The sequence below is a fragment of the Nonomuraea sp. NPDC049486 genome (assembly GCF_040676925.1).
Classification (GTDB): Bacteria; Actinomycetota; Actinomycetes; order Streptosporangiales; family Streptosporangiaceae; genus Nonomuraea; species Nonomuraea ferruginea.
Genome location: NZ_JBFAPV010000011.1, coordinates 5342 through 227526 on the forward strand (window position 1 = coordinate 5342; position 222185 = coordinate 227526).

227 protein-coding genes, 2 tRNA genes and 1 riboswitch (1 of these 230 cut by a window edge) are annotated in these 222185 nt (G+C 69.8%); of the genes, 108 read left to right on the plus strand and 121 right to left on the minus strand.

Annotated features, from left to right (window positions below; genetic code table 11):
* Positions 1-814: 814 nt before the first annotated feature.
* On the minus strand, positions 815-1486 hold the full coding sequence (locus AB0K05_RS29020; RefSeq protein ID WP_364233212.1) for an HAD family hydrolase: 672 nt from the start codon (positions 1484-1486) through the stop codon (positions 815-817).
* The gene (locus AB0K05_RS29025; RefSeq protein WP_364233719.1) at positions 1483-2325 is read right to left on the minus strand and encodes a GntR family transcriptional regulator; all 843 of its coding nucleotides are present in this window, start codon (positions 2323-2325) and stop codon (positions 1483-1485) included. Before AB0K05_RS29025 ends, AB0K05_RS29020 begins: the two co-directional genes overlap by 4 nt.
* Before the next feature lie 137 nt (positions 2326-2462).
* Between AB0K05_RS29025 and AB0K05_RS29030 the strand changes: the two genes are divergently transcribed.
* The 10 genes from AB0K05_RS29030 (at position 2463) to AB0K05_RS29075 (ending at position 9094) form a co-directional block, all read left to right on the plus strand.
* A complete protein-coding gene (locus AB0K05_RS29030; RefSeq protein ID WP_364233215.1) occupies positions 2463-2792 on the plus strand; it encodes a hypothetical protein in 330 nt (109 codons plus the stop codon).
* Positions 2793-2889: 97 nt separating this feature from the next.
* Complete coding sequence (locus tag AB0K05_RS29035) at positions 2890-4260, plus strand: FtsK/SpoIIIE domain-containing protein (protein ID WP_364233217.1); 1371 nt, start codon at positions 2890-2892, stop codon at positions 4258-4260.
* Between the two features lie 86 nt (positions 4261-4346).
* On the plus strand, positions 4347-5069 hold the full coding sequence (locus AB0K05_RS29040; RefSeq protein WP_364233220.1) for a DUF2637 domain-containing protein: 723 nt from the start codon (positions 4347-4349) through the stop codon (positions 5067-5069).
* Positions 5066-5485, plus strand: coding sequence for a hypothetical protein (locus tag AB0K05_RS29045; RefSeq protein ID WP_364233223.1), 420 nt, complete (start codon positions 5066-5068; stop codon positions 5483-5485). The genes AB0K05_RS29040 and AB0K05_RS29045 overlap by 4 nt, the downstream gene beginning before the upstream one ends.
* Positions 5482-5622, plus strand: a complete 141-nt coding sequence (locus AB0K05_RS29050; protein ID WP_364233225.1) for a hypothetical protein — start codon at positions 5482-5484, stop codon at positions 5620-5622. The genes AB0K05_RS29045 and AB0K05_RS29050 overlap by 4 nt, the downstream gene beginning before the upstream one ends.
* Positions 5619-5768 (plus strand): hypothetical protein, encoded by a 150-nt coding sequence (locus AB0K05_RS29055; protein ID WP_364233227.1) that lies wholly within the window; start codon positions 5619-5621, stop codon positions 5766-5768. The genes AB0K05_RS29050 and AB0K05_RS29055 overlap by 4 nt, the downstream gene beginning before the upstream one ends.
* Before the next feature lie 2 nt (positions 5769-5770).
* A complete protein-coding gene (locus tag AB0K05_RS29060) occupies positions 5771-5908 on the plus strand; it encodes a hypothetical protein (RefSeq protein WP_364233230.1) in 138 nt (45 codons plus the stop codon).
* 317 nt (positions 5909-6225) lie between these two features.
* The gene (locus tag AB0K05_RS29065) at positions 6226-7593 is read left to right on the plus strand and encodes a replication initiator (protein WP_364233233.1); all 1368 of its coding nucleotides are present in this window, start codon (positions 6226-6228) and stop codon (positions 7591-7593) included.
* 3 nt (positions 7594-7596) lie between these two features.
* Positions 7597-7833 carry a helix-turn-helix domain-containing protein gene (locus AB0K05_RS29070; protein WP_364233236.1) on the plus strand — a complete coding sequence of 79 codons (237 nt, stop codon included), beginning with the start codon at positions 7597-7599 and terminating at the stop codon, positions 7831-7833.
* A 1-nt stretch (position 7834) separates the two neighbouring features.
* Positions 7835-9094, plus strand: coding sequence for a site-specific integrase (locus AB0K05_RS29075; protein ID WP_364233238.1), 1260 nt, complete (start codon positions 7835-7837; stop codon positions 9092-9094).
* A gap of 63 nt (positions 9095-9157) precedes the next feature.
* Here AB0K05_RS29075 and AB0K05_RS29080 read toward each other — a convergent pair.
* The 7 genes from AB0K05_RS29080 to galU all read right to left on the minus strand — a co-directional run bounded on the left by AB0K05_RS29080 (position 9158) and on the right by galU (position 13673).
* Positions 9158-9234, minus strand: a tRNA-Ala gene (locus tag AB0K05_RS29080).
* 50 nt (positions 9235-9284) lie between these two features.
* Positions 9285-9848 (minus strand): hypothetical protein, encoded by a 564-nt coding sequence (locus AB0K05_RS29085; RefSeq protein WP_219551124.1) that lies wholly within the window; start codon positions 9846-9848, stop codon positions 9285-9287.
* A 124-nt stretch (positions 9849-9972) separates the two neighbouring features.
* Entirely contained in the window at positions 9973-10605 is a 633-nt protein-coding gene (locus AB0K05_RS29090; RefSeq protein WP_364233721.1) for a GNAT family protein, read from the minus strand.
* A 51-nt stretch (positions 10606-10656) separates the two neighbouring features.
* On the minus strand, positions 10657-11133 hold the full coding sequence (locus tag AB0K05_RS29095; protein ID WP_364233241.1) for a MogA/MoaB family molybdenum cofactor biosynthesis protein: 477 nt from the start codon (positions 11131-11133) through the stop codon (positions 10657-10659).
* Complete coding sequence (gene moaC / locus AB0K05_RS29100) at positions 11130-11600, minus strand: cyclic pyranopterin monophosphate synthase MoaC (RefSeq protein ID WP_148029030.1); 471 nt, start codon at positions 11598-11600, stop codon at positions 11130-11132. Before moaC ends, AB0K05_RS29095 begins: the two co-directional genes overlap by 4 nt.
* Positions 11597-12784 carry a gephyrin-like molybdotransferase Glp gene (gene glp / locus AB0K05_RS29105; protein WP_271275766.1) on the minus strand — a complete coding sequence of 396 codons (1188 nt, stop codon included), beginning with the start codon at positions 12782-12784 and terminating at the stop codon, positions 11597-11599. The genes moaC and glp overlap by 4 nt, the downstream gene beginning before the upstream one ends.
* Entirely contained in the window at positions 12771-13673 is a 903-nt protein-coding gene (galU, locus tag AB0K05_RS29110) for a UTP--glucose-1-phosphate uridylyltransferase GalU (RefSeq protein ID WP_148029028.1), read from the minus strand. Before galU ends, glp begins: the two co-directional genes overlap by 14 nt.
* A 24-nt stretch (positions 13674-13697) precedes the next feature.
* Here galU and AB0K05_RS29115 point away from each other — a divergent pair, with 24 nt between their 5' ends.
* From AB0K05_RS29115 to AB0K05_RS29125, 3 genes are all read left to right on the plus strand, one after another.
* Positions 13698-14267, plus strand: coding sequence for a 5-formyltetrahydrofolate cyclo-ligase (locus tag AB0K05_RS29115; RefSeq protein ID WP_148029027.1), 570 nt, complete (start codon positions 13698-13700; stop codon positions 14265-14267).
* A gap of 24 nt (positions 14268-14291) precedes the next feature.
* Entirely contained in the window at positions 14292-15797 is a 1506-nt protein-coding gene (locus AB0K05_RS29120; RefSeq protein ID WP_271275767.1) for a potassium/proton antiporter, read from the plus strand.
* A 69-nt stretch (positions 15798-15866) separates the two neighbouring features.
* Positions 15867-16166, plus strand: coding sequence for an FmdB family zinc ribbon protein (locus AB0K05_RS29125; RefSeq protein WP_219551114.1), 300 nt, complete (start codon positions 15867-15869; stop codon positions 16164-16166).
* Here the strand turns inward: AB0K05_RS29125 and AB0K05_RS29130 are convergent.
* Positions 16163-18130, minus strand: a complete 1968-nt coding sequence (locus AB0K05_RS29130) for an MDR family MFS transporter (RefSeq protein WP_364233246.1) — start codon at positions 18128-18130, stop codon at positions 16163-16165. The genes AB0K05_RS29125 and AB0K05_RS29130 overlap by 4 nt on opposite strands.
* A 143-nt stretch (positions 18131-18273) precedes the next feature.
* Here AB0K05_RS29130 and AB0K05_RS29135 point away from each other — a divergent pair, with 143 nt between their 5' ends.
* Together AB0K05_RS29135 and AB0K05_RS29140 are read left to right on the plus strand one after the other, a co-directional pair.
* Positions 18274-19080: an S-methyl-5'-thioadenosine phosphorylase gene (locus tag AB0K05_RS29135; protein ID WP_148029023.1), complete on the plus strand. Its 807-nt coding sequence runs from the start codon at positions 18274-18276 to the stop codon at positions 19078-19080.
* Positions 19077-19643, plus strand: a complete 567-nt coding sequence (locus AB0K05_RS29140; protein ID WP_271275769.1) for an RcpC/CpaB family pilus assembly protein — start codon at positions 19077-19079, stop codon at positions 19641-19643. Before AB0K05_RS29135 ends, AB0K05_RS29140 begins: the two co-directional genes overlap by 4 nt.
* Here AB0K05_RS29140 and AB0K05_RS29145 read toward each other — a convergent pair.
* A complete protein-coding gene (locus AB0K05_RS29145; protein WP_364233249.1) occupies positions 19630-20508 on the minus strand; it encodes an alpha/beta hydrolase in 879 nt (292 codons plus the stop codon). The genes AB0K05_RS29140 and AB0K05_RS29145 overlap by 14 nt on opposite strands.
* 85 nt (positions 20509-20593) lie before the next feature.
* On the opposite strand from AB0K05_RS29145, the gene AB0K05_RS29150 reads away from it, so the two are divergent.
* Positions 20594-21070: a MarR family transcriptional regulator gene (locus tag AB0K05_RS29150; protein ID WP_271275771.1), complete on the plus strand. Its 477-nt coding sequence runs from the start codon at positions 20594-20596 to the stop codon at positions 21068-21070.
* Here the strand turns inward: AB0K05_RS29150 and AB0K05_RS29155 are convergent.
* On the minus strand, positions 21067-22164 hold the full coding sequence (locus AB0K05_RS29155) for a D-alanyl-D-alanine carboxypeptidase family protein (protein ID WP_271275772.1): 1098 nt from the start codon (positions 22162-22164) through the stop codon (positions 21067-21069). The two genes, AB0K05_RS29150 and AB0K05_RS29155, sit on opposite strands and share 4 nt — an antisense overlap.
* Before the next feature lie 1164 nt (positions 22165-23328).
* Here AB0K05_RS29155 and AB0K05_RS29160 point away from each other — a divergent pair.
* From AB0K05_RS29160 to AB0K05_RS29170, 3 genes are all read left to right on the plus strand, one after another.
* Positions 23329-23401 (plus strand) — tRNA-Arg (locus AB0K05_RS29160).
* 220 nt (positions 23402-23621) lie between these two features.
* Positions 23622-24275 (plus strand): HAD family hydrolase, encoded by a 654-nt coding sequence (locus AB0K05_RS29165; RefSeq protein WP_364233252.1) that lies wholly within the window; start codon positions 23622-23624, stop codon positions 24273-24275.
* A gap of 99 nt (positions 24276-24374) precedes the next feature.
* On the plus strand, positions 24375-24872 hold the full coding sequence (locus AB0K05_RS29170) for a hypothetical protein (protein ID WP_364233254.1): 498 nt from the start codon (positions 24375-24377) through the stop codon (positions 24870-24872).
* Positions 24873-24882: 10 nt separating this feature from the next.
* On the opposite strand, the gene AB0K05_RS29175 is transcribed toward AB0K05_RS29170, so the two are convergent.
* From AB0K05_RS29175 to AB0K05_RS29220, 10 genes are all read right to left on the minus strand, one after another.
* Positions 24883-25176 (minus strand): hypothetical protein, encoded by a 294-nt coding sequence (locus AB0K05_RS29175; protein ID WP_364233257.1) that lies wholly within the window; start codon positions 25174-25176, stop codon positions 24883-24885.
* A 2-nt stretch (positions 25177-25178) separates the two neighbouring features.
* Positions 25179-26942 (minus strand): hypothetical protein, encoded by a 1764-nt coding sequence (locus AB0K05_RS29180; RefSeq protein WP_364233260.1) that lies wholly within the window; start codon positions 26940-26942, stop codon positions 25179-25181.
* Between the two features lie 971 nt (positions 26943-27913).
* Positions 27914-29278, minus strand: a complete 1365-nt coding sequence (locus AB0K05_RS29185; RefSeq protein ID WP_364233262.1) for a tyrosine-type recombinase/integrase — start codon at positions 29276-29278, stop codon at positions 27914-27916.
* On the minus strand, positions 29275-29466 hold the full coding sequence (locus AB0K05_RS29190; protein ID WP_189144991.1) for a helix-turn-helix domain-containing protein: 192 nt from the start codon (positions 29464-29466) through the stop codon (positions 29275-29277). The genes AB0K05_RS29185 and AB0K05_RS29190 overlap by 4 nt, the downstream gene beginning before the upstream one ends.
* Entirely contained in the window at positions 29463-30830 is a 1368-nt protein-coding gene (locus AB0K05_RS29195; RefSeq protein WP_364233266.1) for a replication initiator, read from the minus strand. Before AB0K05_RS29195 ends, AB0K05_RS29190 begins: the two co-directional genes overlap by 4 nt.
* A 216-nt stretch (positions 30831-31046) precedes the next feature.
* Positions 31047-31208, minus strand: coding sequence for a hypothetical protein (locus tag AB0K05_RS29200; protein WP_364233268.1), 162 nt, complete (start codon positions 31206-31208; stop codon positions 31047-31049).
* Between the two features lie 12 nt (positions 31209-31220).
* The gene (locus AB0K05_RS29205; protein ID WP_364233271.1) at positions 31221-31541 is read right to left on the minus strand and encodes a hypothetical protein; all 321 of its coding nucleotides are present in this window, start codon (positions 31539-31541) and stop codon (positions 31221-31223) included.
* Between the two features lie 13 nt (positions 31542-31554).
* Positions 31555-32265: a DUF2637 domain-containing protein gene (locus AB0K05_RS29210; RefSeq protein WP_364233273.1), complete on the minus strand. Its 711-nt coding sequence runs from the start codon at positions 32263-32265 to the stop codon at positions 31555-31557.
* A 24-nt stretch (positions 32266-32289) separates the two neighbouring features.
* The gene (locus AB0K05_RS29215) at positions 32290-33624 is read right to left on the minus strand and encodes an FtsK/SpoIIIE domain-containing protein (RefSeq protein WP_364233276.1); all 1335 of its coding nucleotides are present in this window, start codon (positions 33622-33624) and stop codon (positions 32290-32292) included.
* The gene (locus AB0K05_RS29220; protein WP_364233279.1) at positions 33617-33946 is read right to left on the minus strand and encodes a hypothetical protein; all 330 of its coding nucleotides are present in this window, start codon (positions 33944-33946) and stop codon (positions 33617-33619) included. Before AB0K05_RS29220 ends, AB0K05_RS29215 begins: the two co-directional genes overlap by 8 nt.
* A 151-nt stretch (positions 33947-34097) precedes the next feature.
* Here AB0K05_RS29220 and AB0K05_RS29225 point away from each other — a divergent pair, with 151 nt between their 5' ends.
* The 3 genes from AB0K05_RS29225 (at position 34098) to AB0K05_RS29235 (ending at position 36306) form a co-directional block, all read left to right on the plus strand.
* Positions 34098-34469, plus strand: a complete 372-nt coding sequence (locus tag AB0K05_RS29225; RefSeq protein WP_364233282.1) for a winged helix-turn-helix domain-containing protein — start codon at positions 34098-34100, stop codon at positions 34467-34469.
* A gap of 245 nt (positions 34470-34714) precedes the next feature.
* Entirely contained in the window at positions 34715-35743 is a 1029-nt protein-coding gene (locus AB0K05_RS29230; RefSeq protein WP_364233284.1) for an AAA family ATPase, read from the plus strand.
* Positions 35740-36306 (plus strand): guanylate kinase, encoded by a 567-nt coding sequence (locus AB0K05_RS29235; RefSeq protein ID WP_364233287.1) that lies wholly within the window; start codon positions 35740-35742, stop codon positions 36304-36306. Before AB0K05_RS29230 ends, AB0K05_RS29235 begins: the two co-directional genes overlap by 4 nt.
* Positions 36307-36555: 249 nt before the next feature.
* On the opposite strand, the gene AB0K05_RS29240 is transcribed toward AB0K05_RS29235, so the two are convergent.
* Positions 36556-36795, minus strand: a complete 240-nt coding sequence (locus tag AB0K05_RS29240; RefSeq protein WP_364233289.1) for a hypothetical protein — start codon at positions 36793-36795, stop codon at positions 36556-36558.
* Between the two features lie 96 nt (positions 36796-36891).
* On the opposite strand from AB0K05_RS29240, the gene AB0K05_RS29245 reads away from it, so the two are divergent.
* A complete protein-coding gene (locus tag AB0K05_RS29245; protein ID WP_364233292.1) occupies positions 36892-37161 on the plus strand; it encodes a winged helix-turn-helix domain-containing protein in 270 nt (89 codons plus the stop codon).
* Positions 37162-37687: 526 nt separating this feature from the next.
* The gene (locus tag AB0K05_RS29250) at positions 37688-38650 is read left to right on the plus strand and encodes a hypothetical protein (protein WP_364233295.1); all 963 of its coding nucleotides are present in this window, start codon (positions 37688-37690) and stop codon (positions 38648-38650) included.
* Positions 38651-38667: 17 nt separating this feature from the next.
* Here the strand turns inward: AB0K05_RS29250 and AB0K05_RS29255 are convergent, their stop codons facing one another.
* Genes AB0K05_RS29255 through AB0K05_RS29270 form a run of 4 tightly spaced genes read right to left on the minus strand, consistent with a single transcriptional unit; the run spans position 38668 to position 43551 of the window.
* A complete protein-coding gene (locus tag AB0K05_RS29255; protein WP_364233297.1) occupies positions 38668-40509 on the minus strand; it encodes a DUF2357 domain-containing protein in 1842 nt (613 codons plus the stop codon).
* A gap of 2 nt (positions 40510-40511) precedes the next feature.
* A complete protein-coding gene (locus tag AB0K05_RS29260; RefSeq protein ID WP_364233299.1) occupies positions 40512-41756 on the minus strand; it encodes an AAA family ATPase in 1245 nt (414 codons plus the stop codon).
* Positions 41753-42472 (minus strand): hypothetical protein, encoded by a 720-nt coding sequence (locus tag AB0K05_RS29265; RefSeq protein WP_364233301.1) that lies wholly within the window; start codon positions 42470-42472, stop codon positions 41753-41755. Before AB0K05_RS29265 ends, AB0K05_RS29260 begins: the two co-directional genes overlap by 4 nt.
* Positions 42469-43551, minus strand: coding sequence for a site-specific DNA-methyltransferase (locus AB0K05_RS29270; protein ID WP_364233304.1), 1083 nt, complete (start codon positions 43549-43551; stop codon positions 42469-42471). The genes AB0K05_RS29265 and AB0K05_RS29270 overlap by 4 nt, the downstream gene beginning before the upstream one ends.
* Positions 43552-45072: 1521 nt before the next feature.
* Here AB0K05_RS29270 and AB0K05_RS29275 point away from each other — a divergent pair.
* The 10 genes from AB0K05_RS29275 (at position 45073) to AB0K05_RS29320 (ending at position 57559) form a co-directional block, all read left to right on the plus strand.
* Entirely contained in the window at positions 45073-45453 is a 381-nt protein-coding gene (locus AB0K05_RS29275) for a hypothetical protein (RefSeq protein ID WP_364233307.1), read from the plus strand.
* Positions 45454-45874: 421 nt separating this feature from the next.
* Positions 45875-46429 carry a transposase family protein gene (locus tag AB0K05_RS29280; RefSeq protein WP_364233310.1) on the plus strand — a complete coding sequence of 185 codons (555 nt, stop codon included), beginning with the start codon at positions 45875-45877 and terminating at the stop codon, positions 46427-46429.
* A gap of 403 nt (positions 46430-46832) precedes the next feature.
* Positions 46833-49637 carry a class IV lanthionine synthetase LanL gene (gene lanL / locus AB0K05_RS29285; RefSeq protein ID WP_364233312.1) on the plus strand — a complete coding sequence of 935 codons (2805 nt, stop codon included), beginning with the start codon at positions 46833-46835 and terminating at the stop codon, positions 49635-49637.
* Positions 49634-51439, plus strand: coding sequence for an alpha/beta fold hydrolase (locus AB0K05_RS29290; RefSeq protein WP_364233314.1), 1806 nt, complete (start codon positions 49634-49636; stop codon positions 51437-51439). The genes lanL and AB0K05_RS29290 overlap by 4 nt, the downstream gene beginning before the upstream one ends.
* A gap of 93 nt (positions 51440-51532) precedes the next feature.
* A complete protein-coding gene (locus AB0K05_RS29295) occupies positions 51533-51649 on the plus strand; it encodes an ALQxL family class IV lanthipeptide (protein WP_219545916.1) in 117 nt (38 codons plus the stop codon).
* Positions 51650-51809: 160 nt separating this feature from the next.
* Positions 51810-52898 carry a radical SAM protein gene (locus AB0K05_RS29300; RefSeq protein ID WP_364233317.1) on the plus strand — a complete coding sequence of 363 codons (1089 nt, stop codon included), beginning with the start codon at positions 51810-51812 and terminating at the stop codon, positions 52896-52898.
* 314 nt (positions 52899-53212) lie between these two features.
* Positions 53213-53884 (plus strand): Crp/Fnr family transcriptional regulator, encoded by a 672-nt coding sequence (locus tag AB0K05_RS29305; protein ID WP_148034242.1) that lies wholly within the window; start codon positions 53213-53215, stop codon positions 53882-53884.
* Positions 53885-53941: 57 nt separating this feature from the next.
* A complete protein-coding gene (locus AB0K05_RS29310; RefSeq protein WP_364233321.1) occupies positions 53942-54700 on the plus strand; it encodes a hypothetical protein in 759 nt (252 codons plus the stop codon).
* Positions 54697-56784: a hypothetical protein gene (locus AB0K05_RS29315; RefSeq protein WP_364233323.1), complete on the plus strand. Its 2088-nt coding sequence runs from the start codon at positions 54697-54699 to the stop codon at positions 56782-56784. Before AB0K05_RS29310 ends, AB0K05_RS29315 begins: the two co-directional genes overlap by 4 nt.
* A 4-nt stretch (positions 56785-56788) precedes the next feature.
* Entirely contained in the window at positions 56789-57559 is a 771-nt protein-coding gene (locus AB0K05_RS29320) for a hypothetical protein (RefSeq protein WP_364233326.1), read from the plus strand.
* A gap of 38 nt (positions 57560-57597) precedes the next feature.
* On the opposite strand, the gene AB0K05_RS29325 is transcribed toward AB0K05_RS29320, so the two are convergent.
* Positions 57598-58170 (minus strand): Pycsar system effector family protein, encoded by a 573-nt coding sequence (locus AB0K05_RS29325; protein ID WP_364233327.1) that lies wholly within the window; start codon positions 58168-58170, stop codon positions 57598-57600.
* Between the two features lie 549 nt (positions 58171-58719).
* On the opposite strand from AB0K05_RS29325, the gene AB0K05_RS29330 reads away from it, so the two are divergent.
* The 3 genes from AB0K05_RS29330 (at position 58720) to AB0K05_RS29340 (ending at position 61569) form a co-directional block, all read left to right on the plus strand.
* Positions 58720-58929 (plus strand): hypothetical protein, encoded by a 210-nt coding sequence (locus tag AB0K05_RS29330; RefSeq protein ID WP_364233329.1) that lies wholly within the window; start codon positions 58720-58722, stop codon positions 58927-58929.
* Positions 58926-60986, plus strand: a complete 2061-nt coding sequence (locus tag AB0K05_RS29335) for a hypothetical protein (protein WP_364233331.1) — start codon at positions 58926-58928, stop codon at positions 60984-60986. The genes AB0K05_RS29330 and AB0K05_RS29335 overlap by 4 nt, the downstream gene beginning before the upstream one ends.
* A gap of 187 nt (positions 60987-61173) precedes the next feature.
* Positions 61174-61569: a hypothetical protein gene (locus tag AB0K05_RS29340; RefSeq protein WP_219545921.1), complete on the plus strand. Its 396-nt coding sequence runs from the start codon at positions 61174-61176 to the stop codon at positions 61567-61569.
* 64 nt (positions 61570-61633) lie between these two features.
* Here the strand turns inward: AB0K05_RS29340 and AB0K05_RS29345 are convergent, their stop codons facing one another.
* Together AB0K05_RS29345 and AB0K05_RS29350 are read right to left on the minus strand one after the other, a co-directional pair.
* On the minus strand, positions 61634-62587 hold the full coding sequence (locus AB0K05_RS29345; protein ID WP_364233333.1) for an HD domain-containing protein: 954 nt from the start codon (positions 62585-62587) through the stop codon (positions 61634-61636).
* Positions 62584-62910: a helix-turn-helix transcriptional regulator gene (locus AB0K05_RS29350; protein WP_364233336.1), complete on the minus strand. Its 327-nt coding sequence runs from the start codon at positions 62908-62910 to the stop codon at positions 62584-62586. The genes AB0K05_RS29345 and AB0K05_RS29350 overlap by 4 nt, the downstream gene beginning before the upstream one ends.
* 217 nt (positions 62911-63127) lie before the next feature.
* Between AB0K05_RS29350 and AB0K05_RS29355 the strand changes: the two genes are divergently transcribed.
* Complete coding sequence (locus AB0K05_RS29355) at positions 63128-63724, plus strand: hypothetical protein (RefSeq protein ID WP_364233338.1); 597 nt, start codon at positions 63128-63130, stop codon at positions 63722-63724.
* A 52-nt stretch (positions 63725-63776) separates the two neighbouring features.
* On the opposite strand, the gene AB0K05_RS29360 is transcribed toward AB0K05_RS29355, so the two are convergent.
* Entirely contained in the window at positions 63777-64757 is a 981-nt protein-coding gene (locus AB0K05_RS29360) for a hypothetical protein (protein ID WP_364233341.1), read from the minus strand.
* A gap of 179 nt (positions 64758-64936) precedes the next feature.
* Between AB0K05_RS29360 and AB0K05_RS29365 the strand changes: the two genes are divergently transcribed.
* The 3 genes from AB0K05_RS29365 (at position 64937) to AB0K05_RS29375 (ending at position 68127) form a co-directional block, all read left to right on the plus strand.
* Positions 64937-65530, plus strand: a complete 594-nt coding sequence (locus AB0K05_RS29365) for a hypothetical protein (RefSeq protein ID WP_364233343.1) — start codon at positions 64937-64939, stop codon at positions 65528-65530.
* Between the two features lie 321 nt (positions 65531-65851).
* Positions 65852-67462 (plus strand): alkaline phosphatase D family protein, encoded by a 1611-nt coding sequence (locus AB0K05_RS29370; protein WP_364233346.1) that lies wholly within the window; start codon positions 65852-65854, stop codon positions 67460-67462.
* Positions 67463-67617: 155 nt separating this feature from the next.
* The gene (locus AB0K05_RS29375) at positions 67618-68127 is read left to right on the plus strand and encodes a hypothetical protein (RefSeq protein WP_364233349.1); all 510 of its coding nucleotides are present in this window, start codon (positions 67618-67620) and stop codon (positions 68125-68127) included.
* Here AB0K05_RS29375 and AB0K05_RS29380 read toward each other — a convergent pair.
* Positions 68087-68851 carry a CPBP family intramembrane glutamic endopeptidase gene (locus tag AB0K05_RS29380; RefSeq protein WP_364233351.1) on the minus strand — a complete coding sequence of 255 codons (765 nt, stop codon included), beginning with the start codon at positions 68849-68851 and terminating at the stop codon, positions 68087-68089. The genes AB0K05_RS29375 and AB0K05_RS29380 overlap by 41 nt on opposite strands.
* A gap of 31 nt (positions 68852-68882) precedes the next feature.
* Between AB0K05_RS29380 and AB0K05_RS29385 the strand changes: the two genes are divergently transcribed.
* Positions 68883-69716, plus strand: coding sequence for a TetR/AcrR family transcriptional regulator (locus AB0K05_RS29385; RefSeq protein WP_364233354.1), 834 nt, complete (start codon positions 68883-68885; stop codon positions 69714-69716).
* Here the strand turns inward: AB0K05_RS29385 and AB0K05_RS29390 are convergent.
* A complete protein-coding gene (locus AB0K05_RS29390) occupies positions 69633-70352 on the minus strand; it encodes a hypothetical protein (protein ID WP_364233356.1) in 720 nt (239 codons plus the stop codon). The genes AB0K05_RS29385 and AB0K05_RS29390 overlap by 84 nt on opposite strands.
* Before the next feature lie 163 nt (positions 70353-70515).
* On the opposite strand from AB0K05_RS29390, the gene AB0K05_RS29395 reads away from it, so the two are divergent.
* Positions 70516-72045, plus strand: coding sequence for an FAD-dependent oxidoreductase (locus AB0K05_RS29395; RefSeq protein WP_364233358.1), 1530 nt, complete (start codon positions 70516-70518; stop codon positions 72043-72045).
* Between the two features lie 25 nt (positions 72046-72070).
* On the opposite strand, the gene AB0K05_RS29400 is transcribed toward AB0K05_RS29395, so the two are convergent.
* Positions 72071-74065 (minus strand): hypothetical protein, encoded by a 1995-nt coding sequence (locus AB0K05_RS29400; RefSeq protein WP_364233361.1) that lies wholly within the window; start codon positions 74063-74065, stop codon positions 72071-72073.
* A 105-nt stretch (positions 74066-74170) separates the two neighbouring features.
* On the opposite strand from AB0K05_RS29400, the gene AB0K05_RS29405 reads away from it, so the two are divergent.
* From AB0K05_RS29405 to AB0K05_RS29415, 3 genes are read left to right on the plus strand one after another with little or no spacing between them, the layout of a single operon-like run.
* The gene (locus AB0K05_RS29405) at positions 74171-74695 is read left to right on the plus strand and encodes a helix-turn-helix domain-containing protein (RefSeq protein WP_364233364.1); all 525 of its coding nucleotides are present in this window, start codon (positions 74171-74173) and stop codon (positions 74693-74695) included.
* Positions 74692-75840 carry an MFS transporter gene (locus AB0K05_RS29410; RefSeq protein WP_364233367.1) on the plus strand — a complete coding sequence of 383 codons (1149 nt, stop codon included), beginning with the start codon at positions 74692-74694 and terminating at the stop codon, positions 75838-75840. The genes AB0K05_RS29405 and AB0K05_RS29410 overlap by 4 nt, the downstream gene beginning before the upstream one ends.
* On the plus strand, positions 75821-77038 hold the full coding sequence (locus AB0K05_RS29415; protein ID WP_271277269.1) for an aminopeptidase: 1218 nt from the start codon (positions 75821-75823) through the stop codon (positions 77036-77038). Before AB0K05_RS29410 ends, AB0K05_RS29415 begins: the two co-directional genes overlap by 20 nt.
* A gap of 100 nt (positions 77039-77138) precedes the next feature.
* Here the strand turns inward: AB0K05_RS29415 and AB0K05_RS29420 are convergent, their stop codons facing one another.
* On the minus strand, positions 77139-78011 hold the full coding sequence (locus AB0K05_RS29420) for a hypothetical protein (protein WP_364233371.1): 873 nt from the start codon (positions 78009-78011) through the stop codon (positions 77139-77141).
* Between the two features lie 23 nt (positions 78012-78034).
* Between AB0K05_RS29420 and AB0K05_RS29425 the strand changes: the two genes are divergently transcribed.
* On the plus strand, positions 78035-78361 hold the full coding sequence (locus AB0K05_RS29425) for a hypothetical protein (protein WP_271277267.1): 327 nt from the start codon (positions 78035-78037) through the stop codon (positions 78359-78361).
* Between the two features lie 594 nt (positions 78362-78955).
* Positions 78956-79414, plus strand: coding sequence for a hypothetical protein (locus AB0K05_RS29430; RefSeq protein ID WP_271277266.1), 459 nt, complete (start codon positions 78956-78958; stop codon positions 79412-79414).
* 130 nt (positions 79415-79544) lie between these two features.
* On the opposite strand, the gene AB0K05_RS29435 is transcribed toward AB0K05_RS29430, so the two are convergent.
* The 19 genes from AB0K05_RS29435 to AB0K05_RS29525 form a co-directional block, all read right to left on the minus strand.
* A complete protein-coding gene (locus tag AB0K05_RS29435) occupies positions 79545-79937 on the minus strand; it encodes a DUF3147 family protein (RefSeq protein ID WP_271277265.1) in 393 nt (130 codons plus the stop codon).
* Positions 79934-80275: a DUF3147 family protein gene (locus AB0K05_RS29440; RefSeq protein ID WP_271277264.1), complete on the minus strand. Its 342-nt coding sequence runs from the start codon at positions 80273-80275 to the stop codon at positions 79934-79936. The genes AB0K05_RS29435 and AB0K05_RS29440 overlap by 4 nt, the downstream gene beginning before the upstream one ends.
* Before the next feature lie 132 nt (positions 80276-80407).
* Positions 80408-83044: a hypothetical protein gene (locus AB0K05_RS29445; protein ID WP_364233375.1), complete on the minus strand. Its 2637-nt coding sequence runs from the start codon at positions 83042-83044 to the stop codon at positions 80408-80410.
* 55 nt (positions 83045-83099) lie between these two features.
* Positions 83100-84143, minus strand: coding sequence for a hypothetical protein (locus AB0K05_RS29450; RefSeq protein ID WP_364233378.1), 1044 nt, complete (start codon positions 84141-84143; stop codon positions 83100-83102).
* Between the two features lie 30 nt (positions 84144-84173).
* Positions 84174-84779, minus strand: coding sequence for a hypothetical protein (locus tag AB0K05_RS29455; RefSeq protein ID WP_364233381.1), 606 nt, complete (start codon positions 84777-84779; stop codon positions 84174-84176).
* 31 nt (positions 84780-84810) lie between these two features.
* Positions 84811-88797 carry a LamG-like jellyroll fold domain-containing protein gene (locus tag AB0K05_RS29460; RefSeq protein WP_364233384.1) on the minus strand — a complete coding sequence of 1329 codons (3987 nt, stop codon included), beginning with the start codon at positions 88795-88797 and terminating at the stop codon, positions 84811-84813.
* Positions 88794-90107, minus strand: a complete 1314-nt coding sequence (locus AB0K05_RS29465; protein WP_364233388.1) for a baseplate J/gp47 family protein — start codon at positions 90105-90107, stop codon at positions 88794-88796. The genes AB0K05_RS29460 and AB0K05_RS29465 overlap by 4 nt, the downstream gene beginning before the upstream one ends.
* Before the next feature lies 1 nt (position 90108).
* A complete protein-coding gene (locus AB0K05_RS29470; protein ID WP_364233390.1) occupies positions 90109-90507 on the minus strand; it encodes a hypothetical protein in 399 nt (132 codons plus the stop codon).
* A gap of 29 nt (positions 90508-90536) precedes the next feature.
* Positions 90537-90875, minus strand: a complete 339-nt coding sequence (locus tag AB0K05_RS29475; RefSeq protein WP_271277257.1) for a hypothetical protein — start codon at positions 90873-90875, stop codon at positions 90537-90539.
* Positions 90875-92623 (minus strand): hypothetical protein, encoded by a 1749-nt coding sequence (locus AB0K05_RS29480; RefSeq protein ID WP_364233393.1) that lies wholly within the window; start codon positions 92621-92623, stop codon positions 90875-90877. Before AB0K05_RS29480 ends, AB0K05_RS29475 begins: the two co-directional genes overlap by 1 nt.
* Positions 92611-92991 carry a hypothetical protein gene (locus AB0K05_RS29485; RefSeq protein WP_271277255.1) on the minus strand — a complete coding sequence of 127 codons (381 nt, stop codon included), beginning with the start codon at positions 92989-92991 and terminating at the stop codon, positions 92611-92613. Before AB0K05_RS29485 ends, AB0K05_RS29480 begins: the two co-directional genes overlap by 13 nt.
* 5 nt (positions 92992-92996) lie before the next feature.
* On the minus strand, positions 92997-93509 hold the full coding sequence (locus tag AB0K05_RS29490) for a hypothetical protein (RefSeq protein WP_271277254.1): 513 nt from the start codon (positions 93507-93509) through the stop codon (positions 92997-92999).
* Positions 93510-93551: 42 nt separating this feature from the next.
* Positions 93552-96761, minus strand: coding sequence for a hypothetical protein (locus tag AB0K05_RS29495; protein ID WP_364233396.1), 3210 nt, complete (start codon positions 96759-96761; stop codon positions 93552-93554).
* Positions 96758-99643 carry a pre-toxin TG domain-containing protein gene (locus AB0K05_RS29500; protein WP_364233399.1) on the minus strand — a complete coding sequence of 962 codons (2886 nt, stop codon included), beginning with the start codon at positions 99641-99643 and terminating at the stop codon, positions 96758-96760. Before AB0K05_RS29500 ends, AB0K05_RS29495 begins: the two co-directional genes overlap by 4 nt.
* Complete coding sequence (locus AB0K05_RS29505; protein WP_364233401.1) at positions 99640-99948, minus strand: hypothetical protein; 309 nt, start codon at positions 99946-99948, stop codon at positions 99640-99642. The genes AB0K05_RS29500 and AB0K05_RS29505 overlap by 4 nt, the downstream gene beginning before the upstream one ends.
* Positions 99945-100337 (minus strand): hypothetical protein, encoded by a 393-nt coding sequence (locus tag AB0K05_RS29510; RefSeq protein ID WP_271278247.1) that lies wholly within the window; start codon positions 100335-100337, stop codon positions 99945-99947. The genes AB0K05_RS29505 and AB0K05_RS29510 overlap by 4 nt, the downstream gene beginning before the upstream one ends.
* Positions 100338-100345: 8 nt before the next feature.
* The gene (locus tag AB0K05_RS29515; RefSeq protein ID WP_364233404.1) at positions 100346-101518 is read right to left on the minus strand and encodes a hypothetical protein; all 1173 of its coding nucleotides are present in this window, start codon (positions 101516-101518) and stop codon (positions 100346-100348) included.
* Between the two features lie 34 nt (positions 101519-101552).
* Positions 101553-101723, minus strand: a complete 171-nt coding sequence (locus AB0K05_RS29520) for a hypothetical protein (protein WP_271278249.1) — start codon at positions 101721-101723, stop codon at positions 101553-101555.
* A gap of 54 nt (positions 101724-101777) precedes the next feature.
* A complete protein-coding gene (locus tag AB0K05_RS29525; RefSeq protein WP_364233407.1) occupies positions 101778-102605 on the minus strand; it encodes a hypothetical protein in 828 nt (275 codons plus the stop codon).
* Between the two features lie 340 nt (positions 102606-102945).
* Between AB0K05_RS29525 and AB0K05_RS29530 the strand changes: the two genes are divergently transcribed.
* A complete protein-coding gene (locus tag AB0K05_RS29530; RefSeq protein WP_364233409.1) occupies positions 102946-103683 on the plus strand; it encodes an SDR family NAD(P)-dependent oxidoreductase in 738 nt (245 codons plus the stop codon).
* A 3-nt stretch (positions 103684-103686) separates the two neighbouring features.
* On the opposite strand, the gene hpnH is transcribed toward AB0K05_RS29530, so the two are convergent.
* From hpnH to AB0K05_RS29565, 7 genes are all read right to left on the minus strand, one after another.
* The gene (hpnH, locus tag AB0K05_RS29535; protein WP_271278252.1) at positions 103687-104691 is read right to left on the minus strand and encodes an adenosyl-hopene transferase HpnH; all 1005 of its coding nucleotides are present in this window, start codon (positions 104689-104691) and stop codon (positions 103687-103689) included.
* Positions 104688-105587: a hypothetical protein gene (locus AB0K05_RS29540; RefSeq protein ID WP_364233411.1), complete on the minus strand. Its 900-nt coding sequence runs from the start codon at positions 105585-105587 to the stop codon at positions 104688-104690. Before AB0K05_RS29540 ends, hpnH begins: the two co-directional genes overlap by 4 nt.
* Positions 105584-107452, minus strand: a complete 1869-nt coding sequence (gene shc / locus AB0K05_RS29545) for a squalene--hopene cyclase (protein WP_364233413.1) — start codon at positions 107450-107452, stop codon at positions 105584-105586. The genes AB0K05_RS29540 and shc overlap by 4 nt, the downstream gene beginning before the upstream one ends.
* Positions 107449-108789 carry a hydroxysqualene dehydroxylase HpnE gene (hpnE, locus tag AB0K05_RS29550; RefSeq protein ID WP_364233416.1) on the minus strand — a complete coding sequence of 447 codons (1341 nt, stop codon included), beginning with the start codon at positions 108787-108789 and terminating at the stop codon, positions 107449-107451. The genes shc and hpnE overlap by 4 nt, the downstream gene beginning before the upstream one ends.
* On the minus strand, positions 108786-109643 hold the full coding sequence (gene hpnD / locus AB0K05_RS29555; protein WP_364233418.1) for a presqualene diphosphate synthase HpnD: 858 nt from the start codon (positions 109641-109643) through the stop codon (positions 108786-108788). The genes hpnE and hpnD overlap by 4 nt, the downstream gene beginning before the upstream one ends.
* An 8-nt stretch (positions 109644-109651) precedes the next feature.
* Positions 109652-110494, minus strand: a complete 843-nt coding sequence (gene hpnC, locus AB0K05_RS29560) for a squalene synthase HpnC (protein WP_364233420.1) — start codon at positions 110492-110494, stop codon at positions 109652-109654.
* Positions 110495-110709: 215 nt separating this feature from the next.
* Positions 110710-111450, minus strand: a complete 741-nt coding sequence (locus AB0K05_RS29565) for a polysaccharide deacetylase family protein (protein WP_364233422.1) — start codon at positions 111448-111450, stop codon at positions 110710-110712.
* 23 nt (positions 111451-111473) lie between these two features.
* Here AB0K05_RS29565 and AB0K05_RS29570 point away from each other — a divergent pair, with 23 nt between their 5' ends.
* Entirely contained in the window at positions 111474-112553 is a 1080-nt protein-coding gene (locus tag AB0K05_RS29570; protein ID WP_246640191.1) for a hypothetical protein, read from the plus strand.
* Here AB0K05_RS29570 and AB0K05_RS29575 read toward each other — a convergent pair.
* The 6 genes from AB0K05_RS29575 to AB0K05_RS29600 all read right to left on the minus strand — a co-directional run bounded on the left by AB0K05_RS29575 (position 112545) and on the right by AB0K05_RS29600 (position 118143).
* A complete protein-coding gene (locus AB0K05_RS29575) occupies positions 112545-113387 on the minus strand; it encodes a DMT family transporter (protein WP_364233723.1) in 843 nt (280 codons plus the stop codon). The two genes, AB0K05_RS29570 and AB0K05_RS29575, sit on opposite strands and share 9 nt — an antisense overlap.
* A gap of 134 nt (positions 113388-113521) precedes the next feature.
* Positions 113522-114574: a VWA domain-containing protein gene (locus AB0K05_RS29580; RefSeq protein ID WP_364233424.1), complete on the minus strand. Its 1053-nt coding sequence runs from the start codon at positions 114572-114574 to the stop codon at positions 113522-113524.
* Positions 114575-115525, minus strand: coding sequence for a VWA domain-containing protein (locus AB0K05_RS29585; RefSeq protein WP_364233426.1), 951 nt, complete (start codon positions 115523-115525; stop codon positions 114575-114577).
* Positions 115522-116406 carry a DUF58 domain-containing protein gene (locus AB0K05_RS29590; protein WP_364233429.1) on the minus strand — a complete coding sequence of 295 codons (885 nt, stop codon included), beginning with the start codon at positions 116404-116406 and terminating at the stop codon, positions 115522-115524. The genes AB0K05_RS29585 and AB0K05_RS29590 overlap by 4 nt, the downstream gene beginning before the upstream one ends.
* Positions 116406-117389 carry a MoxR family ATPase gene (locus AB0K05_RS29595; RefSeq protein ID WP_246640192.1) on the minus strand — a complete coding sequence of 328 codons (984 nt, stop codon included), beginning with the start codon at positions 117387-117389 and terminating at the stop codon, positions 116406-116408. The genes AB0K05_RS29590 and AB0K05_RS29595 overlap by 1 nt, the downstream gene beginning before the upstream one ends.
* A 13-nt stretch (positions 117390-117402) precedes the next feature.
* Positions 117403-118143, minus strand: a complete 741-nt coding sequence (locus AB0K05_RS29600; protein WP_271278263.1) for a trypsin-like peptidase domain-containing protein — start codon at positions 118141-118143, stop codon at positions 117403-117405.
* 207 nt (positions 118144-118350) lie between these two features.
* Here AB0K05_RS29600 and AB0K05_RS29605 point away from each other — a divergent pair, with 207 nt between their 5' ends.
* From AB0K05_RS29605 to AB0K05_RS29630, 6 genes are all read left to right on the plus strand, one after another.
* Complete coding sequence (locus AB0K05_RS29605; protein ID WP_271278264.1) at positions 118351-119091, plus strand: hypothetical protein; 741 nt, start codon at positions 118351-118353, stop codon at positions 119089-119091.
* 115 nt (positions 119092-119206) lie between these two features.
* A complete protein-coding gene (locus AB0K05_RS29610) occupies positions 119207-120331 on the plus strand; it encodes an RNA ligase RtcB family protein (RefSeq protein ID WP_364233433.1) in 1125 nt (374 codons plus the stop codon).
* A complete protein-coding gene (gene prfH / locus AB0K05_RS29615; protein ID WP_364233436.1) occupies positions 120328-120936 on the plus strand; it encodes a peptide chain release factor H in 609 nt (202 codons plus the stop codon). The genes AB0K05_RS29610 and prfH overlap by 4 nt, the downstream gene beginning before the upstream one ends.
* Positions 120937-121005: 69 nt before the next feature.
* Entirely contained in the window at positions 121006-121950 is a 945-nt protein-coding gene (locus AB0K05_RS29620; RefSeq protein WP_364233439.1) for an RNA polymerase sigma-70 factor, read from the plus strand.
* 82 nt (positions 121951-122032) lie between these two features.
* Entirely contained in the window at positions 122033-123229 is a 1197-nt protein-coding gene (locus AB0K05_RS29625) for an FAD-dependent oxidoreductase (RefSeq protein WP_364233441.1), read from the plus strand.
* A 127-nt stretch (positions 123230-123356) separates the two neighbouring features.
* Positions 123357-123986 carry a TetR/AcrR family transcriptional regulator gene (locus AB0K05_RS29630; protein ID WP_148034986.1) on the plus strand — a complete coding sequence of 210 codons (630 nt, stop codon included), beginning with the start codon at positions 123357-123359 and terminating at the stop codon, positions 123984-123986.
* Between the two features lie 6 nt (positions 123987-123992).
* On the opposite strand, the gene paaE is transcribed toward AB0K05_RS29630, so the two are convergent.
* The 5 genes from paaE to paaA are packed head-to-tail and all read right to left on the minus strand — an operon-like array spanning position 123993 to position 127788.
* The gene (gene paaE / locus AB0K05_RS29635) at positions 123993-125078 is read right to left on the minus strand and encodes a 1,2-phenylacetyl-CoA epoxidase subunit PaaE (RefSeq protein ID WP_271278269.1); all 1086 of its coding nucleotides are present in this window, start codon (positions 125076-125078) and stop codon (positions 123993-123995) included.
* A gap of 2 nt (positions 125079-125080) precedes the next feature.
* Positions 125081-125623 carry a 1,2-phenylacetyl-CoA epoxidase subunit PaaD gene (gene paaD, locus AB0K05_RS29640; protein WP_271278270.1) on the minus strand — a complete coding sequence of 181 codons (543 nt, stop codon included), beginning with the start codon at positions 125621-125623 and terminating at the stop codon, positions 125081-125083.
* Complete coding sequence (gene paaC / locus AB0K05_RS29645) at positions 125620-126537, minus strand: 1,2-phenylacetyl-CoA epoxidase subunit PaaC (RefSeq protein WP_271278271.1); 918 nt, start codon at positions 126535-126537, stop codon at positions 125620-125622. The genes paaD and paaC overlap by 4 nt, the downstream gene beginning before the upstream one ends.
* Positions 126538-126544: 7 nt before the next feature.
* Positions 126545-126838 (minus strand): 1,2-phenylacetyl-CoA epoxidase subunit PaaB, encoded by a 294-nt coding sequence (paaB, locus tag AB0K05_RS29650; RefSeq protein ID WP_219545954.1) that lies wholly within the window; start codon positions 126836-126838, stop codon positions 126545-126547.
* Positions 126835-127788 (minus strand): 1,2-phenylacetyl-CoA epoxidase subunit PaaA, encoded by a 954-nt coding sequence (gene paaA, locus AB0K05_RS29655; RefSeq protein WP_148034991.1) that lies wholly within the window; start codon positions 127786-127788, stop codon positions 126835-126837. The genes paaB and paaA overlap by 4 nt, the downstream gene beginning before the upstream one ends.
* A gap of 96 nt (positions 127789-127884) precedes the next feature.
* Here paaA and paaZ point away from each other — a divergent pair, with 96 nt between their 5' ends.
* From paaZ to AB0K05_RS29680, 5 genes are all read left to right on the plus strand, one after another.
* On the plus strand, positions 127885-129930 hold the full coding sequence (gene paaZ / locus AB0K05_RS29660; protein ID WP_345482976.1) for a phenylacetic acid degradation bifunctional protein PaaZ: 2046 nt from the start codon (positions 127885-127887) through the stop codon (positions 129928-129930).
* A gap of 41 nt (positions 129931-129971) precedes the next feature.
* Positions 129972-130412 carry an Lrp/AsnC family transcriptional regulator gene (locus AB0K05_RS29665; RefSeq protein ID WP_219546059.1) on the plus strand — a complete coding sequence of 147 codons (441 nt, stop codon included), beginning with the start codon at positions 129972-129974 and terminating at the stop codon, positions 130410-130412.
* Positions 130413-130579: 167 nt separating this feature from the next.
* Entirely contained in the window at positions 130580-131674 is a 1095-nt protein-coding gene (gene pdhA / locus AB0K05_RS29670) for a pyruvate dehydrogenase (acetyl-transferring) E1 component subunit alpha (RefSeq protein WP_271279502.1), read from the plus strand.
* A gap of 1 nt (position 131675) precedes the next feature.
* Complete coding sequence (locus AB0K05_RS29675) at positions 131676-132695, plus strand: alpha-ketoacid dehydrogenase subunit beta (RefSeq protein ID WP_219545957.1); 1020 nt, start codon at positions 131676-131678, stop codon at positions 132693-132695.
* Positions 132692-134323 carry a 2-oxo acid dehydrogenase subunit E2 gene (locus AB0K05_RS29680; RefSeq protein ID WP_364233448.1) on the plus strand — a complete coding sequence of 544 codons (1632 nt, stop codon included), beginning with the start codon at positions 132692-132694 and terminating at the stop codon, positions 134321-134323. Before AB0K05_RS29675 ends, AB0K05_RS29680 begins: the two co-directional genes overlap by 4 nt.
* Before the next feature lie 3 nt (positions 134324-134326).
* Here AB0K05_RS29680 and AB0K05_RS29685 read toward each other — a convergent pair whose 3' ends face one another.
* Both AB0K05_RS29685 and AB0K05_RS29690 read right to left on the minus strand, forming a co-directional pair.
* Positions 134327-134989 carry a response regulator transcription factor gene (locus AB0K05_RS29685; RefSeq protein ID WP_364233451.1) on the minus strand — a complete coding sequence of 221 codons (663 nt, stop codon included), beginning with the start codon at positions 134987-134989 and terminating at the stop codon, positions 134327-134329.
* Complete coding sequence (locus AB0K05_RS29690) at positions 134986-136092, minus strand: histidine kinase (RefSeq protein WP_271279500.1); 1107 nt, start codon at positions 136090-136092, stop codon at positions 134986-134988. Before AB0K05_RS29690 ends, AB0K05_RS29685 begins: the two co-directional genes overlap by 4 nt.
* A gap of 190 nt (positions 136093-136282) precedes the next feature.
* Between AB0K05_RS29690 and AB0K05_RS29695 the strand changes: the two genes are divergently transcribed.
* The 6 genes from AB0K05_RS29695 (at position 136283) to AB0K05_RS29720 (ending at position 141355) form a co-directional block, all read left to right on the plus strand.
* On the plus strand, positions 136283-136639 hold the full coding sequence (locus AB0K05_RS29695; protein ID WP_148034998.1) for a DUF6223 family protein: 357 nt from the start codon (positions 136283-136285) through the stop codon (positions 136637-136639).
* A 24-nt stretch (positions 136640-136663) separates the two neighbouring features.
* Positions 136664-137608: a TAXI family TRAP transporter solute-binding subunit gene (locus AB0K05_RS29700; protein ID WP_148034999.1), complete on the plus strand. Its 945-nt coding sequence runs from the start codon at positions 136664-136666 to the stop codon at positions 137606-137608.
* A gap of 81 nt (positions 137609-137689) precedes the next feature.
* On the plus strand, positions 137690-138292 hold the full coding sequence (locus AB0K05_RS29705; RefSeq protein ID WP_364233455.1) for a superoxide dismutase: 603 nt from the start codon (positions 137690-137692) through the stop codon (positions 138290-138292).
* Between the two features lie 221 nt (positions 138293-138513).
* Positions 138514-139521: an ABC transporter substrate-binding protein gene (locus AB0K05_RS29710; protein ID WP_271279498.1), complete on the plus strand. Its 1008-nt coding sequence runs from the start codon at positions 138514-138516 to the stop codon at positions 139519-139521.
* Entirely contained in the window at positions 139518-140615 is a 1098-nt protein-coding gene (locus AB0K05_RS29715) for an iron ABC transporter permease (RefSeq protein WP_219545964.1), read from the plus strand. The genes AB0K05_RS29710 and AB0K05_RS29715 overlap by 4 nt, the downstream gene beginning before the upstream one ends.
* Positions 140612-141355, plus strand: a complete 744-nt coding sequence (locus tag AB0K05_RS29720) for an ABC transporter ATP-binding protein (protein ID WP_364233459.1) — start codon at positions 140612-140614, stop codon at positions 141353-141355. Before AB0K05_RS29715 ends, AB0K05_RS29720 begins: the two co-directional genes overlap by 4 nt.
* 3 nt (positions 141356-141358) lie before the next feature.
* On the opposite strand, the gene AB0K05_RS29725 is transcribed toward AB0K05_RS29720, so the two are convergent.
* Together AB0K05_RS29725 and AB0K05_RS29730 are read right to left on the minus strand one after the other, a co-directional pair.
* Positions 141359-142783, minus strand: a complete 1425-nt coding sequence (locus AB0K05_RS29725) for a HAMP domain-containing sensor histidine kinase (protein ID WP_364233461.1) — start codon at positions 142781-142783, stop codon at positions 141359-141361.
* Positions 142784-142789: 6 nt separating this feature from the next.
* Positions 142790-143473, minus strand: a complete 684-nt coding sequence (locus AB0K05_RS29730; protein ID WP_148035004.1) for a response regulator transcription factor — start codon at positions 143471-143473, stop codon at positions 142790-142792.
* 169 nt (positions 143474-143642) lie between these two features.
* On the opposite strand from AB0K05_RS29730, the gene AB0K05_RS29735 reads away from it, so the two are divergent.
* The 3 genes from AB0K05_RS29735 to AB0K05_RS29745 are packed head-to-tail and all read left to right on the plus strand — an operon-like array spanning position 143643 to position 146663.
* On the plus strand, positions 143643-144674 hold the full coding sequence (locus tag AB0K05_RS29735; RefSeq protein ID WP_219545967.1) for a tripartite tricarboxylate transporter substrate-binding protein: 1032 nt from the start codon (positions 143643-143645) through the stop codon (positions 144672-144674).
* Between the two features lies 1 nt (position 144675).
* Positions 144676-145137 carry a tripartite tricarboxylate transporter TctB family protein gene (locus tag AB0K05_RS29740; protein ID WP_364233465.1) on the plus strand — a complete coding sequence of 154 codons (462 nt, stop codon included), beginning with the start codon at positions 144676-144678 and terminating at the stop codon, positions 145135-145137.
* A 20-nt stretch (positions 145138-145157) separates the two neighbouring features.
* Positions 145158-146663, plus strand: coding sequence for a tripartite tricarboxylate transporter permease (locus AB0K05_RS29745; protein WP_148035006.1), 1506 nt, complete (start codon positions 145158-145160; stop codon positions 146661-146663).
* Here the strand turns inward: AB0K05_RS29745 and AB0K05_RS29750 are convergent.
* Entirely contained in the window at positions 146647-147300 is a 654-nt protein-coding gene (locus AB0K05_RS29750; RefSeq protein WP_364233468.1) for a DUF1275 family protein, read from the minus strand. The genes AB0K05_RS29745 and AB0K05_RS29750 overlap by 17 nt on opposite strands.
* A gap of 151 nt (positions 147301-147451) precedes the next feature.
* Positions 147452-147517: riboswitch (guanidine-III (ykkC-III) riboswitch) on the plus strand.
* Between the two features lie 19 nt (positions 147518-147536).
* On the opposite strand from AB0K05_RS29750, the gene AB0K05_RS29755 reads away from it, so the two are divergent.
* Both AB0K05_RS29755 and AB0K05_RS29760 read left to right on the plus strand, forming a co-directional pair.
* Positions 147537-147860 carry a multidrug efflux SMR transporter gene (locus AB0K05_RS29755; RefSeq protein ID WP_364233470.1) on the plus strand — a complete coding sequence of 108 codons (324 nt, stop codon included), beginning with the start codon at positions 147537-147539 and terminating at the stop codon, positions 147858-147860.
* Positions 147861-147983: 123 nt separating this feature from the next.
* Positions 147984-148313, plus strand: coding sequence for a hypothetical protein (locus AB0K05_RS29760; RefSeq protein WP_271276127.1), 330 nt, complete (start codon positions 147984-147986; stop codon positions 148311-148313).
* A gap of 104 nt (positions 148314-148417) precedes the next feature.
* Here the strand turns inward: AB0K05_RS29760 and AB0K05_RS29765 are convergent, their stop codons facing one another.
* A complete protein-coding gene (locus AB0K05_RS29765) occupies positions 148418-149095 on the minus strand; it encodes a response regulator transcription factor (RefSeq protein WP_271276128.1) in 678 nt (225 codons plus the stop codon).
* Positions 149092-150342 carry a sensor histidine kinase gene (locus tag AB0K05_RS29770; protein WP_271276129.1) on the minus strand — a complete coding sequence of 417 codons (1251 nt, stop codon included), beginning with the start codon at positions 150340-150342 and terminating at the stop codon, positions 149092-149094. Before AB0K05_RS29770 ends, AB0K05_RS29765 begins: the two co-directional genes overlap by 4 nt.
* A gap of 163 nt (positions 150343-150505) precedes the next feature.
* Between AB0K05_RS29770 and AB0K05_RS29775 the strand changes: the two genes are divergently transcribed.
* Both AB0K05_RS29775 and AB0K05_RS29780 read left to right on the plus strand, forming a co-directional pair.
* Positions 150506-150919, plus strand: coding sequence for a DUF6220 domain-containing protein (locus AB0K05_RS29775; RefSeq protein WP_364233473.1), 414 nt, complete (start codon positions 150506-150508; stop codon positions 150917-150919).
* A gap of 11 nt (positions 150920-150930) precedes the next feature.
* The gene (locus tag AB0K05_RS29780; RefSeq protein ID WP_364233476.1) at positions 150931-152982 is read left to right on the plus strand and encodes a multicopper oxidase family protein; all 2052 of its coding nucleotides are present in this window, start codon (positions 150931-150933) and stop codon (positions 152980-152982) included.
* A 63-nt stretch (positions 152983-153045) separates the two neighbouring features.
* Here AB0K05_RS29780 and AB0K05_RS29785 read toward each other — a convergent pair whose 3' ends face one another.
* The 3 genes from AB0K05_RS29785 to AB0K05_RS29795 all read right to left on the minus strand — a co-directional run bounded on the left by AB0K05_RS29785 (position 153046) and on the right by AB0K05_RS29795 (position 155360).
* On the minus strand, positions 153046-153624 hold the full coding sequence (locus AB0K05_RS29785; protein WP_271276132.1) for a dihydrofolate reductase family protein: 579 nt from the start codon (positions 153622-153624) through the stop codon (positions 153046-153048).
* A gap of 111 nt (positions 153625-153735) precedes the next feature.
* Entirely contained in the window at positions 153736-154788 is a 1053-nt protein-coding gene (locus AB0K05_RS29790) for a hypothetical protein (RefSeq protein WP_364233479.1), read from the minus strand.
* A gap of 152 nt (positions 154789-154940) precedes the next feature.
* The gene (locus tag AB0K05_RS29795; RefSeq protein ID WP_148035013.1) at positions 154941-155360 is read right to left on the minus strand and encodes a DoxX family protein; all 420 of its coding nucleotides are present in this window, start codon (positions 155358-155360) and stop codon (positions 154941-154943) included.
* 441 nt (positions 155361-155801) lie between these two features.
* Between AB0K05_RS29795 and AB0K05_RS29800 the strand changes: the two genes are divergently transcribed.
* From AB0K05_RS29800 to AB0K05_RS29810, 3 genes are read left to right on the plus strand one after another with little or no spacing between them, the layout of a single operon-like run.
* Entirely contained in the window at positions 155802-156089 is a 288-nt protein-coding gene (locus tag AB0K05_RS29800) for a multicopper oxidase domain-containing protein (RefSeq protein ID WP_148035014.1), read from the plus strand.
* Entirely contained in the window at positions 156008-156193 is a 186-nt protein-coding gene (locus tag AB0K05_RS29805; RefSeq protein WP_364233482.1) for a multicopper oxidase domain-containing protein, read from the plus strand. The genes AB0K05_RS29800 and AB0K05_RS29805 overlap by 82 nt, the downstream gene beginning before the upstream one ends.
* 37 nt (positions 156194-156230) lie before the next feature.
* On the plus strand, positions 156231-156797 hold the full coding sequence (locus AB0K05_RS29810) for a hypothetical protein (protein WP_271276134.1): 567 nt from the start codon (positions 156231-156233) through the stop codon (positions 156795-156797).
* A 270-nt stretch (positions 156798-157067) separates the two neighbouring features.
* On the opposite strand, the gene AB0K05_RS29815 is transcribed toward AB0K05_RS29810, so the two are convergent.
* Both AB0K05_RS29815 and AB0K05_RS29820 read right to left on the minus strand, forming a co-directional pair.
* On the minus strand, positions 157068-157697 hold the full coding sequence (locus tag AB0K05_RS29815; RefSeq protein ID WP_271276135.1) for a restriction endonuclease: 630 nt from the start codon (positions 157695-157697) through the stop codon (positions 157068-157070).
* Positions 157698-157755: 58 nt separating this feature from the next.
* On the minus strand, positions 157756-160257 hold the full coding sequence (locus tag AB0K05_RS29820; RefSeq protein WP_364233486.1) for a polysaccharide lyase family 8 super-sandwich domain-containing protein: 2502 nt from the start codon (positions 160255-160257) through the stop codon (positions 157756-157758).
* A 196-nt stretch (positions 160258-160453) separates the two neighbouring features.
* On the opposite strand from AB0K05_RS29820, the gene AB0K05_RS29825 reads away from it, so the two are divergent.
* The gene (locus AB0K05_RS29825; RefSeq protein WP_364233488.1) at positions 160454-160585 is read left to right on the plus strand and encodes a hypothetical protein; all 132 of its coding nucleotides are present in this window, start codon (positions 160454-160456) and stop codon (positions 160583-160585) included.
* Between the two features lie 253 nt (positions 160586-160838).
* Here the strand turns inward: AB0K05_RS29825 and AB0K05_RS29830 are convergent, their stop codons facing one another.
* On the minus strand, positions 160839-161246 hold the full coding sequence (locus tag AB0K05_RS29830) for a hypothetical protein (RefSeq protein ID WP_364233490.1): 408 nt from the start codon (positions 161244-161246) through the stop codon (positions 160839-160841).
* 51 nt (positions 161247-161297) lie between these two features.
* Between AB0K05_RS29830 and AB0K05_RS29835 the strand changes: the two genes are divergently transcribed.
* Genes AB0K05_RS29835 through AB0K05_RS29845 form a run of 3 tightly spaced genes read left to right on the plus strand, consistent with a single transcriptional unit; the run spans position 161298 to position 164058 of the window.
* Positions 161298-162071, plus strand: coding sequence for an LLM class flavin-dependent oxidoreductase (locus tag AB0K05_RS29835; RefSeq protein ID WP_364233492.1), 774 nt, complete (start codon positions 161298-161300; stop codon positions 162069-162071).
* A gap of 47 nt (positions 162072-162118) precedes the next feature.
* A complete protein-coding gene (locus tag AB0K05_RS29840) occupies positions 162119-163405 on the plus strand; it encodes a cytochrome P450 (RefSeq protein WP_364233494.1) in 1287 nt (428 codons plus the stop codon).
* Positions 163402-164058, plus strand: coding sequence for a TetR family transcriptional regulator (locus AB0K05_RS29845; RefSeq protein ID WP_364233496.1), 657 nt, complete (start codon positions 163402-163404; stop codon positions 164056-164058). Before AB0K05_RS29840 ends, AB0K05_RS29845 begins: the two co-directional genes overlap by 4 nt.
* Here the strand turns inward: AB0K05_RS29845 and AB0K05_RS29850 are convergent.
* The 3 genes from AB0K05_RS29850 to AB0K05_RS29860 all read right to left on the minus strand — a co-directional run bounded on the left by AB0K05_RS29850 (position 164008) and on the right by AB0K05_RS29860 (position 165979).
* Positions 164008-164427: a hypothetical protein gene (locus tag AB0K05_RS29850; RefSeq protein WP_148035021.1), complete on the minus strand. Its 420-nt coding sequence runs from the start codon at positions 164425-164427 to the stop codon at positions 164008-164010. The two genes, AB0K05_RS29845 and AB0K05_RS29850, sit on opposite strands and share 51 nt — an antisense overlap.
* A 48-nt stretch (positions 164428-164475) precedes the next feature.
* Positions 164476-165378, minus strand: coding sequence for a LysR family transcriptional regulator (locus AB0K05_RS29855; protein WP_364233498.1), 903 nt, complete (start codon positions 165376-165378; stop codon positions 164476-164478).
* An 88-nt stretch (positions 165379-165466) separates the two neighbouring features.
* Positions 165467-165979, minus strand: coding sequence for a hypothetical protein (locus AB0K05_RS29860; RefSeq protein ID WP_364233501.1), 513 nt, complete (start codon positions 165977-165979; stop codon positions 165467-165469).
* 215 nt (positions 165980-166194) lie between these two features.
* Between AB0K05_RS29860 and AB0K05_RS29865 the strand changes: the two genes are divergently transcribed.
* Together AB0K05_RS29865 and AB0K05_RS29870 are read left to right on the plus strand one after the other, a co-directional pair.
* Positions 166195-166806: a dihydrofolate reductase family protein gene (locus AB0K05_RS29865; protein WP_364233504.1), complete on the plus strand. Its 612-nt coding sequence runs from the start codon at positions 166195-166197 to the stop codon at positions 166804-166806.
* Positions 166807-166875: 69 nt separating this feature from the next.
* The gene (locus AB0K05_RS29870; RefSeq protein ID WP_364233506.1) at positions 166876-167244 is read left to right on the plus strand and encodes an SgcJ/EcaC family oxidoreductase; all 369 of its coding nucleotides are present in this window, start codon (positions 166876-166878) and stop codon (positions 167242-167244) included.
* On the opposite strand, the gene AB0K05_RS29875 is transcribed toward AB0K05_RS29870, so the two are convergent.
* The 6 genes from AB0K05_RS29875 to AB0K05_RS29900 form a co-directional block, all read right to left on the minus strand.
* Positions 167241-167648, minus strand: a complete 408-nt coding sequence (locus AB0K05_RS29875) for a cupin domain-containing protein (protein ID WP_364233508.1) — start codon at positions 167646-167648, stop codon at positions 167241-167243. The two genes, AB0K05_RS29870 and AB0K05_RS29875, sit on opposite strands and share 4 nt — an antisense overlap.
* 5 nt (positions 167649-167653) lie before the next feature.
* Positions 167654-168388 carry an SDR family oxidoreductase gene (locus tag AB0K05_RS29880; RefSeq protein ID WP_364233511.1) on the minus strand — a complete coding sequence of 245 codons (735 nt, stop codon included), beginning with the start codon at positions 168386-168388 and terminating at the stop codon, positions 167654-167656.
* Between the two features lie 467 nt (positions 168389-168855).
* Positions 168856-169410, minus strand: a complete 555-nt coding sequence (locus AB0K05_RS29885) for a hypothetical protein (protein WP_364233514.1) — start codon at positions 169408-169410, stop codon at positions 168856-168858.
* Entirely contained in the window at positions 169407-169784 is a 378-nt protein-coding gene (locus tag AB0K05_RS29890) for a hypothetical protein (protein WP_364233517.1), read from the minus strand. Before AB0K05_RS29890 ends, AB0K05_RS29885 begins: the two co-directional genes overlap by 4 nt.
* A gap of 190 nt (positions 169785-169974) precedes the next feature.
* Positions 169975-170421 carry a hypothetical protein gene (locus AB0K05_RS29895; protein WP_364233520.1) on the minus strand — a complete coding sequence of 149 codons (447 nt, stop codon included), beginning with the start codon at positions 170419-170421 and terminating at the stop codon, positions 169975-169977.
* A gap of 42 nt (positions 170422-170463) precedes the next feature.
* On the minus strand, positions 170464-171351 hold the full coding sequence (locus tag AB0K05_RS29900; protein WP_364233522.1) for a phosphorothioated DNA-binding restriction endonuclease: 888 nt from the start codon (positions 171349-171351) through the stop codon (positions 170464-170466).
* A gap of 153 nt (positions 171352-171504) precedes the next feature.
* Here AB0K05_RS29900 and AB0K05_RS29905 point away from each other — a divergent pair, with 153 nt between their 5' ends.
* On the plus strand, positions 171505-171906 hold the full coding sequence (locus tag AB0K05_RS29905; protein WP_364233737.1) for a hypothetical protein: 402 nt from the start codon (positions 171505-171507) through the stop codon (positions 171904-171906).
* A 200-nt stretch (positions 171907-172106) separates the two neighbouring features.
* On the opposite strand, the gene AB0K05_RS29910 is transcribed toward AB0K05_RS29905, so the two are convergent.
* The 4 genes from AB0K05_RS29910 to AB0K05_RS29925 all read right to left on the minus strand — a co-directional run bounded on the left by AB0K05_RS29910 (position 172107) and on the right by AB0K05_RS29925 (position 180781).
* Complete coding sequence (locus AB0K05_RS29910) at positions 172107-172691, minus strand: hypothetical protein (protein ID WP_364233524.1); 585 nt, start codon at positions 172689-172691, stop codon at positions 172107-172109.
* A complete protein-coding gene (locus AB0K05_RS29915) occupies positions 172669-178323 on the minus strand; it encodes a fibronectin type III domain-containing protein (protein ID WP_364233526.1) in 5655 nt (1884 codons plus the stop codon). Before AB0K05_RS29915 ends, AB0K05_RS29910 begins: the two co-directional genes overlap by 23 nt.
* Positions 178324-178702: 379 nt before the next feature.
* On the minus strand, positions 178703-179380 hold the full coding sequence (locus AB0K05_RS29920; protein ID WP_364233529.1) for a response regulator transcription factor: 678 nt from the start codon (positions 179378-179380) through the stop codon (positions 178703-178705).
* A 603-nt stretch (positions 179381-179983) separates the two neighbouring features.
* Positions 179984-180781, minus strand: a complete 798-nt coding sequence (locus AB0K05_RS29925) for an aminotransferase class IV family protein (RefSeq protein ID WP_364233531.1) — start codon at positions 180779-180781, stop codon at positions 179984-179986.
* A gap of 86 nt (positions 180782-180867) precedes the next feature.
* Here AB0K05_RS29925 and AB0K05_RS29930 point away from each other — a divergent pair, with 86 nt between their 5' ends.
* Positions 180868-181209 (plus strand): MerR family transcriptional regulator, encoded by a 342-nt coding sequence (locus AB0K05_RS29930; RefSeq protein WP_148035035.1) that lies wholly within the window; start codon positions 180868-180870, stop codon positions 181207-181209.
* A gap of 66 nt (positions 181210-181275) precedes the next feature.
* Positions 181276-181980, plus strand: coding sequence for an NAD(P)-binding domain-containing protein (locus AB0K05_RS29935; protein ID WP_148035036.1), 705 nt, complete (start codon positions 181276-181278; stop codon positions 181978-181980).
* A 1-nt stretch (position 181981) separates the two neighbouring features.
* On the opposite strand, the gene AB0K05_RS29940 is transcribed toward AB0K05_RS29935, so the two are convergent.
* Positions 181982-182620 (minus strand): helix-turn-helix domain-containing protein, encoded by a 639-nt coding sequence (locus AB0K05_RS29940; RefSeq protein WP_364233534.1) that lies wholly within the window; start codon positions 182618-182620, stop codon positions 181982-181984.
* A gap of 91 nt (positions 182621-182711) precedes the next feature.
* Between AB0K05_RS29940 and AB0K05_RS29945 the strand changes: the two genes are divergently transcribed.
* On the plus strand, positions 182712-183404 hold the full coding sequence (locus AB0K05_RS29945; RefSeq protein ID WP_271276159.1) for an NAD(P)H-binding protein: 693 nt from the start codon (positions 182712-182714) through the stop codon (positions 183402-183404).
* Positions 183405-183548: 144 nt separating this feature from the next.
* Here the strand turns inward: AB0K05_RS29945 and AB0K05_RS29950 are convergent, their stop codons facing one another.
* On the minus strand, positions 183549-183728 hold the full coding sequence (locus AB0K05_RS29950) for a hypothetical protein (RefSeq protein WP_148035039.1): 180 nt from the start codon (positions 183726-183728) through the stop codon (positions 183549-183551).
* 63 nt (positions 183729-183791) lie between these two features.
* Positions 183792-184301: a hypothetical protein gene (locus AB0K05_RS29955; RefSeq protein ID WP_345482971.1), complete on the minus strand. Its 510-nt coding sequence runs from the start codon at positions 184299-184301 to the stop codon at positions 183792-183794.
* 124 nt (positions 184302-184425) lie between these two features.
* Between AB0K05_RS29955 and AB0K05_RS29960 the strand changes: the two genes are divergently transcribed.
* Entirely contained in the window at positions 184426-184863 is a 438-nt protein-coding gene (locus AB0K05_RS29960; RefSeq protein ID WP_271276161.1) for an anthrone oxygenase family protein, read from the plus strand.
* On the opposite strand, the gene AB0K05_RS29965 is transcribed toward AB0K05_RS29960, so the two are convergent.
* From AB0K05_RS29965 to AB0K05_RS30000, 8 genes are all read right to left on the minus strand, one after another.
* Positions 184860-185876 (minus strand): nitrilase-related carbon-nitrogen hydrolase, encoded by a 1017-nt coding sequence (locus AB0K05_RS29965; protein ID WP_364233537.1) that lies wholly within the window; start codon positions 185874-185876, stop codon positions 184860-184862. The two genes, AB0K05_RS29960 and AB0K05_RS29965, sit on opposite strands and share 4 nt — an antisense overlap.
* Positions 185873-186790 (minus strand): oligopeptide/dipeptide ABC transporter ATP-binding protein, encoded by a 918-nt coding sequence (locus AB0K05_RS29970; protein ID WP_271276163.1) that lies wholly within the window; start codon positions 186788-186790, stop codon positions 185873-185875. The genes AB0K05_RS29965 and AB0K05_RS29970 overlap by 4 nt, the downstream gene beginning before the upstream one ends.
* Entirely contained in the window at positions 186787-187734 is a 948-nt protein-coding gene (locus tag AB0K05_RS29975; RefSeq protein ID WP_364233541.1) for an ABC transporter ATP-binding protein, read from the minus strand. Before AB0K05_RS29975 ends, AB0K05_RS29970 begins: the two co-directional genes overlap by 4 nt.
* On the minus strand, positions 187734-189290 hold the full coding sequence (locus AB0K05_RS29980; RefSeq protein ID WP_364233543.1) for an ABC transporter substrate-binding protein: 1557 nt from the start codon (positions 189288-189290) through the stop codon (positions 187734-187736). The genes AB0K05_RS29975 and AB0K05_RS29980 overlap by 1 nt, the downstream gene beginning before the upstream one ends.
* A 35-nt stretch (positions 189291-189325) precedes the next feature.
* Entirely contained in the window at positions 189326-190183 is an 858-nt protein-coding gene (locus AB0K05_RS29985; protein ID WP_148035046.1) for an ABC transporter permease, read from the minus strand.
* Positions 190184-190185: 2 nt separating this feature from the next.
* The gene (locus AB0K05_RS29990) at positions 190186-191154 is read right to left on the minus strand and encodes an ABC transporter permease (protein ID WP_271276167.1); all 969 of its coding nucleotides are present in this window, start codon (positions 191152-191154) and stop codon (positions 190186-190188) included.
* Positions 191155-191373: 219 nt separating this feature from the next.
* Entirely contained in the window at positions 191374-192072 is a 699-nt protein-coding gene (locus AB0K05_RS29995; protein ID WP_364233546.1) for a ThuA domain-containing protein, read from the minus strand.
* A 99-nt stretch (positions 192073-192171) separates the two neighbouring features.
* Entirely contained in the window at positions 192172-192714 is a 543-nt protein-coding gene (locus tag AB0K05_RS30000) for a hypothetical protein (RefSeq protein ID WP_364233549.1), read from the minus strand.
* 165 nt (positions 192715-192879) lie between these two features.
* On the opposite strand from AB0K05_RS30000, the gene AB0K05_RS30005 reads away from it, so the two are divergent.
* Positions 192880-193962 carry a DUF6745 domain-containing protein gene (locus AB0K05_RS30005; protein WP_364233551.1) on the plus strand — a complete coding sequence of 361 codons (1083 nt, stop codon included), beginning with the start codon at positions 192880-192882 and terminating at the stop codon, positions 193960-193962.
* A gap of 10 nt (positions 193963-193972) precedes the next feature.
* A complete protein-coding gene (locus AB0K05_RS30010; RefSeq protein WP_271276171.1) occupies positions 193973-194419 on the plus strand; it encodes a hypothetical protein in 447 nt (148 codons plus the stop codon).
* A 4-nt stretch (positions 194420-194423) separates the two neighbouring features.
* Here the strand turns inward: AB0K05_RS30010 and AB0K05_RS30015 are convergent, their stop codons facing one another.
* Positions 194424-195740, minus strand: coding sequence for a hypothetical protein (locus AB0K05_RS30015; protein ID WP_364233553.1), 1317 nt, complete (start codon positions 195738-195740; stop codon positions 194424-194426).
* 129 nt (positions 195741-195869) lie between these two features.
* Here AB0K05_RS30015 and AB0K05_RS30020 point away from each other — a divergent pair, with 129 nt between their 5' ends.
* The gene (locus AB0K05_RS30020; protein ID WP_364233556.1) at positions 195870-196382 is read left to right on the plus strand and encodes a hemerythrin domain-containing protein; all 513 of its coding nucleotides are present in this window, start codon (positions 195870-195872) and stop codon (positions 196380-196382) included.
* A gap of 22 nt (positions 196383-196404) precedes the next feature.
* Here the strand turns inward: AB0K05_RS30020 and AB0K05_RS30025 are convergent, their stop codons facing one another.
* Both AB0K05_RS30025 and AB0K05_RS30030 read right to left on the minus strand, forming a co-directional pair.
* The gene (locus AB0K05_RS30025; protein WP_364233558.1) at positions 196405-198237 is read right to left on the minus strand and encodes an ABC transporter ATP-binding protein; all 1833 of its coding nucleotides are present in this window, start codon (positions 198235-198237) and stop codon (positions 196405-196407) included.
* Positions 198237-200048 carry an ABC transporter ATP-binding protein gene (locus tag AB0K05_RS30030; protein WP_261808908.1) on the minus strand — a complete coding sequence of 604 codons (1812 nt, stop codon included), beginning with the start codon at positions 200046-200048 and terminating at the stop codon, positions 198237-198239. Before AB0K05_RS30030 ends, AB0K05_RS30025 begins: the two co-directional genes overlap by 1 nt.
* A 137-nt stretch (positions 200049-200185) precedes the next feature.
* Here AB0K05_RS30030 and AB0K05_RS30035 point away from each other — a divergent pair, with 137 nt between their 5' ends.
* Positions 200186-200716: a hypothetical protein gene (locus AB0K05_RS30035; RefSeq protein ID WP_271276175.1), complete on the plus strand. Its 531-nt coding sequence runs from the start codon at positions 200186-200188 to the stop codon at positions 200714-200716.
* 574 nt (positions 200717-201290) lie between these two features.
* Here the strand turns inward: AB0K05_RS30035 and AB0K05_RS30040 are convergent.
* Entirely contained in the window at positions 201291-201815 is a 525-nt protein-coding gene (locus AB0K05_RS30040; protein ID WP_148035056.1) for a hypothetical protein, read from the minus strand.
* A gap of 94 nt (positions 201816-201909) precedes the next feature.
* Here AB0K05_RS30040 and AB0K05_RS30045 point away from each other — a divergent pair, with 94 nt between their 5' ends.
* Entirely contained in the window at positions 201910-202065 is a 156-nt protein-coding gene (locus AB0K05_RS30045) for a DUF6203 family protein (RefSeq protein ID WP_364233562.1), read from the plus strand.
* Positions 202066-202076: 11 nt separating this feature from the next.
* On the opposite strand, the gene AB0K05_RS30050 is transcribed toward AB0K05_RS30045, so the two are convergent.
* The gene (locus AB0K05_RS30050) at positions 202077-204137 is read right to left on the minus strand and encodes a sensor histidine kinase (RefSeq protein ID WP_364233565.1); all 2061 of its coding nucleotides are present in this window, start codon (positions 204135-204137) and stop codon (positions 202077-202079) included.
* A gap of 146 nt (positions 204138-204283) precedes the next feature.
* On the opposite strand from AB0K05_RS30050, the gene AB0K05_RS30055 reads away from it, so the two are divergent.
* Together AB0K05_RS30055 and AB0K05_RS30060 are read left to right on the plus strand one after the other, a co-directional pair.
* Positions 204284-204616 carry a cupin domain-containing protein gene (locus AB0K05_RS30055; protein ID WP_364233568.1) on the plus strand — a complete coding sequence of 111 codons (333 nt, stop codon included), beginning with the start codon at positions 204284-204286 and terminating at the stop codon, positions 204614-204616.
* Positions 204613-205149 (plus strand): DUF488 domain-containing protein, encoded by a 537-nt coding sequence (locus AB0K05_RS30060; RefSeq protein ID WP_148035059.1) that lies wholly within the window; start codon positions 204613-204615, stop codon positions 205147-205149. The genes AB0K05_RS30055 and AB0K05_RS30060 overlap by 4 nt, the downstream gene beginning before the upstream one ends.
* A gap of 1 nt (position 205150) precedes the next feature.
* On the opposite strand, the gene ctaD is transcribed toward AB0K05_RS30060, so the two are convergent.
* Genes ctaD through ppk2 form a run of 4 tightly spaced genes read right to left on the minus strand, consistent with a single transcriptional unit; the run spans position 205151 to position 208755 of the window.
* Positions 205151-206773, minus strand: a complete 1623-nt coding sequence (gene ctaD / locus AB0K05_RS30065) for a cytochrome c oxidase subunit I (protein WP_364233726.1) — start codon at positions 206771-206773, stop codon at positions 205151-205153.
* A gap of 31 nt (positions 206774-206804) precedes the next feature.
* Complete coding sequence (locus AB0K05_RS30070; protein WP_364233571.1) at positions 206805-207596, minus strand: ArsR family transcriptional regulator; 792 nt, start codon at positions 207594-207596, stop codon at positions 206805-206807.
* Positions 207593-207934 carry a ferredoxin gene (gene fdxA, locus AB0K05_RS30075; protein WP_148035061.1) on the minus strand — a complete coding sequence of 114 codons (342 nt, stop codon included), beginning with the start codon at positions 207932-207934 and terminating at the stop codon, positions 207593-207595. Before fdxA ends, AB0K05_RS30070 begins: the two co-directional genes overlap by 4 nt.
* Before the next feature lie 32 nt (positions 207935-207966).
* Positions 207967-208755 carry a polyphosphate kinase 2 gene (gene ppk2 / locus AB0K05_RS30080; RefSeq protein ID WP_364233573.1) on the minus strand — a complete coding sequence of 263 codons (789 nt, stop codon included), beginning with the start codon at positions 208753-208755 and terminating at the stop codon, positions 207967-207969.
* 117 nt (positions 208756-208872) lie between these two features.
* On the opposite strand from ppk2, the gene AB0K05_RS30085 reads away from it, so the two are divergent.
* The 8 genes from AB0K05_RS30085 (at position 208873) to AB0K05_RS30120 (ending at position 215424) form a co-directional block, all read left to right on the plus strand.
* Complete coding sequence (locus tag AB0K05_RS30085) at positions 208873-209667, plus strand: alpha/beta fold hydrolase (RefSeq protein WP_219546040.1); 795 nt, start codon at positions 208873-208875, stop codon at positions 209665-209667.
* Entirely contained in the window at positions 209664-210110 is a 447-nt protein-coding gene (locus tag AB0K05_RS30090) for a YdeI/OmpD-associated family protein (protein WP_364233577.1), read from the plus strand. Before AB0K05_RS30085 ends, AB0K05_RS30090 begins: the two co-directional genes overlap by 4 nt.
* A 106-nt stretch (positions 210111-210216) precedes the next feature.
* Positions 210217-210834: a hypothetical protein gene (locus AB0K05_RS30095; RefSeq protein WP_364233579.1), complete on the plus strand. Its 618-nt coding sequence runs from the start codon at positions 210217-210219 to the stop codon at positions 210832-210834.
* Between the two features lie 67 nt (positions 210835-210901).
* Positions 210902-212059, plus strand: coding sequence for a sensor histidine kinase (locus tag AB0K05_RS30100; RefSeq protein ID WP_364233582.1), 1158 nt, complete (start codon positions 210902-210904; stop codon positions 212057-212059).
* Positions 212060-212580: 521 nt separating this feature from the next.
* On the plus strand, positions 212581-213174 hold the full coding sequence (locus AB0K05_RS30105; RefSeq protein WP_364233728.1) for a response regulator transcription factor: 594 nt from the start codon (positions 212581-212583) through the stop codon (positions 213172-213174).
* A gap of 96 nt (positions 213175-213270) precedes the next feature.
* Entirely contained in the window at positions 213271-213483 is a 213-nt protein-coding gene (locus AB0K05_RS30110) for a hypothetical protein (RefSeq protein ID WP_148035068.1), read from the plus strand.
* Positions 213484-213563: 80 nt separating this feature from the next.
* Positions 213564-214292: a hypothetical protein gene (locus AB0K05_RS30115; protein ID WP_364233584.1), complete on the plus strand. Its 729-nt coding sequence runs from the start codon at positions 213564-213566 to the stop codon at positions 214290-214292.
* Between the two features lie 118 nt (positions 214293-214410).
* The gene (locus AB0K05_RS30120; protein WP_364233586.1) at positions 214411-215424 is read left to right on the plus strand and encodes an acyl-CoA desaturase; all 1014 of its coding nucleotides are present in this window, start codon (positions 214411-214413) and stop codon (positions 215422-215424) included.
* 25 nt (positions 215425-215449) lie between these two features.
* Here the strand turns inward: AB0K05_RS30120 and AB0K05_RS30125 are convergent, their stop codons facing one another.
* Entirely contained in the window at positions 215450-215656 is a 207-nt protein-coding gene (locus tag AB0K05_RS30125; RefSeq protein ID WP_364233588.1) for a hypothetical protein, read from the minus strand.
* A gap of 82 nt (positions 215657-215738) precedes the next feature.
* Between AB0K05_RS30125 and AB0K05_RS30130 the strand changes: the two genes are divergently transcribed.
* From AB0K05_RS30130 to AB0K05_RS30140, 3 genes are all read left to right on the plus strand, one after another.
* Entirely contained in the window at positions 215739-216863 is a 1125-nt protein-coding gene (locus tag AB0K05_RS30130) for a sensor histidine kinase (protein ID WP_364233590.1), read from the plus strand.
* Positions 216860-217528 carry a response regulator transcription factor gene (locus AB0K05_RS30135; RefSeq protein WP_364233592.1) on the plus strand — a complete coding sequence of 223 codons (669 nt, stop codon included), beginning with the start codon at positions 216860-216862 and terminating at the stop codon, positions 217526-217528. The genes AB0K05_RS30130 and AB0K05_RS30135 overlap by 4 nt, the downstream gene beginning before the upstream one ends.
* Positions 217529-217625: 97 nt before the next feature.
* Positions 217626-218876 carry a cytochrome ubiquinol oxidase subunit I gene (locus AB0K05_RS30140; protein ID WP_219550153.1) on the plus strand — a complete coding sequence of 417 codons (1251 nt, stop codon included), beginning with the start codon at positions 217626-217628 and terminating at the stop codon, positions 218874-218876.
* A gap of 45 nt (positions 218877-218921) precedes the next feature.
* On the opposite strand, the gene AB0K05_RS30145 is transcribed toward AB0K05_RS30140, so the two are convergent.
* Complete coding sequence (locus tag AB0K05_RS30145) at positions 218922-220106, minus strand: transposase (protein ID WP_364233594.1); 1185 nt, start codon at positions 220104-220106, stop codon at positions 218922-218924.
* 180 nt (positions 220107-220286) lie between these two features.
* Here AB0K05_RS30145 and AB0K05_RS30150 point away from each other — a divergent pair, with 180 nt between their 5' ends.
* Positions 220287-221027 carry a cytochrome d ubiquinol oxidase subunit II gene (locus AB0K05_RS30150; protein WP_271276185.1) on the plus strand — a complete coding sequence of 247 codons (741 nt, stop codon included), beginning with the start codon at positions 220287-220289 and terminating at the stop codon, positions 221025-221027.
* Position 221028: 1 nt separating this feature from the next.
* Here AB0K05_RS30150 and AB0K05_RS30155 read toward each other — a convergent pair whose 3' ends face one another.
* Positions 221029-221760, minus strand: coding sequence for an SDR family oxidoreductase (locus tag AB0K05_RS30155; protein ID WP_271276186.1), 732 nt, complete (start codon positions 221758-221760; stop codon positions 221029-221031).
* Positions 221761-221828: 68 nt separating this feature from the next.
* Here AB0K05_RS30155 and AB0K05_RS30160 point away from each other — a divergent pair, with 68 nt between their 5' ends.
* Positions 221829-222185, plus strand: the 5' portion of a protein-coding gene (locus AB0K05_RS30160) for a TetR/AcrR family transcriptional regulator (RefSeq protein ID WP_271276187.1). 246 nt of this gene lie beyond the right edge of the window; 357 of the gene's 603 nt are visible here — the first part of the coding sequence; the start codon lies at positions 221829-221831; its stop codon lies off the right edge, out of view.

Here is a 222185-nt window from a genome sequence, read left to right on the forward strand (position 1 = left end):
CAGCCAACTCCCAACATCTCCCAGCGCTGGGAGTTGGCACAGAGAGGCCACCTACCCGCCATCCCAACTCCCAGCCAACTCCCAACATCTCCCAGCGCTGGGAGTTGGCACAGAGAGGCCACCTACCCGCCATCCCAACTCCCAGCCAACTCCCAACATCTCCCAGCATTGGGAGTTGGAATCTAAGAAGCTTACCCAAGGCGGCAAGTCCTGCTATGGGTGCCGCTCTCCAGCTGTCGAATCTTCAATGAACGAGTGCTGTATACATGATCTTGCACGCGTCACCTAGCAGATCTGCAACAGCGCTGTCTGATCACCTCGTACGCCGTCGACTCACCGCGTAGCGGCAGCGGGCCGGGGACGGAGTGTCAAGCTCGGCTTCGCGTGTGCGTTCGCCGGTCGCCGTTCCTCGATCATTCGTTGCCCTGCGGCCACAGCCGAGCTTGATACGGAGGAGCCGGTCTGCTGGGCTTGCCTGAGTCGATGGTGTGCGAGGTGATCAGCCCCCAGCCACCCCATCAACGTGCAGGGCCGTGTGGCGATCACCTCGGTGCCGGAGCGCTCCCGCCGGAGGCATGCTTTGACCTCGTCGGCTCTGTCCGGCATTCCGCGTCCTACACGGTGCTGGTGCATGCCCGCTTCGTCGTTCTGGCTGCGTTCGTTGGTGCGGCGGGGTGGCCGGGCGGGACCGGCCCGGAGAGGCCGCACGCCCGCCCGGACCGCCCGGCCGCCCGCCGCCCATCGGGCGGCGGCTTGATGACGTAGGGAAGGTATGAATCACGTACCACTCTGCCCGGCTGTCGATCTTGCCTCGCTACTGCTGTTCGACCAGTTCAGCCATGCTGCCGGTCACCGCATCGGCCCCGGCCTGGGTGAGCCTGTCAACCTTTCCCGGCTCGTTGGCATAGGCGATGCTGCGGGTTCCAGCGTTGTGCGCGGCCTGCATGTCGAAGTCGGAGTCTCCGATCAGCACGGCCTTTGCTGGCTCGACGCCCAGCGCCTTGCACGCCCACAGAACTGACTGCGGGTGTGGCTTCATCTGCTCCGGTACGCCGATCGGGCGTCCGGAAACCGCGGTGACCCACTCCCCCAGCTCGGCCACGGCAAGGAAGGTCTCGATGGCGGGTGCGGAGTTGTTGCTGACGATGCCGACCGGCTTGCCGGCCTCTGCGCACGCTTCGAAGAACTCCCGAACCCCCGGCGTGATCTCAGCGCAGGTCGCGGCCTCGATCTCGTTGCCCATGAGCGCGGTCTCCACCTTGTCGACCAGTTCCGGCACGATCTCAGCGATATGGCGCAACACCTTGAGCGGGTCCTCTAGCGCCTCGACGTCCTCCGGCAGTTGCACGCCTTCCTTGACGAGCACCTGCTTGAGCCGGGCCGCGACCACGGGCGCGGGTAGTCCGGCAAAGATGCTGCACACCGGACCGTCGAAGTCGAGCAGGACGGCGTCGGCCTGGCGGATGAGGTCGGCTGCGGTGGTCATAGCTCGATCTCGCGGCTGATGGTGGTCCACATGCTGTCGAACCAGCGGCGGGTCTCGGTGACGTACTGCGAAGCCATCGAGGTGGGGTCTTCGGTGATCTCGTAGTGGAAGAGCAGGGCGTCTTTGCCCATGACGTCGTACAGCTCGTGGGGCTCGCCCTTGATGCGGACCGTGTGCTTGACGACGGGGTAGAAGCCGAAGAACACCCGCTCGCGGTTGATCACGTAGAACTTGAACGCGGGTGCGGTCTGGTGGACGCGTACCTGGACAGTGGCGGTCTTGACCAGGCCAAGGTCTGCCAGCTCGTGGACGGCGTCGGCGATTGCCTGAGTGCTGCGCTGCTGGATGCGCAGGGCGCGGGTCCGGATCACGGGATCGTCGGTGAGGTCTTCGGCGCGGCAGGGCAGGGACATGGGGCGTTCCATGTCGGGGACCAGGATGCGGATGGCGATGGACTCGGGCGTGAGCCGTCCGAGCCGGATCTTGTCCAGGGGCTCCTGAAGCATCCCGTTGAGGGTTTCGCCGGAGAAGCCGGCGAAGTCGATGGAGACGTTGGGCTCCTCGAAGGCCCTCTCGATGTGAGGGCGCAGCTCGACCGGCCGTTCGGTGCGTTCGCGGACGAACACGCCGCTGCCTTGGCGGGAGACGACCAGGCCCTCGTCGCGTAGCAGGCGGATGGCCTGTTGGACGGTCATGCGCGCCACGCCGTACTTCTTCGCCAGGTCGTGGCCTGAGGGCAGCTTCTCGCCCGGCTCGAACTTCTTGGTCAGGATCGCAGCGCGCAAGGCGTTGGCGACCTGCTGGTACGGCGGGCGGGGGTCGTCGGGATCGAGACTCATCACGCAAAACAGCGTAGTTCTCCTAGGTTGCCTAGTCCAGTTACTCAGAGATGCTTGACATGGCTAGCCATGCTGGTCAACATGGACTCGTCAGCAAGATGCCTAGCCAAGTTAGGCAACCTTCAGAGGAGTTCAGCATGCGTAACATCCCCGTCGACATCACCGGCCTGGCCTTCATCGTCGCCGGTGAGCCCGAGCCGAAGATCGTCGATCGCGCCACCGGCGAAGTCAAGCGCGACGCCGAGGGGCGCGAGCTCTACACCATCCCGCTGCTGCCCAAGCCGAACGACGACCGGCGCAACCCGGTGATCGTGGTGACGTTCCCGAGCGAGACGTTCCCGCAGATCCCTGAGGGTGTGCAGGTTCGCCCGGTCGGCCTGGCTGCCTTCTTCTGGTCCATGAACGGCCGCTCCGGGCTCGGCTTTCGCGCCGAGACCATCACCCTGGCCGCGGCGAAGGCAGCCTGACCCGTAGGTACACCCGGGAGCGGGCGCATCGCCTGGCAGCTACCCGCCCGCTCCCGGGATCACCCCTTTTCGAAGGTTCGAAAGGAACGCTCCAAGTATGTCCGACTGGCTGATCCCGCTGGCCATCACCGTGGCCTCGGTCTGCACGGTCCTGCTGGTGTGGCGCATGCTGCACCCCGTCTCGTTCTGGCTCGTCGTCGGCTACCCGCTCAAGACCGCTCACGTCTACTTCACCTGGGGCAACGTCGCCCTCGGCTGCTCACTCACCCGCAAGCGGCGCCGCTGGCGCTACACCCTCGACGGCCTCCCGGTCGTCGGCAACGCCACCATCGCCCTGTCTCAGAAGCGGAAGGTCCGCAGGGTGCAGATCGACAAGCCGCCCCGGCTCGGCCTCGTCCGGCCCTGCCGTCTCGGCTTCCGCGTCAACATCAAGCTCATGGACGGTCAAACGCCGGACGACTACACGGCCCGGCTGTCCAACCTCGCCCACGCCTGGCGCGTCCACTCCGTCCGGCTCATCGCCTCCCGGCCCGGCCGGGTTACGCTGCTGGCCACCCGAGGTGATCCGCTGTCCGAGGTCCGCACGCCTGTGCTGTCGGAAGGGCTGTTGCGCGTGCGTGTCGGGCTGCTGGAGACCGGCGCACCGTGGGTGGTCGACTTCCGTACGGTGCCGCACTGGCTCAACACCGGAGCCACCCAATCCGGCAAGTCCACCCTGCTCAACGCCCTCATCACCGGCCTGTCACCGCAACCGGTCGCCCTGGTCGGCTTCGACCTCAAGGGCGGCGTCGAACTCACCGCCTACGGCCGACGCCTGTCGGCCATCGCCACCGAGCGGGCCGAATGCGTCGGCCTGCTCAACGATCTGATCTGCCTGGTCAAAACCCGAATGGCGCTGTGCCGGGCGAACAAGGCGCGCAACGTCTGGAAGCTGCCCGAGGACCTGCGGCCGACGCCGGTCGTGGTCCTGGTGGACGAGGTGGCCGAGCTGTTCCTGATGGCCCACAAGGGCGAGAAGGACGAGATCGCTACCACCGCCACCGCGCTCCTCAGGTTGGCCCAGCTCGGCCGGGCGTTCGGGGTGTACCTGGTGGTGTGCGGGCAACGGGTCGGCTCCGACCTCGGCCCCGGCGTCACCGCCCTGCGCTCCCAGCTCTCCGGCCGGATCTGCCACCGGGTCAACGACCCGGAGACCGCCACCATGACCCTCGGCGACACCGACCCGGCCGCCCTGGACGCGGCCCGCCAGATCCCAGCCAGCATGCCCGGCACCGCCATCGTCGTGGCTGATGACGGCCGCTGGTACCGCGCCCGCTCCGTCTACGTCAGCGAAGAAGCGGCCGAAGCCGCCGCCACCGCCCATGCCCAGCTCGCGCCCGCCTGGACCGACCTGCTCACCGGCGCCGACACCATGACCGTCACCGACGCCGAGCTGGAAGCACTCGCCCGCGAAGGCGAACCCACCTAACCACCTTTCCACCTCGGCCCGGCGCGGGCCTCATCGCGCCAGATCCCTACCCGCCCCATGCCCGAAACCGAAAGGAGGTGCCACCCATGGGACGCATCCGCGCCCGGCTGCTCGACACCGGCCCCGTCGTCGTCCTGGCGGTCATCGCCGCCGTCGGCTCGTTCACCCACATCAGCGATCTGGCCGCTGCGCATGGGCAGCACGGCTGGCAGGCGTGGGCGGTCGCCGTGTGCATCGACCTGATGTGCGTGATGGCCGCCCGCGAACTCCAGCGCGACAAGCGCACCGGCCGCCACCGCCACGGGCTCATCTCGTGGCCGGCACTTGTGCTGACTGGCGGCATCGTCCTCACCTTGGCCGCCAACCTGGCCACCGCGCATCCGAGCGTGTGGGGCTGGATCACCGCTGCCACACCCGCTGTCGCCTTCCTGGTCGCGGTCTCCATGCTGGAGCGCCGCGCCTCCCACCGCGCCCCCATCGACACGGCCGAGCTGGTGGACGACGACGCCGACGGACAGCTCGATCCTGCCGAGACGGGAACCGCCGAGCTGCCACAGCTCGACTCCGCCCCGTCGCCCGTCCCCGGACCGGCAGAGCCCGGCCAGATCGGGACCGGCCCGGCTGAGCCAGGTCACGCCGAGTCGGGTCCGTCGCCCGCGCTGCTGGCCTACGCCCGCCGCCTGGCCGACGACCACCACACCAGCCATCAGCGGCCCATCACCGGCGACCAGCTCGCCACCCGCATGCACGTCTCGCCCGACCTGGCCGCCGACCTGCTCACCCACCTCCGGAAGGAACCCATCGCATGACCAAGAACCTCACCCCCGCCCACCTGATCGACGCCGCCCGCGCCTGGGCGCGCGGCTCCTACGCCCTGGAAGCCGCCGTCGAACTGCTCGTCCAGCATGACGTCTGGCTGCACCGGCCGGAGTTCCGCCGCTACGCCGTCGACTACATCACGGCCACCTACACCCGCATCCCGTACGCGGTCATCGACTGGCAGGCCGCCCACGCCGCCCTCAGCCGGGGCCGCATGCCCTGCTCCGGCAGCGAAGCCGCCGTCCTGCGCATCGCCCTGTCGATCGCCGACGGGGTGCCGGTCGAACTCGGCCCCGCCATCACCTGCCTGGACGCCACCAACCTCGCCCGCGTCCTGGCCGCCATCAACCACGCCCAGGGCAACCGCGCCGCCTGGCTCGCCACGAGAGGAGACGCCACGTCATGAACTGGCCCTACTGTCGCCGCTGCCTCGGCTTCGGCACCATCACCGCCTACCGCAGCCAGCCGCAGCCCACCGGCCCGACGCTGGTGATCGAGGTCTCGGAGACCTGCCCCGTCTGCCGGGGGACGGGCACCCGATGACCAGCAAGCGGCCCCGTACCCGAAAGCCCGTCTGCCGGACCTGCAACGGCGAAGGCCAGGTCGAGACCTTCCAGATCATCGGCCGGGGCAAGAACGCCACCCGCGTCGACACCTGGGCCTTGTGCCTGGACTGCTGCGGCGCCTGATCGTGACCCGCTTACCGTGCCCGTTCTGCGTCTGCTGCGCCCGCTACGGCTGCGACTTCGACGGCGACCCGCCCGACTGCGACACCACCACACCCGACCAGCCCTGCCCCTGCACCCGCCAAGGAGGTGAACCCGAATGATCCACTTCTACGCCTGCGCCACCTGCAACGGCACCGGCCTGCACGACGACGCCACCTGCCGCGACTGCTCCGGCACCGGCATCGACCTCGACAGCCGCGACTAGCTCCGGCGACGCCACCACGGGACGGCTCAAGCCTGGCAGCCACGCCGTCCCCGTGGGGCGTCACCCTCCGCTCTCACGAAGGAAGTCCAGTATGCGCCACCGGCCCTGTCCGGAATGCGGCGGATACGGCTCCGTCCGCATCCGCCCGACCCACACCCACCACCTGATCGACGTCAACTGCCCGTGCTGCGAAGGCAGCGGAGAGGAGGCTCAGTGACCGAAGCACCCGCCCAGCTCGGCGACCTCATCGGCCCCGTCATCCGGGACCTGGCCCGCCGCTCCCACCACGACATCACCCGCTGGCTTCACCAGGTCGACCGGCTCCGCGGCTGCACCGACCCGATCCGCCTCACCGGCGAATCCACCACCCTGAACGCCACGACCGGCGAACTCCTGCACACCTACACCACCCGCGACGAACCACACGGCCAACTCCTGATCCGCTGCGGCAACCGCCGCGCCTCCCGCTGCCCGGCCTGCGCCGAGACCTACCGCCAAGACACCTTCCACCTCATCCGCGCGGGCCTGCTCGGCGGAGACAAGGGAGTCCCGGAGATCGTCCGCACCCACCCGAGAGTCCTGGCCACCCTGACCGCCCCGTCCTTCGGCCCCGTCCACCGAGGCCCCGGCAAGGACGGCACGCTCAATGTCTGCCACCCGCGCCGCACCGGCCCGTCCTGCTTCACCCGCCACCAGAAGGGAGACCCGACCATCGGCCAACCGCTCGACCCCGACACCTACGACCACACCGGCCACGTCCTGTGGAACGCCCACGCCGCCGCCCTGTGGCACCGCTTCACCATCTACCTCCGCCAGCACCTGGCCGCCGCCACCGGCCTGACCCGCAAGGAGTTCGCCCGCACCACCCACCTGTCCTTCGCCAAGGTCGCCGAGTACCAAGCAAGGGGCGTCGTCCACTTCCACGCCATCATCCGCCTCGACGGCCGCGACGGCGATACGCTCACCAGCCCGCCCGCCTGGGCCACCCTCGACCTGCTCACCACCGCCATCACCTCGGCTGCAAAGGCCGTACGCCTGCCCGCCCCGGAGACCGGGCAACCGCTCACCTGGGGCACCATCGACGTCCGCCCGATCCAGTCCGCCGGCCTCGACGCCGATGCCCTGTCCGAGGCCGCCGTCGCGGGCTACATCGCCAAGTACGCCACCAAGGCGGCAGAGACCTCCGGCACTCTGGATCGCCGCGTCACCCGACAAGATCTGGCCCGCCTACACACCCACGGCGTCACCGAGCACGCCGCTCGCCTGATCCGCACCGCCTGGGACCTCGGCAACACCGACGCCCACCCGGACCTGGCTCAGCTCCGGCTGCGCCAGTGGGCTCACATGCTCGGCTTCCGAGGCCACTTCTCCACCAAGAGCCGCGCCTACTCCACCACCCTGACCGCCCTGCGCCGCGTCCGCCTGGAGTACCGCGAGGCCCAAGAGCTGCAACGCCTACGCCACGACCCGACCAGCACTCTCGTCCTCGCCCACTGGAAGTACGCCGGACAAGGCTTCACCCCCGGCGAATCCGCCCTGGCCGCCACGATCAACGACCACAACCCGGCAGGAGGTAACTAATCCATGCATCACCTGATCAGCACCTCACGGCACGCTCCTGCCGAGTCCACCTCGGACGAGCGGCGGGCCGTCTACACCGTCATCGAGGCAGCACACCTGCTGTCGCTGTCTCGGGGCAGCGCCTACGCCCTCGTCCGCAACGGCACCATCCCAGCCATCCGCATGGGCAACCGCTGGGTGATCCCCAAGCGCCGGTTCCACTCCTGGTTGGACGGCACGCCGGAAAGCGAGGCGAACTGACATGGGTCACATCGTCAAGACCAAGGCCGGGACGTACCGAGCCAACTGGCGTGACCAGACCGACCGCCAGCGCTCGAAGACCTTCACCACGAAGCGGGAGGCGACGGCATTCCTGGCCGAGATCAAGAGCGCGCTCAACCGCGGTTCGTACGTCGACCCGCACGCGGGTAAGACCAAGTTCGGCGCGTACGCGAGTAGCTGGCTCGCGTCCCGCAATCACGAGTTGGCTACCGCCGCGCGCGACCAATCCATCATGCGCAACCACGTCCAGCCCCGCTGGCAGGACCTCCCGCTCGGCAAGATCGAACACTCTGCCGTACAAGCATGGGTCACCGACCTCGGCAAGCGCCTCTCCCCCGCCACGGTGATCGAGTGCCATCGCCTGCTGTCCGGCGTGATGCGCTCGGCGGTACGGGATCGACTCATCGGCGCGAACCCGTGCGAAGGGGTGCGCCTGCCCAAGCGGCGCCGCCAAGACGACGATGACCGCACCATCACGCGGGAGGAGTTCGCCACGCTCCTCCCGCACGTCCCCGACCGGTACCGCGCCGTGGTCGCCCTGGCCGCCGGAGCGGGACTGCGCTGGGGTGAGTGCGCCGGGCTGCGATGGGACGCCATCGATCTCGAAGCCGGTACCGTCCGGGTGCTCCGCGTCGCGGTCGAGGTCAACGGCCACGTCACGATCAAGCCCTATCCCAAGTCCAGGGCGGGACGACGGGAGATCCCGCTCCCCGGCTTCGCGCTCGACCTCCTCACCGCACACCGGAATGCATTCCCGCCCGGTCCGCTCGGCGAGGTCTTCACCGTCAGGAGCGGCAACCTGATGAGCCGCCACACCTTCCGCGCCCGAGTCTGGCGGCCGTCGCTCGTACGGGCCGGTCTTCTCGGATCGGTCACACCGGCTGTGGAAGGGTTCGTCGGCACCTGGACGACCAAGGCCGGTATCGAGCAGAGCAAGCGCTTCACGATCAGAGAGGAAGCCGTTACCTATGTCGCCCAGCACGCCGGGGAAGGGCTCCGCTTCCACGACCTGCGACATTGCTACGCCACCTGGCTCGTCTCCAGCGGCGTGCCGGTCAACGACGTGGCCGGGCTCATCGGCCACGAGCAGATCTCGACCACGCTCAACCGCTACACGCACGCCTCACGCGACCGCAACAGCAGGGCTCGGGCGGCGTTCGCTGACTTTTCGCTGACTCCCGCCCTGAATCAGCTCCCCGGGCCGGACACCGAGCAAGAGCGATCAGAAGACACCGGGTAGCCGAACAACCCCTCTGAACAGCACGAAGGCCCGTCCGATCACCCGGACGGGCCTTGCTGTGTCTGGTGGAGATGAGGGGATTCGAACCCCTGACCCCTTCGATGCGAACGAAGTGCGCTACCGGACTGCGCTACATCCCCAAGACCTCGACCAGGTTAGCAAACAACCGAGGGTCCTCGCGCCACAGTATTCAGTCACCCACCGCTCGCCGAGGCGGTTCGGCGTACTGGTCGAAGAGAACATCCCCCTGCGCCCCCGTGAACTCGATGACCTCTGCCTCCCTGGCCGCGAGTTCCTCGGCCCGGCGGCGGGCGCGGATGCGGCGGGTGCGCTCGCGGGCCTGGAGGGCGCGCTGGCGGCGTTCGCGGTCGACCTTGACGGCGATGCGCAGGAACACGAGGTAGAGCAACATGACGGCGCCGGACGGGGCGACGCCCCACCAGGGGATCATCTGGACCGAGGCCGTGACCACCGAGGCCACCACCAGCAGGATGGTGAAGAACAGCAACCGCCGCCGGCGCGCTACGATGATCGCCCGCCGCCGGTAACGGAACTGGCGCGGGTCGACGCGTTCGGTCTCCACCGGCTCCTCGTCGGGCGCGGTGGTGAGGTCGGGGATCTGGTGTTCGCCGGTGTAGTGCTCTTCGAGCTCGGCCAGTTCGGCGAGGTTGGATTTGTCCCGGCGCAGCCACATGGGCACCAGCACGCAGAGCCACATGATGACGATGGCGAGGTAGAGGAGAGCACCGCTCACAGGCACCTCCGGGCAGCACGAGAACGCCTCGGTGCGTCGGGCGTTCTCATTGTGCTCACGTCACGCACCGTAAGACCGCGTGTCACTGATTGACGAGCATTCGATGCGGTGTGTCGCGAGATCGTCAAACCTCTTCCACGGACGACCGGGCGCGACGCCACTGTACGAGCAGGCCGCCGGGGACGTCCTCCGCGGTCAGCGCGTAGCAGATGTGGTCGCGCCAGGCTCCGTCGATGTGGAGTTGGCGACGCCGAATGCCTTCTTCCCGGAAGCCCAGTTTCTCAACCACTCTACGGCTGGCTTGGTTCTCGGGGCGGATGTTCGCCTCGATCCGGTGCAGGCCGGTGGTGAAGAAGCAGTGGTCGACGGCCATGGCGAGGGCGGTCGGGGTGATGCCGCGGCCGGCGAGCGCGCCGTCGATCCAGTAGCCGACCTGGGCGGATCGGGCCGAGCCCCAGACGATGGCGCCGATGGTGAGCTGTCCGGCGAAGCGGCCGCGGTAGGTGACTACCCAGGGCAGGGCGAGGCCCTGCCGGGCCTCGCGGCGCAGGGTGGCGACCATGGTGAGGTACGGGCCGAGCCCGGTGCGGAAGAGCGGTGTCTCGGGGTTGCTCGGCTCCCAGGGGCGCAGCCAGTCGGCGTTGCGTACCCGGGTGTCGCGCCAGACGCGTGCGTCGCTCAGCCGGAGCGGCCTGAGGGACACCGGGCCCTCGGTCAGCGTCGCAGGCCAGCCGCGTAGTCGATCCACATCTGACATCATCCCCCGATTCGGCGCGATGCCGCCACGGGTCTGGTGGCGCATCTGAGGTCAGCGTGGGTGGTCGCCGCCGCGGATCTGGTCGACGGCGTGCTTGAGCACGGGGGCGAGCACGGCGACGCCGTCGCGGACACCTCCGCTGGAGCCGGGCAGGTTGACGATGAGGGTGTGGCCTGCCTGGCCGGCGAGGCCGCGGGAGAGGATCGCGGTGGGCACCTGGTCACGGTTGGCGGCGCGGATGGTCTCGGCGATGCCGGGGATCTCGCGGGTGATCACGCGGGCGGTCATCTCGGGGGTCCGGTCGGTGGGGGTGAGGCCGGTGCCGCCGGTCGTCACGATCAGGTCGTACGCCTTGGTGACGCCGTGGCGCAGGGCGGCCTCGACGGGTTCGCCGTCGGGGACGACGAGTGGGCCCTCGACGGTGCAGCCGGCCTCGGTGAGCAAGGAAACCAGGAGCGGTCCTGACTTATCGGCATAAATCCCGGCGGACGCCCGGTTCGACACCGTCACCACCAGCGCCCTGATCACGCCCGCCTCCACTCGCCGGTCTTGCCGCCCGTCTTCTCCTCGACCCGGATGTCGGTGATCACCGCTGCGGGGTCGGCCGCCTTCACCATGTCGAACAGCGCCAGCGCCGCCGTCGACACCGCCGTGAGCGCCTCCATCTCCACGCCGGTGCGGTCGGCAGTCTTGACCCGGGCGGTGATCGTCACCCCCCAGTCGGCCACGTCGAGCGTCACCTTGACGCCGTGGATGGCGATGGGGTGGCACAGCGGGATGAGGTCGGGTGTCCGCTTGGCGCCCATGATGCCGGCGATGCGGGCCACGCCGAGCGCGTCGCCCTTGGGCACGTCGCCGGAGCGCAGCAGCGCCACCACCTCGGGCGACAGCAGCACCCGGCCGGTGGCCGTCGCGGTGCGGGCGCTGACGTCCTTGGCGGACACGTCCACCATGCGCGCGGCGCCGGTCTCGTCGACGTGCGTCAGCTCGCTCACAGCCTGATCACCTCCACCTGCTCGCCGGCGGGCACCTCGGTGACGTCCTCCGGCACCACGATGAGCGCGTTGGCGGAGGCCAGGGCGGCGAGCTGGTGTGATCCCTGGCCGTGCACGGGGGCGACGGAGCCGTCGGAACCGAGCATGCCACGCAGGAACGACCTCTTGCCGGCCGGGGAGCGCAGCGGCGCCGTGGTGCGGACGGTGACGGTGGCGGGCGGCCCCGCCGGGAGGCCGCGCATCTTGTCGAGCGCGGGCCGGACGAAGAGCGTGAACGACACGAACGACGAGACGGGGTTGCCGGGCAGCGCGAAGATCGGCACCTGGTCGTCGCCGACGGTGCCGAACCCCTGGGGCATGCCGGGCTGCATGGCGACCTTGTCGAACCGTACGGTGCCGAGCGGGCCGAGGGCTTCCTTGACCGGCTCGTACGCGCCCATGGACACCCCGCCGCTGGTCACGACGGCGTCGGCGCGGACGAGCTGGGCGTCGAGACGCTCCAGGAACGCGGCCGGGTCGTCGCCCACGGTGGGGGCGCGGAAGCCGTCGGCGCCGGCGGAGCGGGCGGCGGCAGTGAGCGTGAAGCTGTTGGAGTCCCAGATCTGGCCGGGGCCGAGCGGCAGCCCCGGCTCGATCAGCTCGGCGCCGGTCGCGAGCACGACGACGCGCGGCCTGGGCCGGGCCAGGACGCGGCGGCGGCCGACGCCGGCGATGATGCCGAGCTGGGCGGGGCCGATGACGGTGCCGGGCTTGAGCACGACCGCGCCGGCCTGCACGTCCTCGCCGGCCAGGCGGATGGCGTTGCCCTCCCGCACGGTCTCCTCGATGCGGACCTGGACGGTACCGCCGTCGGTCAGCTCGACGGGCACCACGGTGTCGGCCCCCGAGGGCATCGGGCCGCCGGTCATGATGCGGACGGCGTGGCCGGGGCCGACGGCGAGCAGTTCGCCGGCCCCGGCCGCCACGTCGTCGATCACCGGCAGCGTGACCGGCGCGTCCGCGATGTCGCTCGCTCGTACGGCATATCCGTCCATGGCGGAGTTGGCGAACGGCGGGAGCGGCACCGGGGAGGTGATCTCTTCCGCGAGCGTGGCGCCGAGGGCCTGCTCCAGCTCCAGCTCCAGCGGCGCGAGCGGGCGCACCGTGGCGAGGATGTCGGCCAGGTGCGCGTCAACCGATTTCATCGAGGAACTCCCGCAGCCAGGGCAGGAAGTCGGGGGCGAGGTCGGGCCGGTCGGCCGCGAACTTCACGACCGTGCGCAGGTAGTCGAGCTTGTCGCCGGTGTCGTAGCGGCGGCCGCGGAACAGCACGCCGTGCACCGGCCCGCCCTTGTCGGCGTCGCGGCCGGCGAGGGTGCGCAGCGCGTCGGTGAGCTGGATCTCGCCGCCGCGGCCCGGCGGGGTCTCCTCCAGCACGGCGAAGACCTCCGGGTCGAGCACGTAGCGCCCGATGATCGCCCAGTTGGAGGGCGCCTCCTCGACCGGAGGCTTCTCCACCAGGTCGACGACCTTGACGACGTCGTCCTCGCCGGTCGCCTCGATGGTCGCGACCCCGTACAGCGAGACCTGCTCCCTGGGGACCTCCATCAGCGCGATCACACTGCCGCCGTACGCGCCGCGCACCTCGATCATGCGCTGCAGCAGCGGGTCGCGCCGGTCGATCAGGTCGTCGCCGAGCAGGCAGGCGAACGGGTGGTCGCCGACGTGCTGCTTGGCGCAGAGGACCGCGTGCCCGAGCCCCTTGGGCTCGCCCTGCCGCACGTAGTGCAGGGTCGCCAGTGAGGCCGGCTCGCGGACCTGGGACAACCGGTGCTCGTCGCCCTTCGCCTCGAGCACGTCCTCCAGCTCGTACGCGCGGTCGAAATGATCCTCTATGGACCGCTTGTTCTTGCCAGTGACCATCAGCACGTCGAGCAGGCCAGCGGAGGCGGCCTCCTCGACGACATACTGGATGGCGGGCTTGTCGACGATGGGCAACATCTCCTTGGGTGTCGCCTTGGTCGCCGGAAGGAACCGGGTGCCCAGACCCGCGGCGGGCACGACGGCTTTCGTCACAGGGTCGAAGTCAGCCATGCCTAGACCCTAGTGGAGGTACCTGTGGACAAGCCGCACCTGCGTCGCGAACTGCTCGCGGCGCGCGCCTCGCTCACCCCCGATCAGCTCCGCGCGAACGCCACCAAAGTCCGCGAAACCCTGCTCGACCAGCCCTGGGTCCAGATGGCCGGGCTGGTCGCCTGCTACTGGTCGATCGGCGCCGAGCCCGGGACGCACGGGCTGGTGTTCGCGCTGTGGAAGCACGGCGCGACCGTGATGCTGCCGGTCCTGCGCGAGGACGACGACCTCGACTGGGCGGTGTACGACGGGCCTGACACCCTGGCGCCGGGCCGGTTCGGCCTGATGGAGCCGGTCGACACGCGGCGCGGAGTCGACGCGATCCGCACGGCGGCGCTGGTGATCGCGCCCGCGCTGGCCGTGGACCGGCGCACCGGGGTGCGGCTGGGCCGCGGCGGCGGCTCGTTCGACCGGGCGCTGGCCCGGGTCGGGCCGAACGTGCCGACCGTCGCGCCGCTGCACGAGGGCGAGCTCAGGGACGACATCCCGGCGGAACCGCACGATCGGGCCGTCCGCTTTGCGATCACACCTTCGGGACTAATTAAACTTACCTAGACACAGGTGATCAAAGGGGGCCAGATGACGCTGGATGTCTGGCTCCTCGTCAGTGCCGTCATCGTCATCGCCGCCGTCATCTCGGTACGGGTCGCGCACCGCAGCGGGCTGCCCAGTCTGCTGCTGTTCCTCGGGTTCGGGCTGGCCCTGGGAGACGCCGGGTTCGGCATCCCGTTCGCCGATCCCGGCCTGGCCAAGGACATCGGCTTCCTGGCGCTCGCGGTGATCCTGGCCGAGGGCGGCCTGACCACGAACTGGAGTCAGGTCCGCCGATCGGTGCCGCTGGCGCTGATCCTGGCCACGGTCGGCGTCGCGGTCAGCATCCTGGCCGTGGCCATCCCCGTCCGTTACCTGCTGGGCGTCGACACCATCACCGCGCTGATCATCGGCGCGGTGCTGGCGCCGACGGACGCCGCCGCGGTGTTCTCCGTCCTGCGCCGGCTGCCCCTGCCGCCCCGGCTGGCGGGCATCCTGGAGGCGGAGTCCGGCTTCAACGACGCCCCGACGGTGCTCGCCGTGGTGCTGCTGAGCGGCACCGTCCACGCGTCGCCCGACCTCGGCTCGTTCCTCGTCGAGACCGGCAGCGAGCTGGCCATCGGCGCCGCCGTCGGGCTGGCGATCGGCCCGGCGGGCGCGTTCGCGCTGCGCCGCATCGCGCTGCCCGTCTCGGGCCTCTACCCGATCGCGGTGCTGGGCCTCACCCTCTTCTCGTACGCGGGAGGGGCGCTGCTGCACGGCTCCGGCTTCCTCGCGATCTACTTGACCGCGCTCGTCCTGGGCAACTCGAAGCTGCCGCACCGAGCCGCCACCCGGGGGTTCGCGGAGGGCATGGCGTGGCTGGCGCAGATCGGGCTGTTCGTGATGCTGGGCCTGCTGGCCAGCCCGATGGAGATGTCGTCGGCGATCGTGCCGGGGCTCATCGCCGGCACGGTCATGCTGGTGCTGGCACGGCCGCTCGCGGTGCTGGTCAGCGCGTCTCTCGGGCGGCTGATCGGGCAGGGCTGGGTGTCGTGGCGGGAGCAGGCCTTCCTGTCGTGGGCGGGGCTGCGCGGCGCGATCCCGATCGTGCTGGCCACGATCCCGTGGGCTGCCGGGGTCGAGGGCTCCAAGGACATCTTCAACGAGGTGTTCGTGATCGTCATCGTGTTCACCCTGCTCCAGGGGCCCACGCTGCCGTGGGCCGCCCGCCTGCTCAAGGTGACCACACCCGTCGAGGCGCACGAGCTGGAGGTGGAGGCGGCTCCGCTGGAGGAGCTGAACGCCGACCTGCTGCAGGTGTCGGTGCCGCCCGGGTCACGGCTGCACGGGGTGGAGATCTTCGAGCTGCGGCTGCCGCGCGACGCCCAGGTGACGCTGGTCGTGCGCGACGGCAGGTCGTTCGTGCCCGGCGAGACCACTCGGATCAGGGCCGACGACCAGCTCCTGCTCGTCACCACCGCCGCCACCCGTGACCAGGTCGAACACCGGTTACGCGCCGTCAGCCGCCGCGGCAAGCTCGCCGGATGGTACGGGGAGCGGGGATTGGAATAGGCGTTTGACCGCATCGGTTACCATTAGCAGTCGCAAGGCATGAGTGCCAAAGCCTGCTAGGAGGAACGCGTGCCGACCTACCAGTACGCCTGCAACGACTGCGCCGAGCAGCTCGAGGTCGTTCAGAAATTCAGTGACGACGCGTTGACCGTGTGCCCCGCGTGCGAGGGGCAGCTGCGCAAGGTGTTCTCGGCGGTCGGGATCGTCTTCAAGGGCTCGGGCTTCTACAAGACCGACAACCGCTCGTCGTCGGGCTCCTCCTCGTCCTCTTCCTCGAAGTCCGACAGCTCGTCCTCTTCGAAGTCCGAGTCGAAGTCGGACAGCAAGCCCGCCGAGTCGGCCCCCGCCCCCGCCGCCGCCTCCAACTAGCGAGGGCGGTCCACCAGGGCTCCGAGCAGATCCGGAGCGACCCGGTCGAGCAGCTCCTCCAGCTGCGGATGCGGCCCCCAGTCGGCGACCGACCTGCTCAGCGCCTCGCGTGAGCAACGCAGCAGCCGCAGCGCGGCTTCCTGGCCGCGCTCGGTGAGCCGCAGCATCTCGCCGTCCGCCGAACGCTCCAGAAACCCGTCGTCGACGAGCTGGTCGGCGTACGGTCTGCCCTGCTCCCTGCTGACCCGCGCCCGTTCCGCCAGGGCGGCGGCCGACACCCAGCCCTTGCCGCCCAGCCGGGCGATGATCCACACCCCTTCCGGCCTCATGCCCGCCAGCCCGGCCAGATCGCCCATCCGGGTGTAGTAGCCCGTGCGCAGCTCGGCGTCGGCGAGCCGGACCAGGCCCCGCTCCACCTCCTCCAGCGACGAACGCTCGGCGGACGTCGCGCCCAGGCATTCGCCCAGGTCGGCCGCCTTCGTCGTCTCCCTGAGCCGCTGCTGCGGGATGAACCACGACAGCAGGAACGCCACCAGCATGACCGGCGCCGCCACCCGGAACACCATGGCGATCGAGTCGGCGTACGCGTGGAGGAACTCGGCCGCGAGGCCGGGCGGCAGCCGCCGGACCACCGTGGGATCCTTCTGCACCTCGGCCGGGTCGAACCCCGGCGGCAGCGACGACCCGGCCAGCACCTCGCGCACGTCCTGCGCGAGCCGCCCGGTGAAGACCGCCCCGAGCGCCGCGACCCCGAACGACCCGCCGATCGACCGGAAGAACGTCGCCCCCGACGTGGCCACCCCGAGGTCCTTGAACGAGACCGCGTTCTGCACCACGATCACCAGCACCTGCATGGTCATGCCGATGCCCACGCCGAGGATCAGCAGGTAGACCGACAGGGCCGGCATGCCGCTCGACTCGGTCAGCGTCGACAGCAGGAACATCCCCACGGTCGCGATGCCCGTGCCCGCGATCGGCAGGAAGCGGTATTTACCGGTCTTCGAGATGACGAACCCGCTCACGACCGACAGCGTGAGCATGCCCGCCATCATCGGCAGCAGGTAGACCCCCGACAACGTGGCGCTCACCCCGTGGACCACCTGCAGGTAGAGAGGCAGGTACGTGAGCGCGCCGAACATCCCGAACCCGACCACGAATCCCACGACCGACGACGCCGCGAATGCCTGGTTCCTGAACAGGGCGAGCGGCAGCACCGGCTCACGCGCCCGGCGCTCGGCCGCCACCCAGCCGGCCAGCATCACGACCGCCGCCACCGCCAGCCCGACGATCACCGGGTCGGCCCACGGGTAGACGGTGCCGCCCCAGGTGGCGATCAGCACCAGGCAGGACGTCGCGCCGCCCAGCAGGACCACGCCCGCGTAGTCGATGGTGTGGCGGGCGCGCTGGCGGTCGCCGGGCAGCGCGGCGGTGATCACGAGCAGCGCGACGGCGCCGAGCGGCAGGTTGACGTAGAACACCCAGTGCCACGACAGATGGTCGACGAACAGGCCGCCGACCAGCGGCCCGACGACGCTCGACACGGCGAACACGGCGCCGAAGAACCCCTGGTACTTCCCCCGGTCGCGGGCCGAGACCACGTCGCCCACGATGGCCTGGGCCAGCACCATCAGCCCGCCGCCGCCGAGTCCCTGGAGGCCGCGGAAGCCGATCAGCTCGCCCATGTTACGGCTGAGCCCGCACAGCGCCGAGCCGGTCAGGAAGATCACGATGGCGGCGATGAACAGCCGCTTGCGCCCGTACTGGTCGCCGAGCTTGCCCCACAGCGGCGTGGACACCGTCGAGGCGAGGATGTAGGCCGTCACCACCCACGACAGGTGATCGAGCCCGCCCAGGTCGCCGACGATCGTGGGCAGCGCCGTGGACACGATGGTCTGGTCGAGCGCGGCCAGCAGCATGCCGAGCATCAGCGCGATGATGATCAGCCCGAGGCCCCGTTGCCGCATGCGCCGATAATACGCCGCGTATCGTATCGGCCACGTTGGGTGGTCGCGCCTTGTCCACAGCCCTCACCCCGCCCGCCCGCGATATCCACAGAACGAGATTCGGCCTCTTCGACCCCATTCCCCCGCCCGCTACTCTCAGCGCCATGGTCATTCGCGCAGACATCGGCGTCATCGGCGGCTCCGGCTTCTACTCCCTGCTCGACGAGGCGGAGGAGGTGGAGGTCGCCACCCCCTACGGCCCGCCCAGCGACGTCGTCACGGTGGGCCGCATCGGCTCGCGTCCGGTGGCCTTCATCCCCCGCCACGGCCGGGACCACCGGTTCCCGCCCCACCGCATCCCCTACCGCGCCAACCTGTGGGCCCTGCGCTCCCTCGGCGTCCGCCAGGTCCTCGCCCCCAGCGCGGTCGGCTCGCTGAAGCCCGAGCTCGGCCCCGGCGCGATCGTGGTCCCCGACCAGCTCGTCGACCGCACCTCCGGCCGCGTCCAGACCTACTACGACGCCGGCGGCGCGGTCCACGTCTCCTTCGCCGACCCCTACTGCCCGTCGGGCCGCGAGGTCGCCGTCGCCGCCGCCCGCGCCGGCGAGTGGCAGACCGCCGACGGCGGCACGCTCGTGGTCATCGAGGGCCCGCGCTTCTCGACCAGGGCCGAGTCGCAGTGGTTCCAGCGCAACGGCTGGACCATCGTCGGCATGACCGGCTTCCCCGAGGCCGCGCTCGCCCGCGAGCTGGCCCTCTGCTACACCTCGCTGTCGCTGGTGACCGACCACGACGCCGGCGTGGAGGCCGGCGAGGGCGTCACCCACGAAGAGGTGCTGGCGTTCTTCGCCCGCAACGTCGCCCGCATGCGCACCCTCGTCTCCGACACGGTCCAGGCCCTGCCGGAGGAACGCACGTGCTCCTGCGGCTCCGCCCTCGACGGCATCAAGCTTCCCTTCGAGCTGCCGTGATCCGCGCCTGGCTGCGGCGGTGCGAGCGGCGCCGCCGCCTCGTCGCCGCGGTCCTGGCCGCCCTCGGCGTCCTGTGCGGCCACCTCGCGCTGCGCCCGCCCGCGGGCCCGGCCGTGCTGGTCGCCGCCCGCGACCTGTCACCCGGCGTGCTCCGTCCCGGCGACCTGCGCGCCGTGCCCATGCCCGCCCCGCCCGACGGCGCCCTCCGCACGGGCGCCACCGGCCGCGTCCTGGCCGCCCCCATGCGCCGCGGCGAGCCGCTCACCGACGCCCGCCTCCTCGACCGCTTACGCCTGCCGCCCGGCATGGTCGCCACCCCCGTACGCATCTCCGACCCCGACGCCGTGCGCCTGATCTCCCCCGGCTCCCGCATCGGCGTCCTCGCCGCCGGCGACACCCAGACCGCCTCCCTGGTCGCCGACGACGTGACCGTGCTGACCATCCCGTCGGCCGACGACGACCACGGCGCCCTCGTCGTCCTGGCCACCACTCTCACCCAGGCGGAGTCCCTGGCAGGCGCCCAGGCGTCGGGCCACCTGTCCATCGCCATCAAACCGGCCTGAAGGCCCTCGTGTGATCGAGAATGGCGTCGACGACCGTGTCCCACTGGGCGCGAGGGAAGACCTCGTGACCGGTTTGCTCCATCGCCATGAAACGTGCGCCGGGGATCTCCTCGGCCAGGGCGCGTCCGTGCTCGATGGGGAACATCGGGTCCTCGGTGCCGTGCAGCACCAACGTCGGCGCGGTGATCTGCCCGAGCCGGCCCCGCCACGGCTCCCCGGCATCGATCATGAAAGGGTTGGTCAGCTGGGCGGCGATGTTCGTGGTGCGTCCGGCCACCCGGGCGGCCATGGCCCGCATGCCCGCCTCGTCGAACGGCCTTGAGGCGGCGGCGAACGGTCGCTCGGCCTCCACCAGGTAGTCGATGACGCCTGCCCGGTCGGACCAGTCGGGCCCGGGGTCTTCCTCCGCGAACAGGGCCTGGAGGTCCGCCGACATCCGCGGCAGGTCCGGGTGCTCGTGCCCGGGCCCGCCGGGCGTGGCGGAGGCGAGGGTGAGCGAGGCGACCCGGCCGGGGTGATCGAGCGCCAGAAGCTGACCGATCGCCGCGCCCTGCGACATGCCGACGACGTGGGCGCTGGTCAAGCCGAGGGCGTCGATCAGGCAGGCGGCATCGGCGACCAGGTCACGCAGCCCGTACGCCGGCGCTCCCGCCGGATAGTTCGTCGACAGGCCGGCGTCCCGGCTGTCGTAGCGGATGACGTATCGGCCCCCGGCCACCAGTCGCCGGACGAAGTCCTCTTCCCATGCCAGCAGTGAGTGACCCGCGCCATGGACCAGCAGGATCGCGGGATGCTCCGGCCGGCCGAAGGACTCCGTGCTCAGCTCGACCCCGTTGACCTCGATCATGCGCTGCTCGAACGACATCACGCCTCCGCTCTTTGGTTACATGTAACGAAGACGATAGAGGAAGTCTCGTTACATGTCACGAAAATTCCTTACACTGATCCCCATGACGAGACCGCGACCGCAAGAAGAGACCGCGCGCCAGGCCTGGGCGGCCTACCGCAGGCTGCACCTGCTCGTGGACGCGGAGATCGCGCGCGACCTGGAGCGGGACACCGGCCTGTCGATGGCCGACTACGAGGTGCTGGACGCGGTGGCGGCGATGTCCGACGGCGAGCACTGCATCCGGGTGAACGGCCTCACCGCCCGGATGAACTGGGCCCACAGCCGGCTGTCCCGCCAACTCGGCCGGATGGAACGGCGAGGGCTGATCGCCCGCCAAGCCTGCGAGCTCGACGGCCGCGGCGACGACGTCGTGCTCACCGAGTCAGGCCGGCAGGTCTACGCCGAGGCCGCCCCGGCCCATCTCGCCTCGATCCACCGCCACTTCACCGCGTCGCTGTCCGCACAACAACTGGAAGCCCTGATCGGCATCGAGCAGACCATCGGCGCGTCGGCGACGAGCATGCGTGAAGAGCTCTAAAGCACCGAGTCGGCCTCGGGATCGTACTCCCAGTGCCACGGCTCGAACGGGCTGCGGTAGGCCCAGTCAGGGTGGATCCACCCGTACTTCTTGCCGTACTTCTCCAGCCAGTTGAACTCCGCCGACCGGAACCTCTCCACCCCGCCACACAGGTCCACGGCCAGCCCCAGCCCGTGGTTGCTCTTCCCCGGCACGGCCGCGAACCCCGGCCGCCGGTAGTAGACCGACTGCTGCTCCGCCAGGCTCCGGTAGGCGTCCGTCACGCACATCGGCCTGCCGAACTGCTTGCGGTAGGCCTCGTTCAGACTGACGAACGCGATCGCCGCGTCCGCCCGCAGGCTGTGCCCCTTCTGCTGCAACGGGCAGAGCATGCTCGTCGGGATCAGCCCGTTGGGGTAGTCGTTGGCCGTGGCCGCCCGCAGCGGGTTGCACCCGAGCGCCGCCTTCTCCACCTTGTCGATCTTGATGCCGAGCTTCACCAGCTGCTGGGTCAGCGACTTGACGACCTTGTCGGACTTCTTCCTGAGCAGGTCGATCTCCGCCGCCATCTGCGCCTCGGCGAGCAGGTTGCCCGCCCGCAACTCCTGCGCGTCGCCGGCCAGCCGCTGCGTGTGCAGGGTGAGCGTGCTCGTCTCCTCCACCGCGTGCTGCCGCACCGTGACCATGTGGTTGACGTTCGCCAGCGCCCGCAAGGTATCGCTGTTGGAGTCACCGGCCAGGAACGACGCCACCCCGTCGGCGCCGACGGGCTGCTGGTAGAGCAGCTCGGCCAGTTGCGACACCGGCCGCCGCACCTGCGCGAGCTGCCGCTCCGCCACCTCAAGGGCCTTCAGCTTCTCCTTGAGCTCCTTCTCGGCGGCGGCGAAGTCCGTGCGGCGCTTCTCCAGAGCCTTGGTGGCGTCCTCCAGCTCCTGGGCGGAACGCTGCGCTTCCTTGCGCAGCGCGGTGAGGTCCTTCGGGTTCTCGTTCGCCCTCTTGTTCGCCTTCTTGTTCGCCGCGGCCTCGCGTACGGACTGCTGACCGGCATGCGCGGCCTGCCCGGCGGCCTGGGCCGCCCCGGCCGCGGGCACGCCCGCCAGGGAGGTCATCGTCATGACAACCGCGATCAGACCTGCTGACCGAGGGGCTGGCACGTTCGACTCCTCCGCTTTGCAAACTCGTGACGCGGGTCCGGCACGCACGTTACTACAGCCCTCTGAGTGTCCGGACCGAACTCCGGAGAGCCGTTATGACATGAACGACGCTTTTGCCCCTTCAAGACGACCGCTGCCCTTGTCTGTCAGTACGCGGCGGACAGGCTTGCGGTTCTATGGCGAGCGGGATTCAGGGCGGCTGGGCTTCTCGACTTCTGGGCTTCTGGACTGCTGGGCTTCCGGCAGGTTGGGCATTCGGCACCCTCGGCTTTCGGCACGCTTGGCTTGCGGCGCCCTGGACCTCCTGCGCCCTGGGCCTCCTGCACCCCCGGCCTCCTGCACCCCGACTTCCGGGAGGCTCGGCTCCGGGCACCTGGGCTTCCGGAAGGCTTGGCCTCGGGCACCTGGGCTTTCGACGTGCCTCGGCTTCTGGCACGGCGAGACTTCTGGGGCAGGGAGTTTGCTGGGGCTCAGGACGCGGCTCCGAGCCCCAGCCACCCCCACACCGGGAGTCAGTCACGGCGCCGCGACCCGGCCGCCACCCTCCGCTCATGCTCCCGGCAGAACTCCCACAGCCACGTGTCCTCCCACTCCTCCGGACACGCCTCCGCAGTCGGCGACGGCTTGCCCCGTGACGTCTCCCTCACCACGTCCTCCGGCTCCCGAGTCCGCGACCGAACCTTGGGCGCCACCACAGCTCTCACCACCGGCGCCTCCTCAACGACCGGAGCAGGTGCCACCTGAGCAGGCACCGGCGCCGCGAACGCCCGTACCGGATGAGCCGGCGCAGGCGCGACCACCGGCCCGAACAGGACCGGCCTCTCCCCCGCCACCACACCCCGCCGACCACCCACCCGCTCGTCCCGCCCCGCTTCCCCGGCCGCCAACCCAGCAGCGAAGATCGCCGGCGCCAGCAGCGCCGCAAACAGCACCACCGGCCGCCGGCGCGCCTGCCTCCGTCGCCTCGCATCCACAGGTGGGACGGTATCCGCGTCACCTGTCCCGAAAGGTGATCACTTGCCAGGGCTTTACCGCAGCTCACACCACCCATGACGTGGGCTCCGGCAAGTCACCGGGGCCGGGTGGCACACGGAGGGCCGGACTTTCGCTAGGCTTGGTCTGTCCGCCTCCGTAGCTCAGGGGATAGAGCACCGCTCTCCTAAAGCGGGTGCCGCAGGTTCGAATCCTGCCGGGGGCACTCATCTCCACCAGGCTTTTCGTACGCTGACCTGCGGTTTTCCGACCGCAGGTCTTTTGCTTTCCAGACCCTTGGTAGGCCGCCGAAGGCACCCGTATGCAGCCGTAGGACCTTGATCACGGGAGATATACGGGATGATCTTGGAGGTGTTTCCCAAGGTCACCACCGGATTCTCGGGGCACTCTGTCGCTACCGAGATGCTCACGCCTAGGGTGACCACGTGCAGCGCCTCGCCCTCTTTGACCTTGACAGGACCCTCATCGATCTCGACACGGCGTTCCTGCTCTGGACGGAGGAGTTCGCCGAGCAGCGACGATTGGGTCCCGAAGGCGTTGCCTGGCTCGTCTCTCTGGATCGAGACGGCTTCCCCCATCGAGAGGTCTTCTTCGGCAAGGTGCGGGAGCACTTCGCGCTGCCAGAACCAGTCGACGAACTGTGGGCCGCCTACCGCCGGCGCATGCCCCACCTCGTCCGGTGCTACCCCGGCGTCCCGGCCGGATTAGCCGAGTTGCGCGCCGCCGGGTGGTGGGTGGGGATCGTCACCAACGGCATGGCCGACAACCAACTCGGCAAGCTCCGGCAAACCGGCCTGACCAACGCGGTCGACGGCTACGCGGTGTCGGGAGTCGAGGGCATCAGGAAACCCGAGACCGGCCTGTTCGAGATCGCCGCCCAGAGGTGCGGAACCAGCCTCGCCGCAGGTGGGTGGATGGTCGGCGACAACCTCATCGCCGACATCGAAGGAGCGCAGACAGCCGGCCTTCGTACAATCTGGATCGATCGAGGAACGTGGCCAGGGAGCGAGCACCGAGCCGACCGCGTCGTGGCCGATATCACAGAGGCCATCGCCATCATGCGCGACGGGTACAGCTGAATGCGTACCGGTCGAAGGAGCGCAACCAAAACGAGCATTTCAGTGCATAGCAGGCATACGAGGTGTACGTGGGACTAGGGGTTAGGTAATGTCCGGAGCGTGCGCCCCGAAATTCGCTGGCTGTCTGTCGCCGCGGTGCTCGTCTTTCTCGCGGTCGTAGCGGGTTGCACAGGAGACCCCGAAAAGCCCACATTGGACGCTGCCACGAAACAACTCGTCGCAGACAGCGAGAAACTACTGACCTCTCGCGAAGTAGCCACCTCTGGAAAGGTGGCAGTGACAGAACGAGCGGACAAAGATACGGAATCAGGATGCCCACCTGGTGAGGTGCGGCGAGTCCTCCGCGCTCAGGGGGATCTCTCCGGTTCCCCTGCCGCGCAGATGCCGGGCAACTCCGCCGGTCTGATGCAAGGATTGCTGGAGTTCATGGGGTACGACGAGGTCGTGAGTGATCGCGATCTTCGCGATGAGAACCTGGGCGTGTCCGTTGTGCACAACCCGAAGGCGGGATTGACGTTTGTGCTGACCGTGCGCAACGGTCAGAAGCCCAACATCATGATCGTCGGCAAGACCGGTTGCTACGCTCGCGACAGTTGATCCGCCGCGTTCAGCCAGGTAGCTGGGCCGCCTCCGTGCGCAGGAGTTCAGCCTGTTTGCGTAGGCGCTCGGCTGTGGCCACGCAATCTTCCCGGAGCATCTTGAGCTCACGGCCCATCTGTGCGGCCTGGGTGTTGAACCGACCTGCGGCAGGCCCCTTCCAGAACGCGTCAACGGTCTGCGGGTTCGCCAGTCCGCCGACGAAAACCCCTTCCAGGGCTTTGGCGTATCGAATGAGGTTAGTGGCGAGCAGTTCCTTGTCGGCGGCCTGCCGGAGCAGTTGCGTCGGGCTAGGGAAGGTCATGGTCAGCCTCCCCGTCTCTCCAGCGCGTCCACCAGAGCTTTGTAGAGCCGGCCACTGAACGTTTTTTCGACCACGTCTTCATCCCAGACCGTCAGCGGCTTCTGCTTGTGCTGAGCCAACGAATCAATCACCCAGCGTGTCTGCTGATCTACGATCTTCTTTGCGACGGTGTCCGCCGTACCGGGTGTCTGCTTGTCCAGGTAGTCCTTGATGAAATCCTTCAGTACGTCCTTGCCGTCGTCCTGTAATCGGTCTCGCGCGGTCGCCGTCGTGGGGTCGTCGATAGGCCAGTATTTGTTGGAGAGCCAGTCGACGGGCAGCGTCATGACACCGGCGATCCAGTCGGCATACTCATCGTCGCTCCACTCCGCATACGTCGAGCCCGCCAGCAGAAGATTCGCAACCCCGCCCGCCAGGGCGCTGTGTGCCACATATCCGGCACGAACATCGTCGTCGCTGTCGAACGGCTGAAACCGGCCGATGTCCAAGCCCACCGTGTACTCATGCGACGCCTTGAACAACGCGTCCGCCGCTACCTTGTCCTGCATCAGAGCGCCCACGAACCGCGACGCCACATCAGGGTCGAGCTTGTCCCACGGTGGTGCGGGATACAGCGGGGTGAGCTTGGGCGAGGACTCTTTTGCCTGACCACGCGCGAGCGCATCAAGATAGGGCGTCACGTTCCTGGCCAGCGCTTGACTGATCGGCGAATCCTGGAACGCGCGACCCCATTGGCCGCCGAGCCACGGGCTGTCCTCCGCCCCCACGCCGCCGATGACGTTGAGCCAGGCTCGATCACGTGTGCCCTGATCACCCGCGCCCGGTTGCAGCGCCTTGTCCAGCACACCCGCAAGCTTCGTCTCGAAGTCGGGGATACCGGTTCGCAGGAACCGTTCCGGATGCAGTAACCAGCCCGCGGCCTCTTTATGGTCAGCCAGCAGCGTTCGCAGCGCCTGCGGGTCGGCGTCGTACGCCTCCACCAGTACGTTCAGGTTCCAGTTCTGGCTGGTCGGGAGATCGGCGGCCAGCGGACGGCCCAGCACGCGTAGTGCGACCTGGTTGAGGAGCCCGCTCGACGGTTTGGACATCGCGACCAGCGCCGTCAGCACGCCTGGCTGGGTCGTCTCCATGAACTTCCCGCCCCACTCCTCACCCAGCCGTCCGGCGCGTTCGGCATTGGCGTAAGCCTCGGCCAGCGGCCCCAACGTCTCGCTCCCCTGCCGGAGCACACCGGGCGGAAGTCCCTTGTCCATCGCCGGACCTTTGTCCCGTAACCAGTGCATGAACAGCGCACGGAACTTGTCCGGCCCGAGAGTGGTCAGCAAGGCGGCGGCATAAGCGGGATCGTTCAGCTTTCCTTTTGCCGCCGCGGTGGCTGCGGTCACCTTACGCCAGCTCTCCACCGAGTTCTCGACCTCATGCTGCCGGAGCGCCTCGGCGACAGGCGCCGCGTCCGCTTTCCCCTGCCGAGCGGCCTCCTTTTCGCTGTCGAACGCGAAGGACGCGCTCAACATGCCGGTTCCCGCGGTCGGGACCATCTGCTTGAGGGTGTCCATCCGCCATTTGAGATCTCGCTGCGTCTCATCGAAGAGCGCCCAGGATCTGTGCATGGCCGCCACTCCCTGAGAACCGGTCCACGAAGGACCGGCCTCGGCGATGGCCGCCTCGATCCCATGCCGAGTACGGGCCAGGACGTCCTTGCCGGCAGCCATCTGGCGCACCAGTTGCTCTGCCCCGAGGGGGTCGATCCCGACGAACTCCCCCATGGCCCCCTCCCCGAGGGTGTGGCTACAAGGGACGAGTCAAACACACCAGCCCATCCCGGTAAACGTCTCATACATCCCTATAAACAACCGGAATTACGCTGACGGTGGCAGTGATCGTGTTCGAGGCGGGCACAGCAACCCATCTACACCACGCGCGCCCAAGGATCGCTGGCTTCTGCAACTAACCGTAAATCTGATGGCACGCCTGGTTGCGTACGCGAAAAGCAGGTCGAGAAGGTGGGAAGAGCTCGTCACACTTCGCGGCGATCACCGAGACGGACCCCTTCTTGATGCCGGCTTTGGGAGCTTTGGTCTTTCTTCCTTTGTCTACGGGCGTCACGATCGCCCGACGCGACTCCATAGGGACGCGCTGAATCCGGTGACGTAGAAGGGCCGAGCCCCTTGCTCGGTCACGCTTCCTGCTCTTCAACGCTTCGGAGCGTGGGACAGACGTGATCGAGGGCGATGCGCTCAGTGTGGCCGTGGGCAGCGGAAGCGAAGGGAGCACGACGGCACGCCCCGGCGTGCTCAGATCAGGCGCCGGCCCTGCGACAGTTCCCGGCCCTCGGGAGACGCTCTCGGCGCCCCAGGCACTCGACCATATGCCCAGGGCTGCGCAGGTCAGGAAGCCGGCAACGATCGCCGCTCGGGTGCGGAGATCTCCGTTTCGTAGCGGTGGCTTCTTCGGTGGCGTCGGGGCCGCGTACCGTCGCCCGAAGCCCTTGGACTCGTTGAGGAGCTTGGCGCGTCTCCGGCGCGGCAGGCCGTACGGCGGTCGGTACAGCGGGCGGAGGTCTTGGGCCGAAGGGATGGGGCGGTCGTGTTCATCGTGCATAGGATCCCCCTGATCACTACCCGTACTTTCAGAGTGGCGCAGCGTGGCGCCATCCAGTGGGAGCCACTCGGCATGGCGAGCAGCGCGGAACGAAACGGCCCCGGTATGGCCGGGGCCGTGAGTGGAGGGACGTGGGCTACGTGTCCAAGGCGTCGTTGATCTTGCCGTTGATCTGCTCTTGCTGGCCGTCCATGCACTTCGCGTAGACCCGCAGCAGAACGTCCACGCTGTGACCGGCCCGCTTGGCGACTTCGGGGGCCGGGACTCCCGCGTTCAGCCAGAGCGAGACGGCGGCGTGGCGGAGGTCGTACGGGCGAGCAGCCAGCGACGAGGCGACTTGAGCGGGCGTGAGGGCGAGCTTTCGAGCCTCCTGCCAGACGTAGGAGTACGCCGAGCTGGAGTAGGTCCCGCCGGTGCCGGTGCGGAAGATCCTGCCGTCCTTGGCGGTCCCGTACTCGGCGATGTGCTCGCGGAGCATGGCGACCAGGGCGGGTGGGATCGGGATCTCTCGCGTTTCCTTGTCCGCCCGGTGCTTCAGGCTGCGTGACTCGTGGGTCTCCCCGGAGTTGGTCCAGCGCTTCGTGCCCTGGGGGCGTGCCCTCTCCAGGACGATCAGGCCCCAGCCCGCCTCGGGCAGGGTGCAGTTCTTCACCCGCAGGTCGGCTGCTTCCTCCGGCCGAAGCGCGGCGTAGTAGATGCAGGCGAACAGCGCCCTCAGCCGAGGACCACGCTTGCGGCCCACCTTGGGTACGGCGTCGAGGAGTTGCCGTGCTTGAGCCGGGTTGACCACCGTGCGGGGGTCGACGACCGTCACGGCCTTTGGCGCTGTCCATTTGATCTCGTTCAGCGGGTTGCTGCTGAACACCTTCTGCTCGACCGCATGCTCCAGCAGGTGATGGAGGATGGCGCGCTTGCGGCGAACCGTGTTCGCTCCCGCCGGGGCACCGGTGAAGGTGACCGAGATGGCGTCGAGGGCCGTACGTACAACGTGGGCCTCTCCCAGAGCTGACAGCGGGAGGGACGCTCTCTCCAGCCAGCTCAAAGCCGCGGCTTGTGCTGTGGTCAGGTCGGCCCGCCGCTTGTCCGGAAGCAGCGCGTGAGTCCGGAGAACCTCCCGCAGGTCCTCGGCGGAGGGACGGCGCGGCGCGTCGGTCACCAGGGCGGGGATGAGGGTCAGAAGTGCGTACGCGTCAGTCTCACGGGTCCGGGCGGCTGAGGTGTTCCAGCGCCGAAGGACGTACGCCTGGGCGAACTCCAGGAACGACGGCCCGGAAGACCGCGATTCGAGCATCGACACCGGCAGGCCGGTGGCAACGTCGAACTCCTCCCCCGCCTTGGTCGCCTGCCTCAGGTCGGATACGAAGGCGTTGGCCAGGCCCTTGGTCCGGAAGCTCTTGGACCTCTCCTTGCCGGCCACCCGCCAGCGGGCGACGTAGGTGACCGCACCGCCGCTGGAACGCTGCTGGATCTGGGCGAGCTTCACGTCGTAAGTGGTGTTCACGCCGCCTCCCGTCGCGAGTCGAGCCAGGCCATGAGGTCGCTCCGCCAGACACGGAGTTCGAGGTTGGGCAGTTGGATGCAGACCGGCGCACGGCCGAGCTCGCGCCAGCGATAGAAGGTGCGGCGAGAGACGCCACCCAGCTCATCGAGGACCTGAGGAACGGTCAGCAGTTCGTCACGCCTGCTCATCGAGCACCACCTCCCGCAGATGGGAGTCGGGTGCCGGTGATGGCGGCGGCGAGGAGTTGGTCTCCGGCGGAGAGTCCTTGTCCGGCGTACGCCCAGTGGGCGATGACGAGGACGGTGTCTTCGTCGAAGAGCGGGAGGCGGCCCGTGGTGATCTCGCTTTCCTTCATGTGTTCTTCGCGGGCGGCGCGGAGGGCGCCCAGGGTGGTGGAGTAGCGGCGGCTCTTGGTGGAGAAGTGGCCGCGGAAGCCGAGCATGTGCGCCCACTGGATGAGCCGCAGTTCGGCCAGGTCGTCGAGGGCGCCGAGGCGCATGCACGCGGCGATCAGGTGTCGGGCGTGCTCACGGATCGGGAGTGCGGCCAGGTCGTCGAGGGGCTGGATGCGCCGGTCCAGGGTGCCGACGCATTCGGCGGCTTTGGTGGCGTACTTGGCGATGTAGGCGGCTACCGCCTGCTCGGTGAGGTCGCCGGTCATGGTGATGCGGCGGACGTCGAGCTGTGTGCCCCAGCGGAAGGTACGGCTGAGCGGCTTGATCTCCGCCGTCACGACCGAAGCCGCGTGTTGGACAGCATCGGCCAGGGCATCGGCCGTTGCCCAGGCCGGTGGCGGTGCATCGGGGCCGTCCGGTCCGTCGAGGCGGATCACGGCGTGGAAGTGGACGACTCCGCGCCGCTGGTACTCGGCGACCTTGGCGAACGAGATCGTTGCCTGCTCACGCAAGGCTTTGAGCGTCAGCCCGGACAGCTTGGCGAAGCGTCGGCGGAGGGCTTCGGTGAAGCGTCGCCACAGTTCGGGGCTGATGGCGTTGAACAGGACCGAGCCTTCGTAGTCGTAGCAGTCTGGGCACAGCGGTTCGCCCAGCCGGGGGTCGTCGGAGCTGTGTCGGTCGGTGCAGGACATGATCTGTCCGTGCGGGCAGGTGGCGGCGTCGCGGCGGGGATGGCAGGGCAGGATCTTGCCGTTCTTCTCCCTGCGTACGTGGACGGTGCCGAAGGAGGGGGCGGTGAGGGTGACGAACAGGCACGGGTGCGTGCTGACCGTCTCTGGGACGCTCTTGCCGCCGATCAGTCCGGCGCGGATGAGGTGGTAGGTGTCGGCGCGGTAGGTCTCGGCGCAGGCGGGGCAGCGGGTGGCGCGGCGGGTCTTGCAGGGGACGCGCAGGATGCCGTCGGGTTCGGTGTTGGTGGTGTAGTGGTGCAGGAGTTGGCCGGTGGCCTGGTCGTAGTGGTCGACTTTGCCGCGTAGGTGGATGGGCTGTCGGCAGCCGCCGGCGCGTTTGATCTGGGTGGCCCAGCGGTCGTAGTCGGGGTGGTTGAGCCGGTCGATCATTCCGGCGACGGCGTGGGAGCGGGCAGAGCAGGGCAAGATGGGACCGTCCTCTCCAGTGTTGCTGGTGTGGGATGGCCCCCGGCCTGGCGCGGATCTTGGCGGATGTGTGGCCAGGCGGGGGGCGCTACAGCGCGGGTTAGGCGCCGCGGTTTTCGATGCCGGTGCCGGAGCAGTCGGCGCAGGTCTGGTTGTCGGTGAGGCCGGTGCCGCCGCAGGTGCAGCAGCGGTAGTAGGTGAAGGTGTCGTCCATGATCAGCGCTCCTTTCGAGGGGTGATGCGGACGTAGACGCGGTAGCTGCGCGGACGGGAGCGGTCGGGGTAGGCCCGCGACATCGCGGTGACGTCGAAGACCTCGCGCAGGTGGATCAGGCCGAGGGCGAGCTCGGCGCGGTTTCCTTCGAGGCGGATGCGCATGATCGGGTCTCCTCAGTGGGTGTCGGGTGTGATGCAGCCGTAGTAGCTGTCGTTGGCGGTGTGCTGGGTGCGGGCGTCGGCGAGGATGGCTACGGCCCGGTATTCGACGGGTCCGAAGAACCGCGAGGTGCCGTAGTGCCCGCCTCCGGCGTCGATGTCGCTGCCGAGCAGGGCGGCCAGGTGGTCGAGCTGGGCGCGCATCTGATCGTCATCGGCGTTCGGGGTGAAGTGGTGGACGGTGACCCCGCGAGGGGTCGGCACGTCGGGGTTGGCCTGGAGGAAGGCGGCCAGTTGGATCAGGCCGTGGATGAGGGCGGTTCGGTCGTCGGTCATCGGTGATCTCCTTTCAGTGGGTGGTCAGGGTGTGGAGCAGGGTGGCGGCAAGTTGGTGGGAGACGCCCAGGCGAGTGCGGAGCTGGTCGCGGGTGATGGGTTTGCCGTGGGCGGCGTGGTGTTCATCGGCGACACGGCGGGCGTAGTCGAGCAGCGCGGGATCCGGCGCGGGACCGTCGCCCTGGCGGTCGTCGTCCTGGTGGGCGGGGACGAGCGCGGGACGGTCCGCCGCCGGGACCGCTGGCGGGACGGCTTGGGGACGGTCGGGGACGGACGGGGACGCCGCCGCCCAGGACGGGGACGTCTGCGAGACGTCCGGGGACGATTCACTGGTGCTGGTACCGGCGGCGGCGCGGCGTTCGAGCATGGAGACCGCGACGAGGAAGGCGGCAGCCGGGGTGGCGGCGGTGATCCAGCCCCAGACGGTCGGGTCGGCCTGTTGCAGGTTGGCGGCCAGGGACAGGACGATGCCGCCGGTCAGCACGAGGACGGGCCAGGACAGCGGGCCGCGCCGGATGCGGCCGGTGTGCTTGTCGCGTTGGCGTTCGCGGGCGGCCATGACGCAGGTCAGGTCGATGCACACGGCCACGGCCCAGGCCATCCAGCCGTGCTGGCCGTGCTCGGTGGCGGTATCGCGGATGTGGGTGAACGAGCCCGCGCCGGCGATGAGGGCCAGGACGAGAACGGGGCCGGTGTCGAGCAGCCAGGCGACCAAGCGGCGCATCAGCGTTTCCTCCCTTCCGGTGGGTCAGGCGGTTCGGGAGTCGGGGGTCTCGTATGGTTGTGCGGTCATCACGTCGGCCCAGGCCGGGGCTTGGTCGGCGTAGGTGCGGGCGGCGTGTTCGGCCACGGCTTCGGTGACGTAGAAGGAGCGGGCGCGGTACCACTGGCCGTCCTGGCCGGCCACGATGGCCACCCCCGGTGTCTCAGACGGGATGGCGCGGGCGGAGTCGAGCGCGGCCGGGTCGAGGTCACCGAGCGTCATGGTCGCCGTCTCCGGATCGTTGACCCGGTGGCAGATCCGCCCGGAGCACTGGGCGCGCAGCGCGGTGACGCCGGGGCCGAGGTCGGAGCCGATCCGCTGGCCGCAGCAGAACAGGTAGATGCCGAACGCCCGGCCAAGCTGGGCCACCCGCAGCAGTGCCGTGGAGGTTCTGGCGATCTCGTCCTTCTCGCTCTTGTCGGCCATCAGGTAGAGCTCGGCCAGTTCGTCGACCAGGACCACCACGGGGACCGGTCGCATGGTGGGCGGGAGTTGCCAGATGTTGCGCGCAGCGGCCATCCGGCATACGCCCATCCGGTCCGTCATGAGCGCCACCAGGTCATCGAGCAGGGCGCCGCATTCGGCCCGGCTGGTGGCCAGCGCCGACAGGCGCGGGCTGTACGGGGTGAACTCCACCCCGCCCTTGAGGTCGAAGCCGACCAGCGCCACCGGCTGCGGCGCCAGGCCAACGATCAGGGCGTTGGCGAGGTTGGACTTGCCGGATTGGGTGGCTCCGGCGTTCAGCCAGTGCGGCACGGTGCGGAAGTCGACCATCCACGGCCTGCCGGTCTCCAACCGGCCGACAGTGACCTTGAGCAGTTCCGTAGACGGCGGCAGGTCGTCGACTTTGACGAGGGGGTCGCGGATGGTGGCGGCCAGCCGGACCCGGCCGGGCTTGTCGGAGGTGACCCGGACGGCGTGCACCCCCCACGAATGCGCGAGCCGTTCGGCGACGTCGGCGTAGTCGGCGGGGATCTGTCCTTCCAGGGTGTGCAGGGTGACCCGCCAGCCGTGCCGGGTCGGCATCGGCAGCCACATCCACGGTTTGGTGTCCACGGCGATGCGCTGGAACTTGCGCTTGACCCGGACGACGCCGGTGGAGGCGACCAGGCCGGGGACGGTGGTGAACCAGAAGCGCTGCCGCTTCTTGGTCAGCCCGCAGCCGAGCGCGACCTTGCGCCAGGTCGCCATGACGGTGACGGCGGTGATCGGGTAGCCGAGCACCAGCCAGAAAGAGCGATAGTGGAAGCGGCGCCAGGCCCACAACCCGGCCGCCACGGCGGCCAGGACTGTGAGCGTCCAGTAGTGCTGGTCAGACATCGGCGGCCTCCCGCAAGGGCAGGAGGGCGGTGGCGCGGTAGGAGATGCCCCACTTGCCGGCGATCTCCCAGACGTAGCCGAGTAGGCCGACCGCGTTGACCGGGTCACCGGCCTTGATCGGCGGCTCACCGGTGATACCGATCTTGACGAGTTCGATCCGGCCGAACTCGTCTTCGACGGAGACGGTGACCTCGTAGACGGTGTTGCCGTTCTTGTCGGTCTTGATCTCACCGGTGTCGCGGTTGAGGACGCGCGGACGCGGGGCCTTCACGCAGGTGATGGTGAGCTTGTTCGTGTCGACGGGGATGGGGACGGTGCGCATGGTTGGTTCCTTTGAGTAGTTGAGGTGTAACGCTATGCATACATAGAACGCTTGGAATTCTAAGTTGTCAAGGGCTTCCACGCAGACTTGGTTGGCATGTCGGGGTGGCTGTGCTCAACTGGAGGTGCACGCACCTCACGGAAGGCATTGGATGGTCGAGAAGTCCGGTCGGCCCGGCTACCTCCAGATAGCCGACGACCTACGCGCGCAGATCAGAACGGGCTCACTCGCGACCGGCGCCGCGCTGCCTTCGACCGCCCAGCTCTGCCAGCGCTACGACGTCTCAGCCAGCGTGGTCAAGGCGGCCATCAGCGTTCTCCGTACCGAGAACCTGATCATCGGCCAGCAGGGCAAGGGCGTGTTCGTTCGCGAAGACGCGGCGGCGGCCCTCTCGGCCGAAGGGCCGGCCTCGTCCGAGGTCATGGAGCAGCTCGCTCAGATGCGCAGCACTCTGGCGGTTCTCGGCGACCGGATCGCCGATCTGGAGAAGGCCGTGTTCCCAGAGCCGAAGCGATCTCGCTGACCCGGCAGGCCAACTCCTCCATGTCAGACCGAATGGCCTGAAGCTCACTTATTATCCGCTCATTTGTGGTCACTTCGGCACCCCTTTTCTGGCTGGTCGTTATCCCGGCGGGGATGCCGTTAGTTCACCGCGGATTCGCGCTGGCGAGTATCACAGAGCGTTAGCTAAGCTTCATCACTGCTGCCTGCACGGCGGTTACACATGCGCTTACACACGCCCGCCCCTCAAAGTGCACAAAGGATGCGATGAAGACAATTCACCGTCCCGGATGGCAGCCCTTGGTCCTGCGCCAGCACCGCGAAGCGCACGGCCTCACCCTCGAAGCCGCAGGTGACCAGCTCCGCCAAGTCGCCCACCGGCACGGCCTGACCGCACCAGCCGCCAATTTCCAGACACTCTGGTCACATGAGCAGGGATCGGTATATCCCGGACCCCACTACCGGCGCGCGTATTGCCTCCTATACCAGGCAAATGAACCGGCACTTGGTTTCCGCCTGCCGCTACCCGGCGAAATAACCGAAGTGGAAAACTCCATCTCGGATTTGCCCCCATCCACCGACCCCGCCACCGACAACGCCGCCGCCCAGGTCATCGAACAGACCCTCGTCAAAGTCTCCGGCGCCCCCTCCAACGCCGAACAGAACGCCCTTCATAACCGCGTCGTGGACGCCTGGCGACGCCGCCACGGCCAAGGCAGCCCCAAACCGATCCTGACGATCGTGGGCGGTTACGCCGGGTCGGGCAAGACGGAGTTCTCCCGGTTCCTGTCCGACATCACCGGCTGGGCGTTCCTGGACAAGGACTCCCTGACCCGCGCCATGGTCGAACGCCTGCTCGTCTCCCTCGGCGGTGACCCGCACGACCGGCACACCGAGCTGTACCTGAGCGAGGTCCGGCCGCTGGAGTACCGGTGCCTGATGGAGACCGCGTTCGACAATCTCAAGGTCGGCACCTCGGCCATCTTGTCCGCGCCATTCGTCGCCGAACTCGTCGACCCCGACTGGGTGTCACGGCTGACCAACCGATGCGCGGCCCGGGGCATCGACGTGGCAGTGGTCTGGGTGCGCTGCGATCCGGAGTCCATGCGCGAGTACATCGAGTTCCGCGGGGCCCCTCGGGACGTGTGGAAGCTGCAGAACTGGGAGACCTACGTCAGCGGCCTCAACACCGACACCAGCCCCGAGACCGCGCACATCACCGTCGACAACCGCCTCGGCTCCGCGATCAGCCTCGCCGACCAGACCCGCCAGACGCTGAAACGAATCCTGACGTGACGGGCATCGTGCTGTATGGGCCACCGGCCAGCGGCAAGAGCACTGTGACCGCTGCACTGACCGCGCTGGATCCGCGCCTCGTGTTGCTGCGCAAGCTCAAGGCCGGCACCTGGCGCGGCGGCGAGTACGAGTTCGTCAGCTTCGAGCGCCTGGCCGAGCTGCGCGCGGCCGGGCGGCTGCTGGTCGAGACTCGCCGGTACGGCAACGTCTACGCCGTCGACCGCCATCAGGTCGAGCAGACCGCCATGGCCGGGCAGGTGCCGGTCGTGCACATGGGCAACATCCCCGATGTCGGGCGTCTGATCGAGGCCGGGCGGTGGCTGCCCGTCATGCTGTGGGTGTCGCGCGCGGTGTGCGAACAGCGCTCCCGAGAGCGCGGGGACAATGACACGGCTCAGCGGTTGCGCGCTTGGGACGAGACCATGGCCGACCTGCACGCTCACGATGAAGGGCTGTTCGTCTGCCGCTTTCACACGGATGAGGTCACGCCTGTCGAGGTTGCTCGCCGGATCGCATGCGCTTTCGTCGACCGAAGGGCGGCAGTGTACGGTCACCGAGCCTGACCAGTCAAAATCTGCGCCCACAGGATCTGGGCAGCGTGGACGGATGTCCAGGGACTCTCGACGGCGACGGCCGGGCTCTTAGCCGTGTAGCGCCGGATGAACCACAGTCCAGCCTCCGTGCACAGCTCGAAGTACGGGAACGTACAGGAGCAGGTGTGTGCGCGGACCCGTACCCGGAGCGCGCGGGAAGAGCTCGGCTCCCAGTCGATCGGCTTAGCCCCTGGCAGGGGCGCGGCGGCATGCTGGTTGTCACACGGTTCTGGATCGGTCACAACGCCACCCCCTCAGGCTCTGCTCGTGCAAGAGCGCTTCGAATGTCGCCACGTCGTCAGCACTCACTGTCTGCTGAAGGCCCGCCTTGATTTCGGCATCGTTGAGCCGGACGCCGCGCCGCGTCGCATAGAAAGCGCCCGTGTCGCTTCGAAAGAAGGACCAGCCGGGGAACGAAGCGCGCAGAGCGCCAAGGTCGTAGCCGGATGTTTGCTGCATGTCCGCAGGCTACGGCAACCTTCCTAGTCCTGCCTAGGGGTACCCGAAGGAACCCCTGGGAATGAATGGGAACCTTTGGGTTCCTACCGTTACACTATGGACTTCAAGCCCGATGAACTGCGCTGGCAGGCGATCGTCAACGAGATCAAGCGCAGGATCGAAGCCGGCGAGTACCGACCCGGCATGCCAGTCCCCGGAGAGCCCCGCCTGGCAGTCGAACTCGGCGTGTCCAAAGGAACAGCCCGCCGAGCGCTGAACGCCCTCATCGCCGACGGCACTCTCTACACCGTCCTTGGCAAGGGCACCTTCGTCAGCCACCCTGGCGACGACTCCGACGAGGCATCCACCAGGCACGACCAGGACTAAAGATCATGCACGTCCTGGGACAGCACACAGAGCAGGACAGAGCAGTTAGCCCGTTGCCAGGGCTCAGGACCCGTGTGGATGAGAACTTTCTCCACGGTTTCAAGGGCGGCCCGCTAGGCGGTCCGCCAGGCGCGCCGAGCGGTCTGCGTGCCCGGCTGCGGCTCTCCGGCCGGTCCGGGCACGCACCGCTCTGCACGCCTGGAGAATGCAGTAGAAGTCGTAATTGCAGACCGTGACGATCGCTCACTTCGCTACTCGCCATGCATGGCCAGGGCGATCGGCTGCCGCGGGCCTCCTTCGTCGGCCCTTGCCATCGCATCACCATCTGAAGGTTTGCGCATAGCCCGCAAGCAGCTCGATGCCTGTACGGCCACGGCCATATCCGATACCGGACGCGGCGATACTGTAATCCAACAACGTGAGCATCGCTCGGCCGTCAGGCTTGAGACGCTCTAGGGCAGCAGGCATCACTATTTAGTCACCTGCTGGCGCATATAGAAGCACAATAGACTCGTGGAGAAATTCATTGCAGCCATCACAACTCACACGCACCGAACTCCAACACATCGGGCCACAGCGACCAGGCGAATCTGGGTTTGCCGCAAGAGCTCGCTTTCACCAGTCATGGTACCGATATTACGTCTTGGGGCTACGTGACTACGGAGTAACGTCACACCATACCGCAAACCGTCCCCTCGGCTGCATCCTCACCTCCGACGATGCGGCCGAGGGGTACAATTTTCTGTCCGATGCGGCCAAAAAGCTCTATTCAGACAGGCGGAAGCAAGGATGGGGAATCGACCCCGTCCGAACCACTAGCAATATGACCTCAAGCCAAGCGTTGACTCTAAATATTCTTGGCCCGCTACAGGCTGACACCCAATGGGCAACCAGAGTATTCGCCGCCCTTCTCGGCGAAAATCTGGACACGGTCGATCAACTACTCGTTGAGTATGATCCACCCGACAAGCTCAACCTCACAGGAGATAGAACCATAATAGATGGCTGGATCACCGGAAAAGTTGGGGGTAGCTATGTTTCGGCAGTGATTGAGGTAAAATACATTGATAGATTCAGTAGTAGATACATCGACATTACTACGAGACCGCAATATCGACAGCTTGCGGATTCCACGGGGTCATGGGACCTTGATGTGGATTTGGCCAAAAACCGTGCCATAAATCAACTCGTTCGTTGTCATGGCATTGGGATAGCAATGACGCTGCGGGATCAGCATGAAAGCATGCCGAAGCTACTCATCTTTCATCATCCAGAAGACCCGCGTACAGGAACAATAGTCCACCTTTACAAGAAGCTTCTGCGGGACCCGGAGGCGTGTATTCCGATATCACTCGACACACTATTCAACTTGATGAGACGCCTGGCACTGTACGAGGAACAGCGCCAACTAGCGGCGACCCTGACATCGAGATATATCAGCCATGGTCTAAGCGAGGAAGCATGGCGGCTTCATCGAGCTCATAAATAACGTCGTTTGACGTCGTGTCATGGCACCCCGTAACCGCGCTTCCCTTTCTCCACCAGGCCTACGAAGGGCGGCCCAGGCTCCGCTAGTTCCTCTGGAGGCAACGCCAACACACTGGCTATCCAAGCTTCCAAATGGTGCGTATTTCCAGGTAGGAAGGGGATCGCTCCGATTCCAAGCACATCCAGAGCCTCCTTGAGCCGTGAAGCGTTGAAATTGACTGACTCGGAAACCGAAAGAGGATACAGAGCCGCCCCCTTAACAACGGGACGATAAAGAGTCCCACCGGCTTGACTTCCTACCACAATGGCGTCTCTATACCGGTGAAGGACGTTTATCGCGTCAAGAGGAGGCCCCGCGCATCCGAATCTCTTCTGAAAAGAAGCTGACGCGTCTAGGCGATATTTGGCATCGAAGATAACATAAAGATCCGGCCATCCAGCGTGACGAAGTCGCAGCACGATATCTGGCTTCTGCTCGCCAGTTAGACCTCTATAGGGTTCATTGTATGAAAGAGTGATATCCAGAGTTCCGGAACGGCATTTAACCGAGCCTCGTCTACCTGGGCGCATGCGTACCCGGATACCGGTGTTATCAACCGAGATGATCGATGACAGATCCGCCTGCGCGCCCGCGTAAGTTACAACGATACGTAGCACTTCAATGAAGCACCATGTTTCATACAGGGCATGAACATCCATCGTAGAGAACTCGACAGTGCCTTGTTCAATTGTAAGCCCAAGCCTCAGAGTGCTTATGGCTTGATAAGCGTCGCCATATCCGACGCCAGACATGAGCGTCAAAGACGTAAAGCCAGGTGGCGGTGCCTGAGTCACGCCATTAAATAGAGGTAGGTTTAGCAGATCGGATATGGACTCGACGAACCTATCAACCTCTGCTATTTCGGCCATCAGTCGGCGCTTGCTCTGCGTCATCGACCGCTGTCTGCCCGCTTCAAGCTTCAGGCCGGCCTGCACATCAGATAACTTGGTTCTTATTAGCAGCAACCCCATTCGCAGCCATCTATGTTCAGGGGTGTCTAGTGTCTCCACACTGCGACTGGTAGGCAGTAGACTCCTTGCTGCGCCAATACCCTGAATATTACTCCACCCGCCGCTACCCTTACCTCGACTAACAGCCTTACGCGTATAACCGTCAGCCTTCTTCACGCGCTCGACTCGGACATTCGTAATTTCACTGGCAAGAGAGCGATATGGACGTTGGTTGATTTGAGCTATTGCACGCGAAAGCCGATCAATTTCGTGACGCAAAAGAACGATCCAGTCAAAGTTCGCCTGGTCAGTTACGCTATTGGGCTTCCCTTTCTGATAGGTTGCGCGCAAATATTCGAAGGCCAAGGTACGGGAGGCTCTCGATATATCACCCAAAATGTTCTGATAGTCAGTCTTATAGTCAATCTTGGCTGGAAAGATCTCCAGCGTTAGCCGGAGAGCCTCATGACCTACGGCGATATCTAGTGTCGTCAGACCTACCTGGCGCCCGAAATTCAGCGTACCTGCACACATATCATCGTCGGGGTAGGAAACAATTGACCCCAGTAGAAGTGGATCTCGATGATTCAGGACGGGCGTTCGACCTGGCACCAAGGACTTCACGCGTATTCGATAAGTTGTATCTTCATAGAAGGGAGGCCCATCCCACTCATCGAAAGTTTTCCGAGTAAGCGTTCCTTGATGGGTGGAGACTACAGTGCTGCTCCGGACATTCGGGGAAACCACCATTCTGAGATGCCCTTTATTGGGACCACTCCCCGGAAGTACCCAGCGCGCTTGCTTGGGGCCGTGAATGTCTAGGGTTACAAAGGGCAAAGAGACCCTTAGAAGCAGATCGTTAGCACTCATGCCTACAACCAGAAGTTCGTGAAGCCGACTTCGTCTAGTCGCCGGCGCATCAACTCGAGACGGTCCGAACTGAATGGATATTGACTTGTAGCACCAGAAATCTCCTCCGGCTGCGACTCCGTTTGTTCTGCCGTCGGTGAGGCCCAATGGCTAAGCTCTTCCAGAACCATCCGGGTTGTAGCACCACTCCCCTGAATCCGTGGCAGAACTTTCATAGCTACAGCCAGATCGAGTGGGCTAACGGTGCCGGCATCGTTCGTCACAAACGAATCGAAGTAATCCTTAGCCGCCAAGCAGAACATCGCTATCTCATCTCGGACTCGATAGCCAAATTGTAGTTGTGCCTGCTTGAGGATTTCGTTGACCTCCGTAAGCACCTCGATCGTGAAGGAGACCTCCTCCGAGCCGCAGAGCGGATGACCGCTCAAGGATAGAGCTGCAGGCCGCCATTGGGAGCTTAGCCACTTCGTTGGATCAATTGCCTCCTCGTTCACAGGGCGAATAGCAGACAGATCAATATCAGAGAATTCTATTACAAAGGCGCGATCGAGGACCTTCTTGGAGAAGCCAAAGGTCGTTTCATCCATGTTCACGGAGCCGACGATGCATAGATTGTCCGGGAGGCACACATTCGCCCAGTCGCTGTGCTGAGTGTCCTGCAGTGCCGGAACTAACGGACCTGATTGGATACGGCCGTTCAGGCTAGGTCCCCGAGTCTCGAGGTGACTAAGAACCTCTGCGAGATAGTACTCCACTCGCGCGATATTCATTTCATCAAGAACGAAGAAGAATTGAGTGTCAGGTTCGTTCATTGCCTCTTTGGCGGCACGGAGGAGTGCCCCTGGCTGGAAAGTACCATCCAAACGTTCGTACCCGAGCAATTCACTGCTGTCGTTCCAGTCAGGTCGAACGGGGACAATGTTGCATCTCGCCTGAGTCGCTTCTGCAACAAGAACTGGCAACTTCGTCTTCCCGGTGCCAGATATGCCGGCAAGAATAACAAAAGGCTTCGTCCTTACAGCCGTGATGAAGGCAGCCACTTGCCACGGCTGGAAGACAAAGCCTTTTGCTGTAATGAACCGTATAACTTGATCAACTTCCTCTGCAGACAAGTCCGTTGGAGCTGCAACTTGAGCCGCTTTACTCGTCCTCCTTATCTCCGGTTCAACATGACGCGACCGAGCGTGCGGGGCAGGCGGAAGATAATCGTCCGGGTCTGCAGGAAGCTCGTCGAAGGCGACTGTCACGTAAGGTCCTCTTCTTCTTCCAAATCCATACCAGGTAATTCAATGTTCGAATTATGGTCCGCAAGAGCGAGATCGTCAAGGTCTGTTTCAAACAGAGCCTCGACTTCTATCGCGCTTAGGCGCAGGTCATCTGTTACTGCTTCCATCAGCTTGGCAGGACTAGGCGCCCCTCCCATCCTCGGCTCTAGATCTGTGGACCTGAACCACCAAATGGCTAGGTCGAGGAGGTGTGGTCTATGCCCCGAGAAGTTATTCTGAGCATGTTTAACGATGAAGAAAGTACGTAGCTCCTGGGCACTTCGCTCTACAATTGCATAGGTTTTAGGCTTGCGGCCAGGTACTAGCACCAATGGGGGAGCGCTACTACGTGACTGCCATCTGCCTACCGTATCCGACGGCCCGTTCGAGGGAAACTTTTTCGTCCTGTAGCCACGTGTCGTGTCCCTCGTCGCACCGAACGGTACGAAATAGGGGTTGTCGTCTTCTTTAGTGCCCGGTCGCCTTAGAGCAAGTTCATCGATCGCCTGAATATAGCTTTCCGAGCGCAAGCCTGTAGTAACAGCGTTGCGATATGAATCATCCACTTCTGGCGAATTCATTTTAATGACTATCGCGCGCTTGAAGATGAGATAATCCCCTAGGCTCGATTGAGACGATGAAATTCCCAAGCGCCTCACCGCCTGCGTCAGCGTGGAACGAGAAATATAGGTGGTCATTCAAGATCCTCCCCTAGTGCCAGTTGACCATCAAGCTCCTTGAGCCTGCTTGCCGCCTCCTCAGAGTATTCCTCATTTAGGTCTATGCCTATAGATCGAAAACCGAACTTCTTAGCCACGTAGGTAGAAGTACCGGATCCATTGAATGGATCAAGGACAATTCCGTCAGGTGGCGTTGACCCTAGGATTGGTATCCGGACGAGTTCTTCTGAGAAAGTGGCGCGATGCCGACTTCCATTGCGCTTCGAAGTTGGTAGCGACCAAGTATCAAGGGGGGGTAGTATTTTCGTTTCACCTTTTTTCGTAACGGTTATACGCCCGACGGGAGTTCGATCGAAGTAGTACCATCGACTCTTCGTTAGGTGGAAGACGTACTCGTGAGAGATCGAGCAGCGATCGCGAACCTGATCCGGGACTGGATTAGGCTTGATCCAGACATTGTCGTTCCGAACCAGCCATCCTCTTTCTTGGAGTGCGATGGTGAGGCGATGTGGAATCAATAGCAGCTGCTTGGGGCGCGCCCATAGTCCATCTCCAGGGCGATCTTGGGGCCGAATTCCGAAGCGGCGTGCCTTCTGTTTCGCCTCGCCACTTTTATGCGCCCCTTTGCCGCTCCAATAGGTGTCACCAATATTGATCCAAAGCGAACCTTCATCGCTGAGAACCTGCCAGCAGAGCTGGAAGATTTCCACCAGATTGTCGATAAAATGCTGAGGATGCTCCTCTTGTCCAAATTGCCCTGGCACCTCATAGTCCCGTTGGCCATAATATGGCGGCGAGGTGACGATACAGTTTACTTTAATTCCTGCATCGATAAGTTTCTGGAGACCCGTTCGGACTTCGTCGTGGATGATTATAGATCTGTCATCAGCGTAGTAGGCGCCTTTTGTGAGAAGATCCGAGGTGAACACTTCGGCCGAAGCTACATCGGGATTCAGGGCACGGTTCGCAGGCGTGTCTTTGAGCCTGCCATTCATTATGGAAGCGCGCCCTGGAGGTATGGGACCTGTGGGCACGAGTTGCTCGTATTCGGGCACGTCGTTGGCATATGCGCCATCCGTTCCCTCTATCTGGCCCACGTATAACTCCCCGACTTCCTAATGCAGCCCTTTCTTGCCCTGGGCTGCGGTGGTGCAGTGGCGTGCCTCTTGAGGCCACGGCTCTACAGAGTACCGACTTGCGTCCCCACATCAGGACCGCCTGTGGTCACCTGTGGATAACTGAGAGCTGCCCCGATCTACGCAGCCTGAGTCGTCAAGACCGTACGGCATGGCGCCGACAATCCTCGGGGGATCTAGATGACTAGATCCAACTCCATGGTGTGCCATGGTGCATAGGACTTGTGCCCAGCGCAAGGTGCTCGACCAGGGCCGCGGCGAGGTATCGGTAACAGCCTGAGTGTCCGTTTGGTGGCGTGACCGTTCCGGGCTGCAGGAGCGGTCTGAGGACAAGCACAGGCACGACCTTCGAGATCATGAGGTTTTCGACGCAGACGGCCGGTTCGAGCACACTCCGTACGAGGAGTCCAACGACAGGTACGACTTCCAGGACGAGTTGGAGGTGAAGGCTGTGGAGGCCCTCACCCAGGAGGGGGCGGGTTGACGCGCTTCTGCGCGAGCCAGCGTGTCGTTCCCGCCATCGCGGTCGCAGGATCGTGTCGGTTTCCTCGAGGCAGAAGGCGGACACCCCCGCACGAGCGGGTTGTCGCCTCAGTGATCTCACAGCCGGAGTTCCCGGCGGCATACTGCTCGGCAACCGCTGCGGCGAGCTGTGCGCGCTTGGCGCCGACGATGCGGACGCGCTGAGCAGCCCTACGGTCCAATTCGGGGACATGCGCGGGATGATCTTACATGACTCAGGTGGCGCATCGGCTGTTTGCCCAGTTCAGGGTGCCTGAAAAGACGGAGAAGCCTCCACTCTCCTAAAGCGGGTGCCGCAGGTTCGAATCCTGCCGGGGGCACTCTCTTCGACCAGGGTTTTCGCCCGTTGACCTGCGGTTTCTCAGCCGCAGGTCTTTTGCGTTCCTGATCCTTCATGGCCGCCGAAAGCACCCGTATGCAGCCGTAGGACCTTATTGATTCCGTCGCCCCTCTCGGGCGCCGCCCCAGGCGTTCGACCAGATGCCGAGCACGACGCAGGCCAGGAACCCTGCGGCCAGCACAAGTCTGGCCCGACGGTCCGAGCCGTTCAATGTCGATCTCGTCGGAGACGCCGGAGTCACGGACCGCCTCCACCGGAGATCGGCACTCACATCGACGGGGTGGACTCGCTTCCGAAGCGACATGCCGTACGGAGGTCGTCGGCGCGCACGCACAGGTGACCGAACAGCCCGCCCGGCACCGATACCGGTCTCCGTGTTCACATCGACGGAATCCCTGCGCGATCCACGCACATGGGGCCAGAATGACGGGCATGGAAACAAGATCTCATTAGAGGGGGTCTCATCTGGCGGCCGGAAGATCAGCAGCTACCGGCACTCATGGACCAGGTCGTCGCCGCCCTGGCTGTGGGCCTAGTGCTCGACGTACGCCGCTTGCTGTGCGACGTACCCGCGACGGAAGGCTTCGCAGCTTGATCAATTCGAAACGGGGAGTGGGCGCATGGCGGATGGCGCCGGCGAAAATATAGATGAAAGCAAAAACGATGTCCTGGACGTGATCTGGATGATCCTAGGGGCTATCGTCGGGGTGGTCCTGGTGACAAAATATGTGCAATTTGCCCGACTTACCCATGGGGAGAAAGTGTCGGTCGAGCAGGGCATATTTGCTTTGGGGCTATTTGTGGCTCCTTGTATTCTTTCCACTCGGATCGCAGAGATCTTTCGCATCGAAGCACTGCGAGGGAGAATGTCTTGGGGGACATATTGGACCGTGTTGTCTGGCATGGCGGCGTCCATATTCACATTCTTGGGCGTCACAGGCATCGATGACATTGTTCAAGTACTGGAGTACTGGTCCTCGCTGCCGAAGGGATCACCGTGAACCCGGCCGGGATGGGCTGCGACCGACCTAGAAGGGGACGCATCTAATCCGTCGCGAGCACGGAACCACTTCCGCCTGTGGCGGAGCCCTGTGGCCGGAGGCTCCGGCCGCCAGAAAGTCGATGGGGATGGACGGATCCGAACCGTCACCGCCGCCCCATTTCGCCCCGGAGGCCAAGCCGAGGGTGCTCGGGGGAAGAGTGCTGCTGCCTCACCTCACCCCCAGGGCTCTGCTGACTGCACGCCTGAGTGCTCACAGGCTTCCCAGGAAGCAATGAGTGCCGTAGCAGCGGCAGCTCGCGCTCCACTCCACTGCACAGCCGTGCGGCCTTCGCTCCCGGCCCACGTGATCGGCCGCACTTCCGAGATCACGATCATGTTGAACCGGATGCGGGCCGGTGCAGGTGTCGGGACGCTGCCCTGTGTCGATCACGGAGCTGTTGGCGGTCGTATTTCCGCATCTTGCCGCCGTTCGTGTCGAGCGGGTGCATCGGATAGGCGTGACCGTGCAGGTGAAGGCCGCGACGACGGAGCCGAAGGGTGAATGTCCTGCCTGCGGATGGGAGTCGGTGCGGGTTCACAGCCGTTATGAGCGGTGCCTGCCGGATCTGCCGGTGGCCGGGCAGGAGGTGCTGGGTCAGGTACAGGTCCGTCGCTTCTTCTGCGACAACACCGCCTGGGCCAAGCGCACCTTCGCCGAGCAGGTTCCCGGCCTGACCAGCAGGCACGGTGGGCGCGTAGTGCCACTGCCGTCCATGCTGCGGGTGGTGGCGCCGGCTCTGGGAGGTCGCCCCGGTGCCCGTTGGCGGGGTCAGGCCGCCACCATCCGGATACCGCATCCCATCGGCATGGTCACCGACCGGCCGAAAGGCACGCAATCACGCCGAGGAACCTCAACCTCTGTACCGCGATCCATGTACGTGAAGGCGCCTACAGACATTTGTGTCCCAGAGCGAATCCCGAGGCTCTTCGCCTGAAATGCGAGCACAGCATCCGCCTTTCGATGAACGCCTCCGGCCGCAATCACTCCATGTAATACCTCAATGACACTAGGAACCGACTGGAACGTCACTTAGAGCGACTTGTGAACAAGTTTGATAACTCACCGCCGACATCCCGTCGCAGGCTGTTGATGTCGAGTGGCTCTGACCTGGGCATTCACGAATCCTTCGGTGTTTACCGGTTGGACGACACTTGCAACTGACTGCCAAAAAACTCGCCGCCGACGCCATTCATCTCCAAGACAGTTCCAAGTCGCCGTACCTATACCTGAAGCCGGTCAGACATCGGGGCGTACCTGTCGATATCTGCGGTGGGCCGGCGGATTAACGCCGACGCCCGCCCCGCTTATCGTCCGGCGGCTTCGCCAAGGGATGACGCATGTGGGGGTACGGCATGGACGGGCGCAAGGCGCGTGAAGACGAGGTCGACGTCGATCGGCACGTGCTGGAGGACATCGCCAGAGCGGCCTTGGCACGAGCGGACCTGGCGGCGGTGGACGGCGAGGAGGGCGCCGCCACTTGGGAGTTCCGTCATCGCCGGCCGTGGATGTACGTGACGCCGGACGGCGTAACACGCCAGGCGCAGGGCTGGAAGCTGCACGTATCGGCGACGCCGCTGTCGGCTCCCGTGGTGCTCGCCCGCGTGGTGGAGGTGCTGGCTCGGCGCCGTTGCCCTTTCAAGTTCGCGGCGACGCTGGCCGAACTGTCCAATCTGGTGTCCAGGGAGCAGGATCGCGGGGCGGTGGGCAAGTTCGTCACCGTCTATCCGCCCGACGACCGGGCCGCGACCGTGATCGCCGAGGAACTGCACGAGGCCACCATGGGTCTGCCCGGGCCGCGCATCCTGTCCGATCGTGTCTATAAGCCGGGCAGCCTGGTCCACTACCGCTACGGGGTGTTCTCGGCGCCTCTCGTGCTGGACAACGACGGCTCCTACGCCTCCCGGCTGACGGCTCCCGACGGCACGCTGGTGACCGACAAGCGCAACCCCTGGTACTCACCACCGCCGTGGGCGTCCTGCCCCTTCGAGTCGGGCGAAGCTCCGGTCCGGTCGGCCGCGCCGGAGGCCGTGCTGCTCGCCGACCGGTTCGTGGTGCGCCAGGCCGTCCGGCACAGCGCCAAGGGCGGGGTGTTCCTGGCCGAGGACCGTGACACCGGCGGGAACGTGATCGTCAAGCAGGCCAGGCCGCACATGGGCGCCAAGATGAGCGGACGCGACGAGCGCGACAACTTACGTCACGAGTGGCGGATGCTCGGCCTGTTCGGGCCGCTGGGCATCACCGCAGGCAGGGTGGCGCTCTTCGACAAGGACGACAGCCTGTTCCTGGTGCAGGAGCGCGTCGAGGGGACCGTGCTCACCGCCTGGGCGGGCGAGCGCCGGCGCGAGACAGTGCTGCGTCTGGTGAGGCGGCTCGTCGACCTGGTCGCGACGGTGCACGAGCAGGGCTACATCGTGCGCGACCTGACTCCGAACAACGTCATCGTCACCGAGGACGGCGACGTCCGGCTGATCGACCTGGAGACCGCGGCGGTGCCCGGCACTCCGGTCGGGCGGGCCCGCACCCGTGGGTACGCGCCCCCGGAGCAGGAGCGGGCCCCCGCCCATGGGCCCTGCCCCGGCGTCGAAGTGGACCTGTACGCGCTGGGCGCGACCGTGTTCTACCTGGTGACCGCATGCCAGCCGATGTTGGCGCCCGACGAGGGAGAGCAGGCCAGATCGTGGGACTCCCGGGTCCGTACGCTGGTCGAGGTGGCCGTCTCAGGCGATCCCCTGGCCACTGAGCTGGCTCCCATGATCCTGGGTCTGATGGCGGAGGATCCTGCCCGGCGGTGGGATCTCGCCAAGGTCCGCGCGTTCCTGTCCGATCTGGGTCCGCGGTCGCCCGCCGTGACGGGAGGCCGTCACCGGCTCGGCGCCGCCGAGCAGGACCGGTTGCTGCACGACGGACTGGCGTACACCTGGCGCAGCATGTCCGCAGAGCCCCCGGACGGCGGGACAGGGCCGGAAGCGCGGCTGTGGCCCGTCGGCGCCGGGTACGGCGTCAGCGCCGATCCCTGGGGCGTCCAATACGGTGCGGCCGGCGTGCTCCACCTGATGGCCTCCGTGGTAGGGCCCCATGCCGCGAGCCTGCCGCAGGAGCTGCGCGTCCCGCTGACGACGGGGCTGCGCGACGGCGCCGGATGGATGATCGGCCGTCTCGCGGGTGAGCATCGCCCGTCACCGGGGCTGTATTTCGGCCGGGCGGGCATGGCCTGGGCCCTGTACGAGGCGGGCAGGGCGCTCGACGACCACGATGTGCGCTCGGCGGGTCTCGGCCTCGCGCTCGAACTGCCGGTCAGCTGGCCGAACCCCGACATCTGCCATGGCCTGGCCGGGACGGGGATGGCGCTGTTGCACCTGTGGAGCGCCACCGGTGACACGAGGCTCCGCGACCGGGCGAGCGGATGCGCCGACGAACTGCTCAAGGTCGCCCAACGTACTCCCGACACGGTGCTGTGGCCCATCCCGCGCGATTTCGACTCCGCGCTGGCGGGGGTGGTGCACTACGGGTTCGCCCACGGCGTCGCCGGGATCGGCGCGTACCTGCTGGCGGCCGGCGTCGCGCTCGGACGCGAGGACTGCCTGGAAACCGCCGCCTTGGCCGGTCGTACCCTCATGGACGCGGCCGACCACCAGGGCGCGGCCGCCTTGTGGGCGGAGGGCCCGCGCGGCGGGGCGAAGCTGACCCACTGGTGCAACGGATCCTCGGGGATCGGGACGTTCCTGGTACGCCTGCACGCGGCCACCGGTGACCGGCGCGCGCTGGAGGTGGCGCGGGCCGCCGCCGTCGCCGTGCACGGCCACCGGCTGCGCTCCGGCACCGCTGCCTGTCACGGACTGGCCGGGGACGGGCAGTTCCTGCTGGACATGGCGGATCTGACCGGCGAGCCGGTCTACCGCGAGCAGGCCGGGGAGCTGGCGAGCATGCTGTGGGCGCGCGCCACGATGCGCGACGGGCTGCTCGTGGTGCCCGACGAGAACGGCCTTGAGGTGACGTTCGGCTGGAACACCGGGCTGGCCGGCGTGCTCGCCTTCCTGTGGCGGCTGCGCCACGGTGGGCCCCGCCCGTGGATGGCCGACGCCGCGATCGGTACGGCCTCCGCTCGCGAGGCGTTCGCGGCCGCCTCCGGGAGGGCGTCATGACCCCTATCGCCACCACCGGCCTGCCCGCGGAGCTCAGACGGATCAACTTCCGGTTCTCCGCCACTGGGGAGTACGCCGCCTGCCTGGCCGCCCATGGCCGCGCCCGGCTCATGCCGGAGTTGTGGGACCTCACCGGCCCCGTGCCACGGCCACGCCTGCTGCCCACCAGGGACGGTGAGGACTCCTGGACCTTCCCGCTGCCCGCAGGGGACGTCGGTGTGCTGCTCTGCCGCCACGGCAAGCAGTCCGCGCGGCTGCTGCTCGCCGTCCCCGGGACGGACGGCGCGCCGGCCGAGGAGCACGAACTGTTCGCCTCGCGCGGCCCGGGGCTCGGGCTCGTCGGTGGCATCGCGCCGGGCACCGCCGCCCTGCTGTTCGAGAACGGCCAAGGCCGCCGTACCAAGGTGTGGCGGGTGTCAGGGCATGCCGAACCTCCTGAGCCGGTCGCCGAGCTGACCGGCGCGGCCGGCGGCGGAGTCTGGCTCGACGCGGACGGCCGGCGTCTCGCGCTGGCCCGTCCCGAGCCGGGGGCAGGTGGCGCGTTCGTCCTCGACCTCGTCACCGGTCTCCCGGCGCCGCTCGAAGGAGTGGCGGACGGCGAACACCTGCTCATGGCCGCACCTCGTACCGGAGTGCTTCTCACCGCGGCACGGCGGGACGGCGCGTTCCGTCTCGGTGTACGGCACCGCGACGACCCGGCGCCGACGGTGTTCCCCGAGCGGTTGAACCGCATGGAGGGCAGCGTCACCCCCTTGGCCCTGGATCCCGGCGGACGGTGCCTGGCCCTGTCGGTCGCCCGCCGGAGCCGCTCCCACCTGCTGCTGCACGATCTCGTGGCGGACACCACCGTCGAGGCGGAGCTGCCGGCCGGGACCTTGCAGCCCACGGCCCGCTGGACCACCGGCGGACTGCACCTGCTGCACACCACGCCGGACCGCCCGCTCAGCGTGGTCACCCTGCCCGATCCGCTCCGGTCCCGGGTACGGGCAACCGCCGAGGAGCAGCCGGGACGCTGGACATCCGCGCGAACGGTGGACTATCCAGGGCCGGTCGAGGCCATCGTGTACGGCGATCCGGTGGCGAGCGAGCGGGTGGTCCTGGCGTTGCACGGTGGCCCGGAGGCCGCCTGGCACTTCGGTTTCGAGCCGTTGTTCCAGCGGATGGCCGCGGCGGGCATGGCGGTGGTCGCGCCCAATCAGCGAGGGAGCACCGGCTACGGCGCCGCGCACCGTGACGCCCTACGCGGCGCGTGGGGCGGCCCGGACCTCGCGGACATTCTTCATCTCGGGCGCACGCTGGCCGACGCCCGTGGCCCGGGCCGGCAGCCGCCCATGCTGTACGGCATCAGCTACGGCGCCTACCTGGCTCTGCTCGCCGTCGCCGCGGAGCCGGACCTGTGGGCCAGAGCCGCCGTGATCGCCCCCTTCCTGTCCGGCGGGGAGCTGTACCGGGACGGGCCGCCCAGCGTACGCGCGCTGCTCGACCGCCTCGGCGGCCGGGTGGAGCTCGACGACGAGCTCGGCCCGCGCGACCTGGCCCGGCTGGCGGATCGCATGCGGCTGCCGATCATGATCGTGCACGGTGAGCAGGACCCGGTCATCCCGGTCGCCCACTCCCGGCGGCTGCACAGCCGGCTGCTGGCGGCCGCCCACCCGGTGGCACCGGTCTACCTGGAGATCCCCGGAGCCGGCCACGACCCGCTGGTCTCCAGCGAGGGACACCTGGTCGCCGACCGTCTCATCGACTTCCTGAGCGAAAGGGCCACTCGAATCCTGCGCGAGGGCACGTCCGTACCCGCTTAGCAGGCCCACAGGCTCCGGCCTCGTCGTTGTGACGAGGCCGGTGGACAGGCCGTCTCGAAACGAGCGGCACAACGGTTAGGGAAAGGAAACACGATGGAGCTCAACATCGACGCCCTGGACATGCTGCCCGCCGACCAGGAGTCGGAGCTGTACCCCTGTGTCAGCACCTGGCTCTGCGACTGGACCTGCTACGCCACCTTCACCTCCTGACGAGGCGGCGGTCGTGACCAGCGTGCTCGGCCCTGATCGGGGCTGAGCACCGGAGGTGGTCCCGTTCCTGGACGTTCGTCGTCCCGGAACGGGACCACCGTTCATCGAACCCTCGCGAAGAGAGCAACGCCGCGTCAGGCGACGAGGAAAGGACCACGCCATGAGCACCCCACAGGGGCCCAGCGACGTCATCTGGGACATCACGTACGCCTGCCCGCTGCGCTGCGTGCACTGCTACTCCGAGTCCGGCAGACGCCCGGCCCGGCAGCTGAACCGTGACGAGATGCTCAGGGCCGCCGACGCGATCGTCTCTCTGCGCCCGCAGGCGGTGGAGTTCGCCGGTGGCGAGCCGCTGCTGGTCAGAGACCTCCTGGAGGTCGCCGAGCGGATCAGCGGAGCGGGGGTGGCGGTCAACCTCTACACCGGCGGATGGACGTTCGACCGCCGGTGGGCCGAAGAGGCGTCCCAGGTCTTCTCCCGGATCACCGTGAGCGTCGACGGGGCGAGCGCCGGGGTGCACGACCGGATCCGCGGACGGGCCGGTTCGTTCGAGCGGGCGATGCGTACGCTGGCCATCCTGGACGACGTCTCCGGGGAGCGCGGTGCCGACCCGGTGGAGTTCGGGGTCGACTACGCGGTTGTGCGGTCCAACCTCCATGAGCTGGAGGAGTTCTGCCGCGCGGTCGCGCCCCGGTTCCCGAATCTGCGCTTCCTCACCTTCGCCGCCGCGGTGCCGTCCGGTCTCGCGAGCAGGAAGGAATTCGCCGAACACGAGCTGCTGGACTTCGGCCAACTGCGCACCCTGGTGAGCCGCGAGCACGTCGAACGGCTGCGTTCCCTCGCCCCCCGCTCGGTGCAGCTCATGACGTCGAACAACATGATCTTGATGATGCACCCGGACCTCGTGCAGCGGCACGGCTTCCCCATGCTGCAGGTGGAGCCGGACGGCGAGGTACGCGCGATGCCGATCTACGAGGGCACCGTCGGCAACCTCCTCACCGAGGACGCCGGCACACTGTGGGAGCGCGTCAAGGAAAGATGGAGCGACCCGTTCGTGGTGGAGGCCCTGTCGGCGGTCCGCTCGATGGAGGGCTGGGCCGAGGCGACCCGGCGCATCGACTACCACTTCGGCACGGACGAGGTCCGCCGGCGCATCGACCGCCGCCCGCTGTACACCTTGGACGACCGGACGAGTGGCCGAAGGCACATCGCGTCAATGGCCGGCCCTGCCTCTGGTCACCAGCTTTGAACGGCCAATAGCTCCACAGCCACCGGCGTTCTGGGTGATTCTGTGCCCTTTCGAGCACGAGGGCCTCATATGGCCCGCTGGACCCGCTAATCGACTTCGGACGGGAGAAGGGTTTCAACCGGAAGGCGTTCACAGGCTTTTGGTTCTGATTGATACTCACAGAATTGTGGACCACCAGCGCAATAACCCACAGATGTGGCCGAACATCCGCGAATGTACGACTCCCTTGTCGGCAGAACGCGGTTGGCATATGTGTGGGACATCGTCCGCTGGAGGAGACCTTGCCACCCAACCGATGGCCGACCGGCACCTTCATGCACCGTCTGACGGACGAGCTGCGCGCGGAGCTTCTTGAGCTCGGGACCTTGCGTACGGTCCCGCCCGGGCACGTGCTGATCAGGCAGGGAGATCGCGGCACATCGATCTGGATCCTCCTGGACGCGCTGGTCAAGGTGACCGCTGGTGTCGAGAACGGCGTGGAGGCGACTCTGGCAATCCGTGTTTCGGGTGACATCGTGGGTGACATGGCCGCCATGGACGGGTCGCTACGGTCGGCAACCGTGACCACCTGCGGGCGCGCGGTGTGCCAACACGTCAAGGGCCCGGTGTTCCGCTCGTTCGTGAGCCGGCGCCCGGCCGTGGCATTGGCGCTGACGCAAGTCGTGGCCGAGCGGCTACGTTGGGCCAATCAGCGGCGCCTCGACTTCGCGGGGTACGAGACGAAGATATGCCTGGCCCGCGTACTGATCGCGTTGGTCTCGAGGCACGGCCGCGCGACGGATGACGGCGTGAGCATCGGCGTCCCGCTCACAAGAGCCGAGCTGGGCATGTTGGTGGGCGCCAAGGAGATCACGACGCAGAAGGCCCTGCGCGAATTGGCCGCGGAAGGAGTCATCCGGCGAGGGCATCGCGACGTGGTGGTGAAGGACCTGGAGAGGCTGACCACGCTCGCCGACCTCCCATTCCTCGCCAAGCCATATTTCTAAGGCTTCTCCCACCGGGCCGTGCCTCACCGTTGAGCCCACCCGCTCATTGGAGATGCCATGGTCACACACGATTACCGTGTCCTGCTCACAGCCGACATCGAGAACTACGGCGGCCGCACCGACGCTCAGCAGCGAACCCTCCAGTCAGGCCTCATCAGCGCTATCGAGACAGCGGCGGACAGCGTTCAGCTGGACCATCAGTCATGGTGCCGTCAAGTTGCCGGTGATTCGATGACCGCCGTCCTTCCCGCCGAGCCCGGTCCTCTCGTCACGATTCCGCTCCTGCTTGACCAGTTCCTGACCGAGCTGGACATGGCGATCGCAGCGCACAACAGCCGGCGCGCCGATCCCACCTGGGCTCGGATGCGGCTACGGCTGGCCGTTCACGTCGGGCCGCTGCAGTTGGACGGCGCGGCCGGATGGCCTGGGCAACATGCGGTGCAGCCTGCGAGGTTGCGTGATTCGGCGCCGATACGGGCCGCGCTCGACACGTTCCGCGACGCCGACCTTGCGCTGATCATCTCGCGCGAGGTGTTCCGCGACTACGTGTCACAGGGACCAGGACGGCCGAGGCCATCGGAGTTCCTGGAGGTCGCCGTAGCGGAGAAGAAACAGAAATATCCGGCCTACCTGTACGTTCCGCACTTCGACGTTCATGACATGGAGATTCCGGAGCCCAAGCCGTCCCGAAAGGAGGCTCCGTCACAGCCGCCGCCGCGGAGCGGGTCGATCACGAACCAGGTCAAAAGAGGCGACATTCTCTTCGCGCAAGGGGACCTCAACATCACTCATGACTCGAAACGGAGGAAGAAATGAGCGACTCCCCACCTGAGAAGTCGAATTCCGAGACCACGCCACCGGATGAACCCCAGGTCGAGGACACATCACCTGAGGAGGAAGACGAAAAATTCGACGAACCGGACAGGCGGTCAATCCGTCATGAAATGACCGTCTCCCGGCAGGAGTGGCAGGAACGCCGGCAGAGCTTGGACGACCTGTACGCCGACGAACTGCCGAGCTCCGGCGCCCGGGACCTGATAGGCCGGGTGAGCAACCGAGTCAAGAAGGGAAATATCTGGTTCGCCCAGGGCGACATACACGTAGGCCAGGGGCGGCCGCAACCGACAGCGACGATCCACGAACTGACGGAAAACGAGATCGAGGACCTACGGCGAACGCTGGTACCGACCCAGTCGCAAGCCGAAACGCTCAGGCTGCTCGACAGTCAGCGCCTGGTCCTGCTCAGTGGCGCGGCAGAGACGGGAAAGGCGACCACGGCCCTGGCGGCGCTGCTCGACTGGGGTGGCAGGGCGAGCTGGATCATTCCGCATGGAGCAAGCACGCCGAATCCCCGCGACTGGAAACTGGAGTCGGGGCACGGCTATCTGCTGGACCTGATCGATACGCCCGATGACGTGGACAGGGTGGCCACGAGTCTTAAGCGTGCCGGCGTCAACGCGAACTGCAGGGTGATCGTCCTGGTGCCGGAGCACGTCCGATCGTCCATCGCGCCCGTGGTCGACCACGATCCACCGCCGAACCGCCGAGTCTTCGCCAAGCATCTGTCCGCTCAGGCATCGATCGCAGGGCTTGCTCGGGACGATCAGCAGATCCTGGACGAGGAGATTCGCGCCCTTTCCGCGCCCTGGCAGGTAGTTGAACTGGTCAGGCAGGTGGTCGGCGCAGTAGAGTCCGGCAGCTCCATCGAGACCATGCTGAACCGGCGCTTCCATCGCATGCGCGCGAAGGTGGGCGAAGACCTCGAAAAGCGCAGGCCGACTCTGGGCCGGTGTTTCATGACCAGCATCGCCGTACTTCACGGCCTGCCCGAGGCGGAAATCTCCGGCGCGGCGCTGGCCCTGGCCGAACGGCTCGACGAGAAGTGGCGTCGTGATCACTCGCCGAAACCGGTCCAACTGTGGGAGAAGCTGCCGGCCTGGCTGAGTTACGTGGATGCCGAGGCCACACCAGCCGGGCCCGGCGGCGGGCGAAGCATAAGGCTCAGACGTCCTGAGCTGGCGGCCGTCATGCTTCGCGTGATCTGGGAAGACCAGCCGACCATCCGCGACTCGTTGGTCGACTGGCTGATCTGGCTCGGCAATGAGGGATCTTCGCATACGAGGATCAAGGTCGGGCACGCGGTCGGAAAGCTCGCGACCTTCGACTTCGCTCTCGTGAACGAGCGGTTCCTGGAGGTATGGAGCCAGTCCCGCCGATCCCGGGACCATCAGCTCGCGGCACTGGCACTGGAAGCCACCGCCGAGGACCCCTCGATGACACGCCGAGTCCACCTCCATCTCGATCTCATGATCCGAGGCAACGATGCGAAGAAGGCGATCGCCATCCGCGCCTACGCCTCGTCCGTCGGTCTCTCCGCACCTGACCAAGCCCTCGCCGCGTTCCGGACCCTGGTCCTGAGCAGGGGCGTCAAGTTCCACCACGACGTGGCACAGTCCATCGCGTACCTCTATCGCAGAGACACCGCGCCCATCATCATGAACCATCTCGCCGACTGGGTCCGTGAGGGAGGATCGGCTGGTCGTCGCGGCGCCGCCCTCGCCTTCGGACGACTGGCCGCGCTGCCCGTTTCGGGCCCCGAACGGCAGCATCTGAGCGAGCTCGATCCCCATCCCTCTCTGGCGACACTCTGGCGCAACGCGCTCAGCTACGAGGAAAAGGGGCGCCTGGCCGTCCCCGAGTCCTGGGATTTGTTGCTGAACGAATGGCTCCGCCATTACGACAAGCGGCCCACTGTACGGGAGATCACGGATCAGATCTTCAGCCTGACCGATGGGCGGAACGCCGAGCGGGCCCTGCTCTACCTCCGGTTCTGGCGGCACCATGGCGAGATCTCCGCCGAACTTCACCATCACCTGCGTCAACTCGTTCACAGGAGCTGATCTCATGCGTAAATGGCTGGCACCCAGGCTCTACCACATCCAGCAGAACCAGCCCGAGCCCGAACCGCCCGTGAACATCGAGCCGTTCATTCTGGCCTCGCCTGCCAAGGGCGACGCTTACAACTTCTCCGTCACCCTCTTTCGAACCGCGACCTCGGGCGGAGTACGGGCCCGAGCCGTCTTCAACGATGAAGTACCGGAGGTGGAGGCGGTCCTCCAGCGCGCGTGTCAGGAGGTACGGTCGACCACCCGGCAATTCGAGATCACCGCGGCGGGCGCGGCGGAACAGGCCACGAACGACAGGCTCCAAGCGATCTCAGGCTCGACGACGGGTGTCTACCGGTGGGCGGTCAGAGCCGAGGTCGACGTTCCCGAGGAGATACGCCAGCTCAACCGGGATGCCTACAGGAAACAGCATGACATCAGAGCCGACGCCGCCGCCGCGCTGCTCCGGATCGAGAGCACAGACGAGGTCCGGCAGAAATGGCAGGACTTTCTCACCGCTGTGGTGGGCAGCGCCCAAGTGGAGCACGCGATCAAACTGGCAGTCTCACCGGACCACCTACCTCAGATCATCGCTGAACTCGTCGAGCAGCGGCAGCAGGGAGCTCAACAACTGCTCGGCACCGTCGACACGATCATGCAGCGGTACGAGAGGGAGGACATGCTCAACTTCGTCGTCAGCAACGAAACGGTGCTCCGCAGGACCTTGGAACTTCTCGGCCTGCCCGTTCCGCCGCTGGAGGACGACACGCTGCTGGTAGGCCGAGCGTGAGGTGCTCGCCAGAGTGCTGTCATTCGGCGGCGACGCGGTCAGGGAGGGGACTCAGTGAGCACGACGTCGATGAGCGCCGCGCTCACTGTGGCCGCCATTCCACCGAGGAGTAGCCAGAACCCCCACCGGATGAGGCGATACTTCTGCCCGACTATGTGGCTGACCCGGTACAGCTGATCAGCGATCCGCTCCAGGTCCAGTGCCGACGACCGCATGAGAGCGTTGGCGACGGTCGCCGGGGAGTCAAGGTGAAGGATGTCGGCGTAGTACATGGCGGCGCCGTGCATCTTTCGCCGATCCAGCCGCGGGTAGACCGCGCTGGCGAGCACGATCACGGACGCAAGAGCAGCCGCCGCCCCTGCCCACCACAGCCACTCGATGGCATTGGACAACGTAAAAGGTGACCAGCTTCCTGCGAGGAGGCCGCCAATGACGGCGCCGAGGCCAATGCCCACGATGCCGAGAAGAACCTGGGCCTTGGTGTCCGCCCGGTTGAGTTCCTCGCGGGCCTCACTGAGCAACTGCGTTCCGTAAGCGCACGCATCGTCCTCAGCTGCCTGCCGTTGCTCTACAGCAGTTCGGGTGAGGGCTCGCACCATCTTTTGGAACACGCCGAACCTCCCGACCGTGGTGATCGCACGCAGAGCATTCCACGATCGCCGTGGGTTGAAGCTCCGTGATGCGCCTTGCCACCATTGGCCGACCCGCAGAAGTGTCGCCGCCGGAGGCGTTTCCGAAGAAGGAAGGTCACCGTGGGGCGGCGCACACTCTTGTGAGGGCACCCGGATCCGAAGAGCGGGATCGCAACGCCAGGGCGGCACCCTGCTGGCGGCGGGTAGCCGAGCAGGACGACGGAGGGCCGTGGCGGCGCGGATCAGTCTGATTCGCCGGCAGCGCTGTCGAGGCTCTTTCTGATGTGATCGCAAAACTTGTCCGCCGTGCGCGCCCATAGCCGCATGATCATTTGCTCGTGATTCGTCAGGCCTGCACACAGCGATTCGTACTTGTACGTACGCCTCTCGCCCTTCGGGTCAAACATGTTGGGAGGAATCTCAAAAAGGTTGGTTACCGAGGCAATTGACTCGTACGGGGTTATCGTCAGTTGGGGCCCTTGACAGCTGTACGAGGAGATCGGCATGCCTGGTCCTGATCGTGAGCTCATGCAGGCAGCGGTGCAACGCATTCAGAAGCTGTCCGACGACAACTGGTGGACTCTGCACGCTTCCTGCCAGCTCATGGAAGCCGACGCCTGGGTGGGGCCGACGGGCAGCCGATTCGATCAGTCGGTGCACAACTCTCAGCGGGAACTGCATGCGATGCTCGCCCAGGCCGTCGCCATGGCCAGGGATGAGCTGGTGAAGACGAGATGAGCTTCAGCGGAGTCAAGCTGCCGGAGTTCGACATGCTTGTCACCCGTCACACCGCAGCCGCCGCGCAAATGGAAAAGCTGGCCTCCCTGTTATACGGAGAGCTCACGAGCGCAGGGCTCGACACCACTCCCGCGGAACGAATCAGAAAGCTCGCGACACAGGTTGGCCAGGAAGCAGATGATCTTCGCAAACGGCAGCGCATCGTCCGTGAGATCGAGCGGCACAAAATCACCCTTGGAACGTCCGTAGCGACGGGATCCCTTATCGCGGTGCCGGACTCGCTCCGCCAGGCCCAAGGACAGCTCGACGGCACACTGGCTGCCAAGGCGGCGGCCGCCGCCGGCCGCGGTGACCGCAAGGCGATGGCGGAGCTTCAGAAGTACGCGGGAAGGGTGAACAATCCGGAGTTCGTCAAGACCTTCCTCGCCAAGCTGGGAGCCAAGGGCGTCACCGAACTTCCGGCCGCGCTGGGCCTGCAGGTGCGCGCCAATGTCAATTCCACGCGTGATCCACAACAGGTGAAACAAGTCCAGCAGGTCATGAAACTGCTGGCCACCACACTGGCGAAGGGGACCGACCCCCAAGACGAGGCGTTCATGGGAGAGGCCTTCCTGAATCAGTTGGTCGAGGAAGGGCGGGCCGAGCACAAGGCGCTCGAAGTGACCTACGTCGGCTACCAGGCTCAGGCGCTGATATGGAGAGCCAGCGACGGCAAGCCGCCTTTCTCCGAGCGGTTCATGGAAGTGGTCGGCAGAGACGCCATCGTGCACCAGAAGGAGCTGTCCGACTCGCGAACTCCTTACGCCAACAGCATGGACCTGGCCACGGTGCTCGGCATCAGCGACTCCATGCAGCCAGGCGGGCCGCGGATGGGGCAGCCGGGAGAGCCGATCAAAGCGAGCGTCATCGATGACCTGGCCCAGGCGGCCCAGTATTCGCTGCCGGCCGCGCAGGCATTGCTCTTCCACACCCCGAAGGGCTGGAACAAGTCGATCATGGCGTACCTGCTCACCGACCGACTGGACGGCTTCAACAAGACGGGGAACCACGCCCCGTTCGCAGGGCTGCTGCGGACGGCGTTGAGCAGCAAGGACAAGGAGTCGCTCAAACACACGAACGAGGCGCTCATCATTCTCAAGAACGAACTCGATGGCGTCTTCGGACGTGGCGGCGATGGCAAGCTTCAGATCACCGACACAGAGAAGCTGAAGCGACTGTCATTCCTGGCCGGCCCGATCGGATCAGTCATGGCCGCGCACATCGACAAGGTTTTCACCGTTTTCGATGAACGCAAGCCAGACCTGAAAGGCATCAACCATGCTGAGATGGATCGGCTGCTGGCCTTCGTGGGATCCGACGCAGCTGCCACGAAATCGTTGGTGGAGGCCGAGGTCCAACGGATGCTGAGCATGGTCCACGAGTCCTACCGGCGGGACGGCGGGGAGCAGATAGAGGACGTACTCATTCCGGAGGCGCGCTTCATGGGCCACATCCTGGAGACCCGGCGACTGTACTTGTTGGCCCAAGCCAAGACTGATGAGCAGGTCAAAGAGGAGATGAAAGGAATGATCAACAGTGTGCTCAGCGAGCTGACCGGACCGGCGGGGAAGTTCGCCACTCGCTTCGGGTTCTTCGGCGACAAGGCGCATGAGAAGCTCACCCCGACGGCGTTCGAGAAGCTCTCGGCGTTATTGGTTGACCGGATGCTGCGGGACGGCATGACCACAGGGTCGGCCATGCAGCAGGCGAGCAACGATCGCACGATGACCATGTCGATGATTGAGACAATGATGCTCAGCGCCAGGATCGCACACGGTCAATGGAACACCGAGGCCCGAGCGGATCTCAAGGGAAAAATATTCGCCACAGACGGCCAGCCTCCTGCTCTCAAGCCGCTCGACGAGATCGTGGCGGACCCGGCCATGTTCGATCAATTCATCAAGTGGGCACGCTGGCACGCCAAGATCGAGAGTGATTTGCAAACCGTGAAAGAGGCGATGGACAACAGTGCCGGCGTGGATGTTCACGAGAACCTCGGCATCGACCGGAACTACTGATATGTCTACACGTACTCTGGCCACGATCCTCGGCACCCTGCTCGCGCTGGCGCTGACATCCGGCTGCAGTAAGCAGAGCGGTCCCCCATCTCCGCCCCCGGCGACGGCGGACCTACGCCCGGTGAGTGCTTCAGGTCCTTACTGGTGTGATGTCATCCCGCAGCAGGCAGTGCGCCTGATCAGCGGCTTGTCCATACCGCTGGAGGAGAACAAAGACGGCGTGCCGACCACCCATGGTGGATGCTTGCTGAGGAATGAGTACACCCGCTTCTCCCTCAACTGGTCGATCCGTGGGGGCGATAACGCGCTTGACCTCGCACAGGAGAACTTCGGTCGCCGGCGACTGGCAGACCTACCGCCTGACCTCGGAAAAGGGTTGATTGCCTACACTGAGGGCGAGCCCAGGACAGGCCCTTACGTCGCCTTCATACTGTTCCGATGCGGCGACAAAAGACCCTGGATGGGCATCGACTTCTCAGAGGTGGCCAAGGGCCGGAACGTGGTCGCAGACCTGGTCGCGTTGCTCCGCATAGCGCGCGACCGATTTGGCGAAATACATCGATGCAGCCCCGAAGCGATGTAGTGCAGGACACTGGCCGACCAGACGCGTAGGACAGTCCAACCAGCTTAGGAACACAATGCGGAGGCTACTCGTCCGATGTGCTGAGACCCAACTTCGCGCGAAGGTATCCGACACCGGCGTGGAAAACTGGAGGCACGGTTATCAGGGCCACGATTGCGTCACCGAGACTGTTCCGTGCGATTTCCATGACCACCCAACCCAAGAACAGGGCCAGCGGGGCCCATGTGCGGGAATTTGAGCGCAGTATCCAGTGTGACACCGCCAACAGCCAGGTCTTCGATGTCCGCCCTGGCGAGCGGCGTAAGGCCAAGGCGAGGGCGGGCATGCCATACAGGAGCCCGACCGCGAACCATGCACGAGCCTGGCGGCCCCGTAACTGTTCAAGATCGCCGAGCCATTCCTTCCGATAGCTCGCTCTGAACGCCGCAGGGAGGATCATCGACGCGAGGGCGAGAACGCGGCCCGCCAGGCCGGTGTCACTCGGTAGGTGTTGACGAGCGATCGTTTCGAGTTCATCCGCAATAGCTTGCAGGCCGAGACGTCTTGCGGCCGGTGCTACGAGATCCACTGTTTCCCGGCTCTTGCGCTGTCGCTTGGCCAGAGGCAAGGGCTGAAGTGTCCGCATGTTGTGCAGTCGATCGAGCACTTTCAGCGTGAGGACGCGATCGTCAGCGCCGTCGATGGCGGCTTGATCGTACTGGCGGTCGAGGTCGCTCATACCCTGGACCAGGCCGGTGATCTCGTCACCGAACTCGGCGCGGAGCCGCGCGGAGGTGCATTCTGTGTCCGTGATCACGTCGTGGAGCAGAGCGGCGCAAACGCTGTCGCAGTCCAGACCCACCTCGGCGACGATTTCCGCGACGGCGACCGGATGGGTGATGTACGGATCGCCGCTCTTGCGCACCTGGCCCGCATGGAAATGGGCGGCAAGTTCGTAAGCGCGCTGGATCCTGCCGAGTTCCACGGCCGTGAATCCGGCGCTCAGCTCGGTCGACAGCGGGGTTACCGGGTGAGTCATGACATCGCCGTCCGGAAGCTCACGACCGTGCGCGACCGCTCAGCCCGATCGAGCGCAGCGCGCGCCTTCACCGCGCCTTTGTCGGTCAGCAGGTAGTAGTGGCGGGCACGGCGGCCTTCGGCCAGGTGCTCGGCCGGAGATTCCTCGTGCCGCTCAAGCCAGCCGAATTCACGCTCCAGCCTCGCCAGGATCGGGTAGACCGTACCGGGATGCTGCTTGGTCTTCTCGCACAGTTCCAGGCCATAACGGCGCTTGGCCGGATCGGAGAGCAGCACTTGCAGCACCAGCATCGTCGGCAAGGTCATCCGAGGGCTATCAGCCATGTATCGAACTCTAAATATCGAGTACGGAGCGTGACATTACTTCAGCGGTGACACCAGTCTGACCTGCCGTTCCCGGGCACCGACCGGACATAGATTCCGTCCATGGAATGGGCACGTCGGCATTCCACCATCGAAAGCAGCTCCAACGAGTTGGCGAACACCATGCACACGGCCCGTGACAATACGCACGACAACCTCAACATCACTGGATACTGACATGCCGTTTCGAACTGCCCGACAGTCCCGCAGCACCGTCGCCGGGCTGTCACTGTTATTCGCACTGGCCGCCGGCTGTACCGATGCCCCTTCGCCGCCGTCGCCCGGTCCAGAGGCCAAAGCTTCGACCAGTCCTGTCGTCGACTCCTCACCCTACTGGTGTGACTTCCTCCCCCAGCAGGCAGTCCGGGCGATCACTGGCCTTACTGTGACGGTCGAGGAGCGCAAGACCGGTGTGCCCACGACTCATGGGCAATGTGCGCTTCGCAATGATTATGACCGACTCTCCCTCGTGTGGTCGGTAAGAGATGGTGACGGCGTCTTGGACATCGCACGCGAGAACTTCGGCAAGAGTCAACTGGCTGCACTTCCGGAGGATCTCGGCACCGGGCTCACCGCTTATACCGCTCGATTGCCGCGCACCAGACCGTACTACACGATGATGTTGTTTCGATGCGGGGACGAACGACCATGGATCAGCGTTGATCTGTCGGAAGTGGCGAAAAGGCGTGACCCGGTGAACGACTTGACGCAATTGCTCACCATTGCCCGCAAACGCTACGGCGAACTACATGAATGTACTCCCAAGCCCAACTAACGCTCTGTACGGCAATTACAGGTGCGCATGCTGACATAGGCGACGCGATGGATCAACGTGATGAGTTGATCAGGCCCTGGAGCTCGTTCCGAACCAGCATCTCGTTGGCGAACATCACGGTCTTGGTGCCGCTCAGGGTGAGGACGGCTCTCAGCACCACGTGATCGTCCGAGGTGATCCGGTCGTGCGCGATCTCTGGGGCGTACGTTCCGAAGGTCCCGCCGTCCCGCATCTTTCCCTCAGGGGTGAGGCGGGTTGTCAGCGCGCGTTCGACGTCGGCGGCGGCGGGTGCTGACGGCAGCACGCAGATGACGTTGACCGGCCGGTCGTCCAGGCTGGCCGGGCGGCGCAGCCCGACGCCATACAGTGTGACCGCGCCGGGAGGGGACGGGGCCATGATCGTGGCGGCGGCGACGTCGCCGAGGCAGGCGGCCACGGCGGCATGCGCGGGGTTGTCGGCCAGAGTACGCTCCCCGCCCAGGACGGCCTCCAGCGGGCCGGGGGTGGAGGCCGCCGCTGCCAGGGAGTCGGTGACCACGACCTGGTTGAGCTGGTTGGTCAGTCCGGGAACGATCAGACGGGACAGGTCTATCTCGGCTCCGGGGGAGAAGGAGAGCCCTTCGTGGCCGCCCATGGTGCGAGGCTTGGCGCCGAGAGCGGTCAGCTTCGTCCGTACGGCCTCCGAGTCGACGTCGCCGTCGAACCGGAACGCCTGCTGCGGAGGCACGCCGATCGAGATCGCCCGGGTGCCGGTCGCGGGAGCCATGCCGGTGGCCTGTGGCAGGGTCTGCCAAGCGGCGCCCAGGCTTCCGAGACCTGAGACCGCCGCGGGAAGCCAGCGGCGATCCCCGCCGGAGCCGGCATCGACGCCGAGGTCACGCCACCAGGCCGGCTCGCCGTATTCGAAGTACGCCGCGGCGGGTCCCTCCCCCGAGACGCTGGCCATCGCGTCCAGCAGCCCGTCTTCACCAGCCTGCTGCGTACAACCGGTCAGGACCAGCAGCGCCATCAGCGCCACGCTCGTTCTCCGCACGAGCGTGAGCGTAGACGGCAAACTTCGGATTCCGTGCATGAATGGGCACCTTAGTTGATCCACCCCTGAGGGACCGGCTCACCCACCGCCGGCATGCCGAGTCCTCTTCGGCTACGAGCGGTTGGCAAGCGTTTGGCAAGTACGCTCGACCACTCTTCCTGCGGAAGGGAGAGAACTTCATGAGCGGATTCCTCCAACCTCCGAAGGTGACTTCGGAGGTACGGCGACTGTTCGACGATGACCTGGCCGAGTGCGGCTATGTCATGAACCTCACCAGGCTGTGGGCCCACCAGCCGGACACCATCGCGGGACTGTTCGACCTGCTACGGCAGTGCGTCGAGGCAGGCGGGCTCGACCTGCGCACCCGCGGCATCCTGGTGACCGCCTGCGCCTCGGCCATGGGGGACTCGTACTGCTCGCTGGCCTGGGGAAACAAGCTGGCCGAGTCCGCCGACGCCCGTGTGGCGTCGGGAGTGCTGCGGGGCGACGACGACGGATTGACGCCCCGGGAGCGAGTGCTGGCGGGCTGGGCGCGGAAGGTGGCACGCGACCCCAACGGGATCGGCCGGACGGACGTGCGCGGGTTGCGGGACGCGGGGTACGACGACTGTCAGATCTTCGCGGTCACCGTCTTCGTGGCACTGCGCATCGCGTTCTCGACCGTCAACGACGCGCTCGGCGCACGTCCCGACGCCGCCCTCCGCGACACGGCGCCGCGATCCGTGCTGGAGGCCGTCACCTTCGGCCGCCCGATCGAGGATCAGCCAGTCTGACCTGTGGCTTCTCAGCCGCAGGTCTTCATCCGCCAGACTCGCCCATGAGCAGGCGCGCGCCCTCGGTCGCGGCTCACGCCGGTTCGAATCCTGCCGGTGGCACTCGATCTCGACCAGCCCGCAGACACGGGCGGGCCTCCGGTCTCACGGAGTCCCGCCCGCTCTTCTTGACACCCACTGGTCAAGCACCGGTTGTGAACAAAGTAGCGATCTTGTACCGTACCTGGCATTTCCCCGCCGATCACCTACCGCCAACCCGTGGTTCACCCCCCGCCGTTAGCATCGCTGCCCTCATTCCTGATCTTCGAAGGACACCCCTCAATGAATTCTCCGCTCGGACGCACCCTCAGCCGACGCGGTTTCCTCGGCGGCGCCGGCGCGGCGGCCGTACTCCTCGGCACCAGTGCCATCCCCGACCCGGCCGGGGCGACGCCGCTGCAGCGCGGTCTGCCGGACAACCCGTTCAAGCTCGGTGTCGCCTCCGGCGACCCGCTGCCGGAGTCCGTCGTGCTGTGGACCCGCCTCGCCCCGGATCCGCTCGCCGCCGACGGGTCGGGCGGCATGCCGCGGCGGCGGGTCCCCGTCCACTGGCAGGTCGCCGAGGACGAGGGCTTCCGCCGGATCGTCAAGCGCGGCACCGCCGTCGCCACGCCCGAGCTCAACCACTCCGTCCACCCCGAGGTGTGGGGCCTGCGACCCGGCCGGCACTACTTCTACCGGTTCAAGGTCGGCACCGACATCAGTCCCGTCGGGCGGACCAAGACCGCCCCGGCCCACGGCGCCCACGTCAGCTCGGTCTCCCTGGCGGTCGCCAGCTGTGCCCTGTGGCAGCAAGGTTTCTACACCGCGTACCAGCGGATGGCCGAGGACGACCTCGACCTGGTCCTCCACGTCGGCGACTACATCTACGAGAACGGCGTACCGGCGAACGGCGGCACCCGTCAGACCACGGTCCCGGACTACCTGTCCCCCGAGACGGTCACGCTGGAGCGCTACCGCCTGCAGTACAGCCTGTACAAGAGCGACGCGGACCTGATGGCGGCGCACGCCGCCCACCCCTGGGCGGTGACCCTCGACGACCACGAGGTCGACAACGACTGGGCCGACGACATCCCGCAGAACCCTGCCGACATCCCGGGCTTCATGGACCGGCGCGCCGCCGCCTTCCAGGCCTACTACGAGAACCTGCCGCTGCGCGCGTCGGCCCTGCCGAACGGTCCGGACATGCAGCTGTACCGGAGGCTCGCCTACGGCGACCTGCTCGACATCAACGTGCTCGACACCCGGCAGTACCGCGACGACCAGGCGGCCGGCGGCGGCCTGGCCGCCCCGAACCCGGACAGCCTGGACCCGAACCGGACGATGATGGGCTGGGAGCAGGAGCGGTGGCTCCTGGACAACTTCGAGCGCTCCCACGTCCGGTGGCAGGTGCTGGCCAACCAGGCGCCGATGGCCGAGACCGACATGGACGACACCGCTGCGGTCTCCGTCTTCATGGACCCCTGGGACGGGTACGACGCGAACCGCCGCCGGGTGCTCGACGGCGCGCGGAACCGCGGGGTCGACAACCTCGTCGTGCTGACCGGCGACCGCCACCGGCACCACGCCGGCGACATCAAGGCCGACTACCGCGACCCGGCCGCCCCGGTGCTGGCCAGCGAGTTCGTCTGCACCTCGATCAGCGCCGAGGGCAACGGATCCGACATGGACTCCTACTCGCAGCTCTCGGTACGCGCCAACCCGCACATCAAGTTCGCCAACTACCGGCGGGGATACCTGCGCTGCACGGTGACCGAGGACCTGTGGAGCACCGACTTCCGGGTGCTCCCGTACGTCGACCGGCCCGGCGCTCCGGCATCCACCCGAGCCACGTACGTCGTCGAGAACGGCCGCCCCGGCGTCCAGCTCGCCAGCGAGGGTCCGATCGTCTGACACCACCCGCACCAGGAGGTGGGCCCGGGTGGGCCCACCTCCCGGGCATGTGTACGGACGGAGCCGTCTGTCGGAGGCGAGCGGCCTCCGACGAAGGCAGCCCCATGATGGTGGGAGGACACCCGGCTGACCGCATCTGAGGGAAGAGGGCCAACGTGAGCGAGGCGCTTTTCGGCTTAATCGGAGTCCTGGTGGGCTCTGTCATCACGGCGATCGTGACGATCTATGCGGAAGTCCAGAAGGGCAAGCGTGAGACGGACCAGAGCGACCGTCAGTACGAACGGGAGCGACGGACGGCGCGCGACACGTTCCAGCGGGACAGCATCCTCACTCTCCAGAGCGCGATAACGGATCTGGTCCAATCGGCGTACGCCGAACTCGACAGGCTCATCGCGGTCTCGAAAGAGACAGGGCAGTGGCCGGCACGGCGATGGGAGACGCCCACGGCCGTCGGATGGTCCACGGCCTTGCTCCTGTTGAAGTCCTCCCGGGCCCGGGTTTTCGATGACGGCATTCGCTCGCTCGCCGCGGAGGTCGAAAAAGTGGCCGGCGACTCCATCTGGGCCGGCAGCCTTGACGAGGCACGGCAGCAGAGCAAAGGTCTCGAACCGCTGCTCGACCGCTTCAACGACGCGGTCGCGCGGACGCTGCCTTCGCTCTACTGAAGTCCAGCACGACGATGGTCACCGCCACGATCGCCATCAGCACCGCCACCAGCGCCACGGGGAAATGTGACCCGTCGACCGGGAAGAGCTGCCAGGCCAGGTTGAGTGTCATGTGGAACAGCGCCATGGCCAGGACGCTGCCGCCCATGTGGGCGAACAGCCACACCATGATCACGCGGGCCGCCACGGTGCCGAGCGACCACCAGGCGATCCAGGACACCGGGCGGCCCACCTGGAGCAGCGCCGGCCAGTGCCAGACGGCCCAGACCGACCCGAGGATCAGGGCCGCCCACGCCGGTCCCCAGCGAGCTTGCAAGGGCCGGGTGGCGTAGCCCGACCAGCCCAGTTCCTCGCACAGCGCGCCCACGAAGAGTGCGGCGGCCAGCGACAGCGCCGAGGCCAGGGAGAAGTGCGCGTCCGGCAACGGGGTGCCGGACAGCCGTAACAGCACGTACGACAGGGCCACCACGGCCGGGTACAGCAGCAGGGCGGGCACGAACCACGCCTTGCGGCGAACCCGGCCGGCGTCGAAGGCGCGTCCGGCGAGCGCTCGCACCCCGTCCATCCCGCCCTCGCGGTGGACGAGCACGGCCGCGGCCAGAGCGGGGCAGACGAAGGCCAGCCCCGACAGAGGCACGCCCGGTACGATCTGCGCGCCGGACAGAGACCCCACCACCACGAACGGGACGCTGAACAGGAATACCAGCGGGAAGAACACCGCCACACCACGATTGGAACTTGGGATACCATGTCTCATGGCTCGAAACTACCCGCCGGATCACGACCCGTCGAGGCCCACCGGCCCCGCCCGGCGCCGCGCCCGGCTCAGCGACCAGGAGACCGAACGGCGAATGCTCGACACGGCCGTGGCGATGATTCACCGCGACGGCCTGACCGTGGGGCTCGACCACCTGGGCTTCGAGGACGTCATCCGTGACGCCGGGGTGTCCAGGACAACCGTCTACCGCCGCTGGCCGTACAAGGACCTGTTCTTCAGCGACCTGCTGCGCGAGCTGGCCCGCGGCGCCGCGCCCGCCTCCGCGCCGGCCCTGGAGACCACCGGGGAGGTGCTCAGTGAGGTCCTGTCCGGCCGTTCCGAGGACCTGGCCTCGCCTCAGGGCCGCCACGACCTGGTCACCGAACTCCTGCGGGTGACCGCGGTCAGCGACTTCGAGGCGGTCCACGGCTCCCCGGAGTGGCGCACGTACCTGGCCTTGCAGGCCACGTTCCTGAGCCTGCCGGAAGGGGACCTGCGGGCCGACGTGCAGGCCGCGCTCGCCCGCTCCGAGCGGCGGTTCGTCGATCGCGTGGCGCGCGGCTGGGAGACGGTGGCGACGGCGCTGGGCTACCGGCTGCGGCCGGGGACGGGCGGCAGTTTCCCGCTGATCGCGACCCTGGCCTGTGCGGCGATGCGCGGCCTGGTGCTGATGTCACTGTCCGACCCGGACCTGCTCACCCGGCGCGTGCCCGCCAATCCCACCACGGCGAGCGCCGCCTCCGACTGGTCACTGCTCGGCATGGCGGCCGCGAGCATCGCGGTCACGTACCTCGAACCCGATCCGGACGTCACGTGGGACGACCTTGCGTGAGCCCTGCCAGGAGAGCACGCAGTCCTTGAGCTCGCCGAACGGTACGGGGACGGGAACGATCGTCCGCAGTGCCGCCAGCGAGATCTGCGTCCGGTCGCCGAACGCCGCCTCCAGCGCCGCCGTCGAGGTGACGTAGAACTCCCACTGGTCCAGGTTGAGCGGGTCGATCGTCCGCTTGTCCGTGTGGTGAAGGAGGCAGAAGACATACACGTCGCTGGGCCGCTCCGGCGTGGCCGCCACCACGTTCGTCCGCGCGTCCCAGCCCTTGGCACGGGCGATGGTGAACTTGATGGCCGACGGCTGCCGCTGGCTCCATGACTGCAGGTAGGCCGCCGACTTGACCTCGACCTTCAGCTCGTTGGGCAGCACCAGGTCGACCGCGTCCCACTCCGTACGGACACCGTCGTGCACTTCCAGGGCCAGGGCGACGATGTACTCGGCGAGCACGCCGCGCAGCCTGTTGCCGACCACGTCGGAGCACGCCCATCCCCAGAAGTCGGCCAAGGTGGCACCGGCCGGGGCCCCGGCCTCGGTGAACGGCTCGGCGCCCGACCTGCGAGGGACGTCCAGCGCGTCGAGCGGCACCCTGCCGGAGGTGGCCACGTCGGCCGGTGTCGCCGAGGCTTCTGACGTCATCTCCGTGCTCGCCCCTGGTCTCGTCCGGAACTCGGCCCCGAAGTACGATCTACGCCACACACTATGCGGCCCACCGCGTCACCGCCATCGGCGTCTTCGAGGCTCTCGGTGCGTCTAACCGGAGGTGCGTCTAACCGGCGGCCGCGAGGGCAGGGCGTCCGTCATGGCAGCGCTTCCGGGAGTGCCCGAGTCGTACTGGGTCGAGTCGACCCCCACCACCTCGTTCCCCTCGCTTGAGCAGGACATCACCGCCGATGTCGCCGTCGTCGGCGGTGGGATCGCCGGGTTGTGCGCGGCGTGGGAGTTGTCGCGGACGGGGCGCTCGGTCGTCGTGCTCGAAGCGGACCGCGTCGCCGGGGCCGTCACCGGCTACACCACCGCCAAGCTGTCCGTACAGCACACGCTCATCTACGCACGGTTGCGCAAGTCGCACGGGGAGCAGGCCGCCAGGCTGTACGCGCAGTCGCAACAGGACGCGGTCGAGCACGTGTTCGCGACCGCCGCCGAGCTGGGGATCGACTGCGACCTGGAACGCCTGCCCGCCTACACCTATGTGGAGTCCGGCGGGGAGACCGAGCAGATCACCGCTGAGGTGGAGGCGGCCCAGCAGGCCGGCCTGCCCGCCTCCTTGGTGACACGGACGGGCCTCCCGTTCGACGTCGCGGCGGCCGTCCGGGTGGAGGACCAGGCCCAGTTCCACCCTCGTAAGTTCCTTCTCGCCCTGGTGCGGCGGATGGCCGACGACGGCGCCCGGGTGTTCGAACGTACCCGGGTGATGGGGCTGGAGGAAGGGCGGCCGTGCCGGCTGGCGTGCGAGAACGGCACCACGGTCACCGCCGGCGATGTCGTGGTGGCCACGCACTATCCGATCTTCGACCGGGCGCTGATGTTCTCCCGGCTGGAGCCGCGGCGTGAGCTCGTGGTCGCCGCGCCGATCCCACCTGAGCAGGACCCGGGCGGGATGTACATCACCTCGGAGCACAACACCCGGTCGATCCGCACCACCCCGTATCGGGACGGGCAGCGCCTGCTCATCGTCACAGGGGAGACCGCCGACCCCGGCTCCGGTGACGCCGGCGAACGATTCCAGCGCCTGGCCGCCTGGACCCGCGACCGTTTCACCGGCACACAGATCAGCCACCGGTGGGCGGCACAGGACAACACCAGCACCGACCACCTGCCCTACGTGGGCCACTTCCACCCCGGCGCCAAGCACGTCTACGTCGCCACCGGATTCGGCGGCTGGGGCATGAGCAACGGCGTCATGTCCGGCAAACTCCTCTCCGCTCTCATCACCGGTCACGATCTGCCGTGGGCCGAGCTGTACGATCCCCGGCGGCTTCACCCGCTGCGCGAAGCCGGCCCCATCGCCAAACTCCAGGCCAAGGCCGCACGCCACCTGATCGGCGATCGGCTGCGCCCCTCCCACGCCGATTCGGTCGACGACGTCGCTCCAGGATCGGGCGCCATCGTCCGTATCGGCGGGCGGCGGTGCGCGGTCTCCCGCGACGCGGCAGGCGTCGTCCACGCGGTCTCCGCCACCTGCACCCACCTCGGCTGCGTCGTCGCCTTCAACCAGGCCGAACAGACCTGGGAATGCCCCTGCCACGGCTCCCGATTCGGACCCGACGGGGCTGTCCTGCACGGTCCGGCCACTCGGCCCCTGGAACCGGTCGACCCGGACAACCCGTAACCTGGCCGCGCAGTTCAATGAAAGATCAGCGTTTACGCTTCTTCCGGCGACCTCGGGCTCCCGGCGGCCGGGTGGGGACGAGGCGGAGGGGGTGGCGGGCGGTCCTGCGGAGCGGCTCGGCCACCAGCTCGTGTAGCTCCCGCAACCCCACGACATCAGGATGCCCCGACGCCAGGATCGCCTCCAGGAACTCGTCCGCGTCCCCGCCCCCCATTCTCCTGAGCTGCTCGACAAGCCCCTCAGGCCCCGCGAGTTCCAGCACCGACAGAAAGTTCTCCGCCCCCAGCAGCAGGTTCTCCCGCTCGCTCAACGACCCGGGCTTCATCTCCCCCGCATCGATGAGCTGCGTCCACACGGCGGGCCCGAGGATCGGGTCGTGCCGTAGGTCCTGCAGCAGCCGCCTTTCGGGAAGGGCCCCGGCCAGCACGCGCAGCATCGCCCCCACCCGCGTACGGAACGGGCAATCCCGTACGGCCTGCACCAACATCTCGACGTCCTGCCCCGGCCGGGCCAGCCACCCCTGGAGCTCCGCGACGGCGTCCTCCGGTGGATACTGCTGGGCGAGCACCCCGAGCAGCTCGGCCGGCGGAGCGGTGGCCAGTTCGCCGACGAGGGGAGCGTCGCGGCCCTCGGCGAGGAGGCGGTCGCGGACGCCGCGCACGCCGAGTGGAGTGAGGCGGACCAGCGGGAGGTCGGACTCGGAGAGGGCGGCGCGCAGGCGTTCGACCGCGTCCGGCGGCAAGGGCTGGTCGTCGTGGTCGAGGTCGCTCGCGTAGAGGGGGCCGGCGGGGCCGTGGGTGAGCTCCACGGCCCCGAGGTCGGACAGGACCTCGAACATGCGTCCCAGGTCCCGGGCGACCTCGCGGCGCAAGAGATCAAGCCGGTGCTCCTCCTCGTCGAGAACGACGTACTCCTGGCAGGCCAGCCACACCGTCTCTTCGAGCCGGACCACAGGCATCTCGTCCAGCCCGTACATGGAGTTGAGCACGTCCGGGAGAATCTCGTCGAAGATCTCGGCCAGGATGGGCTCGGGCCGCCACGTCGCGACGGGCACGGTGACCACGCGCCCCAGCTCCGGCAGGACCTCGAACGCGCGACCCCACAGCGTCTCCGGGTCGCGCAGCAGGGGTACGGCCTTGGCCACGCGGAGCAGCCGCCCCTTGCTGGTGCGGGTCAGCCGCAGCTTCCTGGCCCAGGCGAGCAGCAGGTTGAGCTGCGGCAGGTCGGTGGCGCTGCGGACGCGCAGCTGGTCCTCGCCGGTGCCCAGCAGGGCCGACACCTCGAGGGCGTCGGCGACGCGGAGGTTGCCCGCGTCGGTGAGGGCGCGGCCGTCCTTGCCCACCCAATCGGCCAGGGTGATGAGGCGCTGGACGGTCCGGCTGCGCCCGGCGGCCTCCGCCAGCTCGGACGCGGGGGGCAGGGAGACTGGCGGCTGAGGGAAGGCGCGTTCCTCGTCGATGCCGCCGTACACCAAGCGGTTCTGCATGATCTTGTCGAGCACCTGCTGGTCGTACGGGACGCGTCCGGCGTCGAGTTCGCGCTTGAACCGCTCGAACGCCCCCGGGACGGTGAGATCGAATCCCTGGTCGAGAGCCGTGTGCGCCCAGAACGTCGCCAACCCTCGCAGCGTGGGATCGTCGAGCGCGGACGCGTACTCCGCCTGCGCCCCGGCGATGATCTCCTCCGCCTCCGCGAGCGTGGCGCCGCGCGGGTCGCGAAGGCCCGTGACGTCGAGATAGCGCAGGTACGTGCGCAGCACCTCCGGAGCGAGGTCGAGCTCCTCCCGCGAAGCCGTCACCTTGTACGGCACGTACCGCAGCAGGAAGAACCTGATGCGCGTACCGTCCCAGTACGCCAGCCGGCCGTCACGGCTCTCGTGCCGCGCGTCGGCGGCGGCGGAGAGCAGCAGGCCATCGGCTGGATGCCCGTGCTCCTTCGCCCAAGTGACGCACCGCCGGATCAGCAGGTCCTTGGTCGCCTCGAACTCCTCGGCCTCTTCGGGCTCGAACCAGGTACGCACGGTCCAAGCCTCCCATCCCCGCAGGGTCGCCGTCTCGCCTGTCAGAAGTCTCGGCGGCCAGACGGACCTCTTTCCCAAGAGATGTTGGAAAGCTATGATCCCAACATGTCTTGGGAAAACGACGACGATCTGGTACCGCTGCGAGCACTGGCCAACCCGCTCCGCATCCGCATCGTCTCGCTGCTCACCGGCACGTCCATGTCGGCCACCGAGGTCGCGGAGGAGCTGGGGATCGCCCACGCCTCGGCCAGCTACCATCTGCGCCAGCTCGCCGAGGCGGGTTTCCTGGAGCACGTCGACGAGCAGCCGCCGCGAGGAGGCAGAGGCAGACCCCGGAGGCGCTACCGTTACGACCCCTCCAGCGGAGCCCGCCTGGATCGGACGCAGGGGCGGCAACTCCTCCACGAGGCGCTCAGCGTCGACCTGTCACGACGTCTCACCCAGGCTCAGGTCACGCGCACGTCGATGGACGCCGAGGTGTGGCTGGACCGGTCCGTGTGGGAGGAGGTCGTGGGGCTGGTCGACCAGGCGGTCGCTCTGGTCCATGGCAAGGCGGGGCCGCCCCGGTCCAGCGACAGGATCAAGGTGAGCATGACCGCCCTTCTGCTGGAACTCGACGACGCGCGATGACCCGCCTGCTGCTGTGCACAGGAGCGTGCTTCCTGTCGCTGGGGCTGCTCATACCCGTCATCCCGAGGTACGTCACCGGCCCGCTGGACCAGGGCCCGGTCCTGGTCGGCGTCTGTCTGGCGATGACCTCCATGTTCGGCCTGCTCGCCCGGCCGGTCGCGGGCAGGCTGGCCGACCGCCGGGGTCGCAGGGCGACCGCGTGCGCCGGCGCCCTGCTGCTGGCCGCCGGTTCGTCGGCCGTGCTCCTGGCCGACTCGCTGCCGCTGTTCCTTGTTTGCCGCGCCGTCGCGGGGGTCGGCGAGGCTCTGACGTACGTCGGCCTGGCCGCCTCGGCCAGCGACCACGAACGGCGCGGCGCGGCGATCAACCACTTCTCCGTCGCGGTCAACGCCGGTCTGCTCGCGGGGCCGCCCCTGGCCGAGGCCGTACGCGTCGCCGCCGGTCTGGGGGCCGTGTGGGCGTTGTCGGGAACGGTGGCCGTCGCGGCCTTCGCCGGGTGCCTGTTCCTGACCGGGCCCGCGGGCGGCGAGCCGTCCCGCACGAGGAAGGCCGGGCCGCTCGTCCACCGGGCGGGCCTTGCTCCCGGATTCGCCTACTGGGCGTCGGTGTGGGGATACACCGCCTTCAGCGCCTTCCTGCCGTTGCACGTCGCGGCGCTGGGCGGCGACGACAGCGGCATCCACTTTCTGCTCTACGGCTGCGTGCTGCTCACGGTACGGCTGGCCGGTCATCGGCTGTCGACCCGGATCGCCCCGCGCACGATGGCGGCGGCCTCGCTCATCCTCACCGCGGCAGGGCTGGCCATGCTCGTCGTCTGGCCGTCCGTCACGGGAGCGCTGTTCGCTGCGGCGGTGCTCGGCACCGGGCAGGCGCTGGGCCTTCCGGCGTTCCTGACCATGGCGGTGACCGGCCTGCCCGCCGAACAGCGCGGCTCGGCGCTGGCCACCACGACGGCGTTCTTCGACCTCGGGTTCCTGACGGCCGCGCTCGCGCTCGGCGCCATCGCGCAGTCCCTCGGGCTGACGTACGGGTTCGCCGCCGCGGCCGCGGTGGCGGCACTGGCGCCCCTGCTGTTCCTCCCCCTCGGCCGCAAGCCTCGTGAGGCCTCACCCCAAGGAGACATCCATGACCATTCCCCCCGCTGAGCTGGCCGGGTACGCCGACGTCGTCTTCGACATCGCCGTGCCGGTCGACCGCGACGACCGGGTCCTGATCAACGCCGAGATCGAGCATGCCCCGCTCGCCCGCGCCCTGGCGGAGGCCGCGTACGCCCGAGGCGCTCGCTATGTCGACATCTGGTACTTCGACCCGTACGCCAGGCGGTCACGGGTCCAGCACGCGGACGAAGCGACGTTGGGCGAGGTTCCTTCCTGGCTGGACGCGCGCAATGAGGAGCTCGCCCGCCACTGCGGCGTCCTGGTCAACATCCGGGGCACCGCGACCCCGGACCTCCTGGTCGGGCAGGATCCGATCCGGGCGGGTCTGGATCGGATGCCCTACCTCACGTCGAGGCAGCGGCTCCAGCTCGGCAACCTGGTCCGCTGGGCCATAGTCCCCGGTCCGACGGCGGAGTGGGCTCAGGCGATCTTCGGGGAGCCGGACGAGGCCCGGTTGTGGCAGCACCTGCGCCCCATCCTCCGGCTCGACCAGCCCGATCCCCGGGCCGCCTGGGAGCGGCGGATCGCCGAGCTGCTCCGCCGCGCGGAGGTGCTGGAGGACCTGCGCCTCGACGCCGTACGGTTCGAAGGGCCGGGGACCGACCTGACCATCGGCCTGCTGCCCGACGCCCACTGGACCGCGGCGCGGCTCGAATCGGTCAAGGGGCACGTCTTCCAGTGCAACCTCCCCACGGAGGAGGTGTTCACCACTCCCGACTACCGCCGGGTGGACGGCACGGTTCGCTCGACGCGTCCGCTGATCCTCAACGGAACCGTCATCCGCGACCTCGAACTGACCTTCACCGCAGGTGTGGTGACCGAGGTACGAGCGAGCAGCGGCGCGGACGTCGTCCGCACCCACCAGGCGACCGATGCCGGGGCCGCCCGGCTCGGTGAGCTGGCACTCGTCGACGGCTCCTCACCAGTCGGACGATCGGGGATCACGTACCTCGAAACGCTGCTGGACGAGAACGCCACCTGCCATCTGGCCTGGGGCGCCGGGCTGCCTCCCGGCGTGCCCGCGCACCTGCGCGCGCGGGAGGCCGCCGACCTGGACGCGGCCGGGGTCAACCGTTCCCGCGTGCACGTCGACTTCATGGTGGGCGGCCCCGACGTCACCGTCACCGGAGTCCGCCACGACGGCGGCGCGGTCGAGCTCCTCCGCGACGACGAATGGCAGGTCTGACCGGCATCGAACCCCCCGGGGCCGCAGCCGAGAACGTCGAGCCGGCGTGACGGGCCGCCGCCGGGTCGTGAGAGGTCCGGTAACGAGGATCCGGCCTGGGTCAGAGCTCAGCCGCGTCGTGCGGCGGGGGTGGGGTGACGTTGGTGGAGAACGTGAGCCCGCCCCCGTTCGCCGGCTGGAACCCCAGTCCTCGAAGCTCGGGACCGTCGATCGCGGTGACCACGCGCAGAGCACCGGCCTCGGTCACCACGCGGACCGCCCCGTGCGCCAGCGCCGCCCCCACGTCCGACGGGACGCCGGGCTGGAGGTGCACCAGCTCCAGCCGTGCGACGGTGTGCCGCGCGTCCTCCCAGGACACGACGGCGTGTCCGACGTGGGGTTCTGCGCGGGCGTTGTCGACGTAGGCCTGCACCCAGCAGGCCAGCCTGTCCTCGACGACCAGCTGCCGGGGAAGGCTCACGTCCATCCCCTCCTCGGCCAGCCAGGAGCCCAGCTCGGACGGAGGCAGCGGCACCAGCGCCTCCGGCGACCCCCACGTGAAGAAGGTCCCCTTCCGCTTGGGCCCCGACGAGCGGGGCACGCCGACGAGGGGAACCGACGCGACGTAGTACCCGGCGGGAACGACGTCCACAGGATGGCGCGAGTCCAGCACGACGTGGCCATCGCGGATCGTCCGGCCGCCCCAGCCGACCAGCCCGGTCGCGAGGTTCTCCGAGAGCCCGGCCATGACGTCCGCGGCCCACTCGTACGCCGAGGTCACCGCCAGGCCGGTCCACGGACTGGCCGGATCCGTCGGGAACGCGACCTCGACGGCGTAGACGTTCGGATCGAGCCGCCAGCGGAACGTCACGAGCATGGTGTCCGGCTCCGCGATGACGTCGAGCCCGGAGTACCCGTCCTCCGTCCCGCCTCTCCGGAGCGCGCACGTTCTCAGCGCTTCGACGATCTCCCCTCGCGACCACTCCACCGCCATTCGTCCATGCTGTCACGGCCACGGTGTCCAGGCTCACCGTGTTCTGCCGGGGGCTCCAGTACGAGAACGTGGTCGAGGATCGTGTCGATGCCGATCACCAGCATGGCCAGACCGGTCTGCAGGCTGCTCCAGCCGCGCACCTCACGCCGATCGTGCCCGCGAGGCCGTCGCCGGGATGCTCAAGCCGGACCACGCCGTACACCAGCAGCAGCATCGCGCCGGTGATGCTGAGGGCGCCGGCCAGATCGAAGCCGCCGCAGGTCGGCCGCCCGGCCGCCCAGCAGCATGAAGCCGCCGTAGCCGAGCACTCGACCGGCGCAGCCTGCGCTTCACCGAGCTGCGCCGCATGATCGACGGGGTCAGCCGGCGCATGCTCACCCGTACGCGCGGCACCTGGACCGAGACGCACCAGAACGAGATCGCCGCCGCCCGCACCGCCTACGACGCCCGCGTGCTCGCCGAGAAGCGTGCCCGCCGAGGCCCACCGGCCCCAGCCGGCGCCGCGCCCGGCTCAGCGACCAGGAGACCGGACGCGGATGCTCGACACGGCCGTGGCGATGGTCCACCGCGACGGCCTGCTGCGGTTCGGCCACAGCGTCCCAGGGACCTTCGATGACACCACATCACATTCACCCAGGAAACCGGATGCTTCTTATTAATTCCGGCAACACTGTGGGCTTTTGTTATGGACGGGCGGTAAGCATAAGCCCATAATCCGCGAATGCGGCGACCCTGCGAACGGTGCAGCATACGAGACGGCCCAGCACAAGAGGTTGCTCGCCGGCCATCAGCATGAGTGACTCCCCCACGCCGGCGCGGAAGACGACCACCGCCACGTACAGCGTCTGGCGGAAGAAGACCACGTTTGTCCCGAAAGAAGAGAAGCGTGACCGCGTGGACCCCGTGGCGCGTTGGCTGGTACATCAAGCAAAGGTGATCCGAACATGACGATCCGACAGGTGGCGCCTCTCCTGATCTCCAGCACCCTCGCACTTTCGGCGGCGGCCTGCGCGGCATCACCTCCAGCCGATCCGGTGTCGGAGCCGCGAGGCGCCACCTCGTCGGCCGCCCCGGCCGGGACCGCGGTCGCCACGCCATCACCTCTCCGCCTGCCGGGCATGGACGCCGGCACGAAGACCGTCCTCAAGGCGGGGCCGAGGAAGGGATCCATGGTCGTCGGGGACATCCCACCCGGCAAGGACGATCTGTGGGTGCTGTTCAATTGCCGCGGGCAGGGCAAGGTGGAGATCGTTCTGGAGCCGGGCATCAACATGCCCTTCACCTGCCTCGACGACGTGGTCAGCCCCATCATGAACCGCCTCGACCTCGGCGAGAGAAAGACCCTGACGGTACGGATCCAGGCCACCGACGCGGTCGAGTGGGCCCTTCGCATCACTCGCTGAGACGTGCCGGGAGCCTGGAACCCAGGGTCAGGAGGCCGACGCTTCGGTCGAGGGCTGGTCGGTCTCGGTGCCGCCCGGGGCCAGGGCGACCTCGGGGGAGCCGAAGGAAGAAAGGCCGCGCCAGACCCAATCAGCGGGCGCCGAAGGCCTGGTACAGGGTGCCGGCGACGACCGCCCATGCCACCGTCGCGATCCCCAGCACCAGTGGAGCGGGCAGCCGGAGGGCCAGCGCCCATACGCACGCGGCGAAGGCGATCATGCCCGTCGCGCCCAGCACCGCGCCCCGCGCGTCCTGCTCGGCCGGATCGCGCCGGTGCTCCTCCTCCTCGATGAGGGTCAGCGTGGCGCCCAGGATGGCGGGAAAGGCCAGGAACACGCCCCCTGCCACCGGCCCCCAGACGTGCCCGACCACCCCGGCGACCACCGAGACGAACGCGCCGAAGACGAAGCGCACCACCAGCCCGCGCACCGGCGTCTCCCGCAGCTTCGACGGCCGCAGCCGGATCCCGCTCCAGGCTCTCATGTCAGCAGCGCCCAGCCCGCGCCCGCGACGGCCCCCCACACGGCGAGCGCCGCCAGCGAACCCGCGAAGGCGCCCAGGCGACCCACGAGCGGCACGGCTGCCACACAGTACGCCACCAGCGCCACCGATCCGGCGATCATGCCGAGCGCGGACTCCGCGAGCGGGCCATGCCCCTGGTGCAGCACCGTCACCGTCATCCCCGCTATCGCCACGGCCGGAGCGGCGGCGAAGACGCCGGCGAAACGCTTGGGCGTCATCATCTCGCCGACCACCGCGAAGACCATCACGAGCAGGCCTCCGAGCAGTCCACGCCCCGCGATCCACCACAGCTGGCTCATCGAACGCCGGTCCGTCGACCCGCAGTCTCATCCCCCATGAATCATCAATACCACCGGGCGTCCCCGGCACCCTCGAAGGCCGGACGGTCCGCCGCGTATCCATCCAGGAACGACGGCGGGCGCGGACAAGGGTCATGGGTTCCGAAGCCCGGAAGGGCGAAGCTGCACGGTCGCACCGTCGGACGTCAAACCGCGGCGCGAGACCGCCGCGGCCTCCTCGGCGCGTTGCGTTCGGGTCAGCAGGAGCACGATGAGCGGCAGGGCTTCGGCGTTCCCGCAGCACACGACGGCCTCGCGCAACAGGCTCAATGCCACCTCCGTCCACCCCGCGTTGAAGAGCAGCACGGCGGCCTGCCGCACCGAGTCGGCTCGGCCTGCCCGCGAGGCTGCTCTCACGATGTCCACGGCTTCCGCCACGTGGCCGTCCTTGAGCAGCCGCCGCACGAGCTCCTGGATCGCCGCGTCGACTCCTTCCGCCGCCGCCGACCGCAGCAGCCGGTCGGACTCCTCGTGCCTGCCGAGGTCGCGCAGCGCCTGCGCCAGCAGGTAGCGGGCTCTGGCGCCATGTGATCCGACCCCGGCCTGGAGGACCTCGACACACTCCTCCTGTCTGCCCGAGTTCGTCAGCAGGTCGGCGAGAGCCGCGAGCGCTTGGTAGTCGAGATCGACCAAGCGGCGCAGGAGCTGCTCGGCTTCGGCCTGGCGGTCGCCCTTGAGCAGCAGCTTCGCCAGCAGCAGACCAAGTCCCGGATCCTTCTCCGGAGCGGCTCGTACGTCGTCCAGGGCTCGAACGGCCTTGCCCCTCATCGGCTCGTCGCTGAAGAGACCGGTCAGTTCGTTGCCCGCGTCGAATCTGCCGGCCATCATCCGCCGTCGCAGTCGCTCGGCATCGAACCTGGGATCCTTCTGGCGCAGCAGGCGCAACAGTGCGCTCACCGCCTCGGGGAACGCCGTGGCCGCCCGCATGTCGCGTTCGAGCAGTTGCCATCCCGACAGCTGGGCCCGGCGACGGGAGGGCGTCGCCATCACCTGGTCGTCGAGGAGCCGTCTGAGCTCTTCCGCCTCGTTCGTCCGGCCGGCGCGCCGGAGGAGGATGAGCAGCAACCTGGCAGCCGACCGGTCCCCTCTCTGGAACGCCGTCCGGAGCAGTTGCTCGGCTTCTCGCCGGCGTTCACCGTGGTGCAGGAGGATCGCGAGTTCGCGTTCGGCCTGCGGGTCGCCGTTGGCGGCCATCCCACGGAGCGCCTGCTCTATTTCCCCGCCGCGGCGTGCCCGCCGCAGCAAGGCGAGCAGCAGGCGCTGCGCATGGACGTCCCCGGCATCGGCGGCCTGCCGGAGGACGTCCTCAGCCTCGCGTGACCTGCCCATCTGTCCCAGCAGTCGCCACAGCGGCGACCATGTGGACAGCCTGCCCCTGGCGAAGGACGCCCGCCACGATGCGAGTGCCTGGAGGTAGCGTCCACGGCTCGACGCGGACGCCCCCAAACGCTCGAGGTCGTCCGCATCGCCGCTGTGAACGGCCAGTGCTCGCCACATCTCGTCGGAGACCGGCGAGCAGCGGCGCGCCGCGCGACCCTGCTGGTGGATGAAGTCCGCGAGCACGTAGCCTTCGACGCGGTTCTCCGCCCGTGATGTCGCTGTCAGGAGGGAGATGCCGCCTCTGAGGGGCTCGCACGCGTACCCCAAGGAGTCCTCGAACCATCCTGGCGGAGCGGCGGCCCGTTGCGGCCCGTTCAGCGACGCGGCGCTGAGCTTGTGGAGCAGTTCGGCGGACAGCGGGCTGAGGTGTCCCAGCCGGCGTGCGTCGATCGCGGCGTTGACCACCGCCCGCTTGTACGGGTCCGGAGCGTCCTCCCATCGGCTCATGAGATCGGGCCCTCCGGCCAGGGTCTGGGTGACCCCGTATCCGTTGTCCATCGCCGTCAGGGCGGTGGCCAACCGGGAATCGCGCTCGGCTACCTGGTGAGCGTTCCGCAGTTCGGTCGGGGTGAACGCGTCCGGGACGGAGATCTTCGTCGCGTTGTCCAGCAGCGCCCGCACCTGGTGGTGAGGATCGGGCACGCCAGGCCGCGGCGTCCTGGTGTAGGCGAACCAGTATTCGGGCCACATCGAGCCGATGACGACGACGTCCGAGGTCATGGTGAGGAGACGACGTGTTTCTGTCGCGACGGCCTCACCCTGGTCGCCGTCGAAGTAGATCTGGCTCTCGTTCAGCCACAGCACGGTGCGCGGCTCGACTCCTCCTTCCAGAGTGGTGAGCAGGTCGGTGGCGTGCAGGGGATGGAGGATCGTCCAGCCGGGCAGGCAGTTCAGGACGGCCTCGTACGCGCTGCGTGTCTTTCCGGTCGAAGAAGTGCCGACCAGCATCACGAGGGTGGGATGCTCCGGGTTGTCCAGGAGACGCCGGAGCAGCTGGTCGTGATCGCGCTGCACGTACGTGGGGAGCCTCCGGGACAGCTCCGGCCTCCCTGCCGCCGGATCCAGCGCGATCGCCGGATGCACCCCCAGGGCGATCGGGTCGCTCTCCTCGACAGTCGACGCGGACGTGGCCGTGGGGGCGCCGTGTCCGGCGGGGCGGGACTGCGCGATCTGGCTCACCACGGCCGCTCCGACGAGCAGAGCGGTCACCGTCCAGGTGAGCGGGACCCACCACCACGCCTCTATCTCCACGGTGCTGGTCGCCAGGTTCCCCACGAGCCCGATCGCCACCGGGATCGCGACCAGCGCCACCGGAGACGCCGCCCAGCGCCTCCCACGGTTCCCGTCCATGTGACTCATCATCAGGGCCCGCTCCCTTGAAGTCACAGGTTGCCGGCGACAGGCGTCAGCAGCAGTGCCACTCCGGCACGTCGACGACGATGAGCCGTGCCCCGCCGAGGACGAGGTCGTCCCGCGTCTGCTGCACGATGTCGAACGCGTGCACCTCGCCGGGCTCGCCCTCGCAGCCCATCACGAAGACCACCGGTACGAGCTCTCCGGGCCTGATGGTCAGGCCCACCGACTGGTCCCGGCCGTTCACGGTGCGGAGCTCGACATGGGCCGGGTGTTCCGCCGGGCGCAGGGGTGTCGCTTCCGGCAGGCCGCGCAGCACCAGCCGCCCGCCCTGGGCCAGCCAGGTGCGCTCGCGCGGCTCCTGCTGGCATGCCGCGGGCACCGGAGGGGGTTCGGGCTCGCCGTCGACCAGGTCGACGAAGGCTGTCATGAGCAGGTGCTCCTGCTCCACCCGGCCCATCGCCGTCTCGCGGTCGAGCTCCCACGCCCGTACGACGAAGTCGTCCGGTTCCGCTCCCGGGTTGGCCAGCCGGAACGCGAACGGCGTGCGGCGGCCGGCGTTGCGGATGACGGTGATGTTCTTCCATCCGTGGTGCCGATTGTTGATCACGTCGAGCTTGCCGCCGCTGAGCCTGGCTCCCTCGGGCGTCGGCAGGGTCTCGACATAGACGTTCGCCCCGACGCACAGGTGCCCGGTGTCGGCGTTGGGTCCGTTGATGAGGTCCGCAGTGGTCGGACGCCAGGTCACGTGGACCGTGCCGGGCGCGCTCTTCGTCACGGCCGTCGCAACGGTGGCCGTCCGTCCGTTCGCGCCGCCCGAACTCGGCCGGGCCGAGTCCGGCCCGATGTAGCCGGGGGTGTAGTCGCACACCCACGTCTGCACCTTGACGCCGGAGCGCGGGTCGGTGCTCATGCTGTCCACCTGGACGTGGACCCAGTTGTCCACGCCTGTGATCGCGTGAGGGAGGCTGTTGCCGCCCGTATCGGTGAGCCAGATCGAAGGTGAGGCCCAGAACGCCGCTCCTTGGGGGATCACGTCGCTGCCGTCGTCGCCGCTGTCGTACTTGATGTAGAGGTCTCCGGGCACTCTGGTCATGGTGAACGCCTCTCCTTCTGTGGGTGACGGTTACGACGGGACACAGGTGATCTGGAAGCAGGTCAGCGAGACGACCGCGGTCGAGCCCGCGCCGTCGAGCTCCGCGGTGAGGTAGTAGCGGAACTGATCGTTGTCCACCTTCGACGCCGCTCCCGCGGGGGCGACGGCCGAGGAGTCGAAGTTGCCGTTGCTCAACGTCAGGCCGACGAGCAGCTCGGTGGTGGACCCGGCGGCCAGGCTCTGCCGGCGCAGGTTGACCGACAGGTTCCCGGAGTCCTTGCGCCCGCAGGCGCGCAGCTCACGGATCGTCGCCCCGTGCGGCAGCGTGACGGACATCATGCCGCTGGCGTCGGTGGCGCCCGACGGCTTGTCGGCGCCTCCGAAGACGTGGTTCCACGGGTCGGTCAGCGTGATCAGCGTCGGCGTCAGGGTGAACTTCACCGGTTTGGGGACGGGCGTCTGGGACAACGCGTCGAGCGCGTCGCTCACCTTGTCCATGATGTCGGCGATCCGGGCGAACTCGGCCTCCAGCGCGTGGAAGCGGACGTTGAACCCGTTGTCGCCCGCCGCCCGGACCCGGTCGACGTTGTCCACCCAGTCCTTGTGCCGGAACTCGGGCGTGTAGGTCACGGCCATCGTGGTTGTCCTCCTTGGGGAATGCCGCCGGTCATGGGTCCAGCCCGAACGTCCAGCCGGGTGGCCTCGGGCCGTGAGCGCGGAAGTCCGGATAGGTGTACGGCGGGAAGGCGTCGATCAGCGCGGCCTGGAGCTCCAGCACGTGTGCCCGGATGACACGCGTGTCGACCTCGACCCCTATCGGGCACAGATGGCTGAGCACGTTCATCACCAGGTCGTACTGGTCCTTGCGGATGACGACGCGGCCGCCCTCGCGCTCCACCTCACGCAAGCTCTCGGCCAGTTCCACGCGCATCGTGTACGCGGGCGTCGCGTCGTTCCACTGCTGGACGGCCCGTACCTGTACGGTTCCCGCCCCCTGGGCGAGCACCGAGGCCCACGGCCGGGTCGTGCTGGACAGCCGCGCGTCCGCTCCGCCCGTCAAGCGCACCGACCACACGAGGCGTTCGCCGAGCCCGGTGCCGAGCGGCCAGCAGGTGAGCAGCGTGCCGTCCGCGGCGTCGAGCACGGCGACCGTATCGGGCACGTCCCCGGTCGAGGCGACGTAGCAGCGGCCGGCGTCCGCCGTCACGGCGGTGGCGCCGGGCAGGGGCACGGACGCGGGAAGGCCGGGCGGCGCGTGCGCCGTCCCGTCCGGTCGGCGCAGGTGCACGCGTCCGCCGGCGAGATCGACGACGTAGAGGACGTCGGCGGACGGGGCGAGCGCGAGAGCCGCCGGCTCGGCGCCCACGTCCGTGAAGGTCGCCTGCACGGAGGCGGCGGCGAGATCGACGACCAGCAGGGACGACGCCCCGGGCACCGTGACGTAGGCGCGTGCCGCCCCCACCGCGAGGCCGTGCGGCGCCCCCGGCAGGGTCACGATCTGCGCGGCCGTGAACGTGGGGAGGGACACCGCCCGCAACCGGCCATCCTGCGTCGCGGCCCACAGCCGGGCGCCGCCGGGCTCGCAACGCACCGCCACCACGGGTGAGCCGAGGCTGAGGACCCGGGTCACGGTCCGGGTGACGGGGTCCACCTCGGCGACGTCCCCAGATCGCAGGGCGGCATAGGCGCGGGCGCCGCCCGGATGGTACGTCACGTCGGTGGGCGCGGCGGGGAGGACGATCTGCCCGGCCACCCGGTGGTCCGCGGTGCTGACGACGGTGAGCGTGGTGTCCCCGGCGCCCGCGACCAGGAGCCGGGCACCGTCCGGCGCCGCGGCGATCGCCCGCGGGCCCAGCCCGGCTTTGACACAGGCCCTCACCGTGCCAGTCTCCGGATCGACCGCCGACACGCTGCCCGTGCCGCCGTTCACCGTCCACACCTGACCGGCCGCGGCCGCGAGCGCGCACGGCTCCGCCCGGGCGACCCGCAAGGTGACGGACGCGCCCGCGTCGACCGTCACCGGGCCCTCGATCGGAGCGGCCGGGCCGGCCTCCTGCGCCAGCGTGAGTTCCGACCCGTCGTTGGCGACGTAGCCGAACCCTGCCGCGTGCGCCAGAGCTCCCAGCCTGGCGAGCGACGCCGTGGACGTCCCTCGTCTCAGGGTCACCGCGCGGCCGGCGCCCGCCGGTCCGTCGTCGGCGGGATCCCAGGCGGACCGCAGCTCAGGGTGCCCGGAGGGCAGAAGCGTGGCCAGCGCCGCCAGCCGGGCGGCCAGCGCCGGATGCACGCGGCGGGTCCGCGGCTGGCTTCCCGGAGGGCGGCCGAACGCGACCGGCGCGTCCACCAGGTAGACGGGATGGACGCGTTCGTCGTCGCGCAGCGGGCCGGGAGGACTCGGGCCGAGCCGGCCGGACGCCGCGACCGAGTCGCCCGCCGCCAGCTCGGCCAGGCCGATCCGCAGCAGGCGGGACGCCGAGAAGGCCCCGCCGCGGTGGCGGACCTGTACCTGGGCGAGCAGGTGTCCGGGCCGCTCGGCGCTCAGCACGACGTCCCGGAGGTCGCTCTGTCCTGTGATGCGCGCCCGTCCCTCCCCGCACGGCATCACCGACCACCGGACGGAGGCCCCCAGGGGTGGCGCCGGTTCCAGCCGCAGCCCGATGGCCTGGTGGATCAGCAGGTCGAAGCCGTTCTCCGGAGTGGCGTCACCGCCGGGACCGGCCACGATCTCCACGGACGCCGTCGAGCGCACGGCCGCGTACACGTCCCCGCTCGCGAGTCCGGCGCCCGGCCGGTGCGCGACGAAGGCGAAGCCGGCCCGCGCGGCCTGCGCGGCCAGCCGATCCGGCGGCAGTGCAGGATGGGCCAGCACCAGGGCGCGGCCGACGGCCCGCAGGTCCTCGGCCGCGGGATCGAAGCCGGCCAGGACCCGCAACCGGCCGGCGACGCCGCTCGCCGCCAGCGCGCCGAGCAAAGTGCGCAGGGCCACTCGGGTGCCGGTCCGCATGAGCCGTGGATCGCCCGCCGCCGGAGGCTGGGCGAACTCCACCCGTGGGTCGCTGCCGTCCACGAGCAGTTCCGCCGCGAACGCCTTGTCCCGCGCGGGCGGCTCCAGGACGTCCGCTTCGCCGAGCCCGCGCCGTCCGGTGTCGTCCAGCGTGCCGCCCGCCGGGACCGCGACCGGAAGCACGGTCAGGGCATGGGTGGCCTGAACGAGGGTCGCGTCCGCGTCGGTCACCACGAACGGGTCCGCCACCCCGGCGAGCGTGCCGACGACGTCGTTGAGCGCCGCCTGCACCCCGCTCCGCGTCGGCAGCACCCAGCGGCGGAAGATGCGCAGGCGGAGCCGGTACCCCTCGTCGGCCTCGCCCAGCACCGGGTGGAACGCGGCGCGGGCCGCCGACGACAGCCGCACCTCGTCGATCGTCCCCGCGAACGTGCTCGTCGCGTTGACGCCCTTCCTGCCGATGCGTACGGGTTCGGTGTTGGCGAGGGCGCCGGAGAGCGCGGGCAGGCCGCCGGTGGCGGTGAGCGGAGCGGCGGCCACGACCTCACCGTCGACCACGAGGCGTGCCTGCCCGGCGGCGCGGTCCACCACGGCGGCGAGATGAGTGAAGCGGGCGGTGGGGAGCGGGCGGTCGGCGAACAGGTCGCGTGACGCCGTGCCGTCCCCGATGCGCAGGCGCACGTTGCGCGGGATGCCGCGGCCGAACGCGCCGACGCTCAGAGCCCAGCCCGGCAGTGCGGCGTCCGCCGGGTCGGCGTGCTTGGACAGCACCGCGCCGTCACCCGTCATGGTGTCGGGCTTGACGAAACACTCCGCCGTGAGGCTCGCGGTGGCGCCGGTGGACAGCGCGGCGGCGTGCGGGACGGCGATCTCGGCGTCCAGGACCGCGAACCGCATCGCGGTGCCGAAACGGCCGGGCGACTCGGCCTGCACGCCTGCCGTGGCGGCGCCCGGATGCCCGGCGCCCCCGCCCAGATAGAGGGGCCAGGCGTCGCGTACCGAGGCACCGCGCGCGTCGTCGAGGTGGTACAGCGCGACGGTGCCGTCCTCCTGTCCGTACGGTTGCGGCGGGAACCGCGGAACGCCGAGGTCGTATCCGATGCGATCGAGTGTGGCGCCGGTCACCCGTTCGCCCACCCGGGCCAGGGCCCTGACACCGGCCACGTGCCGGTCGAGGACGTCGCGTTCGGCACCGGCCACCCACAACAACGTCGCGAGGTTGCCGAGCAGCGCGGTGACACGCCACTGCTCCGCCACGTGACCGGCGGAGGGCGGCGGCTGGGCGCGCAGGGAGCGCAGCACGGCCTGCCCCTCGTCGCCGGGGCGCAGCACCACGCCGAACGAGGTGCCGGCCACCGTTCCGGCCGGCACGGACACGGTGGCGGTGCCGGTCCGCACGCCGCCGGTGGGCTGGGGCACCTCGTAGCCGATGATGAGCGTGGCCGCGCCGGGCACGTCCGTCACCGCCGTCAGGACGAATCTCGGCTCGGGCTCGACGCCGAACCGTGCTCTGTGCTCGGCGAAGTCGTACAGGACGATGTCCGCCTCGCCCGGTCCGGCGGACGGCACCAGGGCGAGGTCCACGGTGTCGGCGCCGCGGCTGAAGGGAACCGTGAGGCCGGCGGTCATCCGCCGGAGGGAGGCCGTCATCGCGGAGTGACCTCCAGATCGAGCAGCGTGGAGTCGACGGTGAAGACGGCGATCTCCGTGGGGCCCATGGTGAGGCTCTCGCCCGGACCGGCCTCCACGACGTCCGCGGCGAACGCGACCTGCCCCAGCGTGATCCGGCCGAACGCAGGAGGGCAGCGCCGCAACCGCAGGTCCTGCACATCGCTGACGCCCGGCTGCTCGACGAGGGCGCGCATGACCTGGCTGAACAGGACGTCACCGCCCAGCGCCAGGCCGCCGACGTCCGCGGCGAGCCGCTCGGTCAGCGCCCCCACGAGGGCCTGGCTGTCGTAGCCCGGCTGGGTGACGAGCCGGGCCCGCAGCCCGACCTCGATGTGGTCGGCCTCGACGACCTGGGGGTGGATGCCGACCGGCCGCACCCTGTCGATGGCTGCGGTGACCTGTTCGAACAGGCCGGTCACCGTGCCCGGCGGCTCGGTCCGCCAGGGGCGGGCGAACTCGTGGGCGACGACGACGCTGAAGAAGTACGGCTCGCCGAGCCGGCGCTCGTCGCTGAAGAGACGCTGGTCGAAGGGGAACGCGCCGAAGTAGCTCTGCGACACGTCCACACCGCCGAGCGGGTCGGACAGCAGGACGTCGACCACTCCGGGGACGGCGAGCACCGCCTCGCGCACCGCCGCCGGCGTCCACATGGTCCGCGAGCGGCCGAGCAGCCGGCCCCGGTAGGCCTCGTCGCCCTCGTGGTCCGCGCCGCCGGTGAACGGGCGCTGGTTGGTCACCCGGAAGCCGGTCGGCGGAGCGACCCCGAGGTAGTGCCGCTGGAAGTCCGGGTCGACCTCCGTCACGGCGCCGGCGGCGACGTCGCCGCCCGGCCCGGCGGCGAAGGCCCGCGCGGCGACGGTCGCGGTGTCCGCGCCGGCGCTGAGCCGTACGGTCGCGGTGGTGTGGAAGGCGACCACCGGGGCCGGGGCGACGAGGACGGTCCCTTCCGGAAGCACGTAGACGCGCCCCGGCTGCGGGTTCTCGACGGTGATGGTCACCTCGCCGGCGGCCGTCAGGTGCGGCCGGTCGAACCCGAGTTCCTCGCCGAGCCGGTCCAGGTCGTCGCCGATCGCGGAGGACAGGAACCTGGAGTAGTAGAGGTCCTCCAGACGCCGCCACAGCCGGGCGTCCTCGGCGGCGGTCACCTGGAGGATCTTCAGGAGCGGGCTGGTGGGTGACAGGTCGACGTCGTCGCCGAAGGCGGACCGCGCCCGCGCCACCGCCTCGGCGAGCAGGGTGGCGAACTCCTTGCGGACGAACCCTTGCGAGGTCACCCCGAACGCGGCCATGTCAGATCGCCACCTGGAACGGGAGCGTGTGCTGTGCGCCGTCCACCGTCAGGACGGTGACCTCGACCCGCCAGAGCCGGCTCCTGTCGCCGGGCGCCGGATCGAGTACGGCCACGTCGCGGATCTCGCGGACGCGCGGATCGCCGCCGACCGTGCGCACGAGACTGAGCCGCAACAGGTCCTGGGCCGTCCGGGCGCTGGTGGCCTGGGCGAACACGGCGGCGACGTCGAGACCGTAGGTGGTGGCGAACCGGTCGCTGCCCAGCGGTGTCAGAACCCGCAGGGTCAGCGCCTGCGCCAGGTTGGGCAGCCCGGAGACCTGGGCCAGGCGCCCGTCGTCGAGTGCGAGGTCGCCGTCGCGCAGTTCCAGGCTGTGACCGAGGCCTGTCGTGCTCGGCATGTGGTCCTCCTCGGGACGCTCGGTGGGGTTCAACGGGCACGCAAGATCGTCTGGCCGGGCGACAGCACGACGAGCGTGCCCGGCGGGTTACCGTTGGTCAGGCCGGTCACGGTGTCGAGCAGCGCCGCCCGGCCGCCGTCGGAGAGCGTCGCGGCCATGCCGCCGGTCACCGAGACCACCGCCGTGCACGGCACGATCCCGCCCGGTGCCGGCTTGGTGCCGCAGCCGCTGATCGGCCGCCCGTCGAGGTCTCCCGCCACGAGAACCTTGGCCCCGCCCGCGGTGAGCGTGGCTGCCCCGGCGCCGAGCTGGACTGTTCCTCCGTGACCGCAGCCGATCGAGGCGTCGGCGTTCAGGACGTTCGGCATCAGGCCACCTCCACGGAGGAGCCGCGCAAGGTGATCTTTCCGTCGGCGAGGGTGATGGACGCCGATCCGCTCTTCAGCGTGACGGTCCGGCTCCCGGCGTCCACGGTGACCGCTCCGTCGGCGGCGACGGTGACCGTCGTCCCGCTCTCATGCTCGACGACGAGCTTGCCGTCGAGGTCGGCGGGGACGTCCGGACGCTCGCCGACGTCGGGAAGGAGCTTCTCCCCGACGGTGACGCGCAGGCCCTTCGCCTGCAGTACGCGCCTGCCGGCGGCGTCGGTGAGGTCGTTGACCCCCTTGCCCGCCGGCAGGCCCTTGCCGTCGAGTCCGGTGGGCAGGCAGAGCCACCAGTCCCCCGCCTTGTTCTTCGGCGGCGAGTACGCGGGCTTCTCCGGCCAGAGGAAACCCGTGACGACGGCGTCGTTGGCCAGTCCCCTGTTGTGTGCGAGTACGGCCCGCATGCCGGGCAGCACGGGCACCATCAGGCCGCAACGGTGGAAGGCGAAGGGCGAGGCCATCGGGCGGTCGTGCAACTGCGGGGTGCGATCGACCTCCGCCTCGATGCTGGGCGCGACGACCTCCGCGTCCGGCGTCTGCCCGTAGTGGAGGTTCGCCAGGTGCCGGCCGTCCTTGTACCGGGCCACCTCCCCCACGTCGATCGCGGGGCGTTCGCCGCGGACGGACTCGGCGATATCGCGCATGCGCTGGGCGACTCCCTCGGCGCCGGTCGTGCGTACCGCCTTGCGGCCCGGCTCGGCCGCGACGAGCATCACCTCGCAGGTGTACCCTCGGCGGCTGTCGAACAGGTGGCGGACCCGCTCCACACGCAGAGGGCCGGGCAGCGCGTCACGCGGGTCGTCGGGCACGAGGACGGCGGGGCGTCCCGGGCGGACGGCGGGGTCGCCGAGCACGGTCAGCTCCACGCTGGTGCGCGCTTTCACCGGAATTTTCGGCAGGCTTACGCCGGCGAGCGCCGCGGCGGCGGCCGCGGGTCCGCCGCCGTCGCCGGTGGGCGGCGGATGCGGAACGAGGTCCTCCGGGTCCTCCTGGACGTGGTCCAACGCCACGATGTCGTCGGCCGCCGTGAAGCGCAGCGGCGCGCCGGTGCCCACGACAGCGCCGATGCGGATCGTCCTGTCGCCGATGACGAGCGGTGCCCGGGCGAACTCGGAGATGTCCCGCAGCGCCTGCAGCCCGTCTCCCGCGCGCAGGCTGAAGTTCTTCGCCTCCGGCAGCCCGGCTGCCGAGGCGACGATGGTGGTTCCGTCCGTGCTCGCGGCCTTCGCCACCGCCTCCACGCACGCGGCGAGCGACCGGCCGCCCGGCTCGCCCTCGCGCACCGCCGTACGCAGCAGCTGGAACCCGGCGAGTTCCATGCCGCGCAGCTCGGTCTGCAGTTCGCCGGAGCTGCTCACGCGGGTGCGGATCGACGTGACGACACCGCGCAGGACCGGGTCGGAACGCCCGTCCGGGTCGTCGAAGTAGCCGAGGTGGAGCGAGATCGACAGCGGTTCCCCGCCCGCGAGCCCGTCGGCGTGCCGCGATTTCAGGGTCTCGACGACGTCGGCCGGCAGGTTGGTCAGGGTCGCGCTGAACGTGCTGGCCACGGCGCCGCTCAGGAGGTCGAGCCGGATGTCGGCGTCGAGGACGTACTCGCCGCCGAACACGTCGTTGGACACGCGCAGCGGCAGCAACCCTCCGGGTCCGGCCTTGTCGACCTGCAACTGGAACCAGATCACGAAGCCCATCGCGTCGCCACCCCCGCCAGCACCTCTGACCCGAACGTCCCGGCCGATCCCAGGTTGCGCGGGTCGACGACCATCGACAGCACGACGAGGGCCAGTTCGGCACCCTCGTACTCCAGCCCGGGCACCAGTTTGCGGCGCAGCACGATCCGCTCCGGTCCGGGTGACTCGCGGGTCACGGTCGCCACCATGAACGCGCCCGGCATGGGCAGCGTCAGCTTCCGGCCGCCGGCCAGCAGCGTCTCCTCGACCACCGTCACCGTGAGCGCGACCGTGTACGTGGCCGGGCCGAGCGCGAGCCGGAAGGCCTGCGGGAAGCCCTCGTCGGCGTTGACGGGCAGTCTCATGTACCTGGACAGGTCGACGCTCATGGCCTTCACCCGGCCAGGGGGGTGGTCGCGACGCGGGGCATGGGGGCGGCCGGCGGCGCCGGGCCGGACAGGGCCGTGCCCGCCGCGAGCGCGAGATCGGCGGCCTCGCCGAGGATCGCGGTGACGCTCGACCGGGGGACGTGCCGGAGGGTCAGGCTGACGTCGAGCGCCTCCCGCCTGTTGACCGACTGGGTGAACCGCAGATCGGTGATCTGCATGTCGAGGCTCACGGTCAGGCCGGACACCACCGGGATGCCGGTGACGGCGAGCATCGGCGCGGTGGCGGCCACCATCACCCGCGAGACCAGGGCCAGCGCTTCGAGCTGTTTCTTGACGAGCAGCCGGTCGGGGCCCGGCAGTGTGGCCTCGATCGCGATGGTCTTCGTCGTGGGCGCGATCGCCTGCGAGAAGCGGCTGCCCGCGATCCGCTCTATCTGGTATCCCTCGGTGATGCTGAGGCTCTGGACGTACAGCAGCGGCACGGTGCCGATGAGCACCGGGGTGTTCCGGTCGGCCATCTCCCCTCCTTCGGCGGGACGTCGTGGGTGGTCGTCGGCGGTTCACAGCCGGTAGGCGCGCAGGTTGTCGGCGCCGAGCCAGGTCCGGAACGCGGCCTTGGCCGCGGCCGGGTCGTGCCCGGCCACCGTGAGGGCGCGGGTCAGCTCCGGCGCGTCGAAGAGCCGGAGCATGCGCTGCCCGAGGTCGGGCAGCTCCGCGGCGACGTTCGGGTGATACAGGTAGATGAGGTCGGTGTAGCGGGTCGCCGCGTGGGCGGTCAGATCCTTGACGATCTGCGTCTCGGCGAAGGTCGCCGCCCCTGACAGGTTGGTCTTGACCTCGACGCTGACGCGGCCCCGGCCTGGTATCTCGGCGAGGATGTCGACGACGCGGTCGGCGCGCGGCGCCTGGAACTCCAGGGAGGTCGCGCCGAGGTCATGGACGAGCGTGCGGGCCGCGTAGAGCTCGCCCCAGCCGCCCTGGACGGCGTGCTCCATCCGGCCGGCCTTGCCGACGTTGCGTTCGAGCATGCTGTGCAGCACGTCCTCCATGCCCATGAGGTCGCGGGCCGGCAGCCTGCCGGCGATGTCGTCCACCAGCACCAGCAGGTCGGCCCGGTCCGCGGCGGCGAGGTCGAGCGCGCTGTCCCAGGCGAAGCCGCCGGTCTCATCGCTCATCCGGGCCAGGTGCTCCAGCCCTGAGAGCTCCCGGTCCTGCAGCTGCCCCAGCTGGGCGGCGAGCCGGTCGCGCTGGGCGATCCGCTCGGCGGCCTCGGCCGCGCGGCCCTGCTTCCGCAACCGGGCGGCGGCCTCCTCGAACTCCTCGAGTTCGGCCAGCAGACTCCTCCGGCCACCGGCGCGGAGCCGTTCGAGAGCGCTCCCCGCCGCCTGGGAGATCCGGCCCGACAGCTCCTCGAAGGCGGCCGTCTCCCCGCCGGCCAGCCGGTCCAGCAGCCGCTGGAAGCGCGCGGGGTCCGCGATCTCGGCTCTGCGCAGATCCAGGCCGTGCAGCAGGCCGTCGACCGCCCGCATGTCACCGCCGTGGCGGCGCAGCATCGTGAGGTAGACGTCGCCGCCGGTCTCGGCGACGAACGTCAGCGATCGCGGCCAGTACGCGAGCGCCTGCAGCGACTCCGCTCCCAGGCGCTCGACCTGGGCGGGCCGCAGCGCGCCCAGCGCGCGCGACCACGCTCCCAGGCGCTGCGCGGGGACGGCGTCCACCAGGTTCGCCAGCGATCGACGTTCCCAGCCGGTGTCGATCAGCCGTCGCAGGGCCGCGACCATGTCCTCGGTGACGCCGCCGACGGCCTCGGCCCGGCGTTCGAACCGGCGCGCCAGGGACAGCGCGTCCGCCAGCCGCTGCACGTCGGGCATGACGTTCCTGGCCTTGGCGAGGTCCCGCAGCACTTTGCTCCTCGCGCCGGCCGGGACGTCGACGAGCTCAGCGAGGCGGACGATCTCGGCGAGGTGCCCCTGGGGGAGCAGTCGCAGGGCCCGCGCGGCGGCGACCTCGTCCTTGAGCATGGCGAGCTTGGTCAGCGCGGACACGAACCGCTCCAGCTTGGACAACTGGCCCGCCGCCTCGGCGGTGTTGCCGAGGCGGCGCAGTGACGACAGCACCTTGAGCAGCGCCGCCAGCCGTTCGGTCAGCCGGACGCCGCCGAGCGCCTCCTTGATCTCGCCGATGCCGACGAACCAGCTCAGGATCTCGATCGCGAGCGCGGTGGCCAGCGTGTTGGCGAGGTCACCGGTGATGCGGGCGCCGCCGCCCCGGCGCCCGTACGGCGTGCCCAGCTCCTCTGCGTACTCCAGCCCGGCCATCGCGGTGCGGATGGCGCCGTCGGCCTGCTCGGCGAGCAGCCGGAGCATCTCCAGCGCCTTCGGGTCGGGTGGGATGCTCGTGGCCCGGTCGACGACGAGCGCGAACTCGATGAGGTGGCCGATGCCCTCGATGAGCTCCGCCGGGGAGTGCGTGAACAGGTCCACGACGCCTTCGATCGTCGAGCGCACCCACAGGCTCAGACCGTTGGCGGCGTTGCGCAGGCGGCGGATCGGGTCGGGAGCCCCCGGGTCCGCCCCGATCTCCGGCAGGAGGCCCAGCTCGCGGAAGAGGGCCACCACGAACCGCGGGCTCATCGGGCCCGGCGGGCGGGCGCGTCCGAGGATGAGCAGCAGGTCGATGACCGAGCCGTCGAGCGTGGCGAACAGCCGCCCGTAGGCTTCCTTCTCGCGCAGGATGGCTGCCATCGCCTCGAGTTCGGTGCGGCTGCCGGCCGAAGCGATCAGCTCGACCATGGTCCTCTTCTGCCGGGCGCTCGGCCACAGCAGCCCGGACAGGGCGGCGAGGAACGCCGCGCGCCGTTCCCACGGCATGACGGCGAAGATTTCCCGGTCCATGGTGACGATGCGCTCCAGCATGACCTCGTCGTCGGTCGTGCCGGGCTCGGTGCCGGTGCCCTCGGCCGTCAACCGGGCCGCGGCGACGTGGGCGGCGACGGCCGGATCGACACGCTCGCCCGCCGGTGTGCGTGCGAGTTCACGGCTGATGGCCGAGGGCCGCCAGGAAGCGCCGCGGCTGAGTTCGCACACGAAGCGGCCGTCGCCGGTGACGGTCATGACGACGCGGAAGTCGTTGAGCGGCAGCGTCCTGCCGCGCTCGGTGGCCTGCAGGCCGGGCACCGCCTCGGCGTCGTCACCCGCCATGACGGGAACGGTGCTGCCGAATCGGCTGATCAGCAGGTGCTCCGCCAGCGGCACCATGACGAACCGGTCGGCGGGGTGCCGGCCGCGGCGTTCCATGACGGTGAAGCCGTGCGCCCCGTAGAGTGCCCGGCCCCACTGCAGGGCTCGGGCGAGGGACGGCGAGGTCACGTAGGGGTCGTCGCCGGTCCAGATCCATACGTCCAAGGACAGCTTGATGATCGCCATGGCGGGGAAGGCGGACCGGACGAGCACGTCGCCGAGCGGCAGCCGCTCACCGCCGTCCGCGGCCTGCCGGATCGGGATCGCGACCGGGGCTCCTCCGCCGTTGTAGCCGGGCATGACCCACCATGCTCCGTCGGCGTCGGCGCCCCACGGCTCTCCGCCCGTCCCCCGTCCGCCGGCGGCGGGCGGGGCCGGGCGGTCCGCGCCGCGTGTCCCCAGCGCGCGGCGCACCCCCGCGGCGACGGCCGCCTGGACGCTCCTTCGCGTCCGCTCGTCGCCCTCGCCCGTCCAGCTGACGATCACCGGTTCGGACACGGTCATGGCCGGTTCGGCCGGATGGGTGCTCATTCGGTGACCCCCGGGGTGGGCCGCAGCCCGAACTTCACCTGGACGGTCTCCCGGTTGCTGTTGGGGTTGTGGAACTGGAACGTGAGATTGTCGGCGTCGACGGCGCGACGGTAGTTCTCCGCCAGCGCCTTCTCCAGGTTGTGGTCCAGGCTGACGCGCCGCTCCTGGATGGGGATGTCGGCGGCCTTCGGCAGGTCCACGAGGCCGGGGGGCGGGTCGGCCACCTTGAGCAGCGGCGCCTTGCCCTGGAGCGGGAACGCGAAACCGGCCTCGTCGAGGAAGCGCGCCGCGCCGGGGTCGGCGCGTGCCAGCGTCCAGAACTCGTCGCGCACCCTGTTGTAGAGGTCGAACATCTCCTGCCTGCCGGCATGCGCCAGGGAGCGGTCGCCGACCACCTTCGCCCGGGCCCGCTCCCATATCGGCCCCAGGGGCGTCTGGTCGAGGCGGCGGCCGATGACCCGTCGCACGCGCGCGAGCGCCGCCCGCGACGTCTCGCCCGCGGCGCGCGCGATGTGCTCGAGATCGACGCGCACGCGTTTTCTGCCGGGCACACGGATGTCGTCGATACGCGGAGTCTGTCCCCCCGTGACGCCCGGCCGGCTGGCCCGACCCTCGATGGCCCCGGTCAGTTCGGCCACTTCGTCCCCGGTGGCGAAGAGGTCGGCGACCTCCTGCCCGGGCCGTCCCGCGTGCCCTTGCATCGCGCTCTCCGCGGCGCCGGCGCGCAGTTCTCTCGCCGTCGCCCGATCGGTCCAGCCCATGTCCTTGAACAGGACGTCCAGCTCGTTCAGGCGTTTGGCGTCGCGTACCGTACTGCCCGCTCTGACATCGGCGACCGCCGACTCCAGCACCCGCGCGCCCGCCGTCCCGGGCCTCACCTGGGTGAGCGCCCGGTAGGCGACGTCGGCCTCGCGTGCCGAGAGCCGGTAGTCGCGGGCCAGCGTGGCGACCGTGACGGAGGCCCGCCCCGCCTTGTACACCTTGGCCGCGGCGGGCAGCAGTACGGAGGCGGCCAGAACGGCGCGATCCACCGTGCTCAGCTTGTTTCCGAACAGGTCGTACCCGAACGCGGCCTCCCCCGCGGCGACGATGGACCCGACGACGGGGATGAAGCCGATCCCGACCTCGATCGCGGTCTGCCACGCCGGGATGTCGATCCGGATCTCGTACTTCTCGGTGTCCGGATATGCCTGGGCGAGCAGGTACGCCTCGTACTCGGCCGGGTGGGCGGCGAGCCAGGCCTGGAAGTCGGCGGCGACGCTGGTCCTGGTGAAGTCCTCGTGGTGCATGGAGGCGATGACGTCCCGCAGGAACCCCCTCCCGATGAGGTCGCGGACGGCACTCTCCTGCGCCGATTCCCACACCAGGTAGCCGACGCCGCTCTCGCGGTCCTCGATCGTGTAGGGCTCCCGCACCCGCCACACCCGCGTCTTCAGGAAGTCCAGCGCCTCGTCGAGCTTGCGGCCGGCGGCCTCCCAGTGGGTCTTCGAGGCGGCCTCCGCGGTGACCTCCCGGTCGCGGCGGAGCTTCTCGGCCACCTCGGCCCTCACCTCCGCCTCGACCCGGCCCACGTAGAAGCGGGACCACACCTTCGCCGGGTCGTACCTGACGAGCGCGTCGTCGGCCTGCCGGTCGAGCCAGGCGAGGTAGTCGGCCAGCGACGCGCCCAGCCGGAGCTTCTCGGCCTGCGGGACGACGTCCGCCGTCCGTTGCATGGCGCTCGCCAGCTCCAGGAACCGGGTCCTGGCCGATACGGGTGCCGGCCGGGACGCCTCACGCAGGGACGCGCTCCACAGCGCCGGCCCGGTCTGGCGCAGGAACTCAGGAGTGCGGTGGTGCTTCTCGATCCAGGTGTGGTAGCGGCCGAGCGCCTGGGCGGTGAACTCGTCGTCGGGGCGCACCCCGGAGACGTAGGCGAGCAGTTCGCGCAGCTTGTCCAATTGTTCGGAGCGCGGCCGTTCCACTCTGCTCGACGTGTACCAGAGCAACCCGCGCGTGGGCCCGTGCCGAGGGGCGTACAGTGACCCGCGCTCGACGACCGCCACCTTGACCAGGGGATCGACGTAGATGAGCGCCTCCGTGTAGGCCCTGACGACCCGGTCGGGCAGATCCGCGGGCAGCAGGCCGGTGGCCTCGATCACGCGGTCGAGCATGGGCAGGGCGAGACCGCCCGGCCCGAGCACGTAGTCACGCGAGACGTCCTTCTGCAGGTGGGGCCCGAGCCACACCTCGACCCGGACGGTGTCGCCCGGCATCAGATAGCCGGCGTGCGGGTCCATCCGCCGCTGGAGATCGACGAGGTGGTCATCGGCGTCGGACGGGACCTCCCGGCCCAGCGTGGCCCAGCGGCCGCTGAGCCGCATGGCCTGCACGACGCGCATCAGGTCCACCGGCGCGAGGCGGAGGAGGATCCGCAGCACCTCCCTGGCCTCGGCGTCGGTCACCGCCCAGTCAGTGATCCCGGTGCCGAGCAGCTCGGTGATGCGGCGCAGCGCGGCCTGCTGCGCGGCGGGGCCGGTGACGGCCTGCGGCGCCGGACGGGCGGCGTTCCGCTGCGTCAGCGGGACCCGCACCGGCCGCGCCGGGCCCTGATAGGACATGATGCGGTAGCCGCCGCCCGTGGGCTCTCCGCCGGAGGCCGGCGGCTCATACGGGGCCACCGGTACGCGGGAGGCGCCGGCCGTCGCGGGCGACGTGCCGGAGTCGTCACCGGTGACCCCGGCGGGGCGAGCGCCGGCCAGCGCCCGCGCCGCCTGCTCCGCACGGCGGGCGACCAGCCGCGCCACGGCGTTCTCCAGGCGCGTCAGATCCTCGGCGGTGGGCGTCCCGACCAGCCGGATCCGGATCGGCACCCGCACCTCGGCGCCCGGCGTGCCGGTCACGCTCTGCCCTGCCGCCGGAGCGCCACGTCGAGCTCGTCGAACACGTGCCTCGCCACGGCGCCGACCTGCTCGTCCGAGAGCGCTCCGACCACCTCGACCTCCACCGGGAAGTTCCAGACCACCCGGGTAGCCCCGCCCATCTGCGAGAACACCGCCTCGCTGCCCGGCGCGGGCACCACGTACTCGCCTTCGTGCACCAGGGCGATCCCGGTGCGTTCGACCCTGCCACCGACCTCGAAAGCCGGCATGACGAACAGGCCCTCGCCCTCGTCGGCGCCGTCGGCGGCCTCGCCCGGCCAGGTCATGACTCGACCCCCGGGCTCAGTGACATGCAGGTGAAGCTCGCGCTCGGCGCGCCGTCGATGACGACGTTGCTGGGATTCACCGACGTGATGACGCACCGGCTGAACTTGAGCGACTTGAACGACCAGTCGGTGCCCTTCTTCTCGGCGACCGTGATCTCGAACTCCTGGCCTTTCACCGCGAGTTCGGTGAGGTCCGCCACCACTGTGCCGATGGCCTGCACCGTCATCGTGAACGTGAAAGTCTGAGGCTGGCGCACGTAGCCCAGGTTGTCCGCCTCGATCGAGTGGATGACCAGGTGCGGCACGTTGAAAGTGGGCGTGAACTGGGAGATCGGCGCGACGACGGTATTGCCGAGGCGGATCTCCAGACGCGTGTTCCAGTCGGGCATGGCCGCTCCTAGACGAAATTGAGGGTCAGTGCGATGCGGTGGATCGCCCCGGCGTAGTCGATCGACACGAGGATCTGCGTGACCCTGTCGGCCTGGGCGTTCTGGATGGCCTGGAGCTGGGCGTCGGTGAGCGCCGCCGGGTCGGCGTCCAGCAGGGCGAGCACCGGGATGTCGATCGCGTAGCCGTCGATGACCTCGTCGCGCACCGCCGGGTCCAGGACGGCCTCCATCTGCGCCACGAGCGCTCGCAGCCCGGTACGGCTGATGCGCAGAGTGCCGATGGCCCTGATCAGGCGGGCCTTGAGCCTGAAGGAGATGTCGTCGACCGTCCGCCGCACGTCGATGAACTTCATGCCGCCCGGATTGCCGGTGTACCCCTCGCCGAGGTAGACCCCTCCGCCGGGGATGAGCACGGGATCGACCAGCCAGTTGATCCCGTTGCCCTTCGGCGGGTTGCCGAACTCCTCGCTCGAGTTGATCGCGTCGATCTCGGTCGCGCTGAACGGCGCGCTGGTGATGGCCACCTGCTTGAGCAGCATCGAGATGTGCGGCGGATAACCGGCGATCGTGCCCGCCACCGCCGCCGCCGCGTCGTCGTCGCTCTTGTGGGCGACGTACACCATGCGGTCGCTCACGAGCTTCCCCTTGCCCGTGACCAGCGTCGCGTCGGACACGCCCTTGGCCAGCATGGCGACGCCCATCCGCTCCTTGCCCTCTCCGCCGGTGTCCGAGACGCGCGTGACGTGCTGGGCCAGCTTTCCGATCGCGCCGTTGTCCGCGCCGGACGCGTCGTCGAGCGGGGTCCCGGCGATGACCACGAACTGGACGTCCAGTTCCTCGACCGCGGCGAGCGCCGCCCCGGGATCGGACAGCGGCTTGACCGCGTCGCCCGCCGCCTTGACGGCCCACACCTGGCCGGGGCCGGGGCTCTGGCCGAACAGCGTCGTCAGCGCCGCCGTCAGCAAGGAGTTGAGCTTGACCCGGTTCGGCTGGGTCTGGGTCGGGTCAGGCACCGTCGCAGGGCCGAACAGCTTCGCGGCGGCCGACGGATCGGCCACCGCCACCGGCTGGTCGTCGGTCCCCGACGGGGCGGTGCCGATGACGGCGATATTCCCCGTCGCGCGTACGACCGGGGAGAACATGTCCACGTTGGACCTGACGTTGACGTACCGGACGGCCATCACATTTCCCTTCACTTTCCCGCGGACAGCACCGTCAGTGGAACTTCTCCTGGAGCTTGCGGCGCAGGGCCTGCCGCTGCGCGGCCGTCATCGGCCGGGGAACCTCCGGCTCGGTGACGGAGACCTCCGCCTCGGCGGCGGCGGGCGCCTCCGGCTCGGCGGCGTCGGCCTCGGAGTCGGGGTCTCGTTTCCTGGACCGGGTCATGCGTGGATCTCCTTCCTGGCTTTCGACGAGCTTTCGGGCGTCCGGGCGCGGGACCTACGGCGGCACCGTGATCGCGAGGATGTCCTGACCGGCGAAGAACGCCGTCAGGTCGGCCTCGGCGAATCCGCTCGCGGCCACGGCGTCCGCGGGGAAGACCAGCACCGGGGCGAGCGGGGCGAGGACCTCCAGATCACCCAGGTCGCGGGCGTAGGCGAGATCCCGCTCGGCGAGGTCGCGCACGAGCGAGGCGGAGCGGAGCGCCTCGGTGACGTCGACGACGTCCCGCATGAGCAGGGCCAGCTCCAGCCGCACCCTTCGCTGGTTGGCGGGGTCGCCGGGGTCGAACGGCGGCGGGTCCGCCTGCTTGATCTCTCCGAGCAGGTGGCGGTAGGCCCTCCTGAGCTCGTCGACGGTCTCAAGGCGGTGCCGCGCCATGTAGCCGGCCAGGTCGAAGTAATGGAACTTCGCCTCGAACTCGGCGAGGGTGGTGAACTCCCCGATGTCGGCGAACGTGATCGACTCGATCGCCCCTCGGTCGAGCTCCAGCACGAGGGTGACGGCGAGAGCGGCCGAAAGATCGATCCACTCGGGCGGCGTTCCGGCTTCGCGGCCCTCGTACCGGACGTCGGTGCGCGCGTGGTCGGGCGACGTACGGGTCCAGGTGCCGGTGAGCAGCCGCGGCCTGAACAGCGGCCGCTGGAACCGGGCCCCGAGCACCTCGACCTCCAGGACCTCGTGCACGCTGGAGGCCGGCAGCCCGTACAGCGTGCCGACCAGCTGCCGGACCCTGGAGAGCCCCTGCTGGCCAGGAGGGAACAGCAGATCCTGTACGCCGCAGGTGGCGTGGAGCTTCAGCATCAGCGCATCGGTGAAGGCGCTCACCCGGCGCCGCCCTGTCCGGCGCGGCGGTCATCACTTCTCAGCATGTCCGCACCTCTCCACCCGGACGGGGTGTGCGATAGATGACGGGGGCCGCGGTTTCCAGGCAGGGATCAGCCCATCGGGAGGGGGAGATGTGATCGATCACTGCCGCTTGAACACTACGTTCCTTGCGGCAGCGACCCCCCTAGGGTGCGGCCTAGGGAAATCCCTAGAAGTGGGTCCCGCCCGGCTCGTCCCGCCGCTCTCTCGCAATCGTGGGTACGGTGGGCACGCCGCGATTCCCGTGCCTGCGGAGCGTCGTCCCAGTTCGAGGGTGCGACGCGCACTAGCGTCGGATGCCATGAGGATCGACGGGGCCCGTGTCCTGATCACCGGTGCTTCCTCGGGCGTCGGCGCGGCGACCGCGCGGGCGATGGCCGCCGCCGGGTCGCGGCTGGTGCTGGCCGGACGTGACCGGCAGCGGTTGCACGCGGTCGCGGCCGAAACCGGCGGGCGGGCCGTCGTCGGCGACGTCACGACGGACGCCCCCGCGCTCGCAGAGCAGGCCGCCCCCGTCGACGTCCTGGTCTGCAACGCCGGAGCGGGGTGGGCGGGGGCCTTCGCCGGGATGCCGCTCCGGGAGGTGGACGAGCTGGTGGCGGTCAACCTGACGGCGCCGATGGAGCTGGCGCGGCTGCTGCTGCCCGGGATGATCGAGGAGCGCCGGGGACACGTCGTCTTCGTCTCCTCGATCGCCGGCGCCGTCGGGGTGGCGGGTGAGGCGGTCTACTCGGCCGCCAAGGCCGGGCTGGTCGTCTTCGCCGAGGCGCTGCGGGACGAGTTGTCGGAGTTCCCCGGCATCGGGGTGTCGGTGGTGTTCCCTGGCGTGGTCGCCACGCCCTTCTTCGACCGGCGCGGCGTCCCGTACGACCGCCGGTGGCCCCGGCCGATCCCGCCGGAGCGGGTGGCGCGCGGCATCGTGACGGCGATCCGGCGCGGCAGGTCCGAGTGCTACGTGCCGGGCTGGCTACGGCTCCCGGCGCGGCTGCGCGGCGCCGCGCCCGGGGCGTTCCACCGGCTGGCCCGGCTAACGGGCTGACGGTCAGTGGTCGCGTACGGCGCGGAGCGACTGCTGGAGCGAGCCCAGCGTGGCGAAGATCGCGGTGGGCTCGTATCCGCAGTGGGCCATGCAGTTGGCGCACCTGTCGTCGCGGCCCCGGCCGTAGGCGTCCCAGTCGGTCTCCTCGACCAGCTCACGGTAGGTGCGGGCGTATCCGTCGGCCATGAGGTAGCACGGCCGCTGCCATCCGTACAGCGAGTACGACGGGATCGCCCACGCCGTGCACGGGAAGTCGACGCGGCCTTCGAGGAAGTCGAGGAAGAGCGGCGAGTGGTTGAATCGCCACCTGCGGCGGTTGCCGTCGGCGAAGGCCTGGCGGAACAGGTCGCGGATCTCCGAGACGCCGAGGAAGTGGTCCTGGTCCGGCGCCTTCTCGTAGGCGTACGCGGGAGAGATCATCATCTGGTCCACGGCCAGGTCGTCGTTGAGGTAGTTGAGCACCTCGATGACCGTCCGCGGGCTGTCGGTGCTGAAGAAGGTGGTGTTCGTGGTGACGCGGAAACCCCGCCGCTGGCATTCGCGGACGGCGGCGACCGCCTCGTCGAACACGCCTTCCTTGCACACGGCCGCGTCGTGACGCTCTCTCAGGCCGTCGATGTGGACGGTCCAGGCGAAGTACCTGGACGGCTCGAACTGGTCGATCTTCTTGGGGATGAGCAGCGCGTTGGTGCAGAGGTAGACGTACCTCTTGCGTGCGATCAGCTCCCGGACCATCTCCGCGATCTGCGGATGCATGAGCGGTTCCCCGCCGGCGATGGACACCATCGGGGCGCCGCTCTCCTCGATCGCCGCGACCGCCTGCTCGACGGGCATCCGGCGGCGGAGCACGTCGGCCGGGTGCTGGATCTTGCCGCAGCCGGCGCAGGAGAGGTTGCAGGCGAACAGCGGTTCCAGCTCGACCAGCAGCGGGAACTTCGAGCGTCGCCGGAGCTTGTTGCTCAGGATGTAGCCGGCGACACGCAGACTCTGGCGGATCGGGATCGTCATGGCTGGGCGTCCTTCGGCAGGGTGAAGCTGATGGATTCGTCGGTCGTCACGGGGCCGAGCCCGCGGAGCGCGTTCTCGGCGGTGTCGACGAGCGAAGGCGAGGTGGAGGCGCCGGCGGTGAGGACGACGGTGCGGGCGCCGCGGAGCCAGGCGAGCTCGATGTGCTCCGGCGCCTCGACGAGCCGGGCCGGTGCGTGCCGGGTGGCGGACTCCACCAGGTTCCTGGTTTCCGGGGAGCCGGTGGGCCCGATGACGAGGACGAGGTCGGCCCGGCTCGCGGCGCCGTCGAGGTCCGGTGACGCGCGGAGCACCGTCCGGGGCGCGGTCGCCGCGGCCCAGCGGGTGAGGGCCGGGCCGACGCGGCGCAGCACGCGGCGGGCCGTGAGCGCGTTGCGCACGGTGGCCGGGCTCAGCAGCGGGGCGGCGGGCGTGTCGACGACGACCCGGACGGCCGCCACCGGACGGCCGGCGGCCGCGCGGGCCAGCGGGCCCGTCTCCATGTCGACGGCGTGCGCGCCCCGCTCGGCGAGTTCGCGCCCGCGGGCTCCGGTCACCACGTGGTCCATGGTCAGCAACGAGCCGGTCCGGGCGCGCAGACCGGCGCGCGCCAGTTCCCCGGCGAGCAGCGGCGCCGACGGGCAGGCGAGAACCCGGTCGCCGTAACGGATCTCCTCGGCCACCAGGACGTCCCCCGCCCGCAGGCCGGGGACGAGCGAGCCCGCGAAGCCCGTCACGGCCAGCGCGTCGAACTCCGGCAGGATGGCCGCGACGCGCGCGGCCCGGCGTGGCCCGAGCCCTGTCCGGCGCAGCCGGACGTGCACCGGGGAGCGGCACAGGCCCCGCCTGACGGCTCGTGCCTCCATGCCCAGGGCGGTGCAGATCAGCAGGGCCGTCATGGCGCCTGCCCGCAGGCCCGCAGGTAGCGCCCGAGGGCGTTGACGGGGAAGACGAGCCGGTACAGGTGGTAGTTGATGTAGAAGTCGCCCGGGAATCCCGTCCCGGTGAAGTGCGGTTCGTCCCAGGTGCCGTCGGGGCGCTGGTGCTCGACCAGCCAGCGCACGCCCGCGTCCACCACGGGCGACCGCTCCCCGGCGGCGAGCAGGGCCATCAGCGCCCACGCCGTCTGCGAGGGCGTGGAGGCGCCGCGTCCGATCCACGCCGGGTCGGTGTAGGAGCGCAGGTCCTCGCCCCAGCCGCCGTCCTGGTTCCGGTGGGACTCCAGCCAGGCGACCGCCCGGCGGACGCATGCCGCGTCGCGACGTACGCCGGCCGCGACCAGGGCGGGCACCACGGCGCCGGTCCCGTAGACGTGGTTGGCCCCCCAGCGGCCGAACCACGACCCGTCCGGCTCCTGCGCCTTGAGCAGCCAGAGCACGGCCCGGCGCAGCTCCGGCGAGCCGGGCGGGGACTCCTGCGCCAGCGCCTCGACGACGTGCGCGGTCACGTCGGCCGACGGCGGGTCGATCACGGCCCCGAAGTCGCAAAAAGGCAGTTTCGTGCAGAGCGTCCTGGTGTTGTCGGCGTCGAAGGCCGCGAAGCCTCCGTCACGGGAGGCCATGCCGGTCATCCACCGCACGGCGCGGCCGATGGCCGGTCGCGCGTCCGGCCGGTCCGTCCGGCCCAGGGCGAGGACCACCTCGGCCGTGTCGTCGATGTCGGGATAGAGGTCGTTGTCGAACTCGAACGCCCAGCCGCCCGGCGCCAGCCGGGGCCGCCGCACCGCCCAGTCGCCCGGCCCTCTGATCTCTTCCTCCAGCAGCCAGTCGACGGCCTCGGCGACGGCCGGATCATCGTGGGAGACACCGGCGTCGAGCAGCGCGTTGACGGCGAGCGCGGTGTCCCATACCGGGGACTGGCACGCTTCGAGCCTGCGGCCCCGCTCGTCCCGGATGGTGAACCGGTCGAGGCCCCGGAGCCCGCGCCGCATGATCGGATGGTCCAGGTCGTAGCCGGACAGGTTGAGCGCGATGAGCGAGTACACCCAGGGCGGCTGGATGCCTCCCCAGGAGCCGTCGGCCTCCTGCCGCGCCACGATCCACTCGGCGGCCCGCCTGATCGCCGCCTCGCGCAGCCCTCGCACGGGCCGTCGTTCGTAGCGGACCAGCAGCCGGTCCAGGCCGTGGAAGAACCCGTCCCAGCCCAGCCCGCCCCGCCTCGGCACGGGACGGCCGGTGCGGAGCTCGGCCAGGTCGAACGGGAGCGGGCGGACGGGCCGGCGCGCGCTGACGATGGTGAGCGGGACGATCGTCTGCCGTGCCCAGCAGGCCCAGTCGTAGACGTTCAGCGGGAACCACGACGGCAGGAACATCAGCTCGGGCGGCAGGACCGGCAGCCGCTCCCAGGGCCACTGCCCGAACATGGCCAGCCAGATCCGGGTGAAGACGCGCGCCGACTCGATCCCGCCAGATTCCCGTACGAACGAGCGGGCGGCGCGCATGTGGGCCGCCTCGACGGGGTCGCCGGCGAGCCGGAGCGCGGTGTAGGCCTCGACCGTGGTGGAGAGGTCGGGCGGGCCGCCGTGGAAGGTGGCCCAGGTGCCGTCCGCCCGCTGTTCGGACCGGATCCAGTGGGCCGCCTCGGCCGTGTCGTCCTTCGCTCGGATGCCCAGGAACTCCCGGAGCAGCAGGTCCTCGGCGTCCATGGTGACGTTGGTCTGCAGTTCGCCCTTCCACCAGCCCTGCGGTGACCGGAGCCCGATCAGGTGGTCGCGGGCGGCGTCGAGGGCCAGCCTCGTGGATCGGAGCGTGTCGGCCGTGCTCATGACCGGCGACCTGTCGTGACGAGCTGCCGCCGGACCAGGCCGGCGGCGTGAAGTCCGCTGCGCACGGCGCCCTCCATCGTGTCGGGCCAGCCCGTGTCGGTCCACGCGCCGGCGAGGTACAGCCCCGGCCACCGGGTCCGGGCATAGGGCCGGCGCGCACCGCTGCCGGGCCCCTGGAAGAAGGTGGCGTGGCGTTCCCTGGTGACGAAGAAGTCGGTGAGCCGGGCCTGCCGGGCCGCGGGGAACAGCCGTTCGAGCGCGGGGACGAACTCCGCCCGGATCTCCGACGTGGGCAGGTCGATCCACCGCTGCGCGGCCGACACCGAGACCGTCAGGTACTGGCCCTCGTTCAGCCCCGCCACTCCGGTCTTGTCGAAGACCCACTGCACCGGCGAGCCCACGACGGCGGCCGACGGCAGTTCGGTGACCGTCCGGTCGTACACGGCGTGCACGTTGACGATCGGGCTCGCGCCCAGCTCATGCCAGGCGTCCCGGCCGGGCGCCGCCCCGGCGGGCACGATCCTGGCGGCCTGCCCGTGCGGCACGGCCACGATCACCGCGGCCGCCGGCACCAGGGCGCCGTCCACGACGACCGCCGGCCCTTCGGCGATCCCCGTCACCTTCGCGGACAGCCGCACCTCTCCGCCGCGCCGCTTGATGGCGTCGTGCGCGGCGGTGCCGTGCAGCTCGCCGAGCGGCGCGTCGGGGACGCCGATGTCGGCAGCGTCGGACCTGCCGAGCAGGGCGGTCCTGAACACCTTCACGGCGGGCCCGAGCGCCGCCTGCTCGGCGCCGACGTTCAGGGCGGCCTTCGCGAGGAGGTCCCAGAGGGCCTCGCGGACGGGCTCGGGCTGACCGTGCGACTCCAGCCAGCGCTGCAAGGTGATCCGGTCGAGCGCGGGGTCGGCGGGGTCCAGCCGGGCCAGCGCCAGCGCGCCTCGTACGGCGCGCAACCGGTCGGCCGGACCGAGGAGGGAGTACGTCGCCAGCGCGGGAAGCATGTGCAGAGGGCCGGGAAGCGCGGTCCGGCGCAGCCGCCCGCCGCGGCCCCCGGGCGTGAGGACGCGGACGTCGAACCGCTTCTGCAGCCGGACCTTGTCCGAGACGCCCATCCGGTCGAGCAGGCCCATGTAGGCGGTGCAGCATCGCAGGAACACGTGCTGCCCGTTGTCCACGACCATCCCGTGACGTTCGAACGAGTGCGTGGCGCCCCCCAGCCTGGGACGCGCCTCGTACAGCGTCACCGCGTGACCGGCCTCGCCCAGGGCGACGGCGGCGGCGATGCCCGCCAGCCCGCCCCCCACGATCGCGACCGGCGCCGCCGGTGAGCCGCTCATCGGCGGGGTCCGGCCACCGCGCGGACCGCGATGGCCGTCTTGCGCCAGGTGGGCAGCGACGACCGCGCGGCCAGTGCCCGGAGCGGGTCGGCGGCGATCCGGTCCAGCAGGGACCGGTAGATGCCGGCCATCGCCATCGTGCAGGCGGCGCTGCGGCGGTCGAGCAGTCTCACCAGCCGGGCCCCTTCCTCGTACCAGTCACGGGCGCGGGCCGCCTCGTGCCGGACGAGCGCGGCGAGCCGGTCCGGCGGGTCGGTGAACCTGCCCCGGGCGTCGAGGTCCAGGGTGCAGCCGAAGCGTTCGAGGTCCTTCGACGGCAGGTAGACGCGTCCGGAGAGCCGGTCCTCGCGCACGTCGCGCAGGATGTTCGTGAGCTGCAGCGCGACCCCCAGGGCGTCGGCCAGGGGCTCGGCCTTCCGGTGGTCGTCCGCGCCGAAGACGCCGAGTGACAGCCGCCCGACGGATCCGGCGACGCACTGGCAGTAGCCCAGCAGCTCGTCGAAGCTCTGGTACGTGGTGCCGCGCACATCCGCCGCGCAGCCGTCGATCAGCTCGTCGAAGGCCGGCAGGGGGATGGGATAGCGGCGGGCCGCGTCGTCCAGGGCGAGCAGGACGAGGTTCGTCTCGCCCGGGCCGATGCGGCGGAGGGCGTCGCGTACCTCCGACAGCCCTGTGAGCCGCTGCTCGCTGGGACCCTCCGTGTCGCCGATGTCGTCGATGCGGCGGGCGAGGGCGTACACCGCGCTGAGCGCCTGGCGCTTCGGCTCGGGAAGCAACCGGATGCCGTAGGAGAAGTTCCTCGCCCGGGTGCGGACAATCTGTTCGCAGAGCCGGTATGCGTGGGACAGGGTCATCCGGTTCTTCACCTCCAGGTAGTGAGAATGCGGAGCCAGGCGGCGAGCAGGCGGCCGCGACGCGGGCGGACGGCGCGGCCCAGGACGTCATGGCCCGCCCGGTCGAGCGCGGCGACGGTGGCCAGGCCACCGGCGACGTATCCGGCGACCGCCGGCCGGGCGTATCCGGACAGCGAGGCGACGAGCGGGCGGCCCTCGCGCAGCATCTCCGCGGCCCGCACGGTCTGCAGGGCCACGACGCGGCGCAGCCTCCCCGGAGTGGTGCGGGAGGACAGGTCGGCCTCGGCGCAGCCGAACCGGCGCAGATCCTGCGCGGGCAGGTAGATCCGGCCGCGCGCGTGGTCCTCGCCGACGTCCTGGCAGTGTTCGAGGATCTGCAACGCGGAGCAGACGCGATCGGACCAGGCCAGCCGCGGCGGATCCGCCGAGGCGAACACGTGCAGGACGATGTGTCCCACGGGGTTCGCCGACAGCTCGCAGTAACCGAGAAGGTCGTCGAAGGTGTCATACCGGGTGACCGTCTGGTCGCGCCGGTTGGCCTCCAGCAGCCGGCGGAAGGGCTCGGCCGGAACCGCGCAGCTCTCCACCGTCCGGGTGAGCGCGCGGACCACGGGCAGGCGCGGTCCGGATCCCCCGTAGAGGCGGTCCAGGTCCGTCTCGACGTCGTCGAGCAGCCGCAACCGGTCGCCCGGCTCCCCCTCGTCGCCCAGGTCATCGACGAAACGCGCGAACCCGTACACGGCTGCCAAATGGTTCCGGTAATGGACCGGCAGCATTCTCAGTGCTACTGGAAAGTTCTCCTGGCCGGCTTTCGACATGAAATCGTACGTACCGGTCCCGCGCGACACCATTGCCAACGAATGCCCGCCGTGCGCTGCCCAAAACGAGCCGAAGTAACTTGTCCGGGCACTTATTAAGCCGCCACGATCCCCGTTTTACTTTTTCAGCGGAAGTCCACGGAGAAGCCCCGGTCAATCAAAATCTGGGAAACTCCGGTTTCGCCGTTCCCGGCACCGGACACACAATATCCGCACTTATATCGAGGAGGGCCGCTGTGTCCTGCCTGTCACGACATCCGCACGGCACCGCGCCCGCTGCCGACCTCGTGGTCGCGCAGCGGCCCGACCCGCAGCCCCGCCCGGCGGCAATGGCCGACCACCTCGGGCAGCGCGCCGAGCGCCGAACGCCAGCAGCCGGCGGCGGACGTGTGATCGGTGTCGTGCAGCACGACGGTCGCGCCGCCCCCCAGCCCCGGGCGCAGTCGCGCCATGACGGACTCCGGCGTGGCCGAAGCCGTCCAGTCCTGACCCGACACGGTGCACAGCACCGGGCGGAGCCGGTGCAGCCGGGTCGCGACCAGCGCCTCGGCGCTGAGCACCCCGTACGGCGGCCGGTACCAGACGGGCCGGACCCCGGTGAACGACCGGACGAGATCGGCTGTCCGGCCCATCTCCGAGGTGACCGCTCCGGGACGGGTGACGAGGGCGTTGGTGTGCCGCCAGCCGTGCACCGCCATCTCGTGCCCCTCGGCCACGATCCGTCGCCCCACCTCAGGATGGCGTTCGAGCATCTCCCCGAGGACGAAGAATGTGGCCCGGCAGCCGAGCCGGCCGAGCTCGTCCAGGAAGAACGGCGTGGAACGCGGATCGGGACCGTCGTCGAAGGTCAGCGCGACATGGTCGTCGCGGCCCGCGCCCGCCAGCCGGGGCAGCCGGCGCCGCGCCGTGGCCAGCCAGGTGGCGCCAGGACCGACGTGGACGAACGCCAGCCCCGCCAGCGCCAGCGGCAGCGCGGCCCGCTTGATCATTGCGTCCCCCCGCGGGCCGGACGATGAGCGCCGAGGGCAGGCGTCTGCTGATCATCAGCGCCGCCATGGGCGCAGGGCACGACGCCGTGGCGGCGGAACTGGCCCGCCGCCTGACTTCCCTGGGCGCCGACGTGCAGGTCGTCGACGTGCTTCATCTGCTCCCCCTCCGCCTGGGCCGCCTGTTGCGCGGGTCGTACCGCTGGATGATCAGGCGTGCTCCGTGGCTGTACGAGGTCATCTACCGGGTATTCTTCGCGGCCAAACGCGCCCCCTCGGTCTCCCCCTTGACGGCGCTCGCCGGGGTTCGGCTGCTGCGCCTGGTCTCGCACCGCCCGCCGGACGAGGTGATCTCGACCTTCCATGTCGCGGCCCAGGTGACCGGGACGCTGCGGCGGCGTGGCCGGCTTCCGGCGACGAGCACCGTGCTCGTGACCGACTTCGCCGTGCACCGGCTGTGGCTGCATCCGGGCAACGACCGGTATCTGTGCCCGAACCCGGCGACGATCCCGCGCATCGCCGCGCTGACGGGCCGGCCCGCGTCCGTGCACGCCCCGGTCGTCCGGCCGGCGTTCCTCGACCGTACGCGGCCGGCGGCCGGCGACGTCCGGGCCCGCATCGGCGCCGCGCCCGGCGACCGGCTGGTGCTCATCTCCTCGGGATCGTGGGGAGTGGGACACGTCGCGGAGACCGCCCGGATCGTGGCGCGTTCCGGCCGGTACGTGCCGGTCATCCTGTGCGGGCGCGACGCCGGGCTGCGCCGCCGCCTCGCCGGCGCCCACGGAGGGCTGGCCCTCGGCTGGCAGGAGGACATGCCCGCGCTCATGTCGGCGGCCTACGCCCTGGTCGACAACGGCGCGGGGCTGACCTGCGAGGAGGCCTTCGCCGCGGGCCTGCCCGTCATCTCCTACCGGCCCATCCCGGGACACGGGCTCGACGGCGCGCTGGCCATGGCCCGCGCGGAGGTGACGGTGCACGCGCCCGACGCCGCGTCTCTCGTACGCGCGCTCGATCAGTTGCGGGACGCGCGCCGGCGCGACCGCCTGCTCGCCCGGGCCTCGGCCCTCTTCGACGCCGCGCCGGCCGAGGCGGTGCTGCTACGTTGACGGCGAGTCCTTGAGCAAGGGCGTTCTCGCGAGCATCACGGTGCCGAGGAAGATCACGCCGATGCCGGCCGCCTCAAGGACGATCCACGGCCCCGAGCGGACGTCCTCCCCGAACATCAGGGTGCCGTACAGGATGCCGGCGACGGGGTCGCTGATGGTCAGCGCCGGCTGCGCGACCACCAGCGGCCCGCTCCGGAACGTGAGCTGCAGGAGGAACAGGCTGCACAGCCCCGCGACCACCATCGCGTACGGCTGCCACGAGGTCACCAGAGACCCCGGAGCACTCTCCAGGATCATGGTGCTCTCCTTGATGAGCGCGGCGGTGAAGGCGAACCCGAAGCCCGTCGCCACCCCGAACAGCGCGGGCCGGCCACGGCCGCCGAAGAGGTACGCGACCGCGCAGAGTCCGAAGATCGCCCCGACCGTCGCGGTCGCCGCCAGGGCCCACACCTCCGTGCTGGGACGATCGTGGCCGACGCTGGGCGCCGCGCTCAGCAGGAAGATCGCCAGCCCGCCGGTCATGGCCGCGACCGCGAGCCACGGCCGCCGCCCCACGTGTCCGCCCAGGATCAGCGGGATCAGGACCAGCGTGAACGGCAGCTCCGTGACGAGGACCGGCTGGACCAGCGCCAGGGGTCCGGTCGCCAGCGCCGCGGCCTGGAAGACGAAGCCGCCGATGAGCGCGGCGATCCCGGCCAGCCAGACCGGACGCCGGACCAGCGCCAGGACCTGCCGCGGCCCGAACTCCTCCTGCTGGGGCAGGGACAGCGCCGCCTGACGCTGGAGGTTGGAGGCAGCGGCGTTGGAGGCCGCAGCCAGCAGAGCCAGCACCACCGAGATCAAGGGCCCTCGCCTTCGACGCCGCACAGTCATCCGGGGAGGGATGACCGAGATCTTCCACATGTCCCTTGCCGGAAACGGCGTTTTACGATCTCCCGGCCTTGGTGTGGGAGTTCACGGACGGCCCGTCAGCGGGCCGGAGTCCGGGGGCGGTTCCACCAGAGGGAGAGGGACAGGGCGGCGGTGATGAGGACGGCGCCGCCGGCGGCGAAGGCGGCGGCCGTGTCGACCCGCTGACGGACGACGGTGAAGGTGCCGGGGAGGGCGTCGAGGGCGCTCTGGAGCTGGTCGGCGTTCTCGGCGCGGTGGTAGGCGCCGCCGGTGGTCTCGGCGATCTCCTTGAGCGCGGGCTCGTCGATCATGCGGACGTTCCGGCCGCCCCGGTCGAATCCGCCCCGGCCGCCCCAGCCACCGCCCCAGCCTCGGCCGTCGAACTGCGAGTTGTCGCAGACCATCGGGGCCGGGTTCGTGGTGCCGAAGCCGATGGGGAAGACGCGGACACGGCGCAGGGCCGCTTCCCTGGCGGCGGTCTCGGGGTCGACGCCCTGGGTGTTGGCCCCGTCGGTGAGGACGACGATCGCGGCGCCGGCGTAGCCTTCCCCGGCACCGCCCGGGTCGGCCCCGGTGGGGGCCACCGACGGGTCGACCTCGGCGATCGCGTCGATCGAGGTGAGCACGGCCTGCCCGATGGCGGTGCCGCGGGCCACGGTGAGGCCGTCCAGCGCCTCGATCAGCGCGTCGGTGTCGTCGGTGGGCGGGACGAGCAGGCCCGCGGTGCCGGCGAAGGTGACCAGGCCGATGCGCGGGCCGCCGCGCTGCGACTCGATGAACTCCGCCGCGGCTTTCCTCGCGGCGGTGATGCGGTTGGGGTCCACGTCCGTGGAGCACATGGAGCCGGAGGTGTCGAGCGCGAGCAGGATCGTCGCCGACGTCTGAGGCACCGGCACCGACGCCTGCGGCCGCGCCGCCCCGACGACCAGCAGCACGAGCCCGGCGACGAGCAGCGCCGGGGGGATCTTGCGCGTCCAGCGGGTGCGGCCGGGCAGGGCGGTGCGCACGAGCGCGATCGAGGTCACGCGCACGGCGGCGCGCCGGCGGCGGCGCAGCGCCCACCAGCGGACGGCGAAGATCAGCGGGATGACCATGACTGACAGGAGCGCCCACGGCCACGACAACGTCATTCAGATCACCCGTCCAGACCGGAGCACGGTGAGCGCCGCTCCTGCGGTGAGCAGCGCGAGGGCGAGCCCGATCAGGCCGCCGGCGAGGGGCAGCGGCTCGTCGGAGACGGTGAGCCGCAGGTCGATCGTGTCGGCGACGCCGTCGAGCCGCGCGGCGTCGGAGGCGGGGTGGTAGGCGCCGCCGGTGGTCCGCGCGATCGCGGTGAGGGTGTCCTCTTCGAGCGAGCTCTGCAGGTGGAAGCCGTCGACCTTCACCGTCGCCCCGGCCGCGGTGCCGATCCCGACGGTGTGGACCTGGACGCCCGCCTTCTGGGCCACGGCCGCGGCCTGTTCCAGGTCGCCGCCCCGGTTCTGGCCGTCGGAGAACATCACGATCGTGGCCGACGGCCAGTAGCCGATGTCGGGCGCGGCGCCGTCGCGGCCGACCGCCACCTGCTTACCGGTGATCGCCGAGAGCGAGGCGGTGATGGCCGTCCCGAGCGAGGTGCCGCCGGTGACCTTCAGCCGGTCGATGGCCTTGAGCGCGATGGAGTGGTCGGCGTCGGGCCGCGCCGTGGTGAGGGCGCCCCGCTCGAACGCGACCACGCCGATGTCGACGCTGCCGGGCTGGGCCGCCACGAACGCGCGGGCCGCCCGCTGCGCGGCCGCCAGCCGGGTGGGCGCGACGTCGTCGGCGCTCATGCTGTTGGAGACGTCGATGGCGAGGATGACGGTGCCCGCGGTCCGCGGCACCGGCACCATGGCCGCCGGTCCCGCGGTGGCGATCGCGAGCACCCCGACGCCGGCGATCGTCAGACCGGCTCCCACGTACGTCCCGCGCCCGCCCCGCACGACGACCCCGGCCGCGGCGAGTGCCGCCGTCCGGCGGCGCGCCGAGACGACGGCCGCCCAGGCGAGCGCCACGGTGACGACCAGCCCGACGACCAGCAGTAGCGGCGACGACAGGGTCATGGCGACCGGTCCCGGGTGCGGGCGACGACCTCGACGAGCGCCTCGGCCAGGTCGCGGTCGGTGTCGACGCGGTGGACGGGCACGCCCGCGCGGCGCATGCCCGCCGCGAGCCGGGCGTCGCGCTCGTCGACGGCCTGGCGGAACCGTACCCGGAGCAGCGGGTCGGCGGAGTCGACGACGAGTTGCTCGCCGGTCTCGGCGTCCTCGACGACGATCAGCCCGGCTTCGGGCAGCACGTCGTCGGCGGTGTCCGCGATCCGCAGGGCGACCACCTCGTGCCGCCGGGCCAGGCGCTGGAGCGAGCGTTCCCAGTCGCCGTCGCCGATGAAGTCCGACAGCACGACGATGAGCGCGCGGCGGCGGGCCAGCCGTCCGGCCGCGTCGAGCATCTCCGCCAGGTCGGTGGTGGCGCCGCCGCGGGCCTGACCGGTGCGGGCCAGTTCGGCGCCGATCCGCAGCGTGTGCCGCCGGGAGGTGCCGGGCGGCACGACGCGCAGCACCCCGGTGTCGAACAGCAGGGCGCCGACGCGGTTGCCGCCCCGGCCGAACAGCCGGGCCAGGACGAGCGCGAGCTCGGCCAGCACGTCGTGCTTGCCGCGCCCCGGCCGGCCGGCCGCCATCGACGCCGACCGGTCGAGCACCAGCCAGACCGTCAGCTCGCGGTCCTCGGTGAACACCCGCAGGTGCGGCTCGTCCAGCCGCGCGGTCACGTTCCAGTCGATGTGCCGGGCGTCGTCGCCTTCTCCGTACGGGCGCAGGCCGGTGAAGTCGATCCCGGAGCCGCGGTGCGCGGTGCGGTGGGCGCCCTGGAGCCGGCCGTCGAGCCTGCGGACGACCTTCCACTCCAGGCGGAGCAGGAGCTTCTCGGGGGCGGTGGCCATCAGCGGTTCTGCAGGACGACGTCGGGCGTCCAGACGGCCCCGAGCACCCTGGTGATGATCGTGTCGGCGTCGACGTCGTCCGCGAGCGCCTCGTAGGACAGCACGAGGCGGTGGCGGAGCACGTCGAGCGCGAGCTCGGTCAGGTCGTGCGGCAGGACGTAGTCGCGGCCGCGCAGGAACGCCAGCGCGCGGGCGCCCGTGACCAGCGCGATGGACGCCCGCGGGCTCGCCCCGTGGGTGACGTACGGTTCCAGCTCGCCGAGCCCGGCCGTCGCGGGGGAACGCGTCACGGCGACCAGCCGTACCGCGTAGTCGACGATCGCCGGGTCGACGTAGACCTGCTGGGCGCGGGCGCGCATGGCCATCAGGTCCTCGGCCGTGACCATGGGCTGCGGCGGCTGGGGCGGGCGCAGCGCCCGGCTGACGATCGCCTGCTCCTCGGCCTGGGTCGGATAGTCGACGACCACCTTCATCATGAACCGGTCGACCTGCGCCTCGGGCAGCGGGTAGGTGCCCTCCGACTCGATCGGGTTCTCCGTCGCCATGACCAGGAACGGCTCGGGCACCCGGAACGTCTCCCGGCCGATCGTCACCTGGTGCTCCTGCATCACCTCCAGCAGGGCGCTCTGCACCTTGGCCGGGGCGCGGTTGATCTCGTCGGCCAGCAGCAGGTTCGCGAACACCGGGCCGAGCTCGGTCCGGAACTCGCCGGAGTGCTGGTGGTAGACCCGCGTGCCCACGAGGTCGGCGGGCACCAGGTCGGGGGTGAACTGGACGCGCTGGAAGCTTCCGGCGATCGCGGCGGCCAGCGACCGCACCGCGAGCGTCTTGGCCAGGCCGGGCACGCCCTCGACGAGCAGGTGCCCGTCGGCGACCAGCGCCACGGCCATCCGCTCCAGCAGCACGTCCTGCCCGACGATGGTGCGTTTGACCTCGAACAGCACCTGTTCGAGCGGGTGGGCCGGGTCGGGGGAAGAGGTCATCGCATTCCTTCGGTCAGATCTGGGGTCCGTCGCCCGGCGGGCCGTCGCCTTCGTCACCGCCCAGGGCGGCGCCGATCGGCACCGCGAACGCGATGCCGGCGAACGCCTCGTCGCCTCCCGGGTCGGCGATCGAGACGACGATGCCGATGACCAGGCCGCGGGCGTCCAGGAGGGGGCCGCCGGAGCTGCCCGGGTTGACGGAGGCGTCGAACTGGATGAGCCCTCTCAGGCCGCCTTTGTCGGTGCTGCGGTTCAGGCCCGACACGACGCCGGTGGAGACGCTGTAGGCCAGGCCCAGCGGGTTGCCGATCGCCACGACGGGCGCGCCCACGGCCGCGGCGCCGCCGAGCGTCGCCGGGACGACGATCTCCGGCAGCTTCGCGGGCTTGAGCATCGCGATGTCGAGCTTGGGGTCGGACGACACGACGGCGGCCTTCGCCCTGGTGCCGTCGGCGAACGTCAGGGTCACGTCCTTCGCGTCCTCGACGACGTGGTGCGCCGTCAGGATCGTGCCGTCCTCGGCCGCGATCACCCCGGTGCCGAGCGACTTCCCGGCGCGGATGACCACCACCGACGGCCCGACCCTGTCGAAGACCTCGGGCACCGTGAGGGTCGCGCTGGGGGTCGGCGTCGCGCTCGGCGCGGGCGCGGCCTCCTCGCCGTTCCCGCCGCTGCTTCCCAGCCAGTACGCCAGCACGGCCACGACGACGAGTGCCACTCCCCCGACGACGAACCACCGAGCCCTACCGGCCATGGCTCCCTGAGTTCCCTGAGCCTCGGCCGCACCCGTCTCCTGCGGCACGTGCTCCATCGCCCCATCGTCATAAATTTCAGGCGAAAGTGCTACAAACTCCGCCTGAGAACTCCATGAGAACCGAGCGAGTCCCATCCGGCATCGATCCGTGACGTACCGGCGCATCCAACGGAGTAGGACTTCCCTGGAGAATCCGGAGATGACGGGATGACCAGATTCCTCGTCGCGCTCGCCGCCGTACTGACACTCACCGCCTGCGCTCCGCCGTCCCCCGACGTGGCGGCGCTCGACCACGAGTTCGCCCGGCGGTCCACCGTACGCGTGGACGTCGAGCTCACCGTCCGGGCCGACGACGCGCCCGCTGGACACACCTTCCGCCAGCGCGGCGTGCTGAAGCTCAGCCCGTCGGGAGCCGACGGTGCGGACCTCGTCCTGGAGTCGTCCCACGACGGGCCACGGTCCCTGCACTCGATCCAGACCGGAGGCCACGTCTACTACGACCGGCCGCCCTGGTCACGGATGCCCCTCGTGGTCGACGAGGTCACCTGCGACGTGCCGTCCTACATCGGCTGCCTCGTGGACGTGCTCCGGCCCGGGGTCGCCGAGGCGCTGCTCGCCGCTTCCGTCTCGACGGCGCCGGACGGGGCGGGGACCGTACGGCACAGCGGTGTCATCACCGGCGATCGGCTCCACCAGGCCGCCGGGAAGAGACTTCTCTCCCTGCCCATGAGTGTGGTCCCGGCGGCCCTGTCCGGCGACGCGGAGCACTCCTGGTCGATGTGGATCGGCGCCGACGGGCTGCCGCGCCGCGTCCAGGCGTCCGGCCCGATGAGCTCGGTGGTGCCCGAACCGGTGAGCGGTCTCTTCATGACCGTGGACATCCGCTTCCACGACTGGGGCGGGTCCCGGACGATCAGCGCCCCGGCCGACTACATCGACGTCGGGTGACCGTACGGCCGAAAACCGGTTGCCTCGCGTGATCATCGTCCGGGAATGTGGTGTCCATGATGCTTTGACGGACAACGCCCCCTGATCCCCCATCCTGTTCAGCGAAGAGAGCGTCTTGTCTCAGCAAACCTCGGCCACCGTCGCCGTGTTCGCCTCCCCCACGAGCTGGATCGAGTCCGACGCCCTGGACCAGTGTCACCAGGTGGCCGCGCTCGACGGCATGATCCACGTCGCCGCCATGCCTGACCTGCACCCGGGCAAGGGCGCCCCCATCGGCGCCGCCATGACGTCCGCCACGCTCTACCCGTTCCTGGTGGGCTCCGACATCGGCTGCGGCATCGCCGTGTTCCCCATCAGGCTCAGGCGCGCCGACCCGGCCAGGCTCGCCGCCCGGTTCCCCGACCTCGACCACGCGCCGGACGCCGACGACCCGGCGTGGGACGTGGTGCGGGGCGACATCCCCGCCGGTCACGTCGAAGGGCTCGGCACGGTCGGCCGGGGCAACCACTTCGTCGAGCTGGCGCGCGTCGGGACCGTCGTCGAGCCGGACCACGCGAGCCGGCTCGGGCTGGCCGCCGGCGACCTGGTCCTCGTCGTCCACAGCGGCTCGCGCGGCCTGGGCGAACGGATCCTGCGCGCGCACACCGAGGTCCACGGCGCCGGCCCGGCCCCCGATCCCGCCGCCTACCTGGCGATGCACGACGACGCCGTGCGGTGGGGCTCGCTCAACCGGCGGCTGATGGCCGCCCGAGTCGCGCACGCCCTGGGCGCGGAGCCCGCCGAGCCGGTCGTCGACCAGTGCCACAACCTCGTCGAGGTCCGCGACGGGGTCTACCTGCACCGCAAGGGGGCTGCGCCGGGCGACGGCCGTGACGTGCTCATCGCCGGCACCCGCGGCACCCCGTCCTACCTCGTGGCCGCCCACGCCGGGCCGGACGCGAACCACTCCGTGGCGCACGGCGCGGGCCGCAAGATGTCGCGGGCGGACGCCCTGCGCCGGGGCCGGGCCAAGCACACGGTCGAGGAGCTGCGCCGCACCCCGGTGGGATCGCTGGTGGTGTGCGGCGACCGGCAACTGCTCTTCGAGGAGGCGCCGACGGCCTACAAGCGCATCGAGCAGGTGATCGCCGACCTCGTGGAGCACGGCCTGGCCACGCCCGTGGCCACCACGGTCCCGCTGGTCACCTACAAGACGGCCGACATCGGAAGGGACCGGCGCCGTAAGAGAGGACGGTCGTGAGCGTCCACCTGCTCCTGTCGGCCGGGCGTGGCCCGCAGGAGTGCGCCTGGGCGCTGGCCCGGCTCCTGCACCGCCTGGAAGCCGACGCCGCCCGGCGGCGTCTGGAGACCCATCGCGCCCAGGTCGTGCCCGGTGACCGGCCCGGCACGTACCGATCGGTCGTCGTCCGGATCACGGGAGCGGACGCGGAGGCGTTCGCCGCCTCGTGGACCGGAACCCTGTGCTGGCAGGCCCCCAGCCCGTACCGGGCCCGCGCGGGCCGCAAGAACTGGTATGTCATCGCCCAGCCGTGCGAGGTCGAGGCCCCGTCCACCACCTTCGCCGAAGCGGACGTCGACGTCGTCGCCTGCCGCACCGGCGGGCCAGGCGGGCAGCACCGCAACAAGGCGAGCACCGCGGTGCGCGCGACCCACCGGCCCACGGGTCTCGTCGTCGTGGTCGACACCGAGCGGCTGTTCAGCCTCAACCGCCGCCTCGCCATGCGCCTGCTGCGCGAACGCATCGAGCGCGGCGACGAGGCCGCGGCGCGCGACCTCACCACCGCCCGCTGGCGCGTCCACGACGAGCTCGTCCGAGGCGACCCCACCCGGGTCGAACGCCCGTGACCGCCCAGCTCACCGGACCGGCGACGCCTGCCTCGCCGCGCGGCGTGGGCACGCCTTAGGATCAGGGCCATGGCCTTGACGGTGAGCGACGTCGACCGGTTCGAGGCCTCCAGGCCGCGTCTGGAGGCCATCGCCTACCGCCTTCTCGGCTCCGCCGGTGAGGCCGAGGACGCCGTGCAGGAGACGTTCCTGCGCTGGCAGGCCGCCGACGCCGAGCACATCGAGGTGCTGGAGGCGTGGCTCACGAAGGTCCTCACCAACCTGTGCCTCAACCAGCTCACCTCCGCGCGGGCGCGCCGCGAGACCTACGTGGGCCGATGGCTGCCCGAGCCGCTGCTCGCCGGCGACCCGATGCTCGGCCCCGCCGACACCGCCGAGCAGCGCGAGTCGGTCTCGTACGCGGTGCTCGCCCTCATGGAGCGCCTGTCCCCCGGCGAGCGGGCGGTCTACGTGCTGCGGGAGGCGTTCGACTTCCCGCACCGGGAGATCGCCGAGATCCTCGACATCTCCGAGGCCGCCAGCCAGCAGACCTTCCACCGCGCCAAGAAGCACGTCGCGGCCGGCAAGGCGCGCGCCGAGGTCGACGAGGCCGCCGCTCGGCGGATCATCGAGGAGTTCCTGACGGCCGCCGCCACGGGCAAGACCGAGCCGCTCGTGCGCCTGCTCACCGAGGACGCCGTCTCGGTCGGCGACGGCGGCGGGAAGGTCCCGGCCCGGGTCAAGCCGTTCGAGGGCGCGGTCGCGGTCGCCAAGTTCGTCCGGGGGCTGGTCAGGCCCGCCGCGGCCAAGCGCGCGTTCACCGGCGGCGCGCCCGAGGTCTACGCCTGGACCGCCAACGGCGGCCCCGCCGTGGTGGCCGTCGTCGACGGCCGGGTCGTCGGCGTCATGTGCCTGAGGGTCACCGACGAGGGCGTCGCCGAGCTCTACAACCAGGTCAACCCCGACAAGCTCGAACGGGCGACCGCGCGCTGGGCGGCATCCGATCATGGGGAACCCCTGTTCACCATTTTGTGAGGCGCTTCACACCGCGTTCCTGTCAGGAAACGGCGGGCTGTCCGGTTCAAAGGGCACATCCGCGTAAGACAGGAGCGAGGAAATGCAGCATCGCGTCATCGTCCTCGGCGCCGGCTACTCCGGGGCCATCGCCGCCGGCCGTCTCGCCAAGCGGCTCTATCGCGAGGACGTCGCCATCACTCTCGTCAACTCCGAGCCCGACTTCGTGGAGCGGATCCGCATGCACCAGCTGGCGGTGGGCCAGGACCTCAAGCCCCGGCCGTACAGCGAGATGTTCGCCGGCACCGGCGTCGAGGTGAGGATCGCGAACGTCACCGGCATCGACGTCGACGGCAAGACCGTCACCGTCACCGGCCCGGACGGCGCCGCGCAGCTCGCGTACGACACGCTCGTCTACGCCCTCGGCAGCGGCTGGAACTCACAGGGCGTCCCGGGGACCGCCGAGCACGCCTATGAGATCGCCGGCCGTCCGGGAGCGCTCAGGCTGCGGGAGCGCCTGGCCCGTCTCGGCGCCGGGGAGAGGGTGGTGGTCGTCGGCGGCGGCCTCACCGGCCTGGAGGCCGCGACCGAGATCGCCGAGTCCCGCCCGGACCTCGACGTCGCCCTCGCCGCCGACGGCGCCCTCGGAGACTGGCTGTCGCCCAAGGGCCGCGCGCACCTGTGGAAGGTCTTCGGCAAGCTGGGGATCACCGTGTACGAGCACGCCGCCGTGACCCGCGTGGACGCCGACCGCGTGGCCACGGCGGACGGCAGGGACATCCCGGCCGCGGTCACCGTGTGGACGACCGGCTTCGCCGTCCACCCGATCGCGAAGGCGACCGCCCTGAAGGTCACCGGCACCGGCCAGATCGTGGTCGACGGGATGATGCGCTCGGTCTCGCACCCGGACGTGTACGCCGTCGGCGACGCGGCCTTGGCGATGGGCGCCGGGGACAAGCCGCTGCGGATGTCGTGCGCCTCGGGAGGGCCGATGGCATGGCAGGCGGCCGACGCCATCGCGGCGGGGCTGACCGGCGGGAAGCTCCCGAACGCGCCGCTCCGCTACTTCAACCAGTGCATCTCGCTGGGCCGCAAGGAGGGTTTGATCCAGTACGTCACCGCCGACGACCGCGCGAGGCGGGCGGCTCTGACCGGGCGGATCGCCGCCGTCTACAAGGAAGTGGTCTGCAAGGGCGCCGCCTGGAACGTCGCCAACCCGACGTTCGGGCTCCCGGTCCGCCGCCGCCGCGTCACCCCGGACCGGGCCGCCAAGGCCTCGGCCGCCAGAGCGTCCGCGTAACCTGAGGCGACCTCCAGGCGGGGCGGCGCGCGAAGCGACGTCCGTGCGGGACGCACGAATCTCCCTGTCATCACCCCCGCCGGAGGCAGCGTGCGGGGTTGATGACGCCGCGTGAGATGCTGCATCGGTGTCCACGACCGAGCAGGCCGAACCGGCCCCGCGCCGCCGGCGGGGCCGTCCCGGTTATGACCAGCCGGCGATACTCCGGGCCGCGATCGACCTGTTCAACCGGCGGGGGTACGACGCCACCAGCATGGGCGACCTGGCCAAGGAGCTGGGGCTGACCAAGCCGGCCATCTACCACCACGTCACGAGCAAGGAGCAGCTGCTCGGCCTGGCGCTCGACGACGCGCTCGACGAGCTGACCGCCGTCGTGACCGAGGCGTCGCGCGAGCGGGCCGGCGTCGGCGCCTACGAGCGGCTGCGCGAGGTGGTGCGGCGCAGCGTGGAGGTGCTGGTGGCGCACCAGCCGTCCGTGACGCTGCTGCTGCGGGTGCGCGGCAACAGCGAGGTCGAGCTGGCGGCGCTGGAACGGCGGCGCTGGCTCGACGACCGGCTGGCCGCGCTCGTCGCCGAAGCCGTGGCGGAGGGCGCGCTGCGCGACAACGTGCCGCCGGCGCTGGTGAGCCGGCTGCTGTTCGGGATGGTGAACTCGCTGGTCGAGTGGTACCGGCCGGACGGCGCCTACGACCCGGTGATGGTGGCCGACGCGATCACCACCGTCGCCTTCGACGGGCTGGCGAAGCACGAGGCCTGACGACGCTCAGGCGTCGTAGTCGACGGTCACCTGCTCGCCCGCCGGGAACGTCTGGCAGGTCAGCACGAATCCGGCCGCGACCTCGTACGGTTCGAGCGCGTAGTTGCGGCGCATGTCCACCTCGCCCGCGCGCACGACGGCGCGGCAGGTGCCGCAGACGCCGCCCTTGCAGGCGAACGGCAGGTCGCCGCGGGCGGCCTGGGCGCTGTCCAGGAGGGTCGTCTCCCGGGAGACGGTCGAGGTGGTGCGGCGGCCGTCGAGCACGGTGGTCAGCTCGGTGGTCGCGCCGGACGGGATCCCGTCGCCGGTCCGCCTCGGCGCGGGCGGCGGGGCGTCGGCGTAGAACAGCTCGACGTGCACGCGTTCCGCGGGGACGCCCAGCTCGGCGAGCACCGGGCGCGCTTCCTCGATCATGCGCAGCGGCCCGCACAGCCAGACGTGGTCGAACACCTCGACGGGGACGAGACCGGTGAGCAGGCGGCGCAGCCGGTCGCCGTCGAGCCGGCCGGACAGCAGCTCGACCTCGCGCGGCTCGCGTGAGAACGTGTGCACGACCTGGAGGCGGGGGCCGTAGCGGTTCTTCAGGTCGCCGAGCTCCTCGGCGAACATGACGGTGCGGCTGGTGCGGTTGCCGTACAGGAGCGAGACGTGGGCCCCCGGGTGGGTGAGCACGGTCGAGGCGACCGACAGCATCGGGGTGATGCCGGAGCCGGCGGCGACGCACAGGTGCCGCTCGCCCGGGTCCGGGTCGGCCCGCCAGGAGCCGGTGGGCGGCTGGACCTCGATGACGGTGCCCGGCCCCACCTCGCGGACGAGCCAGGAGGAGAACAGGCCGCCGGGGATCTCGCGGACGCCGATGCGCGGGGCGGCGCCGGCGGGGGCGCAGATCGAGTACGAGCGGCGGTGCTCGTGCCCGTCGATGACGCGGCGCAACGTGAGCGACTGCCCGGCCCGGAAGGCGTACGCGGCGCGCAGCTCGTCGGGGACGGCGAACGTGATCGCGGTGGCGTCCTCGCACAGCCGGTCCACCGCCGACACGGTCAGCGGGTGGAAGACGGCGGCCCTGGACGGCGCGGGCGCGAGCGTGGTCATGGTCAGATCTCCTTGACGTGCTCGAACGGTTCGAGGCAGCCGGTGCAGCTGTAGAGGGCCTTGCAGGCGGTGGCGCCGAACTCGGAGGTGAGCCGGGTGGCCGCCGACCCGCAGCGCGGGCACGGTGGGGCCGACCGGGGCGGGCCGAGCGTCAGCGGGACCGGCCCGGTGCGGCGGGGGGCGGGGCCGGGCGCGGACAGCCCCGCCGCGCGCAGGGCCGCCCTGCCGCGTTCGGAGATCCAGTCGCTGGACCACGGCGGGTCCAGCACGACCCGCACCTCGACGCGGGCGAACCCGGCGTCGTTGAGCCGGTGCACGAGGTCGTCGCGCATGGTCGCCATGGCCGGGCATCCGGTGTACGTCGGCGTGATGGACGCGATCACGACCTCGCCGCCTTCCGCGTCCCGCACCACCTCGACACCGCGCAGCACCCCGAGGTCGGCGAGCGTGAGCATCGGCATCTCGGGATCACGCACCCGGCCCGCCGCCTCGACAGCCCGCCGCGCGGACGCCGTTCCCCCGGTCGCGGGCCGTCGGGTGGTCACCAGCGCCCCATGGGGTGGGCGCGGGCGACCACCTGCATCTCGGCGAGCAGGAGGCTGAGGGCCTCGGTGTGGAGGCCGTCGCGGCCGGTGCGGCCGCCGACGCCGGCCAGGGGCGCCCGTTCGGGGCGGTCGAGGCCGGCTGCGGTGAGGACCTGGCCGAAGACGGCGTCCACCGGGTCGCGCAGCGACACCGGATCGACGCCGACCCCGGCCAGCGCCAGGGAGTGTTCGAGCGGGTGCGGGGCGACCAGTTCGGCCTGCAGCGGCCACAGCGCGTCGAGGGCGGCGAGGAGCCTGCGGCGCGACTCCTCTGTGCCGCGTGCCAGCGTGACGAACCAGCGCCCGGCCCAGTCGCGGTGGTAGGCGACCTCCTTGACGCCCTTGGCCGCGACGGCGGCGAGCACGTGGTCGCGGCTGACGCACAGCCGCTCCAGCAGCGCGAGCCGGGCCGTCGAGAACAGCAGCAGGCGGACGACGACGTGCGCGAAGTCCCCGTTGGCCACCTCGGCCAGGCGCACGTTGCGGAAGGCGCGGTCGTCGCGGAAGAAGGCGAGCGCGTCCTCCGGCGGCACCGGCGACCCCTCGGGCAGGCCGGGCACGACGCGCGGGTCCGCGGCGGCCGCCCGCGCCAGCAGCAGGCGCGCCTGCCCGAGGAGGTCGAGGGCCATGTTCGCCAGCGCGATGTCCTCTTCGAGGTCGGGGGCGCGGCTGCACCACTCCGACAGGCGCTGCGACATGATCAGGGCGTCGTCGCCGAGCATGAGACAGTACGCGGCCAGCTCGGCGGGGTCGACACCGTCGGGCGTGGTGGTGTCGACGCCGGCCAGCGGGTCCTCGAAGTCCGTGCCGAAGGCCCACTGGGAGGAGTCGCCGCCGAGCAGGCCGTCGAAGATGCTGCCGTGGTCGTCGTTCATCCTGCCCTCACATGTGCGGGACGTCGTCGGGGATCTCGTAGAACGTCGGGTGCCGGTAGACCTTGTCGCCGCTGGGCGCGAACAGCGGGTCCTTCTCGTCCGGGCTGGAGGCGGTGATGGCGTCGGCGCGCACCACCCAGATGCTGACGCCCTCGTTGCGCCGGGTGTAGACGTCGCGGGCGTGCCGCAGGGCCATCGCGTCGTCGGGGGCGTGCAGCGATCCGACGTGCACGTGGTTGAGTCCGCGCTTGCCCCGGACGAACACCTCGTAGAGCGGCCATTCCCGCCGGTCGCCGCTCATCGGGCGCCCTCCCGCTCCGCGAACGCGGTCGCCGCCTCGCGCACCCAGGCGCCGTCGTCGTGCGCGGCCCTGCGGTGGGCCAGCCGCTGCGCGTTGCACGGCCCGTCGCCGCGGATGACGGCGGCGAGCTCCCGCCAGTCAGGCTCGCCGAAGTCGTAGTGGCCGCGTTCCTCGTTCCAGCGCAGGCCGGGGTCGGGCAGCGTCACGCCGAGCGCGTCGGCCTGCGGGACGGTCATGTCGACGAACTTCTGGCGCAGCTCGTCGTTGGAGTTGCGCTTGATGCCCCACGCCATCGACCGCTCGCTGTTGGGCGAGTTCGCGTCCGGCGGGCCGAACATCATCAGCGACGGCCACCAGAACCGGTCGACCGACTCCTGCACCATGGCCCGCTGCTCGTCGGTGCCGCGCATCATCGTCATCAGCAGTTCGTAGCCCTGCCGCTGGTGGAAGGACTCCTCCTTGCAGATGCGGATCATCGCGCGGCCGTAGGGCCCGTAGGAGGTGCGGCAGAGCGGCACCTGGTTGCAGATCGCGGCCCCGTCGACCAGCCAGCCGATGGTGCCGACGTCGGCGTACGAGAGCGTCGGGTAGTTGAAGATCGAGGAGTACTTCTGGCGTCCGCTGAGCAGCAGGCCGGTCAGCTCGGCGCGGGACACGCCGAGGGTCTCGCACGCCGAGTACAGGTACAGCCCGTGCCCGGCCTCGTCCTGCACCTTGGCCAGCAGGATCGCCTTGCGGCGCAGGGAGGGCGCGCGGCCGATCCAGTTGCCTTCCGGCTGCATGCCGATGATCTCGGAGTGGGCGTGCTGGGCGATCTGGCGGACGAGCGTCTTGCGGTAGGCGTCCGGCATCCAGTCGCGCGGTTCGATGCGGTCGCGGCGGGCGATGGTCGCGTCGAACCCGGCCTGCAGCCGGGCCTCCAGGTCCGGCTCCGCTGGGATGGTCGTCATCTTCCCTCCGGAACGGGCTCATTTACTTATCGCTCGGTCAGTAATAAGGTCGCACACGAGTGGGCATCGACGCAACGGGGCGCGAGAGGAGACAGGGTGAGCACGCTGCTGGAGAGCTACGCAGCCGGACGGTGGTTCCGCGCGGCCGACGACGGGGAGCCGCTGCTCGACGCGGCCACGGGCGAGGAGGTCGCGCGCCTCTCCAGCCGAGGGCTGGACATCGCCGCGATGGTCCGCCACGCCCGCGAGACCGGCGGCCCCGCGCTGCGGTCCCTGACCTTCCACGAGCGGGCCGCGCTGCTCAAGGCGCTGGCCAAGCACCTGTCTGAGCGCAAGGAAGAGCTGTACGCGCTGTCGGTGCGTACCGGCGCCACCTCGCGCGACACCGCCGTGGACGTCGACGGCGGCATCGGCACCCTGTTCAGCTACGCCAGCAAGGGCGTACGGGAGCTGCCGAACGACACGGTCTTCCTGGACGGCGGCCTGGAGCGCCTGGGCAAGGGCGGCACGTTCGTCGGCCAGCACCTCTACACGTCCAGGCCGGGCGTGGCGCTGCAGATCAACGCCTTCAACTTCCCCGTCTGGGGCATGCTGGAGAAGCTGGCCCCGGCCTTCCTCGCCGGGCTGCCCTCGATCGTCAAGCCCGCCAGTCAGACGTCCTATCTGACCGAGCTCGCCGTCCGGCTGATCGTCGGCTCGGGCATCCTCCCCGAAGGCTCGATCCAGCTCGTCGCGGGCAGCGCGGCCGGGCTGCTCGACGAGCTGACCGTGCAGGACTCGGTGGCCTTCACCGGCTCGGCGCACACCGCCGGGATCCTGCGCCGCCACCCGAACGTGCTCGACGGCGGCGTGCTGCTCGGCGTCGAGGCCGACTCGCTGAACTGCTCCGTCCTCGGCCCCGACGTGCGGCCGGACGACCCGGAGTTCGACCTGTTCGTGAAGGGCGTCGTCACCGAGATGACGGTCAAGGCGGGGCAGAAGTGCACGGCCATCCGCCGCGCGCTGGTGCCCTCGGCGATGGCCGACCAGGTGGTGGAGGCGCTGGCCGCGCGCCTTGCGCGGGTGACCGTGGGCGACCCGCGCAACCCCGACGTGCGGATGGGCGCGCTGGCCGGGCTCGGCCAGCGCGAGGAGGTGCGCAAGGCCGTCGAGGCGCTGCGCGCCGGCGCCGACGTCGTGGCCGGCGACCTCGCGGGCGGGCCTCTGCTCGACGGGGACGCGACGCGCGGCGCGTTCATGACCCCGCTCCTGCTGCGTGCCCGGCCCGGCGCCACCGAGCCGCACGAGGTGGAGCCGTTCGGGCCCGTCAGCACCGTGCTCACCTACGACACCCTGGACGAGGCGGTCGCCCTGGCGGCGCGGGGCCGGGGCAGCCTGGTCGCCTCCGTCGTCACCCACGACCCCGAGGTCGCCCGGTCCGTCGTGCTCGGGCTCGCGCCGTGGCACGGCCGGGTCCTCGTCCTCGACCGGGACGACGCCGCCGAGTCCACTGGTCACGGTTCGCCGCTGCCCGTCCTCGTCCACGGCGGCCCGGGGCGGGCCGGCGGCGGCGAGGAGCTGGGCGGGGTGCGCGGCGTGCTGCACCACATGCAGCGGACCGCCGTCCAGGCCTCCCCCGACCTGCTCACCGCCGTCACCGGGCGCTGGACGACCGGCGCGGCGCGCATCGACTCGGACGTACACCCGTTCCGCAAGTCGCTGGCCGAGCTGCGGATCGGCGACACGATCGCGTCGCCGCCGCGCACGGTCTCGCTCGACGACATCGAGCACTTCGCCGAGTTCACCGGCGACACCTTCTACGCGCACACCGACCCGGAGGCGGCCGCGCGCAACCCGCTGTTCGGCGGCATCGTCGCCCATGGATATCTGGTCGTCTCGCTGGCGGCCGGGCTGTTCGTGGACCCCGCGCCGGGGCCGGTGCTGGCGAACTTCGGCGTGGACGCGCTGCGCTTCCTCACGCCGGTCAAGGCGGGCGACGCCATCGCCGTGACGCTGACCGTCAAGCAGATCACGCCGCGCAGCGGGGCCGGCCACGGCGAGGTCCGCTGGGACGCCGTCGTGACCAACCAGGAAGGGCGCGCGGTCGCCACGTACGACGTCCTCACGCTGGTGGCCAAGACGTGGGACGAGAACGCGCGGTGAGCGACACCGGCGAGGGCTGGCCGGCACGTCCTGCCGCTCCGCTGGACGACGTGGACCGGGCGATCATCGCCGAGCTGCTGCGCGACGGGCGCATGTCGGTGCGGAACCTGGCCGAGCGCGTGCACATCTCGCGCGCCAGCGCCTACGCGCGCCTGGCCAGGCTCCTGGACGACGGCGTGATCACGGGTTTCACGGCCGAGCTCGCGCCGGCGAAGGCGGGCCTGGGCACCAGCGCGTACGTCTCGGTGGCCATCGAGCAGAACACCTGGCGGCAGGTGTCGGCGCGGTTGCGCGAGATCGCGTACGTGGAGCACATCGCCATGGTCGGCGGCGACTACGACCTGCTGGTGCTGGTCAGGACACCGGACAACGAGGCGCTGCGGCACATGGTGCTGGAGCGCATCCAGGACATCCCCGGCGTGCGCGCGACCAGGACGTGGCTGGTGTTCGACGAGGCCCGCGGCCGGGGCGCGGAGTGGTGAGCCAAACGTCCGGCTCACCCTCCGCAAGAAACCCGATTGGATCGACATTTGGCCCACATAAGCTCCATTTTTGGCCATTTGTCGCTGTTTGTACGTGATGTCTTGAGCAGGTGGCTCGCGCGGCACACGCTTCTCTTGTCAAACGTCCAGAGAAAGCGAGTGTCGCCATGTCCCATCACCAGGTGGCCGGCCTTCTCCCCGCGCCCGTCCCGGTGCGCTTCGTCGCCGAGGACGGCACCGCCGTCGATCCGCCCGCCGGTTACCGGGCGCCCGCGGACGAACAGCTCGCCGAGGCCTACCGCCGGATGGTCCTGGGCCGCCGCTTCGACCGCCAGGCGACCGCGCTGACCAAGCAGGGCAGGCTCGCCGTCTACCCGTCCAGCATGGGGCAGGAGGCCTGCCAGGTCGCCGGCGTGCTCGCGCTGGGCGCGGACGACTGGCTGTTCCCCACCTACCGCGACTGCGTGGCCCTGGTCGCGCGCGGCCTCGACCCGGTCGAGGTGCTCACCCTGCTGCGCGGCGACTGGCACTGCGGCTACGACCCCGCGGCCACCCGCGTCGCGCCCCAGTGCACGCCGCTGGCCACCCAGACCGTGCACGCGGTCGGCATGGCCGAGGCGCTGCGCCGCAAGGGCGAGGACGCGGTCGTGATGGCCTTCGTGGGCGACGGCGGCACCAGCGAGGGCGACTTCCACGAGGCGCTCAACTTCGCGGGCGTGCTGCGCTCCCCGGTCGTGTTCTTCGTGCAGAACAACAAGTACGCGATCTCGGTGCCGCTGGCCAGGCAGACCGCGGCCCCGGCGCTCGCGTACAAGGGCGTCGGGTACGGCGTCCGCTCCGAGCAGGTGGACGGCAACGACCTGGTCGCGGTGCTGTCCGTGCTGACCGAGGCGGTGCGGCACGCCCGTGAGGGAGGCGGCCCGTTCCTGGTAGAGGCGCACACGTACCGCATGGACGCGCACACCAACGCCGACGACGCCACCCGCTACCGCGACGACGAGGAGGTCGAGCGGTGGGCGGCGGCCGACCCGCTGGCCCGGCTGGAGACCTACCTGCGCGACCGGGGCCTGCTCGACGCGGCGGGCGTCACGGCGGCGCGCGAGGCGGCCGAGGCGTTCGCTGCCCGCGTCCGCGACGGCCTGAACGCCGACCCGGAGACGGACCCGTACGAGCTGTTCGACCACGTCTACGCCGACCCCACGCCGCAGTTGCGCGAGCAGCGCGAGCTGCTGGCGGCCGAGCTGACCGCACCGGAGGAGTGACATGACCGCGATGTCGATGGCGCAGGCGCTGAACGCCGCCCTGCGCGACGCGCTGCGTGCGGACGAGCGGGTGCTCGTCTTCGGCGAGGACGTCGGGCCCCTGGGCGGCGTGTTCCGCGTCACCGACGGGCTGACCAAGGAGTTCGGCGAGGAGCGGTGCTTCGACACGCCGCTGGCCGAGTCCGGCATCGTGGGCCTCGCGGTGGGCATGGCGATGGGCGGGTTCCGGCCGGTGGTGGAGATGCAGTTCGACGCCTTCGCCTATCCGGCGTTCGAGCAGATCGCCTCGCACGTGGCCAAGACGCGCAACCGCACCCGCGGCCGGGTGACGCTGCCGATGGTGATCCGCGTCCCGTTCGCGGGCGGCATCGGCGGCGTCGAGCACCACTGCGACTCCAGCGAGGCGTACTACGCCCACACGCCGGGGCTGAAGGTCGTCACGCCCGCGACGGTCGAGGACGCGTACTGGCTGCTGCGTGACGCCATCGCCGACCCCGACCCGGTGATCTTCATGGAGCCGAAGCGGCTGTACTGGTCCAAGGAGGCGTTCTCCCCCAGCGGGCGGCGGCGCGCGCCCGGGTTCGGGCAGGCCGTGGTCCGGCGCGAGGGCCGCGACGCGACGCTCGTGGCCTACGGGCCCGGCGTGCCGGTCGCGCTCCAGGCCGCCGAGGCGGCGGCCGCCGACGGGGTCTCCCTGGAGGTGGTCGACCTGCGGACGATCGTCCCGTTCGACGACGAGACCGTCACGTCCTCCGTACGGAAGACCGGGCGGTGTGTCGTGATCCAGGAGGCGCAGGGGTTCGCCGGGGTGGGCGCCGAGATCGCGGCGCGGGTCCAGGAGCGCTGCTTCCACTCGCTGGCCGCGCCCGTGCTGCGGGTCACGGGCTTCGACATCCCCTATCCGCCGCCGAAACTGGAGCACGCCCATCTGCCGGACGCCGACCGGGTCCTGGACGCGGTCGACCGGCTGCAGTTCGACGACCGGCCCGACGTGGTGCACCTGAGCAGGGAGGCGTCATGACCGCGGGGCAGGTGTTCCGGCTGCCCGACCTGGGCGAAGGGCTGACCGAGGCGGAGATCCTCGACTGGAAGGTGTCCGTCGGCGACACCGTCGAGATCGACCAGATCGTGGTGGAGGTCGAGACCGCCAAGGCTGCCGTCGAGGTCCCGGTCCCCTACGCGGGCACCGTCCTGGCCCTGCACGCAGAGCCCGGCGCCGTCCTGTCCGTGGGCGCGCCCCTCATCGAGGTCGCCGCCGAGCACCCGGCGGCGGCCCGCTACCGCGACGAGGAACGCGCCGGCTCCGGCAACGTCCTCATCGGCTACGGCACCACCCCCACCCCACCCCGCCGCCGCCGCACCCGTCCCACCACAAACGCGAACGCCACAACAGCCCCCCGCTCCACCGCAGACCTCACTACCACCACTAACCTCACCCCCGCCACAAACCTCCGCCCCGCCGCAGACCGGCGGCCCGCCACAGACTCCCGCCCCACCACAGACCGGCGGCCTGCCGCAGACCTCCGTCCGGCTGCGGAATCGCATCCCGCCGCAGAGCCCAGCCCCGCCACAAACCTCCGTCCCGCCGCAGACCGGCGGCCCGCCACAGATCCCCGCCCGGCAGACCTCCGCCCCGCTGCGGAATCACGGCCTGTCGCGGAGGTGCGGAGGCGGGAGGCGGCTGGGGGGATGGCGCCGCGGGTGATCTCGCCGTTGGTGCGGAGGATCGCGCGGGAACATGGGATCGATCTCGACGAGGTCACGCCCACCGGGCCGCGTGCGGTGATCCTGCGCCGCGACGTGGACCGAGCCATCACCGACCGCGCCCGCGCCACGGCGGGGAGGGCGCCGGTGGCCGACCGTTCCCAAACCACGGCGGGGAGAGGGCCGGTGGCCGACCGTTCCCAAACCACGGCGGGGAGAGGGCCGGTGGCCGACCGTTCCCAGGACGCGGCGGGTCAGGAGCGCGTGCCGCTGCGGGGGGTGCGGCGGGCTGTGGCGGAGAAGCTGAGCCGCAGCCGCGCCGAGATCCCCGACGCCACGACGTGGGTGGACGTGGACGCGACCGAGCTGCTCGCGGCCAGGGACGCGCTCCGGCGCGACCGCGCCGATCTCGGCATCGGCCTGCTGGCCCTGCTGGCCCGCATCTGCGTGGACGGCCTGCGCCGCTTCCCCGAGCTGAACTCCACGGTGGACGTCGCCCGTTCCGAGATCGTCCGGTACGGACACGTCAACCTCGGATTCGCCGCCCAGACCGACCGCGGGCTCGTCGTCCCCGTGGTCCGCGGGGCGCACCGGATGACCACCGCCCAGCTCGCCGCGGAGCTGACCCGGCTCACCGGCCTGGCACGCACGGGCAAACTCCCGCCCGAGGCGCTGACCGGCGGCACGTTCACGCTCAACAACTACGGCGTCTTCGGCGTGGACGGCTCCACCCCGATCATCAACCACCCGGAGGCCGCTCTCCTGGGCGTCGGCCGCGTCATCGACCGCCCCTGGGTGCACGGCGGCGCGGTCGTCCCCCGCAAGATCACCCAGCTCTCCCTCACCTTCGACCACCGGGTCTGCGACGGCGGCGCGGCCGGCGGGTTCCTGCGCCACGTGGCCGACCTCGTGGAGAACCCGGCGATCCTGCTCGCCCACGTCTGAGCGTCAGGAACCGCCCGGCACCACCAGGCCGGACTCGTAGGCGATGACGACGAGTTGGGCCCTGTCGCGGGCGTGGAGCTTGGCCATCGCCCGGTTGACGTGGGTCTTGGCGGTCAGCGGGCTGATCGCCAGGCAGTCGGCGATCTGGTCGTTGGACAGGCCCTGCGCGACCAGGGCGACGCTCTCGCGTTCCCGGTTGGTCAGCTCTTCGAGCCCTCTGCCGGTGCCGAGGGTGATCGGCCGCGTGACGTACCTGTCGATGAGTTTCCTGGTGATCGACGGCGCGAGCAGCGCGTCGCCGCGGGCCGCGACCCGCACGGCGTGCAGGAGATCCTCGGGCACGATGTCCTTGACCAGGAACCCGGCCGCGCCGGCGCGCAGCGCGTCGAAGACGTACTGGTCCAGGCCGTAGTTGGTCAGGATGACGACGTGCACCCCGGCCAGCGCGGGGTCCGCGGCGATGCGCCGGGTCGTCTCGATGCCGTCGGCGACCGGCATCTGGACGTCGACGAGCGCGATGTCGGGCAGATGCTCCCTGGCCAGGGCCAGGCCCTCGACGCCGTCGCCGGCCTCGGCCACCACCTCGATGTCGTCCTCCAGGTCGAGGAGCGCGCGGAACCCGCTGCGGATGAGCGGCTGGTCGTCGACCAGCAGGACGCGGATCACGGCAGCCGGTCCACGGGGAGTTCGGCCCGGACGGTGAAGCCGCCCTCGCCGCGCGGCTCCGCCCGCAGGCGTCCGCCGAGTGCGGTGACGCGTTCGCGCATCCCGAGCAGCCCCACGCCGGGCACCGGGACGGTGTCCTGGTTGGCCCTGCCGTCGTCGTCGACGCGTACTTCGAGCGTGTCCGGGCGGCAGTCGATCCGGACCGAGGCGGTCGCGGCGGCGGCGTGCCTGGCGACGTTGGTGAGCGACTCCTGGACGATCCGGTAGACGGTCCTGCTCACCGCGGCGGGCACGTCCTGCCGCCGCCCCTCGATCGTCAGGGTGGCGTCCAGGCCGATGGCGCGGGCCCGTTCCACCAGCTCCGGGACGTCGTCGAGCCCGCGCGGCGGGGTCGTGTCGTCGTCGCGCAGCGCCTGCAGGGTCGCGCGCAGCTCGCGGGCCGCCTCGCGCCCGGCCTCCTGGATCGCCAGCAGCGCCTCCGGCACCTGTTCGCCGCGTCTGCGGGCCACGTGCACGGCGACCTCGGCCTGCAGCTTGACGATCGAGATCTGGTGGGTGAGCGAATCGTGCAGCTCCCTCGCGATGCGCAGCCGCTCCTCGTCGGCGCGGCGCCGCGCGGTCTCCTCGCGGGTGCGCTCGGCCTCCTCCGCCCGCCGCTCGGCCTGCCGCAGCGCCTCGCCCGCCGCCCCGGCCGCGACCAGCCAGGCCAGCTCAAGAGCGCCCCGGGCCTGCGCGAACGCCTCGCCCATGTCGTACGATCCCGAGGCCACGGCGGCGAGCGGCAGCGCGGCCAGCATGGTCACGCTCGCCACCACCGTGACGACGCGGTGCCCGGCCCGTACGGCGGCGTACACCGCGAACAGGAACGCGACGGCGGGCACGTCGAAACCGGCCGCCTGGTAGCCCACCGCGCACAACCCGGTGACGACCAGGACGGGGACCGGCGCCCGGCGGCGCGCGGCCAGCGCCAGGCCACCGGCGACCAGCGCCGCGTAGCCGGCGGGGTTCGCGGAGCCCTGCCCGGACAGCCCGGTGACCAGCAGCGCCGCCGCCACGCAGCCGGCGATCGCCCAGTCGAGGGCACGGGACCGTCCTGTGCTCATGCGCGCACCATAGCCCGATGCCGTCGCGGGCGGATCCTGCGTACGGACGATCGCCGGGCTACCGCGTCCGCGGTACTTCCACGGATCCTGCGGCGCCGGCGGCAGCGCGCATCGCCTCCCCTGGCCGGACGACCGGCGGCGGGTCCGGAGGACACCATCGGGACACGTCCAGTCCCAGGAGGAGAGTCTCATGTCCGTCACCTTCACCCTGCTCGGAGTCGTGGACCCCGTCGACGCCTACGCCATGACGTCCGGGCGGCTCTGGTCCGCGGTGGGCGCGCTGCTGGGCCTGGCGGGCACGGTGGTCGGCGGGCTGGCCGTGGCCCGCGCCACCGGTCGCATCGGCGCCGGCACCGGCAGAAGGGGAGCCGTCGTGGCCCTGGTGGCGGGGCTGGCGGGCGCGGCCGTCGGCGGGCTGGTGGTGGCCGCCGCCGAGGGCGGTCCCGGCACCGGTTACGGCATCGTCGGCGGCTATGTCGCCGTGGTGGTGGGCCTGTGCTCCGTCGTGCTCGGCGGGCTGGCGCTGACCCGCCGCGTCCGCCGCTGATCGCCGGGCCCGTATCATCGCGGCATGCTGAACCCCAGCAGGCGGGCGGTGCTCCTGGCCGCCGGTGGGCTGATCGCCGGTTGCTCGCGGCAGCGCGAGGTCGGCGAGATCGACCTCCGGCTGGCCACCGGGCCGGCGGGGGCGGTCTACCGGCGCATCGGCGGCTCGATGGCGGCGCACATCTCCGAGCAGGTGCCGGGCGTCACGGTGCGCACCGTGCCGAGCGGTGCGTCCACCGACAACATCCGGATGCTCCGGGCCGGCGCGGTGCACCTCGGGCTGACGAGCCTGGACGCGCTGATCCTTACCGACGGCAGCGCGCCCGAGGAGCTCTCGGCGATCTGCCGGCTCTACGACAGCCACCTGCATCTCGTGGTCATGGCCGGTTCGGCGATCGAGGAGTTCGGCGACCTGGAGGGCAAGCGCATCTCGCTCGGCGCCCGCGACTCGGGCACCGAGTTCACCTCGCTGCGGGTGCTGGAGCTGGGCCCGGTCGACACCGACAGCCGGTATCTCAGCCAGGCCGAGTCGGCGGCGGCGCTGCGCGAAGGCGTGATCGACGCGATGTTCTCCCTGACCGGCGTCCCGACCCCGGCCATCACGGAGCTGGCGCAGCGCCACCCGATCCGCCTGATCCCGCTGGACGCGCAGGCGGGTGCGCTCTTCACGGCGTTCCCCGGCCCCTACGCGCCGGCCATGATCCCCGCGACCGCCTACGCCGGCGTCCCTGCCACCCGCACCTTCGCCGTGCCCAACGTGCTTCTCGTACGGAACGATCTGCCGGCCGACCTGGTGTACGCCATCACCGACACGATCTTCACCCACACCGGCACGATCTCCTCCGCCGGCCGCGGCGACACCGAGGCCATTCCCGAGGCCTGGCACATCAACGTCCGCACCGGCATCTCGACCGCGTCGATCCCACTCCACCCGGGCGCCGCCGCCTGGTTCCGCGACCGCAAGCACTGACCGGCACGCCGCACGAGACATGAGTCAGTTGCAGGGCTATCGTTGTTGCAAGTCATTTGCAATTACGAGGAGAGATAGCTCATGGGTGACTACACCCTCCCGGACATGCCGTACGACTACGCGGCCCTGGAGCCCGCGATCACCGGCGAGCTCCTTGAGCTGCACCACGCCAAGCACCATGCCGCCTACGTCAAGGGCGCGAACGACACCTTGGAGAAGCTGGCCGAGGCACGGGACAAGGGCGAGTTCGGCGGCCTGGTCGGGCTGGAGAAGACGTTCGCGTTCAACCTCTCGGGCCACGTGCTGCACACGATCTTCTGGGAGAACCTGTCCCCCGACGGCGGCGACCGCCCCGACGGCGACCTCGGCGCGGCGATCGACGAGCACTTCGGCTCCTTCGACGCCTTCAGGAAGCAGCTCACCACCGCCACCGCCACCGTGCAGGGTTCCGGTTGGGGCGTGCTGGCCTGGGAGCCGCTGGGCCGCCGCCTGGTCGTCGAGCAGGTGTACGACCACCACGGCAACGTCGGCATGAACACCACCCCGCTGCTGGTGTTCGACGCCTGGGAGCACGCGTACTACCTGCAGTATCGCAACGTGCGCCCGGACTACGTCGAGAAGCTGTGGGACCTGATCAACTGGAACGACGTGATCTCCCGCTACGACGCCGCCCGCGGCGTCTGACCCGGACCGGCGCCGCCCGCCCGGCCTGAGCTTGGTCCGCGGGGCCGGGCGGGCGCCGCCCTCAGTTTGATGCGACTTGCCTGCAATTGCGACTTATATGCAGAATGAGGTGTTTCATATCGCGATTGCCCGATCCTCTCACCACCGGAGCCCCACCACATGAGCCGCCCGCCCCATACCGCCCCGAAGTCAGGTTCCACGCCGAAGGCGGTGGCCGGATCATGAAGAAGCTGCTCGTCCTGGCGGCGGCTCTGACGCTGACCGCCTGCTCACAGGCTCCCGCCGCCCAGGAGCCCGAACAGCGGGCGGCGCCGCAGGCCGGCTTCCCCGTCACGGTCGAGAACTGCGGGCGCACCCTCACCTTCGACCGGCCGCCGGCCAAGGTCGTGACCGGCTACCACCCCTCCCTGGAGACCCTGTTCGCGCTCGGCCTGGGCGACCGGATCACCGGGCGGACGAACTTCTCCGAGAGCGCGTTCCTGCCCGGCCACCAGGAGCAGTACGACAAGATCCCGGAGATCTCCGACACGATCATGATGCCGCAGAAGGAGATCATGCTCTCCCAGGGCGCCGACTTCATCGTGGACAACCAGATGGCCAGCTTCGACGCCGCCGGCGGCTACGCCACCGTGGAGGAGCTGGACGCGGCCGGCAGCCCCGTCTACATCCTGGGCGGCTGGTGCAGCCCCGAGGAGGTGCTGCGGTTCACCCTCGACGACACCTTCGACGACCTGCGCAACCTCGGCAAGATCTTCGGCGTCTCCGACCGCGCCGAGAAGCTGATCAGCGAGCTGCAGGGCCAGCTGGACGACGTCAAGAAGCGCGTCGAGGGCCGCACCCCGGTCAAGGTCCTGGCCACCGACGGCGGCAAGGGCCCGGTCAACGCCTACGGCGGCTCCGGCATCACCCACCAGATGATCACCCTGGCCGGCGGCGAGAACGTCCTCAAGGACGTCAAGGGCGACTACACCGAGGTCAGCGCCGAACAGGTCAGCGCCTCCCAGCCTGAGGCCGTCCTGATCAGCGACTACTCCACGCTGCGCGGCGAGGACATGCCCAGCTCGCCCGCCAAGGCCGCCGAGACCTTCGCCATCGTCAAGAACAGCCCGGCCGCCGAGGAGCAGCGCTACCTCGCCGTGCCAGTAGCGGCCCAGCATCCCGGCTACCGCAACCTCCTGGCCGTCACCGACATCGCCAGGTTCCTGCACCCGGACGCCTTCACCCAGTGACCAGCACCACCCGGCAGAGCCCGGCGCAGACCGTGCTCGTCCCGCGAAGCCGGCGCGTGAGCCGGTTCCTCCTGCTGGTCGCCGCGCTGATCGCCGCCGTGGTCGCCTCGACCTGGCTGGCGGTCAGCATCGGCGCGGTGCCGGTCGCCCTGCCCCAGGCCTGGGGCATCGTGGCCGACCGCGTCATCCCGGGCGTGGTCCCGCAGACCTGGACCCCGGTGCAGGAGCAGATCGTGTGGGAGTTCCGGCTGCCGCGCGCGCTGCTGGCGCTGCTCGTCGGGGCCGGGCTGTCGGTGGTCGGGGCGGTGCTGCAGGCGCTGGTGCGCAACCCGCTGGCCGACCCGTTCCTGCTCGGGGTCTCCTCCGGCGCCTCGTTCGGGGCGGTGCTCGTGCTGATCCTGGGCGCCTCCGCGCTGGGCGGGCTGTCGCTGTCGGCCGCCGCCTTCGCCGGCTCGCTGCTCGCGCTCGTCCTGGTGTACATGATGGCTCAGCGGTCCGGACGGCTCACCCCGTCGCGGCTGGTGCTGTCCGGGGTGGCGCTGGCGTACCTGTTCCAGGCCGCCTACAGCTTCGTCCTGCAACTGGCGCAGAGCGGGCGGGCCGCCCAGCAGGTGCTCTTCTGGCTGATGGGCAGCCTCGGCGGCGCCCGCTGGCACGTGCTGCCCCTGCCGGCGGTCGTCCTGGCCGCCGGGGTGGCGTATCTGCTGCTGCAGCACCGCCCGCTGAACGCGCTGGCCGCCGGGGAGGAGACGGCCGTCTCGCTCGGCGTGAACGTGAACCGCTTCCGGCTGAGCCTGTTCGTGCTGACCTCGCTGCTGGTCGGGGTGATGGTGGCCACCAGCGGCGCGATCGCGTTCGTCGGCCTGATCGTGCCGCACGCGGCCCGGCTGCTCGTCGGCGCCGACCACCGCCGGGTGCTGCCCGTCACCGCCCTGCTCGGAGCCGTGTTCCTGCAGCTCGTGGACATCGCCGCGCGCACCGTCAACGCCCCTCAGGAGCTGGCGCTCAGCATCGTCACCGCGCTGTTCGGCGTGCCGTTCTTCCTGTGGCTGCTGCGCCGCCGCTCGGTGGACCGGGCGGTGAGCGTCCAGTGAGGCTCGACCTGCGCGGCGTGTCCGTCGCGCTCGACGGCACCCCGATCGTGCGCGAGGCCGACCTGCTGGTGGACGACGGCGAGTTCGTCGGCCTGGTCGGGCCGAACGGCTGCGGCAAGTCCACCCTGCTCCGCTCGATCTACCGGGCCCTGCGCCCCTCGGCGGGGCTCATCACCGTGGACGGCGACGACGTGCACCGGCTGCCCGCCCGCGAGGCCGCCCGGCGCACCGCCGTCGTCGCCCAGGAGACCCCGCCCGACCTGGACTTCACCGTGGCCGAGATCGTCGCCATGGGCCGCACCCCGTACAAGTCCGACCCCCGCGCCGACGAGGAGCTGTGCGCGCGGGCGCTGGACCGCGTCGGCCTGACCGGCGCCGCCGGCCGGATCTTCGCCACCCTGTCCGGCGGCGAGAAACAGCGCGTCCTGCTCGCCCGCGCCCTGGCCCAGCAGACCCGCCTGCTCCTGCTGGACGAGCCCACCTCCCACCTCGACATCCGCCACCAGCTCGAACTGCTGCACCTGGTGCGCGAGCTCGGCGTCGCCACCCTGGCCGTGCTGCACGACCTCAACCAGGCCGCCGCCTTCTGCGACCGCCTGTACGTGATGAACGCCGGTCGCATCGTCGCCGGCGGCCCGCCCGAGCAGGTCCTCACACCCGAGCTGATCTCCGAGGTGTACGGGGTGCGCGCCGTGCGGCGGACCCAGCTCGTCTTCGAACGGCTCAAGGACGAGCGGTGACCCTCAGGCCGGGGCTCCGGACGACTCCGCCACCGGCAGCGCGACCACCGCGGCGAACCCGTACCCGGACCCGTCCGGGCGCGGCAGGCCGTCCTCCAGCCGCAGCTCGCCACCGGCCGCGCCGACCAGGTCGGCGCAGATCGCCAGGCCCAGGCCGGTCCCGGACACGTTCTGGTGGCGCGGCGAGCGCCAGAACCGCCGCAGCGCCTGGGCCCGCTCGGACGCCTCGATCCCCTGCCCGTCGTCGCGCACCGCGATCGTGACCACGCCCCCGCCCGCGGGGACGGCCCGGGCGGTGACCTCCACCACCCGCGCGTCCGACAGCCGCAACGCGTTGCTGATGAGCTCGTCCAGGATGCTGCCCAGCCCGCCGGTGGGCTCCAGCAGCCGCAGCCCCGGCGGCACGTCGACCGCGAGCGTCTGCCCGGCCGTCGCCGTCAGCGCCCGCCACCGCTCCACCCGGGTCGCCAGCACCGCGTCGAGGTCCACCGGGGACGCCGTCCGGATGCTCTCCATCCGCGCGCTGGCCTGCAGCGAGTTCAGCAGCCGCTGCATGGCCTTCAGCTCGTCCACGGCGACGTCGTACACCTGCCGCCCGTCACCGGCGGCGCGCAGGTGCGGTTCGAGGCTCTCCACGGCGAGCCGGAGGCTGGTCAGCGGGTTGCGGAGCTGGTGGGAGGCGTCGGAGACGAACGCCCGCTGCCGCTGCACGGCGTTCTCGACCGCGTCCATCATGGTGTTGAACGACTCCGCCAGCCGCCGCAGCTCGGCGGGCCCGGCCTCGGCGTCGGCCCGGATGGTGAGGTCGCCCTGCGAGATCCGCGAGCTCGCCGCGTCCAGCTCCCGCACGGGCCGCAGCACCCACGCCGACACCGGCCAGGCGACCGCCATCAGCGCGATCAACGGCAGCAGCCCGATCCCGGCGAGCTGGGCCCAGCGCAGCATGATGCGCCCGCGCGTCTTCGACAGGTCGGAGATCGTCACGATGGCGCCGACCACCTCGCTGTCGCGGCCCACCGGCTCCGCGACCACGAGCGCCGACCCGGCCCACGGCGCCCAGTCACCGGACGGTTCCGGCCGCGCCCCGGCCAGCGCGGCGGTGACGATCGGGCCCATGCCCGGCTCGCTTCGCGCCGCCTCCCGATAGGCGTCCGTGGGCCCGAGCAGCACGGTGCCTGAGGTGTCGATCACCGCGACCGGGATGCCGTAGAGCTCGTGGTAGCGGGCCAGCTCCAGTTGGAGCGCCTCGGTCCGCCCGGTCGACAGCGCGGTCTCGGCCAGCGACGCGAACCGGCCGACGTCGTTCAGCCGGTCGACGTACGTCTCCTGCACCTCCCGTTCGGCCACCGTGACGCTGAGCGGGACCCCGAGCGCGGCGACGAGCATCACCGCGAGGGGCACCAGGACGACGAGCAGCCGGCGGTGCACGGCGCGTCAGCCGGTCGGCTCCGGCCGGTCGGCCAGGAGCCTGTAGCCGACCCCGTGGACGGTGCGGATGACCACGGCCGGGCCGATCTTCTGTCGCAGCGCGGCGATGTGGGTGTCGAGGGTGCGGCTCGACGACTCCCAGGTCGCGCCCCAGATCTGGTCGAGGATGACGTCGCGGCTGACCACGTTGGGCGCCCGACGGGCCAGCAGCAGGAGCAGCTCGAACTCCTTGCGGGTGAGCGTCACGGGCGTGTCGTCGACGGTGACCTCGCGGGTGCCGACGCCGATGCGCATCGGGCCGAGGAGGAGCGGCTCGTCGGGGGCGCTCAGGGCGCGGGCCACCCGGGTGCGCCGCAGCACGGCGTCGATCCGGGCCAGCAGCTCGGGGATGCCGAACGGCTTGACGATGTAGTCGTCGGCGCCTGCGCGCAGGCCGCGGACTCGCTCGTGCTCCTCGGAGCGCGCCGTGACGGCGATGACGGCGGTCTCGGGGCGGTCGCGCAGCTTGCGGATCACGTCGAGCCCGTCGCCGTCGGGCAGGCCCAGGTCGACCAGGACGACGTCGGACGGGGCCGCGCGCACGGCCTCCGCGGCGGTGGCGAGGCGGTGGACCTCGAAGCCCGCCTGGGCCAGGACGGTCACCAGACCCCGGGCCACGCGGTCGTCATCCTCGATGATGGTGATCCGCATACCGGATTGTACGGCCCGGTCCGACTTCGTGGTTAACCAGTTCTTGGGATTCTCCTGACATCTGGCGCATTCCTTGGGATTCCTCTGACACTATCCGCGCCCGTACCAGCCCAGACTGAGGCCGCGCACTCACCCAAGAACGCGAATGCGCCGAAGAGGAGGCCGCGACATGAGAACGACCAGCAGGTACCGGGCCGCCGCGCGGATGATCGCCGTCATCGGCGTCGTCTCGCTGGCCGCCGCCTGTGCGGGCAACGGAGGCGACGGGGGCACCACCGGCGGCGGCGACACCGCAGGCTACCCGGACCAGAACATCACCTTCGTCGTGCCGTTCAGCGCGGGCGGCCCGACCGACACGGTCACCCGCATGATCGCCGAGCCGATGGCGGCCAAGCTCGGCGCCAAGATCGTCGTACAGAACGTCGAGGGCGCGGGCGGCACCGTCGGCGCCGGCGAGGTCGCGCGGGCCGAACCCGACGGCTACACCGTGCTCATGCACCACATCGGCATGTCGACGGCGCCCGCCCTCTACCAGAACCTCGGCTACCAGCCGCTGGAGAGCTTCGAGACGGTCGGGCTCGTCACCGAGGTGCCGATGACGGTCGTCGCCCGCAAGGACTTCGCGCCCGCGACGCTCCAGGACCTCGTGACCCACGTGAAGGCGAACGCCGACAAGGTCACGCTGGCCAACGCCGGCATCGGCGCCGCGTCCCACCTGTGCGGGCTGCTGTTCCAGACCGCCGCCGGCGTCAAGCTGCAGGAGGTCCCGTACGAGGGCACCGGCCCCGCGCTGACCGACCTCGTCGGCGGCCAGGTCGACTTCATGTGCGACCAGACGACCAACACCAGCGGCCAGATCTCCGCGGGCGAGGTCAAGGCGTACGCGGTCACCACGCCGGAGCGGGTCAAGAGCCTGCCCGACCTGCCGACCACGGCCGAGGCGGGGCTGCCCGGCCTGGAGGTCAGCGTGTGGCACGGCCTCTACGTCCCGAAGGGCACCCCGCAGGACGCCGTCCAGAAGCTGTCCGAGGCGCTGAAGACGGCGCTGGCCGACCAGAAGGTCGTCGACCAGATGGCCAAGCTCGGCACCGCGCCGGTCCCGGCCGAGAGCGCCACCCCCGAGGCGCACCGGACCAAGCTCCAGGAGCAGCTCGGTACCTGGGCGAAGGTCATCGCCGACGCCGGGATCAAGGCTTCCTGACGTGGAGCACCGCCGGTCCTTCCCCGACGTCCTCGCCGGGGGGATCTTCGTCCTGATCGGTGGCGCGTTCGTGGTGGGGTCGCTCGGCTACGAGCTGGGCACCCCGCTGCGGATGGGCCCCGGCGCCTTCCCGCTGCTGGTCGGCGCGATCGTGGCCGCCCTGGGCCTGGGGATCGTGGTCAAGGGGCTGGTCGCCGGCGAGATGATCGCCTTCGGCACGATCCCCTGGCGCGCGGTCGCCGTCATCGTGCTCGCGCTGATGTTCTTCGGATTCACCGTACGGGGCCTCGGGTTCGTGCCGACGTCGGCCGTGACCGCCCTGCTCACCACGCTGGCCGGCAAGCACGTACGGCCGCTCACCGCCGTGGTCGTCGCGGCCGGGCTCACCGTGGCCAGCACGCTCATCTTCGTCGTCGGCCTCCAGCTGCGGATCCCGCTCTGGGGCCCGTGGCTCGGGTTCTGACGCGGCATCCGGATTGAGGCATGGACCTACTCGAAAACCTCGCGCTCGGCCTCTCGACCGCTCTCCTGCTCCAGAACGTCCTCTGGTGCTTCGTGGGAGTGCTGCTCGGGACGATGGTCGGTGTGCTGCCCGGCATCGGGCCGACGGCGACGGTGGCGATGCTGCTGCCGATCACCTTCAGCTTCGAGCCGGTGACGGCGCTGATCATGCTGGCCGGCATCTACTACGGCGCGCAGTACGGCGGCTCGACCACCGCCATCCTGATCAACCTGCCCGGTGAGTCGTCCGCGGCCGTCACCGCGCTGGACGGGCACGAGATGGCCCGCCAGGGCAGGGCCGGCGCCGCCCTGGCCACCGCGGCGATCGGATCCTTCATCGCGGGCACGGTCGCGACGGTCGTGCTGGCCGTCGCGGCCCCGCCGCTGGCCCGCGTCGCGTTGCAGTTCGGCCCCGCCGAGTACTTCGCGCTGGTGCTGTTCGGCCTGATCGTGTCGATCGCGCTGGCGCGCGGCACCGCGCTCAAGGCCCTCGCGATGATCTTCCTGGGCGTCCTGCTCGGCACGGTCGGCCAGGACATCTACACCGGCACCCCCCGGTTCACCTTCGACCAGCGCGAGCTGTACGGCGGGATCGACTTCGTGTCGGTCGCCGTCGGCATGTTCGGCGTGGCCGAGATCCTGCGCAACCTGGAGAACGAGCAGACGCGCACGGCGATCGTCGACAAGGTGCGGAACCTCTGGCCGACCCGCGAGGACCGGCGCCGCATCGTCGCCCCCATCCTGCGCGGCACCGGTCTCGGCGCGGCGCTCGGGGTCCTGCCCGGCGGCGGCCACGTGCTGGCCTCGTTCACCTCGTACGCCGTCGAGAAGCGGATCTCGAAGCGGCCGCAGGAGTTCGGGCACGGCGCGATCGAGGGCGTCGCCGGCCCCGAGTCGGCGAACAACGCCGCGGCGCAGACGTCGTTCATCCCGCTGCTCACCCTGGGCCTGCCGGCCCACCCGGTGATGGCGCTGATGATCGGCGCGTTCATCGTGCACGGCATCACCCCCGGCCCGAACGTCATCACCGACGAGCCCGCGCTGTTCTGGGGCCTGATCGCGTCGATGTGGATCGGCAACGTGCTGCTCGTGCTGCTGAACCTGCCGCTGATCGGCATGTGGGTGCGCATGCTGCGCATCCCGTACCAGGTGCTGTTCCCGATGATCATCCTGTTCGCCTCGATCGGCACGTACTCCCTGGGGTTCAACGCCTACGACGTCTACGCGATCGTGCTCTTCGGGCTCCTGGGCTACATCCTGATCAAGTGCGGCTGCGAGCCGGCCCCGCTGCTGCTCGGCTTCGTCCTCGGCCCCCTGCTGGAGGAGAACCTGCGGCGGGCGCTGATCATCTCCCGCGGCGACGCGTCGGTCTTCCTGACCCGGCCGATCTCCGCGGCGCTCCTGGCCCTGTCGGTGGCGGCGCTCGCCCTCTCCGTCCTCCCGGCGATCCGCAAGCGCCGCGAGCAGGTGTTCACCGAGGACGAGTGAGCCCGGCCATCGTGAGGGCGGCGAGCACGGTGACGAGCGGGATGGCCGGCAGCGCGGCGGGGACCAGCGTGACCACCAGGGTCCCCGCCGCCGCCCCGACCACGACCGCCGTCAGGATGGCGATGTCGCGCACCATGGCCCCCGCCAGGCCGCCGGAGGTGAGCAGGGCGGCGATGACGCCGGTCAGCGTCCCCGTCAGGTACGTCGTCGACACCGCCCGGCGGCCGCCCAGGGCGCGCATCGCCGCGCTCTGCAACCCCATGGCCATCGCCGTCAGAACCAGCAGGACGTGCAGCGCCACGGCGGACGGGCGGCCACCGGTCACCTCCCAGCCCACCGCGAACGCCACCAGCGCGAGCAGCTCCGCACCGAGCACCGCGATCATCCCGCCGCGGCCCGCGACGCCGGTGCCGGCGGCGACCCCCAGCACGTACCCGATGACCGCGGTGACGGTGGTGAGCAGGTGCGCGAGGTCGGCGGTGCCGATCGCGTAGCCGGACACCACCAGGTTGCCGGTCATGACACTGCTGAACACCCCGCCGAGCCGGATGAAGCTGGCCGCGTCGACCGCTCCGGTGCCGATGGTGAGGACCACGGCCATGGCGGTGAGCGGAAGGTCCAGCCGCTCGCGCCCCATCAGCGGCGCGTCACGGGCCCACGACCGTCCCGCATCGCACCCTCCCCACACCCGACGTCACGCTCCGTACCCATTCCACCACGAAGCGCCACCACATGCCTGACACGCGCGGCCGATGGAATGCGGGCGCGGTCGCCGCCGTTGTCGGAAGTGCGAGCCCGACCATGGGTCCGCCCGGACGAGACGCGCCGTACCCGGCCTGCAAAGACGACGCTCCTTTCATGGAAGGAGCCGTCATGGCTTGGATCATGCTGGTCGCCGCGGGTCTCTTCGAGATCGCCATGGCCTACGCGCTCAAGCAGAGCAACGGGTTCTCGCACTTGCTGCCGAGCATCGGTTTCGTCGTCTTCGCCGTGCTCAGCTTCGGTCTGCTCGCGCTCGCACTCAAGACCCTCGACGTCGGTACGGCCTATGCCGTCTGGACAGGCATCGGCGCGGTCGGGACCGCCGCGCTGGGCATGATCCTGCTGGGAGAGAGCGTGTCCCTCCTGAAGCTCGCCTCGATCACCCTCATCATCGCCGGCGTCGTCGGCCTCAACCTGGCGAGCGGGGGCCACTGACGGGCCCGGATCCGAGGACGCCTTTCCGATGCCCGGCAACCAGTCGTTCGTGGACGAGCTCAGGCAGCGGTTACGCAGATCCCGGGGCGGGAGCCGATCTCGCCGGAGCGGCTGCTGTTCGCCGTGGTCCGCCGCACCTACGAGGAGCTGGCCGACCGCGGCCTGAGGTTCAACGCGTTCGACGTCTACGCGATCATGTTCTTCGGGCTCCTGGGCTACGTCCTGATCAAGTGCGGCTGCGAGCCGGCGCCGCTCCTGCTCGGTTTCGTCATCGGGCCGCTGCTGGAGGACAACCCGCGGCGGGCGCTGATCATCTCCCGCGGCGACGCGACGGTCTTCCTCACCCGCCCGATCTCCGCGACGCTCCTGGCCCTGACGGCGGCGGCCCTGGTCATCACCGTCCTCCCGGCCATCCGCAAGCGCCGCGAGCAGGTGTTCACCGAAAACGACTAGGTCAGGGAAGCGCGGGAGGAGGCGTCATGCGCAGCTCCGTCGCCACGGCTTCGGCGATGCGCACCGCCTCCTCCCGCACGAGCGATCGGTTTGTGCACGGGCGCTTACTCATGAGAGTCGCAGAGCCCTGTCTGGTAGGCGATCACGACCAGTTGCGCGCGGTCGCGCGCCCCCAGCTTTCCCATGATGCGGCTGACGTGGGTACGCGCGGTGGCCGGGCTGAGGAACAGCGCGGCACTGATCTCCTCGTTGCTCATGCCCTGTCCCACCTGCGCGAGCACCTCGCGCTCACGCTCGGTCAGCACGGCGAGCCGGTCCTCCCCGGACTTGGCCGCCCGGCGCCGCGCCGTGAACTGGCTGATGAGCCGACGGGTCACCCGGGGCGCGAGCAGCGCGTCGCCGGCGGCGATCACCCGGATGGCGTGCAGCAGTTCGGCGGGGCCCGCGTCCTTGAGCAGGAAGCCGCTAGCCCCCGCCTGCAGCGCCTCGAAGACGTTGTCGTCGGTGTCGTACGTGGTCAGGATGAGCACCTTGACCTGCTCCAGCCCGTTGGTCTCGGCGATCTGGCCGGTCGCGCGGATCCCGTCCAGCCGGGGCATGCGGATGTCCATGAGCACGACGTCGGGGCGGGTGGCGCGGGCCAGCTCGACGGCCTCCGCGCCGTTGGTGGCCTCACCGACCACCGCGATGTCGTCCTCCAAGTCGAGCAGCACCTTGAAACCGGAGCGGACCAGGCGTTCGTCGTCGGCGAGCAGCACCTTGATCGGTAACGTGCCGGTCACGAGCGCGACCCGACAGGGGAGAGCGGCAGGCGGGCGCTGACCTCGAACCCGCCGCCTGGCCGCGACCGCGCGTCGAGCTCGCCGCCGAGCAGCAGGCAGCGCTCGCGCATCCCGCTGATCCCGCGGCCGGACGACGGCGAGCCGCCGGCGCGGGCCGGCACGTGCGAAGACTCGCGCCGGCCCTCGTCGGTCACCCGGATCCGCAGGGCGTCGAGCCCGGGTTCGAGCACCACCGTCACCCGGGTCGGGCCGACGTGGCGGACCACGTTCGTGATCGACTCCTGCACGATGCGGTACGCGGCGCTGCCCACCGCGCTCGGCAGCGGCGTGATCGGCGAGCTCTGCTCGAGGCTGATCTCCAGCCCCGCGTCGCGGGCCTTGCCGGTGAGCTCGTGGATCTCGTCGAGGCCGGGGTACGGCTCGCGTTCGTCGCCGTCGCGCAGGACGCCGAGGATGGCCCGCATCTCGCGCAGCGCCCGCGAACTGGTCTGCTCGATCGTGCGCAGCGCCTCGCGGGCCTGCTCAGGCCGCTTGTCCAGCACATGGGCGGTGACACCGGACTGCACGTTGATGATGGCGATGGCGTGGGCGACGGTGTCGTGGACCTCGCGGGCGATGCGCAGCCGCTCGGCGTCGACCCGCGCCCTGGCCTCTTCCTCCCTGGAACGTTCGGCCAGCTCCGCCCGCTCCTGCGCGTCGGCCGCGATGACCCGGCGGGACCGTACGGACTCGCCCAGGGTCGTACTGATCACCGAGGCGCCGATCCGGAAGAAGACCCAGCCGACCGCCACCCGCGGCTCGATGTCCGCCGCGGCGACCAGCCAGACGACGCCGAGCACGGTGATGCCCCCGGCGGCGACCTGCAGCGACCGGCGGCCGTCGCCGTAGGCGGCGAGCGTGTACAGGGCGATGAAGAGGGCGAGGCTGGACAGCTGGTCGGGGAAGCCGAGACTGTAGTAGACGGCGTTGGCCAGGGCCACGACCGCGAACACCGCGACGGGCCACCGGTGGCGGGCGGCCAGCGCCAGGCCGCCGACGATCAGCAGGACGTAGCCCGCGTTCCCGAAGTCGTCCAGTTGCCTGGCGATCGGCTTGAACGTCGTGAAGTCCGCGACCCCCTCGAAATGCACCAGTGCGCCCTGGATCTGGACCACGGCGACGAACAGCGCCAGTAGCACGTCCGATAACCAGGGCGACCGGCGCGAGACCCAGGCGGACGTCAGCTGCGGCAGCGCTCGCAGACCCATGTCTTGATCGTACAACTTTGACTGGCTTCGGGATCCCGCTCCGGTGCGTGATCAAGGTACGACGAAGGGCGTAGCGGGCCCGTTCTTCGTACGCGTATTGACGTAGTCGGCGTCATCCCTCGTCGGAAGCGCGCCCGCCCTGCCCGGCGTGACGATCCCCAGTATGAGAAAACTCTTCACCGGGCTGGCGGCACTGCTGATGCTCGCCATCGTCGCGCAGTTCTTCCTGGCCGCCGTCGGCGCGTTCGACAGCGCGCCCACGGAGGAGGCCTTCGCGCCGCACCGCCTGCTCGGGTACTCGATGCTCGTCCTGGCGGTGCTGGCCACGATCATCGGCGCCGTCGCCCGGATGCCGGGGCAGCTCATCGGGCGGGCCGGGCTGGTCGTCGGGCTGGTGATCGTGCAGGTGCTGATCCGCGAGATCGCCAAGGCGATCGGCGACGGCTCGACCGCCGGGCCACTCGTCTTCGGCCTGCACGCGCTCAACGCGCTGTTCATCATGGGCGTGGCCGAGTCGGTCCTCCGGCGGTCACGGCAGACGTTGGAACCGGCCAAAACGGACCGGCTCGTGTCATGACTCTTATCATTTTGGATCACGCAGTCGCGCTGCTGGGCGTCATGGCCTGGTTAGCGGCAGGCGTCACGGCGTCCCTGCGACGGCCCCGCACGGCGCTCGCCCTCCTGGTCGTGGCGCTGGTGGTGACCGCGGCCAGGGTGGTCCCGGTGATGCTGCTGGCCGCTCGCGGCTGGTGGTTCGTCCAGGAAAAGGTCCTGCTCGGCCTCCCGCTCCTCACCCTGGCCGCCCTGGCCGCAGCGGCGATCGCCGGCCCCCGGCTGCTCGCGTCGGCCAGGGCTCAGGGATGGCGCCCGCGTGCCGGGACGGGTGAGCCGGAAGCGCCTCCGGACGCGCCTCTGAAGACGCCCGAGCGCGGGGCGCGTGCCGGGGACCTCGACACGGTGAGCGTCATCGCGCTGCTCACCACCGCTTACGCCGCATTGGCCGGCTTCGTGCTGACCTTCCTCGTCGGCTATCCCCTGACCCTCGGCGTCGCACTGATCGCGGTCGCACTGGTGCCGGCGGCGTCGCTGCTCACCGCCCGCGTGCTCAACCACCCGGAAAGGGACCTCGCGGAAAACCGGGACACGGTCCCCATGGAGAGAGCGGCGGAGATTTCGCGGCGGCGGCTTCTTGGCGTCGCAGGTGGTTTGGCGGTGGCCGGCGCGGTCGGGGCGGGTATCGGGTTGTCGGTGCGGCACGGTACGGCGCCGGTGAACGGTGGCGGGCCCGGGCCGGCGGCGCGTACGACCGTGCCGGTGACAGATCTGCGAGGCCCCGTCACCCCAGCTCCGGGTGGAGTCCGTCGCGCGCACGTCCTGACCGCCAGGAAGGCCACCGTGCGCCTGGCCAACGGACGCGACTTCGACGCGTGGACCTTCGACGGCACCCTGCCCGGTCCGGCGATCACGGCCACTCAGGGCGATCTCATCGAGGTCAAACTGGTCAACCACGACATCGACGAGGGGGTCACCCTGCACTGGCACGGCTACGACGTGCCGTGCTCGCAGGACGGCGCGGCGGGCGTCACCCAGGAAGTCGTGGGGCGCGGCGGCGAGTTCGTCTACCGGTTTCGCGCCGATCAGGTAGGGACGTACTGGTACCACACCCATCACGCGTCCCACATCGGGGTGCAACGGGGCCTCTACGGCACCCTCGTCGTGAAACCCCACGAGCCGGACGCCGGAGAGCTTGATCTGACGTTGCCTGCTCACACCTTCGACGGCACCGTCACGATCGCCGGCGGCGACGAGCACCTGGCGCCGCCCGGCACGTCCGTACGGCTGCGGCTCATCAACACCGACTCCGACCCGCACCGGTACACGCTGGCGGGCACCTCGTTCCGGCTGGTCGCCGTCGACGGCCGCGACCTCGTGGGGCCCGGCGAGATCAGCCGCCAGGCGCTGTATCTGCCCGCAGGCGGGCGCTTTGACCTGGTGTTCGTCATGCCGGACACCTCCGTGGCGCTCGCGCTCGACGACGGGACCGCGACCGTGTGGCTGCGGCCCGAAGCCGGCGTTCCCGACGGCGCTTCCGGCGGTGCTTCCGACACTGGACTCGCCACCCAGGACATCGGCGGCTGGCCCGAGCTCGACCTGCTCACGTACGGGACGCCGGCGCCTGTCGCGCTGCGGGTCGATGCCGCCGACCGGCACTTCACGATGGTCCTCGATCGCGGGCTGGCCATGGTCGACGGTGTGCCGGCGTACGCGCACACCGTCAACGGCCGCGGGCACCCCTCTATCCCCGACCAACTGATCGCTGAGGGTGACGTCGTCCGGTTCACCGTCGTCAACCGGAGCCTGGAGACCCACCCCTGGCATCTGCACGGCCATCCGGTGCTCATCCTGTCCAGGGACGGCAAGCCGGCGTCGGGCAGTCCGCTGTGGGTGGACACCTTCGACGTCAGGCCTGGGGAGGTGTGGGAGGTCGCGTTCCTGGCCTCGAACCCGGGCATCTGGATGAACCACTGCCACAACCTGCCGCACGCGCATCAGGGGATGATGCTGCAGGTGCGTTACGACGGCGTCACGTCGCCGTTCGGTGGCATGCACGCCACCGGCCCGGGACACGCGCATGGATGACCGTTTGCGTCTTGCACAGTCCCAGGAGGGAGGTTCGTAGGGCCCGGATACGACATCACCCGCTCATCGGCGGACCCGGTAGGCCAGGTGGAGCACCCGGTCGCCCTGGATCACCACGTGCGGGTCCTCCAGCAGATGCTGAGCGTCGACCGAGCCGAAGTAGCGCTTGCCCGAGCCGAAGACCACCGGCACGACGTCCATCGCCACCTCGTCCACCAGCCCGAGGGTCAACGCCTGCCCGCCGACGTCGCCCGCCGCCACGGCGACCGTGCGCTCCCCCGCGAGCTCCCTCGCCTTGGCGACCGCCCGCGCCACGTCGTCGACGAAGTGGTAGGACGCCTCCGGGTGCCAGCCCTCGGGCCTGGGCCGGTGCGACACCACGACCACGTGCTCGCCGGCCGGCGGGCGTCCCTCCCAGCCGTTCGTGATGTCGAACAGGTGACGGCCGATCACCATCGCCCCGATGCCGGCCCAGATCGGCTTGACGTACGCGGCCGAGGCCCGCGAGACCTTCATCGCGCCGCCTTCGACGAGCGGGACGTCGCCGTTGCCGTACCACTCGAACAGCGGGCCTACCTCATCGGCGACGTCGGCGATGAAACCGTCCACCGACACGACGTTGTGCATGACCACGGTGCTCATGAGATCTCCCAGGGTGTGTGACTATTTCGTCCTTTCACCCATGCGTCGAACGCACACCGCCGGAACAGACACCGCACCGGGAAAATCTCGTCAGCCGGCTCGCCCCGGACGTCAGGTCAGTGTGCCGGTGACGCGCCACAGGTCGTAGCTCCACAGCGAGGCGCACGTCCCCGCGCAACTCTCGGTGAAGATGACCGTGAGCGATCCGCTGTCGGGCAGCGTGCCGTAGACGGTACGCACGATGCCGGCGTTGTGGTTGCGGGGCAGACCGGTGAGCGCGGGGTCGATGACGCCCTCGACGCGCCAGGAGCCGCCGCCGTTCCAGATGGACGCGCCGTCGATGCTGGCCACCTGGAGCGAGGCGCCGATCTGCTTCGGGGCGACGGTCGGGTACGGGTGCTGCTCACGTACGGCGTAGAAGCGGTCACGGGAGGGGTCATAGGCGACGTCGAAGTTGTTGAGCACGTCGGGCTTCCCGTCGGTCCCGGTCAGCCCGGCCCTGGTGACCTCGACGGCGGGGCCGACCACGGGGGCGGACATGTCGGCCAGGGTGATGTCGCGACGGTAGGCCCGAGTCCCGCCGGGACCGCCCGCGGTGTAGAACAGCAGCAGCCGGCCGGCGGCGGGATCGACGGCGGTGACCGCGGGCTGGCCGGCGCCCCACGCGGCGGGGTCGTCGAAGGGGAACGCCACGACGGGCTTCGGATACTTCACCCACGGCCCGTCGAGGGTCTTGGCGAAGGCCACGCCGATCTGGTTGTGGGCGCTGGCGTTCACGTCGTTGCCCAGGTAGAACATCGCGTAGCCGTACGTGACGCCCTGATATCGAGCGGTGACCGCGACGACGGCGGGGTCGCAGTTGTGGTACTTGTCCCAGCCGGTGCCACCGGAGGCGATGACCCGCCGGTCGCCGACGATCTTCCCGCCGGACCGGCGAGTGTGCCAGATGTCGTCCTTGATCTTGCCGTCGGTGGTGTTGTGACAGGTCCAATAGTGCTCGGTGGCGCCCTGTTCGATCGCGGCGGGAGCGTACGCGTAGAGCTTGCCCTTCGGATCGTAGACCTGCTGGGCCGCCCCTGGTTCCCACCCGGCGGCGGCGTGCGCGGGCGCCGGCAGGAGCGAACCGGCGAGCACGAACAAGCAGATCAGCCCGCGAGCCAGCATGGCGGCTCCTTCATGTGGAGGGGACGGCTTCGTCGCCGGTCAGCGCGATGCTTTCATGACCCGCCGCGTTCCGGTCGCCGAACCCGAATTCGTCATCCAAGCCGGCGAGATGCGCGGCTCGCTCCACTTCGGCACGTCCTGACCGTTCGCCGTCAGCTCCGGTTTCCCGCGAGCGCACGAGAAGGCATGAGCGCCGAGGACAGCGCCCAGCGGCCGGGCCCGAGTGCGGCGACGAGCAGGAAGCCCCAGCAGAAGAGCGCGGCCTTCTCGCCGCCGTTCTCGATCGGGAACAGCGCCTGCGGCTGGTGGACGACGAAGTAGGCGTAGGCCATGGTGCCCGAGCAGACGACGGCGGCGGCGCGGGTGGCCAGCCCGAGGAGGACGAGGACGCCGCCGATCAGCTGGATGACGGCCGCCCACCAGTCCGGCCACTGCCCGACGCCGGGCACCTGGCCGTGGGGCCCGCCCAGCACGTCGAAGAGCGTCGCCACGCCGTGACAGGCGAACAGCAGGCCTATCACGATCCGGTACAGGGCCAGGAACAGCCCTTGGTCCTTGACCAGCGATTCCACAGAGGTGTCCTTTCGACGAAGGGTTGCTGGTGCCGTTCTCCGGGACGCTTTGGGAGCGCTCCCAAAGGGTCTCTGTACGGAACCCGCCCGTCAACGCCGCGCCTCCCGCGGGAGATCCCGCCGTCGGCTGCCACGCGCCCCACAAGGCGGAACACCACAACCGCGACCTCGTAGAAGATGAAAATTTCAACTACACGACTCCCCCTCACCGACCATGAAAGTTTCATGATCCACAGTGACGACCTCACGAGGTGGTAGAAGTCGGGCGAAAGCGGAGTGGGGGCGATCGATGATCCGGGTTCTGCTCGCGGAGGACATGCACATGGTCCGCGGCGCTCTGGTCGCGCTTCCGCCCCCGCGAGCGATCCGGCCGCCTTCCGCGTACCACCCCTGCTCGAACGCGAGATCGGCGAGGACGGGACGCGGACCTTCGCACTGACGATGCGGCGCGGCCGTACCGAGCTCCTGCCGGGCAGACCGGCCGAGACCTGGGGCTTCAACGGCCCTCACCTCGGCCCGACGATCCGGGCGGCGCGCGGCGACGAGGTCCGCATGACGGTCACCAACCGCCTGGCCGAGACCAGCACCGTGCACTGGCACGGCATGCGCCTGCCCGCCAGCCGCCGAAGAGCACGGCGCGGCTGGCGGTGCGGTTCGGGACGTTCACGGACCCGGCGACGCCGTACATGTACCACTGCCACATCCTGCGGCACGAGGACTCGGGGATGATGGGCCAGTTCGTGATCGTGGAACCGGGCACGGAGCACCAGGTGTCCCGCACGATCACGGCCCATCATCACCCGTCAGGGTTGAGACCCATGCCGGTTCGGTAGGCCCTGGATGAACGCACGACGACCCAAGGGACGAGGCATGTCGCAACCTGGCTATTGGCACGTGGCCGACGGCACTCCCGTGACGGCGGCGAAGGCCCGGGAGATCTGGGCCCGTGAGGCGTATCCCCTGCTCGTGGACGTGGCGCGCACGTATCGCGCGGTCATCACCTACAAGGAACTCGCCGACAGGATTCAGGAGACCTCGGGGATCCGTACCAGGGCGTTACTCCATAACTGGATCGGCCGCGTCCTGAGCGAGGTGCTGCGGGAAGCTCACCGCCGCGGCGACCCGCCGCTCACGGCGCTGGTGGTACACACCGATGACGGCATGGTGGGCGAGGGCTACAAAGAAGTGCTCGAGGTCGCCGGCGAACCGCCGGTGGGCAACGCCTTAGATCGCGAGCTGCACGCCGCTCGCTCGAGGTTGGAGTGCTATCGGCACTTCGGCGCGATCTTGCCCCCGGATGGCGGCGTTCCCGCGCTCGCCCCTCGATATCAAGCGGCCGTCGATCGTCGGCGAGCACACTCCGAGAAGCCTCCGCGGGTCTGCTCCCGCTGCTTCATGCAGCTTCCCGCGACGGGCGTATGCGACACCTGCGGGTAGCGGCACGACTCCAAGCCCACCGCCGGCGCGGCGCACCGTAGTGCTCCAGGAATCTCGACACCGCCGTCTTGAACGACCGAGCTGGACGGCTCCATCAGTTTCCGAGGATCTTCACATCTCATCGAGATTGGCAGCCTCCCCGGAGTGCACCGGACTATCAAGTTACTAACATCAATGTTAGTAACATCCGTGTTAGCAACATGTCCGCGCTCCGCCTCGGCCCGGCGACAACGTGCCTACCAGGGTGGCCCGGAGGATCTGCGGGCGTGCTCATGTGGCTTCCTCCTCCGTCAGCATCCCGGCGGATCTCGCCGGCAAGAGCGAGACCGTGCCCAGCAGCCAGTCCGCGAGCCGGTCGCGTTCGACCAGGATGAGCGGCTCCCGCGCGCCCAGGGCTTCGAGCCTGGCCTGCTTGGTGAGACCGGCGGAGGTGACCAGGACGCCGGTGTGGCCCGCGAAGGTGTTGGCCAGCGCGCCGAGGAAGTCGCGTACGTCGCGGGCGCCGACCGGCTTGCCGTAGCGCTTGCACTGGATGGCGTAGCGGCCGTGGCCCGGAGCGAGGGCTGTGATGTCCACCCCGCGGTCACCGGCACCGCCGCGCTGACGGACCTGGCGGAACCCGTCGGCGATCATCCGTTCGGCGACAAGGTGCTCGAACTCGGGCCCCGACATCCGGTCGACCTTCTCCAGCTCGACGTTGGCGGCCAGGAAGCGCTGTCTCTCTGCCCGGATCATGCGCTGCCGGAGAACGAGTCCGCCGGCGAGTAACACGCCGAGCAGGCAGGTGATCCCCAGGGCCCAGCCGGGGTGTTCGGCGGCGAACCACACGACCGCGACGCCCGCGACGCAAACCGCCGCCGTTACCCGCTTCCTCTTTCGTACCTTGGAGCCCCTCGCCATGGTGCCTCCTCGATGAGTGGTCCCGAAGGCAAGTGTGAGCGAGAGGACCGACAAATCGTCAGCGCAACGTCGCCGTGAAACCGCGGCCGTGGGCGTGGCGGGTCGTCGCCTGGATCAGCATCCCGCCCGGCACCCGCCGCACCTTGACCCCCTCGTCCGTCGAGTCGACCCGTAGACGCGGCCCGTGGAGCACGACGCTGACCCGGTCCCGCCGCATCGTCGGGTCCGACAGCGCGACCACCGTACGCTCACCCGACCGCACGATCACCGAAGCGGGCCCGTCGACCAGCATCCGCCCGGCGAGACGCGGCCCGTCCGAGAAGACGTTGGCCGCCACGATCCCGAGCCCCTTGTGCTCGATCGCCTGGACGTGCCGGTCGTTGGCCAGCACGCGCACCGTCCCACGCGCGTACCCACGCAACCCCGCCTCGGTCGCGCCGGGCACCAGAGCGTAGGCAAGCTCGGGAACTTGACCGCCCGCGGGATGGGCGACCGACGCGGTGAAGACGTTCTTGGTGACGCTGGTGTCGGGGTTGCTCGTACGGACGACTCTGCGGCTGCGGGTCACCGTCTCCAGCCCGGCGGTGACGGGCTGCCTGGTGAGGAAGGCGTAGCCGACGGCGGTGCCGCGGGTGCCGTTGGCGTAGCGCAGCCAGCGGGGCGGCGTGGTGTCACCCGCCCGCCAGGCTCCCCCCTGCCAGCGTTCGCCGGTGACGGCGACCGCGTCACCGGGAGCGGCGATGCGGCTGTCCACGGTCGTCACCGCGTCACGCCCGCCCTGCCCGGCGACCCCCGCCGCCAGCACCACGATCTCGTCGTCGAGCATGAACCACGACTTGGTGGCCCGGGCATTCCGATAAGCCACGAAATCCTCGGGCAGAACCCCCTCCTGCTTCGCCGTATAGGCCGCGTCATCGGACTGCACGAAACCGGCCGCCCCGTACACCCCGGACGTCACCCCGCCGGAGAACGCGTTCTCGCCACGCGGGAAGTACACGTACGTGTTCTGCGACTCCGACGACGAGGTGAAGTTCAGCGGATGCCCCGGGTTCTCGTACCAGAAGCGCCCGTACAGCTCCGGCACCGTCCGCCGCTCCTCCACCGGCGCGGTGACGCCGGCCAGCCGGTACGGGGAGACGGCCGTGAAGTAGTCGACCCCGAACACCTCCCGCTGGTCCTCGCCCGCCAGATAGAGGTAGTAAGCCCCATCCCCCTGGAACCAGGGCATGAGGTTCTCCCCGTTCATGTACTCGTACTTGCTGATCCGCTCCGAACTCCGCGCCAGCGCGAACGCGTACCCGGGCCGCCGGTGCACGGCCCGGTCCATGGCGTTGAAGGCCACGGACCGCGAAGGCGGGTTCAGGTCGGCGGCCGGGATGGCGTCGTCAGAGCGGATGGCCGAGTAACGGGCGATGCTGACCGGAGAGACGAACGACCCCGTGTCGGCGGCAGGCAGGTGCTTGACGTACTTCTTCAACGCCAGCGCGCTGTCCCCGCCGACGTGGTCCGCCAGGTCGGCGATGGCCTCCACGATGATCCCGACGTCCGCGTACCCGGTGTTGGTACGGGAGACCGCGCGCCCCTTGACGATCTCCATCATCCAGCCCTCGAAGATGAGCGGGGCGAAGCCGTCGGTGATCCACCTGTAGACCACCTCCCCCAGCCCTGACCCGGTGGTCGCGCCTTCGAGCGTCTTGAGGGTCTGGACGACGCGGGTCAGCAGGATGCGCCCGTACGAGCCGGTGTAGGCGACCGAGTGGTGCTGGATGAAGGAGCCGTCCTCGTAGTAGCCGTCGGTGACGCCGTGCCGCAGATCGTACGGGTCGATGGTGGCGAAGACGGTGGCCTGGTCGGCGATGGCCTTGGCGACGCGGGCGTCGTCGGCGGTGAGGGCGCCCTGGAGGATGCGGTTGGCGGTGATGTCGGCGAGGTTGGCGCCGGTGTGGAAGCGGGAGTCGAGGTCGACGTCGCCGTCCTTGCCGTTGCGGAGGTAGGCGTCCATCGTGGCGAGGTACGTGGACGTCAGAGCGGGGCGTTCGTCACGTAAGAGGTCGGCGAGCAGGACCAGGGTCCGGCTGACGTGGGTGGGGATGCCGATCTCCCAGTTGTGCCAGTTGCCGTAGTAGCCCGCCGCCTGGTCGCCGAAGTGGCGCTCGTGCAGCCATTGGAGTCCCTCGACGACGCGCCGCTGGACGGTGGCGTCGCCGTCGAGTTCGCCGCCGGGGGTGCGGGTGGCGAGCGCGATCTCGTACAGGAACTGGAAGGCCTGGCGGAGTGCGGCGTCGTCGGCGCCGAGCGTGAGGCCGGCGAACAGCTCGCCGTCGCCTGCCTGGTCCATGGCGGTGAGGCGCTGCCTGGCGGTCCTGAGGATGGCGGCGAGCTTGGCGGCGACCTCGGGTCGGGTGTTGCTGTCGGAGGTGCCGGCGAGCATGGCCACGGTGTTGGCGAGCAGCCGGGCGTGGTCGGCGCCGGACGCGGCGGCGCGCACGGGAGAGGCTACGGCGAGGAGGCCGGCGGCGGGGAGGAGGGAGAGGGCCTGGCGGCGAGACAGATGCGGCACGGCTTGACTCCGGGCTGTCGGGGGCTCCTCACATGATCCACACTCATCGCGTTGGAATCCATAGCCATCTCGTGGTTTATCGATGAAGAAATCTTTCACGTCCTGGTGGGGGCCGAGGACCTCTACAGATCGCCCGCCCAGGGTTGAAAGTGGACACGGTGGCGGGGACCGGTGAAGATCGGGGGGAGGAGGAGCGATGATCCTGGACAGGCGTCCCCGGCTCGCTCTGGCCGCGGGCGGTCTGCTCGTGACCGGCATCGCGGTCATGCTCGTCACCCGGCCGCTGCGGCATCAGGTGTTCACGCCCCGCGTCCTCGCGAGCGTGTGATCACGGCTGTCATCGTGATCGTTCCCACCGTCCTGGAGCTCGTTCCGCGGACCGTCCACATGGTGTGGGGTGTGGCGGCCGTGGCTTTCGGCGGTGTGGCGGCGCTCTCGGCTGGGCGGAGGAGCGGAGCCGCGAGGGGTACGTTCCGGTCTGTGTCTGTGTCTGTGGCTGGGAAGGCGAACCGCGAGCGAGCTCGTCGCAGGCCCTGGAGAAGGCGGGAGATCACGACTCACGGGCCTGTGAGCGCTGATGGTCAGTCGTCCACGTGCGACAGGATGACGGCGTCCGCCACCAGGGTGATCTGGTTCTGCCCGTAGCAGTCGGCCTGGTGGGTGGCGAGGTCCGTGCCGCAGCCCGCGCAGACGAGGTTGGGGCCGTCGATCTCGCTGATCCCGCAGCAGCCGCCGACCCGGGACCGGTCCGGATGCAGGAGCATGCCGACGGCGTCGTCCGGGTGGATCACCAGGCCGGGCGGTTCGCCGGAGAACTCCTCGGGCCGGTGGTTGGCCGCGTACGTGCCGCGCGGCATCCGCGGGGGCTGGATGCGGTCGGTGGGCATGGTCGCGCCGGCGATGGCGGTGTAGTGCGCCGGCGGCAGGGGGATCCTGCGGACCGGCAGGGTGATCGGGCGACGGCAGGCGAAGCAGAGGAAACGCGCCACAAGGGCGACGATACTTGACGTCAACCGAACTTGAGGTTGCACCGTACGAGGATGAACAGCTTCGAGATCGGCGTCATCCTGCCCGGAGTCAGTGTGGGCATCGACCTGCGGGAGGCGGCGCGGCACGCCGAGGACGCCGGGCTGGACGGCGTGTGGCACGGTGACCACCTCGCCTGGGCCGCCAAGCAGGTCGCGACGCTCCAGTACGTGTCGGGCGGCCGGCTGGTGCTCGGGGTCGGTTCGGGTGGCGGCCTCGGGCAGTGGGCCGCCGCCGGGGTGCCCTACGCCGAGCGCGGGCCCCGTACCGACAGCGCGCTGCGGCTCCTCCCGCGCCTGCTGGCGGGTGAGCGGACCGAGGTCGAGGGCGCGGCCGTCGAGCTGGCGCCGTCCGTGCCGATGCCCCCGGTCTGGGTCGGGAACGCGTCCATGACGGCGATCCGGCGGGCCGCGCGGCTGGGGGACGGCTGGTTCCCCTCCCTGATCTCCCCCGCTCAGCTGGCCGAGGGCGCGGCGCGGCTCGCCGAGCTGGCAGCGGAGCACGGCAGGCCCGCGCCGGTCGTCGCGATCGGGGGGACCTGCGCCCTGGGCACGGGGGTCCCTTCCCGTGAGGAGATCGCGTCAGGCATCGGCGGCGCCTACGGGCGTCCCGTGGAGGAGGTGATCGACATCCCGCTGACCGGCCGTCCGGAGGAGGCCGCCGAGAGGCTGGCCGCCTACCGGGAGGCGGGGGCGCGGCACGCGGTGGTCGGGATAGCGGGCGGGGACTGGCGGACGCAGGTCGAGCTGCTGGCGGAGGTTCGCAAAATCTTGCATGACACGCATTGATGCGCGTTGTGTATGTTTGACCTGTCCCCTCTAGACAGGATGCGTACATGAGCGCCGACACCGCGCAGACCGCGACGCCCGAAGAGTCGCCGAGCTCCAGCCCCACGGCGATGCGCCAGATCATCCCCCCGGACATGCTGGAGCGCGGGCAGTGCCCGTTCGACCCGCCGCCCGGTCTGCGCGAGCGGCGCGGTCAGGGGGCGGTGCAGCCGCTGCCGCTGCGCAACGGCGCGCAGGCGTGGCTGGTGACCGGCTTCGAGGAGGCGCGCACCGTACTGTCCGATCCGCGGTTCAGCGCCGACAAGATGCGCCACCGCGACGCCACGTCGATGCAGCCGCACGAGGTGGACGCGCCCACCACCCCCGAACCGCCCGCGACCCGCGAGGACGGGTTCTTCGTCTTCATGGACCCGCCCGAGCACACCCGGCTGCGGCGGCTGCTGACCGGCCAGTTCACCGTGCGGCGGATGAAGGCGCTGGAGTCGCGGGTCACCGAGATCGCCGTCGAGCACATCGAGGCGATGAAGGCGGCCGGCGACGAGGCCGACCTGGTGCCGGCGTTCGCGCTGCCGCTGCCGTCGCTGGTGATCTGCGAGCTGCTCGGCGTCGACTACGCCGACCGGGCCGAGTTCCAGGAGCACACCTCCGTGGCGCTCGACAGCAGCGCCGACCCCGAGCGGCGGGCGCTGTCCGGGGCCGAGCTGTACGGGTTCATGCAGCGCCTGGTCGCCCACAAGCGCGCCCACCCGGCCGACGACCTGCTGTCCGGGCTCGTCCACGACGCCGACCCGCCGCTCACCGACGCCCAGCTCGTCGACGTCGCGCTCGTCCTGCTCGGCGCGGGCCACGAGACGACCGCCAACCAGCTGAGCCTGAGCGCGTTCGCTCTGCTGGAGAACCCCGACCAGCTCGCCGCGCTGCGCGCCGACCCCTCCCTGATCGACAACGCGGTCGAGGAGCTGCTCCGCCACCTGTCGATCATCCAGCTCGGCGTCAACCGGGTCACGACCGAGCCCGTCACGCTGGGCGGCGTCGACATCCCCGCCGGCGCCACGGTCGTGATCGCCACCCCCGAGGTCAACCGCGACGCCCAGCACTGGCCCGACCCCGACCGGCTCGACGTGCGGCGCCCCCGCACCCCGCACCTCGCCTTCGGTCACGGCGTCCACCAGTGCCTCGGCCAGCAGCTCGCCCGCGTCGAGATGCAGATCGGCCTGCGCGAGCTGATCACCCGCCTGCCGGGCCTGCGCCTGGCCGTGCCGGCCGAGAAGATCCCGGTACGGAACGAGATGCTGATCTTCGGCGTCCACTCGCTACCTGTGACCTGGTCATGACGACGCTTCCGGGGCGGCGTGAGCGGAAGAAACAGGCCACCCGCGCCGCCCTGAAGGAGGCCGCGCTGCGGCTGGCGATCCGCGACGGGCTCGAGAACGTCACCGTCGAGCGGATCGCCGACGAGGCCGACATCGCGCTGCGCACCTTCTTCAACTACTTCTCCAGCAAGGAGGAGGCGGTGGTGGCCACCGTGTCCTCGGCCGCGGAGGCGCTCATCGCCGAGTTCCGGGCGCGGCCTCGTACGGAATCCGTTCTGCGGGCCTTCCGTGAGGCGGTGCTGGTGATCCTGAACGAGAGTGACGCCGCCAACCGCGACTACCTGGCGGTGGTCAGGCTGATCCACCGGACGCCGTCGCTCGTACCGCAGCAGCTCGCCATGCTCGCCGCCCAGGAGAAGGCGCTGGCTTCAGCGATCGCCGAACGTGTCGATGTCCCTGAGGACTCCGTCTACCCGACGGTGTGCGCGGCGGCCGTGCACGCGGCGCTGCGGATCGTGGTGAACCAGTGGCTGGAGGCGGGGCGGGAACCGTCCGCCGAGGTGCTGGGGCGGCAGGTCGACCTGGTGATCGCCGAACTCGCCGCCGGTCTGGACCGTCCCTGCTCAGGTGATGGCGCCGGTGGCGGTGCAGACGTGGAAGCGGTTCATGGTTAGTTCGAGCTTGACGGGGATGTCTTCGGCCAGGTCGAGGTCCTTGATCTTGTTCGGCGAGTTCGCCGCGGCGCTCAGGTATCCGATCTGGGCTCCCGTCCGGGCGTTGAAGAGGCGGAGGATCACGGGGTACGAGGTGCCGTTCTTGAGCGTCATGCGCTCGTCCAGGGCGTAGAAGTTGCCCTTCACCTGGTTGGTCGTGCTGTTGTTGTAGAGGAACTGGGTGTAGGCCGACCTCCCGCCGGCGTCGCCGTCGTTCTGGTAGGAGTTCGCCCAGCACTGCCAGCCCGCGGCTGCGTGCGCCTGGGCGGGGGTCGCCACCGTGAGGGCGGTGAGGGTCGACAGCAGGATCAGGCCGGCTCTTCTGCGCATGGTGCTCCTCGGGTGCGCCGGGGCCGTTCCCCCGGTTTCACCAGCACGCTAATGACCGGCGTTATCGCCCGGCTTAACGGCGAAGGCCTTCCGGCCATGCGCCAGCGCCTCCCGTACGGCCGGGCTGTGGGTGTTCTTCCAGACGAGGGCGAGCCGGGCGGGAGCCTCGACGTCGTCGATGACGCGGGCGGCGAGCCGGTCGCGGTGGTGCGCGGCCATCGACTCGCTGAGGATGCCGACGCCGAGCCCCCGCGCGGCCAGGTCGGCGACGGCGTCCCCGGCACTGGCCTGGAACGCGATCACCGGCCGGCGGTCTCTCGCGGCGCAGGCCCGGTCGAACACGGCCCGCAGCCCGGTGCCCTCCGGCATGCAGACGATCGGGTACGCGGTCAGCTCGTCCAGGGTGACCCGTTCCCGGCCCGCGAGGGGATGGCCGGGCGAGACCGCCGCGACGAGGCGTTCACTGATGATCGTCAGCGTGTGGAGCCCGTCGTGCTCGCCGGTCTCCGTCCCGATGAGGGCCAGGTCGATCGTCCCGGTTCGTACGCTCTCGGCGAGCCGGTCGGAGTTGCCCTCCAGCAGCGAGATCTCCACTCCCGGGTGCGCCCGGTGGAAGGCGGCGAGGGCGTCGAACAGCGGCGTGACCGTACAGCCGATGACCATGCCGACGACGAGCCTCCCCCGGATCAGGTCGGTCACCTCCCCCACTGCCTGCTTGACGGCATTGGAGGCGGCGAGCGCGGCGCGGGCGTGTTCGAGCGCGGCCTTGCCGGCGACGGTGAGGGTGACGGTGCGGGTGTGCCTTTCGAAGAGCTCGGCGCCGAGCTCGCGTTCGAGCTGGCGGATCTGGGCGCTGACGCCGGACTGGCTGATGTGGACGCGCTCGGCGGCTCTGGTGAAGTTGCGCTCTTCGGCGACGGCGATGAAGTACTCGAGCTGCCGGAGTTCCATAAGCATTGATTCTAGTTTCGACGAGGACTATCTGATGGGCTTCTAAAATGGCCTGTTCAACAGCGCCCCGAAGACGGCACCCTGGCCCTCAGAACCATCTCGCGACGACGCCGACGATGATCCCCACGAGTCCCACTGCGGCGACCGCTGCCGCGTTGCGCAAGCGGAAGGCCCGAAGCCTCAGGGCCATCCCCGCCGCGGTGATGAAGATCAAGTCGATGGAGACGTGGGGAAGCGCTGCCAGAGCGCCCTGCACTCCCCGGAATCCGGCCCGGTCACCCCCGCTGGTGATTTGAGCAGGATAGACGCGGCCAGGCTCGCCCCAGGAGAAGGCGCCGACCGCCGCCACCTTGTCGCCGGTGGCCGCGTACACGAAGTCGCCCGTGCACACCTGCCTGCCATACCTGCTGGACTCCACGTCATGGCACTCCTGAACGGTCAAGGTTCCCGGAGCGCCGGTGAGACCGGTCGCCAATCCGATGTCGACCAGTGCGGGGACAGTGGCCGTCAGGGTCCATCCCACCGCCGCGACCATCGTGGCGACGACCAGGACGACCATGGTGAACATCGACTCGCCGGAGGCGTCGGAACGAGAGGGCATGGTGTCACTGTGGAGTGATGGGTTTGCGACTCACTTGGAAACCACTGGGCCGTGCGAAACGGTCAAGGCCGTCGTGACCCTCGACGCTGGGCGCCCGACTTCCTGCTCACCGCCCCCGTCGAGGAGGACATCGGACGCGATGCGCAGCGATGAGTCCGCCGGCGCCCAGAGGTCTACCTCTCGACCCAGACAACCACCGCATCGGGAGTAAGGGCATGGGCCTCATCCACATCGAACTGTTCGCCACCCTCGACCTCGTCGGGCAGTCGCCGGGCAGCCCCGGCGAGGACCCGGTGGGGTTCTCGTTCGGCGGCTGGCAGGCGCCCCTGCTGGACGAGGCCTCAGGGGCGCAGGTCTCCGCCGCGTACGAGGGCACGGACGCGCTCCTGCTCGGCCGGCGGACCTACGACATCTTCGCCGCCTACTGGCCGCACCAGGAGGGCGAGATCGCCACGCTGTTCAACAGCGTCCCGAAGTACGTGGCCTCCCGCGGCACGCCCGACCTCTCGTGGGCCGGTTCCACGCGGCTCGGCCCGGACCTGGCCGGCGCGGTGCGCGAGATCCGCGACCGGCACGAGCACGTGAAGGTCGTCGGGAGCCTGAACCTGGTGCAGACCCTCCTGCGCGAGAAGCTTTTCGACCGTCTCGACCTCTGGGTGCACCCCATCGTGCTCGGCGTCGGCAAGAAGGTCTTCGACGGCGGCGCGGTGCCCACGAACGTCACACTCCTCGAACCGCCGACAGCCGGCCCGAAGGGAACCGTCTACCTGCGCTACGGGCTCGCCGAGGGCACACCCGAGACAGGGGACATGAGCCGCGTTTCATAAGTGCTGGTTTTGGCTTCAAGCGGAACCAGCTGTTGGACTTCTGACGGGTTGGATGGGGATGCTGGAGGCATGAGCGCATACGAGAAGGCCATGCGACCTGAAGACATCACCCGGCTGTTCGTCGAGCGGTCCAACGCCGGGGACGCGGCCGGGGTCGCTGATCTGTACGAGGAGGACGCGGTGCTGGCCTACCCGCCGGGGAGCCAGACCGTGGGGCGGGAGGCGATCCGCGAGCTGTGGTCGAAAGTGCTGGCCGGGCGTCCCCGGTTCTCGCCGGAGGAGCCGCTGCCCACGTTGATCAGCGGCGACATCGCCCTGACCTCGACGCCGCCCAGGGACGGCTCCGGCGCTCGCGCGCAGGTGGTCCGGCGTCAGGCCGACGGGAGCTGGCTGCGGGTGCTCGACCAGCCCGAATTCGTGCCGCCGGGCCGCTCCTAGGACGGGCGAGGGGCGCGGCGGTCCTGACGCTGGGCGAGCTCTTCGTCGTCCACCAGCGTCAGCATCGGCTTGCCGGGTTCACACAGCATGGTGACGGTGAAGCGGAGCCGGATGTCGTCGCGGTGGTTGCCGTCCTGGTAGTGGATGACGTCGCCGCCCGGCTCCCAGAACACCTCACCGGCCCGCAGGACCCGCTCCGGCTGGCCTTCCAGCTCGAACAGCATCTCGCCTTCCAGCACGTAGCCGAACGCCGGGCCGGAGTGCCGGTGCGGCGGCGTGCCGGGGTCACCGGGCGGGAACTCCAGGACCACGGTCATCACGTGCGCACCCTCCGGGATGAAGGGCGGCTCGACCTCCTGCAGCAAGGTGAGCGCCGTCTGCCAGGCGGGCTTGACCTCGGACATGGGACCTATCTCCAGTCTCTGTAGCGGATCTCGCCGAGGGTGGCGCCGTCATCAGGCACCAGCGACCTCTCGCGCAGCTCGGCGCCGAAGTAGAGCGCGTGCGGGTCGGTGACCACCTCACGCGGATCACCCCAGGAGGCGAGCGCCTCCCGGAAGAACTCGTCCATCCGGACCTGCTCGGGTCCCGCCACATCGACCCTGCCGTTCGTCGGCTCCCCCACCGCGACCCGGCCCACCGCCCGCGCGACGTCGTCACCCGCGATGGGCTGGAAGAGCACCGGCGCCATCCGCACCTTGCCGCCGTCCGTGGCCTCGTCGGCGATGCTCGGGACGAACTCGAAGAACTGGGTGGCGCGTACGAGCGAGAACGGGATCGACGACTCCTCGACCAGCTTCTCCTGAGCGGCCTTCGCCTGGAAGTACGGGCGCGCCGGCGGGCGGTCCGCGCCCACTATCGACAGCACGACATGGTGACCGACGCCTGCGTCGGCCTCCGCGGCGAGCAGGTTGCGGGTGGAGGTCTCGAAGTACTCCCGCACGGCCGCCTCCTCGAAGGAGGCGGACTTCGACACGTCGACCACCACGGACGCGCCCTCCAGCGCTTCGGCCAGGCCTTCGCCGGTGACGGCGTTCACCCCGGTGCTCGGGGATGCCGCCACTGCCTCGTGGCCACGCTCGTCCAGCTTGGCCACGAGCTTCGAACCGATCAGACCGGTACCGCCTACTACGACGATCTTCATTCCTGACCTTTCCCTGCGAGGTGCCCTTGGCCTCGTGGCTGCTGGTGCAGGACAGGACGGCTTCCTGGCCTGAGTCGCTTGTGGACCTCGTCTTTGAGCGTCCCTCGTGCTGTCTCTGCTGCCACGTACAGGGCGGCAAACTTTCAGCAACCGTCGCCGGCGTGGGGGTTCGTCGGCCCGCTTGCGTCACCAGGCGCGGCCGGTCACCATCTGCAGCCACCGTTCCTCGGCCGCGTGGGCGGACGTCCAGGTGCTTTCCACGATGTCTCCAAGTCCCTTGGCGGGGAGGCGCCGGACGAACCACAGGCCGGCGGCTGTGCAGAGCTCGAACGCTGGGCATGCGCGGCACGGTGATCTACGCGGTGGACCCCGAGCTGCGAGGCTTTCTCACCCGGGTCGCCGCCTGACATCTTTGTGGTCCTGGAGTTTCGCGCCTTATGACACCGAGGGCTCCGGATCTTGCTTGCCTAGCTGTTCTTGATCATGCGGTCGCCACCGAGAGCGAGCAGGAGGAACATGTCGAACTGATGAAGGTCGGCCTTGTCCATTCGCCTAATGGCCTCGATGCCGGAACGAGCCGTGTTGATGTGACCGAGAGTACCCAGACGGGTTGCATCGAAGACCGGGTCGTAATCCGCACCGTGCCGAGCTTCCAGAAGCTCGTTGAACGCGCTGGCCAGCACTTCCAAATCCGCTGGCGCGCTCCCGGTGAGGGGATCGATCAGAAGGAGCCGGACGGGGTTGGGTGGCGTGCGGCCTGCCGCAATGTCCTCCACCCATCGGGCGGCCTTCTTGAAGTTGCCGTGGGCATACCAGCGACCGATGGCCTGCTGATGCTCGCGCGGCCCGTTCCTCGCCGCGCGTCGTGCGCCATGCTGGACAAGCTCATGGAAGAGCGCGTAGTAGGCAGTTGAGGTGGCACGCCTCAGGTAGGCGGTCCGAGGACGGCCGCGCCCTGCGGTACGACCCGCGAGGGTATCGGCTAGATGGAGATAGTCGTCTGCCTTGAAATCTCGCCTCACGGCCTGTCCTGTTGGTCCCGGATCAGGGTCTGGTCAATGGTGCTCGTGCTGTTGCCTTCCACCGACTCGTCCACGTCTTCCCGGGCTTCGAACTCTTCTCGAGTGAACAGTGTGACGTACACGTGCTCATCGATGTGCCGTTCGGCAGCAAGTCTATTCACTTGCCTTCGCAGCGCATGAGTGAATTCGGCCGACCATCCTTGCTCCTCGCCCGAGTCGTCGACAATGATGAGGGCTTTGAGTGCCGCCTCGCCATCGGCGTCCAGATACGGCTCGACCGAAGCCTGCTGGATGCTGGGAGAGTCTGGAATGCGCATGCGCCTGATGGCCTCGGCCAGTTCGTTCAAGACTTCGCCCTGCCGTTTCATGCTCATGACGACCATCTTCGCACTTCCCGACTGCGATCAGAGGGCGGCCAGGGCTGCATCGCCGAGCGCGCGTCTCTTCCTGGTTGAACGACGCTCATCGTAACGCTGCGTGTAGCTGGGTGGCTCTGAAGCGGCAGTTCCGCTCGCTTCTCGCCGGTCTGATGCGTCGACCACAGCCGCTTTCAACCGGATGCGGTTAAGACTCTGGCCATAGGTGGTATCTGGCGGCGCGGGCCTCGTCCTCGGTGCAGAAGAAGCGGCTGTCCAGCGGGGTCACTATGTAGTAGTCGCTGCCGGGCATCCGGTAGTTATAGCCGGCGGCGAAGTCCGAGGCGACGAGCGGCAGCCCGCCGCACCTGATCACGTGGATCGGGAAGCTCGCCATGGCGCTGGTGAGCGGCATGACGAGCGCGACCACGTACATCAGCACCGCTGTGACGAGCGCCCGCAGCCAGGCGGGCGAGAGGCCGATCAGCGCGAGGAGGATCAGGCCCAGGATGTAGGCCAGTGCCAGCAGCACCAGGTACCACGCCAGGAAATGCGCGGCCGTGTCCAGCGGCGCGACCGCCACGGCCAGGCCCGCCATCGGGATGACCAGGAGGAACGCGGTCAGCCACGCACTCGCCACAGCAAATGGCTTCATATCCGAATATGACGGGTCGGGCCGGGGGTTCGTTCGGTTCGATCACCCGCGGGCGGGCGTGCGGAAGACCTGGCGGGCGTGCCAGCCGATGTGGTCTGGTTTGACCGTGTCCAGGCCCGGCTGGGGTTCTCGGGCCGGGCGTCCGGCCAGGGAGAGGACCATGTCGCGGGATGCCTGCGAGCGGCCCACGTATCTGGCCGAGACGGTGATGGTCCGGTCCTGCGTCAGTCCGAGGACGCCCTTGTCGAACAGTTTGTGGTGGATGGCGCACAGGCACAGGCCGTTGGCCAGGTCGTCCGGGCCGTCGAAGGCCCACCAGCGGACGTGCGCCGCGTCGAGGCCCACCGCTGTGCCGTCCAGCCAGCCGTCGTACGCGCAGAACGCGCAGCAGTACTCGTACGCCATCAGCACCTGATCGCGGAACCCGGGGCCGCGGCGGACCGGCGGTGGCTTCCTGACCTCGGCGGTGGTCTCCGCCGTCTCCAGGTCCAGGCCGGCCAGCATGCAGAGGTCGGTGTGCAGGGACGGGGCGAAGTTGGCGTCGAGGAGGTAGCGGGCGATCCGTCCCAGCAGTCCGGGTTCCTCGGACAGGGCGCGGGCCAGGTCGGGGTGGAGGCGGCCGGCGGCCTGGCTGTCGCGTAGCCTGCCGAGTTCGGGGCCGGGGCTGCCCGGGCCGTGCAGGGTCTCGACCAGCCAGAGGCCGTCGCTGGTCAGGTGGTGGAACGGGTAGCCGGGGCTGGTGTCGCGGGGCGGGCCGTACTCCTTGAGCAGGGTCTTGAGCTCGGCCTCCGCGGCGCTGAAGGGGATCGGCCGGTTGCCGTGGCGTTGGAACCGGCCCAGGGCATACAGGAGGAGGAGCGGTTTGTGCGGCGCGCGTTCGCCGCCTCTGGTCCAGCGCCGGATCTCGGCGACCCGCTCGATCCAGTCCACGATCGTCAGTGTAGGGCGATCTTCCGGTTGTTGGAGGTCAGCAGATCTGCTCGCCGGGCTGGTGGGTTGATCACAGTCGGCTTCAAGCGGATCGCAAGGCGGACGGCCTATCTCTAGAAGTGATCACGTCACGTACCATCCCGGAGTTCCCTCATGCGCCTGCTCGCCTTCCTCGCCGCCCTGGCCCTCCCCCTCACCTTGGCCTCCCCGGCCGCCGCCGACCGCACGTCCTGGAAATGGGGGACCGTGTACTCCGCTGACGCCAAGGCCAGCGCCTGGGGCAAGGTGACGGTGGGCCAGTCCGGGTTCGTCGTCTCCGGCAACGTGCGGGACGTCCCCGGCAAGGCCTGCTCCTGGGTGATCGTCCGCGCCCAGAGTGCGAAGAACGGACGCTGGAAGACCCACGGCTTCTACTACTGCAAGCCCGGGGTCGGGACCTTCCGCAGGAGCTACGGGTACGTGCTGCAGATCAAGATCCAGGTCTGCCGGGGCACCGCCAAGCAGCCCACCGGGTCGTGCTCGAAGGCGAAGAGCATCTTCACCCAGGGCGGCTAGAGGTACTGCCAAACCGCTCTCAGCACGGGCGAGGGTGCGGAGGACCTGGCGGGCATGCCAGGGGATGTGGTCCGGTTTGACCGCATCCGGCCCCGGCTGGGTTCCTGGGCCGGGCGGCTTGTCTTCACCTCGCCGGTGGTCTTCGCTGTCTCCAGGTTCAGGAGATCGAGCCAACTGCCCTGGGATTACTCTTTGGCAAGCTATCCACCAGGCCACTCTCGGCGATCCCCCTGGGTGCCGAAGTCCTGTTCGGTACGCCAGTCCTCGCCGAGCGGAAAGTCTGAGGGGAAGATCGGGCAGGAGATTTCCCGGGTCAGAACCTGACAGAGGAAACCAGTGAGGGTTCCTCTGTAGTGCCACACCTGATGGCGTTCCGCTATCAAGACAGTCCACAGCGCGGGGTCAGGTCCAGTCAGCCACAAGCAGAAATCGCCGTTCACCGTGATGCCCCAGGGGAAGACCCCACCCGGCTCGGGGTAGACGAGAAAGGGCCCGTTCCAGTCCACGGGTACGGCGCCCTCCTCCGGCGTGTAAGAGTCAAGCCATCGCGGAGTCCAGGAGCGGGGGATGTCGAGCATCCGGTCGTTCCACGCGGTCCCGCTGGAGGCCGGGTGGAAGACGGACAGGAATTCGGCGATGACCAGGTCGGGGTAACGGGCGGTGAGTGCTCGATAGTCCGGAGGAAAGCGCAGGCCGTAGCGGTGATACAGCGCCTCCCAGTCGATGGGGGTCGGCTGTCCCTGAGGCGGCCCGATGATCTGTTCAAGCCGTGCAAGGGTCGTCATAGGTGACCGCTCCCCCTTCGACGTTCGGGATGCAGGCGTCGAGGAAGAATCCGTTCTCGCCGCTGGCCACTAAATGGATCTTGTCGGGCATCCGCTTGGACAGGTCCTGCTCGCTACCCTCAGGCGGGGAGTCCGTGTAGACAGGGGTTACGTAGTAGTAGAGATTCTCACCGTCCGTGACCGTGTCGTGGACCTTGTCCTCCTCCGGATCCATTAACTCTCGGTTGGCGAGCTGGAACATGGTGACGAGGTTGCGGGGCTCGGTGCCCGATCCACCGAGTTGATTGGCGAGCAGGTGGCCGCGCGCGTACCGCCACTCCTCGCTGCCAGGGATCCTCTCGTTCTGCTTGGGCCAGCCTGGCGGCTTGATGCCGGAGCTCGCCGGCGAGCCTTTCGGCATGGGGAAGCAGAGCTTGGCCCGCATCCCCGTACGACGTCCATGCTGTCCGATGTACCCGTAGTCCGGGGTGTTGCACGATTGCAGGTTGCCGCGGAGGCCGGGCACGTCATAGCGCTGATACCAGACGCCTGCGGTGCACTGACCCAGGCAGTCGGAAGTGCGGACACCCGACGTGGCGTCGTAGCTGAGGGACAGACTGCCGCCGGCCACGGGTTCGGTGACACTGCCGGTGAGGGTGTCGGAGACACCGCCTAGGGCGCCGTAGGAACCGAAGCCGATGAATCTGCCGTTCGCGTTCATCGCCGGTGCATAGTGGGCGCTTCCCTGAGCGACGGGAGTCCCCCATGTTCCGTGGGCGGTCACCTTCTTGGTGAAGGCAGTGAAGGGACCGTTGTGCCCTTGCATCGCCGAGAAAGTGAGCGTGGAGCCGTCAGCGGAGATGCTCGGCCAGTGGAAATTCTCGTACGGCTCGGCGCCGTCGATGACTTGGAGCGACGTCTCGTATTTCCGGCTGCTGTGGTGGAAGAGGTTGAGGTTCCACATGTCCTCTTGTCCGTTCGACCAGGTATAGGTGACGTACACCACGGTTTCGCCGTCCGCGGACATGTCTCCTCCGCTCCACACAAAGGTGGACTCGACGTTTTCCTCGTAGATTCGCTGAGCGATGGTGCGCCGGGGCCCGTCGCGTTCGGCGCGAATCAGTTCTTCGGCACCGGTCACGTCCGGGTCGGGCCGCGAGATCTTGAACAGGGCGATGTCGCCGTCCCCGCTGATGTTGCCGACCTCTACAGGTGTCACACCAGCGGTGCCGTCCTGGACGACCCACACGCCACCGTCGTCCACGTCGAACACGATCAGGTCGACATCGGCGTCCCAGACGGGCGGCCAGGAGGGACCCGGTTCACCGTCGGGCAGGGTGATGTACGCCGCGCGTGAGCCGTCCCATGTCACCGCGACTCCCCGCTGCGGATCGATCGGAGCCGGGGTACGGCCGTCCGAACGGCGTGAAACGAGTACGATCTCGCCAGTGTCGATGTCTTTGCGCAGCAGGTAGAGCACGTCGCTGTCGGGTTGATACGCCTCCGGCGGCATCAGGTTGCTGCCCGCTCGTACGGCGAAGAAGGCATACCGGCCATCACCGGAGATCTTCGGAGAGTAGTGGGCGCCAGCCCTTTTTGTGTCGGGATTGCCGTTCGCGTCGACGGCGAGGTTGCGCGTGTCGCCCTCGAGTCCCAGGCCCTTGGACGGGGTGACGATGATCGAGTCCGAGGGCGGGCTGACGGCGTTCTCACTGGTGGCGTAGACCTGAATGGCGTAGCGCACTTCGGCACTCAGACCGTGCACCGTCAAGCCACGTCCGGAAGGACTGGCGAGTGCCGTCACCGGTGTAAGTCCCTGGTCGAGCGGGGTGGCCGTCACCGCGAAGCCGGTGATGCCGACGAGGCTGTCAGGAGGCGGCTGCCAGCTGACGTTGGCAGATAGCGGAGCTCCCGCTGCCTTGACGTCCACCGGGGTGCCCGGGACGTGAGGGTCGACCTGGACAGTGGCCTCCGCAGTCGGGTCATCCACGCCGCCGTCGGTACGGGTGGCCCGGACTACGGCATAGCCGCCGGTGGGCGAAACGTAGATGCCGTTGGCATCGATGGAGCCGGGTCCTTTGACGACTTCCCAGCGCACCGGCCCGTCGGCGGCGTTGTGGGACACCGCGTCGAAATCCACCGGCTGGTTACGCCCAGTGATGGCGTGGGCCGGAGCTATGGAGACGCCGCGGAACGGACCGTCCGCGGTGTCGAGGGTGACGAACAGGTCTTTCGACGCTTGAGCCGGGGTGCAGGTGTCGAACCAGGAGAAGCAGCCCCGGATGACGGCTCCGGCGCGGATCCACCACCAAGGGTTGGCGGTGACATCGGCCCGGGCAGCCAGATAAGGGTTGGCCTCGACACCGATGCCGATGGTGCCGGCCAGCGAGACGAACTCCGATCCGGTCAGATCCAGCCTGGCCGATCCGGAACCGTCCAGAACTGGCGGGTCGGCGACGGTGCGGTCGGCGAAGACAGGGCTGACGCCGCCGTTGCGGCCTGAGATGGTCGCCTCCACTCCGGATGTGATGTGGGTGTTGCCGGCCAGTGTCAGCGCGCCGGAGGCGTCAGCGTGCGCAGTCGCGGTGAGAACGTGGGTGACCACGATGGGGATGCGGAGCCTGCCCACTTTAACCATTCTGTTGAATGTGTGCTTGCCGAGGCTGAACTGCCGGGTCCAGTCGGTCTGGTGGGTGGCCCGTACGCGGATGGGTCCGGTCAGTTGGTTGTGCAGGGCGACTCGGCCCGAGATCGTCCCAGCGTGGATCTTCAGGGCGTAGACCAGTTTCGGCCTCAGAACCAGGTCGGCGTCGAGGCGGCCGTCGGCTCCGATGCTCCGGTGGAGGGGAAAACGCAGCGGCGGCCCCGCGATCTCGCCGTCGGCGGCCCGCGTGGCCGGGGCGGCCAGGTCCTGGCTGCCGAGCGTGACCTCGCCTGCCAAGTCACCCTCGGTCAGGAGGTCGGTCAGCGTGGCGGGCACGGTGCTGAACGACAGCCGGTTGCCGGACGAACTCGCAGTGACGATCTTGCGAATCAACCCGTCGGGTGCCGCCTGAGTCGCAGGGATGATCACGTGCCTGCCGGGGGTCAACTCGTCCAGTTCGGCGGGTGCATTGTCGAAGATCAAGGTTCCGTCGTCGCGGGCCTCTGTGAGGGTCTGGGCGGCTGCCGGAGTCATCTGCCAGGTATCAGCCTTCATCCGTACGGTGGCGCGGATCGGCGCAGTGGTCGCGCTGGGCGGGCTCGTGCCGTCGGCGCTGGAGGCGGTGACGGTGAAGGTGTGCTCGATAGCGGGATCAAGGCCGGTGACGATAGCGCTGCAGCGTCCCTGCTGGCTGCTGCACTCCCCCTGGGTGACACCGATGCCACTGGGAGCGGCGAGGACGCGGTAGGAACTGATAGGGGCGCTGCCCACGAACGCGGGCGGGGTCCAGCTCACTTCAACCTGCCCATCGGCGATCGAAGTGGCCTCCAGGTCAGCAGGCGGCCCGGGAGCTTGACGAGCGGCGGGAGTGAGGCTGCCGGCGAGACTCGGCTCGCTCGTGCCGGTCGAGTTGGCTGCGGTCAGCCGTACATCGTAGGCGTTGCCGTTGGTCAGGCCCGTCAGCGTCCCATCGGTCGCGTCTGCCGGCAGATCCACCCTCGGACCGTCGGGGTGAGCCGACAGCGTGTATCCGGTCACCGATGTTCCGCCGTCGCCCGCGGGCAGCCACCGCACGATGATCCGACCGTCATCTGGCACGGCCTGCAGGATGATGGGCGGCAGCGGCGCCTGCCCGGGCTGTGGAGTGGCTCGCGCCGGAAGGGACGCCTGGCTGGCGCCGTTGCCGTTGACGGCCACGAGGGTGAACGCGTATTCGGCGCCGTTGTCCAGATTCTTAACCACGGCGGAAGTGACGTCGCCGGCGACCTCCACCGTCCGGTCGCTCGGCTGGATGGCGATCCGGTAGGTCGTGATCGCTTCACCACCGGACGGTGGCGGTGCCCAGGACAGGGTCACCTGCTCGTCGCCCGGATCGGCGTCGATGATCAGCGGCTGATCCGGGACCGGCAGCGGCTGTGGGCTGACGACGTTGGACACGGCCGACCAGGCGGAGTCTCCGGCGTCGTTGGTAGCTTTTACCTTGAAGCTGTAGCGCTGCCCGTTGGTCAGCCCGGTGAACAGGACCGTTGTCGTGCTCACCGTTTCGGTTCTGCCGGTGCTGGCCTCTGCCACCGTGTATGTGGTGATCGGCGAAGTGCCGGTGTCGGCAGGGGGGTTCCAACTGATGCTCACACTTCTGCTGGCCGCGGTGGCGATCACGTTCGTCGGTGTTCCAGGGATCTGTCCGACCTTGATAGAGGCTGAGGGCACGGAAGCAGGTGAGGATCCTGCGGCATTGACCGCGACGACGGTGAAGGTGTAGTCGGTACCGTTGGTCAGGCCCGTCACGACGGCACGGCGTTGGGAAGGCCCGACGCTGGTCTTCGCACCACCGGGTGAGGCCGTCACGACGTATCCGTTGATCGGTGAGCCGCCATCGTCGGCGGGTGCCTGCCAGGAGACCGTCGCCGAGGCATCGCCACCCGTCGCCGTGACCTCTGTCGGTGCGGCCGGTCTGCCGGCTGGGGTGAAGTAGGAGAAGGTGTCCACCGCCAGGGTGACGGCGGCGCTGCCGGTGTTCTTGACGGCGAATCTGCCGTCCGCGCCCAGCTTCACCGGCACGAAATTGGCCCAGTAGTCATTGGCCTGGAAGGCGATGGAGCCACCGCTCGGGATGCTCGACTGTCCCGAGGGATAGACGCGCAGGAGACCCCCGGCCGTGCTTCTCGCGGTCAGGTTCACCCCGACACCGCTCACGCCATCGCTGGGCACGCCGCCCTTTCCGAGCGGCGCGACCATGTAGACGCCTCCTGCGGGAACGGAGATGTTGTTGGCGATCCTGGCAGGATCGACCGGGATTTGGCTGGAGGGTGTTGCCGCTGCGGCAGGTAGCGCGAAATAGCCGGCAACATCCGCATACACGGTCAGAGCCGCAGAGCCGTTGTTGTTGACTGTGATCTTCCCGTCCGGCCCGGGAGCGACGATCACCAGGTTGGACAGGAAGGTCGGAGGGCGGTAATCGATGTTGGACCCGGTCGGCAGTGCGCTGCCGGAGGGATGGACGATCACCTTGCCGGAGCCGGTGCTTCTGACGATCAGGGTCAGCGCCACGAAGGCCACGCCGTCCGACGGGATGCCGCCCACCCCCACGGCCGTGTACGAGGCGCTGGAATTGGCCGGCACGGTCTGGTTGCTGACTATCCGGGACGTGTTCAGCGGTACGTAGGACGCCCCCTCGGGGGTGGTGGGCGTGCTGGTGAAATAGCCATGGATATCGGCGTAAACGTTCACCGTGGCTGATCCGGTGTTTTTCACCTTGATCTGACCGTCGGCGCCCACCTTCACCATCAGTAGGTGGTCGTCCCATACTCCTGCCCGGTAACGTGCGCCGGTGACCGCAGGCACTGTCGCCAGGGAGGAAGGGAAAGCGATGAGCCCTCCGGGGGAGCTGGCGCCCTTGGCGGCCACGTTCAGCGCCACGGTCGAGACACCGCTCGCCGGAACATCGTCCAGCCCCGTGACCTTGATGGTCACGGTGCCGCCGGCCTCGACCGGGGCGTTCCGCAGCACGCGTACCCGCGCCACATGAAATTGCCCCGGCCTCGGTGAGACCTGGGGCCTGGCGTGAGCGGTGGATACGGGTTTCGCCTGCACGTGCTGTGCCCGGGCGGACGCCGGCATCGCGACCAACACTGATAGCACGACTGTCAACGACAGAATCCCTCGTGTTATCGCTGATCCTCGCCGCAGCATTCTCTGGATCGAAGTCCATAAGTACACGAAAGAAGGCCCTGAAACACTACGGTCGGCACGCACCTTTTCACCCTTCGCCACCACGGGCACCGCCCGCACAACAGACAGCGAAAGCATGGGAGAAATGCCACATCGAGCGCATCTGCCACAGCGCCGATCACTGAATCTTGTGGATCCGCGTATCTCGAAGCGGTAGCTACGCGTTCCGGCTTAGGCCGATGAGACCACTCTTGTAGGCGAAGACGACGATTTGTACGCGATCGCGAAGGTCGAGTTTAGCTAGTATGTGGCTCACATGAGTCCGGACAGTCCCCTCGGACAGGCACATACGCGCCGCGATCTCGGCATTGGACATACCGTTGGCGATCTCTGCCAGCACCTCGCGTTCGCGCCTACTGAGTATGTTGGCCCGCTGGTCAAGTGTTGGATCCAGACTCACATCCCCCGCGCATGACTGGAAATGCGAGATAAGCCGTTTGGTGGCAGACGGCGCGATAATCGCCCCGCCCGCGTGCACTACCCGGATGGCCTCGACCAAAGACCGTGGCCCGGTGCTCTTCAGCAGGAAGCCGCTCGCTCCCGCTCTGATCGCATCGAAGACATACTCGTCCAGGTCGAAAGTGGTCAGGATAAGGACTTGCGGTCCGCCACGGGCATATATACGGCGAGTCGTCTCAATCCCATCCAAGTCCGGCATACGAATGTCCATCACCACCACGTCCACCACCAGGCTCTCCAAGAGCTCAAGAACCTCCTGGCCGTCCCCTGCCTCACCGACGACTTCGATGCCACGCTCACGGCGCAGGACCAGTCGCACTCCGGTCCGGACCAGTTCCTGATCGTCAGCCAGCAGGACGCGGATCGCATCGGCCACGGGTCACATCCATCGCAGAGTCGCCTCGACCAGGAACCCTCCTGCGGGCAGCGCTCTCGTGTCAGCTGTACGACCGAACATCGCGGTTCGCTCACACATGCCGATCAGACCGAACCCGGCTCCGTCCAACCCTCGGCTCAGGGACTCTCGGTAGCCTCCGTCGTGGACGATGCGAACGTGCAGCCCATCGTCGGCGTGATGAACTAAAACCTGTGGCATCGGCTTCCTTCCCGGAAGGCTTCAGCGTGTTGGTCAGGGCTTCCTGCACGATCCGGTAGGCAGCCCGGCCGAACCGAGCGGCACTTGACAGATTTGTCCTACGGTGCGCAACCGTACTTGGTTCGGCAGTCGCTCGGCCAGATCTTGAATTCGACACTGGGCTCCGGCGTTGGTGGCGCCGCACCCGCCTGGTCGTCTGCCCCGACCAAGGCATTGCCGCCCACTACGCCGAATCGAGCGACTTCGGGCTGACCGGCTACCGCGCCTGCACCGACCTCGACCAGCTCGAGACCTGGGCCACCCGCGCGGTCACCGCCCACACCCTCGACGACCTGTTCGACGGACCGGGAGACCAACGCGGCTCATGCAGGAGCGGCGGACCGTTCAAGGGGCGCTGGGCGGTTCGGTTCCGTACGCCTCGTGCAGCATTCGTACGAAAGACGGCGCCTCAGGCAGGGAGGTCGAGGCGATCCGCTGTACAGGCACCCCCGGCGTCCACGAGTTCATGACCACGGCCCCGGCCAACGCCGGTAGGTCGGTGAGCCTGATCTCCTGAACCCGTTGGGGGACGCCGAGCCGGTCCAACTGCCGACGGACGATGGCCATCGTGGTGCCGCCCAGCATCTCGGCCTCCGGCCACACCACCGCGGTCCCGTCCCAGAAGGCCAGGTTCCAGATGGACCCTTCGCTGAGCCGGCCGCGGCGGTCGAGGAAGGCGGCGTCGTCGAAGCCGCGGGCGACGGCCTGGCGCAGGAAGTACGTCTTGGCCACCTCGCCGACGTGTTTCACGGCGGGGAGGACCCGTTCGTGCTCGACCGCCGCCAGCGAGAGCGGCCCTCGGGGGCCGGACGCGGGCGGGCCGGTGCGCACCAAGAGCGAAGGCTCCAGGTCGGTCGCGGTGAACTCGCCCGCCGGGGAGTACACGGTGGCCGTCAGGGAGAGGTCGGCCGGGCCTGCCAGGAGGGCCGACCGCAGCCGGGCCCGAACCTGATCGTCGGGGAGTGCCCGGCCGAACAGCTCCATGGAGGCGGATCGCAGCCTCTCCAGGTGGAGGTCGAGACCTCGTACGCGACCTCCCCTGACCTGCATGGCGGTGAAGTGGGCGTAGCCCGCGAAGGCGAGCGGCGCCAGCTCCGCGGCGGTCGCCGGGTGGCCGTCGCGGTGGACGACGAAAGAGGACATGGCTTGCTCCAGGGGTGATGACGCGGGCCGGAATGCCCGTTCGACGAGGCGACGTTATGGCTTCACACCGATGGAAAGGTCAACTCATGCTGATCGGGGAGCTGTCCCGGCTGACCGGGGTACGCCCGAGGATGCTGCGCTACTACGAGGAGCAGGGACTGCTCGACGTCAGCCGCGCCGCCAACGGCTACCGCCGTTACGGCGAGGATGCCGTCGTCACCGTGCGGCAGGTGCGCGCGCTGTTGAAGGCGGGTCTGTCCACCGAGGTGATCCGTACGGTGCTGCCGTGCGCGCGGGGCGAGCGGCCGGAGTTCGACTGGTGCGCGGAGCTGTGGGACATACTCAACGGGGAGCTGGCGGCCATGGACGAGCGCATCGACGACCTCCAGCGCAACCGGAGCACGCTCGCCGGCCTCCTCATGCGATAGGTAAACGACCAGTAACCCTCCTGCATGGTAGGGAATAGGCCCCGCGCGGGCGGGGTTGTCGCGGGCATGGCAACTCTTGGATTGATCGGCAGTGGCAACATCGGTGGCACGCTCGCCCGTCTCGCCGTCGATGCCGGTCTCGACGTCGTCCTGAGCAACTCGCGCGGCCCGGAGACCCTGGCCTCGCTCGTCGAGGAGCTCGGCCCGCGCGCCCGCGCCGCCACGCCGGCCGAGGCCGCGGCCGCCGGCGACTGGGTGGTGGTGACGATCCCGCTGCGCGGCATCGGCCAGGTGCCGGCGGAGCCGCTGGCCGGGAAGGTCGTGCTGGACACCGGCAACTATTATCCGCAGCGCGACGGGCGGATCCCGGAGCTCGACGCGGAGGAGACCACGACCAGCGAGCTGCTCCAGCGGCAGTTGCCCGGGGCCAAGGTGGTCAAGGCCTTCAACAACATCTACTTCAAGCATCTGGCCTCGCTCCCCCGCCCGGCGGGCGCCCCCGACCGGACGGCGCTGCCGATCGCGGGGGACGACGCCGGGGCCAAGGCCGCCGCGACCGAACTGCTGGACACGCTCGGGTTCGACGTGGTCGACGCGGGGCCGCTGGCGGAGGGGTGGCGGTTCCAGCGGGACACCGCCGCGTACGTGGTGCCGTACGCGCACGCGCCGCAGGGCGCCGGGATCTCCGCGGACGACCCGGGCTCCCCCGCCGGGGCCGACGAGCTGCGCACCGCGCTGGCCGCGGCGCTCCGTTACCGCGACATGGAGTGACTCACGGCCCGCTCTTCGCCAGCAGTTCGCGGGCCAGGACGTCGCCCCACCAGTTCTCGACGCGGTCGGGTGACCAGCCGCGCTCGCCGGTGAGCACGGCGTAGACGTCGATGTTGCAGATGGCGGCGTAGACGTCGACGGCCGTCGCCACGTCCAGGCCGGCCCGCAGGACCCCGTCCGGCCACGACGAGAACACGTGGACGCGGGTCTCGTCGGCGCGGCGGCGGCCGTCGCTGTAGAGGGTGGCCAGGTCCGGCTCCGTGCGTGCCGCTTCCCGTACGAGCATGATGATGTCGCCCGAGCGCTCGTACAGCCGGCGGTCGAAGCCGGCCATCGCGCCGAGCTGCCGTGCCGGGTCCGCGGCGGGGTCTTCGAGCTCGGCCAGCAGGTGCGGCACGTCGCCGCTCAGGTCGGCGGCGTCGGCCAGTGCCCGTGCCAGGCCGGTCTTGTTGCCGTACGTCGCGTAGACGGTCGGCACGGAGACGCCCGCCTCGCGTGCCACGTCGCGCACCGTGGTCTGGGCCCACCCCCGGGTGAGGAAGAGCGTACGGGCGGCCCGGGCGATCTCCGCCCGGGTTTCCAGCGCCTGGGTGGTGCGGCGCAACGACTCGTAGCGACGCCGCTCCTGCTCCTCGCTCATGATCCCCCATTTGGCTTTACGGTGCCTATAATCAATATAAGTGGCGTCGAATCGCAGGTGCCACGACGGCCAAGCTAGCGGAGGTGCGTACGTGAGACTTGTGATCTTCGGGGCCAACGGCCAGACCGGCCGGATCGCCACCGCCCAGGCGCTCGCCGAAGGCCATGCCGTCACCGCGGTGACCCGGCATCCGGAGGAGTTCCCCCTGGACGATCCCGGGCTGGCGGTGGTGAAGGCGGACGCGCGGGACGGCGCCGCGGTGGACCGGGTCGTGGCCGGGCACGACGCGGTGATCTCGACACTCGGAGTCCCGTACGGCTCGGCGGACACCACGACGGCCTCCGAGGCCGTTGCGGCCATCGTCGCGGCCATGACCGCCCACGGGCTCCGGCGGCTGGTCATGGTCACCTCGACCGGCGTGCCGATGAAACCCCCGCCCGGCGAGACGCTCTTCTACCGAAAGGTGATCATGCCGTGGCTGCTCAGGCTGGGACGTCCGCTGTACGAGGACGCGGGGCGCGCGGAGGAGATCGTGGCGCGCAGCGACCTCGACTGGACCGTCATCCGTCCCGCGGGCTTGTTCGACCGCACCGGCGTCACCGATTACACCGTCGGCCTCCCGCAGTTGGTCGGCCGGTTCACCTCCCGCCGTGACCTGGCGGACGCGCTCATCCGGGAAGCCGTCGAAGACCGCAACCCACGCGCCGTCGTCGAGGTCATCACCACCGAAGGCACCCCGAACCTTTACCGCATGCTCGTGAAGGAAGCGCTGCACATCGGATGACCCCGGAAACAGAACGGGCACGACCCCCCTTGGCAAGGGTCGTGCCCGTTCGTCAGCCCGGCGCCTGGGGCGTCACCGTGACGCTCCCCCCATGGAACGAAGTTTTCTGACGGTGACTGCGCCGGCCGCTGGGATGTGACGTCGTCAGGTGACGTCCATGCACCACATCGGCTTGCCGTCGATGGTGCAGGGGTACCAGATGTCCGGCGGCCTGGCCTGGGCCGATCCGGCGGCGAGGGACAGTGCGGCCGCGGAGATCACCGCCACGGCGGCGATCCGGCGAACCGCGCGCCCGAAGGCGCCGTTCTTGTTGTTGTCGGTCATGGTGAGGATTACATCGGGCCGCTCTTGTGACGCTCTTGGAACCGGCTGGGAACGGGATGCAAGTCAGAGCCAGTAGACCGCCAGCAGGGCGATGGCGAAGGCCAGGGCGATGAAGGGGACGGTTCTCGGCTGACGGGCGGCTTCGCGGCGGGAGGAGATCACCAGCACGACGATCAGGGCCAGCGCCACCACCAGGTGCACCCCGTACCACCAGATGGTGGACACCTCGCCCAGCAAGGTCCTGCTGAGCAGGTCGTCGACGGTCGCGTAGCCGGACAGGGTGGCGGCCATGGCCAGGCCGAACGCCGCGAGCGCGTACCGGTGCCGGGCGACCAGGAGCCAGACGAAGGTGCCGAAGGCGAGGACAGGCCAGGACTGGAGGTGCACCTGCCGCAGGAGCAGCCCGCCGGGCACGTCGAAGCTGATCCGCAGGGACGAGCTGTAGGCCTCGCTCATGGGGACGCCCTGCAACGGCGCGTACGAGCCGTCGTAGACGATCGTGTGGTCACCGGGTGTGAAGTGGTATGCCAGGAAGGCTCCGGTGACGACGGCGAACAGGAAGATGAAGATCAACGTGTCGCCGATTAATTGGCCCGCTCGCTCCATTCGCCATATCCCACCACAAGAGAGACGCTCGCGTATGCGGTTGAGAGGGCGGTGCATGGACGGTCCCGGCCCGTACGCACACGATGAGGGCATGCTGGTTCTGCCGCTCATCGCCCTCGTGCTGCACGGCGCCCTCGCGGGCCTCTTCTACGCCTTCTCCATGTCCGTCATGCCGGCGCTCAACGCCGTCGAGCCCGCTCAGGCCGAGACGGTGATGCGGAGCGTCAACAAGAAGATCCTCAACCCCTGGCTCTACGTCGCGTTCCTCGGGGCGCCGGTCGCGGCGCTGGTCGCCGGGCTGTTCGCCGACGGGCCGGCCGCGGTCTGGTTCTTCGCCGCCGCCGGGGTGAACTTCGTCGGCTCCTTCGTGGTCACCGTGGCGATCAACGTGCCGATGAACAACGCCGTCGACGCGGGCACGATGCCGTGGAGGGAGTACTCGCCGCGGTGGACCGCCTGGAACACGGTCCGGGCCGCGGCGTCCCTGGCCGGCCTCGCCCTGGTGGGCGTCGGCCTGGCCTGGCTCTAGCGCCAGCGGGACTTGCCGTCGAGGTAGCGGCCGGCGTCCTCCAGGCTCTCCGGCTGGTACGGGGTGAAGAGGTTGGGGGCGAAGCGGCTCCGGTACGCGTCGAAGATGTGCTTGTACATGTCCCAGTGGATGTCCGGCTGGCGGTGGCGGGCGCGGTGGGCGGCGATGGGGATCTGGGCGACGACGAGCTTCTCGAACTTGCTGTCCGCCGCCGCGATGACGTTGCCGTCCGGGCCGTAGACGGCCGAGCCGCCCGCGCCCGTGTCCTCGAAGTACGGGGTGTCGCGCGGCAGGAGCGAGTTGTTGACGATCGCGGTGTAGACGCGGTTGTGCAGGGCGGAGGCGCGCACGTCGATCTCGTTGAAGCTGCCGCTGGCGGTGCGGAGGAAGACCTCGGCGCCCTTGACGGCGGCGGCGCGGAAGAGCTCGGGCTCCAGCTGGGTGGACGACATGGAGATGTTGCCCAGCGGGGTGCGGGCGACGGGCACGACCTCGTCGATGCCGTACTTCTCGATGTACTCGTCCAGCACGTCGTAGACGGTGGTGGTGAACAGTTCGACGCCGCCGAAGACGCCCTTGACGTTACGGGCCTTCCAGTGCTTGGCGACGATCTCGCCGTCCGGGCCGATGAGCGTGGTGATGCTGAGCACGTGGCCGGGCCAGTCGGGGTCGCGGACGTACGCGCCGAAGGCGATGTAACAGTTGTGCTGACGGGCCTTGGCGGAGATGGCCTCCGACTCGGGGCCGGGCAGCTCGATGCAGCGCCGCTCGGCTTCGGCCTTGGTCCAGTTGTCCCAGCCGCTGATCGGGAACTCGTGGAAGAACAGCAGGTCGGGCCGGTAGCCGAAGGGGGTGTGGAAGCAGTTGTCGATCAGGTGGAGCATGTGGTCGAGGTTGGCCCGCATGCCGGACGGGTCGGGCGTCGGGTTCACGGTCGACTGGACGACGCCGAGGGTCCAGACGTCCTTGGCCAGGTCGGCGGTGGGATAGAGGCCGTCGGTGTGCTGGGTCATGCGGTCTCCTCGTGGATGCAGGCGATCAGGCGGCCGTCGGGCGCGGGTTCGAGCGCGGGATCGGTGGCCTCGCAGGCGGTGGTGGCCAGCGGGCAGCGGGTGTGGAAGCGGCAGCCGGGCGGCGGGGCCAGCGCGGAGGGCACCTCACCGGTGAGCGGCGCCGCCGGTGGGCGGCCGGGGTCGGGCACGGCGGCGAGCAGCGCCCGGGTGTAGGGGTGGCGGGGGTCGTCGAAGACCTGGTCGGCGGTGCCGGTCTCGACGAAGCGGCCGAGATACATGACGGCGACGTCGTCGGCCAGGTGCCGGGCGATGTCGATCTCGTGGGTGATGAGCACGTAGCTGAGCCCGAGGCGTTGCCGCAGGTCCTGGAGCAGGTTCACGAGCAGCGCCTTGACGCTGACGTCGAGGCTGGCGGTGGGCTCGTCGAGCACGAGGACCTTCGGCTCGACGGCGAGCGCGCGGGCGACGGTGACGCGCTGCAGCTCGCCGCCGCTGACGCCGCCGGGCCTGCGGCCGAGGTACTCCTCGGTGAGGCCGACCAGGTCGAGCAGCTCGCGGACGCGGGCGTCGCGGGCCGCGCGGCCGGGGTGCAGGCCGTGCACGGCGAGCGGCTGGCGCAGCGCGTGCCCGATGCTCTTGCGCCGGTTCAGCGCCGACCAGGGGTTCTGCGACACGAGCTGGATGGCGCGGCGGTCGGCCTTCTCGCTGCCCTGCACCTGGATGCGGCCTTCGGTGGGTTCGGCGAGCCGGACGAGCATGCGGGCGATGGTCGACTTGCCGCAGCCGGACTCGCCGATGACGGCGAGCGTCCTGCCCTGCGGCACCTCGAAGGTGACGCCGTCGACGGCGCGCAGAGTCCTGCCTCCGCCGGTGCGGTAGTGCTTGACGAGACCTTCGGCGCGGACCGCGATCATGCGGACTCCTCTGCCACGTGGCAGCGCACCAGCGACTCTCCCACCGTACGGACCTCCGGGTTCTCCTCGTGACAGCGCTCGGCGACGGACGCGCAGCGCGGCGCGAACGGGCATCCGGCGAGCCGGTTGGCGCCGGTGACGGTGCCGGGGATGGTGCGCAGCGGCTCGCCCCTGCGGTGCCGGCTCGGCATCGCGTCCAGCAGGGCCCGCGTGTACGGGTGGCGCGGCGTCGCGAACAGTTCGGCGGCGGGGGCCAGCTCGACCAGGCGGCCCGCGTACATCACCCCGATGCGGTCGCTGACCTGCGAGATCACGCCGAGATCGTGGCTCACGAAGATCATCGAGCAGCCGATCTCGTCGCGCAGGTCCAGCAGCAGCCGCAGCACCTGGGCCTGCACGGTGGCGTCCAGCGTGGTGGTGGGCTCGTCGGCGAGCAGCAGGTCGGGCCGCTTGCCGATGGCCGCCACGGCGATGAGCAGGCGTTGCAGCTGTCCGCCGGAGAACTCGTGCGGGTAGCCGTCGAGCCGGTCGAGCACCGCGCCGAGCCCGACGCCGGCGAGCAGCTCCTTGAGCCGCCCGTCGGCGAGCCCGTCGAGGTGCCAGCGCAGCTGCCGGCCGACGGGCGTGACCGGCGAGAGCGAGGTCATGGGCCGTTGCGGGATCAGCCCGATGCGGTCGCCCCGCAGCTTGCGCATGCCGTCCTCGCGCAGCCTGACGAGGTCGGCGCCGTCGAAGGCGAGGCGCCCGGCGTCGAGGCGCGCGTTGCGCGGCAGCATCCGCGTCAGCGCGGTGAGCAGTGTGCTCTTGCCCGACCCCGACTCGCCGACCAGCCCGAGGATCTCGCCGCGGGCGAGGTCGAAGGAGACCTCGCGCACGGCGGGCACGTCGCCCTCCCGGGTACGGAAGGCGACCCCCAGGTCCCTGACCGACAGCAGCGCGCTCATCAGGTGAACTGCACGGCGGGGACGCTGATGCGGCTGACGCTCATGCCCGGCTCGTCGAGCGGTGAGACGTCGGTGCGCTGCGCCACGAGCATCTTCGGGTAGACGGGCGGGATGATGATCGCGTCCGCCGCCAGCAGGCCGTTGATCTGCTTGCACAGCTCGGCCCGCTCCGTCTCGTCGTCGGCGGCCCAGGCCTGGCCGAGCAGCTTGTCCACTTCCTCGTTCTTGTAACCGAAGTTCAGCGGATACGCCGAGTTGGTCACGTTCAGGAGGGAGAAGGCGGTGCGCCCGGCGCCGAAGCCGGTCTCGAAGCTGTTCATCACCAGGTCGAACTTGCCCGACGCCCACTTCTGCACCCAGGGGCCGACGTCGAGGGTCTCCAGCGTGCAGGTGATGCCGGCCTGCTTCCAGCCTTCGACGAGCACCTGGCCGATGTTCTTCATCATGGCGTCGCTGGTGATCGTCAGGGTGAACTTCAGGTCACTCGCGCCGGCCTCGGCCAGCAGCGCCTTGGCCTTCTCGTGGTCGGGGGCCTCGCCGTAGATCTGCAGGGACGGGTCGTGGCCCTCGACGGCGGGGCCGATGGGGCCCTGCGCGATGGTGGCGGTGCCCGCGTACGCGACGTCGCGCACGCCCTTGCGGTCCATCGCGTACGCGAGCGCCTGCCGCACCTTGACGTCGTCGAAGGGTGCTTTGTTGGCCGTGAAGTAGGTGATGATGTCGCTGGGCGCGTCGACCTCGTGCACCTTGACCTGCGCGTCCTGCTTGAGCAGGGCCACGCTCTCCGGCGTGACGTCGGTCATGATGTGGATCTTGCCTTCGCGCAGGTTGACCAGGCGGGTGGCGGGGTCGGGCACCGCCTGGAAGACGACGCTCGCGAGGGCGGGCTTGTCGCCGTGGTAGGAGTCGTTGCGGCTCAGCTCGACCGACTGGCCCTGGGTCACCTTCTCGATCGTGAAGGGGCCGGTGCCCATGGTGGTGTCGGTCTTGGCGACGAAGTCCTTGTGGATGATCGGCAGGTTGGTGAGGTGGGCGCGGAGCACGCCGTAGCGGGCGGTCAGGGTGATCTTCACGGTGTGGTCGCCGTCCGCCTCGGCGTCCTTGACGTAGCCGGCGAAGAAGACCGTCCAGTCGCTGGTGGACTTGGGGTCGGAGACGAACTTCAGCGCGGCCACGACGTCCGCCGCGGTCAGCGGGTCGCCGTTGGCGAAGGTCACGCCCTCCTTGAGCTTGATGGTCCAGGTGAGGCCGTCGTCGGAGATCTCCGGCTCGCCATCGGCGAGCAGCGGCACGGACTTCAGCGACGCGTCGTGGGTGTAGAGCGACTCCACCACGGGGTCGGTGATCCAGTGGACCCGGCTGGAGGTGGTGTAGAGCGGGTTCAGGTAGTCGGAGATGGAGGTGACGCCGAACGCCAGCTTGGTCGGCTTCGGGCCCCGGGAGGCGGCCGGGGCCGGGGTCCCCGACGTGCCGCATGCCGTCACGGCCAGCGAGCCCGCAGTGAGCAGGCCGGCCATCGCCAGGAAGCGGCGGCGGCCGATGATCGCTTCATTCATCACGATGTTTCCTTCAGAGGTGGAGGTGGTGAGGCTCAGCGCCGGCCCTGCGCGTCTAGCGCGTCGCCGAGGCCGTCGCCCGCGAGGTTGAATCCGACGGTGGCGACGAGGATGACCAGGCCGGGGATGATGGAGTACCACCACGCGCCGAGCAGCATGTAGCTGGTCGCGTCGCCGAGGATGTTGCCGAGGCTGGGCCGCGGCGGCTGGATGCCGAGGCCGAGGAAGCTGAGCGCGCTCTCGGCGAAGATCGCCACGCCGAGCCACAGGAACGCCTGCACGAGCACCGGCGGCAGCACGTTGACCAGCACCTCGCCGCCGATGATGCGCCAGCGCGGCACGCCGATCGCCCGGAGCGCGTCGACGTAGTCCTCCTGGACCTCGACGAGGGTGGCCGAGCGGGTCACGCGGGCGAAGTACGGGATGAAGCCGACGCCGAGCAGCAGCACGACCTTGGTGGTCGCGGTCACCGTCAGCGGGCCCCAGTGCGAGTCGCCGGTGCCGGTGATGCCGATGACGAACAGCGCGAAGACGAAGAGCGGCAGCGCCTGCAGCGCCTCGAGCACGCGCATGATCAGGTCGTCGGGCCAGCGTCCGCCGAAGTACCCGGCCACCAGCCCGGCGGGCACGGCGACGACCAGGCCGAAGGCGACGCCGGCCGCCGCCACGAGCAGCGAGACGCGGGCGCCTTCGGCGGTGCGGGCGAACAGGTCGCGCTGCAGGTGGTCGGTGCCGAACAGGTGGTCGGCGCCGGGGGCGGCCAGGGTCAGGCCGGTGCGCGCGTCCGGCGAGCCGGCCAGCAGCGGCCCGGCCACGGCCAGCAGCAGGAACAGCCCGAGCAGGGCCAGGCCGGCCCAGGTCAGCGCGGACATCCGGGGAAGCACTCGGTTCATGGTCAGCGGGCCGTCCCGTTCAGGAACCCGGCGCGGATCCGGGGGTTGAGCACGAAGTAGAGGAGGTCCACGATCAGGTTCGTGACCAGGAAGACGGTGGCGGTGATCAGGGTGCAGGCGATGGCCAGCGGGTAGTCGTGCTGCTTGAAGGCGGCGACGATGGTCTGGCCGATCCCCGGCAGGTTGAACACGTTCTCCACCAGCACGGTGCCGCTGATGAAGACGCCGAGCATGAGCCCGATCACGGTGGCCGTCGGGATGATCGCGTTACGCGCGGTGATCCGGCGCAGGATGCGCCGCTCGGGCATGCCCATCGCGCGGGCGAACGACACGTAGTCGGCCTGCGCGGTGTCGATCATCGAGGCGCGCAGCGTACGGGCGATGATGGCGCCCGAGCCGAGGCCGAGGGCGAACGCGGGCAGGATCACGCCGCGCAGGTTCTCGATCGGATCGTCGCCGAAGCGCACCCATCCGCTGGAGGGCAGCACGCCCTGGACGTAGAGGCCGAACACCACGACGAGCACCAGGCCGAGCCAGAAGCTCGGGATCGACAGCGCGATCACGCTGATCACCCGCACGCAGCCGTCCAGGAACGAGTCGCGCTTCCTGGCCGCCACGGCTCCGGCCAGGAGGCCGGCGGCGACCCAGAACACGAACGCGATCAGGCTGAGCTCCAGGGTGACGGGGAGCCGCTCGGCGATGATCTCGATGACCGGGCGGTCGCTGAACAGTGAGCGGCCGAAGTCCCCGGCCAGCAGGTTGCCGACGAAGGTGCCGTACTGGACCCAGATCGGCTGGTCGAGGCCGAGCCTGCGCTCGACCTCGGCGACCTTTTCCGGGGTGGGGTTCATGCCCAGGTAGGCCTCGGCGGGACCGCCGGGAGCCGCCCTGAGCATGAAGAAGACGAGCGTCAGGACGATCAGCAGGACCAGTGCGAGACCGGCGACCCTGCGCCCGACGTACCGGAGCATCGCGGGCCCCTTTGTGCTCGACGCTGTTTCGCGTGGCGGACTGTCATTACGGTGAGCGGAATACTAGCCACGCCACAAGCCGAGATGGAAGGGTTTTTCGCTCCAACTTGAAACATTGTTCCGCAGAAAATCCAGCCCTCGACCTCAGCTCACCTGGACGCGGCGGTCATGGAACGCCGTCACGGTGAGCGGTACGGGACTGTTCGAGGGTTCTTCCGGCTACCGGGCCGCCCAGAGCATGCCGCGTTCGATGATCGTGCGCACGGTGTCGTTCCGCAGCACGTCGAGGCTGTGTCCAGGGGTGGTGACGAAGACGCGGCCGGCGCCCCAGCTGCGGGTCCAGATGGCCGGCGAGGTGACCTCACGGTGCCAGGGGTCCCACGGGCGGACCTGCTGCGTGGTCGTGGCCAGCACGTCGATGTAGTCGTCGGTCAGCACCCAGTACTGCTCGGTCACCAGGTCGAAGTCCGTCAGGCCCTCGGTGATGGGGTGGGCGGCGGCCTCGGGGAGCAGGTTCACGGTGTACGGCACGAAGTTGTGCGCCTCGGCGCTCTCGTGCGGCTCGGCCGGGTCCTTGCCGGGGTGGCAGGCGAACTGCCCGCCGATCAGGTGGAGGTAGTCGGAGGAGTTGCGGAAGGAGTCGGCGATGCCGCCGTGCCAGCCCGCCATCCCGGTGCCCGACTCGATGGCGGCGCGCAGGCCGGCGAGCTCGCCGGGCTCGATCGTCCCCATGGTGTAGCACTGCACGACCAGGTCGACCCCGGCCATGAACGCGGCGTCCGCGTACGGCTCCGGGGAGCCGGCCAGGTGCACCTCGAAGCCGTGCGCTTCGAGGAAGGGGACGAAGAGGTCGGTGGCGGCTACGGGGGCATGCCCTTCCCAGCCGCCGCGCACCACCAGTGCCTTACGGTTCGCCATGCTCGCGCCAATCGCTCGGAGGGTCGACGTATCCGATCGTCGCATTCCCGGGATCAGCGTCCGACGGCCCGTCCCCGCGCGGGCGGCGATCGTTCCTGATCAGCCGGTCACCGAGACGGACCAGTGCTTCTGGCAGCTGGACGGGCCGATGAGGTTGGTGTCGCAGCCCTTGATGTTCCACCGGTAGCCGCCGTTCGTCCGCGCCCTGACGATGTAGCGGCCGCGGAAGCCGCCCGCGGTGTCCTTCTGCACCCCGTGCGGGTCGGCGGCGCTGGTGTAGCGGACGAGGAAGGTGTCGAACTCCTTGGCCGTCCGGTGCCAGTCGACGTACGCGTTCCCGCCGGCCGACCAGGCCGCCACCACGAAGTTCCCGCCCAGCTTGGGCGACCAGGCCATCTGGCCCCGTTCGAACGTCTGACGGCGGCCGGCCCAGCCGACCCCGTTCTGGTGGATGTCGCGCTCGCCCGTGGTGGGGCAGCCGAGCTTGCCGTTCGCGCCGCCGAGCTGCTGCCAGCGGGCGCCGATGAGCCCGTACGGCTGGATCTTGCATCCGGTGCCGGTGGCGGCGTGCGCGGGCACGGTGGTCAGCGTTCCGGCGGCGGCGAGCGCCGCGACGAGCGTGAGGGACAGACGACGGTTCATCGCGGCGCTCCTTGGGGGGTCGGCTGTCTCAGTGATACGACCTGTCGCTTGCCGGACGCTTGACCGCCGCCTTCTGGCAGGCCCTGTCGGCGGTAGACAGATGAGGTTCCGACATGTCACCATCGCAGACATGATCGTGAGGAAGGACGGCGCCACCCTGAGCCGGTGAGCGCACGCGCGCAGCGGGAAGCTGCGACCATCCGCGAAGAATGGCTGGGCCTGGCGCTGTCGACGCGGCCCTGTCACCGTCAGGCGGCCGAAGCCGCCATCTCGGAGCTCTACCTCCTGGCCGGGTTCGCCCCGCCGCGTTTCCACTGGGCCGCCTCGCCCGTGACCGCCCTCGCCACCGTGCCGCCCGGCGTCCGGCAGCGCCCCGACGAACCCCCGGAGCGGGTGCAGGACTGGCCGGTGGTGAAGACCCTGACCCGCATGGCCGGCGAGCTGCGCGGGCGGGTCGACGCCGCCGTCAGGGGCACCCACCTGGAGCTCGACCAGGTGGTCCGCCGCGAGGTGCACGACCCGCTCTCCTGGACGGCGCGCCGGCTCGTCCCGGTGCTGGAGGCCGCGCACGACCGCCCGCTCCGGCGCACGAGCTGGTACGAGGACGTCACGGCCGTCGCGTGGCAGGCGCGGCACGACGCGCTGCGCCGGCTGGGCGGCGTCGAGGTGTTCAGCCGGGCGCAGAAACGGCAGGCCCACCTGTGGGCCGTGGTGGCCCGCTCGTGCGGCTGGTGGTGGCCGCGCCGGGACGTGTGCGTGCTCTCTGAACGCCCGGCCGAGCTGCGCACCGAGGTGTGCGGCGAGCACGGCGAGGTGCGCCTGCACCACGACGGCAGCCCGGCCGTGCGGTACGCCGACGGCTGGGACGTGCACGCCTGGCACGGCACCCGGGTGCCGTCCTGGGTGACCACCGATCCGTCCGCCGAGCGCATCGGGCGGGAGCGCAACGTCGAGGTCAGGCGGTGCGCGATCGAGCGCCTCGGCTGGGCCGCCTACATCGAGCAGGCCGGGCTCCGGCTGGTCGCCGCCGCCCCCGACCCCGGCAATCCCGGCTTCGAGCTGCGGCTTTACGACGTGCGCGCGGGCGCCAGGGTGCTGCTCGCCGTCAACGGGTCCGTCGAGCGCGACGGGCGCCGCCGCCGCTACGGGCTGACCGTGCCGTGGTACTTCGACGACCCGATCGCCGCCGCCGGCTGGACCTACGGGCTGTCCGCCGGCCAGTACGCGAGCCTTCTCCGCCGAACCTGAGGTGTATGCCATGAAAGTGACTCTCGCCACCCTCGAAGAGCAGACCGGACTGACCGCGCTCGACCATCTGGAGCGGTCGGTGCGCATCCCCGTCGTCGACGGGCCCCAGGCCCAGGGCGACCTGATCGTCATCCCGCTGGCCATGATCGCCGCGTCCGTCCGGATCCCGCCGGCCGCCGTGGCGTGGGAGTGGATCGACGTGCCGGTGGAAGGCGTCGACCTGCTGCGCGGCGAGGCCGGCGGCAACACGCACACCCTCGTCGCCGAACCGTACACGTGCCGGTGGACGCGGCGGCTCCACGACTCCGAACGGCTGGCCATCGGTGTGTTCGAGACCACCGCACCGGCCTACCTGCTGCACCCGGAGCACGGGGCGACGGGCTGCGCTCCGGGCACGTACGTGATCCGCCGGCAGCGCGAGCAGGAAGGCCCGCGGGCCCGCCTGGTCGCCGACTGATCCGTCAGGGGCAGGCGGGGAACAGCGGACGGGTGCCGGTCGAGTAGGCCGACGGGTCGGTGAACCGGCACCCGTAGCGCGGGTCGGCCACCACCGAGCGGGTGACCACGTCGTCGCCCGCCGGCCGGGGGCCGCCGCGCTGCCACCGGACGAGGTCGTCCCAGGCGGCGCCGGCCTCGGCGTCGCTGAACTCGCAGTGGCCCACGGCCCTGATCGCCCGCTGCACCAGGTGCTTCGTCCGGCCGTGCCGGGCCACGTCCTTGAAGTAGTGCTGCTCCATCGAGAACGGCACGAAGTTGTCGCCCAGGTCGTGCAGCGACAGCACGGGCACGTCGATCCGGCCCGACACGCTCGCCACGGCCGTCAGCCCGCGGGTGAACCGGGCCACCGGGTCCTCGGGGGCCACCCGCCGGACGGTCGCGTTGACGTTCACCGGCGAGGAGGGCGCGTAGCGGGTGCCGAGGTTCGTGCCCACCCGGCCGGGCTCCTGCGCCAGCGAGCCGCCCTCGTCCGGCCCGGCCAGCCCGAACAGGAAGTCCTTCCAGTACGCGAACGCGGCGTCCGCGCCCGGCCGCTCGCCGCCGCCCTGGTTGATCACGATGTCGCGGAACTGCGCGCCGACCGCGCCGCCCGGATCCAGCCGCTCCAGCATCTTCGGTACGGCCGAGGTGGCGTAGTCGGCCGGGAACGGGTACGCGGGCACGTCCGCCAGGTCCTGGGCGACGAGGTGGAAGTCGAGGAAGAAGTCGAACAGCTCGTGATCGCCGAGCACCCCGCACATCGGCATCGCGGCGTCGTAGAAGCCCGGGTACTGCTCGATGGAGCGGGCCGTGATGTGCCCGCCCATCGACACCCCGGCGATGAACGTGCGCTTCGGCTTGCCGACCACCCGCGCGAAGTGACCGGCCAGCGCGCGGGTGCTGACCACGCCGGCCCGCACGTCGTAGTCGTTGGCGTAGTACGAGGACGCGGCCCACGCGTACCCCTGGTCCAGGAGCCGCTGCCGGAGCCCGTAGCCCGGCGGGTCCACGGAGAGCACCCGCGTGGCGCCGCGGAAGCCGTGGGCCCACATCGCCAGACCGCCGTTCCAGCGCGGCGGCACCTCGATCACGTACGCCGCGTGCTCGTGCACGCCCTGCAGCACCCTGGCCGGCCTGCCGTCCACGAGCGCGGGCGGAAGCGGCGGGTTGTCGACGGTGTAGCCGGGCAGCGGCTGGTCGCCGGGCACGACGGTGCGCGCGTCCGCCGCGGCGCCCGTGCCGGGCACGAGTAACGCGGCGGCCAGGGTGAGGGCGCAGAGAACCAGGCTCGGACGGCGCATCAGCCGTCACCTCCGGGCAGGCTGATCGGGGGGTGCGGGTGATTCGTTCATACTCCGGCACACCGGGCGTGGGAAGGGTCCCCACGGGCGGCACGGTTGGGGGCCCGCCGCCCGGGTAGCCACGATCCCATGACCGTGCGGAACGACGTCATCGCCCTCGTCCAGGCCGACCATCGCCGGATCGAAGTCCTGTTCAAGCGTCTGCTGCTGAACCAGAAGGACCCCGGGCCCGCCGTCAGCGCGCTGCACGCCCTGCTGACCGCGCACACCCGCGCCGAGGAGGACGTGGTCTACCCGCTCCTGGACGCCCATCACGGCTTCGCCCAGCACAAGGAGGCCGAGGTCCACCTGGACACGCTGCGGCGGGCCGACGCCGGGACGCCCGAGCTCACCGAGGCGCTGCACCAGCTCGTCGTGTCGGTGATGGCGCACTTCTGCGACGAGGAGACGACGATCCTCCCGATGCTGGCCCGCGGCATGAGCGGCGAAGAGCTGGCCGAGCTGGGCGCGGCGTTCCAGGACACCCGGCAGCGTGAGCTGGACGCGCTCAGAGGCCGCCCGGCCGAGGGCGAGCCTCGCCGGGAGGCCGGCCGGTTCGGCACGGGCAAGACCAGGATGCAGGAGGTGCTCACCACGCTGTGACCCCGGCTCGCACGAGCCGGGGTCATGCCGGTCTGGACGAGCCGATGGGCACGAATCCGCTGCCCGCCCGGTAGTTGGGCGACTGGTGGCGGAAGTAGGTGTTGTAGACCTGGCAGTAGCGGCCGCCCCGCGCCAGCAGCGTCGGATGGTCGCCCTCCTCCACGATGCGGCCGTGGTCGAGCACGATGATGCGGTCGACGTGCTCGATGGTGGACAGCCGGTGGGCGATGACGATCGAGGTGCGCTCGGCCAGCACCACGTCGAGACCCTCCTGGATCTGCGCCTCGGTGAGCGGATCGACGCTGGCCGTGGCCTCGTCGAGCACCACGATCGCCGGGTCCTGGACGAGCAGGCGGGCCAGCGCGACGAGCTGGCGCTGCCCCATCGACAGGGCCCGGCCGTGCTCGCCCACGTCGGTGTCGAGGCCGTGGGGCAGGGCGTCGATCCAGTCGCCGCCGCCGACCGCCTCGGCCGCGGCCCGCACCTCGTCGTCGGTCGCATCCGGCCTGGGGTAGCGGATGTTGTCGGCGACGGTGCCGCTGAACAGGAACGGCGCCTGCGGCACCGCGCCGATCTGGCGGCGGTATTCGCCCAGGTCGAGCTCGCGGATGTCGCGGCCGTCGATGAGCAGCCGGCCTTCCTGGAACTCGTAGAACCGGGTGATCAGCTTGCTCAGCGTGGACTTGCCCGCGCCGGTGTGGCCGACCAGCGCGACCGTCTCGCCGGCCTCGATGCGCAGGTCGAAGTCGCGCAGCACCGGGCTGGCCGGGTCGTAGCCGAAGGTGACGCCCTGGAACTCGATGCGCCCGGCCAGCCTGCCGACCGGCTGCGCGCCGGTCTGCACCACCCGCGGCGGCGCGTCGATCAGCGCGAAGACCCGCTCCGACGCCGACAGGCCCTGCTGGAACTGCGACCAGAACGCGGCGATCGACGTCAGCGGGAACCAGAACAGCGCCACACCCTGGAGGAACAGGTACCAGTCACCGGCCGTCAACCGCCCGCCGAGCACGGCCGTGCCGCCGAACTGCACCAGGGCGACCGTGGCGAGCCCGGCCACCAGGAACAGCACCGGGAAGATCGCCGAGAAGACGAACCCCTGCCGCAGCGTCACCTGGTAGCTCTGCCGGTTGATCGGCAGGAACTCGTCGTAGACCTGCCGCTCCTGGCGGAAGCTCTTGGCCACGGCGATGCCGCCCATGGTTTCCTGCAGGTTGGCGTTGACCCGGCTGAGCGACCGCTGGGCCTTGCGGGTGGTGGCGCGGGCGAGCCGCCGGAACAGCAGGGCCAGGCCCACGACGACGGGCACCACCAGAAGCGTCAGCAGGGCCAGCTCGACGCTGCGCAGGAACAGCAGCACGGTGACGAACCCGACCATCAGCACCTGGCTGATCAGGTCCATGGTGAGCGTGGACACGGTGGCGAAGTCGTCGGTGTCGGACGTCACCCGGCTGACGATGCGGCCGGACGGCGTCTCGTCGTAGAAGGACAGGTCGCGCTGGAGCACCGCGTCGAAGGCGTCTTCGCGCAGGTGGAGCACGACGTCGCCGGTCACCCGCGCGCTGTACCACTGCCGGAAGAAGTTGAACACCCAGCCGAGGACGCCGGTGAGCAGCAGCGCGCCGGTCAGCGGCCAGGCGACGTCGCCGATCGTGCCCGCCTGCACCGCGTCGACGCCCCAGCTGACCAGCAGCGGCACCGCCGCCTGCCCCAGCGACACGAGCACGATCATGGCGGCGACCAGCACCATCGCCCCGAGCTTGGGCCGGAAGTAGGACAGGATCCGGCGCAGCAGCTCGCGGTCGCTGTAGGTGCGGTCGTAGTCTTCGGCCTCCAGGCCGTCCATCAGGAAGCCCATCAGCCGGCCCTTCCCTGCTCGCCGGCCAGCACGGGCGCGTCGCCCCCGGCCGGCAGGACCTCGTCGTAGTGGGCGAAGATGCGGCGGTAGAGACGGCTGCGCCCGAGCAGCTCGTCGTGGGTGCCGAAGTCGACCAGCTCGCCCCGTTTGAGCAGCAGCACCTTGTCGGCCCACCGGATCTGGGACAGCCGGTGGGTGATCAGCAGCGTGGTGCGGCCTTCGAGCACGCGGCCGATCGCCTGCTGGATCAGGTCTTCGGTGGCCGAGTCGACGGCGCTGGTGGAGTCGTCGAGCACGAGGATCGCCGGATCGGTCAGCAGGGCCCGCGCGATGGCCAGCCGCTGCCGCTGGCCGCCGGAGAGGGTGATGCCGCGCTCGCCGATGACCGTGTCGTAGCCGTCGTCGAGCTCGCCGATGAACTCGGCCGCCTGCGCGTCCTCGGCCGCCCGCACCACGTCGTCGCGGCCGGCCTTCTGGCCCAGGCCGAAGGCGATGTTCTCCGCGACGGAGCGGGAGAACAGCACGATGTCCTGCTCGATGGTGGAGATCTGGGAGCGGAGCGAGTCGAGGTCCCAGGCGCGCACGTCGACGCCGTCGACGAGGACGCGGCCGGAGGTGACGTCGTAGATGCGCGGCACGAGCTTGGTCAGCGTGCTCTTGCCCGAGCCGGTCTCGCCGACGACGGCGACCGTCTCGCCCGGCCGCACGGTGAACGACACGCCGCGCAGCACCGGGTCGCCGCCCTCGTAGCCGAACGTCACGTCGTCGAAGACGATCTCGCCGGTGACGGCGGCGGCATGGCCGTCGGCCGGCTGGTCGAGCTCGGTCTCGGCGTTGACGATGGCGAGGATCCGGCGGGAGGCCACGACGCCGAGCTGGACCAGCGAGAACGTGAAGATCGACATCTGGGTGGGGAAGCCGAGCATGCCCATGAGCCCCATGAAGGCCACCACGTCGCCGATCGTGATCTGGCCCGCCGCCTGCAGCGCGAGCGCGTGCCAGAGCGCGCCCGCCATCGCGGCCGCGAAGAGCAGCGTGGGCAGGTAGCGGGCCTGCACCAGGCCGTTGCGCACGAAGGAGTCGCGGTAGAGCCGGGCGCGGGCGCGGAACCGGCGGCGCTCCTGCGCCTCCTGGGCGGTCACCTTGATGACCTCGATGCCGCGCACGGCCTCGTTGAGCCCGGCGTTGAGATCGCCGAACTGCTCGCGCATCCGGGTCGCGACCGGGTTGAGCTGGCGCATGTAGTGCCAGAGCGCGATCACGAAGACGACCGCGAACACGCCGGGCACGAGCAGCAGCCGCGGGTCGATGGTGGCGATGAAGAACAGCGGCACCAGGCCGGACAGCCCGGAGTCGACGATCAGGTCGAAGCCCGGGGAGATCATGATGGAGAGCTGCCGGATGTCGTTGGCGGCCCTGGCCATCAGATCGCCGACCCGCTGGCGGTTGTGGAAGGTCTGGCTCTTGCCGAGCAGGCTCACGTAGAGCTCGTCGCGGGCGTCGCGCTCCAGCCGCTTGGCCAGCACCTCGGACGACAGCCGCGCCACCAGGTCGATGATGCCGCGGGCCACCACGACCGCCAGCATGACCAGCACGATCGCGCCGAGCGCGGACCCGTCGCCCAGCACCGCGTCGAAGGCCGAGCCGGTGAGCTGCGGGACCATGGCGTTGAGCACCACCATGACCAGCGACCCGCCGAGGAACCCGGTCAGGTGGAGCGGATGGCGGCGCACATGGGACCAGAGCCAGCGCAGCGGGCCGCGCCGGTCGTAGACCGGCCCGGAAACAGAGAACTCCGAACTGCTGCTCACGGGAACGGCCCCCTGACCCCGTCGACGTTTCGACCCTGTTTTCTACCAGCCGCCACCGACAGTTTCCCAACGCTTTTCTCGTGGGCGAGCACTGCTCATACTCCGAGGAGGAGGAACCGAACGGAGAGGGGTACCTCGTGCTGTACGTCTTCGGCTTCGAGCGGATCGGCGTGGCCGTCAGCGACATCTACTTCGTCGACCCGCAACCCAACAAGGGCCAGGAGGGCGCCGAGCACGGCGTCCGGCTCGAAGTGCGGATGCTCGACGAGGGCGAGCTGCGGGGCACGGTCTACTCGGCCCGCCCGATCAGCCTCGGCCGGCCGATCTGGCGAGTGGACCTGCTGGAGTCCGTCGACGGGCGGCCGGGCAGCTTCGACCGGACCCACCACCACCCGGTCTTCACCGGCTGGGACCCGGGCCCCCGGGTCTTCGCCAGGGAACTGTCGGCCGACCCGCTCGGCTGGCTGGCCGACCGGCTGGGCGACCTGGACGTGGTGCTCAAGCAGGGGAACGTGGAGGAGTCGTACCCCCAGGACGCCCTCGCCCTCCGCGAGCGTGCCCCCGAGATCATCGCCTGCGTCGAACGCACCCTCGCCGCCGTACGCGCGGGCGACCTCGGCACCGCCCCCGCCGAAGCCGGCCCCAGCGTCCGCGCCAGCTGGCTCTGACAACCGCCCCGGCCCTGCGGCCCGAAACCGGCCATCCAGGGAGAGCGGGCCGGCTCCAGCTCAGCCCCACCAGGACGGAGCCGCCCGCCCAGGGACGGCGGGTCGGCTCAGCCCTTGCCAGGACGGAAGCCGACCGTCTTAGGACAGCGGGCCGGCTTCCAGCTCAGCCCCGCTGGGACGGAGCCGCCCACCCGGGGATGGCGGTGACGTGTGCCCTCGGTTCCTCAGGCCGGTTCGGACGGAGCCGCCCGCCCGGGGAGGGCGGGCTGGCTCCCAACTCAGCCCCCGCCAGGGCGGGCCGGCCGTTCTGATCGGGAGGGTCGGTTCCGTAGGGCCGGGTGGACGGGAGGACGTCGGCGTCCGGGGGCCGGCCGATCGTGTACGCGACGGCGGCGAACGGGGTGGAGCGGACGCGGTGGGTCGCGCGTCATGAGCCATGGTGTGAGCCGGCCGCCGCGTTGCCGGGAATGCGGCAGCGCGGCGGGGATGCCGTGCGGCAGGCCGCGCATGTTCACGTCGACCGTCCGGTCGCGCTCGGCGCGAGTCCGGCCGTGTTCGGTCCGCTGCGGGCGTGTCAGCCGGGGTGCAGCCAGTACTGCAGCGTGGCGCTGCTGCTCTTGACGACGCGGGGCTCGGCCGACTCCTGGGGCCAGATCTGCAACAGGTAGTCGTCGTCGACCGGGCCGTCCATCCCCCGGGCGTGGTAACGCAACCGGTACCACCCGGGCCCGGCGGGCAGCGGCGGCAGCTCATACGCGGGGCCGCCCCATTCGTGCAGCGCCACCCGCCCCACCGCGGACCTGAACCCCACCTCCACGATGTCTTCGAACTCCTCCAGCTCGGGCCCGGGATCGCGGTCGGCCACCGCCACCGTGAACCCGACCGTCCCGGTGTCGACCCCGGTGATCAGGAACGCGGCTCCCTCCTCGACCCTGATGATGCCGACCGGATGGGCCGGGTCGTCCGCCGGCAGGCCGTGGGGCCCCGTCGCCTCGTCGTCGACGAGGTAGGCCTGGCGATAGTGGACGTGGAGATCGACATGGACGAAGTGCGCGGTGCCCTGCCGGCCGTTGCCGGGAGTCCCCTCGCTGGATGTCATGATGCGGATCTTAGGCAGCCCCGCTGACACTCCGGTTTCAGCTCGCTGAAAGCCCGTCGTGTGGCACGGCCCCTGTGGGGCAGGGGGTCCCGTCATGAAGGGTCTTTTCAAAGTCGCGCTGGCGCGGTGGCTCGCGCGTACCCCCATCGGACTGGCCATCCTGGGCGCCGGCTGGTTCCTCGGACGGCGACGCAGCAGACGCAAGGAAGAGCAGGAGCGGAGGCGGCCGGCGCGGGGCCGGAGACGCTGAGCGGGCCGGGGTCAGGGGACGCTGTTCTGTGACGGGGCCGGCTGGGGCAGGAGAGGGAGCATGACCTCCACCCGGGTGCCCTCGCCGGGCCCGCCGCTGATCACGCAGATCCCGCCCAGCTCGGCCGCGCGCTCGCGCATCGAGCTGAGGCCGACCCCCGCCCGGCGGCTCTCCGGCAGGCCGCGGCCGTCGTCGGCGACGGTCACCCGCAGCACCTCGCGTTCCCGCTGGAGGTGGATGCGCGCCCGCTCGGCGCGCGCGTGCCGCCGGACGTTGGTCAGGGCCTCCTGGACGATGCGGTAGACGGCCACCTCCACGGCCGCAGGGAGCTCCGACAGGTCGCCCTCGGCCGACACCTCGATCTCGATCTCCGGCGAGGCCTGCTCGGCCAGCTCGCGCACCGCCCGCGCCAGCCCCAGGTCGTCCAGGGCCGGCGGGCGCAGCCCGTACACCAGTTCGCGGATGTCGCCGGCGACGGCGTCCATCCCGGTACGCAGCTCGCGCAGCAGGGCGTCGGCCGAGTCCGGCGCCTCCTTCAGGCGGCCGCGGGCGATGTTGATGAGCATGGCCATGCCCGCCAGGCTCTGTCCCAGCCCGTCGTGCAGGTCGCGGCGGAGCCGGCGCCGTTCCTCCTCGCGCGTGGTCAGGATGCGTTCCCTGGAACGTTGCAAGTCCGCCGCCATGCGCACGGCGTGCGCGACGTCGGCCGCGTACGGAGTGAGGGTGGCGAGCACCCGCTCGTTGTGCGCGGCCGGGAAGCGGCGCGGCCCGGGAGCGCCCACCAGCAGGCGGCCGACCCGCTCGCCGTGCCAGACCAGCGGCACCTCGCGCGGCCGGTCGCCGACCCGGCCGTTCTCCACGTACCGGGGCTCGCCGTCGGCCACCTCCACGGCCACCCCCTCGACCGCGAGCCCGTCGCGCAGCACGCCGACGACCGCGGTCAGTGCCTCGGCCGGGTCGCCGCGCCGGATCGCCTGGGTGAGCCGGGCGGCCAGCAGCCGGGGGTCGCCGACCTTGCCGTAGAGCATCTGGTCGACGGCCCGCTGCAGCACGCGCCGCAGCGGCTGGAAGAACGCCCCGGCGAACAGGGCTGACGCCAGCCCGGCGACCCTGTCGTACCCGGAGACTCCCAGGCTGGCCACGGCGCCGGCGCCGAAGTAGACCGCGCTGATGACGACGAGCAGCCCGGCGGCCACGAAGGTGCGGCTGATGACGGTGTCGATCCCGTACAGCCGGTAGCGCATGACAGAGAACGCGACCGCGACCGGGATGAGCGCGGACCACAGCACCGCCACCCACACCAGGCCGGGCACGGCCGTCCCGACGACCAGGAAGACGATGTATCCGGTGAACGCGAAGAGCGGCCACCCGATCTGCCGCCGGCCCACCGGGTCGGCCCGGCGCAGCCGCAGCGCCATCGACAGCGCGGCCAGCGCCAGCGAGAGGTAGATGCCGGCCCAGGCGGTCTCCGAGATGATCTCCTGGTACGGGGCGAGCGCGCGGATCTGCAGCGGGTTCGGGACGACCTCGGGGAACCGGTAGCCGATCGGCGACGGGTCCGGGCGGGTGATGTTGCGCAGCATCTCGGTGCCGAGCGAGACCGCGCTCAGCGCGAGCGCCCAGCGCCAGCGCGGCGAGGGCAGCCGCCCGTCGGGCGAGTACAGCGGCAGCAGCGCGGTCAGCGTGAGCCCGCACACCGCCCAGAAGACGATGTACGTGTGACGCAGGTAGCCCGCGAGCATCAGGTGACCGTCGGCGGCGACCCGGAGCATGAGCGACTGGAAGAAGTCGCTGAGCCCGGCGGCGAGTCCGCCGGCGCACATCATCCAGGCCATGTTCAGCCGGGGCCGGTGCGCGATGAGGTAGGCGCCGACCGCGGGGAAGGTGAGCACCACGGCGGACTGCGGGGTGACGGTGAGCTGGGGCGTCCACGCCTCGGGCAGCCCGGCCCACTGCACGAGAGCGGCGATCTCCAGAAGCGGCGCGACCACCGCGATGGCGACGGCCAGAATCCGTGGGCCTGTTAACGTGGCCTTCCCGGTCTTCCCCGCGAACACCGCGAACCCGACCATCCTGTCTCCGCCTTCCTGTTCCGGCACTGCCGGAAGCTGGACAGGATTATGACGTCTTTATGGTTATATATCGCCCCTTGTGGCCGTGCCGTTATCCCTGACCCTTGCCGTGATTCCCGGTCACCCCTGATGCCAGACTCGGAGGCATGCAGAAGACATCTCTGGAAGCCCTCGTACGCGAGCACCTCAAGCGCGCCGGCGACGCCTCGACGGGCCGCAGCGCCGAGACCCTGTACGGCGGCCACGAGCACGTGCTCCGGCAGACGCTCATCGCGCTCAAGGCCGGCCAGTCGCTCGCCGAGCACGAGAACCCCGGCGAGGCCACCCTGCAGGTGCTGCGCGGCCGGGTGCGGCTGCACAGCGGCGGGGACTCCTGGGACGGCATGACGGGCGACCTCCTGATCATCCCCCCGGCGCGGCACAGCCTGGACGCCCTGGAAGACGCCGCCTGCCTGCTCACCGTCGCCAAGACACGGTGACCGAACCGCTGCTGACCTTCGGTCACGGCACGGCCGGCCGCGCGGAGCTGTCGGGCCTGCTGCGCGGCGCCGGCGTCGAGGCGGTGGTGGACGTACGGACGGCGCCGGGCAGCAGGCGCAACCCCGACGCGCGCCGCGAGGAGCTGGCCGTCTGGCTCCCGGAGGCCGGCATCGGCTACCGCTGGGACCGGCGGCTGGGCGGCTTCCGCAGGCCCGCGCCCGACTCCCCCGACACCTTCTGGGAGAACGAGTCCTTCCGCGGCTACGCCGGCCACACCCGCGACCCCGGCTTCCTGGCCGCCATGGACGAGCTGCTGGCACAGGCCGCGGCCGGCCGCACGGCCGTGATGTGCGCCGAGGCCCTGTGGTGGCGCTGCCACCGGCGGCTCATCGCCGACTTCGCCGTGCTGGCCAGGGGCGTGCCCGTGCTGCACCTGAGCCATTCGGGCGCGACGGCCGAGCATCAGCCGAGCGCGGGCGCCCGGCTGCGGGAGGACGGGCTGCTGGTGTACGACGTCGTCAGCGGGGAGTGAATCACTCCCGGGGGTGGTGGAGGTCGAACGCGGGCCGTTCGGAGCGGATCGGCGGGATGAAGGTGAAGTTGTGCCGCGGCGGCGGGCAGCTCGTGGCCCATTCCAGCGAGCCGCCGAACCCCCAGGGGTCGTCCAGCGTCACCCGGCGCGGCCCGCGCGAGGTCTTCCACACGTTGTAGAGGAACGGCACCGTGGACAGCCCGAGGATCAGCGCGCCGACGGACGAGATCTGGTTGAGCAGGGTGAACCCGTCACCCGCGCCGTAATCGGCGTAGCGGCGCGGGAACCCGAGCATGCCCAGCCAGTGCTGCACCAGGAACGTGGTGTGGAAGCCGACGAACAACAGCCAGAACTGGATCTTCCCGAGCCTCTCGCCGAGCATCCGCCCGGTCATCTTCGGCCACCAGAAGAAGAATCCCGCGAACATCGCGAACACCACCGTGCCGAACACCACGTAATGGAAGTGGGCCACCACGAAATAGGTGTCGGTGACGTGGAAGTCGAGCGGCGGCGAGGCCAGGATGACGCCGGTGAGCCCGCCGAAGAGAAAGGTGACCAGAAAGCCGATCGAGAACAGCATCGGCGTCTCGAAGGACAGGTGCCCGCGCCACATCGTGCCGATCCAGTTGAAGAACTTCACCCCGGTCGGCACCGCGATCAGAAAACTCATGAACGAGAAGAACGGCAGCAGCACCTGGCCCGTGCCGAACATGTGATGGGCCCACACGGTCATCGACAGCCCGGCGATGGCGATGGTCGCGCCGACCAGGCCGAGGTAACCGAAGATCGGCTTGCGGCTGAAAACCGGGATGACCTCGGTGATGATGCCGAAGAACGGCAGCGCGATGATGTAGACCTCGGGGTGCCCGAAGAACCAGAACAGGTGCTGCCACAGCATCGCCCCGCCGTTCTCCGGCGCGAAGATCTGGGTGCCGAACGCGCGGTCCGACTCCAGCGCCAGCAGCGCGGCGGCCAGCACGGGGAACGCCATCAGCACGAGCATGCTGGTCAGCAGCACGTTCCAGGTGAAGATCGGCATCCGGAACATGGTCATGCCGGGCGCCCGCATGCCGATGACCGTGGTGACGAAGTTGACCGCGCCGAGGATCGTCCCGAGCCCGCTCAGCGCGAAGCCCATGATCCACAGATCGCCGCCGACGCCCGGCGAGCTGATCACGCTGGACAGCGGCGTGTAGGCGAACCAGCCGAACGCGGCGGCGCCGCCGGGGGTGAGGAAGCCACTGACGGCGATCAGCCCGCCGAACAGGAACAGCCAGTAGCTGACCATGTTGAGCCGGGGGAAGGCCACGTCCGGCGACCCGATCTGCAGCGGCATGATGACGTTGGCGAACCCGGCGAACAGCGGCGTGGCGAACAGCAGCAGCATGATCGCGCCGTGCATGGTGAACAGCTGGTTGTACTGCTCGTTGCTGACCAGCTGCAGGCCCGGCTGGGCCAGCTCGGCCCGGACCACGAGGGCCATGACCCCGGCGACCAGGAAGAACCCGAACGACGTGATCAGGTAGAGGTAGCCGATGACCTTGTGGTCCGTGGACGACAGCCAGGACGTCAGGAGGCGCCGCGCGGGCCGTTCGACCCGGTCGCGGGCCGGCGCGGGAGTCAGCACCACGTCGGGCTCCGGAAGCGGGCGCGGCTCATCGTGACGTCCCGTGCGGCTCGGGGGCGTCGCCGCCCGCCGTGATGACGCAGAGCTCGGGACGGACGAACGCGTGCAGTTCGAGCCCGGGCGCGCCCGGGTCGAGGAGTTCGACAGCCGAGCGCAGCAGCCCGCGATGCGCGGCGCAGACCACCTCGGGATGCGACCGGGCGGTGGCGCGGAACGGGCAGCCGTGCAGCAGGATGCGCCCGTCGCCGGTCGGCTCCGGGTCGAACCCCATCTCGGCGAACATCGCCGTCACCGCCGACCGGGCGTCCCCCTTCACCTCGGACCGGGCATCCCCCTTGACCCCGGACCGGGCGTCCTCCACCGACCGGGCATCCCCCTTCACCGCCGACCGGGCGTCCTCCGCCGACCGGCCGTCCCTCTTCACCGCCGGGGTCGCGGCGGGGCTCAGCCGCCGCAGCGCCCACTCCTCGCCGGCGCGCTCCGCCCGGCGGGCCCGCTGGGCGGGGGTGTCGGCGAAGTGGCGGGCCAGCAGCTCGGCGAGCTCCTGGTAGGGCCCGTGCTCCGGCTCCGCCGCCCAGGACGCCGAGTACACCGCGCGCGGCCGGCCCCGGCCGCCGCTCCGCTCGGCCCGTTCGACGACCAGCCCGGCTTCGAGCAGCGCCGACAGGTGGAACCTGACAGTGGTGACGTGCAGGCCGGTCCCGGCGGCGAGCTCGCGGGCGTCGAGCGGTTCGGCGCGTTCGCGCAGCAGGTCCAGGATGGTGACCCGGCTGGGCACGGACAGCACCTCGTGGGCCCGCGCCCGGTCCAGCCCGGTCATGACGTCACCGGATGACCGGCCACCAGCGGGGTGTCGACGCCGAGCCTGCCCAGCTTCGACGCTCCCCCGGGCGAGTCCAGGGGCGCGTCCCTGCCGGGCAGCGTCTCGGCGAAGAACGCGGCGTTGTCGCCCGCGAACACCTGCCACCGCTCGGGCAGGTCGTCCTCGTAGTAGATGGCCTCCACCGGGCAGACCGGCTCGCACGCCCCGCAGTCGACGCATTCGAGCGGCTGGATGTAGAGCGCCCGCGCGCCCTCGTAGATGCAGTCGACCGGGCACTCCTCCACGCAGGCCCGGTCGATCACGTCCACGCAGGGCTCAGCGATCACATAAGTCATATTTAGAGGATGCGCATCCTCTAAATAAGAAGTCAAGGGCGGGTCACGTCCGGCACATGGTTCTCCAGCCGCGGCGGACGGCGGTAACCGGTGCCCGGCGGGCGTTCCGGGATCTGGATCTCCGGGCGGGGCACGTCCTCGTACGGGATCGTCGACAGCAGGTGGCTGATCATGTTGATCCTGGCCCGCCGCTTGTCCTCGCTCTCCACCTCGTGCCAGGGCGCCTCGGGGATGTGGGTGTGGACCAGCATCTCGTCCTTGGCCCGCGAGTAGTCCTCCCAGCGGGTGATGGACTCGAGGTCGACGGCCGACAGCTTCCAGCGGCGCATCGGGTCCTCCAGCCGCTTGCGGAAGCGCCGCTCCTGCTCGGCGTCGCTCACCGAGAACCAGTACTTGCGCAGCAGGATCCCGTCTTCGACCAGCAGCCGCTCGAAGATCGGGCACTGGTGGAGGAACCGGGAATGCTCCTCCTCGGTGCAGAAACCCATCACCCGCTCCACTCCCGCCCGGTTGTACCAGCTCCGGTCGAACAGCACGATGGTGCCGGCCGCGGGCAGGTGCTCGACGTAGCGCTGGAAGTACCACTGCGTGCGCTCGCGCTCGGTGGGGGCCGGCAGGGCGACGATCTGGGTGACGCGCGGGTTGAGATACTCCGCCACCCGTTTGATCGCGCCGCCCTTCCCCGCCGCGTCGCGCCCCTCGAAGACCACCACCACCCGCTCGCCCGCGACCCGCACCCACTCCTGCATCTTCACCAGCTCGCCCTGCAGCCGGTACAACTTCTTCTCGTACGCCTTGCGAGCCATCTTCTCGTCAGCCATGCGCAACCCTCCGATGCCGGACCCGTTCCCGCCCTGACCGATCCTCCACGATGGCGCCCTTGACAAATATATTTGTCGGTGGAACCCTCAAGGTACCCCGAACGGAAGAGGCAGGACATGAACACCGTGATTTCCCGCGACGGCACCACCATCGCCTACACGCGCACCGGCCAGGGCCCCGCGCTGCTGCTCGTCGACGGCGCGATGTGCTACCGCGCCTCGGGCCCCAACACCCCGCTCGCCCAGGAGATGGCCGACACCCACACGGTCTACACCTACGACCGGCGCGGACGCGGCGAGAGCGGCGACACCACGCCGTTCGCCCCCGAGCGGGAGATCGAGGACATCGCCGCCCTCATCGAGATGATCGGCGAGCCGGTCTTCCTGTACGGCATCTCCTCCGGCGCCGCGCTGGCCCTGGCCGCCGCCGCGAGCGGGCTGCCCGTCAGCAAGATCGCCGTGTACGAGCCGCCCTTCATCGTCGACGGCACCCGCCCGCCCATCCCCGCCGACTACACGGCGAGCATCGAGACCATGCTGGCCCAGGGCAAGCCGGGCGCGGCGATCCGCTACTTCATGCGCCGGGGCGTCAACCTGCCCGCCCCCGTGGTGGCCATGATGACCCTCATGCCCGGCTGGTCGACGATGAAGAAAGTCGCCCGTACGCTGCCGTACGACGCCGCGTTCGTGACCGAGTTCGAGCACGGCAGGCCGCTGCCCGAAGGCCGGTGGGACGGCGTCAAGATGCCGGCCCTGGTCGTCGACGGGAGCAAGAGCCCGGCCTGGATCCGCAACGGCACCCGCGACCTGGCCCGGGTGCTCCCCGACGCCGAGCACCGCACGCTCGACGGCCAGACCCACATCGTCAAGCCCGCCGCTCTCGCGCCCGTACTCAAGGGGTTCTTCCGATGATCTTCCGTACCACCGTCGAGCTGAGCGGCAGGACCGCGACAGGGATCGAGGTGCCGCCCGAGGTGGTGGCCGGGCTGGGAGCGGGCAGACGCCCGCCCGTCCGCGTCACGATCAACGGGTATGTCTACCGCAGCACGGTGGCGCCGATGGGCGGCCGCTCGATGCTGCCGCTCGCCGCCGAGAACCGCGAGGGCGCGGGCGTGGCCGCCGGCGACGAGATCGAGGTCGGCCTGGAGCTCGACACCGAGCCCCGCACGGTCACCGTGCCGCCCGACCTGGCCGAGGCGCTCGACCGGGCGCCCGCGGCCAAGGCGTTCTTCGACGGCCTGTCGTACTCCCGGCAGCGGCGTGTCGTGCTGCAGGTCGAGGGCGCCAACAAGGCCGAGACCAGGCAGCGGCGGGTGGCCGACGCGGTCACCAGGCTCGCCGCGGGCGAGGCCTGACATCCCTCGTGAGAGTGAGCCCGAGGATCGCCCCTGGCGGCGATCCGCCGAGGCGCCGGAAATCTCAGGATGGGTGGGCAACCTCGACCGCTTCGAAGGAGCCACCATGTCCGTCCGGCACGTTCCCCCCGCCGCACCGCCCACCACCCTCGCGGCCTGCTCGTACCTGGCCGCGCCGCTGCTCGCCCTGGTCTACGGGGTGCTCAGGATCGTCGACGGGTTCGACGGGAGCAGAGGACCCGGGGCGGCCTGGACACTCGGCCACCTGGCGTTCATGGCGGCGCTGGTGCTGTTCGCGGTGATGCTGCACGACATGCGGGCGCTGCTCGGGCGCACCCGGATGGCCACCGTCACGTTCGCCGCCGGTCTCGCGGGGATCGGGTTCGCGTTCGTCCAGTTCGCCGTGGACGTGGTGGTGGGGTTCATGGCCGCGGACCACGAGGCCATGGGGCCGCTGTTCGACCAAGTCCAGGCGGTGCCGGGGGTGTCGCTGCTGGTCTACCAGGCCGGGCCTGTCCTGTTCTACGCCGCTCTGGTGGCCCTCTCGGCGCAGCTCGCCGCCGGGCGTCACGTGCGGCCCTGGATGCCGCTGCTCGTCCTGGCCCAGACCGTGCTTCCGGTGATCTCGCTCGACCTCATCCCGGTGGGTTCCGTGCTGGCCGTGGTCGCGTTCCTTCCGCTGGCGCTGCGGGCCAGGAGCCGGTCCGTCCCGGCTCATGTCTGATCGGGCGGTCCCTCGTACGGGGGCGATATTTCGGGATTCGCCGTACGGTGCGGGAGGATGAGGAGCCGTGCAGGAGCCCCCGCTTGTCACCGTGCTGCGGCGGCGCGCGCGAGCGCTGCCGCCCCTGCTGGTGGACGGCGCGCTCGCTCTCCTGGTCACCGGCGCGCAGCTCTGGCCGCTGCTGACCACCCGGCAGTACGAGGGCCTGCCGTGGCACTGGTGGGGGTACGTGGTCGCGGTCGCCTCCTCGCTGCCCCTGGTCTGGCGCCGCCGGGCCCCGCTGGCCGTGCTGATCGTGTCGCTGACCACGAGCCTGCTGTACGACCTGGCCGCCCCCGTCGCCGAGCAGCCCGTCTGGTACGGCCAGCTGGTCGCCTACTACACGGTGGCCGCGCTGTCGTCTCGGCCGATCCGGATGCTGCTGCTCGCCTGCACCGTGGTGGGGTCGTTCTTCCTGCCCGGCTCGCCGGACACGGCGCTGCGCAGCGGCATCCTGCTGGTGGCGGCGTACGCGATGGGCAGGGCGGCGGCGGGCTCCCGGGCCCAGGCGGCGGCGCTGAAGGAACGGGCCGCCAGGCTGGAGAGGGAACGCCAGCTGGAGGCCCAGCGCGCCGCGGAGCGTGAGCGCGCCAGGATCGCCCGCGAGATGCACGACATACTCGCCCACGCTGTCAGCCTCATGGTGGTGCAGGCCGAGGCCGGTCCCGTCGCGGTCAGGAAGGACCCGGCGCGGGCGGAGGCGGCGTTCGACGCCATCGCGGGGGCCGGGCGTGACGCGATGGAGCAGATCCGGCGCATGCTGGGGGTGCTGAAGGAGGACGGCGGCGCGCCGCGCGCGCCCCAGCCCACCGTCGACGACCTGCCTGAGCTGGCCGCGCAGGTCTCCGGCGCGGGGCTGGAGGTGACGTTCGAGGTCGCGGGCGAGCCCGGGCCGGTGACGGCCGCGAGCGCCGTGGCCGCGTACCGGATCGTCCAGGAGGCGCTCACCAACATCGTCAAGCACGCCGGCGCCACCCGTGCCGGCATCCGGCTCACCTGGGAGGACGACACCCTCATGATCGAGGTCACCGACGACGGCCGCGGCGCCGGCCGCGCCCTGCCCTCCGGCGGCCACGGGCTCATCGGCATCCGCGAACGCGCCACCGCCTGCGGCGGCACCGCCACCGCCGGCCCCCGCACCGACGCCCCCGGCTTCCACGTCTCCGCCCGCCTCCCCCTCTCATGACCCCCTCACCCCTCCCCGGAGAAAGCCAGCCTCCCGTCACCAAGGAGCCTCCTGGAACACCCCTCCACGCAGGCCCCCCACGAACCGGAAGCCTCAGCGGGCAGACCTCTCAAAACCCACGCCGTCACAGCACTCCCCTCCACGCAAACCCCCCACCAACCGGACACCCCCGCGGAGGGCCGTCTGAAGAACCTCCCCATCACAACGGGTCCTTCCGCACAAAACCCCAGCTAACGGGACACCCCGGAGGGGAGCCGCCCGAAGACCCACCCCCTTACGGCCCGCCCTTCCGCGCAAACCCCCCACGAATGGGTCACCCCGGAGGGGGGCCGCCTGAAGAGCCGCCCCTGCACGGCGCGCCTCTCCGCGCGGGCGCCGCACCCGAACGGGCCGCACACCCCGGTGGGGAACCGCCTGAAGAGCCGCCGCTTCGTGCCGACACCGCACGTCAGGGGGGAACGGATGGGGAGATTCGGGTGGTGGTGGCGGATGATCAGGAGTTGGTGCGGAGCGGGTTCGCGATGATCCTGGACGCGCAGCCGGACATCCGGGTGGTGGCCGAGGCGGGGGACGGGCTGGCGGCGGTGGCCGCGGCGCGGGAGCACCGGCCGGACGTGTTGCTGCTCGACATCCGCATGCCCCGGATGGACGGCATCGAAGCCGCCGGGATCGTGTGCGCGGAGACCGGGTGCAGGGTGCTCATGCTGACCACGTTCGACCTGGACGACTATGTGTACGACGCGCTGCGGGCCGGCGCCAGCGGGTTCCTCCTGAAGGACGTGCGCCGCGACGACCTGGTGAACGCGGTGCGGGTGGTGGCGGCCGGCGAGTCGCTGCTGGCCCCGTCGGTGACGACCCGGCTGATCCGCGAGTTCACGTCCCGGCCGGCCAGGCCGAGGCCCGGGGCGCTGGAGGTGCTGACGGCCAGGGAGCGGGAGACGCTGCAGCTGATCGCCCGCGGGCTGTCCAACGCGGAGATCGCCGAAGCCATGGTGGTCAGCGAGCACACGGTGAAGACGCACGTCAGCAACCTGCTGGCCAAGCTGGGCCTGCGCGACAGGGTCCAGGCCGTGATCGCCGCCTACGAGTCGGGCCTGGCCGTCCCGGGTGCGTGACGGCCCACGACCCGCTCAAGTCGTCATTCAACGAGTGATGGAAACAATACGCCGCAGAATGATGCAATGGCCCGATCAACCAACTGAGGAGCCCCGTTGAACGACAACCTCGACCTCGCCGCCAACGCCCAGGAACTGGCCGACGCCGCGCCCGCCGGATCCGTCGACCGGGCCGCGGCGTCGTCCGTGGCCATCACGCTGGCGACGACCCGCGACATCGCGCAGGCCAGGCGGACGCTGGACGGGCTCTCGCCCGAGGAGGTGCGGGAGGCGGCGCTGGCCCTGTTCGACCGGCTGTCCGCGCGGTGACCTGACCGCTGGGCGAACGCGCACGACCGTTGGGCGACAGGGCCGTTGCACCGCTCCACGTTCCCGATCACCCTGAGGGCATGCCGGGCGTTGACACCATCGACGGCCTGACGCGGGCCGTGGCCGACTTCGACACGAGCGGGTTCGAGCTGCCGATGGAGGAGGCCGCCCTGGCGAGAGCGCGCCGGTCGCTCATGGAGACCGGCCTGCTGCTGCTCGGCGAGATGCCAGGAGTACGGGAGAACCCGCTGGTCATCCTGCGGCTGATGGACGCGCTCAGGCTCGGCAGCCTGGCGCTCGACTGGCACGGCGGCCTGACCATGGAGCTGTACACGTACCTGAGACACGGCACGCCGCTGGAGAGCGCGCACTGGTGGGTGGGCGACGGCCGGGTGACCGCGGGGCATCTCGCGGTGCTGCGGCGGCTGTCCCCGATCACGCTCACGCTGTTCGACGGCGCCGACCGGCCGGACAGGGACTCCGCCATGGCCCGGCGGGTGCTGGACACAGTGGCCGCCCCCACGCTGGTGGTCGCGGGCAGCGCCCACACCGGCGTCACGCCGGACGCGCTGGGCAAGCCCATGGGCGCCTGCCTGGCGCGGGAGCGGCCGGGGCTGGAGAGCATCCGCATCGACTACGGCCGCGGTTCCTTCTACGCGATGGAGCGGCACGGCATGGACGCCCGCGCGGCGGCGCGCGGGCTGCGGGTGGTGGGCAAGCAGTTGGTGGTGGGGCTGCCGGAGTTCAGCGAGGCGACTGTGCCGCAGCTCCCGTTCGAGGCACGGCAGGGGAAGCTTGCCCAATTTTGAGCAAGTTTGACCGGCAGGCAAGGGGTTCGCGGGCCGACCCGCGCTTCCGGATCTTTCACGAGGGCAGCGGATGCGTCAGTCTGGGGGCATCCGTCCATCGCGACACCGAGGGAGACCTGTGGCCGAACCCGTCAGCCTGGCGACCAGAGGCAGTGACTTCGCCAGACTCGCCACCAAGATCAATGAGGCCGGTCTACTCGACCGGCGTCCCGTTTATTACGCCGTCCGAGGCGCCATCGTCGCGGCCTCCTTCGTGGGCGGCTGGGCGCTGTTCGTCTGGGTGGGCGACTCGTGGCTGCAGCTGCTCGTGGCCGTCGTGCTCGCCGTGGTCTTCACCCAGGTCGGCTTCATCGCCCACGACCTCGGCCACCGTCAGGTCTTCAGGACCCGCCGCACCAGCGACCTCGTCGGCATGCTGGTCGGCAACCTCAGCATCGGCCTCGGCTGGGGCTGGTGGAACACCAAGCACAACAAGCACCACGCCAACCCCAACCACGAGGACCACGACCCGGACGTCTCCCCCGCGGTGATCGTCTGGTCGGAGGACCAGGTGTCCAGGAGCCGCGGCCTGCCCCGGTTCCTCGCCAAGCGGCAGGCGCTCTGGTTCTTCCCGCTGCTCACGTTGGAGGCCTGGCACCTGCACGTGGCCAGCGTGAAGGCGCTGTTCCAGCCCGGGGCCAGGCGCCGCCGCACCGAGGGCGTGCTGCTGCTGGCGCACTTCGTGCTCTACTTCGGCGCGGTCTTCGCCGTGCTGCCGTTCGGGAAGGCACTGCTGTTCCTGATCGTGCACCAAGGGGTGTTCGGCGTGTACCTGGGCTGCTCGTTCGCGCCCAACCACAAGGGCATGCCGGTGCTCACCGCCGAAGACAAGCTGGACTTCCTGCGCAAGCAGGTGCTCACCTCGCGCAACGTCAGGGGCGGCGTCGTCACCGACATCGCCCTCGGCCAGCTCAACTACCAGATCGAGCACCACCTGTTCCCGAACATGCCGGCGCCCAACCTCCGCAAGGCCCAGCCGATCGTGCGGCGCTACTGCGAGGAGATCGGCGTCAGCTACCTGGAGACCGGGTTGTTCCGCTCGTACGGTCAGGCCCTGCGGCACCTGCACGACGTGGGGGCCGCGCTGCGCTGACCCGGCCCGTCCCGTCCGCCTGTCCTCAGCCCTGCCGGCGACGCAGGCTCTCTCGGCGTTCCTCCAACTCGGAGATGAGTCCCGCCTGCTCGTCGGCCTGGGTGATCAGGGAGGCGATCTCCGTCTGGTCGGTCGCCCCCATGTCCCTGATCTGCTCGCGCTGCTCGCGGTTCTCCTGCTTCAGCCGCGCAATCTCCTCGTCGAGCCGGCGCAGTTCCTCTTCGTTGCTCATCCCGGGGCTGTACCCGCGAGCGGCCCGCTTACGACTTCCGGTGTATGGCCCGTACGCTGCGCGGACCGGGAGAATGGGGGGCATGGGCAGGCTGCAGGGAAGCACGGTCATGTCACTCGCCGTCGTGGCGGTGGCCGTGGTGGCGCTCGCCGTCACCTGGGTGGTCCGCGCCGACCGGCATCCCGGCGTGCTCGACGTGGTGCTGCCCGTCGTCGCCATGGCCGGCGTGCTGTTCCGCGAGCGCTGCCCGGTGGGGGCCCTGGTCGCCGTGATGGGGGCGACCGTGGCCTACTATCCCTTCACCTCGCTGGACGCCCCGATCATCTTCCTGCCGTTCCTGGTGCTCTACACCGCGGCCGATCGCGGCCATCTCATCGCCGCCATCGCCACCGGCTCGGTCGCGCTGCTGGCTATGGGGCTGGGCGAGAGCGGCGAGGTCCGCCACGTGGACGACAGCACGTTCGTCATGATCGCCGGCTGGGTGGTGGCGGCCATCGCGGGCGGCAGCGTGGCCCGCAACCGCCGCGCCTACCTGCGGGAGGCCGAGCAGCGGGCGCACGAGGCCGAGCGCGGCAAGGAGGAGGAGGCCAGGCGGCGGGCCGGCGAGGAGCGCCTGCGCATCGCCAGGGAGCTGCACGACGTGCTCGGTCACAACATCTCCCTGATCAACGTGCAGGCGTCGGCGGCGCTCCACGGCATGAGGAAGCGGCCTGAAGACGCCGAGCTGGCGCTGCGCACGATCAAGGAGACGAGCAAGGAGACGCTGCGCGAGCTGCGCACCACGCTGGGCGTGCTGCGCCAGGTCGACGAGGACGCGCCGACCGCGCCCGCCGACAGCCTGTCCCGGCTGGACGAGCTGGTCGGGGCGTCCGGGCTGAAGGTGCGCACCGAGCTGTCCGGGCCGCTCGACCGGGTGCCGGTCGAGGTCGACCTGGCCGCCGTCCGGATCATCCGCGAGGCGCTGACCAATGTCGCCCGCCATTCCGGCGCCGGCGAGGCCACGCTCACCGTCTCCTCAGATGACCGGCATATCCTGATCCGCGTGGATGATGACGGCCCGGGAGTCACGTTCACCGAGGGCAGCGGCTTCGGCCTGCGCGGCATGCGCGAGCGCGCCGTCGCGCTCGGCGGCAGCCTGGAGGCCGGGCCACGACCGGAGGGCGGTTTCCGCGTCCTCGCCTCACTACCGCTGGACGGAGCCCCATGATCCGCGTGCTGCTGGCCGACGACCAGAACCTGGTACGAGCCGGGTTCCGGTCCATCCTCAGCGACGAGGACGACCTCGAGGTGGTGGCGGAGGCGGGCAACGGCGCCGAGGCCGTGGCCCTGGCCCGCGAGCTGCGGCCGGACGTGGTGCTGATGGACATCCGGATGCCCGAGCTCGACGGTCTGGAGGCCACCCGCCGGATCGCCGGCGACCCGCGGCTCGACACGGTCAAGGTGATCATCCTGACCACGTTCGACCTCGACGACTACGTCTACGGCGCGCTGCGCGCGGGCGCCGGCGGGTTCCTGGTCAAGGACACCGAGCCGGCCGAGCTGATCCACGCCGTCCGCGTGGTGGCCAGAGGTGACGCGCTCATCGCGCCGTCCGTCACCCGGCGGCTGATCTCCGAGTTCGCCGGCCGGGTCAAGCGGCCCGAGCCCGGCCCTGAGCTCAACGCCCTCACCGAGCGGGAGCGCGAGGTGCTGGCGCTGGTCGCGGGCGGGCTTTCCAACGACGAGATCGCGGCCAAGCTGGTGCTCAGCCCGGCCACCGCGAAGACCCACGTCAGCCGCATCATGACCAAGCTCAGGGTGCGCGACCGCGCCCAGCTCGTGGTGCTCGCCTACGAGGCCGGTGTCATCACGCCGGGCTGGCTTACCTCCTGAGGAGTACGTCCCCGGGGCGGGTGAAACCCCGGGAGTACGGTGAGTGCACGCCGCGGGCTGACGCGCGAGAGGTGATCGTCGCCCGACCCTGACCTCTATGGACACCGTCGACCTCGCGCGCCTGCAGTTCGCCCTGACCGCGGGCGCGCACTTCCTCTTCGTCGCGCTGACGCTCGGCCTGGTCACGCTGGTGGCCGTCATCCAGACCCGGGCCACGATCAGCCGCAGCCCGGTCCACGTGGGCATGACCAGGTTCTGGGGCCAGCTCTACATCATCAACTACGCGATGGGCATCGTCACCGGGCTCGTCATGGAGTTCCAGCTCGGCATGGCATGGAGCGGGCTGGCGGAGTTCGCGGGGAACGTGTTCGGCTCCGCCCTGGCGCTGGAGACGATGGTCGCCTTCTTCATCGAGTCGACGTTCCTCGGCCTGTGGATCTTCGGCTGGGACAAGCTGAACCGTTGGGCGCACCTGGCGCTGATCTGGATCGTCGCGCTCACCGCGTACGCGTCCGCGTTCTGGATCCTGGTGGCCAACGGGTTCCTGCAGAACCCGGTCGGCTACCGGTCAGACGGCCACACACTGCACATCACCGACTTCGGCGCGATGGTGGCCAACCCGGCGGCGATGGTGGCGCTCGGGCACGTCCTGGGCGGGGCGATGATGGTCGGCGGCTTCTTCATGGCCGGGGTGAGCGCCTACCACCTGCTCAGGCGTACCCCTGAGCAGGATTTCTTCCGCAAGTCGCTGCGGATCGGGGCGGGCGTGGCGCTGCCCGCCACGATGGTGACGGCCGCGTTCGGCGGGGTCGGGTTCGCCACGCTGCAGCCGGGCAAGATCGCAGCCTGGACGGGCGACGCCGACCGCGCCGCCGCGGTCCAGGCGGAGATGACGGCGCTGCACGGGCCCGGCGACTACCTGCCGCCCGTGGAGTGGGTGCAGGCCGGGGCGCTGACCATGCTGATCCTGTTCGGGATCATGTTCTTCCTTTCGGGGCTGAACTTCGTGCTCATGCTGATCCGGCCGGTGGTGCACGGCTTCCGCGCCTGGCACGTGGTGCTGATCGCGGCGATCCCGCTGCCGTTCGGAGCCATGATCGGGGGTTGGGTCTTCCGGGAGGTGGGGCGGCAGCCGTGGGCGGTCTACGGGCTGCTCACCACGGAGGACGCGATGTCGCCGGTGGGCGACGGGGTGATGCGCTTCTCCCTGATCGCGTTCACCGCGGTGTTCGCCGCGCTGACCGTGATCAACTCCTGGCTGCTGGCCAGGACCGCGCGGCGCGGGCCCGCCGCCGTCGGCCTCGGCGCGCGGCCCGCCGAGAAGCCCGAGCCCGTCCCGGCGTTCTGAGGAGCGAACGTGACTCCTCCGCTCCCTGAAGGGAGCGGCTTCTCGCTAAGCCGCTTCCGCAACCTGGCGAAGGGCAAGCCCTGCCCTCAAGATGTTGACCGCCGCGTTCACATCGGCGTGCGCGGCATGCCCACACGCCGTACAAGCGAACCCGGCCTGGGTGACGCGGTTCTCCTTCGCCACATGCCCGCAATGCGAGCACGTGCGGGAGGTGCCGGCGGGGTTCACCGCGATCAGCTTGCGACCGGCGCTCTCAGCCTTGTGCGACAGGATCGTCAGGAACACCCCCCAGCCCGCGTCCAGGATGCTCCGGTTCAGGCCGGACTTCTGTGCGACGTTCCGGCCGGGAGCCTCGATCGTGCCGGACGCGCTGCGGGTCATGTTCGCGATCCGCAGGTCCTCGTGCACGATCACGTCGTAGGCGCGGACCAGCGCGTTCGCGGCCTTGTGCGCGTGGTCGAGGCGCTGACGGCGGACTTTGCCGTGCAGCGCGGCGACGCGGGCCACCGCCTTGCGCCGCCGCCGGGAGCCCCGTTTCTTGCGAGCCAGGTCGCGCTGCGCGTCTGCGAGGCGGCCGGCGGTCGCGGCCAGGTGACGCGGGTTCGCCACCTGGCCGCCGTCGGAGGTGGTGAGGAGCGAGGCGACACCCATGTCGATCCCGGCCATCGCGCCCGTGGCGGGCAGAGGTTCGGCGGGTACGTCGTCGCACGACAGGACCAGATACCAGCGGGAGCCCTCGCGCTTGACGCTGATGGTCTTGACCCGGCCTTTCACGGGCCGGTGCTGGTGGACACGGACGTGCCCGACGCCCTGCAAGCGGACGTAGGTGGCGGTGGGATGTCCGGGCTGGGAGTCCCACCGGCAGCCGTCGCCGTCCTTCGGCCACTCGACGGTGTCGAACCGGCCGCGCCCTTTGAAACGAGGGAAGCCCGGGGTGCGTCCAGCCTTGACCCGGCGGAAGAACGCGCCGAACGCCTTGTCGAGCCGTCGCAGGGTGGCCTGCTGGGAGGAGAACGACCAGCGGCCCTGCCCGCCGGTGTCATCCCCCCGGATGTGTTTCAGCTCGGCCGACTGGTCGCCGTACCGGACGCTCACGCCCGCCCTGGCGTAGGCGGTGCGGCGGTGCTCCAGGGCGGCGTTGTAGAGCTGCCGGTGGTCCTCCAGACACGCGGTGAGAGCAATCTCCTGGTGGCGGGTGGGGCGCAGCAGGAACTTGAACGACCTGCGCACACCTCACCTCCTGTCACGTTCGGTAACGACAACACCACGGTATCGGCTGCCGCCGACAAAGCTTGGAAGGACATCCCTGATGCGCAGACCTGACAGGTCAGGGCACGCTCGGGCCCTGGCGGTCATCCCGCTCCCGATTCCCTCGTCGCCTGAAGGCGCCGGTCCCTTCGGGAGGCTCTGATGGAGATCTTCATTCTGGCGTTCTTCGCGCTCGGCTATCTGGTGCTGGCCGGGGCGGACATCGGCGTCGGCATGGCGCTGCCGTACCTGGGCCGCACGCCCGCCGAGCGGCGCGAGGCGATCGCCGCCATCGCCCCGTTCTTCCTCGGCAACGAGGTGTGGCTGGTCGTCACCGCCGGCGTGCTGGCCGGGCTCTTCCCCGAGCTGGAGGGCGAGCTGCTGAGCGGCAACTACCCGCTGATCGTGGCGCTGCTGCTGTCCTGGGTGGTCAGGGACACCGGGTTGTGGCTGCGTGGGCGGCTCGACGGCCGGCTCTGGCAGGGCTGGTGGGACGGCGCGATCGTGGCCGGCAGCTGGGGGCTGGCGCTGAGCCTGGGCGGGCTGCTCGGCCACGTGCTGCTCGGCATGACCGGGCCGCTCGCGCTGCTGCCGGTGGCGGTGCTGGCCGCGCTGTTCGGCACGCACGGGCTGGCGTTCGCCGCGCTCCGGCTGCGGGGCGAGTTGCGGCGGCGCGCGGCGGTGCTGTCGGGCGGCGCCGGCGAGGGCCGCACCTACGCGCTGACGGCGGCGGCCCTGATGGTGGTGGGCGTGCTGGCCGGGCTCCGGCTGCCGCTGGAGCCCGGCACGTCGGGGGCGGTGCTGGGGCCGGTCGTCCTGGCCATGATGCCGCTGATGGTGGCGGCCCAGGCCTGGGTGTGGTGGACGTTCCGGCACCGCGTCACCGGCCCCTCCTACCTTTGACCTACAGGTTGCCGCCGCCGGTGGCGTCGAGGGTACTGCCGGTCATGAAGCTCGCCCCGGGGGAGGCGGCGAAGGCGATCACGTCGGCGATCTCGTCGACGTGGCCGATCCGGTTGACCGCGTGCACGCTCGTCGCGTACGCCTCTCCTTCGGGGGTACGCAACCAGCCCGCGTTCACGTCGGTGTCGATGATGCCGGGGGCGACGTTGTTGACCGTGATCCCGCGCGGGCCGACCTCCTTGGCCAGCGCGAGCGTGAACGTCTGCACTGCACCCTTGGTCATGGCGTACGCGATCGCCTGGGGGAAGGCGATACGCGTCACGCCCGAGGTGACGTTGACGATCCGGCCGCCGTTCGGGATGAGCGGCAGCAGGCGCTTGGTGAGGAAGAACAGGCCTCGCACGTTCACCGCGAAGATCCGGTCGAACGCCTCCACCGTCTCCTGCTCCATCGGTACGGACGTACCGATGGCCGCGTTGTTCACCAGCACGTCCAGCCGGTCGGTCTCTTGCCGGAGCTGGGCGGCCAGGGACTCCACCTCGGCCGTGTCGCCCAGGTCGGCCCGGAGCGCGAACGCGCTGCCGCCGCCCGTCTCGATCAGCCGGACGACGTCCTCGGCCGCGGCGCCGTTCACCCCGTAGTGCACCCCGACGCGGAACCCGTCGCGGGCCAGCCGCAGCGCCGCCGCGCGGCCGATCCCCCTGCTCGCGCCTGTCACCAGAGCGGTCCTCATGATGAACTTCCCTTTCTTTAGTGATCGCTACAGGAAAAATAACATAGCGATCGCTATAGAATGGGTCCATGGCGAGACAGCGAGCCTTCGACCGCGACGAAGCACTCGACCGGGCGCTGCGCGCGTTCTGGCGCCACGGCTACGAGGCGACCTCCATCGCCGAGCTGACCGCGGTGATGGACATCCGACCGCCCAGCCTGTACGCGGCCTTCGGCGACAAGCGGCGGCTGTTCGAGGAGGCGCTCCGGCGCTACCAGGAGAGCTACGGCGCCTTCACCGCCCGTGCGCTCGCCGAGGAGCCGACGGCCCGCGAGGCCATCGAGCGCATCCTTTACGAGGCCGCGGACGAGTACACCGACCCCGGCCACCCGCACGGCTGCATGATCATCTCGGCCGCGGTGAACTGCGGGCCGGAGTCGTCGGAG

Excerpts from the sequence above, each read along its gene's own strand:
- AB0K05_RS29295 (WP_219545916.1), top strand. The coding sequence starts at position 51,533 with ATGGAGCTCAACATCGACGCCCTGGACATGCTGCCCGCCGACCAGGAG.
- AB0K05_RS29435 (WP_271277265.1), bottom strand. The coding sequence starts at position 79,937 with ATGAGAGCCTGGAGCGGGATCCGGCTGCGGCCGTCGAAGCTGCGGGAG.
- hpnH (WP_271278252.1), bottom strand. The coding sequence starts at position 104,691 with ATGACGATCCCGATCCGCCAGAGTCTGCGTGTCGCCGGCTACATCCTG.
- AB0K05_RS29570 (WP_246640191.1), top strand. The coding sequence starts at position 111,474 with ATGAGCGCCGAGGGCAGGCGTCTGCTGATCATCAGCGCCGCCATGGGC.
- AB0K05_RS30150 (WP_271276185.1), top strand. The coding sequence starts at position 220,287 with ATGGAGATCTTCATTCTGGCGTTCTTCGCGCTCGGCTATCTGGTGCTG.
- AB0K05_RS29120 (WP_271275767.1), top strand. The coding sequence starts at position 14,292 with ATGACGCTGGATGTCTGGCTCCTCGTCAGTGCCGTCATCGTCATCGCC.
- AB0K05_RS29530 (WP_364233409.1), top strand. The coding sequence starts at position 102,946 with ATGAGGATCGACGGGGCCCGTGTCCTGATCACCGGTGCTTCCTCGGGC.
- AB0K05_RS29320 (WP_364233326.1), top strand. The coding sequence starts at position 56,789 with ATGCGTAAATGGCTGGCACCCAGGCTCTACCACATCCAGCAGAACCAG.
- hpnC (WP_364233420.1), bottom strand. The coding sequence starts at position 110,494 with ATGGTGTCGCGCGGGACCGGTACGTACGATTTCATGTCGAAAGCCGGC.
- AB0K05_RS29335 (WP_364233331.1), top strand. The coding sequence starts at position 58,926 with ATGAGCTTCAGCGGAGTCAAGCTGCCGGAGTTCGACATGCTTGTCACC.
- AB0K05_RS29155 (WP_271275772.1), bottom strand. The coding sequence starts at position 22,164 with ATGACGATGACCTCCCTGGCGGGCGTGCCCGCGGCCGGGGCGGCCCAG.
- AB0K05_RS29695 (WP_148034998.1), top strand. The coding sequence starts at position 136,283 with ATGTCCGTCACCTTCACCCTGCTCGGAGTCGTGGACCCCGTCGACGCC.
- AB0K05_RS29970 (WP_271276163.1), bottom strand. The coding sequence starts at position 186,790 with ATGATCGCGGTCCGCGCCGAAGGTCTCGTCAAGCACTACCGCACCGGC.
- AB0K05_RS29750 (WP_364233468.1), bottom strand. The coding sequence starts at position 147,300 with ATGGGGCGCGAGCGGCTGGACCTTCCGCTCACCGCCATGGCCGTGGTC.
- AB0K05_RS29075 (WP_364233238.1), top strand. The coding sequence starts at position 7,835 with ATGGGTCACATCGTCAAGACCAAGGCCGGGACGTACCGAGCCAACTGG.
- AB0K05_RS29520 (WP_271278249.1), bottom strand. The coding sequence starts at position 101,723 with ATGACCCGGTCCAGGAAACGAGACCCCGACTCCGAGGCCGACGCCGCC.
- AB0K05_RS29565 (WP_364233422.1), bottom strand. The coding sequence starts at position 111,450 with ATGATCAAGCGGGCCGCGCTGCCGCTGGCGCTGGCGGGGCTGGCGTTC.
- pdhA (WP_271279502.1), top strand. The coding sequence starts at position 130,580 with ATGTCCCATCACCAGGTGGCCGGCCTTCTCCCCGCGCCCGTCCCGGTG.
- AB0K05_RS29710 (WP_271279498.1), top strand. The coding sequence starts at position 138,514 with ATGAAGAAGCTGCTCGTCCTGGCGGCGGCTCTGACGCTGACCGCCTGC.
- AB0K05_RS29480 (WP_364233393.1), bottom strand. The coding sequence starts at position 92,623 with ATGGGCTTCGTGATCTGGTTCCAGTTGCAGGTCGACAAGGCCGGACCC.
- AB0K05_RS29475 (WP_271277257.1), bottom strand. The coding sequence starts at position 90,875 with ATGCCGAACGTCCTGAACGCCGACGCCTCGATCGGCTGCGGTCACGGA.
- AB0K05_RS29460 (WP_364233384.1), bottom strand. The coding sequence starts at position 88,797 with ATGACGGCCTCCCTCCGGCGGATGACCGCCGGCCTCACGGTTCCCTTC.
- AB0K05_RS29130 (WP_364233246.1), bottom strand. The coding sequence starts at position 18,130 with ATGCGGCAACGGGGCCTCGGGCTGATCATCATCGCGCTGATGCTCGGC.
- AB0K05_RS29990 (WP_271276167.1), bottom strand. The coding sequence starts at position 191,154 with ATGCTCCGGTACGTCGGGCGCAGGGTCGCCGGTCTCGCACTGGTCCTG.
- AB0K05_RS29930 (WP_148035035.1), top strand. The coding sequence starts at position 180,868 with ATGCTGATCGGGGAGCTGTCCCGGCTGACCGGGGTACGCCCGAGGATG.
- AB0K05_RS29190 (WP_189144991.1), bottom strand. The coding sequence starts at position 29,466 with ATGAGCAGGCGTGACGAACTGCTGACCGTTCCTCAGGTCCTCGATGAG.
- AB0K05_RS29800 (WP_148035014.1), top strand. The coding sequence starts at position 155,802 with ATGCGGCGCGGCCGTACCGAGCTCCTGCCGGGCAGACCGGCCGAGACC.
- paaA (WP_148034991.1), bottom strand. The coding sequence starts at position 127,788 with ATGACGACCATCCCAGCGGAGCCGGACCTGGAGGCCCGGCTGCAGGCC.
- AB0K05_RS29440 (WP_271277264.1), bottom strand. The coding sequence starts at position 80,275 with ATGAGCCAGCTGTGGTGGATCGCGGGGCGTGGACTGCTCGGAGGCCTG.
- AB0K05_RS29390 (WP_364233356.1), bottom strand. The coding sequence starts at position 70,352 with ATGACGTCAGAAGCCTCGGCGACACCGGCCGACGTGGCCACCTCCGGC.
- AB0K05_RS29950 (WP_148035039.1), bottom strand. The coding sequence starts at position 183,728 with ATGACCGACAACAACAAGAACGGCGCCTTCGGGCGCGCGGTTCGCCGG.
- AB0K05_RS29825 (WP_364233488.1), top strand. The coding sequence starts at position 160,454 with ATGATCCTGGACAGGCGTCCCCGGCTCGCTCTGGCCGCGGGCGGTCTG.
- AB0K05_RS29910 (WP_364233524.1), bottom strand. The coding sequence starts at position 172,691 with ATGACGACCCTTGCACGGCTTGAACAGATCATCGGGCCGCCTCAGGGA.
- AB0K05_RS29330 (WP_364233329.1), top strand. The coding sequence starts at position 58,720 with ATGCAGGCAGCGGTGCAACGCATTCAGAAGCTGTCCGACGACAACTGG.
- AB0K05_RS29430 (WP_271277266.1), top strand. The coding sequence starts at position 78,956 with ATGACGATCCGACAGGTGGCGCCTCTCCTGATCTCCAGCACCCTCGCA.
- AB0K05_RS29305 (WP_148034242.1), top strand. The coding sequence starts at position 53,213 with ATGCACCGTCTGACGGACGAGCTGCGCGCGGAGCTTCTTGAGCTCGGG.
- AB0K05_RS29995 (WP_364233546.1), bottom strand. The coding sequence starts at position 192,072 with ATGGCGAACCGTAAGGCACTGGTGGTGCGCGGCGGCTGGGAAGGGCAT.
- AB0K05_RS29505 (WP_364233401.1), bottom strand. The coding sequence starts at position 99,948 with ATGACCTGGCCGGGCGAGGCCGCCGACGGCGCCGACGAGGGCGAGGGC.
- AB0K05_RS29840 (WP_364233494.1), top strand. The coding sequence starts at position 162,119 with ATGAGCGCCGACACCGCGCAGACCGCGACGCCCGAAGAGTCGCCGAGC.
- AB0K05_RS29880 (WP_364233511.1), bottom strand. The coding sequence starts at position 168,388 with ATGAAGATCGTCGTAGTAGGCGGTACCGGTCTGATCGGTTCGAAGCTC.
- glp (WP_271275766.1), bottom strand. The coding sequence starts at position 12,784 with ATGAAATCGGTTGACGCGCACCTGGCCGACATCCTCGCCACGGTGCGC.
- AB0K05_RS29150 (WP_271275771.1), top strand. The coding sequence starts at position 20,594 with ATGACGAGACCGCGACCGCAAGAAGAGACCGCGCGCCAGGCCTGGGCG.
- AB0K05_RS29465 (WP_364233388.1), bottom strand. The coding sequence starts at position 90,107 with ATGGCCGCGTTCGGGGTGACCTCGCAAGGGTTCGTCCGCAAGGAGTTC.
- AB0K05_RS29690 (WP_271279500.1), bottom strand. The coding sequence starts at position 136,092 with ATGAGCACAGGACGGTCCCGTGCCCTCGACTGGGCGATCGCCGGCTGC.
- AB0K05_RS29625 (WP_364233441.1), top strand. The coding sequence starts at position 122,033 with ATGCAGCATCGCGTCATCGTCCTCGGCGCCGGCTACTCCGGGGCCATC.
- AB0K05_RS29445 (WP_364233375.1), bottom strand. The coding sequence starts at position 83,044 with ATGGACGGGAACCGTGGGAGGCGCTGGGCGGCGTCTCCGGTGGCGCTG.
- AB0K05_RS29035 (WP_364233217.1), top strand. The coding sequence starts at position 2,890 with ATGTCCGACTGGCTGATCCCGCTGGCCATCACCGTGGCCTCGGTCTGC.
- AB0K05_RS29220 (WP_364233279.1), bottom strand. The coding sequence starts at position 33,946 with ATGCGCACCGTCCCCATCCCCGTCGACACGAACAAGCTCACCATCACC.
- AB0K05_RS29745 (WP_148035006.1), top strand. The coding sequence starts at position 145,158 with ATGGACCTACTCGAAAACCTCGCGCTCGGCCTCTCGACCGCTCTCCTG.
- AB0K05_RS29210 (WP_364233273.1), bottom strand. The coding sequence starts at position 32,265 with ATGCGCCGCTTGGTCGCCTGGCTGCTCGACACCGGCCCCGTTCTCGTC.
- AB0K05_RS29045 (WP_364233223.1), top strand. The coding sequence starts at position 5,066 with ATGACCAAGAACCTCACCCCCGCCCACCTGATCGACGCCGCCCGCGCC.
- AB0K05_RS29845 (WP_364233496.1), top strand. The coding sequence starts at position 163,402 with ATGACGACGCTTCCGGGGCGGCGTGAGCGGAAGAAACAGGCCACCCGC.
- AB0K05_RS29755 (WP_364233470.1), top strand. The coding sequence starts at position 147,537 with ATGGCTTGGATCATGCTGGTCGCCGCGGGTCTCTTCGAGATCGCCATG.
- AB0K05_RS29420 (WP_364233371.1), bottom strand. The coding sequence starts at position 78,011 with ATGGCGGTGGAGTGGTCGCGAGGGGAGATCGTCGAAGCGCTGAGAACG.
- AB0K05_RS29145 (WP_364233249.1), bottom strand. The coding sequence starts at position 20,508 with ATGTCGTTCGAGCAGCGCATGATCGAGGTCAACGGGGTCGAGCTGAGC.
- AB0K05_RS30090 (WP_364233577.1), top strand. The coding sequence starts at position 209,664 with ATGATCTTCCGTACCACCGTCGAGCTGAGCGGCAGGACCGCGACAGGG.
- lanL (WP_364233312.1), top strand. The coding sequence starts at position 46,833 with ATGTGGGGGTACGGCATGGACGGGCGCAAGGCGCGTGAAGACGAGGTC.
- AB0K05_RS29675 (WP_219545957.1), top strand. The coding sequence starts at position 131,676 with ATGACCGCGATGTCGATGGCGCAGGCGCTGAACGCCGCCCTGCGCGAC.
- AB0K05_RS29965 (WP_364233537.1), bottom strand. The coding sequence starts at position 185,876 with ATGACCCAGCACACCGACGGCCTCTATCCCACCGCCGACCTGGCCAAG.
- AB0K05_RS29020 (WP_364233212.1), bottom strand. The coding sequence starts at position 1,486 with ATGACCACCGCAGCCGACCTCATCCGCCAGGCCGACGCCGTCCTGCTC.
- AB0K05_RS29470 (WP_364233390.1), bottom strand. The coding sequence starts at position 90,507 with ATGCCGAGCACGACAGGCCTCGGTCACAGCCTGGAACTGCGCGACGGC.
- AB0K05_RS29040 (WP_364233220.1), top strand. The coding sequence starts at position 4,347 with ATGGGACGCATCCGCGCCCGGCTGCTCGACACCGGCCCCGTCGTCGTC.
- hpnE (WP_364233416.1), bottom strand. The coding sequence starts at position 108,789 with ATGAGCGGCTCACCGGCGGCGCCGGTCGCGATCGTGGGGGGCGGGCTG.
- AB0K05_RS29450 (WP_364233378.1), bottom strand. The coding sequence starts at position 84,143 with ATGACCAGAGTGCCCGGAGACCTCTACATCAAGTACGACAGCGGCGAC.
- AB0K05_RS29985 (WP_148035046.1), bottom strand. The coding sequence starts at position 190,183 with ATGAACCGAGTGCTTCCCCGGATGTCCGCGCTGACCTGGGCCGGCCTG.
- AB0K05_RS29315 (WP_364233323.1), top strand. The coding sequence starts at position 54,697 with ATGAGCGACTCCCCACCTGAGAAGTCGAATTCCGAGACCACGCCACCG.
- AB0K05_RS29540 (WP_364233411.1), bottom strand. The coding sequence starts at position 105,587 with ATGACGGCCCTGCTGATCTGCACCGCCCTGGGCATGGAGGCACGAGCC.
- AB0K05_RS30025 (WP_364233558.1), bottom strand. The coding sequence starts at position 198,237 with ATGGGCTTCCTGATGGACGGCCTGGAGGCCGAAGACTACGACCGCACC.
- AB0K05_RS29605 (WP_271278264.1), top strand. The coding sequence starts at position 118,351 with ATGACCAGATTCCTCGTCGCGCTCGCCGCCGTACTGACACTCACCGCC.
- AB0K05_RS29735 (WP_219545967.1), top strand. The coding sequence starts at position 143,643 with ATGAGAACGACCAGCAGGTACCGGGCCGCCGCGCGGATGATCGCCGTC.
- AB0K05_RS30070 (WP_364233571.1), bottom strand. The coding sequence starts at position 207,596 with ATGACCGGGCTGGACCGGGCGCGGGCCCACGAGGTGCTGTCCGTGCCC.
- AB0K05_RS29960 (WP_271276161.1), top strand. The coding sequence starts at position 184,426 with ATGCTGGTTCTGCCGCTCATCGCCCTCGTGCTGCACGGCGCCCTCGCG.
- AB0K05_RS29090 (WP_364233721.1), bottom strand. The coding sequence starts at position 10,605 with ATGTCAGATGTGGATCGACTACGCGGCTGGCCTGCGACGCTGACCGAG.
- AB0K05_RS30095 (WP_364233579.1), top strand. The coding sequence starts at position 210,217 with ATGTCCGTCCGGCACGTTCCCCCCGCCGCACCGCCCACCACCCTCGCG.
- AB0K05_RS29860 (WP_364233501.1), bottom strand. The coding sequence starts at position 165,979 with ATGCCCTCTCGTTCCGACGCCTCCGGCGAGTCGATGTTCACCATGGTC.
- AB0K05_RS29870 (WP_364233506.1), top strand. The coding sequence starts at position 166,876 with ATGAGCGCATACGAGAAGGCCATGCGACCTGAAGACATCACCCGGCTG.
- AB0K05_RS29580 (WP_364233424.1), bottom strand. The coding sequence starts at position 114,574 with ATGACGTTGTCGTGGCCGTGGGCGCTCCTGTCAGTCATGGTCATCCCG.
- AB0K05_RS29935 (WP_148035036.1), top strand. The coding sequence starts at position 181,276 with ATGGCAACTCTTGGATTGATCGGCAGTGGCAACATCGGTGGCACGCTC.
- AB0K05_RS29510 (WP_271278247.1), bottom strand. The coding sequence starts at position 100,337 with ATGCCCGACTGGAACACGCGTCTGGAGATCCGCCTCGGCAATACCGTC.
- AB0K05_RS29730 (WP_148035004.1), bottom strand. The coding sequence starts at position 143,473 with ATGCGGATCACCATCATCGAGGATGACGACCGCGTGGCCCGGGGTCTG.
- AB0K05_RS30000 (WP_364233549.1), bottom strand. The coding sequence starts at position 192,714 with ATGAACCGTCGTCTGTCCCTCACGCTCGTCGCGGCGCTCGCCGCCGCC.
- AB0K05_RS29255 (WP_364233297.1), bottom strand. The coding sequence starts at position 40,509 with ATGAGTGCTAACGATCTGCTTCTAAGGGTCTCTTTGCCCTTTGTAACC.
- AB0K05_RS30155 (WP_271276186.1), bottom strand. The coding sequence starts at position 221,760 with ATGAGGACCGCTCTGGTGACAGGCGCGAGCAGGGGGATCGGCCGCGCG.
- AB0K05_RS29455 (WP_364233381.1), bottom strand. The coding sequence starts at position 84,779 with ATGGCCGTGACCTACACGCCCGAGTTCCGGCACAAGGACTGGGTGGAC.
- AB0K05_RS29025 (WP_364233719.1), bottom strand. The coding sequence starts at position 2,325 with ATGAGTCTCGATCCCGACGACCCCCGCCCGCCGTACCAGCAGGTCGCC.
- AB0K05_RS29395 (WP_364233358.1), top strand. The coding sequence starts at position 70,516 with ATGGCAGCGCTTCCGGGAGTGCCCGAGTCGTACTGGGTCGAGTCGACC.
- AB0K05_RS29590 (WP_364233429.1), bottom strand. The coding sequence starts at position 116,406 with ATGGCCACCGCCCCCGAGAAGCTCCTGCTCCGCCTGGAGTGGAAGGTC.
- AB0K05_RS29290 (WP_364233314.1), top strand. The coding sequence starts at position 49,634 with ATGACCCCTATCGCCACCACCGGCCTGCCCGCGGAGCTCAGACGGATC.
- AB0K05_RS29700 (WP_148034999.1), top strand. The coding sequence starts at position 136,664 with ATGCTGAACCCCAGCAGGCGGGCGGTGCTCCTGGCCGCCGGTGGGCTG.
- AB0K05_RS29925 (WP_364233531.1), bottom strand. The coding sequence starts at position 180,781 with ATGTCCTCTTTCGTCGTCCACCGCGACGGCCACCCGGCGACCGCCGCG.
- AB0K05_RS29355 (WP_364233338.1), top strand. The coding sequence starts at position 63,128 with ATGCCGTTTCGAACTGCCCGACAGTCCCGCAGCACCGTCGCCGGGCTG.
- AB0K05_RS29245 (WP_364233292.1), top strand. The coding sequence starts at position 36,892 with ATGGACTTCAAGCCCGATGAACTGCGCTGGCAGGCGATCGTCAACGAG.
- AB0K05_RS29835 (WP_364233492.1), top strand. The coding sequence starts at position 161,298 with ATGAACAGCTTCGAGATCGGCGTCATCCTGCCCGGAGTCAGTGTGGGC.
- AB0K05_RS29890 (WP_364233517.1), bottom strand. The coding sequence starts at position 169,784 with ATGAGCATGAAACGGCAGGGCGAAGTCTTGAACGAACTGGCCGAGGCC.
- AB0K05_RS29225 (WP_364233282.1), top strand. The coding sequence starts at position 34,098 with ATGGTCGAGAAGTCCGGTCGGCCCGGCTACCTCCAGATAGCCGACGAC.
- AB0K05_RS29785 (WP_271276132.1), bottom strand. The coding sequence starts at position 153,624 with ATGAGCACCGTGGTCATGCACAACGTCGTGTCGGTGGACGGTTTCATC.
- AB0K05_RS29240 (WP_364233289.1), bottom strand. The coding sequence starts at position 36,795 with ATGCAGCAAACATCCGGCTACGACCTTGGCGCTCTGCGCGCTTCGTTC.
- AB0K05_RS29855 (WP_364233498.1), bottom strand. The coding sequence starts at position 165,378 with ATGGAACTCCGGCAGCTCGAGTACTTCATCGCCGTCGCCGAAGAGCGC.
- AB0K05_RS29205 (WP_364233271.1), bottom strand. The coding sequence starts at position 31,541 with ATGACCGACGACCGAACCGCCCTCATCCACGGCCTGATCCAACTGGCC.
- AB0K05_RS29370 (WP_364233346.1), top strand. The coding sequence starts at position 65,852 with ATGAATTCTCCGCTCGGACGCACCCTCAGCCGACGCGGTTTCCTCGGC.
- AB0K05_RS30105 (WP_364233728.1), top strand. The coding sequence starts at position 212,581 with ATGATCCTGGACGCGCAGCCGGACATCCGGGTGGTGGCCGAGGCGGGG.
- AB0K05_RS29875 (WP_364233508.1), bottom strand. The coding sequence starts at position 167,648 with ATGTCCGAGGTCAAGCCCGCCTGGCAGACGGCGCTCACCTTGCTGCAG.
- AB0K05_RS29980 (WP_364233543.1), bottom strand. The coding sequence starts at position 189,290 with ATGAATGAAGCGATCATCGGCCGCCGCCGCTTCCTGGCGATGGCCGGC.
- AB0K05_RS30020 (WP_364233556.1), top strand. The coding sequence starts at position 195,870 with ATGACCGTGCGGAACGACGTCATCGCCCTCGTCCAGGCCGACCATCGC.
- galU (WP_148029028.1), bottom strand. The coding sequence starts at position 13,673 with ATGGCTGACTTCGACCCTGTGACGAAAGCCGTCGTGCCCGCCGCGGGT.
- AB0K05_RS29490 (WP_271277254.1), bottom strand. The coding sequence starts at position 93,509 with ATGGCCGACCGGAACACCCCGGTGCTCATCGGCACCGTGCCGCTGCTG.
- AB0K05_RS29300 (WP_364233317.1), top strand. The coding sequence starts at position 51,810 with ATGAGCACCCCACAGGGGCCCAGCGACGTCATCTGGGACATCACGTAC.
- AB0K05_RS30055 (WP_364233568.1), top strand. The coding sequence starts at position 204,284 with ATGCAGAAGACATCTCTGGAAGCCCTCGTACGCGAGCACCTCAAGCGC.
- AB0K05_RS29345 (WP_364233333.1), bottom strand. The coding sequence starts at position 62,587 with ATGACTCACCCGGTAACCCCGCTGTCGACCGAGCTGAGCGCCGGATTC.
- AB0K05_RS29070 (WP_364233236.1), top strand. The coding sequence starts at position 7,597 with ATGCATCACCTGATCAGCACCTCACGGCACGCTCCTGCCGAGTCCACC.
- AB0K05_RS29775 (WP_364233473.1), top strand. The coding sequence starts at position 150,506 with ATGAGAAAACTCTTCACCGGGCTGGCGGCACTGCTGATGCTCGCCATC.
- AB0K05_RS29865 (WP_364233504.1), top strand. The coding sequence starts at position 166,195 with ATGGGCCTCATCCACATCGAACTGTTCGCCACCCTCGACCTCGTCGGG.
- AB0K05_RS30050 (WP_364233565.1), bottom strand. The coding sequence starts at position 204,137 with ATGGTCGGGTTCGCGGTGTTCGCGGGGAAGACCGGGAAGGCCACGTTA.
- AB0K05_RS29410 (WP_364233367.1), top strand. The coding sequence starts at position 74,692 with ATGACCCGCCTGCTGCTGTGCACAGGAGCGTGCTTCCTGTCGCTGGGG.
- AB0K05_RS29180 (WP_364233260.1), bottom strand. The coding sequence starts at position 26,942 with ATGGGGGAGTTCGTCGGGATCGACCCCCTCGGGGCAGAGCAACTGGTG.
- ppk2 (WP_364233573.1), bottom strand. The coding sequence starts at position 208,755 with ATGGCTGACGAGAAGATGGCTCGCAAGGCGTACGAGAAGAAGTTGTAC.
- AB0K05_RS30010 (WP_271276171.1), top strand. The coding sequence starts at position 193,973 with ATGAAAGTGACTCTCGCCACCCTCGAAGAGCAGACCGGACTGACCGCG.
- AB0K05_RS29230 (WP_364233284.1), top strand. The coding sequence starts at position 34,715 with ATGAAGACAATTCACCGTCCCGGATGGCAGCCCTTGGTCCTGCGCCAG.
- AB0K05_RS30140 (WP_219550153.1), top strand. The coding sequence starts at position 217,626 with ATGGACACCGTCGACCTCGCGCGCCTGCAGTTCGCCCTGACCGCGGGC.
- AB0K05_RS29350 (WP_364233336.1), bottom strand. The coding sequence starts at position 62,910 with ATGGCTGATAGCCCTCGGATGACCTTGCCGACGATGCTGGTGCTGCAA.
- fdxA (WP_148035061.1), bottom strand. The coding sequence starts at position 207,934 with ATGACTTATGTGATCGCTGAGCCCTGCGTGGACGTGATCGACCGGGCC.
- AB0K05_RS29135 (WP_148029023.1), top strand. The coding sequence starts at position 18,274 with ATGGTCATTCGCGCAGACATCGGCGTCATCGGCGGCTCCGGCTTCTAC.
- AB0K05_RS29770 (WP_271276129.1), bottom strand. The coding sequence starts at position 150,342 with ATGGGTCTGCGAGCGCTGCCGCAGCTGACGTCCGCCTGGGTCTCGCGC.
- AB0K05_RS30135 (WP_364233592.1), top strand. The coding sequence starts at position 216,860 with ATGATCCGCGTGCTGCTGGCCGACGACCAGAACCTGGTACGAGCCGGG.
- AB0K05_RS29705 (WP_364233455.1), top strand. The coding sequence starts at position 137,690 with ATGGGTGACTACACCCTCCCGGACATGCCGTACGACTACGCGGCCCTG.
- AB0K05_RS29200 (WP_364233268.1), bottom strand. The coding sequence starts at position 31,208 with ATGCGCATCCGCCTCGAAGGAAACCGCGCCGAGCTCGCCCTCGGCCTG.
- AB0K05_RS30045 (WP_364233562.1), top strand. The coding sequence starts at position 201,910 with ATGAAGGGTCTTTTCAAAGTCGCGCTGGCGCGGTGGCTCGCGCGTACC.
- AB0K05_RS29810 (WP_271276134.1), top strand. The coding sequence starts at position 156,231 with ATGTCGCAACCTGGCTATTGGCACGTGGCCGACGGCACTCCCGTGACG.
- AB0K05_RS29485 (WP_271277255.1), bottom strand. The coding sequence starts at position 92,991 with ATGAGCGTCGACCTGTCCAGGTACATGAGACTGCCCGTCAACGCCGAC.
- AB0K05_RS29790 (WP_364233479.1), bottom strand. The coding sequence starts at position 154,788 with ATGCTGGCTCGCGGGCTGATCTGCTTGTTCGTGCTCGCCGGTTCGCTC.
- paaE (WP_271278269.1), bottom strand. The coding sequence starts at position 125,078 with ATGACCACGCTCGCGCCCGCGCCGTCCAGGGCCGCCGTCTTCCACCCG.
- AB0K05_RS29050 (WP_364233225.1), top strand. The coding sequence starts at position 5,482 with ATGAACTGGCCCTACTGTCGCCGCTGCCTCGGCTTCGGCACCATCACC.
- paaB (WP_219545954.1), bottom strand. The coding sequence starts at position 126,838 with ATGAGCGGCGACCGGCGGGAATGGCCGCTCTACGAGGTGTTCGTCCGG.
- AB0K05_RS29895 (WP_364233520.1), bottom strand. The coding sequence starts at position 170,421 with ATGAAGCCATTTGCTGTGGCGAGTGCGTGGCTGACCGCGTTCCTCCTG.
- AB0K05_RS29215 (WP_364233276.1), bottom strand. The coding sequence starts at position 33,624 with ATGTCTGACCAGCACTACTGGACGCTCACAGTCCTGGCCGCCGTGGCG.
- AB0K05_RS29975 (WP_364233541.1), bottom strand. The coding sequence starts at position 187,734 with ATGAGCGCGCTGCTGTCGGTCAGGGACCTGGGGGTCGCCTTCCGTACC.
- shc (WP_364233413.1), bottom strand. The coding sequence starts at position 107,452 with ATGAGCACGGCCGACACGCTCCGATCCACGAGGCTGGCCCTCGACGCC.
- AB0K05_RS29275 (WP_364233307.1), top strand. The coding sequence starts at position 45,073 with ATGGCGGATGGCGCCGGCGAAAATATAGATGAAAGCAAAAACGATGTC.
- AB0K05_RS29030 (WP_364233215.1), top strand. The coding sequence starts at position 2,463 with ATGCGTAACATCCCCGTCGACATCACCGGCCTGGCCTTCATCGTCGCC.
- AB0K05_RS29055 (WP_364233227.1), top strand. The coding sequence starts at position 5,619 with ATGACCAGCAAGCGGCCCCGTACCCGAAAGCCCGTCTGCCGGACCTGC.
- AB0K05_RS29310 (WP_364233321.1), top strand. The coding sequence starts at position 53,942 with ATGGTCACACACGATTACCGTGTCCTGCTCACAGCCGACATCGAGAAC.
- AB0K05_RS29585 (WP_364233426.1), bottom strand. The coding sequence starts at position 115,525 with ATGACCCTGTCGTCGCCGCTACTGCTGGTCGTCGGGCTGGTCGTCACC.
- AB0K05_RS29405 (WP_364233364.1), top strand. The coding sequence starts at position 74,171 with ATGTCTTGGGAAAACGACGACGATCTGGTACCGCTGCGAGCACTGGCC.
- AB0K05_RS29595 (WP_246640192.1), bottom strand. The coding sequence starts at position 117,389 with ATGACCTCTTCCCCCGACCCGGCCCACCCGCTCGAACAGGTGCTGTTC.
- AB0K05_RS30130 (WP_364233590.1), top strand. The coding sequence starts at position 215,739 with ATGGGCAGGCTGCAGGGAAGCACGGTCATGTCACTCGCCGTCGTGGCG.
- AB0K05_RS29265 (WP_364233301.1), bottom strand. The coding sequence starts at position 42,472 with ATGACCACCTATATTTCTCGTTCCACGCTGACGCAGGCGGTGAGGCGC.
- AB0K05_RS29815 (WP_271276135.1), bottom strand. The coding sequence starts at position 157,697 with ATGGCGAGGGGCTCCAAGGTACGAAAGAGGAAGCGGGTAACGGCGGCG.
- AB0K05_RS29495 (WP_364233396.1), bottom strand. The coding sequence starts at position 96,761 with ATGAGCACCCATCCGGCCGAACCGGCCATGACCGTGTCCGAACCGGTG.
- AB0K05_RS30115 (WP_364233584.1), top strand. The coding sequence starts at position 213,564 with ATGCCGGGCGTTGACACCATCGACGGCCTGACGCGGGCCGTGGCCGAC.
- AB0K05_RS29515 (WP_364233404.1), bottom strand. The coding sequence starts at position 101,518 with ATGGCCGTCCGGTACGTCAACGTCAGGTCCAACGTGGACATGTTCTCC.
- AB0K05_RS29175 (WP_364233257.1), bottom strand. The coding sequence starts at position 25,176 with ATGACCTTCCCTAGCCCGACGCAACTGCTCCGGCAGGCCGCCGACAAG.
- AB0K05_RS29365 (WP_364233343.1), top strand. The coding sequence starts at position 64,937 with ATGAGCGGATTCCTCCAACCTCCGAAGGTGACTTCGGAGGTACGGCGA.
- AB0K05_RS29850 (WP_148035021.1), bottom strand. The coding sequence starts at position 164,427 with ATGCGCAGAAGAGCCGGCCTGATCCTGCTGTCGACCCTCACCGCCCTC.
- paaC (WP_271278271.1), bottom strand. The coding sequence starts at position 126,537 with ATGAACGACGACCACGGCAGCATCTTCGACGGCCTGCTCGGCGGCGAC.
- hpnD (WP_364233418.1), bottom strand. The coding sequence starts at position 109,643 with ATGACCCTGTCCCACGCATACCGGCTCTGCGAACAGATTGTCCGCACC.
- AB0K05_RS30040 (WP_148035056.1), bottom strand. The coding sequence starts at position 201,815 with ATGACATCCAGCGAGGGGACTCCCGGCAACGGCCGGCAGGGCACCGCG.
- AB0K05_RS30015 (WP_364233553.1), bottom strand. The coding sequence starts at position 195,740 with ATGCGCCGTCCGAGCCTGGTTCTCTGCGCCCTCACCCTGGCCGCCGCG.
- AB0K05_RS29940 (WP_364233534.1), bottom strand. The coding sequence starts at position 182,620 with ATGAGCGAGGAGCAGGAGCGGCGTCGCTACGAGTCGTTGCGCCGCACC.
- AB0K05_RS29905 (WP_364233737.1), top strand. The coding sequence starts at position 171,505 with ATGCGCCTGCTCGCCTTCCTCGCCGCCCTGGCCCTCCCCCTCACCTTG.
- AB0K05_RS29620 (WP_364233439.1), top strand. The coding sequence starts at position 121,006 with ATGGCCTTGACGGTGAGCGACGTCGACCGGTTCGAGGCCTCCAGGCCG.
- AB0K05_RS29680 (WP_364233448.1), top strand. The coding sequence starts at position 132,692 with ATGACCGCGGGGCAGGTGTTCCGGCTGCCCGACCTGGGCGAAGGGCTG.
- AB0K05_RS30085 (WP_219546040.1), top strand. The coding sequence starts at position 208,873 with ATGAACACCGTGATTTCCCGCGACGGCACCACCATCGCCTACACGCGC.
- AB0K05_RS30125 (WP_364233588.1), bottom strand. The coding sequence starts at position 215,656 with ATGAGCAACGAAGAGGAACTGCGCCGGCTCGACGAGGAGATTGCGCGG.
- AB0K05_RS29385 (WP_364233354.1), top strand. The coding sequence starts at position 68,883 with ATGGCTCGAAACTACCCGCCGGATCACGACCCGTCGAGGCCCACCGGC.
- AB0K05_RS29415 (WP_271277269.1), top strand. The coding sequence starts at position 75,821 with ATGACCATTCCCCCCGCTGAGCTGGCCGGGTACGCCGACGTCGTCTTC.
- AB0K05_RS29600 (WP_271278263.1), bottom strand. The coding sequence starts at position 118,143 with ATGGCCGGTAGGGCTCGGTGGTTCGTCGTCGGGGGAGTGGCACTCGTC.